We start from the raw sequence: 225,785 nt of genomic DNA on the forward strand, positions 1-225,785 counted from the left end.
TTTGCGCCGGGGGCGGCAGCTTGCTCGTACAACACCGGCCCCACCCGCCCGATATGGGCGCACAAGGAAGGGTTATCCACAGCGGCAAGCCAGCACAAATCGACCTGATAGGGCAGGAGTAAGCGCTTGAATGCCTCGCGCACCGTGCTGCGCGAGCCGACCAGCCCCCTATTCCCCTCCATCTCGAGCTAGTCCTAGAGCACGTTCCACGCCAGTTCGTGCGTAAACTCAAAGCCCTGGATCAGGCCCTGCCGCTCCAGTTCCGATAGTGGCCGCTCGCGGCTTAACGCCACCGCCGCCGCAAGTTGTCGCAAGGCGCGCTGATAGTTGTCGAAGCGCTGTTTCCAGCGGATGTCTGGGTCCGTCATCTCTCTTGGCTCGTCTGTTGAGTTCGCATCGTGATCAGGTTGTCTGGGTGATGGACTTCTCCCCTCTCCCCCTGGGAGAGGGGTTGGGGGTGACTCGTGAACCCATCTCTGACAGACTTGATCTCTCCCCTCTCCCCCCGGGAGAGGGGTTGGGGGTGAGGGCCGCTCCCCTCTCCCCCCTGGGAAAGGGGTTGGGGGTGAGGGCCACTCCCCTCTCCCCCCGGGAGAGGGGTTGGGGGTGAGGGCCACTCCCCTCTCCCCCCTGGGAGAGGGGTTGGGGGTGAGGGCCTTCCTCAACTCCAGATGGTTATAAATCTCACCATTGAACGCGATCACATACCGGCCCGAAGGCGACACTATCGGCTGATGCCCGGCGGGCGATAGATCGAGGATCGCAAGCCGCCGGTGGGCAAGCGCCACGCCTGCCGTCTCATCCACCCACACGCCGGCATCATCCGGCCCACGATGCACGAGGGTATCCGCCATCCGCCGCGCGGTGTCAGCCAGCGCATCGGGCAGGCGGTGGGGAGTCCAGAATCCGGTCAGGCCGCACACGGATAATCTTCTCGCCTATGCCGGAAGTGTCGAGCAAGTCTGAGTAAGGATGTCGGTACTAAGCGCAGCAGCGTCAGGGCGCCAGCAACCCGGTGGCGCGCGGCCGTGCGGGCAATCCGCCGGATGGCATCGATCCCTATGTAATCCTGATTAAGAGCAAACCCTGCCGCGGTAAAAAACGCAATGCGATCGAACAACATGGCAACACCACGACGTGTTTGCGCATCCAAATCGCTTGAGCCCAGCAATTCCGCAAGAAAAACCAACGAACCCGGTGGTTCCATCTCTCGTAACTGATCGCTTCGATTCATCGCCTGCTGATTGTAAACAGCGGTGGGAATTTCGGAATGTGCAACGGGGTAGCGCAACGCAAGCTTGCACCACAGGATGATGTCTTCCCCTCGCTTGATCCCCACAGGAAACCCTCCCATTTCCATGGCACAGCTCCTTTTGACGCAGGCCGTAATCGAATTGACCAGGGATAAACCATTCCCATACGCCTCGAAAAAGTTATCCACGACCCCGACCCAACCCCCACGAAACACACTGCGTGGGCGATAGTATTGGCCTGCTCGAAATATCCTGTGGGCCGTGCTGTAGAGACCTGCCTCCGGAAACCGTTGGATTAGTCTCTCCAATGTCTCCAAATGGCCTGCCTCCCACCAGTCATCTGCATCCAGGAAGGCGACATGCTCATGGCGGGCCTCTCGAATCCCTCGATTGCGGGCAGCACTTACGCCCCGATTGGCCTGCTTAATCAAGCGCACCGGCTCTGAATAAGATTTAACGATCTCTGCGCCGCCATCAGTCGAACCATCGTCGACCACGATCACCTCTGCCGGAGGGGTCGCCTGCCCGAGAACGCTTTCAATGGCCTTTGCAATATGGCGTTCCTTGTTGTAGAGGGGTATGACAACGGAAATCACGGCGCTACCTTTCCAGCCACGCTGCCAGGTGGTGGCGAACTGACCGAAGCGCACGGTAAACGAACGCAGTGCTGCGAAGTTGCATAGTCGAAATCAGCAACAAAACCGCCGCCCGCTGGTAATCCAGCATCCTCCGGCCTGCACCCGCTACCGAGGTGAGATGTAGCCAGTGCTTCGCGGCAGCTGGATCGTTCCCCGCCATCCGGCAAAACATGCGGTAGGCGTCAAACAACAGCACCTCACGGGCTTCACCTTCATAACGAGACAAAAGCGTTTTGAATGCTGGCAGCAACAGCGCTGTCTGACCGCTACCCTCACGCATGCCCGTGACGATCGCGCCCACGCCATCTTCGGATAATTCTGGAAACAATGCGGCCCACTGCCGACGGCGTACAAGGTCGGCGCGTCGTTGCTGATCACTGGTATGGCGCGCGGAAACCTGCCCATCATGAACGCGATAATGCAACACCACCTCATCCGTGTTGACCAGTCGGTATCCCGCCGCCCACGCGCGTTGCCAGAGATCATAATCCTGTGCACGATCGAAATCCTCGCGGTAGCGCAAACTGGAAAATGCAGCGCGCCTACCGACGACGGTCGGATGGGCGAACGGCACGTCGAAAAGCAGGCGAACTTGGCACCCCTCGTGTGTCTTGGGATAACGCCAGAGCGCACGCCACGCACCAAAACACTGCACCGCTCCGCCACAAAAATCCGCCCCTCTTTCTGCAAGGCATTTGAGCTGATGAGCAAGCCGGTTTGGTAGCGCTATATCATCCGCGTCCATCCGCGCGAGCCATTCACCCTGCGCAAGTTCAATCCCTTCGTTGAGGGTGGCCACCAGCCCGTGGTTTTCGCGGCTGATCAAGCGAATGCGGGGATCGCTCGCTGCGTAACGCTGCAGGACGGCCAAAGTGCCATCCGTCGAGCCATCGTCGATGATGATGAACTCGAAATCCTGGAACGACTGCGCCAGGATGGATTCGATTGCCTGGCCGACGAAGCGTTCCGCGTTGTAAACAGGCATCAGCACCGAGACGAGCGGCGATGCTTGCAGTCTCATAACGCTCACAAAACAATCCACCCAGGCGAATAAAGGTCGCGCGTGTCGAAGTCCCGAACCTTGAACCACTGCTTTGGCGCAACCACGATTTTGTCTCGCCACTGATTAAGCCACGCGCCCCACCAACTGAAGCTGCTGTTGGCGAGGACATGATGGCGACACGCGCTCATGAGCTGCATGTCACGGTAACTGTTCTTGCCTCGGTTATGCTCGACGATGGTCAGCGGCGCAGACAGACGCAGATTACCCCGAACCCACTCGGGATCGTCGGAGAAGACATAAAAGTGCGGATTCCGTAACCGTCCCATCATGACCGCTAGCGCCTGCGGATAATAGGCCGTCAGATCCACGCCGTGCACCCTGCGGACAACCGGATCCTGAACGAAATCGCCGCGCCTGACATGCACGGACACACTCTCGTGCATCGCCATCTCTTCCATGAGCGTTCGGTTCCGCTCATCGAGTGCAACCGCGAAGCGGAAGGCGGCGCGGACGGACCCGGCATGCCGCTGAAAATACCGTTCGCTTTGCCAATAGCCATCAAGGTAGGCATTCGGGCCGAGCGTCTCGAAGCCCGGCCAATAGTGAAAATACGGCTCCAGGGCGTAGCTTGCTGGCAGCAGCCAGCGCAGACGCTTGCGGACAACCAAACGACGTGCGAGCGGATGCGAAAACCCACCGAGCACCTGACGCATTTCGGAAGGCGTGGCACGGGGTAGATCGAGCCCGAAGACCCGGTCCAATTCGAGGCCCTGATGCAAGTGCACCCTATCAAACCACTCCAGGTCGAATCGCAAAGGCACGCCGTGTCGAAGCGACAGGGCAAGCCCCGCAGCGTACTGGAACATTTGGTTGCCAAGGCCCCCGCACAAACGAACGATGATCATGGCTAACTCAACCGAACGCTTACCATCCGAACAAACGCCGGCACGGTCCGCAGGTGCAGGTAACCCAACGCCACGGCGGCGGTTCCGCCCAGAAGTAGCACCGCAAACGCAAGCCATGGTCCATGATTTTCCGCAGTCCATGTCTGCGCTGCTGCACCGGCCAGAAGCACCAGCAGCCCGAGCATACGCCGTCGGACCGGCAGGCGCAGAGCCATCTGTTGATTGGCGCGCCAGGCCACCAACGCGGCCTTGATTCCAGCAGCCGCCACCAAACCCAAACCGAACATCCATGGCGTGAGATCGAGCGCTTGAACCGCCACGGCACTCAACAGACTGCCGACTGCGCCTACGGTAAACGGGCCCATGAACGGCTTATAGTCTTTGTTAGCGAGCGCAATGACGGTGAAGGCATTCACTGTGAGCCTTGCCACTTCGAGCAGACAGCCGAACACCACCCATTGAGCCGCAGCATGATAGGCCGGCCCGGCCAGAAGGAACAGGAACTGCGGGGCCATGACGAGCAGAAGGCCCCCCCATGCCCAATACAAGGGCAGCAGTGTCCCAGTCAGGGCGGAGCTGACCTCGGCCTTCTGGCCTGCTCGCTCTACTCCGTTGAGATTGCGGAAGAAATAGGGATATACGTATTGGAAAATGAAGGACTCCATCACAGAAGTCATTTGCGCCGGAACACTCAGCGACACCAAAAACACGCCGAGCGTCTCTGCCGACCAGTACCGTTCCAGCACAAAACGGTAACCATTGCCCTCCAGCCACATGGCTCCCGTCACGGCGGTGAGCGAAAGGGCGAAGTGCCAGTAGTGCCGATCCTTGAAAAAGGGCTGGCTAGGAGGCGTAGCCTCTGCGCTGGAGCGCGTGGAAAATAACAACCGGTTGAGCGCCCCCCGAACGCTCCAAAACGCCACTGCCGCACCAACGGCCTGGCCACCGAACCAGCTAACGCCATCAACGCGCCACGCTACCGCGAGCACAGCGAAGAGCAGGGGCAGTCCCGCTGCAGCCGTCCCGCACGCCACCGCTGCCATTCGGTGCCCGAGGGCGTTGGCCACCGCGCTATATGTCTGCGCCCCCGTTGAAAACAGGATGACAGCAACGACAGCCCCTCCGACGCTTAAAGACAAAATCAGGTCATGGGAAATAAGGGCCCCATACCACACGGCCGCCGCAGCCCCAACCAGGGATGCCACACTTGCCCAGTAAATCAAATTCTCCCGCAGCCGCTCTGCAAGTTCGGCAGTATTGTGCCACTCATGCAAGTGGCGTTGCAGCCACTGGCCACTTGGGTTGATTAGAAGCAAACCCGCAAATGCCACGAACACATTCAGCAGCGCAACGAGGGCATACTCGGAAGGCGGCAGAAAGTGTGTCATCGCGGCGAAACCACCCAGCGCAACGGCAGTGTTCAAGAAGCGGCCAAACGCCACGGTCATGGCTTCGACTTTGTTCATGGCGAACAAAGCCCGAGTGCCGATAGGATTTCATCGCCCACGGTCCGAGCGAACCGTTGGACCGAAAAACGCTGCGCGGCCTCCGATTCGAGAAACTCGGCGATCGAGCGTTGATAGGTTAGGTACCGAGCCTCCGGCATGGCGTGCAGATAGTGGTAAAGCTCGGCATAGGACGCGAAGCGTCGGCGATCGATGAAACAGTCCTGCGGGATATAGTCCGTGACATCTTCCGCTCCCCAATAGACAGGCACATTTCCAGCACAGAAGGCGTCGAAGATTTTCTCGGTGATATAGCCGCGCAACCCAGAAACGTTTTCAAAGACAAGCGAGAAGCGCGCATGCCGAAGCACTGGAGCCTTCGCCGGTATCGCTCCCCGCCAGGAGGGAAACCACCTCACGATTCGAGGCAACATCCTTTCGGCCCGGTGAATGAGACCCCCAAGGCGCGCCGGCAGCCTTGGCGAGACATCCCACCCCCTGCCATACAGCGCGAAGTCCTGAGGGGCATGCCGCTCGAACCAGCGAATCGCTCGCACACGCTCACGATATAAGTCTTGCGCTCGCCGCCACACCGGCAAGGCCTTGTTGGCCGCAATCATTACCAGTAACTGGGGCCGCTGCCCATAACCATCGACCACGCCCCTGCCCAAGGGGTGGGCCAAATGAATCTGTGTTGCCAGGCCCTTTTCGACCAGATCCGGGTTCCACGTAAACACCACTCGGTACTGACGCAGCAACCGCTCATCGACGTTGGCCGGATGAACGAGACCGCATTCGGTTAGAATCGCAAAGGCAGGCACCTCATGTTGGATCGGCTGAGCATTGACGTGAACGACAAAAGCGGGCTTGCGGCTACCAAGATGATTCAACGGCAGCAAATCGGCGCCATGCAGCCTCAACTCATTCCGCAGCGCCATCCATGGCCGGCTAAGTCCGTCCCGTATGTTTTCGTTTAGAAATGGCTCAGCGGAACCACCGCTGTAACACAAAGCTCCAGTCAATGGTCTCCATCTAGGAAATGTTGTGGGGATATTTTTGATTTCAGAGAGCACTTACATCTACACCTTACCTTGGCCGCACCCAGCGCGAATAGGGCTGTCAGCTCCTTTCAGAATCCAACTCTCCCAGACAAACTCGTAATTCCACATCTGGGTATGGCTGCGAGCGAGTTTCGATCGAATCGCTTGCCTTCGCTCAGCCGCTTTGGGCACAAAGTTGTGGAACTGGATTTGCAAAAACTGAATTCTGCCAATCCAATTTGTATCGATCAGCAAATCAAGCAGATCGTACTCTCCTCCTTCGATATTGATCTTCATCAAATCGACGCGGTCGACACCCATTGATTCCAACACCTTATCGGCGCGCCTCAGTTGCGCGAGATTCTGACCACGTGACGTTACTTCGCCTTCCAAGAAAGACGACCCGTCTCCTTCAAGCTTGATCGGCAAACTCGCATTCCGGGAACCGAGGCCATAGTTGAAGACCTCGACCTTGGGGTTACCAGCAAAACGGGAAACACAATACCGGTAATATTCGCCCACAGGCTCAAAAACCAAAACCCGGCAGCCGTACCGACCATGGATCGCATTAGCGAAATCACCGACATAGCCACCAACGTCAATGACCAGGCTTCGTGCATCAAGGGGGTACTTGAGACGCAGCGTTTGATCCCCATTGTCTCTGAACCAGCGCCGGACCTCGAGCAAAAATGGGTCTCGGCGAACGCAAAGCCCATAAAGCCACTTGGCGCGTTGGATAATGGCCTTGGCTGGGTTCATGTGCGCTCCCGTGTTCGTTCACACTCGACATTCAAGCTGATCAGAATCCCGTTTTCCTTGTCCATGTGGGGAATGTAGGCCTGGGAGAAGTCGTCCACATGGGCGTGCTCGGTTTCCCGCCAGTCGTAGCGGCGGATATTGACGAAACCCGCTGCACTTAGCTCGCGCGAAAGCGAGTCAAAATCGAAGACGTTGTAGTGGATGTTGTAGAGGTAATCCTGCCGGCCAAACAAAGGCCCGATCACGAGGTCGAGCTTGCCGAAGCGTCGATAGACTTCGCAAATCTGAGCAAAATCCGGCACGGAGATGCGCAGCACCCCGCCGGGCTTGAGCACGCGATGCCACTCCGCGAGTACACGCGGCACGTCGCGCCGCTTGAAATGTTCCAGCACGTGGCAGTTGTAGATGAGATCGACCGAGCCGTCCGGAATGAAAGACAGATTGTCGATGGTGGCGACGTGATCCACATGGGGATAGTCGATCGCGTCGATGTGGACAAAACCTGGGATATAGCGCTTGCCGCAGCCGAGGTGGAGTTTCATTGGTTGAGCTCGGTGAAGGATTGTTCTAGCCCTTGTCGTAATTTGACACGTGGTTGCCAACCCAGCGCCGCCAAGCGTGACACATCCAGCACCTTCCTCGGCGTGCCGTCGGGCTTGCTGGCATCGAACACGATTTCACCCTGATAGCCCACGACGTCGCGCACGAGCTCGGCGAGTTCGCGGATGGTGAGGTCATGACCAGTGCCGATGTTGATGAGGGGAGGATGCTTGCCCTCATTCCTTCGCCCGAGGGTAGAGGGGGGTTGCGCCCTCACCCCTGCCCCCTCTCCCAGAGGGAGAGGGGCGCCGGTGAGGAGGGCATCGAATTGCTCGTCCGGCAAATTCATGAGAAAGACGCAGGCATCGGCCAGGTCGTCGCTGTAAAGGAATTCCCGCCTGGGCGTGCCGGTGCCCCACAGCACCACGCGCGGCGGCGCGCCTTCGAAGCAGGTGGCATGAAGGTCGCGTTTGATGTCCGCCGGGATAGGGCCATGGCGGCGTTCGTCGGCCTCGATGGCGGCCCAGTTCTTTTCCATCGCCAGTTTGGCCAGGTGGAACTTGCGCAGCATGGCCGGGATGACGTGGGAGGTGGTGAGGTCGTAATTGTCCCCGGGGCCGTAGAGGTTGGTGGGCATGACGGCGAGGAAGCGCGTGCCGTACTGCCGGTTGTAGGCCCAGCACATTTCGATGCCGGCGATCTTGGCCACCGCATAGGGGCGGTTGGTGGGCTCGAGCGGGCCGGTTAGAAGGTACTCCTCCTTGATCGGCTGCGGGCAGTCGCGCGGGTAGATGCAGGAGGAGCCGAGAAAGAGCAGGCGCTTCACCCCCACCCGCCAGGCCTCGTGGATGACGTGGGTCTCGATGGCCAGGTTCTGGTGGATGAACTCGGCGGGATAGCTGTCGTTGGCGAGGATGCCGCCCACCTTGGCGGCGGCCAGGAACACGTATTCCGGCCGCTCGCGTTCGAAAAAGGCCCGCACGGCGGCCTGGTCGGTGAGATCGAGCTCGGCATGGGTGCGGGTGATGAGGTGGGTATAGCCTTTGGCGGTGAGCATCCGCATCAGGGCCGAGCCTACCAGGCCGCGGTGGCCGGCGATGTAGATTCTGGCGTCTCTTCTCATGAGTGCGCGAATGTCCTTACTTGGGGAACAAGGGGTTGATGTGTTTCAACCCCGGGAAGCGCGCGAAATCATTGTCGGCGGAATAGATGTCGTAACCCTGCTCGAGGGCCAACGCGGCGATATGGTTGTCGGTGCTGAGATTCGCCGCGGTGCCCGTGTGCACCAGCAGATTGCGCAGGATCGCCCAGTGGGCGCCACCGGGGGCGCCACCGGGGGCGACCAGGCGCACGGGCGGCTTCGCAAGCCAGCCGTCCACGTAGGCTACGGCATCTTCGGGCGTCAATGGCTTGGGGAAAATGCGCGGACTGGTGCAAATGCGAAGGAAGGCCAGCACCGACACCCAGGGAATGCCGACCGTCGTCGCACCCGACAAGACCTTCTCCCACCACGCCTTCGCCGCCTTGTGCTGGGGCAGGTCCCGGTTGACCGCATCAATCAGCAGATTGGCATCGACCAGGGTCATTTGCGCTGCTCGAGCTTGGCGCGCAGAGCCAGATTCTCCAGCTCGTCCGCCAGTTGCAGGGCTTTGGCGAGATCGACGCCGGCGGCAGGTGCGCCGAGCGCCGCCGGCTTCAGGCGATATGGACGCGGGCGCGTCTGGCGCTGTAGGCCGGCAAGCAGGATTTCATTCACCACCTGCTTGAAGGACTTTCCCGATGCCAATGCCTGTTTTTTCAATTCGCTTGCCAAGCCATCTTCGAGGGTGATCGTGGTTCGCATCTTACTGCCTCCAGCTGGCGCATCAAAGCATCAAACAGTATAACGTCATGGACGCCTGGGCGGCGGGCAAGGCGATAACGCGAAACATCGTCGGCGCTTGTTCGGGAATTTATTGGTGATCGTTGTGGGCCGAGAAGCCGTGGCGTTTTACCAGCTCATCCCGCTCGGCACCCTTGAGGTCTTCGCGCACCATCTCCGCAACAAGTTCGGCGAAGCGGATCTTCGGTGTCCAGCCGAGTTTTTCCCGCGCCTTGGCGGCGTCACCCAGGAGCGTTTCGACCTCGGTGGGGCGGAAGTAGCGGGGATCCACGGCGACGATGCAGCGGCCTTGGGTGTCGCAGCCTTTTTCCTCGACGCCCTCGCCTTCCCAACGGAGCTCCATCCCCAACTCGCGAGCCGCGGCGTTGACGAAATCGCGCACGCTGTACTGCTCGCCAGTGGCGATGACGAAATCCTCGCCTTGCGGCTGCTGCAGCATGAGCCACATGGCCTCCACGTAGTCCCGCGCATGGCCCCAGTCGCGCTTGGCATCGAGATTGCCCAGGTAGAGACAGTCCTGCAGGCCCAGCTTGATGCGCGCAAGCCCCCGCGTGATCTTGCGGGTGACGAAAGTCTCGCCACGGATGGGAGATTCGTGGTTGAACAGGATACCATTGCAGGCATAGAGCCCATAGGCCTCGCGGTAGTTGACGGTGATCCAGTAGGCGTAGAGCTTGGCGGCGGCGTAGGGGCTTCTGGGATAGAAAGGCGTGGTTTCCTTTTGCGGCACTTCCTGCACCTTGCCGAAGAGCTCGGAGGTGGAGGCCTGATAGAAGCGTGTCTTGTGGCCGAGCCCCAGAGTGCGGATGGCTTCCAGCAGGCGCAGCGTGCCCAGGGCGTCGGCGTTGGCGGTGTATTCGGGCTCTTCAAAGGAGACCGCCACGTGGCTTTGCGCGGCGAGGTTGTAGATCTCGTCCGGCTGAACCTTCTCGACGATGTGCATGAGGCTGGAAGAATCCGTCATGTCGCCATGGTGCAGGAAGAAGCGCACGCCGGGTTCGTGGGGGTCGCGGTAGAGGTGGTCGATGCGCTGGGTGTTGAAGAGGCTGGTGCGGCGCTTGATGCCGTGCACTTCATAGCCTTTGCCGAGTAGGAACTCCGCCAGATAGGCGCCGTCCTGGCCGGTGATGCCGGTGATGAGGGCTTTTTTACACATGTCGTTCGTTGCGGATGACTGAAGCGGACAGGATGCGCTGGTGATAGCGCTGAGAGTGCGCGCTAAGCGGGCGAGCATTATAGTTCAGCGCGCTGGGCTATTCTTCGGTTATCCAAGCGATTTCAGACACTTATAACCAAAGTGATAGAACCCCGCGCTGGCGGAGCGGCACGCAAGCGGGTCAATCGAAGATTTCCGCTTCGGCGAAGGCTGGCGCGGCGGCGTCTTTGGGGGCGAGGATCGGCGCGCCGTCGAGCGGCCAGGAAATGGCCAAGGTCGGATCGTCCCAGCGGATGGCGCGCTCATACTCCGGGGCGTAGTATTCGGTGGTCTTGTAGAGGAATTCGGCGGTCTCGGTGAGGGTGAGAAAGCCATGCGCAAAACCCGGCGGAATCCACAGCTGCCGTTTGTTTTCGGCGGAGAGGATTTCGCCGACCCAGCGGCCGAAGGTGGGCGAGGACTTGCGGAGATCCACGGCGACATCGAAGACAGCGCCTTGCACGACGCGCACCAGCTTGCCCTGCGCCTTGGGCGGCAATTGGTAATGCAGGCCGCGCAGCACGCCCTTGACGCTTTTCGAGTGATTGTCCTGCACGAATTCGGGATCGAGCCCGGTGGCTTGCCTGAACGCACTACGATGGTAGCTTTCGAAGAAGAAGCCGCGAGCGTCGGTGAACACCCTGGGTTCGATGACCAGCACGTCGGGGATGGCGGTGGGAAAGGTTTTCATCAGACGACAAGCATCGGATTGGCGGCGTCGGCCCCTTTCACGGCCTGAAGCGGAATGCCCCTGTCTGTCGCGCGGCGATGGTGCAGATGGTTGGCATCCCTCACCGTTCACAGCCCATTCGTTTCCGACAAACCCGACTTCACCAGGTAAGCCGCGAAACGCTTCAGATCATCGATGCGATCATGCAATATGTTTCGCACAATGTCGATGTCCAGTTCGCGGTAGCTGTGGACGGCAATATTGCGAAAACCGACCATGCTCTCGAGGTGTTTGCCCAAATCGCTTTCCAGAAGGGATGCTTGCACCAACAAGCCAAATGCGTGGCGGCTATCGGTCGGAATACCGAGACGATGCCGACGCACCAAATGCATCGCGGCATCGATGCTCGCCTCACAAGCACGTTGCAGGTTCAGCAATATCGAATCTTGCCTCGTGAAGTTGGTTGCAAGCTCCTCTTCATGGCCTCGATATTCCTCGTCAATGCGTTTCAGACAGCGCTCGATGATGCCTGCCTTGCCCAGCAGGACTTCATCCATGAATGGTTCCCCTCTGGTGGATGTCGTCGAGAATTGCGCGCCGCTCCTCATTCAGCCGCACATAATCGGACAACGTCAGCGAGTCGTATTCCTCGGCAGCACGCTGGTCCGCCGCATAAAGCCGGACGCCGTGCATGACGATCTGTACCCGCAGGGTAACCGGCAGAGTCCGGAGATCATTAAAGTCGATATCGCGACCCGTCATCGACATCAATTTCGAGCTCAGCTGCAGTCTTTCTGCGAATGACAGGGGATGTTTCGCCAATATCGCGAGATCGATGTCGCTGTCTGGTCTTTCGTAGGGCCCGCCAGCGCTGCCGTAGCGATAGATGGCTTGCAAATCTGGCAAGCTCGACTTGAGCAGCGCGACGATTCGGTCATCGAGGGGATGAGTCGGCGGTGTTTGCTGGATGTGCGGCATAAAAACGAGTCTATCAAATCGCGCCTTCGCGCGTGGCGCAAGCCGACGGGGAAACCCCGTCCATCCGCAACGAAAGTTTCACACCTTGCTTGACAAGCGCCTGTCATGCCATCACCCCTTCGTCGATTAGCCGCAGCAGATACTGGCCGTAGCCGTTCTTCGCCAGCGGTTCGGCCAGCCGCCGGAGTTGCTCGGCATCGATCCAACCCTGACGCCAGGCGATTTCCTCCGGGCAGGCTACTTTCAGTCCCTGGCGCTTTTCCAGCGTGGCGATGAACTGGCCGGCTTCGAGCAGCGATTCGTGGGTACCGGTGTCGAGCCAGGCATAGCCGCGCCCCATGATTTCGACGTCGAGCTGGCCGCGTGCCAGGTAGAGGCGATTGAGGTCGGTGATTTCCAGTTCGCCGCGCGCCGAGGGCTTGAGCGTCTTGGCCAGCGCGACGACCTCGCGATCATAAAAATAGAGCCCGGTGACCGCGTAATGCGATTTCGGCCGCTGGGGTTTTTCTTCGATGCTGAGCGCGCGGCCGCTCGCGTCGAATTCGACCACGCCATAGCGCTGCGGATCCTGCACGTGATAGGCGAAGACCGTGGCGCCGGCCTCGCGCCGGTTCGCGCTGGCGAGCAGTTTGTGCAGATCATGGCCGTAGAACAGGTTGTCGCCGAGCACCAGCGCGCTGGGATTGGCGCCGATGAAGCGCTCGCCGATCAGGAAGGCTTGCGCGAGGCCTTCGGGCTTGGGCTGCACCGCATAGTCGAGATGAAGTCCCCACTGGCGGCCGTCGCCGAGGAGCTGGGCAAAGCGCGGCGTGTCCTGCGGCGTCGAGATGACGAGGATCTCGCGGATGCCCGCCAGCATCAAGGTGCTCAGGGGATAGTAGATCATCGGCTTGTCGAACACCGGTAGGAGCTGCTTGGAGATCGACAGAGTCGCCGGATGCAGGCGCGTGCCGGCGCCACCGGCGAGGATGAGGCCTTTGCGATCGTGTGATGTGTTCATTGGGGTTACTTTCGAAGCGTGCTACCGTCAGGCATCGAGATTGCGCAGCCAGTTGGCTGCCGAGGTGATGCGCACCATTCCGCGCTGTTCTTCTTGCCGCAAATCACGCACCAGCTGGATGGCCTGGGCGCCGGGAAAACGCGCCGAAAAGGCACTCAGCGCCCGGTGCGGGGATGTGTCGGAAAATTTGCATTCGATCAGGTGCGTCAATGTGTTTTCTTCGCTGAGCGCGAAATCCACCTCGGTGCCATCCTTGGTGCGGATGTAGTGCAGGCCGACCGGTTTGCCGTAGGCATCCTGACGGTAATGTACATGCTTCAGAAGCATCGTCGCCACGGCATTTTCCAGTCGCACGCCGGCATCTCCCCGCACCAGACCCGTGTCGAAGAAATAGACTTTGGGCGCTTGCAGGATCGCCCGGGAAATATTGCGGTGCCAAGGCAGGACGGTAAAAACGACGAACAGTGCGTGAAGCACATCCAGATAGCGTTTCACCGTCGTCGGCGCGACGGCGAGATCGCGAGCGATCGAAGCCAAAGACAGCGGCGAGCCTACACGCTCGCGCAATATCTCGACGAAGAGCCGCATCGTGTTGATTTCATGCAGCCGCGAGAATTCGACGACGTCTTCGCGAATCAGGTCGGTGAAATATTGCCGCCGCCAGCGTTCGGCTTCGACGGGATCATCGGCCAGGCATGGCTCCGGGAAACCGCCCCGCTGAATGATGCGATCCAACGCCTCATCGGCGCTTCCGCCTTGTTCTTCGCACCATTCACGTACGGAAATCGGATGCAGCCGGTATGCAAGATAACGGCCAGCCAAAGAATCCCCCGACTGACGCCAGGTTTCCATACGGGCGCTGCCGGTGACCAGCAGCGCTTGTCCTTGGGGCCGGCCGTCGGCCACACCTTTGAGCCAGGTTTTCCAGCCCTTCATTTTGTGAATCTCGTCCATCACCAGCAAGCTGGCGCGTGGATTCCAGCTCTGCCGCTGCAAGACGGCCCGATCCGCCGCAATGTCCCAGCTCAGATATTGCGCAGAAGCATGAGGCGCCATCAAATGACGACACAGGGTCGTCTTGCCGACTTGGCGCGGCCCGGTCACCAGCACCATCTTGCACTGCAGGTCCTTGGCGATGAGCTCCTCGAGGTAACGCCTCATGTCGGCTATTTTATCGAATCTGTCAAGATAGTCGCGACTATATTTTCACAACAGCAAATCAAGTCGGGATAATCTGCGCCAGAACGTGATGTAGCCCTTCCCGCCAATCCGGCAGGACGAGACCGAAGGTTTCGCGCAGCTTGGTGGTATCGAGGCAGGAATTGGCCGGACGAGCTGCCGGCAGGGGATAGTCGGCGGTGGTAATCGCTTGCACGTCCTCGGGACGCAGGCGCAGCGGCTGGCCGGCAGCCCGCGCCCACCGCACCACTTCCTGGGCGTATTCGTGCCAACTGGTGCGACCGGCGGCGACGAGGTGATACAAACCGTACGCAAAGTCGGCGCTAGCGGGGCGGCACGCTCGGATGTATTGGCCGAGGATCTGCGCGGTCACGTCGGCGATCAGCGCTGCCGAAGTCGGCGCGCCGAACTGGTCGGCGACGACTTTGAGGCTGTCGCGCTCGGCGGCGAGTCTGAGCATGGTTTTTGCGAAGTTGGCGCCGTGCGCGCCGAACACCCAGCTTACGCGGAAGATCAGATGGCGCGCGCCGCTGGCAATCAGCGCCCGTTCGCCGGCGAGCTTGGTTTGGCCATAGACGTTCAGCGGATCGGGGGCGTCGTCTTCGCTGTAGCAGCCGTTCTTCCGGCCGTCGAAGACGTAGTCGGTCGAGTAATGCACGACGAGCGCGCCGAGCCTCTTCGCCTCCTCGCCAAGGATGCCGGGCGCATCGCCATTGATCGCCTGCGCGAGATCCGGCTCGGCTTCGGCCTTGTCCACCGCGGTATAGGCGGCGGGATTGACGATGATCTGCGGCTTGACTTGCGCGATCAGGCGGCGGATCGCGGCGGGCTTCGCAAGATCGCATTCGGCGTGGCCGACGGCGATGATCTCGGCGAGCGGGGCGAGCGCGCGCGCAAGCTCGAAGCCGACCTGGCCGTTCTTGCCGGTGAGGAGGATTTTCATCAGGTAGTCCCGAAACGACGTGCTCGTGATGAATCAACATCCCGAACCATAGCGCCCGTGCAGGACGCTGTGATTTACGTTGGGCACGTTCATCGGATTACAGCCCGTTCGAATGGATAGTCCAGGATCAGCCTTCTTGCATGGCACGGCGTTTCGTCGTGGAACGACGTGACGGCTTGGCGACCCCGCGTTCGGTCAGGCGGCCCGTCACGTATTTGTGGAGGACGCTGGCTATCAGCGTTTGGTAGGGAACCCCTTCTTCGAGGGCCCTGGCTTGAATGTCGTTCAGGTCGGCGGAAGAGAGGCGGATATTGATTCGTCGGTCCTTGATGGCCGTAGCGCGGGCCGCTGCCTTGAATTTTGCCAGCTCGGCTTTCGTAGCCACCGATTTGAGCCGACCTTTCTCAAAGGCATCGAGAATCTCCTGTTCGTAGGCATCAATTTTCGGCATCTGTTCCACCCCGCTATTCGGCCAGATTACCTTGCCGTGAGCCTTTTGTCACCACAAACGGCCCTTCGTTCAACTTCCATATTGCCTGTCGATCCACTCGCGGTAGGCGCCGCTTTGCACATGCGCGACCCACTCCGGGTTGTCCAGATACCACTTGACCGTCTTCTCGATGCCGGTCTCGAAAGTTTCCCGCGGTCGCCAGCCGAGTTCGCGCTCGATCTTGCGGGCATCGATCGCGTAGCGCCGGTCGTGGCCGGGGCGGTCCTTGACGAAGGTGATCTGCGCGGCATACGTGTTACCGTCGGGGCGTGGCCGCAGCGTATCGAGCCGCTGGCAAATCGTGCGCACGATCTCGAGGTTGGTCTTCTCGTTCCAACCGCCGATGTTGTAGGTCTCGCCGACGCGGCCGCGCGCGAGCACTTCCCGGATCGCGCTGCAATGATCTTTGACGTAGAGCCAGTCGCGCACGTTCTGGCCGTCGCCATAGATAGGCAGCGGCTTGCCTGCGAGCGCATTGACGATCATCAGGGGAATGAGCTTCTCCGGGAATTGATAGGGGCCGTAGTTGTTCGAGCAGTTGGTGGTGAGCACCGGCAGGCCATAGGTGTGGTGCCAGGCGCGCACCAGATGGTCGCTGCCCGCCTTGCTGGCCGAATAGGGGCTGTTGGGCTCATAGCGGTGGGTCTCGGAGAAAGGCGCTTCAGCGGGGCCAAGCGAACCATAGACTTCGTCGGTGGACACGTGCAGGAAGCGGAACGCGGCTTTTTCCGTTTCCGTGAGCTTGCTCCAGTAGCCGCGCGCGGCTTCGAGCAGCCGGTAGGTGCCGACGATGTTGGTCTGGATGAAATCCTCCGGCCCGTGGATGCTGCGGTCGACATGCGATTCGGCGGCGAAATGGATGATCGCGCGCGGGCGGTGCTCGGCCAGCAGTTGTGCGACGAGAGCGAAGTCGCCGATGTCGCCGCGCACGAAGATGTGGCGCGGATCATTGGCCAGGCTGCGCAGGTTTTCCAGGTTGCCGGCATAAGTGAGGCGGTCGAGATCGACCACCGGCTCGTCCATCGCCTCGAGCCAGTCGAGCACGAAATTGCTGCCGATAAATCCTGCGCCGCCAGTCACGAGAATCACTGCAATACCTCCTTCAGATAGCACCCGGTATGGCTGCCGGGCATCTTTGCGACGGCCTCCGGCGTGCCGGTGGCGATGATGCGTCCACCGCCCTCACCGCCTTCCGGCCCGAGATCGACGATCCAGTCCGCGGTCTTGATGACGTCGAGATTGTGCTCGATGACGACGATCGTATTGCCGGCATCGCGCAGCCGGTGCAAGACCTTGAGCAACATCTCGATGTCGTGGAAATGGAGCCCGGTGGTCGGCTCATCGAGAATATAGAGCGTCCGGCCGGTATCGCGCTTGGAAAGTTCCAGCGCGAGCTTGACTCGCTGCGCCTCCCCTCCCGAGAGCGTCGTCGCCGACTGTCCCAGCTGGAGGTAGGACAAGCCCACGTCGATCAGGGTTTGCAGTTTCCTCGCCACCACCGGCACCGGCGCGAAGAATTCGTAGGCCTGTTCGACGGTCATCTGTAGCACTTCATAGATCGTCTTGCCCTTGTAGCGAATCTCGAGTGTTTCGCGGTTGTAGCGTTTGCCGTGGCAGACGTCGCAGGGCACGAAGATGTCGGGCAGGAAGTGCATCTCGACCTTGATGAGCCCATCGCCCTGGCAGGCCTCGCAGCGGCCGCCCTTGACGTTGAAGGAAAACCGCCCCGGCCCGTAGCCGCGTTCGCGCGCCTGCGGCACGGCGGCGAAGAGTTCGCGGATCGGCGTCATGAGCCCCGTGTAGGTCGCCGGGTTCGAGCGCGGTGTGCGGCCGATCGGCGACTGATCGACGTTGATCACCTTGTCGAAGAATTCGAGACCCTGGATTTCCTCGTGCGGCGCGGGTTCCAGCGCCGCAGCATAGAGATGACGCGCGGCGGCGGCATAGAGTGTGTCGTTGATCAAGGTGCTTTTGCCCGAGCCGGAAACGCCGGTGATGCAAGTCAGAAGCCCCACCGGAATCTCCAGATCGACATGCTTGAGGTTGTTGCCCGAAGCAGCGCGGATTTTCAGCTGCCGCGCCGGATTGGGCGGCGTTCTTTTCTTTGGCACCTCGATCCTGCGCCGGCCCGACAGATAAGCGCCGGTGAGCGACTCGGGATGGGCGGCAATCTCTTGCGGCGTGCCGGCAGCAACGATGCGCCCGCCATGCTCGCCGGCGCCCGGCCCCATGTCGACGACGTGGTCGGCCGATTCGATCGCCTCCTGGTCGTGCTCGACGACGATCACCGTGTTGCCCAGATCGCGCAAGCTGGCGAGCGTCTGCAATAGCCGCGTGTTGTCGCGCTGATGCAGGCCGATCGACGGCTCGTCGAGCACATACATTACGCCGGTGAGCCCCGAGCCGATCTGCGAGGCGAGCCGGATGCGCTGCGCCTCGCCGCCCGAGAGCGTCTCGGCCGAGCGGTCGAGCGACAGGTAATCGAGCCCGACGTTGATGAGGAAAGTCAGCCGCGAGGTGATTTCCTTGACGATCTTCTCGGCCACCTGGGCGCGCTGGCCGGCAAGTTGCAGCAGATTGAAGAAGTCGCGGCAGTCGATGAGGCTCATGCGGCTTAACTCGGTGATCGTCTTGCCGCCGACGAAGACATGGCGCGCTTCCAGCCGCAGGCGCGCGCCGCCGCATTCCGGGCAGGGCTTGTGATTCAGGTATTTCGCCAGCTCCTCGCGCACCATGAGGCTATCGGTCTCGCGGTAGCGGCGTTCGAGGTTCGGGATGATGCCCTCGAAAGGGTGGGGGCGCTCGAAGCGCGTGCCTTTTTCGTTGAGATAACGAAAGCGAATCGACTCGCGGCCAGAACCGTAGAGCACGATCTGGCGCACACTTTCCGGCAGCGTCTCGAAGGGCGTGTCGACAGCGAAGCCGTAATGCGCGGCGAGCGACTCGATCATCTGAAAGTAGAACTGGTTGCGTCTATCCCAGCCTTTGATCGCGCCGGCGGCCAGAGAAAGATGTGGATAGGCGACGACGCGCGCCGGATCGAAGAACTGGATCTGCCCCAGACCATCGCATTGCGGGCAGGCGCCCATCGGGTTGTTGAACGAAAACAGGCGCGGCTCGAGCTCGGGCAGCGCGTAGCCGCAATGCGGGCAGGCAAACTTGGCCGAGAACAGATGCTCGATACCGGAATCCATCTCGACGGCAATTGCCCGCCCTTCGGCGTGGGTGAGCGCCGTCTCGAAACTCTCGGCGAGCCGCTGGCGCTGGTCGGGGCGGATCTTGAGTCGATCGACGACGATGTCGATCGAATGCTTTTTCGTTTTGGCGAGCTTCGGCAATGCATCGATGTCATGCACCTTGCCATCGACCCTGAGGCGCACGAACCCTTGCGCCTTGAGTTCCGCGAACAAATCGAGCTGCTCGCCCTTGCGGTCGGCAACGACCGGCGCGAGGATCATCAGCTTCGTCTCCTCGGGCAGCGCGAGCACCTGATCGACCATCTGCGAGACGCTCATCGCCGCCAGCGCCACGCCATGCTCGGGACAATGTGGCGTGCCGGCGCGGGCGTAAAGCAGGCGCAGATAGTCGTGGATCTCGGTCACCGTGCCAACGGTCGAGCGCGGATTGTGGCTGGTGGCCTTCTGTTCGATGGAAATGGCGGGCGAGAGGCCCTCGATCAGATCGACATCGGGTTTCTCCATCAGCTGCAGGAACTGGCGCGCGTAAGCCGACAGCGATTCGACATAGCGGCGCTGACCTTCGGCATAGAGCGTATCGAAGGCGAGCGAACTCTTGCCTGAGCCGGAAAGGCCCGTGATCACCGTCAGCTTGTTGCGCGGCAGATCCAGATCGATGCTCTTGAGGTTGTGCGTCCTGGCGCCGCGAATTCGGATCGTTTCCATGCGGGATCGAACGAAATGGCGAACCCGACACTATACGGAAAATCCCTGCCGCACCGAAGCCGCCGGGTTGTTGCAGCCTTGAACCTAAAAACCTCAGTTGGACGCGCCCGATGGTGCGTGCCGGCGGGCGGATGGCGCGACGCGACGACGCAGCAGGCTCATGCCTGCAAGGAGGAGCAACAAAGCCAGGCGCCCGTCGGCGCGTGCCAGGGGGTGCGTAGCGGGGTCACCTCTCCGGTGAGCGGAATCAGTGAGACATCTTTCGATCTTCTCAGGCATTTTTTGCCTTCAGGAGCGGTCAACTGGGGTTTTTAGGTTGAAGAATCGTGTATGATGCACATCGTTACAGATATCCGATACACACCATGCGCACTAACATCATCCTCGACGACGAACTCATCGCCCAAGCGATGAAGGCCGGGCCGTTCAAGACCAAGAAAGAAGCGGTCGATGCCGGCTTGCGTCTATTGGCGCGTCAGGCCGCCTACCGCGAGATTCTCGCCTTGCGCGGCAAGCTGCGCTGGGAAGACGCCCAACCGGCCGCAAGCCAGCTGGTCATGGAACCGCCCGCTCGCTATGAGGCGAGCGAAGCCGATGTGACGGCGACGGGCAAATGATCCTCGTCGACGCTTCCGTCTGGATCGACTTCTTCAACGGCCGTGAGACGACGGCGGTCGCACGGCTCACCGATCTGCTCGCCGATGGCGCAGCACCCTTGGAAATGGCCGATCTGACCCTCTTCGAGGTGCTGCGCGGTTTTTGCGATCCACAAGACTTCTTCGCGGCGAAACGGGCGCTTTCCGCCTTGCCGGTGGTCGCGATCGGCGGCCAGGAAAACGCGCTCGCCGCCGCGGAACATTACCGGGCATTGCGCAGGCTGGGCATTACAATTCGCAGCCCGATCGACGTCTTGCTCGCCAGCTTCTGCATCGAACACGGCTACGCCCTGCTTCACAGCGATGCCGATTTCGACGCGCTCGAAGCGCACCGCGGCTTGCGCGTCTGGCGCCATTGAGAGAGTTTTTCTATGCGTTCCCCCGCCCTTGACCCGATGACCCCCGCCGAGCGACGCACCGGCGGCGTGCTGGCCGGCATCTTCGGCCTGCGCATGCTCGGGCTTTTCCTCGTCCTGCCGGTATTCACGCTGCTGGCCCGGAAGCTTCCCGGCGGCGACGATACGCTGCTGGTGGGCCTCGCCTTGGGTGCCTATGGTCTGACCCAGGCCTTTTTGCAGATTCCGTTTGGCATCGCTTCCGACCGCTTCGGCCGCAAGCCGGTGATCGCGTTTGGTCTCCTGCTGTTCGCGGCCGGCAGCTTCGTCGCCGCGGCCGCGCCGAACATCCACGTCATGATCGTCGGCAGGGTGCTGCAGGGCGCCGGGGCGATTTCCGCCGCGATCACCGCGCTGGCCGCGGATCTGACCCGCGAGCAGCATCGCACCAAGGTGATGGCGATGATCGGCGCCTCGATCGGCCTGGTGTTCGCCGCCTCATTGGTGATCGCGCCGCCTCTGGCGGCCGCCTTGGGCCTTTCGGGCTTGTTCGTACTGATCGGCGCGCTCGCGCTTGGCGCCATCGTGCTGCTGTTCAGTGCCGTGCCGAAGCCGCCGAGTTTCGCAACGCACGAGCGTCCGCCGTTTGCTACCGTGCTGTTCGATGCGAAGCTCGCGCGCATCAATTTCGGTGTCTTCGCGCTGCACCTGATGCAGACGGCGCTGTGGGTCGTCATCCCGCCGGCGCTGGCGGCCGCAGGGCTTCCCGGCGGCGAGCACTGGAAGATTTATCTGCCTGCGGTGCTGCTCTCATTCGCCGTGATGGTGCCGGCAGTCATCGTCGCCGAAAAACGCGGCCGCATGCGCTCGGTCTATGTCGGCGCGGTGGCGCTCCTGATCGTCGTCCAGGGCGGCCTAGCGCTCTCCGGCGGTCTGTGGGCGACGGGCCTGTGGTTGCTCGCCTTCTTCATCGGCTTCAACATCCTCGAGGCGCTGCAGCCCTCGCTGATCTCGCGCCTCGCCCCGCCCGCCGCGAAAGGCGCCGCACTGGGCATCTACAACACGACGCAGTCGATCGGCCTGTTCCTCGGCGGCGCTCTGGGCGGCTGGCTCGGCAAGCATCACGGCCCGAGCGGCGTTCATCTCGCTTGCGCCGCGCTTGGTATCATCTGGCTGATGCTGGCGTCACTGCTGCAGACGCCCCAACCACGGACGAACTAGGGAGAGAACATGGCCTCGGTGAACAAAGTGATTCTGGTGGGCAATCTCGGCGCGGACCCAGAGATCCGCTATCTGCCGAACGGCGATGCCGTGACGAACATCCGGCTGGCCACCACTGAGAGCTGGAAGGACAAGAACACCGGCGAGAGGAAGGAGATGACCGAGTGGCACCGCGTGGTGTTCTATCGCAAGCTCGCCGAGATCGCCGGTCAGTATCTCAAGAAAGGATCGCAGGTCTATGTCGAAGGCCGCCTGCGCACCCGCAAGTGGCAGGGACAGGACGGCCAGGACCGCTACACCACCGAGATCGAGGCCAACGAGATGCAGATGCTCGGCCGGCGCGAAGGCATGGGTGAGGCTGGTCCACGTGAGACTGGCGCGCGCCCCGCGCCAAGCGCCCCGGCGACGAATGGCGGCTTCAGTGACGTCGAGGACGACATTCCGTTTTGATGAAACGCCGGCACCGTCCGCTGCGTGAATATTCGCTGCGCGATCTGCTGCTCGTCGGCTTGCCGCTGCTGTTCCTGGTGATCGCTGGTTTCTGGCTTGCGTCGCGCTTCATCCGCCCCGCTCCGCCGGATACATTGACGCTCTCGACCGGCAGCGAGGGCGGTGCCTATCAGCGTTTCGGTGCGATCTACAAAGACGTGCTGGCACGCTATGGCGTCACGGTCAGCGAATGGCCTTCGGCGGGTTCGACCGAAAATCTGGCGCGGCTGCGCGACCCGAACGAGGCCATCGATGCCGCCTTCATCCAAGGCGGCACCGCTTCCATTCAGGAAGGCGACGCGCTCTACTCGCTGGGCAGCCTCTACTACGAACCGTTGTGGATTTTTTATCGTGCCGAGCTCGGCTCGCCGACACGCCTCATCGACCTAAAGGGCAAGCGCATTGCGATCGGCCTTCCCGGCAGCGGCACCCGCCACCTTGCCGACCAAATGCTTTCCGTCAGCCAGATCGATGCCACCAACACTCGTCTGATCGAGCAAGGCGGCCTGGGACTTGCGGAAGCCTTGGCCAACAAACGCATCGATGCTGCCTTCGTCGTCGGCCCTACTCAATCGGCAACGGTTTGGACCTTGCTGCACACGCCCGGCGTGCGGCTGATGAATCTCGTCCATGCCGAAGCCTACACACGCCAGTTTCCGTGGCTGAACAAGCTGGTGCTACCACGCGGGGCGATCGATCTGGCCGCCGACCAGCCGCCGACCGAAGTCGCGCTGCTGGCGCCGACGGCGACCTTGGTGGTGCGCGCGGATACTCATCCGGCATTGGTCGATCTGCTGCTGCAGGCGATGACCGAGGCCCACGGTGGCGCTGGTATCTTCCAGCGTGCCGGCGAGTTTCCCCGTCCGACGGTCGCAGGGAGCGTCGACTTCCCGCTTTCGCCCGAAGCGGAGCGGTTCTACAAATCCGGCAAACCCTGGCTGCAACGTTTCCTGCCGTTCTGGGCGGCGACCCTGATCGACCGGATGGTGGTGATGCTGATTCCGCTGTTTGCGGTATTGATCCCGGTGCTGAAATTCGCCCCCGGGCTCTACAACTGGCGTATCAAGTCGCGCATCTACCGGCGTTATGGTGAGCTCAAGTTTCTCGAAGCCGAACTCGAAGCCGATCCCACGAAGCTTTCGCGCGAGGAATGGATGAAGCGCGTCGATGCAATCGAACGCGAAGTCAATCACCTGGCGGTTCCGCTGGCCTTCAGCGACATGGTCTACACCCTGCGCGTGCATCTGGGGCTGGTGCGCAAGGCGATCGACAAGGCCACTACAGGTGCCTGATCTTCTCCAGCAGCGCGGTGGTCGAGCGCGTGTGCAGGAAGGGGATCGAATGCACTTCCCCGCCCCAGCCGAGCACTTCCGCCGCGCCGACGATTTTCTCGACCGGCCAATCGCCACCCTTGACGAGGATCTCGGGCCGGCAGTCGAGGATGCGCTGCAAGGGCGTGTCCTCGTCGAACCAGGTGACCAGGGAGACGCTTTCCAGCGCGGCGAGCACCGCGATGCGGTCTTCGAGCGGATTGACGGGTCGATCGCCGCCTTTACCGAGCCGCCTGACCGAGGCATCGGAATTGACCGCGACGATCAGGCTCGCGCCCAAGGCGCGCGCCTGGGCGAGATAGGTGACATGGCCACGGTGCAGGAGGTCGAAACAGCCGTTGGTGAATACCCTGGGCGCCGGCAAGAGCGCCGCGCGCGCCGCCAGCTCGGCGGGCGCGCACAGTTTTCGCTCGAAGGCCGGCGGCGGATAGATCACTGTGCCGGCTTGGGCTGTGCCTGCTGCGCCGGCGCGCCGGATGCGCCCTGCCCGCCGCCGGAGAGCCGTTGCGCCTCGGCCTCCGAAATGATCTCGAAGACGCGCACGACTTTCTTGACCCCACCCGTGGTGCGGGCGATCTCGACCGCGGCATTGGCTTCTTTTTGCGTCACCAGGCCCATTAAATACACCACGCCGTCTTCGGTGACCACCTTGACATGATTGGCCGCGAACTGGTTGGCATCGATGAAACGCGCCTTGACCTTCGAGGTGATGTAAGTGTCATTGCTGCGCGAGGCCAAGGAGCTCGCGCCGGCGATGGCGAGCTCGTTGCTGATCGCCTTGACGTTCGGCACCGCGGCGACGATCTTTTCGACCTCCGCCTTGGTCGCGGCATCTGGCACCTCGCCGGTGAGCAACACGGTGCGGTTGTAGCTGGTGACGTTGACATGGGTGCTGCTGCCGAACTTTTCCGAGATGCGGCTTGCGGCGCGCAACTCGATGCCTTCGTCGGTCACCTGGGTTTCCGTCGTGCGGCGGTCGGCATAGGCCAGCACGCCGACGCCGGTGCCGACGGCCACGGCGCCGAAGCATCCGGACAAGAGGGGGACGAGGGTGGCAAGCAGGATCAGGGTGCGTCGCTTCATTGGCTTTCTCCGAGGATGAGGGCGTCGATGCCGTCGCACAGGCAGTGGATCGTCAGGAGATGGACTTCCTGGATACGCGCCGTGCGATCGGCGGGAACACAAATATGAATGTCGTCCGAGCCGAGTCGCTGGCCGATGGTTCCGCCGCCTTTGCCGGTGAGCGCGACGACACGGATGCCCAGCGCATGGGCGGTATCGATCGCCGCGGCGACGTTCGGCGAATTGCCGGAGGTCGAGATCGCCAGCAAGACGTCGCCCGCGCGCCCGAGTGCCGCCACCTGCTTGGCGAACACCTGATCGAAGGTATAGTCATTGGCGATCGAAGTGAGCGTGGAGGTGTCGGTGGTCAACGCGAGCGCCGCCAGCGGCCGCCGCTCCTTTTCGAAGCGGTTCAAAAGCTCTGCAGCGAAATGCTGGCTATCGGCGGCCGAACCGCCGTTGCCACAACTCATCACCTTGCCGCCGGCGGAAAGTGTCGCGGCCATCAGGCGGATCGCTTGCTCGAGCGGTGCAGCAAGTGCCGGGAGCGCCGCGCTTTTCACGGCGAGACTGTCGTCGAACTGCGTTTTGATGCGTTGAAGAAGGCTCATGGCCACGTGATTCTAGCGAATCGGAACGAGCGGTCTGGCCACGAATAGAGCGGTCATTCGGGGCGAAACGCATCTTTGAGCCACTCGGTTTTGCCGCCATCGATCAGCACGCAATCGAAACGACAGGCTGTTTCCCCATGCCGAGCCAGCCAGTGACGTGCGGCGAGGATCAGCCGTCGCTGTTTCGCGGGTGTCACGCTGTCGGCCGCGCCACCGAAATCGCCGCGCGCGCGCTGACGCACTTCGACGAACACGGTCGTCAAGCCCTCGCGGCAGACGAGATCGATCTCGCCGCCTTTGACACGGAAGTTGCGGGCGAGGATCGTCAGGCCCTGCGCAATGAGGTGCCGGGCGGCGATCTCCTCGCCGGCATCGCCGAGCGCTTTCCTGTTCCGGGGGATAATGCCGTTCATGTCCGCCACATTATTCATCGTCGCCACCCCGATCGGCAACCTATCCGACATCACGCTGCGCGCGCTGGAGACGCTCAGGAGCGTCGCCGTGATCGCCTGCGAGGACACGCGGCATGCACGGCGGCTGCTGGATCATTACGGCATCCGCACCCCCCTGCTGGCGCTTTACGAGCACAACGAACGGCAAGCCACCGAGCGGCTGATCGCACTGCTGGGCGAAGGCAAGGACGTCGCGCTGATTTCCGATGCCGGCACCCCGGCCGTCTCCGACCCCGGCGCGCTCGCGGTGGCCGCCGTGCATGCGGCTGGATTTCGCGTCAGCCCCATTCCCGGTGCGAATGCGGCGATCGCCGCGCTCTCGGCAGCGGGCTTCGAAGGCCCGTTTTGCTTCGTCGGCTTCCTGCCGACGAAAGTCGGCGCTCGCCGGACGGCACTCAGGCAGCTCAAAATGCTGCCCGTCAACCTGGTGTTTTACGAAGCGCCGCACCGCATCGTCGAGACCGTCGCCGACCTCGCCAGCCTGCTCGAACCCGAGCGGGAAATCGTCATCGCGCGCGAGCTCACCAAGCTGTTCGAGGAGATCGTGCGCCTGCCGCTTCTTGCCGCACCGGCGTGGCTCGCCGCCGACGAAAACCGCCGCCGCGGCGAATTCGTCCTGCTCGTTTCCGGCCCGCCGTCATGCCAGGGACTCGACGCCGAGAGCGAGCGTATCCTGGAACTGCTGCTCACCGAGTTGCCGGTGAAAACGGCAGCGAAGCTCGCGGCCGAAATCACCGGAAAGTCGAAGAATGAGCTCTACGCCCGGGCGCTCGAAATGAAGGGTGGCTAAAATCCGTACATGGATTCGATCACCCTCACCCGCCCCGACGACTGGCATCTTCACTTGCGCGACGGCGAGGCCCTGAAGGCCGTGCTGCCCGACACGGCGCGGCGCTTCGCACGTGCGATCGTGATGCCGAACCTGAAGCCACCCGTGACCCGCGTCGCCGAGGCCGCCGCCTACCGCGCACGCATCCTGGCTGCCGTTCCGCCAGGGCTGAGTTTCACGCCCTTGATGACGCTGTATCTGACCGACAACCTGCCGGCCGACGAGATCGACCGCGCGAAGGAGTGCGGCATCATTCATGCGGTGAAGCTCTATCCGGCCGGCGCGACGACGAATGCCGATGCCGGCGTCACCGATCTCACGAAATGCACCAAGACGCTCGCGCGCATGGAAAGGCTCGGCCTGCCGCTCTTGGTGCATGGGGAGGTCACCGACCCGGCGGTCGACATCTTCGATCGCGAGGCGGTGTTCATCGACACGGTGCTAGCGCCTTTGACGAAAGATTTTCCGGCGCTGAAAGTCGTGCTCGAACACGTGACGACCCGCGAGGGCGTCGAGTTCGTGAAAGCCAGCGGCGCGAACGTCGCGGCGACGATCACCGCGCACCATCTGCTGATGAACCGCAACGCGATCTTCTCCGGCGGCCTGCGCCCGCACCACTATTGCCTGCCCGTGCCAAAGCGCGAAGTGCATCGCCAGGCGCTGATCGCGGCGGCCACTTCCGGCAACCCGAAGTTCTTCCTCGGCACCGACTCCGCGCCCCACGCGCGCCGCGCCAAGGAAGCGGCCTGCGGCTGCGCCGGCTGTTATACCGCGCATGCGGGCATCGAGCTCTATGCCGAAGCCTTCGAGGCCGCCGGCGCCCTCGATGCGCTCGAAGGCTATGCGAGCTTCTTCGGCGCCGATTTCTACGGCCTGCCGCGCAATGGGGAGCAGATCACCCTCGTGCGCGAGCGCTGGCGCGTGCCGAACGAATTGCCCTATGCTGCCGACGACGTGCTGGTGCCGCTGCGCGCCGGCGAGACGGTCGGCTGGAGACTGGAGGATATGCAATGAACCGGCGCCTGCTTTGTCTTTTGCTGCTGCCGCTCATCGCCGCCTGCGCGAAGGAACCCGCCGGCTACGAGATCGACGGCGGCAATCATTCGCTGACCGTGGAGCGCAACAAGCCCTATTTCTGGAGCAGCGGCTGGGAGCTCGATCTGATCGTCACGCGCTATCCCGAATGCCAGCGGCGCTACGCGCTGAAAAAAGCCGGCGAGAAGCTGCGCATCGATCTCTATCGCACGCCGACCGGCGCCTACATCCTCAACCAGGGTAGCCGCTGGTATGTCGCCGAGACGCAAACCTGCCGCATGCAAGCCTTCGAAGAGGAACCCCCGGAGCCCGGCGAACTGCTCGGCAGCTTCCGCGTCAAGGGCGGCGTGTTCCGCTTCGTGCCGGAAACGGGCGACAAAGGCAGCAACAACGGCGGTTGAACCATTTTCACACCCCAAGTATCCTAGCCAACGGAAGTCCGCCAGGCAGCCGCGGCACCGCGAGGTGACGAGGAAAGTCCGGGCCCCATAGAGCAGGATGCCGGCTAACGGCCGGGCGCAGCAAGCCGCCGTCGGCGGCCCAAGGCGACGGAAAGTGGCACAGAAAACATACCGCCGATGGCTGCCCCGACTTTGACGCCGCAAGGCGGCAAAGTCTCGCTCTCGAATGAGCAGGGGCGGATCAGGCAAGGGTGAAATGGCGGCGCACCGCGAGGTGCGGCGGCAATGCGTGAGTATTGCCGAGGTAAGAGCCCACCGCGCCGCCAGTAATGGCGGCGGCAGGCAAAACCCCATCCGGGGCAAGGCCAAATAGGGGAGCGATGGCGTGGCTCGCGCCGCTCCCGGGTAGGCTGCTCGAGCCTGTCGGCAACGGCAGGCCTAGAGGAATGGCTGCCCACGACAGAACCCGGCTTATCGGCGGACTTCCATCCCCCATTCTTCACAAATCACTTTCAGAACGTATTTCCGTGCATTGATTTGCAAGGATTTTTTGTTCAAAGAATACATGCCGAATCGCTGATAAGCCTTTGTTGCGCCTGAAATTTTCCGCGTTTGGCTATTGACGCGCCGAAATTGGTGGAATAAAGTGGGGCCAAGTGGGGATAAGTGGGGAGGCGTGTGTTCCAAGGCGCGGCACAACTGAGTCTGGATGCGAAGGGGCGGCTGGCGATCCCGGCCCGGCATCGCGACGACTTGCTCGCCGCCGGCAATGGCCGGCTGGTGCTCACCGCGCATCCGCACCGTTGTCTGCTGCTCTACCCCGAGCCTGCCTGGCAGCCGATCCGCGACAAGATCCTCGCCGCGCCGAGTTTCGATCCGCGCTCGGCGGCGCTCAAACGGATCCTGGTCGGCAACGCGCGCGATTGCGAGCTCGATGGCGCCGGCCGCATCCTGATCGCGCCGGAGCTGCGCGAGACCGCCGAATTCGACAAGCAGGTATGGCTGGTCGGCATGGGCAGCCACTTCGAGATCTGGAGCGACGCCGGCTGGCGCCGCCAACATGAAACCGCCTTCGAGGCCCTGGCCGGCAGCGAGCCGCCGCCGGGATTCGAGGGTATTTCCCTGTGAGCGGCGGCGATGAACGCAAACCCAAGCGCGCAGCACCAGCCGGTGCTGCTTGCCGAGGCCGTCGCCGCATTGGCCATCCGGCTCGACGGCATCTATGTGGATGGCACCTTCGGGCGCGGCGGCCACAGCCGCGCGATCCTCGAACGGCTTGGCCCCACGGGGCGGCTCGTCGCGCTGGATCGCGATCCGCAGGCGATCGATGCGGGCAGGGAAATCGCCGATCCACGCTTGATGCTCGTCCATGCCGCTTTCAGCCGCTTGGGCGAGGTATTGGATGCCTTGGATGTCGATCGGGTCGATGGGGTTTTGCTCGATCTGGGCGTGTCCTCGCCGCAGCTGGACGAGCCATTGCGCGGCATGAGTTTTCGTTTCGATGCGCCGCTCGACATGCGCATGGATACGACGCAAGGGGAAACCGCGGCGGAGTTTCTGGCGCGGGCCGATCAATCGGAAATCGAGGAGGTGATTCGTGAGTATGGCGAAGAACGGTTTGCTCATGCGCTTGCAAAGGCGATTGTTGCTGCTCGGCAGCAACGCCGTATTTCATCCACAGGACAACTTGCCGCGCTCGTGGCGCAGGTCGTGCGCACGCGTGAAGCCAACCAGCATCCGGCGACGCGCACCTTCCAGGCTCTACGGATTCACGTCAATCGGGAGCTTGAGGAGCTCACGCTAGCCCTGCCCGAGGTGCTCGGCCGTTTGCGGCCGGGCGGAAGACTCGCCGTGATCAGCTTTCATTCGCTCGAAGACCGCATCGTCAAGCGTTTTTTGCGTTCCGCGGCGCAGCCGCCGCAACCTCCGAAAGGCGTGCCGGTGCGGGCTGCCGATCTGCCAGCGCCGAGTCTGCGCCTGATCGGCAAACCGATCCGCCCAGGCGATGCGGAAATCGCCCGCAATCCACGCGCCAGGAGCGCAGTGCTGCGGGTCGCGGAGAAGCTATGATCCTAAAAACCCCAGTTGACCGCTCCTGTAGGCAAAAAATGCCTTTGAGAATCAGAGGTTGCCACACTATCCCCGCTCACCGAGTCGGTGACCCCGCTACGCACCCGCTGGCGCGCCCCGCCGGGCGCCTGGCTTTGTTGCTCCTCCTTGCAGGCATGAGCCTGCTGCGTCGTCGCGTCGCGCCATCCGCCCGCCGGCACGCACCATCGGGCGCGTCCAACTGGGGTTTTTAGGATGATGGCAAGGCTCAATTTCGTCCTGATCATTGCCGTGCTGGTTTCGGCGCTGGCGGTCGTCTCGACCAACCACCGGGCGCGCAAGCTGGTCAGCGAATTCGAACGCGAGCAGGAACGCATGCGCGCGCTCGAGGTCGAATGGGGCCAGCTGCAGCTCGAGCAGAGCACCTGGGCCACCCACGCACGCGTCGCGCAGGTCGCGCGCGACAAGCTCGGCATGCACGCACCCCGGCCGCAGCAGATCTACAGCATTCACGAATGAAACTCGCCAAGAGCCCTCTTCTCGACGACCGCCTGCCGATCTGGCGCTCCCGGCTCGTGCTCGCGCTGCTCATCATTGGGTTTGCTGCGCTGATCGGACGCGCCTTCTATCTGCAGGGCATCCACAAGGACTTCCTGATCGGCAAGGGCGAATCGCGCTATGAGCGCGTGATCGAGATCCCGGCCACGCGCGGCCGCATCCTCGATCGCAACGGGGATGTGCTGGCGGTATCGACGCCGGTCAAGTCGGTCTGGGCGATCCCGGAGGATGTCCGGCTTTCGCCTGCCCAGGCGCGCGACCTCGCGCGTGTGCTGGACATGGAGGTGAATGATCTCGTCAGGAAACTCGCCGCCGAACGCGATTTCGTCTTTCTGAAGCGCCAGATTCCGCCGGATGTCGCCGCCCGGGTGGCAGAGCTCAAGCTACCCGGCATCCATTTCCAGAACGAATACCGCCGCTACTATCCCGCCGGCGAGGTCACCGCTCACCTGCTCGGCTTCACCGGCGCGGAGGATGCCGGCCAGGAAGGCATCGAGCTCGCGCTCGACAAAGTGCTTGCCGGCAAGCCCGGCAGCCGGCGTGTCATCAAAGATCGTCGCGGCCAGATCGTCGAGGACGTCGAATCGATCCGCGCGCCGCAGGAGGGCAAGGATGTCACGCTCTCCATCGACGCCAAGCTGCAATATCTCGCCTACGCGCAGCTCAAGCAGGCGGTGACGGAAAATCGCGCCAAGGCCGGCGGCATCGTCGTGCTCGATGCGAAAAGCGGGGAGATCCTCGCGCTCGCCAACCTGCCCGCCTACAACCCGAACAATCGCGCCCGGCTCTCCGGCGCACAGCTCAGGAATCGCGCCTTCACCGATACCTTCGAGCCGGGTTCGACCTTCAAGCCTTTCGCCGTCGCGCTGGCGCTCGACAAGGGCCAGGTGCGCTCTAACACGCCGATCCAGACCGCGCCGGGCAAGCTCACCATCGGCCCGGCGACGATCCACGATGCGCACCCACATGGCATACTGACGGTGGCCGAGGTGATCCAGAAGTCTTCCAACGTCGGCGTCTCGAAAATGGCGCTCGCGCTTCCCGCCGAGGAGATGTGGGCGATGTTCGACCGCTTGGGCTTCGGCCAGCCGACCCGGATCGGCTTCCCCGGCGAGGCCAGCGGCCGGCTGCGCCCCTGGAAGCACTGGCGGCCGATCGAGCAGGCCACCATGTCCTACGGCCACGGCATCTCGGTGACGCTGATCCAGCTCGCGCGCGCCTATCAGGCGTTCGCCCGCAACGGCGATCTCGTGCCGCTGTCGCTGACGCGCGTGGACGTCCCGCCCGCCGTCGGCATGCGCGTATTCTCCGAGCAGACCGCCAAGGAAATGCGCGCGATGCTCGAAATGGTGGTGCAGCCCGGCGGCACCGCGGTGAAGGCGCAGGTGCCCGGTTATCGCGTCGCCGGCAAGACCGGCACCGCGGTCAAGCTCGAAGGCGGCGCCTATGTGAACAAATACGTCGCGGCCTTCGTCGGTTTCGCGCCGGCCTCCGATCCACGGCTGATCGTCGCGGTGATGATCGACGAACCCTCGGCCGGCAAGTATTACGGCGGCGATGTCGCCGCGCCGGTGTTTTCTGCGGTGATGGCAAGCGCCTTGCGTGCACTGGGCATCCCGTCCGATGCCCCTGTCCAGCGCTTTGCCCCCGATGGTGCGCCACGGCTGTTGACGGTGGCGAAAAGCGAAACGTCCGCCCCGGAGGAAATGTGATCCAGCCTGCCTTCATGGTCGGCGTCACCGGCACCAATGGCAAGACCTCGGTGACGCAATGGATCGCTCAAGCGCTCACCCTGGGCGGCCGCAAATGCGCGATCGTCGGAACATTGGGTAACGGCTTTCCGGGCGCGCTGGTGCCGGGCCCGAACACCACGCCGGGCGCGCATGTGCTGCGCGAGTTCCTGCCGGAGTGCGTGCGGCAGGGTGCCCAAGCCTGCGCGATGGAGGTCTCGTCGATCGGCTTGCATCAGAACCGCGTCGCCGGCCTTCGTTTCGATGTCGCGGTATTCACGAATCTGACCCGCGACCATCTCGAATACCACGGCACGATGGCGGCCTACGCCGCCGAAAAAGCGAAGCTGTTCGACTGGCCTGGCTTGAGCTGCGCGGTGCTGAACCTCGACGATCCCTTCGGCCGCGAGCTCGCGGCGAAGCTTGCCGGCCGTGTGCCGACGATCGGCTACACGCTGGGCGACGAGGGCGGTGCAGACCGTGTGCTGCGCGCGATGGGGCTTACGGAAACCGCGAGTGGACTGGCCTTCAGCGTCGATGGTGTGGCCATCTTTGCACCGGTGATCGGCCGCTTCAATGCCTCCAACCTGCTCGCGGTGATCGGCACGCTTCTCGCGGCAGGCATGCCGCTGCCGACCATCGCCGCAGCGCTGGCGCAGATCACTGCTCCGCCCGGCCGCATGCAGCCGCTGGGCGGCGGCCCGGACGACCCGCTGGTGATCGTCGATTACGCGCACTCGCCCGATGCGCTGGAAAAGGTCCTCACCACCCTGCGCGGCACGGCCAATGCCCGCGGCGGCCGGCTCGTCTGCGTGTTCGGCTGTGGCGGCGAGCGCGATCCCGGCAAGCGCCCGCAGATGGGGAAGATCGCGGAGGCGTTGGCCGACCGCGTCGTCGTCACCAGCGACAACCCGCGCGGCGAAGAGCCGCTAATGATCATCGATCAGATCGTCGCCGGCATGCGGTCGCAGCCGGTCATCGAGCCCGACCGTGCCCGCGCGGTGGCGGCCACACTCGCCGCAGCCGCGCCCAATGATGTGATCCTGATCGCCGGCAAGGGCCATGAGCCTCATCAGGAGATCAATGGCGCGCGCATTCCCTTTTCGGATATCGAGTGCGCAAAGTCGGCGCTGGCTAGACGGCACGAGGTGCCCAGATGCTGACCCTTTCCGCGACGGCACTGATCCTCAACGGCATCCAGACCGGGCGGGATGTCGAATTCACCAGCGTCGGCACCGATTCGCGCGCGATCACGCCGGGCATGCTGTTCGTCGCCATCCAAGGCGAGCGTTTCGACGGCCACGACTACGTCGAACAGGCCCTGGCCGAAGGGGCGAGCTGTGCGCTGGTGCAAAGCCGCTGGGCGGCCGCGCATGCCCATCTGCCGCTCATCGGCGTCAAAGACACTCGCCTCGCCCTGGGCCAGCTCGCCGCCCACTGGCGCAGCCGCTTCCACCTGCCGCTCATCGGTATCACCGGCAGCAACGGCAAGACCACCGTCAAGGAGATGACGGCGGCGATCCTGCGCGCCGACTTCGGCCAGCATGCGGTGCTGGCGACGAGCGGCAACCGCAACAACGACATCGGCATGCCGCTCACCTTGCTCAAACTGCATGCGCCGCATCGCGCGGCGGTGATCGAGATGGGCATGAACCATCCCGGCGAGATCGCTTATCTGACACAGATCGCGAAACCGACCGTCGCCGTCGTCACCAATGCCCAGCGCGCCCATCTGGGCGGGCTCGGTTCGCTGGCCGAGATCGCCCGCGCCAAGGGCGAGATCTTCGCGGGGCTTGGCCCCGAGGGTGTTGCCGTGATCAACGCCGACGATCCGTATGCGGATTACTGGCGCAGCCTCAATGTCGGCCGGCGCATCGTCACCTTCGGATTTTCGCCCGAGGCCACCGTGCATGGCCGCTGGCGGCCGTTCGCGCGTGGCGGCGAGCTCGATCTCGTCACGCCGCAAGGCGATGCGCATATCATGCTGGCGCTGGCCGGCGAGCACAATGGTCGCAATGCACTCGCCGCCGCTGCCGCGTGCTTCGCCATCGGCGTGCCGCTGGCACCGATCGTGCGCGGCCTGTCTGGCTGCACCGGCACCGCCGGCCGCCTGCAACACAAGCGTGGTCTGCGAGGCGCCTGTGTGATCGACGACAGCTACAACGCCAATCCGGATTCGATGCGCGCGGCGATCGACGTGCTGGCAAGCTTGCCCGGCCGGCGCATCCTCGTCATGGGCGACATGGGCGAGGTCGGCGAAATGGCCGGCCAGCTGCACAGCGAGGTCGGCGGCTATGCCAAGAGCGCGGGGATCGACCTCCTGTTCGCCTTGGGCGAGAAGAGCGCAGCCGCGGTGCATGACTTCGGCAGCGGCGGACAACACTTCACCGGCGTCGATGCCCTGGTGCGCGCGCTCAAACCGTTGCTGGATCCGGACACCACCGTGCTCGTCAAGGGCTCGCGCTTCATGAAGATGGAGCGGGTCGTCGAACGCATCGTCGAGACGGCGGCCCCGGCACGGCCGCCGACGGCGGCGGAAAGGAACTGCGATGCTCCTTGAATTGTTCCAGTGGCTCAGCGCCGACATCCGTGCCTTCAACGTCTTCAACTACCTCACGCTGCGCGCGGTGCTGGCGACGATGACCGCGCTGACCGTCGCCTTCCTGCTCGGACCGGCGGTGATCCGCTGGCTGACCGCGAAGAAAATCGGCCAAGCGGTGCGCAGCGACGGCCCGCAGACGCATCTGGCCAAATCCGGCACGCCGACGATGGGCGGCGCGTTGATCCTGCTCTCGCTGGGCGTGTCGACGCTCATGTGGGCGGATCTCACCAACCGCTTCGTCTGGATCGTGCTGATCGTCACTTTCGGCTATGGCGCGATCGGCTGGGTCGACGACTGGCGCAAGGTGGTCTATCGCAACCCGAAGGGCCTGTCGGCGAAAGCGAAGTTCTTCTGGCAGACGGTGATCGGCATCGTCGCCGCCGTGTGGATCGCCTTTTCGATCTCGGCGCCGACCACCGGCAAGACCCTCGAGCTGATCCTGCAATGGATCACGAGCGGCTTTCAGCCTGTGCCGATGAAGACCGACCTGATCGTGCCGTTCTTCAAGAGCGTCTCATATCCGCTCGGCATCTTCGGCTTCATCGTCCTCACCTACTTCGTGATCGTCGGCGCGAGCAACGCAGTGAACCTGACCGATGGCCTCGACGGCTTGGCGATCCTGCCGACGGTGATGGTCGGAGCAGCGTTGGGCATCTTCGCCTATGTCGCCGGCCATGCCGGTTTCTCGAAATATCTGCTGCTGCCCTATGTGCCGGGCGCCGGCGAGCTCGCCGTGTTCTGCGGCGCGCTGGCCGGAGCGGGCTTGGGCTTTTTGTGGTTCAACGCCTACCCGGCCGAGGTGTTCATGGGCGATGTCGGCGCATTGGCGCTCGGCGCCGCGCTCGGCGCGGTCGCGGTGATCGTGCGGCAGGAAATCGTGTTCTTCATCATGGGCGGCGTGTTCGTCGCCGAGACCATCTCGGTGATGGTGCAGGTCGGCTGGTACAAATTCACCAAATGGAAGACCGGCACCGGCCAGCGCATTCTGTTGATGGCGCCGCTGCACCACCATTACGAGCAGGTCGGCTGGAAGGAAACCCAGGTCGTCGTGCGTTTCTGGATCATCACCATCCTGCTGGTGCTGATCGGTCTGTCGACATTGAAGATCCGATGAATCTCGAAGGCAAGCACGTCTTGATCCTGGGCTTGGGTGAATCGGGCATTGCCTGCGCCCGCTGGTGCGACCGGCAGGGCGCGCGGCTGCGCGTCGCCGACACACGGACGAATCCGCCGGGTCTCGAGGCCCTGCAGTGCCGTGTCGCCAGCGCCGAGTTTCGTGCCGGCGAGTTCGACAAATCCCTGCTCGAGGGCATCGATCTCGTCGTGCTCTCGCCGGGTCTGTCGCCGGGGATGCTGGTGGCGATCCACGCCCGCGCCCAGGGCATTCCGGTCGTCGGCGAGATCGAGCTGTTCGCGCAGGCCTTGCGCGATCTGAGGCAAAACGTGCCGGTGCTGGCGATCACCGGCACCAATGGCAAGACGACGACGACCGCGCTCGTCGGCCATCTGATCGCCGCCAGCGGCCGCACGGTCGGTATCGCCGGCAACATCTCGCCGGCGGCGCTCGATGCGTTGATGGATTTTCAGGACCAGGGCGCGCTGCCGCAGGCCTGGGTGCTCGAACTGTCGAGCTTCCAGCTGGAGACCACCGAAACGCTCGACGCCACTGCGGCGACCGTGCTCAACGTCTCGGATGACCATCTCGACCGCTACATCGATCTTGACGACTACGCCAGCGCCAAGGCGCGCATCTTCCGCGGCACGGGCACCCAGGTGCTCAACCGCGACGATCCGCGCGTCAAACGCATGGCCATCCCTGGCCGCCGGCTGATCACCTTCGGTCTCGATGCCCCCGCCGATGCCGACGATTTCGGCCTGCGCGAAAACCGGGGCGAACCCTGGCTGGTGCAAGGCGACCGTTTCCTGCTGCCGGTCTCGGACCTGGCGATCGCCGGCCTGCACAATGCCGCAAACGCGCAGGCCGCGCTGGCGCTGTGCGCCGCGATCGGCCTCGATCCGGTCAAGCTCTTGCCGGCGCTGCGCAGTTTCAAAGGCCTGCCGCATCGCGTCGAGAAAGTAGCGACGATCGGCGGTGTGACGTTCTTCGATGACTCGAAGGGCACCAATGTCGGCGCCACCATCGCTGCGCTGCAAGGGCTGGGGGCGAAATCCGTCGTCATCCTCGGCGGCGATGGCAAGGGACAGGATTTCACGCCGCTCAAAACCGCCATCGCCCGGCACGCACGCGCCGTGGTGCTGATCGGCCGCGACGCGCCGCTGATCGAGCGGGCCATCGCCGGTTGCGGCGTGCCGGTGATCAACGCCACCGACATGGCCGCCGCGGTGCGCACCGCGGCCAGACTGGCGCAGGCCGGCGATGCGGTGTTGCTCTCGCCGGCCTGCGCGAGCTTCGACATGTTCAAGAATTACGCGCACCGCGCCGAAGTCTTCCGTGCCGCGGTGAGGGAGCTCATGCGATGAACTCCGCCGTGCTCGGCCGCCGGCCGGTGGCGGGCGCCACCGCCACGAACGAGGTCGATCCGCTGCTTTTGTGGCCGACGCTCACTCTGTTGCTCGCCGGGCTGGTGATGGTCTATTCGGCTTCGATCGCCACCGCCGAGGGTTCGAGCTTCAGCGGTCATACGCCGACCTACTTTCTCGTGCGCCATACCGCCTTCCTGTCGATCGGGCTGCTGTGGGCGCTGATCGCCTTTCAGATTCCGCTGCGCATCTGGCAGCAGCTTTCGCCCTGGCTGTTCCTCGCCGGCGTGGTGCTGTTGGCGGTCGTGCTGATTCCCGGCATCGGCAAATCGGTCAATGGCGCGCAGCGCTGGATCGGGCTCGGCCCCATCAATGTCCAACCCTCCGAGTTCATGAAACTGTTCGCCGTGTTGTATGCCGCCGACTACACGGCGCGCAAACTCACCGAGATGGGCAGCTTCCGGCGCGGCTTCGTGCCGATGGCCGCGGTGATGATCGTCGTCGCCGCGGCTCTGTTGCGCGAGCCGGATTTCGGTGCCTTCGTCGTCATCGTCAGCATCGCCTTGGGCATCCTGTTCCTCGGCGGCATGAACGGCCGGCTGTTCGTCTTCCTGATCGTCGCGATGGCCATTGCCTTCGCGCTCTTGATCCTCTCCTCGCCTTATCGCTGGGAACGCATCATCAGCTACATGGATCCGTGGCGCGATGCCTTCGGCAAGGGCTATCAGCTTTCGCACGCGTTGATCGCCTTCGGACGCGGCGAATGGTTCGGCGTCGGCCTGGGCGCCTCGGTCGAGAAGCTGTTTTATCTGCCCGAGGCGCACACCGATTTCCTGCTCGCGGTGATCGCCGAGGAGCTCGGCTTCGTCGGCGTCGTGGCGGTCGTCCTGCTCTTCGCGCTCTTGACCTGGCGATCCTTCATGGTCGGCCGTCAGGCGCTCTTGCTCGACCGCGTCTATGCCAGTCTCGTCGCGCAGGGCATCGGCATCTGGCTTGGCTTGCAAAGCTTCATCAACATGGGCGTCAACATGGGCCTGCTGCCCACCAAGGGCCTGACGCTGCCGCTGATGAGCTTCGGCGGCTCCGGCATCGTCGCCAACTGTGTCGCGCTCGCCGTGCTGCTGCGAGTGGATTACGAGAATAGAAGGTTGATGCGGGGACTGTCGGCATGAAAATATTGGCCCCCCACGCACGTAAAACCAACTCGCTGCCCCCCACAGGGGGGCGCATGCTGCCTTGGGGCGGCCCGGCGGCAGCATGAAGACCATCGTCATCATGGCGGGCGGAACGGGCGGCCACATCATGCCGGGTCTCGCGGTCGCCGACATCTTGCGCGATGCCGGCTGGCAAGTGGTCTGGATGGGCAATCCGGACGGCATGGAAGCGAAGCTCGTGCCGCCGCGCCACTATGAGATGGCCTGGGTGAAATTCTCCGCGCTGCGCGGCAAGGGGCTTGCGCGCAAGCTCTTGCTGCCGTTCAACCTGCTCACCGCCTTCTGGCAGGCCTGGCGCGCCTTCGGCCGCATCCGCCCGCACGTCGTGCTGGGCCTGGGCGGCTTCATCAGCTTCCCCGGCGGAATGATGGCCAGCTTGCGCGGTATCCCGCTCGTGCTGCACGAGCAGAATGCGATCCCCGGGCTTGCCAACAGGGTACTCGCCCATGTCGCCGATCGCGTGCTGACCGGCTTTCCCGATACGTTCAAACGGGGCCAATGGGTCGGCAACCCGGTGCGGCCGGAGATCACCGCGTTGCCGCCGCCCGCCGAGCGTTACGGCGCGCGCAGCGGCCGGCTGCAAGTGCTGGTGCTCGGCGGCAGTCTCGGCGCAGCGGCGCTCAACGAAACCGTGCCGAAGGCACTCGCATCGTTGCCGGAAGGCGAACGTCCCGAGGTCGTGCATCAGTCCGGCGAGAAGCATCTCGACGCCTTGCGCGCCGCCTATGCCGCCGCCGGCGTCAGGGCGCACACGGTGGCCTTCATCGAGGACATGGCGGGCGCCTATGAATGGGCGGACCTGGTGATCTGCCGGGCCGGCGCCTCGACGGTCGCCGAGCTCGCCTGTGCGGGTGTCGCAAGCATTCTGGTCCCGTTTCCGCATGCGGTCGATGACCATCAGACCGCCAATGCGCGCTTCCTCGCCCAGGCCGGCGCCGCCATCCTGCTGCCGCAAGGCGAGTTGACTCCGGAGAGGCTGGCGCTGATTCGCGATCTGAAACGCCCGCAGCTGCTCGAGATGGCGGAAAAGGCGCGTGCGCTGGCGAAGCCGGCTGCGGCCGAGGCCGTTGCGCAAAGCTGCATCGAGGTGTCGCGATGAAACACAAAGTCAAACGCATCCACTTCGTCGGCATCGGTGGCGCCGGCATGTCGGGCATCGCCGAGGTGCTTGCCAACCAGGGTTTCGAAGTGAGCGGCTCGGACCTCGCCGAATCCGCGACGACGCGCCGCCTGCGCGGACTCGGCGTGCAGGTGGCGATCGGCCATGCCGCCGGGAATATCGCCGGCGCGGATGCGGTGGTGGTCTCGAGCGCGGTCAAGGACGACAATCCGGAAATCCTCGCCGCGCGGCAACGTCACATTCCGGTCGTGCCGCGCGCGCAGATGCTCGCCGAGCTGATGCGCATCAAGCAGGGCATCGCGATCGCCGGCACCCACGGCAAGACGACGACCACCAGCCTCACCGCCAGCTGTCTGGCCGAGGCCGGACTGGACCCGACCTTCGTGATCGGCGGCCGTCTCAATTCGGCCGGCGCGAATGCGCGCCTGGGGCAAGGCGAGTTCCTCGTCGCCGAAGCCGACGAGTCGGATGCTTCCTTCCTGTTCCTCTCGCCGGTGATCGCGGTGGTGACCAACATCGATGCCGATCACATGGAGACCTACGGCCACGATTTCGGCCGGCTCGAGCAGGCCTTCGTCGATTTCCTGCATCGCCTGCCGTTCTATGGCGTCGCGGTGCTGTGCATCGACGATCCCCATGTCCGCGAAATACTGCCGCGCGTCGCCAAGCAGGTGGTCACCTATGGCTTCAGTCCTGACGCCAACATCCGCGCCGAGAACGTGCGCGCGATCGATGGCCGGATGCGCTTCGACTGCGTACGCCGCAACGGCATGGTCTCGCACCTTCCGGTGACGCTCAACCTGCCCGGCGAACACAACGTCCGCAATGCGCTCGCCGCCATCGCCGTCGCCACGGAAGTCGGCTGTAGCGACACGGCAATCCTGAAGGCGCTCGCCGAATTCACCGGGGTTGGGCGGCGTTTCCAGCGCTATGGCGACATCGCGCTGCCGGACGGCGGCCACTTCACGCTGATCGACGACTATGGCCACCACCCGACCGAGATGGCCGCCACGCTCGCCGCCGTGCGCGGTGCGTTTCCCGGCCGGCGCATCGTCGTCGCCTTCCAGCCGCACCGCTACACGCGCACGCGCGACTGCTTCGAGGATTTCGTCAGGGTGCTGTCGCAGGCAGATGCCGTGCTGCTCACCGAAGTCTATGGAGCCGGCGAGACGCCGATCGTCGCCGCCGACGGCCGGGCGCTGGCCCGCGCCTTGCGCGTCGCCGGCAAGGTCGAACCGCTGTTCGTCGCGGATGTCACCGAACTGCCACAAGCCATCCTCGCAACCGCACGCGACGGCGACGTGGTGATCACGCTGGGTGCCGGCTCGATCGGCGCGGTGCCGGCGAAATTGCTCGCGGAGAAAGACGCCTGATGGAAATCCGCGCCGACGAACCGATGGCCAAGCACGTCACCTGGCGTGCCGGCGGACGCGTCGCCAAGGCTTGTTTCCCGCGCGACCTCAATGATCTCGCCCACTTCCTGGCCGGGCTGCGTTGCGACGAGCCGCTCTTGATGGTGGGGCTGGGATCGAACCTGTTGATCCGCGATGGCGGTTTCGACGGCACGGCGATCTTCACGCATGGCGCGCTGGACGCGCTGCGTTTGACGTCAGACGGCACGATCTACGTCGAGGCGGGTGTGGCCGCACCGAAACTGGCGCGCTACGCCGCGAACCATGCCCTCGCTGGCGCCGAATTCCTGGCCGGGATCCCTGGCACGATCGGCGGCGCATTGGCGATGAACGCCGGCTGCTTTGGGAGCGAAATCTGGCAGTTCGTCGAACGGGTGCTGATGCTCGACCGGCAAGGCAGGCCGATCGAACGCACGCCGGCTGATTTCGCGCTCGGCTACCGCCATTGCGGCCTGAAAGAGGCTTGCGACGAAATCTTCGTCGCCGCCTGGCTGCGCTTTTCTGCCGGCGATCCTGCAACGACGCGCGCGAAGATCCGCGAGCTGCTCGCCCGGCGCGTCGCGACGCAGCCCTTGCAATTGCCGAATGCCGGCTCGGTGTTCAGAAACCCGCCGGGTGACCACGCGGCACGCCTGATCGAAGCCGCTGGACTGAAGGGTCTGGAGCTCGGCGGCGCACGGGTGTCCGAAAAGCATGCGAATTTCATCGTTAATCCGGGGGGCGTGGCCAGCGCTTCCGCGATAGAAAGCTTAATCGGCCGCATCCAGGCCGAAGTGCAGGAAAGATTCGCAGTGACACTGGTGCGCGAGGTGCGCATTCTCGGAGCAAGACGCTGATGGCAGGCAGGTTTGGCAAGGTGGCGGTGTTGATGGGCGGCGATTCCGCCGAGCGCGAGATCTCGCTGATCTCGGGCCAGGCGGTGCTTGCCGCGCTGCTTGCCGCCGGCATCAAAGCCTATGCCTTCGATCCGGCCGAGCAGCCGATCTGGCGGCTCGTCGATGATCGCCCGGATGCCGCCTTCATCGCCCTGCACGGCGGCGCGGGCGAGGATGGCACCGTGCAGGCCGCGCTCGATCTGATGAAGATTCCCTATACCGGCAGCGGCGTGCTCGCCTCGGCGCTGGCGCTGGACAAACGACGCACGACGCTGCTCTGGCGGGCCTGCGGGCTGCCGGTGCCACGCTCGCTTCTGGTCACGGCTGGCGATCAGGGGCCTGCCGTGATTGCCGAGCTCGGGCTACCGCTGATCGTCAAGCCCGTGCGCGAAGGCTCTTCGATCGGTGTCACGAAGGTGATGCGCGCGGAAGAATTCGCCGCTGCCTTCGCCGCCGCCGCGACTTTGCCCGATGGCCGCCACGAGGAAGTCATGGCCGAGGAATTCATCATGGGCACCGAGCTCACCGCCGCCGTGCTCGGCCGCCGGGCGTTGCCGCTGGTGCGTATCGAGGCGCCCGCAGGCCGCTACGACTACCAGAACAAGTATTTCACCGATGTCGTGAAGTATCACTGTCCAGCCGGCATCGACGCTGCCAAGGAAGCGGAGATCGCCCGCACGGTGCTTTTCGCCTTCGATGCGCTCGGCTGCCGCGGCTGGGGACGCGCCGACCTGATCCTGCTTGATGACGGCAGTTTCCGCCTGCTGGAGATGAACACCGCGCCCGGCATGACCGGCCATTCACTGGTGCCGATGGCAGCCAAAGCCGCCGGCATCGATTTCACCGCCCTGGTGCTGACGATTCTGGCGGAGGCACGCTGTGGCTAGCAAACGCGGCAAACCGCGCATCGCGAATGCCGAGCCGGCGGGGTTGTGGCATCAGCCGGCGCTGATGCATCTCATCGCCGACGTGTTGTTCGCGCTCGGCATCGTCGGTCTGGGCTGGGCGGCGCTGGTCAGTCTGCAGCGCCTGCCGCTGTTCCCGTTGCGCGAAGTGGTGCTCACGGCAGCGCCGCAGCATGTCGGCGTGGCTCAGCTCGCCCATGCGGCACGCACTTCGGCGAGCGGCAATTTCTTCACGGTCGATCTCGCCGCAGTCCAGGCAGGTATCGAGGCGCTGCCCTGGGTGCGTCGCGCCGCGGTGCGCCGGCACTGGCCAGATGGCCTCATGGTAACGCTCGAAGAGCACGAAGCCGTCGCGCAGTGGCGCCACCTGAACGGCGAGAAAGGGCTCATCAACACGTTCGGCGAGGTATTCGATGCCGAGCCGCCGGAAGATGCACCTTTTCTGCCGCTGCTCAGCGGCCCGCCTAAGACGGCTGCCGAAATCCTCCGGCGCCTGGCCATATTCGATGGCCAGCTCGCGCCGCTGGGCCGGCATGTCACCGCACTGACGCTCTCGCCGCGTCGCGCCTGGCATCTCGAGCTCGACGACGGCGTGACGATCGAATTGGGCCGCGACGAGGAACGCCAGCCACTCAATGCCCGGCTGACCCGCTTCGTCGCCCACTATCCAGACATCAAGGCGCATTTCGGCAGCATCCGTGGCGCCGACATGCGTTACCCGAACGGTTTCGCGCTCATCGGCGCCGGGCGCCCGGTCGAGCCACTGCCTCCAGTGAAGGCAGGAAAGCAGTCATGAGCAAGGACAAGAATCGCGAACTGATCGCCGGTCTCGACATCGGCACCTCGAAGATCGTCGCCATCGTCGCCGAAGTGAATGACGAGGGGCAACTTTCCATCCTCGGTCTCGGCACGCAGGACACCCAGGAATCGCGCGGTCTCAGGAAAGGCGTGGTGGTCAATATCGAGGCCACCGTCAACAACATCTCGAAGGCGATCGCCGAGGTGCAGATGGTCGCCGGCTGCAAGATCAAGGAAGTGTATACCGGCATCGCCGGCAGCCACATCAAGAGCAAGGATTCCAACGGCATGACGGTGGTGAAGGATCGCGAGGTCACGCAATACGACGTCGCGCGCGCCATCGAGGCGGCGAATGCCACGCCGATCTCGGCCGACGACCAGATCCTGCACACCCTGGTGCAGGAATTCATCGTCGACGGCCAGGACGGCGTCAAGGAACCGATCGGCATGGATGCCCGCCGCCTCGAAGTGAAGGTGCATCTGGTCACCGGCGCGGTCACCGCGGTGCAAAACATCGTCAAGTGCGTGCGCCGCTGCGGCCTGGAAGTGGTCGATCTGGTGCTGCAACCGCTCGCTTCGGGCAATGCCGTGCTCACCGACGACGAGAAGGATGTCGGCGTCTGCCTCGTAGACATCGGCGGCGGCACCACCGATGTCGCCGTGTTCAGCCAGGGGGCGATCCGCCATACCGCGGTGATCCCGATCGCCGGCGACCAGATCACCAATGACATCGCCATCGCGCTGCGCACCTCGACCCAGGATGCCGAAGAGATCAAACTGCGCTACGGCGTGGCGCTCTCCCAGTTCGCCGACCCGGAGGAAATGCTCGAAGTGCCCGGGGTTGGCGACCGCCCGGCGACGACGCTGTCGCGCGCGACGCTGGCCGGCTTCATCCAGCCGCGCGTCGAAGAGATCTTCCAGAAGGTGCAGGAGGAGCTGATCAAAAGCGGCTATGCGCGCCTGCTGCGCGCCGGCATCGTGCTCACCGGTGGCGCCGCGCAGATGCCAGGCATGTGCGAGCTCGGTGAGGAAATCTTCCACAACACGGTGAAAGTCGGCGTGCCGAACTACGCCGGACCGCTGGCCGATTTCGTCAGAAACCCGCGCTATGCCACCGCGATGGGACTGTTGCTGGAGGGTCTGGCACAGCGGCAGCGCGGCGGCAAGGAACCCCCTTTGACTCTCGGGCAGGTATTCGGGCGCATGCGCGCCTGGTTTGCCCGCAATCTGTGATTTTTGGTAACGCATTGGCAACGACAGGAGAGGCGAAATGTTCGAAATCATCGATCGGGAAGCAAACGACACCATCATCAAGGTGATCGGCGTCGGCGGCGCCGGCGGCAACGCCGTCGAACACATGATCCGCGAGGGCGTCGGCGGCGTGGAATTCATCTGCATCAACACCGACGCGCAGGCGCTGAAAACTTCCTCGGCCGGCGTCAAGCTGCAGCTCGGCCCGGGCTTAGGCGCCGGCGGCAAGCCGGAACGCGCGCGCCAGCATGCGGTATCCTCGCGCGAGCGCATCGCCGAGATGCTCACCGGCGCGCACATGTGCTTCATCACCGCCGGCATGGGCGGCGGCACCGGCACCGGCGCCGCGCCAGTGATCGCCGAAGTGGCGCGCGAGCTGGGCATCCTCACCGTGGCGGTCGTCACCAAGCCGTTTGGCTTCGAAGGGCGGCGTGGCAAGGTCGCCGAAGAAGGCATCAATGAGCTCTCGCAACATGTCGACTCGCTGATCGTCATCCTCAACGAAAAACTGATGGAAGTGCTCGGCGAGGAGGTCAGCATGCTGGATGCCTTCAAGGCCGCCGACGACGTGCTGAAAAATGCCGTCGGCGGCATCTCCGAGATCATCAACGTGCCGGGCCTGGTCAATGTCGATTTCGAGGACGTGCGCACCGTGATGGGCGAAATGGGCAAGGCGATGATGGGCTCGGCCACCGCCGCCGGGGTCGATCGCGCGCGCCTGGCTGCCGAACAGGCGGTCGCCAGCCCGTTGCTGGAAGGCATCGAACTTTCCGGCGCGAAGGGCGTGCTGGTCAATATCACCGCCAGCAGCTCGCTCGGCCTCAAGGAATATCAGGAAGTGATGGCCACCATCCACAATTACACGGCGCCGGAGGCCACGGTGATCTGCGGCGCGGTGTTCGACGATGCGATGGAAGACCGCCTGCGCGTCACCGTGGTGGCCACGGGGCTCGGCGCCAAGGCCAAGGCGCAGCCGAAACTCGTCTATGGCGAAGGCCGCGGCCAGCGTACCGGCACCTACGACCTGCCACCCTCAGCCGCGATGAGCGACCCCACGGCTGGTGTAATGAACATCGCCGGCAGCAATACGCCGGCAGGAAGCCTCGACGACTTCTTCACGCCGAATCCGCGCGGCCATCGCGACAGTCGCGCCCGCGACATGGTCGACGTGGGCCTTTCCAACATCGATATCCCGGCGTTTCTGCGCAAGCAGGCCGACTGATCGTATCTGCCCGAGAAACGCCCGGGGTTTCGCCTCCCCCCGGGCGTTTCATCCCGCGGCCAACGCGTTGCTCAACTTGACGTAGGCTTCGACTGGCAGCTCCTCCGCCCGCGCCGTCGGGGCGATGCCTTGTGCCGCGAGCAAACTTTCGCCGCCGAATTCCTTCAGCGTGTTGCGCAGCATCTTGCGTCGCTGGGAAAAGGCTGCCGTCACCAGCCGGGAGAACAGGGCTTCGTCTCGTGCCGTCTCGCCAGCGCCGAGTTTGCGCGGGATCATGCGCACCACGGCCGAGTCGACCTTCGGCGCCGGATCGAACGCCCCCGGTGGCACGATGAACAACCGCTCCAGCTGAAAGCGGTATTGCAGCATCACCGACAGCCGCCCATAAGCGCCCGACCCCGGCGCGGCGACCATCCGGTCGACGACTTCCTTCTGCAACATGAAATGCATCTCGGCGATCCGGTCGGCGAATCGCGTCAGATGGAACAGCAACGGGCTCGAGATGTTGTAGGGCAGATTGCCGACGATCTTCAGCGGCCCGTCGCCTTCGAGCAGGCCGAAATCGAAGCGCAGCGCATCGCCATCAAAGATCGTCAGCCGCTCGGAAGGAAAATGCCTTCTCAAATGGGTGATCAGGTCGCGGTCGATCTCGATGACGAAGAGATGGTCGAGCCGCAGAAGGAGCGGGGCGGTGAGCGCCCCCAAACCCGGGCCGATCTCGACGACGACATCGCCCGGGCGCGGCGCGATCGCGGCGACGATCTTGCGGATCACCCCCGGCGAGACGAGGAAGTTCTGCCCGAAGCGCCTCCTGGGCTGATGCGCTTTCATGAACGGCGCCGGCAGATGTCGATCGCCGCATCGACCGCCGCAAAAAGGCTGGTGGGCGAGGCTCGACCTGTGCCGGCGAGCTCCAATGCCGTGCCGTGATCGACCGAGGTGCGGATGATCGGCAGGCCCAGTGTGACATTGACGCCCTCGTCGAAGGCGGCGTATTTGAGCACCGCCAGGCCCTGATCGTGATACATCGCCAGCTGCGCATCGGAGCCGGCGAGTACGTTGCGGGTGAATAGCGTGTCGGCCGGCAAGGGGCCGACGAGGTCCATGCCTTCGCCGCGCAGCTTGTCGAGCACCGGCAGGATCACCTCGATTTCCTCGCGACCCAGGTGTCCTCCTTCGCCGGCATGCGGGTTCAGGCCGGCGACCAGGATGCGCGGCCGCGCGATGCCGAACTTGGTTTGCAAATCCGCGTGCAGGATACGGATCGTCGTTTCGAGCCCAGGCGGCGTGATCGCCGCGGAGACATCCTTCAACGGCAGATGCGTCGTCGCCAGCGCGACGCGCAAGTCCCCGCCGGCGAGCATCATCACGACATGTGGTGTTGCGGTCTTTTCGGCCAGATATTCGGTATGCCCAGTGAAGGGAATGCCGGCGTCGTTGATGACGCCCTTGTGCACCGGCGCGGTGACCAGCGCCGCATACTCGCCGTTCGTGCAGCCCGTAAGCGCGGCATCGATCAGGTCGAGCACGTAACGCGCATTGGCTGGATCGAGCCGTCCCGAAGCCGCCGGCTTTGCGAGAGGGATGTGGCGAATCTCGAGTGCGCCGATGACGCGGCCCAGCTGGCGGGCGCGCTGCGCGAAGAGTTCGCGGTCGCCGAACACGACGAGTCGTGCATCGAACGAACGCTGCGCCAGCGCAAGACAGATGTCCGGGCCGATGCCGGCCGGCTCGCCGCTGGTGACGGCAATGACCGGTTTAGCGCTCTTCGAGCCGGTATTCGACATAGGCGCGATCGCGCAATTGCCTGAGCCAGTCTTCATAGGCCTCGTCGGATTTGCGCTCGCGCAAGACCTGGCGCGCCAGGATGCGCCTGCGCTCGTCGCCCACCGCGGCATTCTTGCGTTCGAGCACCTGGATCAGATGCCAGCCGAACGGCGATTGCACCGGCTGGCTGACTTCGCCGATCTTCAGCGCATCCATCGCCCGCTCGAACTCTGGCACGGTATCGCCGGGATAGAGCCAGCCGAGATCGCCGCCCTTGGCCGCCGAGAGATCGTTGGAATACAGCCGCGCCAGCTCAGCGAAGTCGGCGCCGTTGTCTATGCGTTCCTTGAGGCCGACGAGCTTGTGGCGCGCCTCGTCGGACGAGGTGAGCTCACCCACCTTGATCAGGATGTGCCGCGCATGGGTCTGGCGAATCAGGCCGTCGCCGACGCTGCCGCCCTTGCGCTCGATCAGTTTGACGATGTGGAAACCCGCCGGGCTCCTCAGGATACTGCTCACCTCGCCGGGCTGCAGCTTGGCGATCGCCTCGGCATAGAGCGTCGGCAGGCGATCGGCGGGCCGCGGTTCGAGGATGCCGCCCAAGAGCGCATCGGGCGCTTCGGAATAGCTCGCCGCCACCTGGCTGAAATCCTGGCCGGCCTTGATGCGAGCGAGCGCTTCTTCGGCGCGGTTGCGCAATTGCGCCAGACGCGTCGCGTCGATCTGCTCGGGTACGCGGATGATGATGTGGCCGAGGGTGACGAGCGCACTCTGCTCCGCCTGTTCGGGATGAGCGAGGTAATTGTCGATCTCGCCGTCGGAGACGACGATGCGGCTGTCGACCTCGCGCTCACGCAGCCGGGCGATGATCATCTCGCCGCGAATCTCCTCACGAAAGCGCTGCCAGTCGATGCCATCCTTTTCCAGCGCGGCGCGGAACTCGGCCAATGACATCCTGTTGTTGGCCGCGATGCGGCGCAATGCGGCATCGAGATCGGCATCGAGAATGCGCAGGCCCGTTTCCTTGGCGAACTGCAGTTGCAAGCGATCGACGATCAGGCGTTCGAGGATCTGCTTTTCGAGCACTTCCGGCGGTGGCAGCGGCGTGCCGCGCTGCCGCAATTGGCGGGTGACGGCGCCGAGGCGCTCGCGCAACTCATTGTCGGTGATCGCCTCGTCATTGACGACGGCGACGACGCGATCGAGCGCGATCGGCTGACGCGGCTGGGCAAAACCCAGCGCCGGCAGCAGTAAAAACAGGAGGAGCAGGGATGCAAGTCTCATAAACCTCAATTCTCGGCGAACACCGGGTCCGCGGTCGGCTGGTTGATCACGCCGTAGCCCGGGATGCTGCGGCGCAAAAGTTGCAGCGGATTCGAGCCGATGCGCGAAAAATCGTTCAATTCGAGCTGGAAGAACAGTGCCGTGGTCGGCTGCTCGGCGATCGTCGCCAGCCGCTGCACGACGAAGCGTCCGACCCAGCAACCGGCATCGTACTCGAGTCCGCCGATGGTTTCGATGACGCGCCGTTCCTTGGTCGAATAATTGTAGCGCCCCACCCCATGCCAGCCGCCGAACAACGGCCATTGCGCCGAGACGTCGATCTGGCCGAGCAGGTCACGGCTATAGCGATAGGCGACGTTGAGCACCTTGCCGGCTTCGGGCCGGTAACGCCCGCCCAGGGTGAGACGTTCGGTGCGCCCATCACGCGGGTTGTATTGCCAGCCGACGTCGGCATAAGTGCGCGGCAGCACCTGACCGGCGAGCGTGGCGAGGATGTCGGCGGCGCGGTCGGTGCGGGCCTTTTCCCCCGGCAGCGTCACGGATTGGTCGGTGAAGTAATGACGAGTGCCGATGGTGGCGCGCAACAGATCGGCGCCGCTTGCCGGGTCGATCAGTCGCGAGGTGACGGCCAATGTCAGCTCGTTGGCATCGCCGATGCGGTCGCCGCCGGCATAGCGGTTTTCCGAGAACATCTGGGCGAAATTGAAATCGGCGATGCCGCTATCGAACACCGGGATCTGTTTCTGGTCGCGCTTGGGAATGAAAACGTAGTAGGCGCGTGGTTCGAGCGTTTGCATGAGCGTCTTGCCGAACCAGTCCGTGTTGCGCTCCAGCGCCGCGCTGCCGTCGAGACTGAAGATCGGCAGCGCCCGGTTCTGGCTGGTCGGCACGGTGCGGAAGGTCGCCGCTGCGGGACGGTTGAGACCTGCAAGCTCGTAATGGGTCACATGCACGCCGATCTTCGGTGTCAGCGTCAGCGCCGCGGTGGCCAAGGGCAGCGACAACTGCGGATAGACGATGGTGCGCTTGCCGAGCACATTGGTCGGATGATCGAAATTCACATATTCCGCATTCAGGTTGAACGCGAGACCATACGGCAGATCGTAACGGAAGGCGCTGCCCGTGAGCTGGGGTAGCCGCTGGTAGGGCTTGGCGAGATTCTGCAGGGTCTGGAAGGCTTGCAGATTGAGCGAGGCGGCATACCACGGGCCGGCGTAGTTGAGCACCCCCTGGCGCAACAGATTGCCCTGCGAGACCTGGCTGATGCGTGTCGACAGGTCGCTGAAGTAGTTGTCGTCGGAAACGCCATTCACATTCAGCGACGCCGAGAATCCGTGACCGAGGTTCTGGGTGTGGATCAGCGCATAGCCGTAGCGGTCGCGGTCGGCCAAGCGATCGCCGGGCAGATATTCGATGCGCACCTGACCTTTGTCGGGCATACCCGCCTGGGTGCGGTTCGCTTCGGTGTCGAGCAGGTAACGGAACTCGCCGTTCAATTGCACGCCGCGGCGCGTCATCAGGCGCGGCGTGAGCGTCGCGTCCATGTTGGGGGCAATGTTCCAGTACCACGGCGCGGTGACCTCGAAGCCGCTCTTGCTGGTCGAGCCGATCGTCGGCGGCAGGAAACCGCTCTTCCTCTGGTTGTTGAGCGAAAATTTCATCCAGGGCAGATAGAGCAGCGGCACGTCCTTGAAGCGCACCGTCGCATGGCGTCCGCTCCCCTCCTCGTGCACATAGTCGAGGTCCAGCGTATCGACATAGATTTCCCAGTCACGCTGGCCCGGCGCGCAGGTGCTGAAGGTGGATTCCGAGAGCCGGTACCGATCCTTGCCGCGGAACTCGAGCTTTGCCGCGCTGCCACTGCCGGTCACCGGCGGACGCTCAAGCATGCGGCCAGATTGCACGACCACGTTGCCGCTCTCGTCCATCGCCGGCAGCCCCAGCAATGTCAGCGCCGGTTCCGGTACCGGCGGACGGGGATGGCGGATCGTGTATTCCGGTTTCTCGAACTCGCCGGTGCTCGCTTCGAGGCGCATCTTCAGCCGCGGGCCGCTCATCGTCGTGTTGGGTGAGGTAAGACGCACGTTACCGGTGGCCTCGGCCTCGTCATCGAGCTGCCGATAGACGAGGCGATCGGCGCGCAGCGTATCGCCGCCCCGCTCGACCAGCACATTGCCCTCGGCCACGACTTCCTGCTCATTGATGCCCTCGATCCGGTCGGCGGTGACCGTGGTCGGGGCGGCAGTCTTGTCGGTGCGGGAAAAGGGCGTCGTCGGCAGCCGCGGCACGCTGCCGGCCTGGCCAGGCGTCATGTCGGCCGATGCGGGCCACTCGGCGGCGCGGGTGGACGGCTCCTGGACGGGCGCGGCAGGCGCAGAAAGCGCAGGGGCAGCCGCTGGCGCGGCCGAGGCCGGCGGCATCGGCGCGGCTCGAGAGGAAGAAGCCGGGGTTGCCGGTTGCGCATTGCCGGGCGCGGACCTGGCAGACGCAGGCGCGCCGCTCAAAAGCGCCGGATCGACGCGCAGAAGCGGCAGACCGACGGCCGCGATTGCAGGCATCCCGGCGAGCGCGAGCGCAAGCCCGCCCATGGCCCAGCCCGCTCGCCTCCATCCTTTCCTATCGAACGTCATCGCAATCGTTGGTCGTCGTCAGCGCCAGCGGCGCCAGGCGCATCGCATGCCGATGTTAGAATCAAACCCAGATTGTCCATTAGACCATCCTGTCAGCGGATGGGCGTGAGCAAGCCTTGCCATCCTGGACTGCGCGGGCGCGCATCATCTGTGGGCGGGCCCTTCGTGCCCGCGCTCCTCGCCAATAGTCACGGCTATTGACTCGTCGCGCGGACGCAAATCGCCTCGCCCTCGCCTCGCACCCTAATGGACAATCTGGGTTCAATGATTCTACCTTGCGCTGGAAGGGATTGCGTGGAGCGGAGCGAAGCGATCGAAGACTGGCTGGCCGGACATTTCACCGGGCGGCGCTTCGCGCTCGCCCCGGCCTCGGCCGACGCCAGTTTCCGCCGCTATTTTCGCGTCACCCTGGACGATGGCGCCACGTACATCGTCATGGATGCGCCGCCCGCGCATGAGGACGTGCGTCCGTGGCTCGATGTGCAACGGCTGTTTCGCGCTGCCGGCGCGCATGTACCCGAAGTACTGGCAAAGGATCTGGCACAAGGCTTTCTGCTCATCTCTGATCTCGGTTCGACCACCTATCTCGCTGCATTGGCGGCAGGCGCCGATGCCGATTCCCTCTACCGTGCCGCGCTCGAGACGCTGATCGACATCCAGCGCGCGAGCCGTCCCGGCGCGTTGCCGGCCTATGACCGCACGCTGCTCAAACGCGAGCTCGACCTGTTTCCTGAATGGTATGTCGCACGGCATCTCGCCGTCGAGCTCGATTCTGCCGAGCGGAACATGCTCGCAGCGGTGTTCGAGAAAATCCTCGCCGTCAATCTCGCCGAGCCTTGCGTATTCGTGCATCGCGATTATCACTCGCGCAATCTGATGGTCACAGGCAGCGCGCCCGGGGTGATCGATTTCCAGGATGCCGTCTTTGGGCCGATCAGCTACGACCTCGTTTCGCTCTTCAAGGACGCCTATGTCGACTGGCCCGAGGAGCAGACCCTCGACTGGCTGGCGCGCTACTGGGAAAAGGCCAAGCGCGCGGGCTTGCCGGTGCGCGCCGACTTCGGCGAATTCTTCCGCGACTACGAGTGGATGGGCGTGCAGCGGCATCTCAAGGTGCTCGGCATCTTCGCGCGCCTTTACCACCGCGATGGCAAGGACGGCTACCTCAAGGACATGCCGCGGGTCGCCCGCTATCTGCGTAGCACCTGCGAACGTTACGGCGAGCTGGCACCCTTGTTGCGCCTGATCGACAAACTGGAAAACCGACAATCTCAAGTGGCCTATACATTCTGATGAAAGCAATGATTCTTGCCGCCGGCCGCGGCGAACGCATGCGGCCGCTCACCGACCGAACGCCGAAACCCTTGCTGCCGGTGGCCGGCAAGCCGCTGATCGTCTGGCATCTCGAACGCCTGGCGCGCGCCGGCTTTCGGGAGATCATCATCAACCATGCCCATCTCGGCGACGAGATCGAGGCCTTGCTCGGCGATGGCGATGCCTGGAATGTGACGATCCATTACTCCGCCGAGCCCGCGGGCGCACTGGAGACGGCGGGCGGCATCGCCAATGCGCTGCCGCTTTTAGGCCATGAGCCGTTTCTCGTCGTCAATGGCGACATCTTCTGCGATTGGGATTTCGCCCGTGCCCGAGACGCGCTCACCGCCGACATGCTCGCTCATCTCGTGCTGGTCGACAATCCGCCCCACCATCCGCACGGCGATTTCAGCCTGCTGGAGGGCTGCAAAGTCGGCGCTGCCGGGACGGCACAGCGCCTCACCTTCGCTGGCATCGGCATCTACCGTCCGCAACTGTTTGCCGACATCGTGCGCGGCACGGCAGCACCGCTCGCGCCCTTGCTGAGAGACGCGGTCGCCGCCGGACAAGTGAGCGGTGAATACCACCGCGGCCGCTGGGTCGATGTCGGCACACCCGAGCGCCTGACTCAACTGGACATCGACCTGCGGCATGCGTGCTAGCATTTTTCCGATGGATCTCCTTCCCTTCCGCAACCGTCGTCAACGCCTACTCGACCGCATGACGGCTTCCGGCGGTGGCGTGGCGGTGATCCCCACCGCCGCCGAGCACATCCGCAACCGCGACACGCATTTCCCGTTTCGCGCCGACAGCTACTTCCACTACCTGACCGGCTTTCCCGAGCCCGAGGCCGTCCTCGTGCTGGTGGCAGGCAATACCCCCCAGACGCTCCTGTTCTGCCGCGAAAAGGATGCCCAGAAGGAAATCTGGGACGGCTTCCGCTACGGCCCGGCAGCAGCGCGCGAAATCTTCGGTTTCGATGCCGCCCACCCGATTGCCGAGTTCGACGCAAAACTCCCCGACCTCTTGGCCGACCAGCCAGCGCTGTGGTATTCGCTCGGCTTCGAGGCCGATTGGGATGCCCGCATCGTCAAGGCGATGAACGCGGTGCGGGCGCAAACGCGTGCCGGCAAGCGCGCGCCGAGCGTCACGCATGATGTGCGCGCCGTGCTCGACGCGATGCGCCTCATCAAGGATGAGCACGAGATCGCGCTGCTGCGCCGCGCGGCGCAAATCGCCGCCAGCGCCCACCGTCGCGCGATGCGCGCCACTGCGCCGGGCAAATACGAATACGAGATCGAGGCCGAGTTCCTGCACGAGTTTCGCCGCCAAGGTTGTCAGGCGCCGGCCTATCCGCCGATCGTCGCCAGCGGCGCGAACGCTTGCATCCTGCACTATGTCGCCAACGACCAGCCGCTCGAGGATGGCAGGCTCCTTTTGATCGACGCCGGCTGCGAATTCGCCGGCTATGCCAGCGACATCACGCGCACTTTTCCGGTCAGTGGCCGCTTCACCGGCCCGCAGGCCGACCTCTATGAGCTGGTGCTCGACGCCCAGACCGCGGCGATCACGGCGGTCGAACCCGGGGCAAGTTTTCTCGCCCCGCACGAGGCGGCGCTGCGCGTGCTGGTTCAAGGCATGATCGACCTCAAATTGCTCGTCGGTAGCCGGGATGGCCTCATCGAGTCGGAAGCCTACAAGCGCTTCTACATGCACCGCACCAGCCATTGGCTGGGACTGGACGTGCATGATGCCGGCGAATACCGCCAGAACGATGCCTGGACGACACTCCAAGCGGGAATGACGCTCACCGTCGAGCCGGGCCTGTATGTGCGCGCCGCCGACGATGTGCCAGCGGCCTTTCACGATATCGGCATCCGCATCGAGGACGACGTGCTGGTCACGACGAATGGCCGTGAAGTTCTCTCACGCGATGCGCCGAAGACCATCGCCGAGATCGAGGCGGAGATGAAACGATGAACGCACCTGTCTTGATCATCGGCGGGGGACCTGCCGGCATGGCGCTCGCGCTCGCCCTCTGGCGCAATGGCGTGATGAGCCGCATCGTCGATATCCGTCCGCGCGGCGCGGCGAAGCTCGATGCCCGCATCCTCGCCCTCTCGCATGGTGCGCGGCTGATTCTCGAAGCGCTGGGGGTATGGCAGGACATCCCACACACGCCGATCGAGACCATCCACGTCTCGCATGCCGGCGGCTTGGGCCGCACGCTCATCAGCGCCGATGAGGAGGGCGTGCCGGCGCTGGGCTATGTGCTCTCTGCCGGTGCGCTGGCCACTGCGCTCGATGCGGCGATCAGCCGCGTCGGCATCGACTATGCCGAAAAAACGCCGGCGCCGGCCACCACGGATGCCTTGCTCACCGTCCATGCCGAGGGCCGCATCGACGATGGCGCCGATCTCGTCGTGCGCGACTACGGTCAGCATGCGGTGATTTGTCTCGCCAAGGGCGTGGCATCGCATGGTCACATCGCCTGGGAACGGTTCACCCCGGAAGGCCCGGTCGCGCTGTTGCCTTTCAACCCAGATCGTCCATTAGGGCGCGAGGCGATTCCGAGGCGAGGGCGAGGCGATTTGCGTCCGCGTGACGAGTCAATAGCCGTGACTATTGGCGAGGAACGCGGGCGCGAAGGGCCCGCCCGCAGACCGGAAACGCCCGCGCAGTCCAGGATGACAAGGTTTGCTCACGCTCATCCGCTGACAGGACGGTCTAATGGACAATCTGGGTTCAACGACGGTTACGCCGTCGTGCTGACCTGTCCGGCCGCCGACAGCGAGCGTATCGCGGCGCTGGGTGATGCCGACTTCCTGGCGCTATTGCAGATGCGTTTCGGCTCACGGCTGGCACTCGCCGGTGTCGGCCCACGCCAGGTCTATCCGCTCGGCTTGCGCATGCGCCGGCAGGTGATTGCCGAACGCGCCGTCTGGATCGGCAATGCGGCGCAGACGCTGCACCCGGTCGCCGGCCAGGGCTTCAATCTCGCGCTGCGCGACATCGCGGAGCTTGCCGACACTTTGCGTGACGCCGCGGATCCCGGCGATCCAGAGCTACTCTCCCGTTATGCCCGCGGCCGCCGGCTCGACCGCCTGGCCACCGCGACATTCACCGGCACTCTGGTGCGGCTCTTCTCGAACGATTTTGGCCCACTCAAGCACCTGCGCGGCGCGGGGCTCTTGGCGCTCGATCTGTGCCCCCCCGCCCGCTCCTTCCTGGCCCGACGCATGATGTTCGGCGCAAGAGGATGGTAGGCGTTAGAATTCGCCCCTCCCCATCCCTGCCTGCTGCTACGTCTGACCATGAACTACCTCGGCTTTACGCTGCGCAACAATCTGTTCGTCGCGCCGATGGCCGGGGTGACGGACCGCCCGTTCCGGCAGTTGTGCAAGCGGCTCGGCGCGGGCTTGGCGGTCTCCGAGATGGTGACCTCGAACTCGCTGCTCTATGGCAGTGCCAAGACGCGCCGGCGTGCGGATCACGCAGGCGAAGTCGAGCCGATCGTCGTGCAGATCGCCGGCGCCGATCCGGACATGCTCGCCGCCGCGGCGCGTTACAACGTCGAGCGCGGCGCACAGATCATCGACATCAACATGGGCTGCCCGGCCAAGAAGGTCTGCAACGTGATGGCCGGCTCGGCGCTGATGCAGAACGAACCCCTGGTGGCGCGGATTCTCGAGGCCGTCGTCAAGGCGGTGCCGGGGGTGCCGGTGACGCTCAAGATCCGCACCGGCTGGAACCGCGAGAACAAGAACGCACCGACCATTGCACGGATCGCTGAAGAATGCGGTGTGCGGGCGATCGCCATCCACGGCCGCACGCGGGCAGACCAGTATCAGGGCCAGGCCGAATATGACACCATCGCGCTGGTCAAGACGCTGGTGAACATCCCGGTGATCGCCAACGGCGACATCGACACCCCCGAAAAAGCCAGGTTCGTGCTCGACTACACGCAGGCCGACGGCGTGATGATCGGCCGCGCGGCCCAGGGTCGTCCCTGGCTATTCCGCGAGATCGAGCATTACTTGAAGACCGGTGCCGTCCTGCCAGCGCCGACTTGCCATGAAATCCACACCATCCTGCGCGAACACCTCACCGACCTCTACGCCTTCTATGGCGAGGAGACCGGCATCAAGATCGCCCGCAAGCACATCGGCTGGTATACCAAGGGCATCGCGGGGGCAGCGCGTTTCCGGCACATGATGAACCAGCTCGACAACGTCACGGCGCAACTGGCCGCCGCCGACGAATTCTTCCTCGGCCAGCGGGCCGGCAATCAGCCGATTTACGCGGAGGCGGCATGAGCAACGACCTAGCCGACTGCGTGCGTCGCAGTCTCAATCGCTATTTCCGCGATCTCGACGGCGAGACGCCGCATGCCATCTACGACATGGTGATCGGTTGCGTCGAAAAGCCGATGCTCGAAGTGGTGCTGAAACAGGCACGGGGCAATCAGACCGTCGCGGCGGAAATGCTCGGCATCAGCCGCAGCACGCTGAGAAGGAAGCTCGCCCAATACCAGCTGGATCAATCGTCTTGAGGGAAATTCCATGAAAGTCAAGCAAGCACTCATCAGCGTATCCGACAAGCATGGCGTGGTCGATTTCGCGCGCGAACTCGCCGCCTTGGGCATAAAGCTCCTCTCGACGGGTGGCACGGCGAAGCTTCTGCGCGAGGCAGGCCTTGCCGTCACCGACATCGCCGACTACACCGGCTTTCCGGAAATGCTCGACGGCCGCGTGAAAACCCTGCACCCGAAGGTGCATGCCGGCATCCTCGCCATTCGCGGCAACGCGGCGCACGAGGCGACCTTGCAACAGCACGGCATCCCGACCATCGACCTCATCGTCGTCAATCTCTATCCATTCGAGCAGACCGTCGCCAGGAAAGATTGCACGCTTTTCGAGGCGATCGAGAACATCGACATCGGCGGCCCGACCATGGTGCGCGCCGCGGCGAAGAATCACGGCGACGAGAACGGCGGTTGCGCGGTCGTCGTCGAACCGGCCGACTATCCAGCCATCCTCGCGGAGCTGAAGGCCAACGGCGGCAAGATCTGCGCTGCGACACGTTTTGCGCTGGCCAAAAAAGCCTTCGTGCATACCGCGCGCTATGATGCCGCCATCGCCAACTGGCTCACCCGCCTCGATGCGAACAATCAACCCACCGCTTTCCCGGAACGTCTGCAACTGGCCTTCGACAAGGTCGCCACTCTGCGCTACGGCGAGAACCCGCATCAGGCCGCCGCTTTTTATCGCGAACCGCAAACCGTGCCGGGCAGCATCGCCTCTTACCAGCAGCTGCAGGGCAAGGAGCTTTCCTATAACAACATCGCCGATGCCGATGCCGCCTGGGAATGCGTGAAAGCCTTCGACAGCACGGCCTGCGTGATCGTCAAGCATGCCAATCCCTGCGGCGTGGCGCTCGGCAAGACGGCCGAGGAAGCCTATCGCCGTGCCTTCAAGACCGACCCGGTCTCGGCCTTCGGCGGCATCATCGCCTTCAACTGTCCGATCGACCAGGCGGCCGCCGAGGCGATCTCCGGCCAGTTCGCCGAGGTGATCATCGCGCCGGAAATCACCCCTCAGGCACGCGCGGTCTTCGTCGCCAAACAGAATCTGCGCGTGCTGATCGTGCCGCTGGGCAAAACTCCCGGCCAGCTCGATTTCAAGCGCGTCGGCGGGGGGCTGTTGGTGCAAACGGCAGACGAAGCACGTATCACCGCGGCCGATCTCAAGGTGGTCACCAAGCGCGTGCCGACGGAAGTCGAGATGCGCGATTTGCTGTTCGCCTGGCGGGTCGCCAAGTACGTCAAGTCCAACGCGATCGTCTATTGCAAGGACGAGATGACGGTCGGTGTCGGCGCAGGACAAATGAGCCGCGTCGATTCGGCGCGCATCGCCGCGATCAAGGCCGAGAACAACGGCCTCACCGTCAAGGGCGCGGTGGTGGCCTCCGACGCCTTCTTCCCGTTCCGCGACGGCCTCGACGTGCTCGCCCAGGCGGGCGCCACCGCGGTGATCCAGCCCGGCGGCTCGGTGCGTGATGCCGAGGTGATCGCCGCCGCCGACGAGCAGAACGTGGCGATGGTATTCACGGGTTATCGTCATTTCAGGCATTGAGATCATGAAACTCCTCGTCATCGGTTCCGGCGGCCGCGAGCATGCACTGGCCTGGCGGCTGGCGCAGTCCGACAAGGTGCAGAAGGTCTATGTTGCGCCGGGCAACGCTGGCACCGCGCATGAGGACGGACTGGAAAACCTGCCGCTCACGGCGATTGCCGACCTCGTCAGCTTCGCGCGGGAAAATTCCATCCATGCCACCGTCGTCGGTCCCGAAGCGCCGCTGGCCGCTGGGCTAGTCGATGCCTTCCGCGCCGCGGGCTTACGCATCTTCGGCCCGACCCAGGCGGCCGCACGGCTGGAAAGCTCGAAGGATTTCGCCAAGCAGTTCATGACCCGCCACGGCATCCCGACGGCGAAATTCCAGACCTTCAGCGATGCTGCCGCGGCACATGCCTATGTCGATCGGGCAGGCGCACCGATCGTCGTCAAGGCCGATGGTCTGGCCGCCGGCAAGGGGGTGGTGGTGGCAATGAATCTCGCCGAGGCCCACCGCGCCATCGATGCGATGCTCGCCGGCAACCAGCTCGGTGAGGCCGGCCATCGTGTCGTCATCGAGGAATTCCTCGACGGCGAGGAGGCGAGCTTCATCGTCATGGCCGATGGCCATCACGCGCTGCCACTGGCGACCAGCCAGGATCACAAGCGTCTCAAGGACCACGACGAAGGCCCCAATACCGGCGGCATGGGCGCTTACTCGCCCGCGCCGGTCGTCACCCCCGAGGTGCATGCCCGCGCGATGCGCGAAGTGATCCTGCCTACCCTACGCGGCATGGAGCAGGAGGGTCTTCTTTACACCGGCTTCCTCTACGCCGGTCTGATGATCCGGCCGGACGGCACGATTCGTGTGCTCGAATTCAACTGCCGCATGGGCGATCCGGAAACCCAGCCGATCATGCTGCGCCTGAAGAGCGATTTTGCCGACCTGGTGGATGCCGCGATCGACGGCAGGCTCGATCAGGTCGAGGCCGAATGGGACCGCCGCGTGGCGCTCGGCGTCGTGCTCGCCGCGGCGGGCTATCCCGACCAGCCGAAAAAGGGCGACATCATCTCGGGGTTGCCGCGCCAGCTGCCGGATGCCCATGTGTTCCATGCCGGCACTGCGGAAAAGGACGGGCACATCGTCACCGCCGGCGGCCGGGTACTGTGCGTCACGGCGCTGGGCGAGACGGTGAAACTCGCGCACAAGCGCGCCTATGAGATCGCAGACGGCATCCGTTTCGAAGGCATGCAGTTCCGCCGCGACATAGGATTTCGCGCCCTCAAGCGCTAGCCGGCCATCGTCCCTCGAGACGCTGATGGACATCGTCGCCGTGCGCAACTACTTCACCGATCTTCAGGCGCGCATCGTCACCGCGTTGGCGGCGTTCGACGGCCGTCCGTTCCGGCGCGATGGCTGGACACGGCAAGAGGGCGGGGGGGGCATCTCGATGCTGATCGAGGAAGGCGATTTCTTCGAGCGCGGCGGTGTCAATTTTTCCCACGTCACCGGAAAAACCCTGCCCGCTTCCGCGACCGCGCATCGTCCCGAGCTCGCCGGCCGCCGCTGGGAAGCGCTGGGGGTGTCGTTGGTGCTGCATCCGCGTAACCCCTACTGCCCGACCGCCCACATGAACGTGCGCTGCTTCGTCGCGACGCAAGACGACGCAGCGCCCATTTGGTGGTTCGGCGGCGGCATGGATCTCACGCCTTATTACGGCTTTGCAGAAGACTGTGTCCATTTCCATCGCAGCTGCAAGGCCGCGCTCGATCCGTTCGGCGACGGAGTGCATGCGCGTTACAAGCAATGGTGCGACGACTATTTCTTTCTCAAGCACCGCAACGAGCCGCGCGGCATCGGCGGCATCTTCTTCGACGATCTGAACGAAGGCGGATTCGAGCGTTGCTTCGCGCTCACCCGCAGCGTCGGCGATAGTTTCCTCGCTGCCTATCTGCCGATCTGTGAGCGGCGCCGCGCATTGCCCTACACCGAGCGGGAGCGCGATTTCCAGCTCTACCGCCGCGGCCGCTATGTCGAATTCAATCTGGTCTGGGATCGCGGCACGCTCTTTGGCCTGCAATCGGGCGGGCGCAGTGAGGCGATCCTGATGTCGCTGCCGCCCGTCGTCAAATGGCGCTACGACTGGCGCCCAGAGCCCGGCTCGGCCGAGGAAAGGCTCTATACCGAGTTCTTGCCGCCGCGCGACTGGCTGGCGGCCTCCTGACAGTCTGCCGCGGCACGATAGTGTCGATTGGCCTCATCCACCCGTTCCAGGCGATCGAACAGGCGCGCGAGCTCCAGATGCGCCTCGCAGCTAGGCTGCACGGCGAGCGCGGCCTCCAGATAGCTTTGCGCCTTGCCCCACAGCTCATGCCTGACACATAGACGGCCTAGCGCCAGGAGCAAGTCGGCATCCCGCGGGTGCGCGGCGAGCCACTTCTCGCATTTGGCGATGCGGCCGAGGACATCTCCCCCTGGGCAGGCGGCATAGTCTCTGATCAACGCCGGTTCCCAGGTCTCGTCGAGGAATTCTTCGACGAGCTCGGCGCATTCGGCGCAGGCACCAGCGGCCGCCAAGAGGCGGCTCGCCTTGACGGCCAGCTCTTGATCGCGCCGTTCATCGGCTGTCATGCTGCGCCAGTGGCGCAGCAGTTGCGCCGGATCGTCTGCACATGCCTCGATCAGGCGACGCTGAGCCGCCAAGCGCAACGAGCGCGCCTGCTCGGGGGAGAGCGCATGGTGCTTTTCCAGCAGGCGCAAGATGCGCAGCACCTCCGCCCAGTTGCCTTCCTCCTGCGCCAGGCGCAAGGCGAGGCGTTGTACCGAAATCTGCCGCCGCTCCTTGGCAGTGAGCCGTTCGAGCGCCTGATGGGCGGCAGAGAAATCCCGACCATCCAGGGCGATGGAGAGCTCGGCCATCAGCCGGGCCGTACGCCAGCCTGTTCCATCGAGGGCTTCCGCCTGTGTCTGCCAGCGGACGATGCGCGCCGGATCGCGCAACGCATGCGCGGCCTTCAGGGCCACCAGCGCAACGAGGCCGGCTGTTGCCGCCTCACCGCGCTCCGCTGCCGGGCCAGGTGCACCGACTTTGCCGGGGGCGAATTCCTCGGCGAGCTTCAGCACCTGGCTGTAGCGGCCTTCCCAAAACAGCCGCAGCATGTCACTCGCCGTCCGTTCCCGGCGGGCACGGGCGCGCCGCGCCCGGTAGGCGGCGACGATCCCGGGCAGACGCAGCGTATTGACGATCAGGCGCAGCAGCAGATAGACCACCAGCAGCGCGGCAAGCTGCAGCAGGACGAACAGATTGAGCGAGAGCTCGACGCGCCAGGGTGGCAACACCCAGAGCACATAGCCGTCGGTCAGGCGGCCGAGCAGCGCGACGCCGATCGCCAGCGCCGCCAGAGTCAGGAACCAGAACAGCGTGCGCATCGTCGGGTCATTTCGCCGTGCCGCGCTCGCGACCCAGCTTGAAATTGCGCAGCGCGGCGAGCGTCTCGTTGATATCCGCCGGCGCCCTCATCACGTCGAGCTTCTCCAGTCCGCGTAGCGTAGCGAGTGCTTCCTGCACGGCCGGGGCGCGCGTATCGAAATATCGATCGAGCCAGGCGGCGGCTTGCTGCAGGTCATTGCGGAAGCCATGCGCGTTGCGCGCGAGCAGCGCCAGACGGGCCGACAGCAGGCGCAGCCGCAGGTTCTCGCGCAGGAAGAACGCCTCACGTGGCGCCAGCAGCCCGGGATCGGGGGTGTCGATGCGCTCGATGCGCACCAGCTGGCGCAGTTCGTGCCAGACATCACTCAGCCACGCCGACAGCATGCCCTGCCAGCCGGGTGCGGCGGCAGGCAGCGCTGGCGTACTGCCTGCCGCAGCGTGTCCCGCCTTGGCGGCAGGCGCCGGGCGACGCTCGAAAGCGAGTGGCAGGCTCGGCACCGCATTGATCAGACCGTCGAGCTTGAGCGCGATACCGGTGACATCGGCGCTGGGCAGCGCCTTCAAGCGCTCGATGTCGCGGTTGATCAGTTTGCGCAGCGGAGCAAACTGCGGCTGGGCGCTTTGCGCCAGGCGCGCCTCGGCGCCCGAGAGGGCGATCAGCGCCGCCTCGACGTTGCCGGCGAGCTGCAGCTGTTGTTGAGCGATGCTCACTGCCTGCTCGACTTCCGCCAGCAGCCGGTCTTCGCGACTCTTCGACAGTTCCTGATAGATCGCCGCGAGCGCGATCTGCTGGCTCTGCATCTCGGCGAGCTGCGCTTCGAGGGCGCCGACCTTGGCTTGCAGTGCGTCGAGCGTCTCGCGGTTGCCCCGGGCGCTGGCGAGGACCTCGCCCAGCCGCGTATCGCTCTCGGCCAGCCGCCGCGCCAGCTCTGCGCGCGTCGCCTCGACGCGCTGCTCGACTCGCCAGGCGAACCATGCGGTCGCCAAGAGGCCGAACAGGGCCATGAGCGCCATCCACAGCGCCCACGGCAGGGGTCTGCCCACCTTCTGCTGCGCTCGTCGTTCCGTCTGCCGTTCGGCGGGCGGGGGGGAGGTGAGAGCGGGGGTCTCGGTCTGATCGTTCATGAGCGTGAATAATAGTCGGTCAAACCGGCGAGCAATCCCGCGTCGGCGGGACCAGTCAGAATGACATGAGAGAGACCGAGCGCACGCGCCTGCTCGGCGATGCGGGCATGGGGCACGAAAGTCGGCGTCTTTTTCAGCCAGCTCTGACCGAGCTTGCCGATCATCTCCCACAGATTGCGCAGCCCTTCGCTGCTGGTCACGGTGATCGCGTCGAGCCGTCCTTCCTGCCACAGACGCAAGAGCGGCGCCGGGTCGAGCGCGGGTTTGACGCGGCGGTAACAGGTGACGTAATCGACCGTGGCGCCACGGGCCTTCAAGCCGTCGCCAAACAGATCGCGCCCGCCATCCCCCCGGAAGATGACCACGCGTTTGCCCGCGACAGCGGCGAATTCGGGCAGCGCCAGCAATGCCTCGGAATCGAAGCGCTCCTGCGGCGCGACGACGTTCGTGATGCCATGCGCCGCCAGCGCCTGTTCGCTGCTCTTACCGACGGTGGCGACACGCACCCCGGCAGGCCAGGCACGTTCGGCGAGGATCACGGCGAGCGCCTTGTCGACCGCGTTGGGACTGACGAACACCGCCCAGTCGTAACCGTCGAGGCGGATCGCCGCGTCGAGGATCGGGGTCGGATCGTCGATCTCCTCGATCGCCAGCACCGGGAACAGCACCGGATGGGCGCCGAGCGCGCTAAGCATCTCGGCCAGATGCGCCGCCTGGCCGGCCGGGCGCGTGACGACGATGTGCCGTCCTGCCAGCGCGGACTTTTGCCCGCCCCCCTTCGCCCCCCTCCTGGGGGGTTCCTGCTTGCTCGCTACGCTCGATATCACGGGCGTCTCCATATAACTATCGAAGCGGCTTGCGGCTTCGCCGCGTGCCGCGTTTGCTTGGGGCGGCCCGGCGCAAACACTGCGTTGTTCACGGCAGGGCGGCGAGGATCTCATCGGCACCCCGCGCGCGCAGATCGGCGACGAGCGCAAGACCCAAGCCTTCCGGATCGGCCGCCGGGCCACTGCGTTCGGCGCGGGCGATGCGTGTGCCATCGGGGATTGCCACCAACCCGGTCAAATGCAACCTGCCAGCGTCGAATTCGGCATAGGCGCCGAGCGGCACTTCGCAGCTACCGGCCAACGCGCGCGACACGGCCCGTTCGGCGCGCACGCAGGCCGCCGTGGCAGGATCGTTCAATGGTGCCAGCCAGGCGGCAATCTCGGGACGGGAGGACAGCGCCTCTATCCCCAACGCCCCCTGCCCTGCCGCAGGCAGCGAAATATCGGGAGGGATCGTCGAGCGGATGCGCGTTCCCAAGCCGAGGCGCGTAAGGCCGGCGGCAGCGAGGATGATCGCATCGTATTGGCCCTCGTCGAGCTTGCGCAGACGCGTATCCAGGTTGCCGCGCAGGCTCGAGACCGCAAGATAGGGATAGCGAGCCCGCAACTGCGCTTCGCGCCGCAGGCTGGAAGTGCCGACCACCGCGCCCGGCGGCAAGTCTTCGAGGCGCTCGAACTTGTTGGAGACGAAGGCATCCAAAGGCAGCTCGCGGGGACCGATCGCGACCAGCGCAAATTCGGGCGCGAGCACCATCGGCACGTCCTTCATCGAATGCACGGCGACATCGGCACGACCGTCGATGAGCGCGGTTTCCAGCTCCTTGACGAACAGGCCCTTGCCGCCCACCTTGGCGAGCGGCTTGTCGAGGATCTGGTCGCCGCGCGTGGTCATGCCGAGGATCTCGATGTGACAGGCCGGATATAATTGCAGCAAAAGGCTGCGCACGTGTTCCGCCTGCCACAGGGCCAGGCGCGATTCACGGGTAGCAATAACGATGCGTTCAGGGGGCGTGGTCACTTGATTTCCGATGATCGAAAAAAACCGTGAACGATTCAGCCGCAGCCAAATCTTCGTTGGGCGGAAATTCTAGCATTCGCCCGACATCTACCCCCGCCGACAAGGACGCGCCGCTGATTGCCGACATCCGCCTGCTCGGGCGGCTGCTCGGCGAGGTGATCCGCGACCAGGAAGGCGATCAGATGTTTGCCATCGTCGAGAAGATCCGCACCTTGTCGGTGCGGCTCCATCGAAGCTGTGAGGCAGCGCCCCGGGCCGAGCTCGAAACCCTGCTCGACAGTCTGACGCGCGAGCAGACCAATCTCGTCGTGCGCGCCTTCAGCTACTTCTCCCATCTGGCCAACATCGCCGAGGACCAGCACCACATCCGGCGCGCCCGCGCCCATCGGCTCTCCGGCTCGCCCCCGCGCGCAGGCAGCATCGCTCATGCGATGGCGCGCGCTACCTCACTGGGCATCGGCGAAGACAAGCTCGCCGGCTTTTTCGCCACCGCCTTCGTCTCACCGGTGCTCACCGCGCATCCCACCGAGGTGCAGAGAAAGAGCATCCTCGATCGCGAATGGACGATCGCCCGGCTGCTCGACGCGCGCGACCGTCAGCCGCTGACACCGGAGGAACTCGCCGAGAACGAGGAGTCCTTGCGCCGCGCGATCCTGATCCTCTGGCAGACGCGCATGCTGCGCACCGCGAAGCTTACGGTGATGGACGAGGTCAACAACGCGCTCTCGTTCTACGACATCACCTTCCTGCGCACCCTGCCGCGCCTGCACAACGATATCGAAGATCGGCTCGGATCGCCCCTGCCTGCTTTCCTGAAGCCCGGCTCATGGATCGGTGGCGACCGCGACGGGAATCCCTTCGTCACCGCCGAAATCCTCGAGAAAGCGCTGAATGCGCAAAGCCGCAAGGCTTTCGCCTTCTATCTCGAACAGACGCATCTTTTGGGCGGCGAACTTTCCAGCTCGGCGCTGCTGGTCGATGTTTCGGACGAGCTGCGTCGACTGGCCGCCGCCTCGCCCGACCGCAACCCACACCGTGACGACGAGCCTTACCGGCGTGCGCTGATCGGCATCTACGCACGGCTGGCCGCCACCGCCCGTGGCCTCGACTACATGGAAGCGCTGCGCCATCCGGTGGCCGAGGCGCCTCCCTACGCCGATTGCAGCGAATTCGCCGCCGATCTCGACGTCATCGATCGCTCGCTGCAGGCCAACCGTTCGAAGCTGCTATCGCGCGGCCGCCTGCGCCGGCTGCGGCGCGCCGTCGAAATCTTCGGCTTCCATCTCGCGCCGCTCGATCTGCGGCAAAACTCGGAAGTGCATCAGCGCACCGTCCATGAACTCTTCGAGACCGCGCGGCCCGGCACCGACTATGCCGGCCGCAGCGAAGAGGGCAAGATCGCGCTGCTGCTCGCGGAGCTGGCCACGCCGCGACTGCTCGCCTCGCCTTATTTCGCCTATTCCGAGGAGACCGCGAGCGAACTGGCGATCTTCCATGCCGCGCGGAAGATGCAGCACCGCTATGGCAAGGCGGCGATCCAGAACGTCATCATCTCGAAGTCCGAAGGCGTCTCCGACATCCTCGAAGTGGCGCTGCTGCTCAAGGAAGCCGGTCTGCTGCGCCCGCGCGAAGGGGAGCTCGACGTCAATATCGTGCCGCTGTTCGAGACCATCGACGACCTGGAACGCTGCGGCGCGGTGATGGATCGGCTCTTTTCGCTGCCTGCCTATCGACGCCTCCTGGAGAGCCGCGGCATGCTCCAGGAAGTGATGCTCGGCTATTCCGACAGCAACAAGGATGGCGGTTTTTTGATGTCGAACTGGGCGCTCTACCGCGCCGAGATCACGCTCGTCGAGGTGTTTCGCATGCGCGGTGTGAAATTGCGCCTGTTCCACGGCCGTGGCGGCACCGTCGGCCGCGGCGGCGGCCCCAGCTACCAGGCGATCCTCGCCCAACCGGCCGGCGCCGTGCAAGGCGCGATCCGCATCACCGAGCAGGGCGAGGTGATCGCCTCGAAATATGCCAACCCGGAACTCGGGCGGCGCAATCTCGAAGTGCTGGTCGCCGCCACCCTCGAAGCGACATTGTTGCCGCACGAGTACGACGACCCGCAAGCGGAATGCCTTGCCGCGATGGCGGAACTTGCCGAGAGCGCTTTCGCCGCCTATCGCGCGCTGGTCTATGAAACGCCCGGCTTCGAGGAGTACTTCTGGGAATCGACCGTGATCGGCGAAATCGCGCAGCTCAACATCGGCAGCCGGCCCGCCGCGCGCAAACGGACACGCGCGATCGCCGATTTGCGGGCAATCCCCTGGGTGTTCTCCTGGGCGCAATGCCGGCTGATGCTGCCTGGCTGGTATGGCTTCGGCAGCGCTTTTCGCGCCTTTCAGGAAAAGCGCGAAGGCCAGGGCCTACCGCTCCTCCAGCGCATGTATCGCGAGTGGGGTTTCTTCCACACCATGCTCTCCAACATGGACATGCTGCTCGCCAAGACCGACATCGCGCTGGCCGAGCGTTACGCCGGCTTGGTGCGCGACGAAACCCTGCGCAGGACGATCTTCGGCCGCATCGAGGCCGAGTGGCAGGAAACCGTCGCCGCGCTGCTGGCGATCACCGGCCAACGCGAGCTGCTCGACGGCAATCCATTGCTCAAACGCTCGCTCGCCAACCGCCGCCCCTACATCGATCCGCTCAATCACCTGCAAGTCGAGCTGCTGCGCCGTTACCGCGCCGGACAAAACGAGGATGCGCGCGTCAAGAGCGGCATCCATCTGACCATCAACGGCATCGCCGCGGGTCTGCGCAACAGCGGCTGAGGCCGCAGCGCACCCGCTTGGGGAGCGGTCAGTCTTCAGGCATTTCCCGCAAATAGTCGGCGCTGACGAAACGGCACCTTTCGCCATCACTCGAACTCGACCAGCAGATCCTTGGCATTGACGCTCTCGCTGTGGCGGCAATGCACCGCCTTGACGACGCCATCGCGCTCGGCCGTCAGCATGGTCTCCATCTTCATCGCCTCGATCGAAACGAGCGGATCCCCGCGCGTGACTTTCTGGCCGACGTGAGCGGCGACGGTGACGATGGTGCCGGGCATCGGCGCGCCGACATGCTTCGGATTGCCCTCTTCCGCCTGGGGCTTGGCACGCGCATTGGCAAGCCCGGCCTTGGGCACACGCAGCACGCGGGACTGGCCGTTCAATTCGAAGAACACCTTGACCATCCCTTCCTCGTCCGGACCGGCCATACCCTGCTGCGAGATGATCAGGCTCTTGCCGCGCTCGAGATCGACACTGATCTCTTCGGTGCCAGCGAGCCCGTAGAAGAAGGCCGGCGTCGGCAGCAGCGAAACGTCACCATAGCGGGCGTGATGGGCGGCATAGTCCTTGAACACCTTCGGATACATCAGATAGGAAGCAAGCTCGTAATCGTCGATCTGCCGGCCGCAGGTTTTTTCGGCTTCGAGACGCTTGGCTTCGAGATCGACTGGCGGCAGATGGGCGCCGGCACGTCCCTTGAGCGGCGCTGCGCCTTTCAGCACCTTTTTCTGCAACTCCGGCGGAAAACCGTCGGGCGGAAAACCCAGCTCGCCTTTCATCAGCGCGATCACCGAATCCGGGAAAGCGATTTCGCGCGCCGGGTTTTTGATGTCCTCGGCCGTGAGATTGTTGGCGACCATGAACAAGGCCAGGTCGCCGACGACCTTCGAGGTCGGCGTGACCTTGACGATGTCGCCGAACAGCAGATTGACGTCGGCATAAGCCTGGGCGACCTCGCCCCAACGGTGCTCGATGCCCATCGCCCGCGCCTGCTCGCGCAGGTTGGTGTATTGGCCGCCGGGCATCTCATGGCGGTAAACATCGGCGGTGCCGGCGCGGATGTCGGCCTCGAAGGGCGCGTATTGTCGGCGCACTCCCTCCCAGTAGTGTGACAACGCTTGCATGGCATCGAAATCGACACCGGGATCGCGCTCGCTACCGGCCAGCGCCGCGGCGATGGCGCCGAGGTTGGGCTGCGAGGTGAGCCCGCTCATCGCGTCGAGCGCGCCATCGACCGCATCGCAGCCGGCCTCGATGGCCGCCAGCACCGAGGCAGCGGCAATACCGCTGGTATCGTGGGTATGGAAATGGATCGGCAGGCCGGTTTCCTCTTTCAGTACCCGCACCAACTCACGCGCCGCCCGCGGTCGGCACACGCCCGCCATGTCCTTGATCGCGATGATGTGTGCGCCGGCCTTCTCGAGCTGTTTGCCGAGATCGACGTAATACTCGAGGTTGTATTTGGGCCGCCTGGCATCGAACAGGTCGCCGGTATAGCAGATCGCCGCTTCGCAAAGCGCCCCCGTCTCGAGCACGGCATCCATCGCCACGCGCATGTTCTCGACCCAGTTCAGCGAGTCGAAGACACGGAACACGTCGATGCCCGCCTTGGCCGCCTGCTGCACGAAATAACGCACGACATTGTCGGCATAACTGGTGTAGCCGACCGCATTCGCGCCGCGCAAGAGCATCTGCAACAGCACGTTGGGCACGGCTTCGCGCAGGCGCGCAAGACGCTCCCAGGGGTCTTCCTTCAAGAAACGCATCGCCACGTCGAAGGTCGCGCCCCCCCAGCATTCGAGTGAAAAGAGCTGCGGCAGCAGACGTGCGTAATACGGCGCGATCGCGACCATGTCGAAGGTGCGCATGCGGGTGGCGAACAGCGACTGATGCGCGTCGCGCATCGTCGTGTCGGTGAGCAGCACGCGTCTTTCGTTCTTCATCCACGCGGCGAACTTCGCGGCGCCGAGCTGCTTGAACAAATCGCGCGTGCCCAGCTGCGGCGCGGCGGAAAGGTCGACGCCGACCGGCTTGATGGGCTTCGCCAGTGGCAAGGCCGGCAGCGTGCGGCCCTTCGTTTCTGGGTTGCCATTGACCATCACGTCACCGAGGAAATTCAAAAGTCTCGTGGCGCGATCGCGGCGCTTGCGGAATTTGAACAGTTCCGGCGTCTCGTCGATGAAACGCGTCGTGCATTCGCCAGCGAGGAAGAGCGGATGGCCGATGACGTTTTCGAGGAACAGCAGATTGGTGGCGAGCCCGCGAACGCGAAATTCGCGCAGCGCGCGGTCCATGCGGCGCGCCGCCTCCTCCGGCGTATGTCCCCAGGCGGTGACCTTGACGAGCAGCGAGTCGTAGTACGGCGTGATCACCGCGCCGGTATAGGCCGTGCCGCCGTCGAGCCGGATGCCGAAGCCGGCCGGACTGCGATAGGCGGCGATGCGTCCATAGTCGGGCGTAAAACCGTTTTCTGGATCCTCGGTGGTGATGCGGCACTGCAGGGCATGCCCGTTTAGCTTCACCTCCTCCTGCCGCGGCACGTAGGAATCCTCGTCGCCGATCCGCGCGCCTTCGGAGATGCGGATCTGCGCCTTGACGATATCGACGCCGGTGACCTGTTCGGTGACGGTGTGCTCGACCTGGATGCGCGGATTGACCTCGATGAAGTAAAACTGGTCGGTGTCGGCATCCATCAGGAACTCGACCGTGCCGGCATGCGTGTAGTTCGCCGCTTTGGCGAGCTTGAGCGCCGCCGCGCACAGTTCGGCACGCCGCGCTTCGGAGAGATACGGTGCCGGTGCGCGCTCCACCACCTTCTGGTTGCGCCGCTGCACCGAGCAGTCACGCTCATAGAGGTGCACCAGATTGCCGTAGCTGTCGCCGATCACCTGCACCTCGACATGGCGCGCGCGGCGCACCAGTTTTTCCAGATACACCTCGTCGTTGCCAAAGGCGGCAGCGGCCTCGCGGCGCGCGACCTCCATCGCCGGGCCGAGATCGGCCTCGGTCGCGACGATACGCATGCCACGTCCGCCGCCGCCCCAGCTCGCCTTGAGCATCAGTGGGTAGCCGACGCTGGCGGCGAGCCGCTTCGTTTCGTCCAGATCACGCGGTAGCGCCCCGGTGGCCGGCACCACCGGCACACCGGCCCGTTCGGCGAGCGCACGTGCCGAGACCTTGTTGCCCAACAGGCGCATCACTTCGGGCTGCGGGCCGATGAAGACGATGCCGGCGCGCGCGCAAGCCTCGGCAAAATCCGGGTTTTCGGAGAGGAAGCCGTAACCAGGGTGGATCGCATCGACATGCGCTTCTTTGGCGATGCGAATGATGTCGGCGATGTCGAGATAGGCGTCGACCGGTTTCTTGCCCGCGCCGACGAGGTAGGACTCGTCGGCCTTGAAACGGTGCAGGGCGAAGCGGTCCTCGTTCGAGAAAATGGCGACGGTGCGGATGCCCAGCTCGCTCGCGGCGCGCAGGATGCGAATCGCGATCTCGGAACGGTTGGCGACCAGGAGGCTGCGGATTTTTTTCATGATGGGAAGCGCGGATGAAGCGAAATGACCACGATTCTAATATTGCATTGCAGCAAGCACGCCGCGGACTTTCACAACCCGAGCCGCTCTTTGACGTGCGGCCACTGTCGGCGGCTCACCGGCAGACGTTCGGCCACGCCTTTCAAGGTCAGCACCCAGTGCGCCTCGCCATGTGCGTCGTCAGCGACGCGTGCCGCGCCGGCGACTGCATCGATGGCGACGAGACAGTTGCGGTGGATACGTACGAAGCGCGCCGCGAACTCGGTTTCCAGATGGGTGAGCGATTCCTCGAGCAGATACTCGCGCTCTGCGGTGCATGCCGCGACGTATTTCTGGTCGGCACGCAGGTAAAGGATTTCATCGACCGGAACGAGCATCACCCGGCCACGCTCAAGCACCCGCAACCGGGCGCGGGCCGTGGGGGCGAGATTCTTGAGCAGGGCGTCATTGGGCAGCAGACGGCGAGCCTTCCGTAGGGCATCGAGCAGGCGTGGTGCCCGCACCGGCTTGAGTAGATAATCGGCGGCTGAGAGCTCGAAGGCCTTGAGGGCGAATTCGTCGTACGCCGTGACGAAGACGATCGCCGGTGACATAGGCTGCCCCGCCAGCTGTTGCGCCAGCTCGATGCCGTCCATGCGCGGCATGCGGATGTCGGCCAGCACGATGTCGGCAGGCCGCTGCGCCAGCACCTCCAGCGCAGCCAGGCCGTCGCCGGCTTCGCCGACGATGCAATGCGGGAACTGCGGCGCGATGTCCTCGAGGAGATGGCGCAAGCGCTGCCGTGCCGGCGCCTCGTCATCGACGAGCAGGATGCGCGGTAGCGCGTTCATGCGCTCTCCCGCCGCGGCAGTTCGACGCGCACCCGATAACGGCCGTCGTGCTCGCCGGTTTCGAGACGTGCCTCGAGATCGTAAAACAGCATCAGCCGCTCGCGCAGGTTGTCCAGCGCCATGCGGTTGCCGGGACGCTGTGCGCTGGATGCCGCCAGCGGATTGTCGATTTCGATATGCACGCCGTCGCGGCTGGCACGGATGCGCACGACGATTTCGCCGGGCTCGGTAACCATTTCGACGCCGTGATAGACGGCGTTCTCCAGCAATGGCTGCAACAGCAAAGGCGGCGCGAGCAATTCGGGCGGGTAGTCGTCCATTTCCCAACGCACCTTGAGGCGCTCGCCGAGCCGCAGCTTTTCGAGCGCGAGATACTTGCGCGCCAAGGCGATCTCTTCCGAAAGCGGCACCAGCGCGCGATTGTCGCGCAACAGCACGCGGAACAGCTCGGCGAGTTCTTCGAGGGCGGTCTCCGCGCGGCGCGGATCGTCGCGCATCACGCCGAGGATCGCATTCAGGCTGTTGAACAGGAAATGCGGACGGATCCGGGCATTGAGCGCCGCCAGCCGCGCTTCGGCCAGTGCCGGCGTCTGGGCCTGGGCGCGAAGCTTGAAGCCAGCCAGCAGCAGCATCGCGCCAAGACCGCCGGCAAGCGGCGCGCGCCAGCCGGGTGCGCCGCCGAAGGCCGTCGCCAACAGGAAATCGATCCCCGCAAACGCAGCCGCCGCCCAGCCGACCACCACAGCGAATGCCCACGGCAGCGGTTGGCGTCGTAGCCACGAGGCGAGCGGGAACAGCCCGGCCAGCGTGGTGAGCAGCGCCGGCTCGGCGAGTGCGGAAAGCTCGAGCAGCTCGTCACCAAGCCGCGCCAGATCTCGGTTGCGCGCCAGCGCCAACAGCAGCAGCAGCCCGTTTCCCGCCAACAGGAGCCGCAACCAGATGCCTTGGTTGGAAAAATCCGGCACGACGGAAGCAATGGGCGACGAGGGTATACTCATAACTTTACCAGGCCGTTGAAAAACGTCACGAGGATGGCCAGATGCAAGGCGTTTGGTGCGCAGCGACCGAGACATATCAATAAGATAGGCGAGGGAGCGAGCACCGAGCAACGCCGCAGATGGCCCACCGCAGTAGTTTTTCAACAGCCTGTTACAGACATTCTCCCTCTTCATTATGTCAGACAGTTCCGCCAAGATCTGGTCGGGGCGTTTTAGCGAACCCGTCGCCGACCTCGTCAAACGTTACACCGCCTCGGTCTTTTTCGATCGGCGCATGGCCGCCCAGGACATCCGGGGCTCGCTCGCCCATGCGAAAATGCTGGCGCGCCAGAAGATCATTTCCGGGCAAGACCTCGCTGCAATCGAACGCGGCCTGGCCCAGATCAATGGCGAGATCGAGCGCGGCGAATTCGTCTGGAATCTCGATGACGAGGATGTGCATCTCAACATCGAGAAACGCCTCACCCAGCTCATTGGCGATGCGGGGAAAAGGCTGCACACCGGCCGCTCGCGCAATGACCAGGTGGCCACCGACATCCGCCTTTGGCTACGCGATGCGATCGACACGACCGATGCACGGCTTAGCGCACTGATGCGTGCGCTGCTCGATCTGGCCGAGACGCACCTGGCTACGCCCATGCCCGGCTTCACCCATCTGCAGGTGGCCCAACCGGTCACCTTCGGCCATCACCTGATGGCCTACGTCGAGATGTTTTCCCGCGACCGCGAACGCTTCGCCGACTGCCGCAGGCGGGTCAACCGCCTGCCGCTCGGCGCGGCGGCGCTCGCCGGCACCACCTTCCCGATCGACCGTGAATTCGTCGCCAAGGAACTCGGCTTCGACGGCGTCTGTGCCAACTCGCTCGATGCCGTCTCCGACCGTGACTTCGCGATCGAATTCTGTGCCGCCGCATCGTTGACGATGATGCACGTCTCACGCTTCTCTGAGGAACTGATCCTCTGGATGAACCCGATGATCGGCTTCATCGATCTGGCCGACCGTTTCTGCACCGGCTCTTCGATCATGCCGCAGAAGAAGAATCCGGACGTGCCGGAGCTCGCGCGGGGCAAGAGCGGCCGTGTCTTCGGCCACCTGATGGGGCTTTTGACACTGATGAAGGCTCAGCCGCTCGCCTACAACAAGGACAACCAGGAAGACAAGGAACCATTGTTCGACACCGCCGACACGCTCATCGACACGCTGACGATCTTCGCCGATCTCGTGTCCGGCATCCGCGTCAAAGCGGAGGCGATGGCCGCGGCGCTCGATCAGGGCTTTGCCACGGCGACCGATCTGGCCGACTATCTCGTCAAGAAGGGTCTGCCCTTCCGCGATGCGCATGAAGCCGTCGCACGTGCGGTGCGCGCCGCAGAAGCGCGCGGCTGCGATCTCTCTGACCTGCCGCTGGCCGAGTTGCAGAGTTTTTCACCCCTCATCGACGAAGACGTCTTCAGCGTGTTGACCATCTCCGGCTCGCTGGCCGCGCGCAATCATCTCGGCGGCACCGCACCGGAACAAGTAAAAGCTGCCATCGAACGCGTGCGCAACTCCCTTCGATGAGGCGTTTCAGAAAGACCGGCACGGCAGATCGGCTGGCGATGTTCGAGGCCGAGGTCGAGGGTCTCGCTGCCTTGCGCGCCACGCAAACGGTACGCGTTCCCGAGGTCTTCGGCACCGGCATCGATGCGAACGGCAGCGCCTGGATCGAGCTGGAATACCTCGAGCTCGGAGCGCTGTCGCCGCAATCCGGCGCCCGGCTCGGCGAGCAGCTCGCCGAAATGCACTGGCACACCGGCCATCGAGATGACGCCCTTTTTGGCTGGCCGCGCGACAACTTCATCGGCGACTCGCCGCAATCGAACCAGTCGCATCAGAGTTGGGCGAGCTTCTTCGCCGCCGAACGCCTGCGGCCGCAGCTGGAGCGCGCCCAGGCCAACGGCATGCCGCGCGCAGTGGTTTCCCAAGGCGAGCGGCTGATCGAGGGCGTCGGTGCCTTTTTCCTCGACTACCGGCCGCAGCCCTGCCTGCTGCATGGCGACCTTTGGGCCGGCAACGCCGGTCAGTTACCGGATGGGACGCCGGTCATCTTCGATCCAGCCGTCTATCGGGGCGACCGCGAGACCGATCTCGCGATGGCGGAGCTCTTCGGCGGCTTTCCCGAGGCGTTCTATGCGTCCTATCGAACTGCCTGGCCGCTCGATCCAGGCTTCGAGACGCGCAAAACGCTCTACAACCTGTATCACATCCTCAACCACTTCAACCTGTTCGGCGCGGCCTACCTGAACCAGGCGCGGCGCATGATCGAGCGATTGCTCGCCGAGCTGCGCGGCTGACGATCAGGCAGGCTGCCTCATCAAATCCCCAAGCTTGGCCTGCAGCTCGCCGGCTTGGTACATCTCGGTCATGATGTCGCAGCCACCGATGAATTCGCCGCGGATGTAGAGCACCGGAATGGTCGGCCAGTCGGCATACTCGCGCAGTTCCGGCACGGTGTCGGCTTCGGCGAGCACATTGACATCGACGAAATCGACGTTGCAGCGCTTGAGGATTTCCGCGGCGCGGCCGGAAAAACCGCAGCGCGGAAACTGCTTCGTGCCTTTCATGAACAGCACGACGGGATGTTGGGTGACGAGTTCGTGAATCTGTGCCTTGTTCATCTCGGTTTCCTCGAATGGTTGATGTTTTTACTCGGGAAATTTTAGTGGGGCGGCTGATACCGGTCAAGCCATCAGCGTGACCTGTGGAATTGCTCGAAGCTCATTCGCTGCCAGTGTCCTTCAGCGACGTATCGGCCCAGCGCGAGGAAGGTTTCTGCATCGCGCATCGCGCCGGTATGGCGCGCCATTTCCCGCCCATCGGCGGCAAAGAAAACGAAAGTCGGCGTGCCCTTGAATTCGAGGTTGCGGGCAAAAGCCTTTTCCGTCATCTCTTTTCCCTCCGGGGTCGTCACCGGAATGCTGCCGTTGACATCGAGGCTGAACACGTTGAAATGCCGATGGAAATACTCGCGCACCTCGGCCCGGCTCATGATCTGCTCGCGCATGCGCTTGCAGAACGGACAGCCCTCGGCTTCCAGCACCAGCAGGATGCCTTGCTTGCCCTGCGCCTGCGCCGTCTTCAGCTCGGCGGCAAAGTCGCCCAGCGTCGTATCGAAAAAGTCATCGCCCAGCGCGGCATGGGCGAAAGACAAAGTCAAGAAACAGAAAGCGACCCAACGCAGCAGAAATCTCATTGCACCTCCTCCTTGCGAAAAACTTTACCGGGATTTCGTCCTTAGCGCCAAGGGCAATTCGGCGGTGATGAGCGCGCCGACGAGGATCACGGTCCAGGAAAGATACAGCCAGAGCAGAAAGATCGGGATTGCCGAGAAAGCCCCGTAGATCAGCGTATAGGTCGGCAGCTTGACGATGTAGAGGGCAAACAGCCGCTGCATGCCAACGAAGGCGAGTGCCGTCAGCGCACCGGCGAATGCGGCATGCGAGCGCGCCACCGGCCGGTTGGGCAAGGCCCAGTAGATGAGCCCGAGCAATACGGCGAGAAACACCAGCGGCACGATTTGGGAAAAAGCCAGCCGCAGCCAGCGCGGCTCATCGACCCAGCCGAAGGAAACCGTCGCCAGATAAGTGATGCTCGCCAGCGCACTGCCGAATGCCAGCGGGCCGAGCAACAACGTCAACAGGTGCAGCCCAAGTCGCTTGAGCAAGGGCCGTGGCTTGCTCACCTTCCAGATCGCGGCAAAGCTGCGCTCGATGGTCAGCATCTGCAGCAGGGCTGTTGCCGCCAGTGTCGTCAGTCCGATCCAGGTCACGCGATTGGCGCGCTGGGCGAATTCCCCCAGGTATGCGGCGATCACCTTGCCGGCTTTTTCGGGCAGCAGCGTAGAGAGCAGGAATTGTTCGAGCGCGCGGGTGAGCTTGATGCCGAAGGGCAACATTTCGATCAGCGAGGCACCGACCACGACCATCGGCACCAGACCGAGCAGCGTCGCAAACGACAGCGCCGCTGCCGTCTGGGCGTAATGCTCGGCGTTGAAACGCTTGACGACGTTGATCAGCAGGCGAACGGGGATGAGCACCATATAATGCGATGATTGTAATAAAGGGGCACCATTCATGGCCGCTTCGTGCCGTCCTGCCAGCGCCGAGTTTCGCCGTCTCCATCGTCTGACCCTGATCGCCAGCGCCAGCCTGATCGCATTGATCGCGCTTTGCCTTGCCTGGGAGCTGTGGCTCGCCCCATTGCGCCCCGGCGGTTCCTGGCTTGCGCTGAAGGCGCTGCCGTTGCTGCTGCCGCTGTTCGGCATCTTGCACGGCCGGCGGCGCAGCTACCAGGCAGCGAGTCTGCTGATCCTGGCCTATTTGCTGGAGGGGGTAACGCGGCTGCTGACCGATGGCGGGGCAAGCCGCGCCCTGGCTGCCGCCGAGACGCTGCTTGCCGCCACGTTTTTCGCCACGGTGCTGGCCTTTGCACGCCTGACGGCAGTTTCCCGAGCCCCAGCCGCCATCACAGCTGCGGATTGAGACGCTCGGCCCTGGCGTGAAGCTTGTTGAGGGCGTTCAGATAGGCTTTCGCCGACGCGACGATGATGTCGGTATCCGCCCCCTGGCCATTGACGATGCGGCCTTCCTTCGCCAAGCGCACGGTCACCTCACCCTGGGCATCGGTGCCGGTGGTGATCGCATTCACCGAATAGAGCAGCAGCTCGGCGCCGCTATTTGCCACCGATTCGATCGCGCGGAAGGTGGCATCCACCGGCCCGCTGCCGGTCGCCTGGGCGTGCTGCTCGATCCCGCCGACGGAAAGTGTCAGCTCGGCCAGTGGCTGTTCACCGGTTTCGGAATGGAAACGGAAGGAAACCAGCTTGTAATGCTCGACCTCCGGCGTGACCATCTCGTCGGAGACGATCGCGTGCAGATCTTCGTCGAAGATCTCGCGCTTCTTGTCGGCGAGCTCCTTGAAACGCGCGAATGCGGCATTCAGCGCCTCCTCGCTGTCGAGCTGGATGCCGAGTTCGGCGAGCTTGGTGCGGAAGGCGTTGCGTCCCGACAGCTTGCCAAGCGAGATGCGGTTGGCATGCCAGCCGACGTCCTCGGCGCGCATGATCTCGTAAGTTTCGCGGTGCTTGAGTACGCCGTCCTGATGGATGCCCGATTCATGCGCGAAGGCATTCGCGCCAACGATGGCCTTGTTCGGCTGCACGACATAGCCGGTGATCTGCGAGACGAGACGCGAAGCGGCGACGATCTGCGTCGTGTCGATGCGCGTTTCGACCGGGAACAGGTCCTTGCGCGTTTTCACCGCCATCACCACCTCTTCGAGCGCGGCATTGCCGGCACGCTCACCCAGCCCGTTGAGCGTGCATTCGACTTGGCGTGCGCCGTTTTGCACCGCGGCGAGCGAATTGGCAACGGCCAAGCCCAGGTCATTATGGCAGTGCGTCGACCAGATCACCTTGTCGGCATCCGGCACATTCTCGATCAGCGCGCGCATGCGTGCGCCCCATTCGGCCGGGATACTGTAGCCGACGGTGTCCGGAACGTTGATGGTCTTGGCGCCGGCCTTGATCACCGCGTCGAAAACGCGACATAGAAAATCGAAGTCCGAACGCACCGCATCCTCGGCGGAGAATTCGACGTCATCGGTGTACTCGCGCGCCCACTTGACGGCCTGCACCGCCGCCGCGACGACCTCGTCGGGCTTCATACGCAGCTTCTTCTCCATGTGGATCGGCGAAGTGGCGATGAAGGTGTGGATGCGCCCGCGCGCAGCCGGCCGGATCGCTTCGCCGGCGCGGCGCACGTCTTTTTCGTTGGCACGCGCCAACGAGCAGACCGTCGACTCCTTGATCGCTTCGGCGATCGCGTGGATCGCCTCGAAATCCCCGGGGCTCGCCGCCGCGAAACCCGCTTCGATGACATCGACACGCATCCGTTCCAATTGGCGGGCGATGCGCAGTTTCTCCTCGCGCGTCATCGCTGCGCCCGGGCTCTGCTCGCCGTCGCGCAAGGTGGTATCGAAAATGATCAGCTGTGGTTTGCTCATTGCATTCTCCGCAGGAATGTCCGACGTTCATGACGACCCGCCGCCCTGACGGCGCGGGTAGCGAAATTCGAATTGTGGGGAAAGGAATGTTCAGCGCCCGCGGCGCAGCAGCGGGCGCAGCTTGGTGGCGAGCGACGCACTCACCGCCGCCAAGGCGGTCAGCGTGAGGAGGGCGGAAGCCAAATCAAACGTCGTCGCGGTCATGGCGCAACTATAACAAACTATTCGCCCGGCGCAAGTTTTTTGCGCCTAGCGAACCAATCGACCGCGGCGATGACGTAGCCGGACAATGCATAGGCCAGAAACAGCGCGAATAGTACGCCCGGCGGGTAACTCGAAACCAGTGCGAAACCGAGCGCCACGGCGACGACGATGATGAACGGCACGCTCCTGCGCAGATTGATGTTCTTGCCCGAGTAGTAGCGCAGGTTCGTCACCATCGTGACGCCGGCAAAAATGGTCAGGGCACAGGCATACCAACGCGCCTCCTGGCCACTCCAATCATTGTCGATCAGCACCCAGACCAGCCCTGCCACCAGCGCCGCGGCCGCCGGGCTCGGCAGGCCCTGGAACCAGCGTTTGTCGACGACTTCGAGGTTGGTGTTGAAGCGCGCCAGGCGCAATGCCGCGCCGACGCAGTAGATGAAGGCAGCGATCCAGCCCAGCTTGCCGAGGTCTTTGAGCGCCCATTCATACACCACCAATGCCGGCGCAGCACCGAAGGAGACCATGTCGGAAAGCGAATCGTATTCGGCCCCGAAAGCGCTTTGCGTGTGCGTCAGCCGGGCGACGCGGCCATCGAGACCATCGAAGACCATGGCGACGAAGATCGCCACCGCGGCGATCTCGAACTTGCCGTTCATCGCCTGGACGATCGCATAGAAACCGGAAAATAGCGCCGCAGTGGTGAACAGGTTCGGCAGAATGTAGATTCCGCGCCGGCGCAGTTCCGGATTGAACATGGTTTTGCGGGGACGGCGAAAATCGGGCATGGGCGCGCAACGGCTGGGTAGATGCGCTCAATTGTAACCGCGCGCCGCTTGCGAAGAGGGATTACGGGAGAAGGGCAAGGATCGTCGTCGTGGCGCGGACCTTTTCGCCCACGACGACTTTCACCTGCACCCCCTTCGGCAAATAGAGATCGACGCGCGAGCCGAAGCGGATGAAGCCGTAGCGCTGGCCGCGCACGAGTTTGTCGCCCGGTTCGACGTAACAGAGGATGCGCCGTGCGATCAGGCCGGCCACCTGCACGCAGGTGATGTCCTGGCCATCGAGGCTGCGCAGATGCAGGGCATTGCGCTCGTTTTCCGTCGAGGCCTTGTCGAGATCGGCATTCAAAAACTTGCCCGGGTGATACCAGCGGTTCACGACTTCGCCATCGATCGGACTGCGATTCGAATGGACGTTGAAGACATTCATGAACACGCTGACCTTCAGCGCCTCGCGGCGAAGCCACGGGTCCGTCACCGGCTCGATCGCGACGATGCGACCATCGGCCGGAGACAGCACGCTCTTCGCATCGCCAGGCACCGCGCGCGGCGGATCGCGGAAGAACTGCAAGACGAACAGCGCGACCAGCCAGAACGGCACGGACCAGACGAACGGCGCGCCACCGAAGGTCACCAGCAACGCCAAAGCGATGGCCGCGCCAAGGAAGGGCCAGCCTTCCCTGGCGATGATGGGGTGCGGATAGTGCTGCACTTAGTTCTTGGACTTATCCACCAGGGCCCTGGCCTTGATCCACGGCATCATGTCACGCAACTGCGCCCCCACCTGCTCGATCGGATGCGCAGCGATGAGTCGACGGCGTGCGGTCATTGCCGGATAGCCGGTCTTGCCTTCGAGGATGAACTGCTTGGCATAATCGCCATTCTGGATGTTGCGCAGCGCTTCCTTCATCGCCGCGCGCGCCTCGGGACCGATGACCTTCGGGCCGGTGACATACTCGCCGAATTCGGCATTGTTCGAGATCGAGTAGTTCATGTTGGCGATGCCGCCTTCGAAGATCAGATCGACGATCAGTTTCACTTCGTGCAGGCACTCGAAGTAGGCCATTTCGGGTGCATACCCGGCTTCGGTGAGCGTCTCGAAGCCGGCCTTGATCAGCTCGACCAGCCCCCCGCACAGCACCGCCTGCTCGCCGAACAGGTCGGTCTCGGTCTCTTCGCGGAAGGTGGTCTCGATCACACCGCCCTTGGTGCCGCCGTTGGCCGCGGCATAGGAGAGCGCGATGTCCTTCGCCTTGCCGCTCTTGTCCTGATACACCGCGATCAACGAGGGCACGCCGCCGCCGCGCAGGTATTCGGAACGCACCGTGTGGCCGGGCCCTTTCGGGGCGATCATGATCACGTCGATGTCATCGCGCGGCACGACCTGGTTGTAGTGGATGTTGAAACCGTGGGCGAAAGCAAGCGCGGCACCTTTCTTCAGGTTCGGCTCGACGTCGGCGTAATAGACGGACGGAATGGTCTCGTCGGGCAGCAGCATCATGACGACGTCGGCGCCCTTCACCGCTTTGGCGATCTCCTCGACCTTGAGCCCCGCCTTCTCGGCCTTGGCCCAGGAGGCGCCGCCCTTGCGCAAGCCGACCGTGACCTTGACGCCGGAGTCCTTGAGGTTCTGTGCATGGGCATGGCCTTGCGAGCCGTAGCCGACGATCGTGACCTTCTTGCCCTTGATCAGGGAGAGGTCGGCATCCTTGTCGTAATAGACTTTCATGGCTTTTCCTTTAACGTGAAATATGGAGCAATAAGTGTGCCAGCACTGGCTTCCTCGACTGTAGTCGAGCTTCGCGGCGAAGCCGCGCACGAAGTCTCCCCTCCCGCGAGGGAGGGGCTGGGGGAGGGCGGGCGTTTATTTTTGCGCATGGGGTTTTCATGCCTTCGCGGGTGGGTGTGGCGACCATGCGCGTTTGACGAGTTCAGACTTTGAGAATGCGGTCGCCACGGCCGATGCCGCAAACACCGGTGCGCACGGTTTCGAGGATCAACGAGCGGTCGATGGCGTTGAGGAAGGCATCGAGCTTGGCGCCGTCGCCGGTGAGCTCGATGACATAGGAAGATTCGGTGACGTCGATGATATGGCCGCGGAAGATATCGGCGACGCGCTTCATCTCTTCGCGGTCCTTGCCGGTGGCACGCACCTTGACGAGCATCAGCTCGCGTTCGATGTGCGGCGCCTCGGACAGATCGACCACCTTGACGACGTCGATCAGCTTGTTGAGCTGCTTGGTGATCTGTTCGATGATGTCGTCGGAACCAATGCTGACGATGGTCATGCGTGACAGCGATGGATCCTCGGTCGGCGCGACGGTCAGCGAATCGATGTTGTAGCCGCGTGCCGAGAACAGGCCGGAGACGCGCGACAGGGCCCCGGATTCGTTTTCGATCAGGATGGAGATGATATGGCGCATCTTTCACAGCTCCTCGGCCAGGATCATTTCGGACAACCCCTTGCCGGCCGCGACCATCGGGAACACGTTGGCGGTCTTGTCGGTCAGGAAGTCGAGGAACACCAGCTGGTTCTTGTGCTTGACGAAGGCTTCCTTGAGCGCCGGTTCGACGTCGGCCGGCTTGGTGATGCGCAGGCCGACATGGCCATAGGCCTCGGCGAGCTTGACGAAGTCCGGCAGCGCATCGACATAGGATTCGGCATAGCGGTTGCCGTGGAACATCTGCTGCCACTGGCGCACCATGCCGAGATAACCGTTGTTGAGGCAGAGGATCTTGATCGGCAGATGGAACTGCTTGCAGGTCGACAGCTCCTGGATGTTCATCTGGATCGAGCCTTCGCCGGTGATGCAGGCGACGGTGGCCTCAGGGTTGGCGAAACGCACGCCCATCGCCGCCGGCAGGCCGAAACCCATCGTGCCCAAGCCGCCGGAATTGATCCAGCGCCGTGGCTTGTCGAATTTGTAATACTGCGCCGCCCACATCTGATGCTGGCCGACATCGGAAGTGACGAAGGCATCGCCGCCGGTCACCTCGTAGAGTTTCTCGACGACGTATTGCGGCATGATCAAATCATTGCCCATCTTGTATTTGAGGCAGTGCTTGCCGCGCCAGGCTTCGATTTGTTTCCACCAGGCGGCGAGATGCTTGGCATCGGGCTTGCCTTCGCTGGCTTCCAGCTGGCGGATGATCTCGTCGATCACGTCCGGCACGTTGCCGACGATCGGCACATCGACCTTGACGCGCTTCGAGATCGACGACGGATCGATATCGACGTGGATGATCTTGCGCGGGTTGCGCGCGAAATGCTCCGGATTGCCGATCACGCGATCATCGAAGCGTGCGCCGATCGCCAGCAGCACATCGCATTCCTGCATCGCCATGTTGGCTTCATAGGTGCCGTGCATGCCCAGCATGCCGAGGAACTGACGGTCGGTGGCCGGATAACCGCCCAGCCCCATCAGCGTCTGGGTGATCGGGAAACCGAGCATGTGGGTGAGTTTGGTCAGCTTCTCGGCGGCGTTCGAGAGGATCACCCCGCCGCCGGTGTAGATCATCGGCCGCTTCGCCTCCAGCAACAACTGGACCGCCTTCTTGATCTGACCGGTATGCCCCTTCACCACCGGGTTGTAGGAGCGCATCGAGACGGTCTTCGGATAGTGGAACTCGGTCTTCTGGATCGTGATGTCCTTTGGGATGTCGACCAGCACCGGGCCGGGACGGCCGCTCTTGGCGAGATAGAAGGCCTTCTTGATCGTGGCGGCGAGATCCTTGACGTCTTTGACGAGGAAATTGTGTTTGACGCACGGGCGGGTGATGCCCACCGTATCCGCTTCCTGAAACGCATCCTGACCGATGTAGGCAGTCGGCACCTGCCCGGTGAGGATCACCAGCGGGATCGAATCCATATAGGCCGTGGCGATGCCGGTCACGGCATTGGTCACGCCAGGACCGGAAGTGACCAGACAAACTCCCACCTTGTCAGACGAACGGGAATAGCCATCGGCAGCATGCACGGCCGCCTGCTCGTGGCGCACCAGCACGTGCTTGACCTGATCCTGCTTGAACAGTTCGTCGTAAATGAACAACACCGAGCCGCCAGGGTAGCCGAACACGTAGTCGACCTTTTCTTCCTGGAGGCACCTGATTAGAATCTCAGCGCCTGTCAATTGCATTTTCTTCGTTCCATCGTTGTCGGGCAATGCGTCCGAAACGCGCAACGATACTTGACAGCAATAGGCGTGGTCAAGGCTTCCCGGGCCGCCACATTCATTTTTCCAGTCACGATTCGGCTTCATCTTTGGCTTCCCGCGCCGAGCTCTCCAACTTTCTCGCCAGCGTCGAACGCCGGGCCTACAAGCAGGCGCTGTTCGCCGTGCGCGACGAGGAGGTGGCGCTCGACATCGTCCAGGACTGCATGATGCGCATCGCGGAAAAATACGGCGATCGACCGGTCGAAGAATTGCCGCCACTTTTCCAGCGCATCCTGCAAAATGCGATCCGCGACCATTACCGGCGCAGCCGTACCCATGCGGACCGGTTCACTTCGCTGTCGGCGTTCGAGGGCGATGAAGAAAATCCCGCAGATGCGCTGGAGACCCTGGAAACCGACGCGGATGCCAACCCCTTTGCCGGGCCGCTCGATGCACTGCTCCAAACGGAAACCCTGAATCTGGTGGAGGAAGCCTTGCAAAACCTGCCGCCCCGTCAACGTGAAGCCTTCCTGCTGCGTTATTGGGAAGGATTGGACATCGCCGAGACCGCTGCCGTCATGGGATGCACGGAAGGCAGCGTCAAAACCCATTGTTCGCGCGCCACCCATGCCTTGGCGGCTGCGTTACAGGCCAAAGGAATCAGACCATGAACCAGGAAGAACTGTTTGCCCGCCAAGTTTGTCGTGTCCTCGACCGTGAGACGCAGAATCTCGACCACGAGATCGTCGAGCGTCTGCGCGCCGCCCGCGAGCGCGCCTTGCAGCGTCAACGCGTCCTCGTCCCCAAGACCGTGCTGGTCGGCGCTGACGGCACGGCGCTCATGGATGGCAATGAGGGGAGGCACCCGCTGCGCATTTGGCTCGCGATGCTCGCGCTGTTGATCGGCGTCGGCCTGGCCTATGTCTGGAACGGCTACAACCAGGCCAGCGAAAACGAGGAAATCGATAGCGCCCTGCTCGCCGACGACCTGCCGCCCCACGCTTACCTGGACAAAGGCTTTCAGGCATGGCTCGAACAAGATTCGGCCTCCGGGGACTGATCCGGCTGCTTCTGGTGGTCGGTCTTCTGGCCGGCGGCGGCGTCCATGCCGCGTTACCCCGTTTCGAACAGCCCGAATGGTTCCAGCTCACCCCCGAGCAGCGCGCGATCCTCGCTCCCCTGGCAAAGGAATGGGGGGAAATGGACGCCTTTCGCCGCAAAAAATGGATCGGCATCGCTCAGCGTTTCCCGTCCATGTCGCCCGCCGAGCAGGAAAGCATCCAGCGTAACATGCGCGAATGGGCACGTCTTGCCCCCGAAGAACGTCGCATCGCCCGGGAGAAATACAAATCCCTGCTGCGTATCGACCCGGAGGAACGCGAGGCGATCAAACAGAAATGGCAGGAGTATTCGGCGCTCAGCGAACAGGAGAAGGAAGCTCTGCGCCACAAAGTGCCGGCCGCTCCCAAGGTCAAGACGCCCAAAAAACCGCCTGCATCGGCGCCGAAACCACAGGCGCGCGTCGCCACGCCGCGCGTCGCCGCACCCAACTCGCCGATTTCACCGATCAAGCCGCCCAAGAATCCGCTGCGGCCCAACGCCACCACGCCGTTGCAGCCCGTACCGAAGCCGCCGGCCGAGGACACCGGTTTGGCGACCACCCCACCCGATGGCGCAGCGGTCGACAGCGAAGTCAGCGAGTGAACACAGCCTCACCATCTCCGTTCGCGCTCGCCAGCCTGCGGCGCCGCTTGGCCAGCTTGTTTTACGAAACCCTGCTGCTCGCCGGCGCGCTGCTCGTCGCCTTCTTGTTGCCGCAGATCATTCTCGGCATGGCCTTCGGCATCGTCGCGCCGGGGCTGTTCCTGATTGCCCACCTCGTCCTTGTCGTCGCTACCTATTTCCTCTGGCAATGGCGGCATGGCGGCCAGACACTGGCAATGAAGACCTGGCGGCTGCGCCTGGTCGGCATCGACGGCGCTGCGCCCTCCTTGGGCCAGCTGTTGCTGCGTCAGATCCTGAGCTGGCCCAGCGTGCTGTTTTACGGCGCGGGACTGCTGTGGGCGTTTTTCGACCGTGACCGGCAATTCCTGCACGATCGGCTGGCGGGCACGCGCATCATCTTCGTTCCACCCACCACAGCAGCGCCGCCGCCGCCAGCAGGAACATGACGCTCGGCGCCACCGCGGCGACCCAGGGCGTCCAGTGATTGATGATGCCCAGGTGCGAAAACAGACCATTGAGCATGTAAAAGACGATGCCCAGCATCACCCCGGCGAACACCTTCGCGCTCACAGCCACGGTCCGCTCGTGGATGTACGCGAACGGCACGGCGAGCGCCATCATCACCAGCGCGGCCAGGGGATAGACCAGCTTCTTCCACAGCGCGATCTCATAGCGTTCGGTTTTTTGCCGGTTCTCGCTCAAATGGCGGATGTACTGGTAGAGATTGACGAGCGACATACGATCCGCCTGGACGAGCAGCACGGCGAGAATATCGGGGTTGAGCGCGGATTGCCAATCAACCGTGGGCTGCCGCACCACGCTGGCTTTCTCGTCCTCGAAGAGGGTCTGTGCGACATTGTCCAGACGCCACTGCCCCGAAGGCAGATAGCTGCCCTCCTCGGCCTCGCTGATCGAGCGCAGGCGAAATTCGTCATCGAAGGAATAGATGCGGATGCCGCGCAGACGGATATCCGGCAATACCTCGCGGACATTGATGAACGAACGGCCATCCTTGACCCACAGCCCGGAACGGAAGGCCTGGCCCACCACGCTGCTCTTGGCGGTCAATTGCAGTTGCCGGGCCATACGCTCGGTCTGTGGGGCGACGATCTCACCTAGCAACAGCGTCAGGACGACGAAGAGGCTGCCGATCTTCGCCAGCGTCAGCAACAGCTCGCCGGTCGCCAAACCCGAAGCCCTCAGGACGGTGATTTCCGAATGATGCGCCAACAAGGTCAGGCCGTAGAGCGTACCGATCAGCACCGCGATCGGCAGGATCTCGTAGGCCCGCCCCGGCAGGCTCAGCGTGACGAAGGCGAGCGCGTGATGGAGCTCGTAGCCGCCCTTGCCGACCGACTCCAGCTCGTGGATCAGATCGAAAAAGGCGAACAGGGCGAGGAATGCCGCCATTACCAACAGTACATCGCCGTAGATCTCGCGGGCCAGATGGCGCTCATAGACCTGCATTTCATCCTCGCAGCAAACGCCAGGGCGAAAACACCGCCAGACGCTTCCAGAACAATACGATCAACAGGATGAGCATCAGTAGATGCACGGCCCAGGCACCGAGTGCGAAGGAAATGCGCCCTTGCGCCACCCAGGCCTGACTGACCGAGAGCAGATTGTTGTAAATCATGAAGGTCAGCAAGGCGAAGATCAGGTTGTTCGTGCGCCCGGCGCGGGGATTGACGAAAGAAAGCGGAATCGCCAGCAAGGCCAGCACCAGCGCCGACAGAGGTTGGCCGATCCGCCACACCAGCTCGCCCAGGTTGGCGGCGCTGGGCTCCTTAAGCAGCGCCCAGGTCGACAGGCTCCTGGCCGATTTCTCGCTGTGGCCCGTATCTTCCGCGGCCTCGATGCGCAATGCATAGCGGTCGAAGGCCATCAGGCGATATTCCGCTTGCCCGGCGGTGCCTTCATAGCGCCGGCCACGGGTGAGGACGATGAACTTGTCGCCGTTTGCCGCGACCTCGACATGTCCCTGCGCAGCCGCCACGACGCCCTGCCGACCGTGCTGCACCGAACTGATGAAGATATTCCTGACCTGATCCGGCTGACCGTCGGTCTCCGGAACCGATTCGACGAAAAATACCCGGTCGCCGCGTGCCGATTCGTTGAACGCCCCCGGCGTGACCCGCGCCAGATCATCGCGCCGATCCATGCGTTGCATGAATTCAGAGCGCTTTGCGATCGCCCAGGGGGCCAACAATAGCGCCAGCACGGCGATCACCAGCACCACCGGCAAAGCGAAACGCAGCACCGGTCTTGCCCAAGCCGTCAGCGGCAGGCCGGCAGAAAACCAGATCACCATTTCCGAATCGCGATAAGCCCTCGACAGGGTGAGCAAAATCGACACGAACAGCGTCAACGACAGCACCACCGGAAGGTATTGCAGCGCGCCGAAACCGAGCAGCGCAGCGACGGCCTCGGAGGCAGTCGCACCCGTTGCGGCGGCTTTGAGCAGACGGATCAGCTGGACGGAGAGAAGGATGGCGAAAAGGGCGACGAATACCGCGCTGGCGGTTTGCGCAAGCTCGCGTTGGGCGGCGCGCCGGAAGATCATCGCGCCGTCACTTTCCAATGGCTGCGGCAAGCGCGCGAAAATTGCGTAAACTGTGCGCTTTCGCTTATTTCAAGGAGCATGCGGTGGAATTTAGCATAAAGAGCGGCAGCCCAGAAAAGCAGCGCACGGCCTGCGTGGTCGTCGGCGTCTTCGAACCCCGTAAACTTTCCCTGCCAGCCGAACTGCTCGACAATGCATCGCGCGGCTATCTTTCCGAACTTTTGCGCCGCGGCGACATGGAGGGCAAGGCGGGAACGACTCTCCTTTTGCACAAGGTGCCGGGCACGGAAGCGGATCGGGTCTTGCTGGTCGGTTTGGGCAAGGAGCGCGAATTCCGCGAGAATGAATACCGCAACGCGATCGCCACGGCGGTGCGCACGCTCAACGAAACTGGCGGTTTCGACGGCACGCTGTATCTGACCGAGCTGGCAGTCAAAAAACGCGATGTCGCCTGGCGCATGCGTCAGGCGGTGATGGCCGCCGAAGAGACGCTCTACCGCTTCGACCAGATGAAATCGAAGAAAGACGAGGTGCGCCGCCCGTTGCGCAAGCTGACTTTCTGCGTCGAACGGCGCACCGAGCTCGGTCCCGCCGAGCAGGCGCTGAACGAAGGGCAGGCGATCGCTGCCGCGATGCAAACGATGAAGGACCTCGCCAATTTGCCCGGCAACGTCTGCACGCCGACTTATCTCGCCGAGCAGGCGCGAACCCTGGCCGGCGAGCTCGGACTGGAGATCGAGGTGCTCGGCCGCGAACAGATGGAAGCGCTTGGCATGCACGCGCTGCTGGCGGTGGCCAAGGGCTCCCAGCAGCCGCCGCAGTTCATCATCCTGAAATATCCGGGCGGCAAGGCGAATGACAAGCCGATCGTGCTGGTCGGCAAGGGCGTCACCTTCGATACCGGCGGCATTTCGCTCAAGCCGCCGCAAGACATGGACGAGATGAAGTTCGACATGTCGGGCGCCGCGAGCGTGCTCGCGACGATCAAGGCCGCGGCGCTGATGAAGCTGCCGCTCAATGTCATCGCCGTCGTGCCCAGCGTCGAGAACATGCCCGGCGGTGGTGCCACACGGCCTGGCGACATCGTCACTTCGATGTCGGGCCAGACCGTCGAAATCCTCAACACCGATGCCGAAGGCCGCCTGATCCTCTGCGATGCGCTGACCTATGTCGAGCGCTTCGAGCCCGACTGCGTGATCGACGTCGCCACCCTCACCGGCGCCTGCGTGATCGCACTCGGCCATGTGGCAAGCGGTCTCTTGGCCAACCACGACAGCCTGGCGCGCGAACTGATCGATGCCGGCAATGCGGCGTGGGACCGCGCCTGGCAGTTGCCGCTCTTCGAGGATTACCAGGAGCAGCTGAAGAGCAACTTCGCCGACATCGGCAACATCGGCGGTCGCCCTGCCGGTACGATCACCGCCGCGGCTTTCCTGTCGCGCTTTGCGAAGAAATACGACTGGGCGCATCTGGACATTGCCGGCACCGCTTACAAAACCGGCAAGGAAAAGGGTTCGACTGGCCGGCCGGTGCCGCTGCTCAGCCATTTCCTGCTCGACAGAGCCGCGAAGGCCGGTGCCGCCGCGCCAAGCAAACTCGGCGCTGGCGAGATGGCACAGCCGTAAGCGATGACGCGCATCTTCTTCCTGCATGGTGCCGCCGACCGCATCCAGGCGGCAGCACTTTGGTTGCAGCGCGCCTGGCTCGAGCGCGTCCTCCGTCCGGCCAAGGGTCCGGCGATGCTCGTCTATGCCCCGGCGGAGGAAGACGCCGAACGCCTCGATCGCCTGTTGTGGACGCAGCCGGCGCTCTCTTTCGTGCCGCACTGCCGCGCTGACTCGCCGCTCGCCGGCGAGACCCCGATCCTGATCACCGGGCGGCTCGACGAACCACCAGTGGATACCTGCCTCGTCAACCTGAGCAACGAGCTACCGGCGACGTTCTCGCGTTTCGAGTATCTGGTCGAGGTCGTCTCGACTTCCGATGCCGATCGCGTGCCGGCACGCAGCCGGTTCAAGTTCTATCGCGACCGCGGCTATGCGCTCGAAAACCACGACATTTCCGGGGGAGTGCAATGCGCGCCGATGATGATCTGATCGGCAAGGCCGATGCGCTGATGCATCGTTACCGCAGCTACGTCGCCCGGCCGCCGAGTCCGCCGCCCGCCGAGCCGACGCCGGAAGAGGACGAGACCCTGCCGCTGCTGACGGAGGTGGTCTCAGACGCCGCGAGCAAAGTATTGGACGCCTCCTGGCTTGGGTCGGTACAAGGCGAACTGGAAGCCGCACTGAGCGCCTGGCTCGAAGCCGCGTTGCCGACCGCGCTCGCCGCAGCCACCCCGCAACTTTTCGCCGCGCTGGAAGCCGACGCCCGCCAAACCCTGTTACCGAATCTGCTCGAAACCCTGAAACATGGAATCACTCGCCAAAAGCTTTGAACCCGCCGGCATCGAACGCCGCTGGTATCCGCTCTGGGAGTCGCGCGGCTACTTCGCCGCCGGCCTCGACCCAGCGAAGCAGGACAATTTCTGCATCCTGCTGCCGCCGCCGAACGTCACCGGCACGCTGCACATGGGGCATGGATTCAACCAGTCGATCATGGACTGTCTGGTGCGCTATCACCGCATGCGCGGCGCCAACACCCTCTGGCAGCCAGGTACCGACCATGCCGGCATCGCGACACAAATCGTCGTCGAGCGCCAGCTCGAGGCGCAGGGCATTTCGCGCCACGAGCTGGGCCGCGAGAAGTTCCTCGAAAAGGTCTGGGAATGGAAGGCCTATTCCGGCGGCACGATCACGCAGCAGATGCGGCGTCTGGGCGCCTCGTGCGATTGGAGCCGCGAACGCTTCACGATGGATGCGGGGCTGTCCAAGATCGTCACGGAAACCTTCGTGCGGCTGTATCGCGAAGGGCTGATCTATCGCGGGAAAAGGCTCGTCAACTGGGATCCCAAACTGCTCACCGCGGTCTCCGATCTCGAAGTCGTCAGCGCAGAAGAAGACGGCTTCATGTGGGAGATACGTTACCCGTTCGTCGCGGGCGAAGGGGCGCTCATCGTCGCCACGACGCGACCGGAAACCCTGCTCGGCGACGTCGCCGTCGCCGTGCATCCCGAGGACGAGCGCTATCGGCATCTCGTCGGCAAGCATGTCCATCTGCCGCTCACCGGCCGGACGATCCCGATCATCGCCGACACTTACGTCGACCGCGAATTCGGCACCGGCTGCGTGAAGATCACGCCGGCGCACGACTTCAACGACTGGCAGGTCGGCCACCGGCACGGCCTGACGCCGATCAACATCTTCACTCTCGATGCGCGCATCAACGAGCACGGCCCGGAGGAATACCGCGGCCTGGATCGTTACGAGGCAAGGCAAAAAATCGTCGCCGATCTGGCAGCGCAGGGGCTCTTGGTCTCGGTGAAAGCCCACAAGCTGATGGTGCCCAGAGGCGATCGCACCGGCGCGGTGATCGAGCCGATGCTCACCGACCAGTGGTTCGTCGCGATGACGAAGCCCACTGCGGATGGCAAGAGCATCGCGCAGAAAGCGCTCGAATGCGTCGCCTCGGGCGAGATCAAATTCTTTCCCGAAAACTGGGTCAATACCTACAACCAGTGGCTGACCAACATCCAGGACTGGTGCATCTCCCGTCAGCTGTGGTGGGGCCATCAGATTCCCGCCTGGTATGGCGACGATGGCCGCATCTGGGTCGCGCACGACGAGAATGAAGCCTACCGGCTCGCCCGCGCCGACGGTTACGACGGCGGACTGACGCGCGATCCGGACGTGCTCGATACCTGGTATTCATCGGCCTTGTGGCCGTTCTCGACGCTCGACTGGACGCCCGAGTATCCGGCCAAGTCGAACCCGGCGCTCGACCTGTATCTACCCTCGTCGGTGCTGGTCACCGGCTTCGACATCATCTTCTTCTGGGTCGCGCGGATGGTGATGATGACCAAGCACATCACCGGCAAGATCCCGTTCCGCCACGTCTATGTGCATGGTCTGATCCGCGACGCCGAAGGCCAGAAGATGAGCAAGAGCAAGGGCAACGTGCTCGATCCGATCGATCTCGTCGACGGCATCGATCTGGAAAGTCTCGTCAAGAAGCGCACCACCGGTCTGATGAACCCGAAGCAGGCCGCAGCGATCGAAGCGCGCACGCGCAAGGAATATCCGCACGGCATCCCGGCCTTCGGCGCCGATGCGCTGCGCTTCACCTTCCTGTCGCTCGCCAGTCCCGGCCGCGACATCAAGTTCGACATGCAGCGCTGCGAGGGCTACCGCAACTTCTGCAACAAGCTGTGGAACGCGACGCGCTTTACCCTGATGAACTGCGCAGGCAAGGATGTCGGCAGCGATGCGACGCTGCCGCTCGACTTCTCCCCTGCCGACCGCTGGATCGAAAGTCTCTTGCAGCGCGTAGCCACCGAGGTTGCCAAACATTTCGCCGACTACCGCTTCGACCTCCTGGCGAAGACGCTCTATGAATTCATCTGGGACGAATACTGCGACTGGTATCTCGAAATTGCCAAGGTGCAGCTGGCCAATGGCATTGAGGCACAGCAGCGCGCCACGCGCAGGACGCTGGTGCGCGTGCTGGAAACCGTGCTGCGCCTTGTCCACCCGCTCATCCCATTCATCACCGAGGAGCTGTGGCAGCACGTCGCCCCATTGGCCGGCAAACCGGGCGAGACGATCATGCTCGCGCCTTACCCGCAAGCCGACGAAAGCAAAATCGACACGGTCGCAGAGGACTGGATGGCGACGCTGAAAGCCCTGGTTTCCTCCTGCCGCAGCCTGCGCGGCGAAATGAACCTCTCGCCGGCGCAGAAAGTGCCCTTGATCGGCGCTGGCGACACGGCACGGCTTGCCGCCTACGCGCCCTATCTCGCTCAGCTGGCCAAGCTCTCCGCGGTGAAGGCGGTCCAGACGCTGCCGGATTCCGAAGCCCCGGTGCAACTCGTCGGCGATTTCCACCTGATGATCGAGATCGAGATCGACGTCGCAGCCGAGAAGGCGCGGCTCGACAAGGAGATCGCGCGCCTTGAAGCCGAAATCACCAAATGCGAGAAGAAACTCGCGACGCCCTCCTTCATCGAACGCGCGCCGGCCACGGTAGTGGCGCAGGAGCGTGAGCGGCTGACGGGCTTTTTGGCCACGCTGGAGAAAGTCCGCAGCCAGCGCGCGCGCCTGCCGGCATGAGGTTCGACGCAGGCCCGCTGCGGGCCGACTGGCTGTTGTTCTGGGCAGTCTGCCTGAGCTTCTTCATCGGCCTGTCGGCTACCCCGCTGATCGACCTCGACGAAGGCGCCTTCACCGCGGCGACGCAGGAGATGTTCGCGCGCGGCGATTTCCTCGCCACTTATCTGAACGGCGTGCCGCGCTACGACAAGCCGATCCTGATCTACTGGCTGCAGGCGGCGTCCGCGGCGCTGTTCGGGTTTTCCGAATTCGCGCTGCGGCTGCCCTCCGCGCTGATGGGATTGGCCTGGACGCTCTTCGCCTTTGGTTTCGCGCGCCGGCTGTTCGATGCCCGGACGGCCCGTCATTGCGCGCTGGTGACCGCGACGGCGATGGGCCCGGCGCTGATCGCCCGGCTGGCGATCGCCGATGCACTGCTCGACGCCTGTCTTGCCGCCGCGGTCTTTGCACAATATCTGTGGCTGCGCGAGGGAAAAACGCGCGACCTTTACCTCGCCTGGGCCGCAATGGGCTTTGGCTTCCTCGCCAAGGGCCCGGTCGCGCTCCTGTTGCCGCTTGGCACGCTGTTCCTGCATTGTTTGACGACCAGACGCCTGGGTGATTTCATCGTTTTCGTCACGCGCGGCCGCGCGCTGCTTTTGTGGGCGGCCATCGCCCTGCCCTGGTATCTCGCCGTCACCTGGACGAATGGGCCGGGCTTCGTCGAGAACTTTTTCCTGCGCCACAACGTCGGCCGCTTTTCCGGCGCGATGGGCAGTTATCACGCCTACGGCCTGTTCTACTACTTCCCGGTGGCATTACTGGTGACCTTGCCCTACACCGGCCTGCTGCTCGCCGTCATCGCCCGTTGGCGCCGCCTGTGGCAAGACGATTTCGCCCGCTATGCGATCATCAACTTCACGCTGGTGTTCGCGCTTTTTTCGCTCTCGGCCAACAAGCTGCCGCACTATCTGCTCTATGGCAGCGCGGCGCTGTTCGTGCTGCTCGGCCGGGAATTGCGATCCACCCGCTCGCCCTGGCTGCTGCTGCCTGCCCTCGTGATGTTCGTTAGCGCGCTGTTCGTGCCCGACCTGCTCGAAGCGCTGCATCCACGCGCCAATCCCTATTACCAGACGATGCTCGTCGATCTCGATGCGCATTTCGATCTGGCCTACCGCCTGCCGCTGCTGGCTGCGACGCTGCTCGTCGCCGTGATGATGATCGATCGGCGCGCCGCGGTGCCGCTCAAGCTCGCCGCGTGCGGCCTCATCGCGGTGCTGTGTCTTGCCCTGGTATTTCTGCCGGCGCTCGGCGGCGTGCTGCAACAGCCGATCAAGCAGGCCGGGCTGATCGCGCGCGACATCGACGCACCGCTGGTGATGGCGGACATCAACACGCCGAGCTTCGGCGTCTATGCCGGCCGCGTGGTCGAACGGCGCGCACCGCGCGCTGGCGATGTCGTGCTCACGCGCAGCGATCGGCTCGATCAACTACCGCCGCACACGATGCTCTATCGCAGCAAGAGCGTCGCGCTGGCGAGAATCCTCCCATGAGCACCTGCTTCGATACAGCCATCGTCGCGCTGCACCACTGGCGTGAAATGCCCGCCGGCCCGCTCCCTGGCCGACTATCCGACTCGCGCGTCTGGGCACTGCCGCTTTTGGCGCTTTTCGCGGCGGCGTGGTTGACGCTCACGGCTACGATCGTGCCGTCGTTTCTCGCCATCAATGCCGCTGCGCGCGCGCTGCCCGACGACTTCTGGGCTGGTATCACCGCGCTGGGCGACACGCTGCCGGCCTTCGCGATCCTGCTGCCGCTCGTCGCACGCCGGCCCGATGCTGCGGCTGCCGCCTTGATCACCGTGCTGATCGCATCACTCGCCAGCCATCTGCTGAAATACGGGCTGGCGATGCCGCGCCCGGCAGCCGCCCTCGACCCCGCGCTGTTCCACGTCATCGGCCCGCGCTTATCCGCCCGCGCGATGCCTTCCGGCCATACCACCGCGGCGTTCGCGGTCGCCGCGCTCGTCGGCGGCCACACGCTCGGCTTACGCGCCTGGCTGCCCATGATCGGCTTGGCCTGCCTGATCGCCCTCTCCCGGCTCGCCGTCGGTGCGCACTGGCCGACGGACGTCTTGGTCGGCGCCGCGCTCGGCTGGGCTTCGGGCTTTCTCGGCCTGCATCTTTCCGCCTGCTGCCGGCGCTGCCGCGCGCGTTTCCTCCACTGGCTGACACTGGCGTTGTTCTGCGGCGGCACGTTGTGGCTGCTGACGGGCTTCGACAGCGGCTACGCCAGCGCGCGCTGGCTGGAACGCACCGTCGCCAGCGGCGCGTTGCTACTATTCGCCCTCTCGCTCTTCACTCAGCGTCGTCTGCCATGAGTCCCGCCGTCTCCGTCGTCATTCCCATCTACAACGAGATCGAGAACCTCGACGAGCTCGTCACCCGTCTCGAAACCGCGCTTGCCGGCCTGGATTTCGAGGCGCTGCTCGTCGATGACGGCTCGAAGGATGGCAGCGGGCAGCGGCTCGCCGAGCTCGCTGCGACGCGTCCCTGGCTCAAGCCGATTTTTCTTGCGAAGAACTACGGCCAATCCACCGCGATGCAGGCCGGCTTCGATGCAGCGCGCGGCGAGGTCATCGTCACGCTCGACGGCGACCTGCAAAACGACCCGGCCGACATTCCGCGCCTGCTGCAGATGCTCGACGCGGAACCCGAGGTCGACATCCTCTCCGGCTGGCGTAAAACGCGCCAGGATGCGGCGATCAAACGCAAGCTGCCCTCGCGCATCGCCAATGGCTTGATCTCGAAGGTCACCGGCGTGCATCTGCACGACTACGGCTGTTCGCTGAAGGTCTATCGACGCGCGGCGCTCGCCAACGTGCGCTTGTATGGCGAACTGCACCGCTTCGTCCCGGCCTTGGCGGCGCAATTCGGCGCGCGCGTCAAGGAAGTCGTCGTCAGCCACCATCCACGCACCCGCGGCAGATCCAAATACGGCATCGACCGCACCTTGCGCGTGATCCTCGATTTGCTGCTGGTGCAGTTCATGTCGCGCTATCTGCAGCGGCCGATCCAGTTCTTCGGTGGCATCGGCATCGCGCTCGCCCTGCCGGGCGCCGCGATCCTCGCTTATCTCGCAGCGCTCAAGCTCGGCGGAGAATCGATCGGCGGCCGCCCCTTGCTGCTTTTTGGCGCGATCCTGCTGCTCATGGGCGTGCAGCTCGTCGGCATGGGGCTGCTCGGCGAAATCATGGTGCGCATCTATCACGAGCCGGCCGGACGCGCACAATATCTCGTCCGCGACACGCCACGTCCGCCCGCGCCGTGAGCCGCGCGTGAGCGTCGCATGATCCTAAAAACCTCAGTTGGACGCGCCCGATGGTGCGTGCCGGCGGGCGGATGGCGCGACGCATTGAGGCCGCAGGCTCATGCCTGCAAGGAGGAGCAACAAAGCCAGGCGCCCGTCGGCGCGTGCCAGGGGGTGCGTAGCGGGCTCACCTCTCCGGTGAGCGGAATCAGTGAGACATCTTTCGATCTTCTCAGGCATTTTTTGCCTTCAGGAGCGGTCAACTGGGGTTTTTAGGATGATCGACCGCGCGAAGCGTTTGGCCAAGCTGCTGCTGCGTCTGGCGGTATCCATCGCCCTGCTCGGCGGGATCTTTTGGTTGATCGATGGCCAAGGGCTCCTGAGCCGTCTCGGCCGCGCCGATTTACGCTGGTTTGGGCTTGCCGTGCTGCTCGGCATCCTCGCCAACATCGTCTCGGCCTGGCGCTGGCTGATCATCGCCCGCCATCTCGGGCTTTTTGCCTCGGCAGGCGCGCTGCTGCCCGCCTATGGCAAGGGCGTCACGCTGAACACGCTGCTACCGGGCGCCACCCTCGGCGGCGACGCCTACCGTGCGATCGCGTTGCAGAAGCTCGGCAATCCGATGTTGAAAGCCGCCGCCTCGGTCGCGCTCGACCGTCTCTCGGGTCTGTGGGCGCTGTTCGTGATCTCCTGGCTGGCCTGGCTGGCCTTGCTCGTGCTGCCGGGCGCAACCGTCGGCCTCTCGACGAAGCTTGCGCACCTGTCGGCGCTGCTCGCCGCCGTGCTCGCGCCCTTTGCCGCCCGCGCGCTTGGGGCTGCGCTGCCGCTCGATCCGCACCGGCTACCGGCACGCCTATTGCGTCTATTGTCGGAGACGGCACGTCTGGCGCAGATCACCTTCGTTTCGTCGCTGATCGTCCAACTGGCGACGATCGCTGCGCTGATGGCGGCGCTGGCCGCGATCGGTGCCGATGCGCCGCCGCTCTATCTGTGCGCCGTCGCCGCGCCGGTGTTTTTCGCCACCGCATTGCCGGTCTCGGTCGGCGGTTATGGTACGCGTGAGGCGGCGCTGGCCGCCTACTGGGCGGCGGCCGGTCTGCCGGTCGAAGCCGCCGTCGCCGGCGCCCTGCTCGCCGGCCTCGCCGTCACGCTGCAAGGTGCGCTGTGGGCGCCGCTGTTCCTGTTCGACCGCGGGAAATAGATTCTACTGGGTCTTGCCCTCATAAGCCCCACCCGCCACCTTGGCCATCATGCCCTGGTTGCTGTCCGGGTGCGAGCCGATCTTCATGAACTGGAACATGCCCAGATCCGGCCAGGCCAGCGCGGTGCGGTAACGGGCGAACAGCGCATAGGCCTTGTTGTCGACGACGAAGATCTCCCACGGCAACGCGGCGATGTGCTCGCTGCCTATCTTATTGACCCACCAGCCTTCGCCGTCTTCGGGATCGTTGGTCGCCACGCCGAACACTGCAAGCTTCTTGTCCGGGAGCACGAGCTCATAGACCTTCGCGGTCTTGGCGACATTCTTGGCCAGATTGTCGCGGATCGTCTTCACCGCCTCGTCAAACCCGCCGGGATAGGTTTTCAATTCGCTCTTGTCGTCGAAACGCTCCATGCCGGCCATGTAGCGGTAGCCGGGCAAATCTTCGGCCTTGACCTCGCCGCCGAACGGCTTGCCGCTGCCGAGCGCCTGCGCGAGCTTGCCCGCTGCCGCCTTCACTGCGCCTTCCGCCTTGCCGTAGTCGTTGCGCAGGAAGGCGCGCTGCCAGTATTCGAGATTCAGGTAAGACACCGTGCCGTCGGCTTTCACCCCGACGCGGATCGGCACGCCGACGATCGCCTTGCCGCCGATGCCGGTCAGCGCCGCCGTCAAGCCCGGCTCGGTGACGACGAGCGTGCCATGCCCGGGGATGCCCGGCGGCGTATGGCGGCCGATCACCGCGAAGCCCGCCGCAGCGAGTTTCTGTTCCGCCGCCGCCATCGCGGTCTTCAAATCGCCCCCCGGCACCTTATCGCCGTAGAAATACGGCTGCAGCGCGTGGGCGAACAGCGAAAAAAGCGCAAGCAGTGCGCCGAAAACGATTTTCTTCATGTCTCCTCCGGGAATGTCATTTTGTGGTTGTAAAAAAGGCCGGCGATGCCGGCCTGTGAAGGGTGAAAGCGGGTGATCAGAAGCGATAGCCGTATTGCAATACCCAGTTGAGCTGCGAATGGCTGATCTGGATGCCCTGGTTGCCGCCGATACCACTGCCCGGTGCGCCGGTTGCCTGCGTGCCGGTGACGGTGACTTTCGGCGCATAGGTGAGCGCGAAATCGATCACGCTTTGCTTGCTGAACATGTAACCGAGACCGAAGGTGTAGTGATCCTCGATGATCGCGGGGAACAGCGGATGTACGCGGCTGTCCGGCACCGGGTTCTTCGCGAAACTGCCGCCGAAGCGCAGCGTCAGCGCGTCATTGTAGCGATAGGCCGCGCCGATCATGAAGACGTCTTGATCCTCCCAGTTCTGGCTGATCTTCATGTCGGCGGAATCAGCGCTACCGAGTGCGCCGGTGCTGTAAGTGACGCGGAAATCCTTCATCACCTTCGACCAGTTCAGGCGCTTGTAATCGGCCGCGACGAGCCAGCGATCATTCGGCTGCCAAGCGAGGCCCAAGCCATAGGTTTCCGGCCAGTTGAAGTCGTGGATCGTGACCTTGCCCACCATCGTGCCGAGGAGCCCCCCCCCCCCGCTGACGTCATAGGCAGAGAAGGATGCCTTGCCCCCATCGGTTTCCATGTTGCCGATATCGGTCTTCGTGTGGTAGGTACCACCAATCGACAGCTGCGGGCTGAGCTTATAGACGAAACCGAGCTTCGCCGCCCAGCCATTGCCTTTCGCCTGGCCGTTGAAATCGTTGTTGTCGGAGAAATCGAGGCGGAAGGTATTGGCACCCATGCCCATCGCACCTAACAACCCAGGAGTCATACTCGTGGTCATGGCCATGAAGTCGCCAGTACCTGCGGCCATCTTCATGTCCATCGTCATCCACACCCAGTCGAGCGAGCCGCCGACGGTCAAAGCATCGCTGACGTTGTAAGCCAGCGGAAAGATCACGCGGCCGACGCCGACTTCGGAGCGCACGTCCTGCCCCGTGCCCATCGCCAGGAAGGAATTGGCCGAGTATTCGGTACCCATGCCGCCTTGGGCATAGACGCCGACGCCAAAGGCCAGCTTGCCGCTTTTCTGGATGAAACCGAACGCCGGCATCCAGTAACCGTCACCGCCGGAATCGGCACGCATGCCCATCGCCGGGACGGAAGACTTGACATCGGAAGACTTGACATCGGGGCCGAGGAAGCCCAGCGCCACGCCGATGCCCCGGCCTTCCGGCATCAGACCGAGGGTGGCCGGATTGTTCATCATCGCGCCAGGACCGTTGTCGTAGGCCATCGATGCCCCGCCCATCGCAGTGGCAGCTGCACCATAGCCTTGCATGTTCATCCCGTTGGTAGCGAAAACCGGCGCAGAGATGCCCGCGATGGCGAGAAGCGCCGCGATTTTGTTGAGTTTCATCGAGTCCCCCGAGGTTGGTCTGTTGTTGGAAAAATCGCTGCCCGATCAATTGGGCTGCGAGAAGCAATTTATGGCCTGTTTGGCGCAGCTCGCAAGCCCCTTCCTTCTTGCCAGCCCGCCTGACGTTCCATTCGTTGCGTCGATACTACAAATAAGTAAATGCTGATTTACTTATCCGCTGTCAGATGAACAGCGTCACATCCGCCTTCTGCGCCACCGGCAGGAAGGAGGCGGCGCCGACATAGTCCATCCCGTCGATCAGCTCGTCCTGATGGAAGCCGAACAGCTCGACGGTCATCTGGCAGACGACGAACTTGACGCCCGCTTCCATCGATAGCTCGCGCAGCTCGGCGATGCTCGCGACACCATTGTTCTTGATGGTCTGCTGCATCAGGCTGGTGGCCAAGCTTTCGAAGCCGGGGATGTTGGCCTGGATGATGTTCGGGATGTTCCAGTTGATGCTCTTGAACCAGTCGGGTCCGAACGGCATCTTCATCGGCATGCCGGGATTGCCCAGGGGGCTCACCTTGAGGTCGGAGACATCCTTCTTGACCAGATTGAGGCCGTAGAAGGTGAAAAACAACGAGACATCCCAGCCCAGCGCGGCGGCGGTGGAGGCGAGGATGAAGGGCGGATAGGCCCAGTCCAGCGTGCCCTTGGTGGCGATGATGGCCATCGACGGGGTCTTCGATTCCTCGCGTTCCTGCAACAGCGCTTCGAGCTTCTGGGGCAGCAACTCGTCGAGTTTTTGGTTGATCAATGCTTCGATTTCGGGGTTGGTGCTCATGCCTTCCTCCATGACATTCGTGCGGCGGATGATGCACTACATCGCGGCGCAGCAGCGAAACAAACTTATTTATTCGCGCATCAATAAGTCAAAGCGCCCGACAGGCGCTCTGACTCTTTTGTCTTTTTTGTATTGCCGTGCTGCCAGCGCCGACTTGGCGCTTACTTGCGCTTGATGTAGAACTCGAATTCCTTGTTGTTCTCGGCGCTGGAGAGCAGCTCGTTGCCGGTCTGCTTGGCAAAGGCCGCGAAATCCTTCACGGAACCCGGGTCGGTGGCGATGATGCGCAGCACTTGGCCGCTTTGCATTTCGCCCAGCGCCTTCTTGGCACGCAGGATGGGCAGCGGGCAGTTGAGACCACGGGCATCCAGTTCGCGATCGAAATTCATTGTCTATCCTCCGATGAGTTGTGGGTGGTTGGAATTACAGCGTCCAATGATATAGCCCATTCGTCTTGCCGGCAATCGCAGAAACTTATGGGAATCGAAGAAAATCAAGCCACAGACTGGTAGTAGAGATTCTGCGGATGGTTGGCCTGGGCGAAGAAGAACCAGCGCTCCGCCAGCAGGCCGAGATACTGGATGACGAAAGCGGAGAGCAGCACGCCGCCGGCCACCATCGACATTCCCATGCCAAGCAGGATGATGGGCGCGACGAAGGCCAGCAGCAGAAACAGCCACTTCACGGCACGCAATCGCTGAGGTTTCTGGCCATGAAAGAATTCGCGCGTGTTGAAGCTACCCCCCATCAGGCCCATGCTCTTTTGCACGATCTTCGGGTGTTTGACACCGATCGCGGTTTGCAGGGTCGATTTGGGTTTCAGCCGCGCATTGCGGATCAGCGTCGCCGACCGACCCACCAGGCCGAGAAAGGTGATGATCATCGCCCAGCCCGCCAGCAGAGGCATCACGGCGGGCGCCAGCGCCGCAGCGAGCGCCGCACCCAGGCTGAATCCGGAAGCGCCGCCGAGCAGAATGTAATTGATCACGGTCAGCGGCGTATGCCATTCACGCAGGAACTTGAGGCATGCATAGATCATGCCGGTGCAGATGTAGAGCGCGAAGGCCAGCAACCAGGCGATCGCGCCGAGCACCGCGGTGAGATTGACCGGCGCGCCGCTCGGCAGCTGCGCGAAAACGGGGTTGAAGCCGAGCCAGTGCGCGAGGCCGTAGAGCGCTACCATGCCCATGAAGGCCGGCAACACGATCACTTCGCGCGACAGCCAGGAAGTGCGCCACTTCGCCGCGGCGCGCCAGGCGCGCTCGGGATGGCCCAGATGGAAGAACGAGGCGATCAGGCCCAGCACCAGCAGCACGAAGGCGATCGCGCTGCCGACGGCATAGAAGTCGCCCGAGGGCATCGGCAGCAGGCCGAAGGCGGCGTAGGACTCGACGGTGAACAGGGCGAGGAACAGGCCCTGGCCGGCGCCGATCAGCGTGGTGAGGAAAATGACGGAGAACGCGGGATGCATGACAGAGGTCAGGGATCAGGAATCAGGGATTACCACGACGTCACGTCGTCGAGCGCCGGCTCGGCCTTTTCCGGCCTGGGCAGCTGACGGTCGATCTTGAGCGGATTGTCGGCGCGCTCCAGCTCATCCTCGCGGATGCGGATCTGCGTCTTGCGCCGCGGCAGGTAGTGGTTGGCCGGATGGGTGCCCCATTCGGGCATCAGCTGATAGCCGCCATTTTCGCGGATCGCGCGCGAGACCTCCGACTCGGGGTCGTGAATGTCGCCGAACAGGCGCGCGCCAGTCGGGCAGGCGCGCACGCAGGCAGGGCGCCGCTCTTCGGCCGTCATCGTCGTGTCGTAGATGCGATCGACGCACAGCGTGCATTTCTTCATCACCTTCTGGTGCAAGTCGAGCTCGCGCGCGCCATAGGGGCAGGCCCACGAGCAATACTTGCAGCCGATGCACTTATCGTAGTCGACGAGGACGATGCCATCCTCCTGGCGCTTGTAGGAGGCGCCGGTCGGGCACACCGGCACGCAGGGTGGCTCCTCGCAGTGGAGACAGGATTTCGGAAAATGCACGGTCTCGGTGTGCGGGAATTCGCCGACCTCGAAGGTCTGCACGCGGTTGAAGAAAGTGCCGGTCGGATCCTTGCCATAGGGGTTCAAATCGACCAGTGGGCCGGCCGCGCCGGAAGTGTTCCACTCCTTGCAGTTGGTGACGCAGGCATGGCAGCCGACGCAGACGTTGAGGTCGATCACGAGCGCGAGTTGTGTCATTTGTGAAACCTCTGCATAACGCCGCGAGCGGGATGGGATGCAAGGCGCACGGAGCGCAGCGACCGAGACATATCAAAGAGATAGGCGAGGGAGCGAGCACCGCGCAACGCAGCAGACCGCCCGCGCAGCAAGCTAGGCAGAGGTTTCATTTGTTCTTCCCCGCAAAGTAGTTCCAGATCGACTTGCGTGCGGCTTGGCCGGGATACGGCTTGAGCGGCGGGAACCGAGGTTCGGTTGCCGTCTCGCCAGCGCCGACTTCCGCCTTGTAGAGGCGCACGCGTACGTCATACCAGGCGGCTTGACCGGTGATCGGGTCGGAGTTGGAGACACGCCGATTCGAGCCGCGCTCGCAGGAGGGCAGCTCCTCACTGATCAGGTGGTTGAGCAGAAAACCCAATTGCGACTCGTTGGCATCGGGCGAGAGATTCCAGGCGCCGGCTGCCTTGCCGATCGCGTTCCAGGTCCACACCGTGCCGGGCTCGACCGCCTCGGAATGCTTGGCGATGCATTTGACCTTGCCCCATTGCGACTCGACCCAGATCCAGTCGCCGTCCTCGATGCCATTGACCCGTGCGGTGTGGGTATTCACGTAGAGGACATTGTGGGCGTGGATCTGCCGCAGCCAGGCGTTCTGCGAGTCCCACGAGTGATACATCGCCATCGGCCGCTGCGTGATCGCCGCGAGCGGATATTTGTGCTTGTCGGTCACCTGCGCTTCGAGCGGGTCGTAATAGAAGGGCAGCGGATCGAAGAAGGTCTTGACGCGCTTGGCCAGATGCGCCGGCGGCTTGCGCGAGAAGCCCTTGCCCTGCGCCGCCTGGCGAAAGCGCATCAGCACCTCGGAATAGATATTGATCAGGATCGGCTCGGCGTAACGCGTGATGCGGTTGCGCTGCGACCATTCGAGGTAGCCCTGGTTCCAGTTCCTCATGTACTGGTAGCTCTTCGGCAGCTCGTAATGGAAGACGCAGTCGTTCTTCGCATACATTTCCCACTGGTTCGGATTCGGCTCGCCGCGCAGGTGTTTCTCGCCGCCCTTGCCGCGCCAGCCGGCCAGAAAACCGATGCCGGAGCCCGGCTCGGTTTCGTAATTGACGATGAAATCCGGATAGTCGCGGTATTTGCGCTTGCCCTCCTTGGTCACGAAGGCGGGTAGCTTCAGGCGCGAACCCAGCTCGATCAGCACCTCCTGGAAGGGCTTGCATTCGCCCAGCGGCGGAACGACCGGGATCCGCACCGCGTCGACGGGGCCATCGAATTCGGAGATCGGCCGATCGAGGAGCGACATCACGTCATGGCGTTCCAGATAGGTCGTATCCGGCAGGATCAGGTCGGCGAAGGCCGTCATCTCGGACTGGAAGGCATCGGCGACGACGATGAAGGGGATCTTGTATTCGCCGTTCTCGTCTTTGTCGTTGAGCATCTTGCGCACCTCGACGGCGTTCATCGTCGAGTTCCAGGCCATGTTGGCCATGAAGATCAGCAGCGTGTCGATGCGGTAGGGATCGCCGCGCCAGGCGTTGGTGATGACGTTGTGCATCAGGCCATGCACCGAGAGCGGATACTCCCAGGAAAAGCCCTTGTCGATCCTCACCGGGTTGCCTTGGTCATCGACGAACAGATCGTCCGGATCGGCCGGCCAGCCGAGCGCCATGCCATCCAAGGGCTTCCCCGGCTGCACGGCGTTCGGATGATTCGGCGTGCGCGCGCAGGGCGGGATCGGCCGCGGGAAGGGCACCTTGTGGCGGAAGCCGCCGGGCCGGTCGATGGTGCCGAGGATCGACATCAGGATGCCGAGCGCACGGATGGTCTGGAAACCATTCGAATGGGCCGCCAGACCACGCATCGCGTGGAAGGCGACCGGGTTGCCGCTCACCGTGTCGTGTTCCTTGCCCCAGGCATCGGTCCAGCCGATCGGCAGCTCGATTTTCTGGTCGCGCGCGGTGACACCCATCTCGTAGGCCAGACGGCGGATGGTGTCGGCGGGAATGCCGGTCACCCCCTCGGCCCACTCCGGTGTGTAGTCCTTGACGCGATCGACGAGCAGCTGGAAGGCGGGTTTCACTTTCGTGCCGTTGATCTCGAACTCGCCCAGCAGACAGGGATCGGCGCCTTCGGCGTGCGTGACCACCGGCCGGTTGGTCTTGCGATCCCACCACAGCTTGTCCTGCGGGTCGTAGCAGGCCTCTTCCTCCGGCACCTCGGTGCGCAGGAACATGCCGAACTCGTCACTCGTTTCGTCGCAATTCACCAGCTCGCCGGCGTTCGAATACTGGACGAGGAAGTCGCGGTCGTAGAGACCCTTGGCGATGATCTCGTGGATCACCGCCAGCAAGAAGGCGCCATCGGTACCCGGCCGGATCGGCACCCACTCGTCGGCGATCGCCGAGTAGCCGGTGCGCACCGGGTTGATCGAGACGAAGCGACCGCCATTGCGCTTGAACTGCGAGATGGCGATCTTGAGCGGATTGGAATGGTGATCCTCGGCGGTGCCGATCATCACGAACAGCTTGGCACGGTCGAGATCCGGCCCGCCGAATTCCCAGAACGAGCCGCCGATGGTGTAGATCATGCCGGCCGCCATATTGACCGAGCAGAAGCCGCCATGCGCCGCATAGTTGGGCGTGCCGAACTGGCGCGCGAAGAGACCGGTCAAGGCCTGCATCTGATCGCGGCCGGTGAACAGCGCGAACTTCTTCGGGTCGGTGGCGCGGATCTTGCCGAGCCGTTCCTCGAGGATCGCGAACGCCTCGTCCCAGGAGATCGGATCGAATTCTCCGGTGCCGCGTTCGGCATGCGCCTTGCGCCTCAAAGGACGGGTCAGGCGTGCCGGCGAATATTGCTTCATGATCCCGGATGAACCTTTGGCGCAGATCACGCCCTTGTTGAGCGGATGATCCGGGTTGCCGTCGATGTAGCGCACCTCGCCGTCTCTGAGGTGCACGCGGATGCCGCAACGGCAAGCGCACATGTAGCAGGTCGTCTTCTTGACCTCCTGCACGGAAGCTTCGTTCACTCTGTGGGGCTCCTGATTATTAGGGTTTGGTGATATTCTCGCAGCCTGCCAAGCTTGCCACAAGGTGGTAATTTTTATTGTTTGATAAGTGGATCGAGAATCGTCCGGGAGAAATGCCATGCCCCGCCCCATCAAGCCCTTCAGCGCCAGAGAAAAACACCTGATCAGTCAAACCCTGATCGAACGCTTCGGTCACGCGGTGCCCCTGGAGCCGGTCGACGCCGAACTGCAGCTCAACTTGCTCAAGGAGGAATTCGCTCTGTGCCCTTCGATCATGTGGAAGGAAAACGGCGCGAATTTCATCGTCTTCAAGACCGGCGATGAACGCTACCGTTGCCTGTTCTACTACAACGAGGCGATGCTGTTCGGCACCGGCAAGGACGAATACGACAACCTCGGCGATTGTGTCGTGACGCTGCTGCAGGTGCATGCCGAGCAGGAAGAACAAAGCCGCAAGATCCGCAACGCGCTCAACTCGATCGACTTTTCCAAAGCCAACGACGGCGAGGAATACTTCGGGCCGCTGATCGTATGAAAATCTGCATCGTCTCCGACAGCCACGACCGCGGGCCGTTGCTCGCCGAGGCGATCGCGCTGGCGAAGACCGAGGGTGCCGAAGCGGTGATCCATTGCGGCGACTTGATCGGCATCAACACGCTCAAGGCTTCGCTCAAGCTCGGCCTGCCGATCCATGCCGTGCATGGCAACAACCTCGGCGACCCGGTGGCCTTCGCCCAGCTCGCCTGCCGCTCAGAGGGCCTGCTGCATTATCACGGCAACGACGCGGCGATCGAGCTCGGCGGCCGCAAGATCTTCATCACCCACTATCCGCACATCGGCCGCGCCTTCGCCTGCACCGGCGATTACGACCTCGTTTGCTGCGGCCACAGCCACGTGCCGGAAATCCGCCACGAGCCGAACGTCAAGGGCGGCAGCACCTGGCTCGTCAATCCCGGCACCGTCGCCGGCCTGGGTGCGCCGGAGGCCACCTGGGCGATGGGCGATCTGGCGACGATGACATTCGAGATCCGCGTCCTGCCGCGCTGACGCTGAGTGTCGGCGCTGTCGGAAATGAAGACGCCCCGCCGGGCGCTTCCTCTCCTCGAGAAGTCGGCGCTGGGGGACGGCACCGTTGGCGCTGCAGCTGCTGCAGCGCAACAGCAACAAAAGCTTCTATCAATCCATAGGAAGATTCTCGCGCGGATTTGATCTGGCGCATGATCCGACACGAAATTTGGCGACTACAATCGGCAACCGATTTTGGCGGCACTCGACCCGTGGCGGTGTTTTCGGCCCATGCCAGCGAGCGTAGGCCGCCGAAGTTTCGTCCTGGCTGTACCCCACTCAAACGGAGGCTTGATGACAGCTTCAATCGCAACCAACTCGACCATCCTGGTCGTCGGCGGCGGTATCGCTGGCATGACGGCGGCCCTCGAGGCGGCCGAATGCGGCAAGCAGGTGATACTGGCCGAGAAAACCCCTTCGCTGGGCGGCCGCACTTCACAGCTCTACCGCTATTTCCCGAAGATGTGCCATCCGACCTGCGGTCTGGAGATCAACCTCAAACGCATCAAGGGCAACCCGAACGTGCGCGTGATGACGATGACCGAAGTGGCGGCGGTGACCGGCAGCCGCGGCGATTACACCGTCACGTTGAAGGTGAAACCGCGCTACGTCAATGAGAACTGCACCGCCTGCGGCGATTGCGGCCGCGCGGTCAGCGCCGAGGTGCCGAATGCCTTCAACTACGGCCTCGACAAGGTCAAGGCCGCCTATCTGCCGCATGCGATGGCCTATCCGCAGCGCTATGTGATCGATCCGTCGATCGTCGGCACGGCCGAAGGCGAAGCAGCAAAAGCCGCCTGCAAATACGGCGCGGTCGATCTGGCCATGCCGGAACAGACCATCGACATCAAGGTCGGCAGCATCGTCTGGGCCACCGGCTGGCATCCCTATGACGCCAACAAGATCCAGCCGTACGGCTACGACCGCTACGACAACGTGATCACCAGCGTCGAATTCGAGCGCCTCGCCGATCCGCGCGGCCCGACGGGCGGCAAGCTGTTGCGCCCCTCCGACGGAGCGGTCGCGAAGAACATCGCCTTCATCCAGTGCGCCGGCTCGCGCGACGAAAACCATCTGCGTCACTGCTCGCGCATCTGCTGCATGGCCACACTCAAGCAGACCATGTACGTGCGCGAGATCGATCCCGAGGCGAAGTCGACCGTCTATTACATCGACATCCGCGTCATCGACCGCCTCGAAGATTTCTATCAGGACGTGCGGAAGGATCCGAACGTCAGCTTCGTCAAATCGAAGGTGGCGCGCATCGCGGTCAACGAAGCCAACGGCAACCCGATCCTGCACGGCGTCGACACCGAGGGCTATCACCGCTATGCCAACGAGCATGATCTCGTCGTGCTGGCCGTCGGCATGGAGCCGGAAGTCGTCGGCGTCGAGCTGCCGGACGACCTGGTGTTCGATTCCTCGCACTTCATCGAAGGCTCGAAATCGGGCGGCATGTTCGGCGCCGGCGCCGCGGCCAGTCCGCTGGACGTCAACCGCGCCGTGCAAAGCGCCACGGCAGCCGCCCTGCGTTCCATCCAGGTCATCCACAAAACTGCTTCCACGGAGGCCGCGTAACCATGGCCGATAACAAATTCGCTGCTTACCTCTGCTCTGGCTGCGGCATCGGCGACATCCTCGATGTCGCCAAGCTCGAAAGGGTTGCCAAAGTCGAAGGCAAGATGCAGATCATCAAGACCCATCCCTTCCTCTGTAACGAGGAAGGCGTGAAGATGATCCGCGACGACATCGCCAATGAAGGTGTGACCCACGTCTGCATCGCCGCCTGTTCGCGGCGCGCCAAGGCCGAGGCGTTCCATTTCCCGACCGTCGCGCTCTCCCGCGCCAACCTGCGCGAAGGTGTGATCTGGGCGGTCGCGGAAGGCGCCGAGCACGACGAAGTGCGCCAGGAAATGGCCGAGGACTACATCCGCATGAGCTGCGCCGAGATCAAGAAGATGACCTTGCCTGCCGGCAACGTCAAGGAGTCTTCGAGCAAGAAGATCCTCGTCGTCGGCGGCGGCATGTCCGGCATGACGGCCGCCCAGGCGGCGGCCGAGGCCGGCTACGAAGTGGTGCTGGTCGAAAAGACCGGCCAGCTCGGCGGCTTCGCGAACCAGATGTGGAAGCGCATGCCCTTCAACATGCCTTACGCCGAACCGCAGCCGACCGGCGCCGCGGAACTTTCCGCGCAGATCACCAGCAACCCACGCATCAAGGTCTATCTCAATTCCACCGTCGCCGAAACCGCCGGCGCGCCGGGCCGCTTCAAGGTCAAGATCGCCGCCGAATCGGGCAGCGTCAGCGAGGAGCTGTGCGGCGCGATCGTCCAGGCTTCCGGCTTCACCACCTACCCGATCGAGAAGCTGCCCGAGCTGGGCGGCGGCCAGCCCAATGTCGTCGACCAGGCCGGCCTCGAAGCCTTGGCGCGCGCCGCCAACGGCGGGCCGATCAAGCGGGCGGACGGCAAGGAAGTCAAGTCGGTCGTCTTCATCCAGTGCGCCGGCCAGCGCGACGATTCGGGCACCCACCTGCCCTACTGCTCCGGCCACTGTTGCGGCACGAGCATCAAGCAGGCGATCTACTTCAAGGACCAGAATCCGGACATCGACACCGTGGTCATGTATCAGGACCTGCGCGTGCCGGGCATGGGTGAAGACTTCTACCGCAGCGCGCAGAAGAAAGGCGTGATCTTCACCAAGGGCAAGGCCAGCAAGGTCACCGGGGGGGACACCTGCACGGTCGAATTCAAGGATCTGATCCTCGACGAGGACACCGCGACACAAGCCGATCTGGTGGTGCTCGCCACCGGCCAGGTGCCCAATGCCGGCGTCAACCTCGACGAATGGACGGCCACCGTGACTGCCGCCGAGTCTGGCGACGAAGCGGCGAAGACCAAGAAGGCCGAGCTGCAGAAGATCTCCGTGCTCAACCTGAATTACCGTCAGGGGCCGGACATGCCGCAGCTCAAGTATGGCTTCGCCGATTCGCACTTCATCTGCTTCCCGTACGAGACGCGTCGCACCGGCATCTATGCCGCCGGGCCGATGCGCCGGCCGATGGACATGCATCAGGCCCAGGAAGACGCCACCGGCGCCGCGCTCAAAGCGATCCAGGCCGTCGAGAACGCCGCGCTGGGCCGCGCCGCGCATCCTCGCGCCTGGGATTTGTCGTTCCCGAAGGCGCGCCTCGAAGGCTGCACGCAGTGCAAGCGCTGCACCGTCGAATGCCCGTTCGGCGCGATCGACGAGGACGAAAAGCGTTTCCCGGTGTTCAACGAGGAACGCTGCCGGCGCTGCGGCACCTGCATGGGTGCCTGCCCGGTGCGCGTGATCTCCTTCGAGAACTATTCCTGCGACACCGTCGGCATGCAGGTCAAGGCCGTCGAGGTGCCGGACGAGGACGAAGAAAAGCCGCGCATCCTGATCCTCGCCTGCGAAAACGACGCCTATCCGGCGCTCGACATGGCCGGCATGCAGCGCCACACCTATTCCGCCTTCGTGCGCGTGATTCCGGTGCGCTGCCTCGGCTCGGTCAACACCATCTGGATCACCGACGCGCTCAACTCCGGCTACGACGGCGTGATGATGATGGGCTGCCAGAAAGGCGAGAACTACCAGTGCCACTTCGTCAAGGGCTCGGAAATGGCCTACTACCGCCTCGGCAAGGTCGGCGACACGATGAAGGGCATGGGTCTCGAACCCGAGCGCATGCAGACCTACGAAATCGCCATCACCGATGGCGCGCGCGTCGCCAAGCTGATCAACGACTACGTCGAGCAGCTCAACGCGCTCGGCCCGTCGCCCATGAAGGGCTTCGGCTGATCCAAGGAGAGAGACCATGAGCGAAGCAAATACCCAAGCCATCGCCCGCTACAAGAACAACTTCCTCAAGGAGGTCGAGGAACGCGTCGAAGACGGCCAGTGGGTCAAGATGTGCATGCAGTGTGGCGTCTGCGCGGGTTCCTGCCCGTTTGGCCCGCACTGGGAGCATTCCCCGCAGAAAATCTTCATGATGATCCGTGCCGGCAAGCGCGAGGAAGTGCTCACCTCCGATTCGATGTGGATGTGCACCTCCTGCTACAACTGCATCGTGCGCTGCCCAAGGAAGCTCCCCATCACCCACATCATGCATGGTCTGGCCAACTACGCGCATCGCCTTGGCCTCGCGCCGAAAGGCCAGCCGACGCGCGACATCGCGGTGTTGTTCTGGAAAAACGTCGTCAAGAACGGGCGTGTCAATGAGATGACCTTCTCGCTGGCGATGTACTTCCGCGATGGCTTCGGCCAGGGCATCAAGAACGCGATGGCGATGAAGGACATCGGTCTGGGGATGATGAAGGCCAAGCGTCTCAACCCGATGGAGATCTTCGGCGGCCACACCTGCAAGGACAAGAGCGGCATCCAGCGCATGATCGCCAAGGCGCGCGAAATCGAAGACAAGCGCAGAAGGTTGGCCTAGCCTCGCCTGACAGGAGACAAGCAAACATGGCAAAGAAAAAGTATGCGTTCTATCCGGGCTGCTCCTCGCAAAAGGGCGCCTCGGCCTCGAACTATCTCAACTCCTTCGGCTACATGTGCGAAAAGCTGGAGATCGATCTCAACGAAGTGCCGGATTGGAACTGCTGCGGCGCCTCGATCGCCTATGCCGAAGGTGGCGAGTTGCCGCGCCTGGTGCTCAACGCGCGCAACATGGCGATCGTCGAGCAGGAAATGCCCGGTTACGACATGGTCACCGGCTGCCCGGCCTGCTGGCTGGCGCTGCGTGATGCCAAGGGCCGTTTCGAGGAACATGGCAGCATGAAGGCCGATGCCAACGAAGCCCTCAAGGAAGTCAATCTGAGCTACCAGGGCAAGGTCAAGCCGCGGCACATGGTCGAAGTGCTGATCGAGGACATCGGCTACGAGCAGATGAAGGCGCAGGTCGTGCGCCCGCTCGACGGCGTCAAGATCGCCGGCTACGTCGGCTGCCAGACCAACCGGCCCTTCGGCATCGCCGGCGAATCCTTCGAAAACCCGCAGTATCTCGACAAGATGATCGAAACCGTCGGCGCCGAACCCGTGCCTTACGATCAGAAGGTCACCTGCTGCGGCGGCGCACTCGCCTTCTCCGAGCCCGACAAGGCCTTCAAGCAGATCCGCGACATCGTCGAATCCGCCTATGACCACGGCGCGCAGGTCATCGCCACGCCCTGCCAGCTGTGCCAGGCCAACGTCGAGCTGTATCAAGCCGAGATCAACAAGAAGCACGGCACCAAGTTCAACATGCCGGTGGTGTTCTATTCGCAACTGCTCGGTCTCGCCTATGGCGGCGACCTGAAGCAGACCGGCCTCGACGGTCAGGTGATCCGCGCCGAAGTACTGGAGAAATTCATCAAGTAAGGACGCAGCAAAGGGGAAGGGCGGCCGGTGCAGGCTCTTCCGCACCGGCCGTTTTTACCGCTATAATGCGCGCCTTTCGGGCCGATAGCTCAGCTGGGAGAGCGCCGCGTTCGCAATGCGGAGGTCGGGAGTTCGATCCTCCTTCGGTCCACCAGATTCACCGGGCTGTTAGCTCAGTTGGTAGAGCAGCGGACTCTTAATCCGTAGGTCGAAGGTTCGAATCCTTCACAGCCCACCAAGTCCCGTCGCCCGACGGGCGCGGGTGGTTAGCTCAGTCGGTAGAGCAGCTGGCTTTTAACCAGTTGGTCACAGGTTCGAATCCTGTACCACCCACCAACCCTCACGCGTGCAGTGCTCTGGAGCCGACCATGAAACGTTTCAGACTCGACACCACCCCGATCCGCCTCGCCGCCTGGCTGGCCGCCGGCATCCTTTCCATCGGCGTCGCCCACGCCGACAAGCCGGACTGGGCGGGCGACAAACACGGCAAGAAAGACAAGCACGAGTGGCGTGAGCGCGAGCGCGGGGAACGCGGCGGCTATTTCTTCGATGATGGCGCACGCCGTGTAGTCATCGAGTACTATGGCGCCCAGGTGCGCGCCGGGCATTGCCCGCCGGGGCTGGCCAAGAAACACAATGGCTGCCTGCCGCCCGGGCAGGCGAAGAAATGGGTCATTGGCCGCCCGCTGCCGGCCGATGTGCGTTATTACGAATTGCCCTACGAACTGGTCGTTCGCCTGCCACCCCCACCGCCGCGGCATCGTTACGTGCAGGTCGCCGGCGACATCCTGCTGATCGCCGTCGGCACCAGCATGGTCGTGGATGCGATCGAAGACATCGTGCGCTGATCAGGAGGGAAAGTCGGCGCTGGCGGGAATGAAAGCGTCCCGCCGGGCGCCGACTCATATCGCATAGTCGGCGCTGGCGGGACGGCAGCGAAGGGGCTGTGTAAACGCAACAACCCCCGCAGCAGCGGGGGTTGAAGCTGGCAGGATTCCTAAACCATTAACCGTCGAGAAAGCTTATTTGCAAGAACCAGGCAGGTATTTGGTTGGAACGGTCGTGCCCGTATCTCCGCATTTCCATGCAGCGATTTGCTTGCCCATATCCGATGCTACAGTCATTGCGTTCGTGGCTGCAGTATCCGCATAAGGTGTGAGAATAAGAAGCTTACCATCAATGGCTGTATCATTGAATCCTTGAGTCGTAACCCGAATCTGACCATCGTTCGTCGTCTCAATTTTTGCCACATACTTGGTCGTCGGCGTAGCGGACTCACAACCCCAATTATTTGCACCAGGTCCTGTGGTGCCAGAGCCGGATTGATATGCTTCGGTAATAGCGGTACGACAGCCGCTCGCTGCAAGCACGACCTCGGACATTTTTGCCTTGACTGTATAGTCTTTATACGCCGGCAGCGCGACGGCAGCCAAAATGCCGATGATCGCGACGACGATCATCAGTTCGATGAGGGTGAAGCCTTGTTGAACGCGTTTCATAGATCTCTCCTTTGGTTGACTTCGATTGAAGCACTCGAGCGTGCTGCGAGGGATTTTGCAACCAACGTGCCAGGTCGGTAAAGCCGATTTCACGCCGGAAACGCCCTGAAATCACCGGGCATGGCCGCAACGATCGTCAGTATGTGACGATTTTCGTCACCCTGCCGTCCCGCCAGCGCCGAGTTTCAGCGTCAGAAGCTTGCGTGCATAAGTTCAGAAACCTTTTGCACTCCTTTGCGGGGGGCGAGATGCATGCTAGACTTAGTCATGAGACTAAACCAATAGAGGATCCAACATGGCGGTAATGATCAATGTACATGATGCCAAGACTCATTTCTCACGTCTGCTGGAGCAGGCGCATGCGGGTCAGGAGATCATTCTGGCCAAAGCAGGCAAACCTTATGCGCGTCTCGTGCCATTGGCACCTGCCCAAGGTAAAAGGCAACCAGGACGACTCAAAGGGAAAGTGGGTGACGCCTTCTTCGAGCCATTGCCCGAAGAAGAACTGGCCGCCTGGGAAGGACGATGAAATTCTTGCTCGATACCCACGCGTTGTTGTGGTGGATGACCGACGATGCCCAGCTTTCCGTCCGCGCCCGGGAAACGATCGCCGACGAGCGCAATATGATTCTCGTCAGCGCGGCAAGCGCATGGGAGATCGCGACGAAACACCGGCTGGGCAAACTGCCCATCGCCGAGGTGGCGATCCCGCGTTTCAACGAACTGGTCGAGGCCGATGGTTTCGAGCATCTGCCAGTGACCTACCTGCATGCGCTGCGCGCCGGCAGCTTCTGTATTGAACACCGGGACCCGTTCGATCGCATGCTTGCCGCACAAAGCGCCCTCGAAGCGGCCCCGCTGATAACCCGTGATCCCGTGTTTGCGGCATTCGGGGTAGAGATCGTCTGGTAAGGCTGGCGGCGTGCCTACCTGTCAGCGCATCACACTGCAGGCCAATTCATCAGATCGATCTGCTCCGGCGCGAGGAAGGTTTGCGCGTATCGCAGCCAGACTTTCTCGCGCACGAAGACCTCGAACAGATCGGGGTCGATATGGCCGTTGGCGGCGAATTTCTCCATGATGGCCAGCGCCTGGGAGAGCTTCATCGCCGGTTTGTAGGGGCGATCCTTGGCGGTGAGCGCCTCGAAGATGTCGGCAATGCCCATCAGCCGTGCGGGTAGCGACATCTGCTCACGGGTAAGCCCTTTCGGGTAGCCGCGCCCATCCATGCGTTCGTGATGGCCGCCGGCATATTCGGGCACATGCTTCAGGTGCTTCGGCCACGGCAACGCTTCGAGCATCCTGATCGTCGCGACGATGTGATGGTTGATGATTTCGCGCTCGCGCGTGGTCAGCGTGCCGGAACGGATCGTCAGGTTTTCGATTTCGTCGCCATCGAGAAAGTCGGTCTCGACACCGGCTGGGTTACGCCATTGCCGCTGTGTGCCGATGTCGCGCACGCGCTGCTGGTCTTCCGGACGCATCGCTTCGCTACCGCGATTGACCGCGCGCAGGAAATCGCGCTCGGCATCGAGCTCATCGAGCTCGCGCTGCAGGGATTCCCAGCAGGCGGCTTCGGCCTCGGCATTTTGCGCTGCGCGCAGTTCGAGCAGGCGCCGCAGCGTAGCGATCTGCACGTCGCGCTTGACAACCTCGAAGCGCGTGTCGATGAGCTCGATGCGGTCGAACAAGGTCTGCAACTTGGTGGCTTTGTCGACGACATGCACCGGCGTGGTGACCTTGCCGCAGTCGTGCAGTAGGGCGGCGATCTTCAGCTCATGCAAATCGGCGGGCGACAATGTGAAATCGGCGAGCGGGCTGCTTTGGGTTCTATTCACTGCCTCGGCGAGCATCATCGCCAGCTCGGGCACGCGCTGACAATGGCCGCCGGTGTAGGGCGATTTTTCGTCGATCGCCAGGTTGATGAGGCGGATGAAGGATTCGAATAGCGTTTCGAGCTGGTCGATCAGTTGGCGATTGGTCAGCGCGATCGCGGCCTGGGAAGCAAGCGATTCGGCCAGATGCTGGTCGGCCGGCGTGAAGGCATGGATCGCGTTCGTCTCGGCATCGCGGGGATTGATCAACTGCAGCACACCGATGATCTCGTTTTCGTGGTTCTTCATCGGCACGGTGAGGAAGGCCTGCGAGCGGTAGCCGGTGCGCCGATCGAACTGGCGGGTACCGGAGAAGTCGAAACCAACGGCGCTGTAGGCGTCTGGAATATTCACCGTCTCGCCGGTGAGCGCCGCATGGGCGGCGACGAGGGCATGGTTGGGTTCTCCCGCAGCATCGAAGAGCGGCAGATCGGGAAAATCGGCCAGCCGGCCCGATGCACCGCCGAGCGCGAGACCGAGCGCATCATTCAGGGCGATCGAGAATCGCAACGCCTTGCCATCTTCGGTGACGCGATAGAGCGTGCCGGCCTCGGCGCCGGTGATGGACTTGGCGGCGACGAGGATGCGCTCGAGCAGGCGGCCGATGTCGCGTTCGCTGGAGAGCGCGGCGCCGATCTCGTTGAGCTGTTCGAACCGCGCAAAGAGTTCGTCGTGGCTATCGGTCACTTGATGCATACGGCACGCACTTGCTTCATGTCGGTGTGGCCTTGCAACACCTTTTCCATGCCGTCCTGCCTCAGGGTACGCATGCCGTCTTCGAGCGCCTGGGTCAAGAGTCGCGCGACACGCGCGTGTTCCTGGATCAGTCGTTTGATGGCATCGGTGCCGACCATCAGCTCATGCAGACCGATACGGCCCTTGTAGCCGGTACCGCCGCAGACTTCGCAATCGCCACCTTCGCGCGCGCGATAGAGGGTGAATTGCCCTTTCTCGTTCGCATACTTTTTCACCCAGTCCTTGTAGATGGCTTCCATCGCCGCCTTGGGGTCACGCTTGAAGCTTTCCACTGCCTGCAGTTCTTCGCAGTATTCGGTGAGGAAATGCTTGATCTCGGTGGGTTCCGGCACATAGGGCTGACGGCACTTGACGCACAGGCGCTTGGCGAGCCGCTGGGCGAGGATGCCGAGCAGGGCGTCGGAAAAGTTGAACGGGTCCATGCCCATGTCGAGCAGGCGGACGATCGATTCCGGCGCGCTGTTGGTGTGCAGCGTGGCGAACACCAGATGGCCGGTGAGCGAGGCTTCCAGGCCGATGCGCGTGGTTTCGGCATCGCGCATTTCGCCGACCATGATGATGTCCGGGTCGGCGCGCAGGAAGGCGCGCATGATGGTGGCGAAATCGAGCCCGGCTTTCTTGTTCACTTGCACCTGGCGCAGACCTTTCTGGGTGATTTCCACCGGGTCTTCGACGGTCCATATCTTGACGTCCGGGGTGTTGAGATATTTGAGCACCGAATGCAGCGTGGTCGTCTTGCCAGAGCCGGTCGGGCCGCAGACGAAGAAGATGCCGTAGGGCTTGCTGACGTTTTCCTTGAGTCGGGTTTCGTTGTGCGGCAACAGGCCGAGCTTTTCGATCGGCATCGGTTCGCCGCCGGCGAGGATGCGCATCACGACATCCTCGACGCCGCCGGCGGTCGGCAGCGTGGCGACGCGCAGCTCGATGTCCAATGGCCCGAATTTCTTGAACTTGATCTTGCCATCCTGCGGGCGGCGTTTTTCCGAGATGTCGAGATCGCACATGATCTTGATGCGCGCGACGATCGCGCTGCGATATGAGTGCGGGATCTCGATGTATTTTTGCAGCGAACCATCCTTGCGAAAGCGGATGATCACGCGCTCCTTGCCGATACCCGGCTCGATGTGGATGTCCGAGGCGCCTTGGCTGTAGGCGTCGGTGATGATCTTGTTGACCAGTTTGACGAGCTCGTTGTCGGTTGCGGCGGAGACCTCGTCACCGATTTCGCTCTCGCCTTCGCCCTCGTCCATCGACGCGAGCAGATCCCCGACATCGCTGTCGTCGCTGAAGCCGCCGCCGTAGAACTGCTCGACCGTCTGCCGGAATTCGCGATTGGTGGTGACGCGATAGACGATCTTGTTGCGCGGAAAGATGTTGTTGACGACGCGCGAACTGCGCAGCTGCTCAGGGTCGAGCGTCAGGATGACGATGCCTTCCTTGCCGTCTTCGATCGGCAGCCACTGGTTCTGCTCGACGTATTCGCGGCGCAGGTTTTTCATCAAGTCCATCGGTTTGATACGGTCCGGCCGGAAGGGCTCGTAAGGTACACCGAAGAACTTCGCCAGCGCGATGCCGATCGCCGGCAGCTTGACCTGGAAATCGGTGATCAGCTCCTCTTCGATGTCGATGTTCTTTTGGCGCGCCGCCTTGCTGGCCAGATCGAGCTCTTCGGCGGTGATCACGGCATCGAGCACGAGATGATCGTATTTGGTCTTGATGACATGCTCGGGGCGCCTGCGCTGGGTGAAAGCAATCGCCAGCGTCTCACATAATCCCCGGATGCCTTCGACCTGATAGCCAGCAAATGGCGTGCCGGCCTTGTTGTTGATGATCTGTACGACGCCGAGCAGATCGTCGGTATGGGCATCGACGATCGCGCCGACCAGCATCTGCCGAGTGCGATAACCGGTGCGACGGTCGACTTCCTTCAGGAAGCGCAAGTGTGGATTGATCGCCTTCAGCTCGGCATCGTCATACACATCGCGGATGTTCAACACCTGCCGCTGCAGCGCGACGTAACCGGCGATGCTCTGGTCGGAAATCGGCAGCCGCAAGTCGCGGAACGAATTCAGCCCGGTTTTCACTTTCGAGACGATCGAGCTGCGATCGTCGCTGACCGTATAGATCGTCAGCCGGTCGGCATTGAAGAGCGCGCAGATGTCCTGCGAGAGCTCGAGCATGATCTCCTCGATGTTCGAGGTCGCATGGATCTTGTTGGTGACGGCCTGGAGGTTCTTGAAGAATGCCAGCCGGCTGCCCAGCTCGCTCGGGCTCAAGGCTTCGCTGCCAGTGCCGGTGGTCAGCGGACTGAGGATTGCGCTCACGGGTTCAGACGCTGCGTCGGCGCGACATCAATCCTTGAGGAAGAACTCCATTTTCACGCCGGCCAGCTCGATGATGTCGTGATCGTGGAGTGGGTGAGCCTGGACGCTGATGGGTGTGCCATTGACCTGCGGGTGGCGGGGGCCTTCGACATGGGTCAGAAAGTAGCCGTGTGGCCGGCGCGCGATCACCGCCACCTGCACCCCGGGTTTGCCCAGCGTGGTCAGTGACTTGACCAGATCGAGCGTTTTGCCGGCGTTGCTGCCGGTGAGCACCTGGATCGCGCCGAGCGGTAGCGGTGCCGCCTGGGCAGCCGCTGGTTCTGCCTGCATCGCAACGGGTTCGCGCTGGGGTGATGCGGCCAGCGCCGGCGCAGTCGGCGTCGCTGTCGGAGGCGGAGCAGGACTTGGCGGCACGAACGAGGATGAAAAGACCGGTGCGGCAGGCTGGTCTGGCATGGCGGGCTGCACCGCCTTGCGCAACATTTCGGGCCGCAGCACCATGGTCTTTTCGAAATCTTCCTGCACGGCGGCGTACGGGTTGGCTTCCTTGACATACTTGAGCCGATACTTGCCGAGTTCGATCACATCGCCATCCTGCAGGAAGTGCTTGTGGATCTGCCGGCCATTGACGAAGGTGCCGTTGGTGCTGTTCAGATCCTCGAGAAAGGCATCATTGAGGATCGTCACGATCACGGCATGATTGCCCGAGATCGCCAGATTGTCGATCTGGATGTCATTCTGCGGTTTGCGGCCGATGGTGACCCGCTCCTTGTCGATCGGAATCTCCTTGAGCACCAGGTTGTCCATGCTGAGTATGAGCTTAGCCATCTTGAGCTTCCTTCTGGACGTGGATCGTGAGCGGCTACCTATGGTTTGCGCTTCTTCATTCAGGCAGATGCCGGGAAAGGCCGTTTGATTCTTGCAAGGATAACTGAGATATTGTCGCGCCCACCGCGTCGATTCGCAATCTGGATCAGTTGCGCGCTGCAAAGTTGCAGATTTGCCGAGAATTCGTTCAGCGCCCTCGCGATTTCTTCGTCATCCACCATGTCATACAAGCCATCGGAACACAGCAAATACACATCGTCAGGCAGGACGGCATGCTCGGCCAGCTCCACCGCGACCTCCGCCTCGACGCCCAGCGCGCGCGTCACGAGATTACGGTTCGGTGCATGCCGCGCCTGTTCAGGCGAAATCATGCCCCTGTCAATCTGTTCCTGCAAGAGGGAATGGTCGCGGGTGAGGCGCGCCAATTCACCGGCACGCCAGCGGTAGAGCCGCGAGTCGCCTACATGGGCGACGGCGAGCCGGTTGTCGTAAAACTGCACCACGACCAGCGTCGCCCCCATCCCGGCATAGCGACGGTTCTGTTGCGCCGCCAGATGGATCGCGGCGTTGGTACGCCGGATCAAATCGTCGAGCACTTCGCAAGCATGTGATGTCCCCTCGGCAGTCAGATGCTCGGGTGGGAGCGTCTCGAAAGCATGCGCCAACTCGCTGCCGATCGCCGTGACCGCCATGTTGCTCGCCACCTCGCCGGCATTGTGGCCACCCATGCCATCGGCCAGCACGGCCAGGCCCAGCCGCGCATCGGCGAAGACCGCGTCTTCGTTGTTGCGCCGCATACGCCCGGGATCGCTCAAGGCGACCATCTCGATGGCCGAAGAGAAATCTGGCTGCATCTGCACGACCAAACAATAGGATGGGTTGCATTCTTGCAACCCTTTCTCAATTATGTCAAGGGCAACTGCGTGCCCAGTCCTTGCGTGCGCGCGAGTTCGAACAGGCGCCGCGCCACGGCGAGATCCTGGATCGCCATGCCTTGTGATTCGAACAGAGTGATGGCCTGGGAATCGGCGCGGCCGGGCCGGATGCCCGCGACGATCTCGCCCAGCTCGATCAACTGACCGGCGAAGAGGCGTCCCTTTTCGAGCGCCGGCAGCAGGTCGCCCGCCTCGGCCAGGGCGGTCGCCTTGCTATCGACACAGACCAGGGTCGCGCGACCCACCGCTTTTTCGTCGAGTTCGCGGCGGATCAAGGCGTTGGAACCGGCGGCATTGAGGTGCGTACCGGGCGAAAGCCAGTCGCCCTGCACGACTGGTGTTGCCGAAGTGGTGATGGTGACGACGATGTCGCTGCCACGCACCGCCGCCTCCGCGCTGTCCATCGGCACGACGTCGAGACGGAAGCGCTGCGCAAACTCGGCGCTGGCGAGACGGCATCTTTCCGCGTTACGGGAAAACAGCTTGACCTGCCGGACCGGTCGCACCTGGCACAGCGCGGCGAGCTGTCCCTGCGCTTGCCATCCGGCGCCGATCATGCCGACGACGGCAGCATCTGGCCGCGCCAGATGCTTCGCCGCAATGCCGCCGGCCGCGCCGGTGCGCATCATGCCGAGGAAGTCGGCCTCGATCACCGCCAGCAGCCGACCGTCGGCGGCATCGAACAGATGCACGAGGAAGCGCGCGCCGGCCTTGCTCGCCGTGTAGGCCTTGTAGCCCATCACGCTTTCGTCGAGCAGCGCGCCCTGCAGGATGTGCAGCGAGGCGGTCGGCACGCGCGTGCGTTGGCGCGGGAGGTCGATCGCGCGGCCGAGCGCATGGGCGCGATGGGCGGCTTCGACCGCCTCCAGCGCCAGCTCCATCGTCAAGAGCTGGCGCACGTCGGCTTCGGTCAAATACAGGGCCATGACGTGCCGTCCCGTCTGCGCCGATTTACAGCAATGATTTGAGCAGCTTGCCCATCACCGATGGATCGCGCGTGATCTTGAAGCCGCACTCTTCCATGATCGCGAGCTTCGCCTCGGCCGTATCGGCGCCGCCGGAAATCAAGGCACCAGCATGCCCCATGCGCTTGCCGGGCGGGGCGGTGACGCCAGCGATGAAGCCGACGACCGGCTTTTTCATGTTGTCCTTGCACCAGCGCGCCGCCTCGGCCTCGTCCGGGCCACCGATCTCACCGATCATGATCACCGCGTCGGTTTCGGGATCGTCGTTGAACATCTTCATCACGTCGATGTGCTTGAGGCCGTTGATCGGGTCACCGCCGATGCCGACCGCCGAGGACTGGCCCAACCCCAGCTCGGTGACCTGGGCGACGGCTTCGTAGGTCAACGTGCCGGAACGCGAGACGATGCCGACGCGCCCTTTGCGATGGATGTGGCCGGGCATGATGCCGATCTTGAGCTCGTCCGGCGTGATCAGCCCGGGGCAGTTGGGGCCGAGCAGCAGCGTCTCCTTGCCGCCTTGGGCGACTTTGCGCTTCATCTTGTTGCGGACGATCAGCATGTCGCGTACCGGGATGCCTTCGGTGATGCAAATCACCAGATCGAGATCGGCTTCGACCGCTTCCCAGATCGCGTCGGCCGCAGCGGCCGGCGGCACATAAATCACCGAGACCGTCGCGCCGGTGGCCTGTTTCGCTTCTTTCACCGTGGCGAAGATCGGGATGTCGAAGATCTTCTCGCCGGCCTTTTTCGGATTGACGCCGGCGACGAAGCAATTGCGCCCGTTCGCGTACTCGATGCACTTTTCGGTGTGGAACTGGCCGGTCTTGCCGGTGATACCCTGGGTGATGACCTTGGTGTCCTTGTTGATGAGGATCGACATGGATGATTCCTTTATTTCACGGCGGCGACGATCTTCGTCGCGGCATCCGCCATCGTGTCGGCGGCGATGATCGGTAGCCCCGAGTCGGCGAGGATCTGCTTGCCGATCTCTTCGTTGGTGCCCTTCATGCGCACCACCAGCGGCACGGAAAGATGCACCTCCTTCGCCGCCGTGACGATGCCGGTGGCGATCGTGTCGCAGCGCATGATGCCGCCGAAGATATTGACCAGAATGCCTTTGACCTTCGGGTTCTTCAGCATGATCTTGAACGCCGCGGTGACCTTCTCGACCGTGGCGCCACCGCCGACATCGAGGAAGTTGGCGGGCTCGGCGCCGAAGAGCTTGATGGTATCCATCGTCGCCATCGCCAGCCCGGCGCCATTGACGAGGCAGCCGATGTTGCCGTCGAGACTGATGTAGGCAAGATCGTATTTCGAGGCCTCGATCTCGTCCGGGTCCTCTTCGTCGAGATCGCGGTAGGCGACGATCTCGGGGTGACGGAACAGCGCGTTGTCGTCGAAGTTGAATTTGGCGTCGAGCGCCTTGATGCTGCCGTCGCCCGCCAGGATCAGCGGGTTGATCTCGGCCAGCGAGGCATCGGTCTCCATGTAGCAAGTGTAGAGCTTCTTGAAGGTGTCGATGGCCTGCGCAAGCGAAACGTCCGGCACGCCGATGCCAGCGGCGAGCCGCCCGGCCTGCGCGTCGGAAATGCCATCGAGCGGGTCGATGAACACCTTGATGATCTTCTCCGGCGTCTTGGCCGCGACTTCCTCGATGTCCATACCACCCTCGCTGGAGGCCATTAGCGCGACCTTTTGCGTCGCGCGGTCGGTGAGACAGGCGACGTAGTATTCCTGCCTGATGTCCGAGCCTTCCTCGACCAGGAGGCGCTTGACGATGCGGCCTTCCGGGCCGGTCTGGTGGGTGATCAGACGCATGCCGAGGATGCTCGCCGCATGTCGCCGCACCTCGTCGATGGATTTGGCAAGCTTGACGCCGCCGCCCTTGCCGCGACCGCCGGCGTGGATCTGGGCTTTGACCACCCAGAGATTGCCGCCCAGTGCTTCGGCCGCGCGGACGGCCTCATCGACCGAAAAACATGGAAAACCGCGCGGGGTGGCGACCCCGAACTTGCGCAGGATTTCCTTGCCCTGATATTCGTGGATTTTCATGAAAAATCATCCTCGGAGAGTTGAGATGGCGCGTGCTGCAAAGCACAAATAATAGCATTTGATTCATCACTTGAATTTTCTTATCGAGAAGCCGGCCCCCGCCTGGATTCCGAAAATTCTAGCGCCGCCTGCCATGATAAAGTTTCATAGTTTGCCGCCCAAAGCGGGCGGGCACACAGGGAGAAAGATGATGAAAGCATTCGATGCCATCGAAACCGCCAGCCGCGACGAGATCTTCGCCTTGCAGACCGAGCGGCTGCGCTGGACACTACACCACGCCTACGACAACGTGGCCCACATCCGCGCCAAGTTCGACGCCGCGGGTGTGCATCCCGATGATTTCCGCGAACTTCCCGATCTGGCGAAATTCCCCTTCACCACCAAGCAGGATTTGCGCGCCACCTATCCCTTCGGCATGTTCGCGGTGCCCGAAAGCAAGGTCGTGCGCATCCATGCCTCGTCAGGCACGACCGGTAAGCCAACCGTCGTCGGCTACACGCAGAAGGACATCGATACCTGGGCGCATCTGATGGCTCGCTCTATTCATGCCGCCGGCGGCCGACCCGGCGACAAGGTGCACATCTCCTACGGCTACGGGCTGTTTACCGGCGGCTTGGGCGCGCACTACGGCGCTGAAAAGCTGGGCTGCACGGTGATCCCGTTCGGCGGGGGGCAGACCGAGCGGCAGGTTCAGCTGATCCAGGATTTCAAGCCGAAGATCATCATGGTCACACCCTCCTACATGCTGGCGATCGCCGATGAGTTCGAGCGACAGGGCCTCGATCCGGCGGACTGTGCGCTGAAGATCGGCATCCACGGCGCGGAGCCGTGGACGCAACAGATGCGCGAGGAGATCGAACGCCGCTTCGCGATCGACGCGATCGACATCTACGGACTCTCCGAAGTGATGGGGCCGGGCGTGGCGCAGGAATGCATCGAAAGCAAGGACGGCCCGGTGATCTGGGAAGATCACTTCTACCCCGAGATCATCGACCCGAATACCGGCGAAGTGTTGCCCGACGGCGAGCAGGGCGAGCTGGTGTTTACCTCGCTGACCAAGGAAGCGCTGCCGATCATCCGCTACCGCACGCGCGATCTCACCCGTCTGTTGCCGCCGACGGCCAGGAGCTTCCGGCGCATCGCCAAGATCACCGGCCGCTCGGACGACATGCTGATCATCCGCGGCGTCAATGTCTTCCCCAGCCAGATCGAAGAGCTGATCCTCAAGCAGCCCAAGCTCTCGCCGCATTACCAACTCGAAGTGAGCCGCGAAGGCCATCTCGACGCCCTGACGGTGAATGTCGAGATCAAGCCCGAATTCGCCACGCTGACCGCGCCCGAGAAGGAATTCATCGCCCACGACCTGCAGCACCACATCAAGTCCTACGTCGGCATCTCGACCAAGGTCGAGATCAAGGCGGTGGGCGCGATCGAGCGCTCGATTGGCAAGGCCAAACGCGTCATCGACACGCGGCCGAAATGATGCTTGCCGAACCCTCCGATATGAATTACACTTTTGGCATCAGGGTAATTCACATGTTACTTCATGCGTAGCACACTGACACAACGCGGCCAAACGGTCGTGCCGGCGAGGATCCGCAAGCATTTCAACCTCTCCCCCGCCGATAGGCTGGAGTGGATCATCGAGGGCGATTGCTTGCGCGTGTGCCCGGTGCGCGCCGATCCGATCGCCGCTTTCCGCGGGCAAGGCAAAGGGGGAGCGACGGCCCGCCTGCTCGCGGAGCGTCGCGCCGATAGTCAGCACGAATGAAACGCTGGCTGTTCGATACTTCCGCCTTGCTCACCCTGCGCGACGACGAAGCAGGCGCTGACGTGGTCGCCGATCTGCTTACCCAGGCCGGCGCCGGCAAGGCCCGTTGCATGGGCTGTTTCATCACGCTGATGGAAGTGTTCTATCGCGTCTGGAAAGACGAAGGCGAGGCTGCTGGCCGTCTGGCGCATGCCCAGTGCCTTGCACTGCCCATCGAGTGGTTGCACGAAACACCCGAGCTGCTCGAAGCGTCGGCACGCTTCAAAGCCACACGGAAGCTTTCGCTCGCCGATGCCTGGATCGCTGCGGCTGCCGAACTCAAGGGGGCAACCCTCGTGCATAAGGATCCTGAATTTGCCGCCCTTTCCCTGCCGCAACTGAAATTACCTTACAAAACCTGTCCATGATGCCACAGGACATCACCCGCGCCAGCCGCGACGAGATCGCGGCTTTGCAGCTCGAGCGCTTACAGGCCACCGTGAGACGGGTCTATGGGCGCGTACCCCACTACAAGGCGAAGTTCGATGCCGCCGGCGTGCATCCGGACGATCTGAAAACGCTCGACGATCTAGAGAAATTTCCTTTCACGACCAAGGAAGACCTGCGCCAGACCTATCCTTTCGGCATGTTCGCCGAGCCGCTGGAGAACATCGTTCGTCTGCACGCCTCTTCCGGCACCACCGGCAAGCCCACCGTCGTCGCCTATACCCAGAAGGACATCGACACCTGGGCCGACATCATGGCGCGCTCGATTCGAGCGGCCGGCGGCACGAAGCGCGACATCATCCACATCACCCACGGCTATGGGCTGTTCACCGGCGGTCTGGGAGTGCATTACGGCGCCGAACGGCTCGGCTGCACCGTCGTGCCCATCTCGGGCGGGCAGACCGAACGGCAGGTGCAATTGATCCGCGACTTCGGCGCGACGATGATCGTCGGCACGCCGTCCTACGTGCTCAACATCGTCGATGAATTCGAGCGTCAGGGCCTCGATCCGCGCGCATCGTCCTTGCAGCGCGGCATCTTCGGCGCCGAGCCGTGGGGCGAAGAAATGCGCAAGGAGCTGGAGTCGCGCCTTGGCATCGTCGCGATGGACCTGTATGGCCTGTCCGAACTGATCGGCCCGGGCGTCGCTGCCGAATGCATCGAATCGCGCGACGGGCCGACGATCTGGGAAGACCACTTCTACCCGGAGATCATCGACCCGGAAACTGGCCGGGTGCTGCCCGACGGCGAGCCTGGCGAGCTGGTCTTCACTTCGCTCACCAAGGAAGCGCTGCCGGTGGTGCGTTACCGCACGCGGGATCTGACGCGCCTGATGCCGCCGACGGCCAGGAGCTTCCGCCGCATCGGCAAGATCACCGGCCGCTCAGATGACATGCTGATCATCCGCGGCGTGAATGTCTTCCCCAGCCAGATCGAGGAATTGATCCTCAAGACGCCGGGGCTTGCGCCGCATTATCAGCTCGTGGTCTCGCGGCAAGGGCATCTCGACGACCTCACCGTGCGCGTCGAGCCGAAGCCGGAGCTGGCCGACGACGCTTTCCAGCGTGAAACCGTGGCGGGCGAATTGCGCCACCGCATCAAGGCGATGATCGGCATCAACACGAAGATCGAGGTCCTCGACGTCGGCGCTGTAGCCCGTTCCGAAGGAAAGGCGAAGCGCATCGTCGATCTGAGGAAGGGATGAACCCACATCACTGGCCCTGGACTTTCGTTTTCTTCACCCTCCTCGGCGTCCTGTGCGCCCTGGCTGGCATTGCCGTCTTCGCCGGCTGGCTCGAAGATGTCCATCCTCTGCTCGCCGACGAGATGGCCGGCTGGGGATTGATCGTTTCGGCGATCGCCTGTGTGCTCACCGGTGCCTTTCCGCTGGTGTTGCGGCGGCTTGCCGAACGCGAAGGCGCGTAAAACCGCCGTTTGACGGCACAATGTCCCTGTAATCATGCTTTCGCCATGGTTGCGGATGGGCACAATCGCGTCATCCGCAATTTCCGCGAGCGACCGCAATCTTGAGCCGACCTGCGCGCCACCTGCGTAAGAAAATTCTCGCCGGCTTTCTCTTCGTCTGGCCGTGCTGGGTTTTCGCCCAACCGCCTGCCGCCCCGTCAGCACCGGCGGACGCCGTGCGCACCATCTCCGATGAGGCGTTCCAGCGCTGGATCAAGGAGGACACCCAGGTCGTCCAGGGCATTCTGACGGGTCTGACGCACATCGACGCCCTGCTCGCCGACATCGAGCGCATGGTCCGGCATTTGCCCGATCTCGGCGCAATGCCGAAACCTGCGCCGGCACCTCCACCTGTCGTGGTCGAGAAAACCGTCGTCAAGGAAGTAGAAGTGCCCGGGCCTCTCGGCGGTTGGATGCCGACACTTTCCGGTGCCGCCCTGCTTGCGCTGCTGGCATTCTGGTTGGGCAGGAAGCAGGCCGCGAAGTCAGCGCCGACGATGGCAAAGGCAAAGATTGCCGAGCCAGCTGCAGCATCAGCAGTGGCAAAGAGGGGCATGCCACCCGCCCCGCCGCCTGCCATCCCTCAGGAATCCCCGGCCCAGCGCGCGGCAAGCACTCCGACTCCGACGCCATCCGCGCCAGCAGCACCTGCACCGACCCTGGTCCAGCCGGTGCCGACGTCGGTCGAGCCCGTGCCGTCCTCGATCGAGGCAACGCCCGCCGAAGAAACGGATCAGGCCATCGAGCTCGCCGAGGTCATGCTTTCGATGGGCCTGGGCCATGGCGCGGTGCAGACGCTGACCGAGCAGATCCGCAACGAACCGAAACAGGCGCTGCGGCACTGGCTGAAGCTGCTCGAAATCTATCGCAGGAATGGCCAGCAGGCGGAATTCGAGCGCTCGGCGGAGGAATTGCGCCTGCATTTCAACGTCCGTCCCGAGGACTGGCATCCGCAGGGCATTCAGCAGACGCTGGAAAATTTCCCGCACATCGCCAAGCGGCTCACCGAGCTGTGGGGCACAGCCGACTGCCTCGTCTATATGCAGAATCTGCTCGCCGACAACCGGGGCGGCGCACGCTCGGGCTTTCCGCAGCCGGTCGCCGAAGAGCTATTGATGTTGATCGCCGTGATGCGCGCGGCTTATTTCGGCTAGACCGGATTGTCGATCTCGACGAACTCGCACTCGAGGCCGAAACGCTCGGCCAGATGACGGCCCAACGCCATCACGCCATAACGCTCCGTCGCATGATGGCCGGCCGCGAGGTAAGCAACACCACTTTCGCGCGCCAGATGCACGCTGTGTTCGGAAATCTCGCCTGACAGAAAAAGATCGGCACCGGCGGCAATGGCCGCTTCGAACCAATCCTGGGCACCGCCACTGCACCAGGCGACGGTGCGCACCTCTTGCGCCGCCTCACCGATCATGAGCGGCGCACGCCCCAGCGCACGCGCCACTTGCGCGGCGAGGTCCGCGGCGAAACTCGGCGCTGGCAGCACGGCACGACAGCCCAGCTCCTGCGCGCCGAAATGCCCGTCGATCGTCCAACCGAAGCGCAAGGCGAGCTGGGCGTTGTTGCCGACCTCGGGATGGGCATCGAGCGGCAGGTGATAGGCAATCAGATTGATGTCGTGCGCGAGCAGGCGCTTTAGGCGCTCTTTGCGAAAGCCGGTGATGCGGCCGTCCTCGCCCTTCCAGAACCAGCCGTGATGCACGAGCAGCGCATCGGCGCCGCGTTCGATCGCCGCCTCGATCAGCGCCAGGTTCGCGGTGACGCCGCAGACGACGCGCCGGATCTCCTCACGTCCTTCCACTTGCAAGCCGTTTGGGCAATAATCGCGAAAGCGCTCCACCGCCAGCATGCCATTCAGATAATCCGTCAATTCCTCGCGTCGCATAGCGATCACCTCCATGTTCATCAAACGATTGTGGCTCATTTTCGCCCAGACCGTGACGATCAGCGTCGCGGCGCTGTTCGTCGTGCAAACCCTGAAGCCGGAATGGCTAAGCTTTCGGCCCGGTATCGGCCGACCGCAGGTGGTCGCGATCCAGCAAGCGAGGGAAGAGGATGCGAAGCGCGTGACCACCAGCTTTGCCGAGGCAGCACGTGCTGCGTTGCCTACGGTCGTGCATATTTTTACCAGCCAGGAGGTTCGCCAGCCGCCGTTTTCCGACGATCCGCTGTTTCGCCGCTTCTTCGGCGACCGCTTCGGCGGCGAGCCGCAGCGCCAGTCGGGGCTGGGCAGTGGCGTCGTCGTATCGGCAGACGGCTTCGTGCTGACCAACAACCATGTCGTCGAATCCGCCGATGCAATCGAGGTTGCGCTACTGGATGGCCGCAAATTCGAAGCGCGGCTGGTCGGCGCCGATCCGGAATCGGATCTCGCGGTGCTGAAGATCTCCAGCGACAAACCGCTGACGCCGATCACCTTCGCCCCGCCGAATACGCTGCACGTCGGCGACGTGGTGCTGGCGATCGGCAACCCGTTCGGTGTCGGTCAGACCGTCACCCACGGCATCGTTTCGGCGCTCGGCCGCACGCATCTGGGCATCAACACCTTCGAGGATTTCATCCAGACCGATGCGGCGATCAACCCCGGCAACTCGGGCGGCGCGCTGGTCGATAGCAATGGCCGGCTGGTGGGCATCAATACCGCGATCTTCTCGCAAAGCGGCGGCTCGATGGGTATCGGTTTCGCGATTCCGGTCTCGCTGGCGAAAAACGTCATGGAACAGATCGTCAAGACCGGGACGGTGACGCGCGGCTGGATCGGCGTCGAAGTGCAGGACATGACTCCGGAACTGGCCGAATCTTTTGGCGTGAAGGGTGAGGAAGGTGCGCTGATCGCCGGCGTGATGCGCAATGGCCCGGCCGACAAGGCAGGCGTACGCCCCGGCGACATCTTGCTCTCGGTTGCCGGCAAGCCGGTCAAGGATGCGCAGGTGATGCTGGAGCTGATTGCCGCCCTGCCACCGGGAGAAAAGGCGAAATTCGGCCTGCTGCGCGAGGGCAAGCCGATCGAGGTGGAAATCGCGATCGGCAAGCGCCCCCAACCGCCGCGACAATGATCAATCCGGTCTGCTCCGATTAGCGGCGGATTCCGCCTCCGCCTTGTCGAGCTCGGCATCCATCGCCGCCTCGTCGAGGGGCCGCAAAGCCTGGCCCTCAGCCGGTTTCTCCTCGTTCTCCGGCTTGCCGATGATACGCGCGAAGACGATACCAAGCTCATAGAGCAGCCACATCGGCACGGCGAGCATGAACTGCGAGAGCACGTCCGGCGGGGTGAAGATCGCGCCGACGACGAAGCAGCCGACGATCACATACGGCCGGATCTCCTTCAGTTTGTCGATGCTCACCAACCCGACGCGCACCAGCACGATGACCACCACCGGCACCTCGAAGGTCACGCCGAAAGCGAGGAAAGTCGTCAGCACGAACGACAGATACTTGTCGATGTCGGTCATCACCGCGACGCCTTCCGGCGCGAACTTGTTGATGAAGCCGAACACGGTCGGAAAAACGATGAAATAGGCGAAGCTCATGCCGATGAAAAACAGCACGACGCTGGCGAGCAGCAACGGCAGCGCAAGCTTCTTCTCGTGTTGGTAGAGCCCTGGCGCGACGAAGGCCCAGGCCTGGTAGAGCACATAGGGCAGTGCGATCAGGAAGGCGACCATCAGGGTCACCTTCATCGGCACGAAGAAGGCACCGGCGACGTCGGTAGCGATCATGTGGCCACCTTCCGGCAGTGCGGCGAGCATCGGCGCGGCCAGCAGCGTGTAGATGTCACGCGCCCAATTGACGAGGGCGAGAAAGACGATACCCACCGCGATCAGCGCGCGGATCAGCCGGTCGCGCAGTTCGACCAGGTGAGAGATGAAGGTTTCCTGGCTGTCTTCCATCAGGCGGCCGGGGGCGTTCTCGGCGTATCGCTCGCTGTCGTCGGGACGGACGATTCGGCGGGCAAGGGCGGTGTGAAGGGTTTCGCGGCCTCGACCGAGGCATCGACCGCGTTCTTGGCGGCCGAATCGAGGATCGACTGATTGAGCTCGGTTTCGACCGTTTTCAGCTGCTCATTGACCTGCCGTTCGAGTGAACGCGCCTGCTCCGCCACCTGGGCCTGCAGCCGCTTCAGGTCTTCGATCTGCATCTCACGGCTGATGTCGTTTTTCACATCGCTGACATAGCGCTGCAGGCGGCCCAGCAGATGGCCGACGGTGCGGGCCACACGGGGCAGACGCTCCGGCCCGATGACGATCAGCCCCACCAGGGCGATCACCATCAGCTCGGAAAAACCGATATCGAACACGGCGTCGGTTTGGAAAAGCCGAAAATCGGCGCTGGCGAGACGGCAGGCGTGGCGCCGTTAGGACTTGCTCTGTTCCTTGTGCGCCTCGCCCTCGATCGTGGTGCCGGCCTGCTCGATCGGTTTCGGCGCTTCAGAGGTGCCTTCTTTCATGCCTTCCTTGAAGCCCTTGACCGCACCGCCCAGATCCTGGCCGATGTTGCGCAGTTTCTTGGTGCCGAAAACCAGCATCACGATGACCAGAACGATCAACCAGTGCCAAATACTCCAGGTTCCCATGATTCTCTCCTTCGATTCATTTGCGCGGCAGCATCGGGCCCAGAGGTTCGGGGCCCCCGACGACATGGACGTGGAGATGATACACCTCCTGCCGACCAATCCTGCCGGTGTTCACGAGGGTGCGGAAGCCATCCGTCAACCCCTGGCTTCTCGCCAGGTCTCCGAGCTTGGCGAACAGCTTGCCCAAAAGCGGCGCATCGTCCATCGTGGCCTCGGCGAGCGAGGCGATGTGTCGTTTCGGGATCACCATGAAATGCACCGGCGCCTGTGGGTGGATGTCGTGGAAGGCAAGGATGTCTTCGTCCTCATAGACTTTCTTGCAGGGAATTTCGCCCCGCACGATCTTACAGAAGATGCAGTCGTTGCTCATTTCATTTCTCCCGGCTAGCTTTCTCGTCGATCCCGGAAATGCCCTCGCGGCGGCGGAATTCGGCCATCACGTCATCGACCGAGAGGCCGAAGTGAGTCAGAAGCACCAGGCTGTGGAACCACAGGTCACAAGCCTCGCGCACCAGGTGCAGCCGGTCACCGTCCTTGGCCGCCATGATGGTTTCGGCGGCTTCTTCGGCGACTTTCTTACAGATCGCGTCAGTGCCCTTGGCATAGAGGCTGGCGACGTAGGAACCATCGGGTGCCGCGTTTTTGCGCGCTTCCAGGGTTTGCTGCACGCGATGGATGACTTCGAGATCGATCACTGGTAAATCTCCTTGGGGTCTTTCAGCACCGGCTCGACCGGCGTCCAGCAGCCCTCTTCGAGCCGTTGGAAGAAGCAGCTCTTGCGCCCGGTGTGGCAAGCAATGCCGCCCATCTGCTCGACTTTCAAGAGCACCACGTCGTTGTCGCAATCGGTGCGAATCTCGACCACTCTCTGGAAGTGGCCGGATTCCTCACCCTTGTGCCAGAGCTTGCGGCGCGAGCGCGACCAATAGATGGCCTCACCCGTCGCGGCGGTCTTTTCCAGCGCCTCGCGGTTCATCCAGGCAAACATCAGCACCTCGCCGCTTTCGGCGTCCTGAGCGATCACCGGCACGAGGCCCTGATCGTCCCACTCGATTTCATTCAACCACTTGCAGGTCACCGTCTCACCTCGCTGTGCGGCCTACAGCCGCATCTCCATATTACGGCCTACAGCCGCACCTCTATTCCTTGGGCGCGCATGAATTCCTTGGCCTGCCGTACCGTGTATTCGCCGTAGTGGAAGATGCTGGCGGCGAGCACGGCATCGGCCCGGCCGATGGTCACGCCGTCGGCCAGATGTTGCAGGTTGCCGACGCCGCCGCTGGCGATGATCGGGACCGGCACCGCATCGGCCACTGCGCGGGTCAATTCCAGATCGAAACCGTTCTTCGTGCCGTCGCGGTCCATGCTGGTGAGCAGAATCTCGCCCGCACCCAGGGCCGCCACCTGCCTGGCCCATTCGATCGCGTCCAGATGCGTGTTGTTGCGCCCGCCATGCGTGAACACCTCCCACTTGCCCGGCGCGGTCTCTTTGGCGTCGATGGCGACGACGATGCACTGGCTGCCAACCTTTGCGGCGGCATCGGCGACGAGCTGGGGGGTCTTCACTGCGGCGGTGTTGATACTCACCTTGTCGGCGCCGGCATTCAACAGCCGCCGCACGTCCTCGACCTTGCGCACCCCGCCACCGACGGTGAGCGGAATGAACACCTGGGAGGCTACGGCTTCGACGATATGGAGGATGATGTCGCGCTGATCGGAACTCGCGGTAATGTCGAGGAAGGTGATCTCGTCCGCTCCCTGCTCATCATAACGGCGTGCGATCTCGACCGGATCGCCGGCGTCGCGCAAACTGATGAAATTGACGCCTTTGACGACTCGACCGGCATTGACGTCGAGGCAGGGAATGATGCGTTTGGCGAGCATGGAAGGGTCGGCGCTGGAAAGACGGCAATCAGCGGTGGTTCATTGCGCGGCACACTTGTCCGCTTCGGCCTGCGCCGCGCGGAAATCGAGCTTGCCTTCGTAGATCGCGCGGCCGGTGATCGCGCCCATGATGCCCTCCTCGGCCACCGCGCACAGCGCTTCGATGTCATCGAGGCTGGAAATGCCGCCGCTGGCGATCACCGGAATCCTCAATGCCCGGGCAAGTTTGACGGTGGCGTCGATGTTCGGCCCGGTGAGCATGCCATCGCGACCGATGTCGGTGTAAATCACCGCTTCGACGCCATAGTCCTCGAATTTGCGCGCCAGATCGATCACGTCGTGACCGGTCATCTTCGACCAGCCATCGACGGCCACCTTGCCGTCCTTGGCATCCAGACCGACGATGATGTGGCCGGGAAAGGCCACGCAGGCGTCGTGCAGGAAGCCGGGATTCTTCACCGCCGCGGTGCCGATGATGATGTAGCGGATGCCGTCGTCGAGACAGCGCTCGATGGTGTCGAGATCGCGGATGCCACCGCCCAACTGCACCGGAATCTCGTCGCCGACTTCCTTCAGGATCGCCTTGATCGCCGATTCGTTTTTCGGCTTGCCGGCAAACGCGCCATTGAGATCGACGAGGTGGAGTCGACGCGCGCCTTGCTCGATCCAGTGGCGCGCCATCGCCGCCGGATCTTCGGAAAACACCGTGGCATCCTCCATGACGCCTTGTTTGAGGCGCACGCAGTGTCCGTCCTTCAGATCGATCGCGGGTATCAGCAACATGATGGAACTCGTTGGAAAATCAGGGATTCCAGGACATGAAATTTTCGAGCAGCTTCAAGCCGGCAGTCGCACTTTTTTCCGGGTGGAACTGCACGGCAAAAATGTTAGCGCGCGCGCAGGCGCTGGTAAATGTGATGCCGTAATGCGTCGCCCCAATGATCAATTCGGGGATTGCCGGCTCGACATAGTAACTGTGCACGAAATAAAAGCGCGTGCCGTCGGCAATGCCACCCCAGAGCGGATGCGGCGCCATCTGCTGCACCTCGTTCCAGCCCATGTGCGGCACCTTCAGGCGCGCGCCCGCCGCATCGAAGAGCGCCGCTTCCGGGAAACGGCGCACCTGGCCAGGGAAAATTCCCAGACCGGCGACATCCCCTTCCTCGCTGTGTTCGAACAACATCTGCAGGCCGATGCAGATGCCGAGGAAGGGCTTGCCGACAGCGGCGGCTTCCTTGACGGCGACGTCGAGCCCGCGCGCCGCAAGCTCGCGCATGCAATCGGGCATCGCGCCCTGGCCAGGCACGATGATGCGGCCGGCTGCGGCCACCAGTTTCGGATCGGCGCTGACGAGCACACGAGCCTTTGGTGCTACGTGCTCGACGGCCTTCGCCACCGAACGCAGGTTACCCATGCCGTAATCGACGATTGCGACGGTTTTCATCGGCGGGATGGCAGAAACGGACTTAGAGACTTCCCTTGGTCGAAGGCACGGCTTGGCCGGCACGCGGATCGAGCGCGATGGCCATGCGCAAGGCGCGCGCGAAGGCCTTGAAGACCGCTTCGGCCTGATGGTGCGCATTCACGCCGCGCAGACCATCGATATGCACCGTGATGCCGGCATGATTGACGAGCGCCTGGAAGAATTCGCGCACCAGATCGACATCGAACTCGCCGATGCGCTCGCGCGTGAAATCGACATTGAACACGAGCCCCGGCCGGCCGGAAAGATCGACGACGACGCGTGCGAGCGCCTCATCGAGCGGCACATAGGCATGGCCGTAACGCATGAGGCCCTTCTTGTCGCCGAGCGCCTGGGCGAGCGCCTGACCGAGCGTGATACCGACATCCTCGACGGTGTGATGAGCATCGATGTGCAAATCACCCTGCGCCTCGACCGTCAGATCGATCAACCCATGACGGGCGATCTGGTCGAGCATGTGGTCGAAAAAGCCGACGCCGGTCGTAAGCGTCGATCGCCCGCTTCCATCCAGATCGAGCTGGACGCGGACGCGGGTTTCCAGCGTGTTGCGGGAGATTTCGGCAGAGCGCATGGCAGTGTCGGCAATCGGATCGGGGGCAAGGCATAATACCATTGCGCCGCATGTTCCAACGCTTTCCATCCCATCATGAGCCGATTCTGGAGCCCGATCGTTTCCGCCCTGCAACCGTACGTGCCGGGCGAACAGCCCAAGCTTGTCAACCTCGTCAAGCTCAACACCAACGAAAATCCCTACGGCCCGAGCCCCCGGGCGCTGGCCGCGATGGCTGCCGAGCTCAATGATTCGCTGAGGCTCTACCCTGACCCCGAAAGCGTGCGACTGCGCGAGGCGATCGCCGAATTCTTCGCTGACATCCGGATCGAGCAGGTGTTCGTCGGCAATGGCTCGGACGAGGTGCTGGCGCACGCCTTCCTGGCTCTGCTCAAAAAAGACCGCCCGATCCTGTTTCCCGACATCACCTACAGCTTCTATCCGGTCTATTGTGGGCTGTATGGCATCGACTATCGCACGGTGCCGCTCGATGAGCATTTCGCGCTGCGCATCGCCGACTATGCACGACCGAACGGCGGCATCATCTTTCCGAACCCGAACGCGCCGACCGGCCGCCTCCTGCCACGCAGCGAGATCGCCGCGCTCCTCGAGGCGAATCCGGATTCGGTCGTGGTGATCGATGAAGCCTATATCGATTTCGGCGGTGAGTCGGCGGTCCCGCTCATCAAGCATCACGCCAACCTGCTGGTGGTGCAGACGCTCTCCAAGTCCCGGTCGCTCGCTGGCTTGCGCGTCGGTTTCGCGATCGGCCAGCCCGAACTGATCGAAGCCTTGAACCGCGTCAAGAACAGTTTCAATTCCTATCCGCTCGACCGGCTGGCAATCGCTGGGGCCACCGCCGCGATCGAAGATCGCGAATGGTTCGACCAGACCCGCCAGGCGGTGATGCGCAGCCGCGCATTCCTCTGCGCCGAACTGGAAACGCTTGGCTTCGAGGTGTTGCCCTCTGCGGCGAATTTCGTCTTCGCCCGCCACCCGCGTCACGACGCACAACGGCTGGCACATCGGCTTCGCGAGCGCGGCATCATCGTGCGCCACTTCCGCCAGCCGCGCATCGAGCAGTTTCTGCGCATCACGGTCGGCACCGACGAACAATGCGCGACGCTGATCGCGGCGCTCAAGGAAATCGTCAGCGCCTAAGACGCAGCTCGGCGGCGCGGGCATGAGCCGTCAGGCCTTCGCCATGCGCGAGTGTCGCCGCGATCGGGCCCAGCGTCTGTGCGCCGGCTGGCGACACCTCGATGATGCTGGAACGCTTCTGGAAGTCGTAGACGCCCAGCGGCGAGGAGAAACGCGCGCTGCGCGAGGTCGGCAGCACGTGGTTGGGGCCGGCGCAGTAGTCGCCGAGCGACTCCGAGGCGTAATGGCCCATGAAGATCGCGCCGGCGTGACGGAGCTTCGGCAACAACGCACGCGGGTTTTCGACGGCAAGCTCCAGATGCTCAGGGGCGATGCGGTTGGCGATGACGCAGGCTTCGTCGAGATCGCTCACCACGATCAGCGCACCGCGCCCTTTCAGCGATGCGGCGATCGTCTCCTTCCGCGGCATCGTCGGCAACAGCCGCTCGATCGCCGTAGCCACCCGGTCGAGGTAGCCGACATCCGGGCAGAGCAGGATCGACTGCGCCAGCTCGTCGTGCTCGGCCTGGGCAAAGAGATCGATGGCCGTCCACTCCGGATCGCCCGAGCCATCCGAGATCACCAGCACCTCGGATGGGCCGGCGACCATGTCGATGCCCACCGTGCCGAAGACCCGGCGCTTGGCGCTGGCGACATAGGCATTGCCCGGCCCGACGATCTTGTCGACCTGCGGAACCGTCTGTGTGCCATAGGCCAGCGCCGCGACGGCTTGTGCGCCGCCGATCGTAAACACGCGATCCACGCCTGCCAGATATGCAGCGGCGAGCACGAGCGGATTTTTCTGGCCGCCGGGGGTAGGCACCACCATGATGAGTTCTTTGACGCCGGCGACCTTGGCGGGGATCGCATTCATCAGCACGGAGCTGGGATATGCCGCCTTGCCGCCGGGCACATAGAGGCCGACACGGTCGAGCGGCGTCACCTGCTGGCCGAGCCGCGTGCCGTCGGCTTCGGTGTATTCCCAGGAATCGATCTTCTGCCGCTCGTGATAGCTGCGGATGCGGCTGGCGGCCTGGCCGAGCGCCTCGCGCTGATCGGCCGGCAGCGCATCGAAGGCGGCGGCGAGTTCGCCGAGAGGCAGTTCGAGCTCGGCCATGGTGTTCGCTGCGAGACGGTCGAAACGGCGCGTGTAGTCGAGCACTGCCGCATCGCCAACGGTGCGCACATTGGCGAGCACTTCGGCGACGGTACGCTCGATCGCTTCATCGGTGGAGTCGTCGAAGGCGAGCAGCGCATCGAGCGTCGACAGAAAATCGGGATCACGACTGGAGAGACGGCGAATGATCTGGCTCATGGGATGGCCCTCTCGAAGGCGTCGATGAGGGGGGTGATGAGGCCGCGCTTCATTTTCAGGCTGGCCTGATTGACGATCAGGCGCGAGGAAATCGGCATGATTTCCTCGACCTCGACGAGATTGTTCGCCTTCAGCGTGCCGCCGGAAGAGACGAGGTCGACGATCGCATCGGCCAGGCCCGCGAGCGGGGCGAGCTCCATCGAGCCATAGAGCTTGATCAGATCGACATGCACGCCCTTCGCGGCGAAATGCTCGCGCGCGGTGGTGAGGTATTTGGTCGCCACCGTAAGACGCGCGCCACGCCGCACCGCGGAGGCATAATCGAAGCCTGCCGGCGCGGCCACGCACATGCGGCATTTGGCGATCTTGAGATCCAGCGGCTGATAAAGTCCTGCGCCGCCATGCTCGAGCAGCACGTCCTTGCCAGCGATACCGAGATCGGCCGCACCATATTGCACATAGGTCGGCACGTCGGAGGCGCGGACGATGACGACACGCACATCGGCACGGGAGGTGGCGATGATGAGCTTGCGCGAGTGTTCGGGATTTTCTTCCGGCACGATGCCGGCAGCCGCCAACAGCGGCAGCGTTTCCTCGAAGATGCGGCCTTTGGACAAAGCGATGGTGATCATCGGCTCATTTTACCCGCCGCACCCGGCCGCCTAATGCGGCGAGTTTTTCTTCCATGCGCTCATAACCGCGATCGAGATGGTAGATGCGCTCGATCAACGTCTCGCCTTCGGCGGCGAGCCCCGCGATGACGAGGCTCGCCGAGGCGCGCAGGTCGGTCGCCATCACGGTCGCGCCGGCAAGCCGCGGCACCCCTTGGACGAAGGCGGTGTTGCCATCGATGCGGATGTCTGCGCCGAGGCGAATCAGTTCGACCGCGTGCATGAAACGGTTCTCGAAGATCGTCTCGCGGATCACCGCAGTGCCCTCCGCAATGGCGTCGAGCGCCATGAATTGTGCCTGCATGTCGGTCGGAAAACCGGGATAGGGGGCGGTGCGAATGCTCACCGCCTTGAGCCGGCGCGGGGCGGCGAGACGGATCGCATCGCGTTCCAGCACGATCTCGCAGCCGGCATCCATCAGTTTGTCGATCACGGCATCGAGAGCGCTCGCGAAAGCGCCGGTCAGGCGCACCCAGCCGCCGGTGGCCGCCGTGGCACACAGATAGGTCCCGGTCTCGATCCGGTCCGGCATGATGCGGTAATCCACGCCATGTAGCCGCTCGACGCCCTGGATGCGGATCACATCGGTGCCGGCGCCGGAGATGCGCGCCCCCATCGCGATCAGGCAATTCGCCAGATCGACCACCTCGGGTTCGCGCGCGGCATTCTCGATCACCGTTTCGCCCTCGGCGAGGCAGGCGGCCATCATCAGGTTTTCGGTGCCGGTCACCGTGACCATGTCGGTAAATAACCGCGCGCCTTTGAGTCGGGTGGCCCTAGCGTGGACATAGCCCTGCTCGACGCCAATCTCGGCCCCCATCGCCGCCAGCCCTTTGAGGTGCTGATCGACCGGCCGTGCCCCGATCGCGCAGCCGCCGGGCAAAGAGACGCGTGCCTCGCCGCAGCGCGCGAGAAGCGGTCCGAGCACCAGCACCGAAGCGCGCATCGTCTTGACCAGCTCGTAAGGCGCGACCGGGTTGTCGAGACCCGAGGCATCGAGGGTCACCGTGAGGGGTGCCGTCCCGGCAGCGCCGACTGTTCGAGGCGAGTCGGCGCCCGGCGGGACGTCTTCATTTCCGGCAGCGCCGACTGTTCGAGGCGAGTCGGCGCCCGGCGGGGCGTCTTCATTTCCGGCAGCGCCGACTTTTTCCACTGTGACCTTGACGCCCATCTGTGCCAGGAGCTTCAGCATCGTGGCGACGTCGTTGAGCTCCGGCACGTTGGTCAGCGTGACCGGCTCGCGCGTGAGCAGCGCCGCGCACAAGATCGGCAGGGCGGCGTTCTTCGCGCCGGAAATGGCGATCTCGCCTTGGAGGGGAACGCCCCCCTCGATCAGCAGCTTATCCACGAAAGGCCACGGCGAACTCTTCCGGCGTCAGGCAGCGCATCGACAGCGCATGCAGGGCTTCCGTCTCGAAATGCTCGCGCAGCACTGCATTGACGCGCTGTTGACGTTGAACGCGGCTCAAACCGGCAAACACCGGGCTGACGATCACGGCTTCGAAATGCCGACCATCACCGGCGACGGAAACTCGTTCGCATTCCAAGCCAGCGCGAATCCAGCTTTCGATTTGTTCGGGTAACAACATGGGTTCGAAGCAAAAAGTTCAGGAAAGCGGCAACAGATCGATGACGCCATAGACCTCGGCAAGGCTTCTCAAACTGGGCGGCGGGTTGGCGATCGTCAGCTTTCTTCCCTCCGCGTGGGCGGTACGCTGCCAACCGAACAGCACCGCCAGACCGGAGGAGTCGATCGCCCCGACGCCGGAAAGATCGAAATGCGTCGTACCCTGCTTCACCGCGCCGACGCCTGCAGCGAACAAGGCGGTGGCATTCTCCAACGTCATGTCGCCATGGATGACGGCACCCCCGTCCGTGCGTTCGATGCGTGCGTTCATTTGGTTTTGGCGGCGACGGCTTCGCCCGTCTTGTTCTTCTCCTGCAGACTCCTGATCAGGCCATCGACCCCGCCCTTCTGGATTTCTTGGGCGAAGGTCGAGCGGTAGTTCGTCACCAGACTGGCGCCGGCAACCTCGATGTCATAAACCTTCCAGCCGCTGTTGCCCTTTTCGAGGTAATAGTCGAGCTGCACCGGCTTGCCGCCGGATTGCTTGACTTCGGTGCGCACGCGCACGTCGGTGTCGGTCGGCGCCATCTTGAAGGGCTTGAAGACGATCTCCTGGTCGCGGTACTCGGTGAGCGCCTTCGAATAAGTGCGCACCAGCAGGGTGCGGAATTCATCGACCAGCACCTTCATCTGCTCCGGCGTCGCCTGGCGGCCTTCACGGCCCAAGGCCAGTTGGGTCATCCGATAGAAATTGAAGTGCGGCAGGATCTTCGTCTCGACCAGGTCGAGGACCTTTTTCGAATTGCCGTTGCGGATGTCCTTGTCTTGACGCACGGTTTCCAGAACCTCGTTGGTCACGGTCTTGACGAGGACATCCGGCGCCATTTCGTTGGCGGCGGCAGGAAAGGAGAACAGGATGGCGGTCAGCAGACCCAATAGGTATTTCATCGTCATTCCTTGCAGAAGCGAGCTTAGTCTTCGAGGTCGCGCGGCGGATTGCCGTCATGGATCAGGTTGCGACGCCGCTGCAGGTAACCATCGCGCACATAGCTGTATTTGTCGAGCGCGGCTTCCTCGATCACCTTGTCGGCCGGCAACAGATCGGCGCGGTTGTCGATCACCCGCAGGGCCAGCAAGGAATTACGCGTTGCGACATCGCTCAGGTTGGCGACCGGATCGGTCTTGACGTCGAGCACCAGCCCGACGGTATCGCGCACCGTGCGGGGACCGAAGAACGGGATCACGACGTAGGCGCCATCGCCCACTCCCCAGCGGCCGAAGGTCTGGCCAAAGTCCTCCTCGTGCTTTTCGAGCCCGGCCTCGCTCGCCACGTCGAACAGACCGAGGATGCCGATCGTGCTGTTGATCACGACGCGTCCGAAGTCGGAGAGCGCCTGCTCCGGCTTGCCTTGCAGAAGATTGTTGACGCCGATGAACAGGTCGGCGATGTTGCCGAAGAAGTTCGTCACACCGGTGCGCACCGGGGCGGGCAGCACGGCATCATAGCCCTTGGCGACAGGTTTGATCAGCACCGTGTCGAGGCCATCGTTGAAGGCGAACATCGCGCGGTTGAAGCCCTCAATCGGGTCTTTCGGATCGCCAGAAGTGGCGCAGCCGCCGAGCATCCCTGCCAAGAGCGCCGCCAACAGTGCAGTTCTGAAGCGCTTTTTCCGCTTGTCCTGTTTCATCGCATGCACCCCTTGCTCATTTCTTGTTGTTGCCTTCGTCTTCCTGCGCCTTGTTGAACATGAACTGACTGATCAACTTCTCCAGCACCATCGCCGACTGTGTTTTCTTCACCATCTCGCCCGGCTTGAGCATTTCGCTGTCGCCGCCGGGCTCGAAACCGACATACTGCTCGCCCAGTAGACCCGAGGTGTTGATGGTCGCGAAGGTGTCGCGCGGGAACTGATAGCGCTTGTCGATGTTCAGCCCGACCAGCGCCGTATAGGTTTCGGTATCGAAACGGATCTCGCCGACACGCCCGACCACGACGCCGGCACTCTTCACCGGCGCACGCACCTTGAGGCCTCCGATGTTATCAAAGCGCGCCTGCAAGGCGTAGGTCTCACCGACGTCCGTGGCGGTCAGGTTGCCGGCTTTGAGGGCCAAAAACAACAAGGCGCCGAGGCCCAGGGCAACGAAAATCCCCACCCAGAGATCGATCGTGGCTCGATTCATCACTCACCTCTGAACATGAAAGCGGTCAAAACGAAATCGGCGGCCAGGATGGCCAGCGAGGAGGTCACCACGGTGCGCGTGGTCGCCCCGGATACACCCTCGGCGGTCGGTTCGCAGTCGTAACCCTCGAATACGGCGATCCAGGAAATGATCGCTCCGAACACGACGCTCTTGATCACCCCGTTCAGGATGTCCTGCCGAAAATCGACGGCGGCTTGCATCTGCGACCAAAACGACCCGGCATCGACGCCGATCAACTGCACACCGACCAAATAGCCACCGAAGATGCCCATCGCAGAAAACAGCGCAGCCAAGAGAGGCATCGACACCACGCCCGCCCAGAAGCGCGGCGCGACGACGCGCGCGATTGGGTTGACGGCCATCATCTCCATCGCCGAGAGCTGTTCGGTCGCCTTCATCAGGCCGATCTCGGCGGTGATCGCACTACCGGCGCGGCTAGCGAACAAGAGTGCGGCCACCACGGGACCCAGCTCCCGTACCAGCGAGAGCGCGACGAGAACGCCCAATGCCTCGCTCGACCCGTATCGCTGCAAGGTGTCGTAGCCTTGCAGGCCGAGCACCATGCCGACGAACAGGCCGGAGACGAGAATGATGATCAGCGAGAGCACCCCGCTGAAATAGATTTCCCGGATCGTCAGGTGCAAACGCCTCAGCGCCGTGCCGGAATAGAGCACGGTCATCAACAGGAAACGGCTGGCAAAACCCAGCCGCCAGAGGCGGTCGGTGACGAAAGCCCCTAGGCGGCGCAAAAGCTCGAGCGGCTTCATGTCCACCACGGCCTCGGTCGGTTCGGCTGTTCCATCAATTCTTCCCCATAAGGACGCGCAGGATAGTGGAAATTGACCGGCCCGTCCGGCTCGCCCCAGATGAACTGGTGCACGAAGGGCTCCTGGGAATTGCGGATGTCTTCAGGAGTGCCCTCGGCGACCACCTTGCCATCCGCCATGAAGTAGACGTAATCGACGATTTTCAGCGATTCCTGGATGTCGTGCGTGACGACGATCGAGCTGATACCCAACGCATCGTTGAGCTTGCGGATCAATTCGCCGATGATCGACAGCGAAATCGGGTCGAGACCGGCAAACGGCTCGTCATACATGATCAAGAGCGGATCGAGCGCGATCGCCCGCGCCAGTGCCACCCGCCGCGCCATGCCGCCGGAGAGCTCGGCGGGCATCAGATGATGGGCGCCGCGCAAGCCGACGGCGTTGAGCTTCATCAGCACGAGGTCGTGGATCAGGTCTTCGGGCAGGTCGGTGTGCTCGCGCAGCTGGAACGCCACGTTGTCGTAAACCGTCAGATCGGTAAAGAGGGCGCCGAACTGGAACAGCATGCCCATGCGCCGGCGCAGGCGATAGAGGCCTTCATCGTCGAGCTCATGCACCACCTGGCCGGCGACACGCACCTCCCCGGAAGTCGGCTTGAGCTGCCCGCCGATCAGCCGCAAGGTCGTGGTCTTGCCGCAGCCGGACAAGCCCATGATCGCCACGACCGCCCCACGCGGGATCGTCATGTTGATCCCGGTCAACACCGGCCGGCGGTCATAGGCGAAATTGAGGTCGCGGATAAGGACGGGCGGATCGGTCGTCACAGACAGTTGGCATGAAAAAATAAGTAGCGGATTATATACCTGCGTCCTGTGCAGGCAGTTCGGCACACCGCGGGCCATCATGCAGAGGTTTTTCGTCACCCCCTGAATCGTCACGGTAAGATTGACACTATGAGCCAAGCGAATGGCAGCCAGCCAACCTTGCTGATCGTCGATGACGATCCGTTGATCACCGAAACCCTGGGGTTTTATCTAGAGAAAGACTTCCGGGTCACGGTGGTTGGAGATCGTGGCCAGGCGATGCAATGGGTGAAGGAACAGGCGCAGCCGCCGGAACTGGCGCTCGTCGACCTCGGCCTGCCACCAGCTCCGCATCGGCCAGAGGAAGGTTTTGCGCTGATCAGCGAATTGGTCGCCAGCGCGCCGCGCATCCGCATCGTCGTCCTTTCCGGACAAAACGACAGCGCCAATGCCCGCCACGCTCGTGTGCTGGGGGCCCTGGAATTCGTCGCCAAGCCCATCGCTCCCGACCGTTTGCGCACGATGCTGTTACGGCTCGTCGAAATCCCCGCGGATTCGCTGGCCGGCGGCGAAGTGCCCCTGCTCGGCGACAGCCCGCCGATGCAGAAATTACGCCTGCAATTGCGGCAATACGCCGATGCACCTTTCCCGGTGCTGATCGAGGGAGAGTCCGGCAGCGGCAAGGAGCTGGCGGCGGCGGCGCTGCACAACCTGTCGGCGCGCAAATCCCAACCTTATGTGACCGTCAATTGCGCGGCAATCGCGCCGACGCTGGTCGAAGCGGCGCTGTTCGGCCATGCCAAGGGCGCATTCACGGGCTCGGCCGGCGCCCGCAGCGGCTTTTTCGAGGATGCTGGCAGCGGCACATTGCTGCTCGACGAAGTGGGTGAACTGCCCCTCGAACTGCAACCGAAGCTGTTGCGCGTGCTCGAAAACGGCGAATATCAGCGTGTCGGCGAAACCCAGGCACGTCGTTCGCTGGCACGGGTGATCGCCGCCACCAACCGCGACCTGAAAAGCGAGGTACGGCAGGGCCGCTTTCGCGCCGATCTCTACCACCGCCTGTCCGTGTTCACGGTCACCCTGCCGCCATTGCGCGAGCTGGGCCACGACCGGCTGCTCCTGCTCGATCATTTCCGCCGCCAGATCACCGCACAGCTCGGCCAGCCGCCCTTTGCGCTGAATCCCGAAGCCGAACGGCTCTGGCTCGGCTACGTTTTCCCGGGCAATGTCCGTGAGCTGCGCAACATCGTCATCCGTCTCGCCGCCCGGCATCCGGGACAAACCATCGACGCCGCCACGCTCGCCGAGGAATTCGATCCGCACCAGTTCGCCACCCCGTCCGCCGACCGGGAAGCGATGATCGAGAACGCTTGCCGCACCCTGAAGGAGCAGTCGGGCAGGTTCAGTCTCGATGCCCTGCTGCTTGGCTGGGAAGAGGCCTATATCGAGGCGGCTCGCCGGCTGGCGAACGGCAACATCAGCCAGGCCGCTCGGCTGCTCGGCATCAACCGCACCACGCTCTACAACCGCATCGACACGCTCGCCCGCGAACGGTCCAACGATCCGTCGCCTCACCGTTGATCCGCGCAATGTATCTCGAACACTATGGCCTGAGCGAACCACCGTTCCGCATCACGCCGCACACCGATTTCTTCTTCGCCGGCGCCAACCGCGGCGCGACGCTGGAGGCGCTGCTCTACGCGATCAGCCACGACGAAGGCATCGTCAAGATCAGCGGCGAGGTCGGCAGCGGCAAGACGATGCTCTGCCGCGTGCTGATGGAGCGCCTGCCCGCCAGCGTCGTGGTCATCTATCTTGCCAACCCATCCTTGTCGCGTGAGGACATTCTCTACGCCTTGGCCGACGAGCTCGGCATTCCGCCTCTTGACAACTGCCGGCCCGCGACGGTGATGCGCGCCTTGCAGGAAAAACTGGTCGCGTTGTACGCCGAGGGCAAGCAGGTCGTCGTATTGATCGACGAGGCGCATGCGATGCCCGTCGAGACGCTCGAGGAGATTCGCCTGCTGTCGAACCTCGAATCGAACCGTCACAAGCTGCTGCAACTGGTGCTGTTCGGCCAGCCCGAGCTCGATGCGACGCTCTCACGTCCCGACATGCGCCAGCTGCGCGAACGGATCACGCACAATTTCCGCCTCGAACCCCTCGTCCAGACCGACATCGCGGAATATCTCGATTTCCGCATGCGTGCCGCCGGCTACCGCGGCCCCAGCGTTTTCACGCCGGAAGCGATCGGGCGTATCGCCAGGGTCTCCGCCGGGCTGACGCGGCGCATCAACATTCTCGCCGACAAGGCGCTTCTCGCTTCCTTTGCCAACGGCAGCCATCAGGTGGGCAGCCGGGAAATCGAAGCCGCCATCCGTGATGCCGAGTTCTCCGAGTTGCCCAAGTCGAGCCGCCGGCCGCGCGCCAGCCATGCGCTGTCATGGGCGAGTGGCGGCGCAGTGGTTGTGCTCTTCGCGCTCGCTGTCTGGCAGTATCTTTTCCGACCCACTGAACCGAGTGTCACGCCACAGACCAATGCCACTTCTCCGGACCCTTCTCAAATGAGGCTGCCTGCCACGCCTGTAGAGTCTGGCATTCCAGGGGAAGCCGTCAGCACGACGCCCTTGCTCGACAAGCTGCTGGAGGAAAGCCGCCCTTGGCTGCAATCCGTGGCCAGCGATCGCTGGTTCATCCAGTTGTTCACAGCCATCGATGCCAACGATCCCACTCAGGTGGAATCCTTTCTGGCAAACATCCGCAATGCCGGTCTGGAGATGGGGCAGGTGCGGGTTTATCGTCTGACCAGTGGCGATAAACCACGTTATGGCATCCTGTATGGGGATTATGTTTCGCGCCAGGAAGCCGTCAATGTTTTGAATACACTGCCATCCGAGGTGAAGCGATATCGCCCCTACCCTCGCCAGGCACTCCGTCTGAAATTGGAAGGCAAGACCATGAACAAAGACTGACCTCTGAGGATATTCAGATGGTTGCTCATACCCCTGCCGATGCTAAGATCATTGGAATTTCTCATTCCCGCTAGCACCGGCCATGAAAAAACCGTTTTCGATCGCCCTGCTCGCACTTTTGCTCGCGGCCTGCAGCAATGCCCCGATCCAGCCACCAGGCGACAATCATTTGCGCGCGGAGAAAGTAGTCGGCGCTGGCGACACGGCACCGATTCCCCCACCCGTACGGCAAACCATCGCGTTGCCGAAGCCGAAACCTGCCGCCAAGACGGAAACCTACAGCGTGGTCGTCAACAACGTGCGAGTGCAGGAGCTCCTCTTCGCCTTGGCGCGTGATGCGAAACTCAATGTCGACATCCATCCCGGCATCGAAGGCACGGTGACGCTGAACGCGATCGACCAGACGCTGCAGCAACTGCTCAACCGCATCGCCAAACAGGCCGACATTCGCTGGGAGCTCGACGGGCCGAATCTGGTCGTCATGCCGGATACCCCTTTCCTGCGGACCTACAAGGTCGACTACGTGAACATGCAGCGGGATACCAACAGCACGGTCATCGTCAATTCGCAAATCGGCGCAGCGGCAACTGGAACACCCACCGCGTCGACCATCAGCCAGGGCAACAACTCCCAGACCAAGATCGAAAACAAGACTCACAACCGCTTCTGGGAGACCCTCGAAGCAAACATCAAAGATCTCTTGCGCGAAACCGACAAGATCCTGCCCGCCGGTTCGAGCGAGACGGTCATCGAACGCCTCGACGAGCAATCGACGACGGGCACCGGCGCACCGCCACCACCGACCCGCGGCAACACCGTACCCAATCTGGCGGCCAGCCCCAATCCGGCATCGCTGCAGCAAAGTGGGGTGACCGTCACGCGCCGCAGCACCTTCCGCGAGGCGGCCTCCGTGATCACCAACCCCGAAACCGGCATCATCACCGTGCGCGCCACCAGCCGTCAGCATGAAAAGGTGCGCGAATTCCTCGATCAGGTGATGAGCGCCGCCCAACGTCAGGTGCTCATCGAAGCGACGGTCGCCGAGGTCGAGCTCTCCGACAACTACCAACAGGGCATCGACTGGCGGCTGCTCAGTCGCAGCCTGGCGGCAGCTGGCGCGATCGACGGCAATATGGTGGCCCAGGCCGCCACTGGTTTGATCACCCTACAAAGCACCCGCCGCAGCGGCACGTTCCAGGCGACCATCAAGCTGCTCGAAGACTATGGCAACGTCAAAATACTCTCCAGCCCCAAACTTTCTGTGCTGAACAACCAGACCGCGCTGCTGCGTGTAGTGACCAACAACGTTTATTTCACCGTCAAGTCGGATGTCGCCGCCGGCGTCAACGGCTCGGCGCCGGTCAAGGCGATCACGACGACCCCACAAACCGTCGCCGTCGGTTTCGTGATGGCCGTCACGCCACAGATCAGCGACGGCAATACCATCACACTGAATGTCCGCCCTTCGATCACCAGTATCGTCGATGCGGTGAAGGATCCCAACCCGGACCTGAGCATCGACAGTCTGATTCCGGTGATCCGCACGCGCGAGATGGAGTCCGTGCTGCGCATCGAAAGCGGCAACATCGCCGTGATGGGCGGCCTGATGGAAGACAAGCTCGATTACAAGAACCAGGGGCTGCCCGCGCTATCCGGCCTCCCCCTGTTCGGGCCGCTGTTCCAGCAACGGAACGATACGCGCAAGAAAACCGAGCTGGTCGTCTTCCTGCGGCCCGTCATCATCAAGGATGCCAGCTTGCAGGGGGATTATGGCGATTATCGCCACTTGCTCCCCGCCAAGGATTTTTTCGAAAAGGGCAACCTCGGCCCCCCTCAACCTGAGCTGCCCACGAGCAAAGGGGGGTGACCGTCAGTGAGTTTGTTGATGGATGCGCTGCGCAAGGCGGAGCAGCAAAAACAACAGGCCGAAGCAGGTGGCCGAATACCAGCCGAACTGCGACATGATGGGCTGGCGCTCGAACCTTTGCCGGCCGAGCCGAAGCTGACTGGCACTGCCAGCCAGCTCGCCAACGATGGCGGCAGGCTGCCGGAATTGCCCAAACGGATGGAAGAACTCGATGAACAGTTTTTTACCGCTCCTCCCCCCTATGCAAAAGTCATCGGGGCACGCGGCGCGGCCCCGCGGCCATCTCCAGCGGGCAGCAAAGCGGTGACGGATGCCGACCGATCGAGGGCGCAGAATCTATTCGCCGCCAAACAGTCCAATCCTCCCGTAGGACGAGGTTTTGCAATCAGTGTCGGTATCGGTACCCTGCTTGCAACCGTGGCCATCGGCGCCTATTTCTATTGGCAACTGCAGCCCAAAGGCGGCTTGTCGGTAAGCCCTGCCCTGATGGCCAGCCCTTCGCCTGCAACAGCGCGGCGGATGCCCGATAGCGCCGCCGTCACTGCGCCGACGGGCCCAATGCAGACCACACCACCGACGTCCGCCCTGCCGAGCGACGGTGCAGCAATACTGCCGCTGACCATTTCTTCGCCATCATCTGCTGCGCCGCAATCCAACGCCACCCCAGGAAAACGCCGTGCGTCCAAGATGGCCGAGCATCCTCGTCAGCCGGATACCGCCTTGGCGGCAACCTCACTGCCGGACAATCCAGTACGGCTGAGCAAGCAGACCGCAAGGATCGACGACTCGCAGGAAACCGCCTACGCCGCTTTCAATCGTGGCGAATATGAGCTCGCCCGCACGCTTTGGCTGAAAGCACTCCGTAACGACGCCCGCAACCTCGATGCTCTGCTCGGTCTGGCCGTCCTCGCGCAGCATGAAGGAAAACCGGATCTGGCTGAAAAGCTGTATCGACAGGCGATCGAGGTCGACCCCAAAAACCCAGTCGCCAACGCCGGGCTGCTCGCGGTCAGCCCGCCCAGCGATCCCAGGCTTGCAGAGAGCCGTTTGAAGAGTCTGCTGGTCGAACAACCCGATTCGCCGCATCTGTATTTCGCGCTTGGCAACTTGTATCTTGCAGAATCGCGCTGGGCGGAAGCGCAACAAGCCTTCTTCAAAGCCCATGTCGCCGATCCCGGCAATGCCGACTATCTCTACAACCTGGCGGTCAGTCTCGATCACCTGCACCAGGATCGTCTGGCCGCCGAGTATTACGCCCGCGCGCTGGCCGCCAGCCGTTCGGGACGTCCTGCCGCTTTCGATCCCGCCCAGGCTGAGACACGCTTGCAGGCGCTCCAGGCAGCCCAGGGCCGCTGAACCGGGTTCATATGGATACGGCGCAATCGGTCAGGAACACCACAGCTCAGCGCCAGCCCATCGGTCAGGTTCTGATCGCCCGGGGTGTCATCAGCGAAGACCAGCTGCGCATCGCGCTGCTGGAGCAGATGAAATCCAACCTACCGGTCGGCAAGCTGCTGGTCAACCTGGGCTTCGTCTCGGAAGCTACGTTGCGCGACGCCCTCGGCGAGTCGCTGGGGCAGAAATCGATCGACTTGTCACGTGCCACGGTCGATCCAGCGGCGCTGCAGCTCGTGCCCAAGGAAGTGGCGCGCCGTCATCGCCTATTGCCTCTCGACTATGTCGCGGAATTACACAAGCTGACAGTGGCGCTCGCCGACCCGAACGATCTCGTCGCGCTCGACAAGCTGCGCGCGCTGATCTCGCCCGACCTCATCATCGAGACGGTGTTGGCCGGAGAATCCGAAATCGCGCGCGCCATCGACCAGCACTACGGCTACGAACTCTCGATCGACGGCATCCTCCACGAGATCGAAACGGGGGAAATCGATTTCCGCAGCGTTGCTTCCGCGGCGGACGAATACAGTCAGCCTGTCGTGCGCCTGATCGATGCGCTGCTCACCGATGCCGTCAAACGCGAAGCCTCCGATATCCATTTCGAGCCGGAGGGGAGCTTCCTGCGCATCCGTTATCGCATCGACGGCATCCTGCGGCAGATCCGCGCGCTACACAAATCCTACTGGCCGGCGATGGCAGTGCGCCTGAAAGTGATGAGCGGGATGAACATCGCCGAAATGCGCGCCCCTCAGGACGGCCGCATTTCGATGTCGATCGGCGGACGTGACATCGATTTTCGCTGCTCGGCCCAGCCGACCATTCATGGCGAAAACATGGTGTTACGCATCCTCGACCGCCAAAAGGGGATCGTGCCGCTCGACCGCCTCGGTCTCGAAACCTGGCAGCTCGAACTGTTACGCCGCATGCTGGCGCGCCCTGAAGGGATCATCCTCGTCACCGGCCCCACCGGTAGCGGCAAGACGACCACGCTCTACTCGATGCTCAACCACATCAATGCCGAGAGCATCAACATCATGACGCTGGAGGATCCGGTCGAATACCCGATGGCGATGATCCGCCAAACCTCGATAGCCGAGGCCGCCAAGCTCGACTTCGCCAACGGTATCCGCTCGATGATGCGCCAAGACCCCGACGTGATTCTGGTTGGCGAGATCCGCGATGCAGATACCGCCGCCATGGCCTTTCGGGCAGCGATGACCGGCCATCAGGTGTTCTCGACGCTGCACACCAACTCGGCGCTCGGTGCCATCCCGCGCCTGCTCGATATCGGCGTGCTGCCCGACATCATGGCCGGAAACATCATCGGTGTGATCGCTCAGCGGTTGGTGCGCAAACTCTGTCCACATTGCCGCAAGCCCTACACGCCTGGCAACGAAGAGCTGCGCCTGCTGGGTATCGAACAAGTGCGGCCGCTGCCGGTGCTCTACCATCCAGGTGGCTGCGAGCGCTGTGACTTCCAGGGCTACCGTGGACGCATCGCGATCATGGAGATCCTGCGCATGGACGACGATCTCGACGATCTGATCCTGCGTCGCGCCACGCATCGTGAGGTCCGCCTGGCCGCCGCGGCAAAGGGCTTCCGCACGCTCGCCGATGACGGCCAGCGGCGGGTCCTCGAAGGCATCACCTCGCTCGAGGAAGTCATGCGGGTGATCGATCTGACCGAGCGGATGTAATGCCCCTGCACGCCTACAAAGCGATGGACCAGACCGGCAAGATCGTGCAGGGCAGCATGGATGCCCTGAATCTCGTCGATCTGGAAATGCGCCTCAAGCGCATGGGCCTCGACCTCATCGATGGCTCTCCGGTCAAACGCGGAAATTTTGGCGGCAATCGGATCGGCCGACGTGAGCTGATCGCTTTCTGTCTGCATCTCGACCAGCTGATGCGTGCCGGCGTGACGATCATCGACAGTCTGACCGATCTGCGCGACAGCAGCGACAATCCTCGTTTCCGAGAGGTGTTGGCCGACCTGATCGAAAGCGTCGAGGGTGGCAAGACGCTTTCGCAGGCGCTGGCCGCGCACCCGCGCATTTTCGATGGTGTGTTCGTCAGCCTGATCCGCGCCGGCGAGGAAACCGGCAAGCTGCCGCAGGTGCTGCACAATCTCACCGAATCCCTCAAGTGGCAAGACGAGCTCGCGGCGCAGACGAAGAAGCTCCTCACCTATCCCGTGTTCCTTCTCGTCGTCGCGGTGCTGGTCACCCTGTTCATGATGCTCTATCTGGTACCGCAAATGGTGGGGTTCCTGAAGAACATGGGCCAAGCATTGCCGCTGCATACCCAGCTGCTGATCGCCACGTCGAATTTCTTCGTCCATTACTGGTATCTGCTGTTGGCGGTTCCGATCATGATAGGAGTGGTGCTCGCCACGCTGGTGCGCACTCGCCCGCAGGCGCGACTGCGCCTCGATGCACTGCAACTGTCGCTTCCCTGGCTCGGCGAGATTTTCAAGAAGATCATCCTGGCGCGCTTCGCCAGCGTATTCGCCATGATGTATGCCTCTGGCATTTCCGTGCTCGACTCGCTGCGCATCATCCAAGATGTAGTCGGCAATGCCGTCATTCGTCAGGGTTTGCAGCGTGTCGCTGCGATGATCGGTGAAGGGCAGAGCATCACCGCCGCGTTCCAGAATGCCGGCATGTTCCCTCCCCTGGTGATCCGCATGCTACGCATCGGCGAGAACACCGGTTCGCTCGACACGGCGCTGACGAATGTCAGCTATTTCTACACGCGCGACGTGCGCGAATCGATCGGCCGCGTCCAGTCATTGATCGAACCTGCTCTGACGATCATCGTTGGCGCCGTCCTCGGCTGGGTGATGCTCGCCGTGCTTGGGCCGATCTATGATGCGATTGCCAAGTTGAAAATCTGAACATGCCGCAGCGCCGCGTCCTTTTTTTCGATAACTCGCGTCTGGCCGCCTACTGCGTCGTGCGCGGCGAGGTGCTGCACGAAGCAAATTTCGCCGGTGATGACGCCGGGCGAGCGGCATTCGGCAGTTATCTTACTGAGCACCGCCACAGCCTATTCATGCTGCTGGCCGACACCACCGAGGAAAGCTACCAGGCCGAGGACGTTCCCTACACGACGGGCAAGGATCGGCAGGCCATCATCCGGCGCAAGCTTGCCCAGCATTTTTACGGTACACCCTACGCCGTCGCCCAGTCACAGGGACGGCTGAAAACCGGACGGCGTGACGAGCGCCTGCTGTTGATGGCACTGACCCAACCGCAACATCTCGAGCCCTGGCTTGGCGAATTTCGCCGCAGCCAGGCGATTCTCGCCGGCATCTATGCGCTCTCCCAAACCGTCAGCGGCTTGCTGCCCGCCAAGCCGCCGGCACAAGTGATGCTGCTCACGCTGACCCATGCGGGTTTGCGGCAGACCTTCTTCGACGCCGGCCGAATGCGCTTTTCGCGCCTGACCCCGCTGATCCACGATGCCACCGACGCGCTGGCCGCCGCAGCAGCGAGCGAAGCCGTCAAAATGCATCAGTACCTGGCCAGCCAACGTCTGATCGAGCGCGACCAACCCCTCACTACGCTGATTCTGGCGCACCCGTCCGATACTCCGGCCATCCGCGCCCATTGTCAGAACAATGCCAGTCTGCGTTTCGACATTCTCAACCTGCTAGAAACCGCTCGCCGTGTCGGGCTGCGCACCACGCTTATCAGTTCTCAGGCAGATGCGCTGTTTTGTCACCTGCTGGTAAGACAACCGCCGCGCGAACAGTTTGCGCCGGCAGAAGCGCTCGGTTTTTATCGCCTCTGGCAAGCCCGGTTCGGACTGAGAACCGCCGGTGTCTTGATTCTCGCCGGTGGCATCCTGTTTGCCGTCAACCGTGGCCTCGACATTCTGAAGCTCCGCGACGACATCGAACAGACCGGCTTCCAAGCACGGCTCTATCAGGAACGCTATGCGACGATGCTGCAGGCTTTGCCCAGCATTCCGATCAGCCCGGACGATCTGCGTCTGCTCGTCGACCGTTACGACCAGATCGTGCTGCGCGCCCAAGGTCCCGCGCCGTTGCTGGCACAGATCAGCCGCTCGCTCGATGCCTTCCCAGCCATCAGCATCGACAAAATCGAATGGAGCATCGACGAGCAAATGCCCACCCTTCCTGCCGACGGCATCGCCTATGTTGACGGCAAAACGGCCCCGGTATCCCAGTCGCTGCGCGGCCCCTTTGCCCAGGCCGAAATCGTCGCCCGGCTACCGCTTGCGATGGTGGGCGATCAGCGCGGACAACTCGCCGTGGTGGCCGATTTCCTGAAGCATCTCAGTGTTCAGCCCGACACGACGGCCATCTTGATGCAGCCACCGCTCGACACCCAGTCGGGCAAAACCCTCAAGAGTAGCGATGAAAAAGGCACGCCTGAGGCTCCCCGCTTCGTGTTTCGTGTAATCCACAAGCTCTGATCATGGACGATAGCTCGATTCTCGGGGCAAGAAAACTGATCGGCAGCCTCTCTTTCCTGCTGCTGTCGATCCTCGTTGCGACTGGCATGGCTGGCTGGGTCATTCAGGCCGGCAAGGAAGCGGAGCGCACGTTACTGCGGGCTAAGTCGCAGCTGGCCGATAGCCGCAATCGTGTGGCACGGGCACAGGAAGACGAGCGGGAGATCCGTGCCCGAATCGACCGCTATCGAGCGCTGATCGAACGCGGTCGCACTCAGCCGGAACGCCGGCTCGACTGGGTCGAGGCGCTGCGCAGCATCAAAGAGAAACGGCGCCTTCTGGGCATGGAATACGAAATCGCCCCACAACGGCCGCTGGATCCGAAACAGCCCGTCACTGGCGGTTATGCTTTTCTGGTCAGCCCGATGAAGCTCGACCTGCAACTGCTGCACGAAAACGATCTGCTCGGACTACTTGCCGATCTCTCGGCGGCGGTACCGGCGCTGATCAGCGTGCGCCATTGCACGATCGAACGCCTGCCCCCCTCTACCGAGCCACAAACAGCCCAACTGAAGGCCGCCTGCGAGATCGACTGGATCACCCTTCAGGAGAAATTATGAGGCTCCTGCGACTCATACCGTTCTTGCTCCCCGCCCCCCTCGCGCTCGCAGCGAGCACGGCATGTGCAGAGACCACTGCGCTAAGCGAGCCATCCCTCGGTCGCTTGTTTCTGACGCCCGAATGGCGCGCTGCGCTCGAACGACAACGTCAAATGAACATCCAGCAAACACGCAGACTGGAAGGCGATAGGGTGCGTCTCGATGGCTTGGTGGTGCGATCTTCGGGCAAATCGACCGTCTGGATCAACGGCCAGCCACAGACCGAAGGCGCTTACGAGACGGGCGTGACGACCAAGGTTTCACGCCAACATCCCAGCCGTGCCACGCTTTCCACCGGGGCGACTCCCTCTGTCGAGCTGAAGGTTGGCGTTACTTTCGATCAGTCGACGGGCGAGAAGGCCGGCGGCCTCGCCGCCGGCGAAATCCGCGTCCATCGGAAGTAGAAAGTCGGCGATGGCGGCACGGCACATGCGGCGATTCCAGCAGGGTGCCGCGCTGCTGGTGTTTTTGATATTGCTGGTCATGGCCACCTTGACCGTCCTCGTCAACCGTCTGACGGCTGAATCGATGGAGGCCCTGCGGCGCGAGAAGACCACCACGGCACTCGCACAGGCACGCAATGCGCTGCTCGGCTACGCGCAAACCTTGCGCGACAGGAAACCTGACCAGGTCTATGGCTATTTGCCACTACCGGATTTGGGTAGCTCGCGCAATCAGAATCTCGATCCCCTCTGCCTCGATGCAAGTGGTAAAGCTCTGGAAGGCTGTGACGCCAATTTTTTCACCGGGTTGAGTTTCGATGCAAAAGGTATCGGCCCGACGGTGATCGGCAGATTTCCCTGGCGCACATTGGGCACCGGCCCGCTGCGCGACGGCGATGGCGAATGTCTGTGGCTGATCGTCTCCTCATTACACAGCCGTATCCTGCGTGCCTCCCCGCCGCCCCAACCGCCGCCAATGAACTGGGACACGCTCGGCCAGCTCGACACCGTCGTCGCCAACGGCTCGGCCTCGCTCAACAGCATCCTTGCCAGCCCACACGATCAGCCGGTGGCGATCATCTACGCGCCAGGACCGCCTCTGCCTGGACAGGATCGCAGCCCGTCGGCCGCGGATGACGTGACCGAGTGCGGCGGCAACTACGACGCGAGAAACTATCTCGATCCAGTCGTCGCCTCCGCGCTGGGCGGCATCACGAATTATCTCGGTGGCCCGAACGCTGCCAGCGGAAGCACCGGTGACTCCGATCCGGCCAACGATCCGGATGTCCCGAAACCGATGCACATCGGAGGCAAGATATTTGCCTCCGCCGGCAACTTCCTGCCCGATGTCTGCACCGGTACGAGCTGTGATCTGCTTGCCAACGACCGCGGCATACCCATAACCTCGGACACGCTTTTCGGCGCCCTGCGCAAGAACACCGGCTTCCGTGCAGACATCAATAGCCTGCTCGACCGGATCGTCGGCTGCCTGCGCGATGAAATCGCCGCTGGCGCCACGCCTGGCACCGGCAAAATCGCTGGTGCCGACAACAATGCCTGCTACGGGCAGAACGTCCCGCCGATCGCTTACTACCCGCATTGGCGCGAGATGATTTTCACCGCTGCACCTGCAACGGTGAATGGCTCATCCTGTGCCGGTGCCGTGCTGTTCGCCGGCCAGCGCGGCCCTGCTCAAGTGCGAGTCACGCCGGCCGACAAAGCCAATCCCGCGAACTATCTCGAAGGCGGCAACCTGACCGCTTTCGTCTCTGGCATGCACAACTTTTCCGGGCCACCCCTGCTCGAACGCATTGGCAACTGGCAAACTGCCGAACAGGACATCATCCGTTGCATTCCTGCCTCGGCGAGCCTGAACACGGTGACCTCACCCGCACTCAATGCACTGGGCGGGCAGATCGTTGCCTATGATCCCTCTACACGCACCCTGACATTGGGGCGATTGTTCTCGATCTCCCGTTCTCAGCGCGCAGCCAATTTCAGCCGTTTTTTCGGCTGCAGCTGGACGCCCGAAACACACCCCCTTGGCAGCGGTCTGCGCAGCTACTTTAGGTTCCGCATTCTCGACAGAGGCGAGGGCTTCACCTTTGCGATCATCGACGCAGACCGCAACGGTGCCGATGTCTGCGGTGCCGCGGGGGGACATCTCGGCTATTCTGGCAACAACGTCCTCCCCCCCCGTATCGTCGAACCCAAGATCGGCATCGAAATCGATACGGCACGGCAAGTCTCTCGCAACGACCCCGCCTATATCGGAGGACACTTCGGCATCGTCTATTGGGGCGACAGTCCGGACACTGACGACAACGTGCACGGCGTTCCCGTCTTGACGACGGCCATTCGGCCTCCGCCGCAGAATCCACCTGCACCCCTCTCACCGGCCCAAGGAACGGGCATTTACAAACTCGACGCCAATCTCAGCCAAACGCCTCTCAACCAAGACATTCATGTCCGAGTCGAACTGACCCGTATCGCGTCCGACTCCGCCAACCATAGCTCAGGCTGGCTGTTGGAAGTCTGGCTGCTCAAGGAAAGCAGCACCACCGCCAACCAGATCGCGGCGATGAAAGACACCACCCGCCCAATGGCGCAGCTTGCTCCGGGCTTCGTAGCCCACCTGCGCGACACGCCGACTCTATTCGATCTTCAAGGCGGCTTTTGCACCAGCGATGCCGATTGTGCTGCGGGCTATTCCTGTTCAACTACCGACCAGCAGTGCTACGCTCCCGCCCTGAAAAATGTCAGGCTTGGGTTCACCAACGCCCAAAGCACTCGCGCCCATGACCAACTCATCACCATCAAAGACTTCTTCACGACATGGCTTCCATGAAACGTGCCGTTCCACCAGCGCCGACTCTTGCGATGTGCGGCTTCACCCTCACCGAAATGGCGGTGGTGCTGGTCATCGTCGCCCTGCTGATCGGCGGCATGATCCTGCCGCTCTCCACCCAGATGGATCTTCGCAACGTCGCGGAAACCCGCAAGCAACTGAGTGACATCGTTGAAGCGCTCTATGGTTTCGCCGCCAGTCATCCCGCCAGCGATGGCCGCCCCTATCTGCCTTGCCCGGACACCGATGGCGATGGAATAGAAAACCGCAGTGGGGGAAGTTGCGCGAACCAAGAGGGCAAGCTACCGTGGTCTACTCTTGGTTTGGGCCGCCAGGACGCCTGGGGAAATCCATTCCGATATAGAGTCACCGCCTCCTTTTCCAACAGCATGACCGGATTCACTCTACTCACGGGCGGAGACATGCGGGTCTGCACGACAGGTGCCTGCATCGCCACCCTAGGCACTCAACTTCCTGCCGTCATTCTTTCGACCGGCAAAAACGGCCTCGCCACCCCCACCGATGCCGATGAGCTTGCCAATCTCGACGGCAATACGGATTTCGTCATGCATGATTCAACCAATGCGACAAGTTTTGACGATCAGGTCGTCTGGTTGCCACCGACCATCTTGTTCAATCGCATGGTGACCGCCGGCCGTCTGCCTTGACACATACGCTGCCAGCGAACATTGACCTCGATAGCAAAAGTTATTATCATGCGCGGTTCTTCAAAACGTTATCTCTGGAGTCCAACATGTATGCGGTCATAAAAACCGGTGGCAAGCAATATCGCGTGGTCGCCGGCGAAAAAATCAAGGTAGAACAGATACCGGCTGATGTGGGCACCGAAATTTCCCTGGATCAGGTCATGATGGTCGGCGCTGGCGAGAGCGTGAAGATTGGTAATCCGCTCGTCTCCGGAGCCACTGTGACTGCAAAGGTGATTTCGCAAGGCCGCCATCCCAAGGTGAAGATTTTCAAGATGCGGCGGCGCAAACATTATCAGAAGCATCAAGGGCATCGCCAGAACTATACGGAATTGGAAATCAGCAGCATCAATGCCTGATTTCGCGGTTTAGGAGCAGACCATGGCACACAAAAAAGCAGGCGGCAGTTCGCGTAACGGCCGTGATTCCGAATCGAAACGCCTCGGCGTGAAGCGCTTTGGCGGTCAGCTGGTGGCTGCCGGCAACATCATCGTTCGCCAACGCGGCACCCGGTTTCACCCCGGTGAGAACGTCGGTATCGGTAAAGACCACACCCTTTATGCCAAGACTACCGGGATCGTGAAGTTCTGCGTCAAGGGGCCGATGCAGCGTCACTACGTCACCATCGAACCCGTCGCCTGAATCTTGGCTGGATCGTTTCATAAAGCCCTGTCCGGCTGGATGGGGCTTTTTCTTTTGCTCACATGAAATTTTTCGACGAAGCGCTGATTTCTGTCAGCGCGGGTAACGGCGGCAATGGTGCGGTCTCCTTCCGCAGGGAGAAATACGTCCCGCGCGGGGGCCCCGATGGTGGCGATGGCGGCCGCGGAGGAAACGTCGTCATGGTTGCGGACCGTAACCTCAATACGCTGATCGATTACCGATATACGCGTGTCTTCCGTGCCGAACATGGTCAAAATGGTCGGGGCGCAGATTGTTATGGCAAGAGCGGTAGCGATCTCATACTGCGCGTACCGGTCGGCACCATCGTCACGGACATGGCGACCGGGGAAACCGTTGCCGATCTCGATCATGACGGTGCCACGGTCATCGTGGCGAGAGGCGGCATCGGGGGTTTGGGAAATCTCCACTTCAAATCGAGTACGAACCGTGCGCCTCGTCAATCTACTCCTGGATCTCCCGGTGAGTCCCGAGAGCTCAAACTTGAGCTCAAGATACTCGCCGACGTGGGTTTGCTCGGTCTGCCCAATGCTGGGAAGTCAACCTTCATTCGCGCGGTATCCGCAGCCCGGCCGAAAGTGGCTGACTACCCATTCACTACCTTGCATCCCAATCTCGGTGTCGTCAGGGTGGCAGAAAACCAAAGCTTCGTCGTCGCCGATATTCCTGGCCTGATACGCGGTGCATCCGAAGGCGCAGGGCTGGGTCACCGTTTTTTGAAGCACCTCCAGCGTACTCGGCTTCTGCTACACCTGATCGATATTGCACCACCCGACCCTGCTGCCGATCCGGTCGCCGATGCGAAAGCAATCGTTCAGGAACTGCGCAATTACGACGAAGACCTGTTTCGAAAACCGCGCTGGATCGTCCTCAACAAAATTGACCTGATCCCTGAAGATGAACGCGAGGAACGGCTGAGCACGATACTGCATGGACTCGGTAACCCATCGCCCGCCTTTACCATCTCCGCCGCAACCGGCGAGGGATGTCAGCAGCTTTGCCAACGAATCATGCAATTTTTGTCCGCAACAGATCATGCGTAACGACATCGCCCAATGCCGCCGCCTCGTCGTCAAGGTTGGCAGCGCACTCGTTACCAATAACGGTGCCGGCCTTTCATCCGAATTCATCTCCGACTGCGCACGACAGATCGCACAGCTTCACAAAGCCGGCCGGCAGATTTTGCTCGTTTCTTCGGGGGCGATAGCCGCAGGAATGCAACGGCTGGGCTGGACAAAACGCCCCCATGCCATCCATGCGCTGCAGGCCGCGGCCGCCGTTGGTCAAATGGGACTGACCCAGGCCTATGAGTCCTTTTTTGCCCAACACGGACTAACCTGCGCACAGGTTCTTCTCACTCATGATGATTTGGCAGATCGCCGCCGTTATCTCAATGCCCGCTCCACTCTCAATACCCTGATCGATCTTGCCGTCGTACCGATCATCAACGAAAATGACACCGTCGTCACCGAAGAAATCAGATTCGGGGACAACGACACCCTTGGTGCCTTGGTCGCCAACCTCGTCGAGGCGGAAGCCTTGGTCATTCTCACCGATCAGCAGGGGCTCTTCACCGCAGATCCGCGGCTTGATGCCAATGCCACACTGATTTCGGAAGGAGACGCCGAAGACCGCATCTACGAAGCGATGGCCGGGGGCGCCGGCACCGCCATCAGCAAGGGAGGAATGATCACCAAGGTCAAAGCGGCGCAACGCGCAGCCCGTAGTGGCGCTCACACCTTGATCGTCAGCGGCCGCGAACCCGATGCGTTGCTCCGTGCCGCTCAGGGCGAGTCAATCGGCACCTGCCTGCGCGCACATCAAACGCCGCTTGCGGCGCGCAAACAATGGCTTGCCGATCACTTGCGTGTGGCGGGATCGGTTGTGCTGGACGATGGCGCGGTCGAGGCTCTCCGCCGCGGGAAAAGCCTACTGCCGATCGGGGTTCGTGAGGTTCGAGGCGAATTCGACCGCGGCACGGTCATTGCCTGTCTCGATGGTAATGGCTGCGAAATTGCCCGCGGATTGACAAACTATCCAAGCAATGAAGCACGCAAGATTGTCGGTCGTCCAAGCAGTGAGATCGAGTCCTTGCTGGGTTACATGGATGAATTAGAACTCATCCATCGCGATAACTTGGTGCTGATCTAGCCCAATAGTCCATCCAACCATCGGATCGCACAGCTATTCCGAGTCTGTGTAAACAGGAAAGCCCGCTGATGATCAGCGGGCTTCTCTTTTTAAACGCCCCGCCGGGTTGTGGAGGCGGGGCGTTGGGGAAGGGGGTCTGGTGTTGACCTACTTTCTCGCCCGGAGGGGGGCAATATCATTGGCGCGGTCTCGTTTCACGGTCCTGTTCGGGATGGGAAGGGGTGGTACCGAGACGCTATGGACACCAGACTGAAACTGGGGTGAATTGGGTGGGGGGTGGAAGAAGTGTGGGGGGTAGTGATGGTTGTGCTGTTGGGGCACAACGGGGTTGGCGTTGTGCGGGATTGTCGTTGTGGTGACAAGGTTATAGGGTCAAGCCGCACGGGCAATTAGTACTGGTTAGCTCAACGCATTGCTGCGCTTCCACACCCAGCCTATCAACGCGGTGGTCTTCCGCGACCCTTTAGGGGGATCGAGTCCCCGGGAGATCTCATCTTGGGGCGAGTTTCACGCTTAGATGCTTTCAGCGTTTATCTCTTCCGTACTTAGCTACCCGGCGATGCGACTGGCGTCACAACCGGTCCACCAGAGGTACGTCCACTCCGGTCCTCTCGTACTAGGAGCAGCCCCCCTCAAATCTCCAGCGCCCACGGCAGATAGGGACCAAACTGTCTCACGACGTTTTGAACCCAGCTCACGTACCACTTTAAATGGCGAACAGCCATACCCTTGGGACCGGCTACAGCCCCAGGATGTGATGAGCCGACATCGAGGTGCCAAACTCCGCCGTCGATGTGAACTCTTGGGCGGAATCAGCCTGTTATCCCCAGAGTACCTTTTATCCGTTGAGCGATGGCCCTTCCATACAGAACCACCGGATCACTATGACCTGCTTTCGCACCTGCTCGACTTGTGGGTCTCGCAGTCAAGCCGCCTTTTGCCATTGCACTATGAGCACGATGTCCGACCGTGCCTAGGCGACCTTCGTACTCCTCCGTTACCGTTTAGGAGGAGACCGCCCCAGTCAAACTGCCTGCCATGCACGGTCCCCGACCCCGATTCAGGGGCCCAGGTTAGAACCTCAACGACACCAGGGTGGTATTTCAACGTCGGCTCCAGCGAATCTGGCGACTCGCCTTCACTGCCTCCCACCTATCCTACACAAGTCCCGTCAAAGTCCAATGCAAAGCTACAGTAAAGGTTCATGGGGTCTTTCCGTCTAGCCGCGGGGAGATTGCATCTTCACAAACATTTCAACTTCGCTGAGTCCCAAGAGGAGACAGTGTGGCCATCGTTACGCCATTCGTGCAGGTCGGAACTTACCCGACAAGGAATTTCGCTACCTTAGGACCGTTATAGTTACGGCCGCCGTTTACCGGGGCTTCGATCAAGAGCTTGCACCCCATCACTTAACCTTCCGGCACCGGGCAGGCGTCACACCCTATACGTCGTCTTTCGACTTGGCAGAGTGCTGTGTTTTTGTTAAACAGTCGCAGCCACCGATTCTCTGCGACCCCTTTCCGCTTCGCCCGCAAGGGACTACACGTACTCGGGGCACACCTTCTCCCGAAGTTACGGTGTCAATTTGCCGAGTTCCTTCTCCTGGGTTCTCTCAAGCGCCTGAGAATTTTCATCCTGCCCACCTGTGTCGGTTTGCGGTACGGTCTTCGTCATCCTGAAGCTTAGAGGCTTTTCCTGGAAGCAGGGTATCAGTCACTTCGCGGTCAAAGACCACTCGTCATCACGCCTCGGCTTAGCCCTCCGGATTTGCCTAAAGAGCACGCCTACACGCTTAAACCAGGACGTCCAACACCCGGCTGACCTAACCTTCTCCGTCCCCCCATCGCAGATGACAAAGGTACAGGAATATTGACCTGTTTCCCATCGACTACGCCTTTCGGCCTCGCCTTAGGGGCCGACTCACCCTGCGCCGATGAACGTTGCGCAGGAAACCTTGGGCTTTCGGCGAGCGGGCTTTTCACCCGCTTTATCGCTACTCATGTCAGCATTCGCACTTCTGATATCTCCAGCAGCCCTCTCGAGCCACCTTCACAGACCTACAGAACGCTCCCCTACCACGCACATTGCTGTGCATCCGCAGCTTCGGTTATTGGCTTGAGCCCCGTTACATCTTCCGCGCAGGACGACTCGACCAGTGAGCTATTACGCTTTCTTTAAAGGGTGGCTGCTTCTAAGCCAACCTCCTGGCTGTCTATGCCTTCCCACCTCGTTTACCACTTAGCCAATCATTGGGGACCTTAGCTGGCGGTCTGGGTTGTTTCCCTCTCGTCACCGGACGTTAGCACCCGGTGACTGTCTCCCATACATCACTTGCCGGTATTCGGAGTTTGCTATGGCGAGGTAGATCTCAATGACCCCCCCAACCATTACAGTGCTCTACCCCCGGCAGTGTCCATATGAGGCGCTACCTAAATAGCTTTCGGGGAGAACCAGCTATCTCCAGATTTGTTTAGCCTTTCACCCCTATCCACAGCTCATCCCCTACTTTTTCAACAGTAGTGGGTTCGGACCTCCAGTGAGTGTTACCCCACCTTCATCCTGGCCATGGATAGATCATCTGGTTTCGGGTCTACGCCCAGCAACTCATTCGCCCTATTCAGACTCGGTTTCCCTACGCCTCCCCTATCCGGTTAAGCTCGCTACTGAACGTAAGTCGCTGACCCATTATACAAAAGGTACGCAGTCACCCTTGCGGGCTCCCACTGTTTGTATGCATGCGGTTTCAGGATCTATTTCACTCCCCTCCCGGGGTTCTTTTCGCCTTTCCCTCACGGTACTGGTTCACTATCGGTCGATCACGAGTATTTAGCCTTGGAGGATGGTCCCCCCATCTTCAGACAGGATTTCTCGTGTCCCGCCCTACTTGTCGCAAGCTTAGTCCCACTGCCGGGTTTTCGCGTACGGGGCTGTCACCCTCTATGGCCAGCCTTTCCAGACTGTTCCACTAACGCAGCAGCTATCTCTTGCAGGCTCTTCCGCTTTCGCTCGCCACTACTGACGGAATCTCGGTTGATTTCTTTTCCTCGAGGTACTTAGATGTTTCAGTTCCCTCGGTTCGCCTCCATGTCCCTATGGATTCAGGACAGGATGACCCTGCATACAGCGCTCTCTTTCACACAAACCAACCGCTTCGCTCCACAAAGCCTGTTTGCTTTGTGGTCGCTTTTGCTGTGCGTCGCACAGCGAAAGCGCAAACAAACGCTTTGGGCTATCCAACCTTTGGACTGCCTCCAAGCCTGTTTGCTTTGTGTTTGCTTTTGCTGTGCGTCGCACAGCGAAAGCGCAAACAAACGCTTTGGGCTATCCAACCTTTGGACTGCCTCCAAGCCTGTTTGCTTTGTGTTTGCTTTTGCTGTGCGTCGCACAGCGAAAGCGCTCTATGCAGGGCCGGGTTTCCCCATTCGGACATCTCCGGATCAAAGCCTGTTTGCGGGCTCCCCGAAGCTTTTCGCACGCTACAACGTCCTTCATCGCCTGTGATCGCCAAGGCATCCACCACATGCACTTCGTCGCTTGACCCTATAACGTTGTCACCCGACTCCCGCCAGGCCACGCTACAGGCACAACTCGTGCTTGTTCCACTTCCATCGCTGGTTCAGGATGGAAGCGAAGATTGCAATCACTACCCATGCCGGTCAGGTACCAGGGTTCAGAAACCAGGAATCAGACTTCCCCAGCTCCCTACCGTGATTACCTCACCAGCACCTTCACTTCTTCCAAGTTGTTAAAGATCTAACAGCCTCCGTGACCAAAAATCACGCATCAAGATTCAGACTTTCCATCTGATCCCTGATCCCTGATCTCTGTTATGGTGGAGGTGAACGGGATCGAACCGATGACCTCCTGCTTGCAAAGCAGGCGCTCTCCCAACTGAGCTACACCCCCTCTCAAGGTGGTGGGTCTGGTTGGGTTCGAACCAACGACCCCCGCCTTATCAAGACGGTGCTCTAACCAGCTGAGCTACAGACCCGCTGCCGCTTTCAAACAACCGATAGGTTGTAGGTGCTCACCAGGCTTTCTCTAGAAAGGAGGTGATCCAGCCGCACCTTCCGATACGGCTACCTTGTTACGACTTCACCCCAGTCATGAAGCCCACCGTGGTAAGCGCCCCCCTCGCGGTTAGGCTACCTACTTCTGGTGAACCCCACTCCCATGGTGTGACGGGCGGTGTGTACAAGACCCGGGAACGTATTCACCGCGGCATGCTGATCCGCGATTACTAGCGATTCCGACTTCATGCAGTCGAGTTGCAGACTGCAATCCGGACTACGATCGGCTTTCTGGGATTGGCTCCACCTCGCGGCTTGGCTACCCTCTGTACCGACCATTGTATGACGTGTGAAGCCCTACCCATAAGGGCCATGAGGACTTGACGTCATCCCCACCTTCCTCCGGTTTGTCACCGGCAGTCTCATTAGAGTGCCCAACTCAATGATGGCAACTAATGACAAGGGTTGCGCTCGTTGCGGGACTTAACCCAACATCTCACGACACGAGCTGACGACAGCCATGCAGCACCTGTGTCCCCGCTCCCTTTCGGGCACTCCCACATCTCTGCAGGATTCGAGGCATGTCAAGGGTAGGTAAGGTTTTTCGCGTTGCATCGAATTAATCCACATCATCCACCGCTTGTGCGGGTCCCCGTCAATTCCTTTGAGTTTTAATCTTGCGACCGTACTCCCCAGGCGGCCAACTTCACGCGTTAGCTTCGGTACTAAGAAAGTCTCCTTCCCCAACACCTAGTTGGCATCGTTTAGGGCGTGGACTACCAGGGTATCTAATCCTGTTTGCTCCCCACGCTTTCGTGCATGAGCGTCAGTGTCAACCCAGGGGGCTGCCTTCGCCATCGGTGTTCCTCCACATCTCTACGCATTTCACTGCTACACGTGGAATTCCACCCCCCTCTGCCGCACTCCAGCTCTACAGTCACAAACGCAGTTCCTAGGTTGAGCCCAGGGATTTCACATCTGTCTTATAGAGCCGCCTGCGCACGCTTTACGCCCAGTAATTCCGATTAACGCTCGCACCCTACGTATTACCGCGGCTGCTGGCACGTAGTTAGCCGGTGCTTCTTCTTCGGGTACCGTCATTAGCAGAGGGTGTTCGCCTCCACCGTTTCGTCCCCGCCGAAAGAGCTTTACAACCCGAAGGCCTTCTTCACTCACGCGGAATGGCTGGATCAGGCTTGCGCCCATTGTCCAAAATTCCCCACTGCTGCCTCCCGTAGGAGTCTGGACCGTGTCTCAGTTCCAGTGTGGCTGATCATCCTCTCAGACCAGCTACGGATCGTCGCCTTGGTAGGCCTTTACCCCACCAACTAGCTAATCCGCCATCGGCCGCTCCAATTGCGTGAGGCCTTGCGGTCCCCCACTTTCACCCTCAGGTCGTATGCGGTATTAATCCGGCTTTCGCCGGGCTATCCCCCACAACTGGGTACGTTCCGATGTGTTACTCACCCGTTCGCCGCTCGCCGCCAGGACTCAGTTGCCCAAGCCCCGCGCTGCCGCCCGACTTGCATGTGTAAAGCATTCCGCCAGCGTTCAATCTGAGCCAGGATCAAACTCTTCAGTTCAATCTTCTCGCTCGCTTACTGTCTCTCCAGAATCAACAAGGTCTTCTCTAAACCTTACTGTTCTTTCTCGGTAAGCGCTTGCTGCTATTTTCTTCTCGCCAGTTAATCCGTAACCACACAGTCGAACCAAGTCTTCCAACTCAGCCCGCGTCAGTAGCTTCGATCCTCACTACCAACGCCCAGATCCACTGGCTCACCCAGCAAACACCTACACCTATCGGCTGTTAGGTTTTTAAAGAACATGCTGCGTCGCGCAGCAAAGAGGGGCGCATTATACCTACCGACTTTTACGCGTCAACGACTTTCAGAAAAAATTTTTCTTGCCCTGAAATGCGCGTCAGGAAAGAGTGATCCGCGCGAATTTGCGTTTCCCGACTTGCAGCACGATGGTGGAGCCGGCTTGCAATTGCAAGGCCCTGTCCTCGATCTTGACACCATCGATGCGCACCCCCCCGCCGCCGATCAAGCGCATGGCCTCTGAGGTGCTCGCGACGAGTCCAGCTTGCTTCAACACCTGAGCTACCGGGCCAGCAGGCAAAGACAGTTCAGGCATGTCATCGGGGATGGCGCCTCGTTGAAAACGAGCAAGAAAATCTTCCAGCGCCGCTCTGGCGGCGTCCTGACCATGGAAACGCGCCACCAGCTCTTGCGCCAGTGCGATTTTGACGTCCCGCGGATTGGCGCCTTCCGCGACATTGCGTTTGAGCGCCGCAATCTCGTTGCTGGAACGAAACGAAAGCAGCTCGTAATAGCGCCACATCAGCTCGTCCGAAATCGACATCAGTTTGCCGAAAATCTCGCGCGGCGGTTCGGCGATGCCAATGTAGTTGCCCAGCGACTTGGACATCTTGTTGACGCCATCCAAGCCCTCGAGCAAAGGCATGGTCAGGATGCACTGGGGTATCTGCCCATAATGCTTTTGCAACTCACGCCCCACCAGGAGATTGAACTTCTGATCCGTGCCACCCAATTCGACATCCGCCTGCATGGCGACAGAGTCGTACCCCTGACATAAGGGATAGAGGAACTCGTGGATGGCGATCGGCTGATTGGCAGCATAACGTTTGGCAAAGTCATCGCGTTCGAGCATGCGCGCAACGGTATGCTGGGCGGCAAGCCTGATCATGCCCGCCGCACCGAGATTATCGAACCAGGTGGAGTTGAAACAGATTTCGGTTTTCTCCGGATCGAGAATCTTGAACACTTGGTCCTGATAGGTCAGGGCGTTTTGCTTGATTTGCTCGCGGGACAGCGGCGGGCGGGTGGCGTTCTTGCCAGTCGGGTCGCCGATCATGCCGGTGAAATCGCCGATCAGAAACATCACGTGATGGCCCAGCTCCTGGAAGTGTCTGAGCTTGTTGATCAGTACCGTATGGCCAAGATGCAGATCCGGCGCGGTCGGATCGAACCCTGCCTTGACTCGGAGGGGGCGGCCGGTTTTCAGCTTTTCGACGAGTTCGGCCTCGACGAGCAGCTCTTCTGCACCGCGTTTGATCAGGGCAAGCTGGGATTCGACATCAATCATACGATAGCACCAGATTTTTGATGGGTTGAACCCAGATTATCCATTAGACCGGGCTGATGCGCCATGAGCATTTGATACGGTCATTTCATCGCCCTACACGGCGGCTTTCGGCCTGCGGGCGGCATCTTCGCGCCCCCGCTCCTCGCCAATAGACACGGTTATTGGCTCGTCGCGGGGACGCAAACCTACTCGCCGTCGCCTTCGAAACCCGCTCGTGTTCCAATGGACAATCTGGGTTGAAATGTCTGCTAGACTTGGACGCCGTCGTTGCCAAGCCACGAATCGATGCACCAGATTCTAAACCAAGCACCTGGTCGATCCTTGTTCCGCAATACCTCGCCAATCCTGCGTATCGCCTCGATTGGCGCTGGTGTCGCCGCGATGTCTTTTTTCATGGCGGCTGCGTTCGGCACTGCCCGCGATACCCTTGACCTCAATGCAGATATCAAGCAGGTCGTCGAGCAGTTATCCCCGCCAGTCCTTGAACCCATCGAGGGATCTGCGAATTCGCTTACTCGCGAGATCGTCATTCAGCGTGGCGACACCCTCGGCAGCCTGTTGACCAAACTCGACATCGACACGGCCGAAGCCGAACGCTTTCTGCGCCAGGACAAAAGCGCTGCGGCATTCGCACGACAATTGGTTCCCGGGAAATCATTCATTGCCCGGATCGATACGAATGGCGAGCTCGAATCCCTCGTCTTTCCGTCAAACGGCGAGAATTCGAAAGCGCTCGTCGTCCAGCGCACATCAGAAGGGTTTGCCGCCAGGACCGATGCTCTTCCTCTCGCTACCAGGGTTGCATTGAAGTCGGCGACGATCCGGCATTCGCTGTTCGGTGCCACCGACGAGGCCGGCATCCCAGATGCCGTCGCTATTCAATTAGTCGACATATTTGGTGGCGACATCGACTTCCACCGCGACCTGCGCAAGGGCGACAGGTTTTCCGTAATCTATGAAACCACCGATCATCTCGGCAAGCCGATCGGAAACCCGCGGATTCTGGCCGCCGAGTTCATCAACGACGGCAAGACATACCGTGCATTCTGGTACCAGCCGATACAGGGCCCCGGAGGTTATTACACGGAAAATGGGCAAAGCCTGAAGAAGGCCTTCCTGCGCTCGCCGCTCGAATTTTCGAGGATTACGTCCGGCTTCTCCAACGCCCGCTATCACCCCCTACTGCGTGAGGTTCGAGCACATCGCGGCATCGATTACGCCGCACCTGTTGGTACGCGCGTCAAAGCAACCGGGGATGGCGTGGTCGATTTCGTCGGCATACAAGGTGGCTATGGCAAGGTCGTGATGATCAGGCATTCAGGAAACCGGACCACCGTCTACGGTCATCTATCAGGTTTTGCCGCGGGATTGCGGAAAGGCGCGCGGGTCTCGCAAGGCGAGGTCATCGGCTACGTCGGTGCTACCGGCCTTGCCACCGGCCCCCATCTCCATTACGAGTTCCGCGTCGCTGGCGTGCATCGCAATCCGCTCTCGATCGCCCTGCCAGCAGCAGCTCCCCTGCCAGATGAGCAGTTGGCGGCGTTCAAGGTCACAGCGGCAGAAATGGCCAGCCAGCTCGCGATGGCGCGCGATATCCGCATCGCCCTGCTCGATTGAGGACTCTACAAAACGCAAGGGCGCCATTGGCGCCCTTGCGTTTCCGTTCGACCAGCGCTCAAACCGAAAACGAAGAACCGCAACCGCAGGTGCTCGTGGCATTCGGGTTCTTGATGACGAACTGCGAACCCTGCAAGCCCTCGCTGTAATCGATTTCAGCACCGACGAGATACTGGAAGCTCATCGGGTCGATCAGCAACGTGACCCCGTTCTTTTCCATCACGGTGTCATCTTCATTGGCTACCTCGTCGAAAGTAAACCCGTACTGGAAACCTGAGCAACCGCCTCCGGTCACGAAAACCCTCAGCTTAAGTTCCGGGTTACCCTCTTCGAGGATCAGTTCTTTGACTTTGTTGGCCGCACTATCGGTGAAGATCAGTGGCGTCGTCATTTCAGCGGGCGCATTCATGGGCGATGTTCTCCTTGGGGCTGGTTTATCGAGGTGCTTCATTATCGGACGCAAGATGCGGTCCGTCAAATGCGACAAATTGTGGCGGACAGGGTGTTTTCAACTCAGATTGTCCATTAGGGCGCGAGGCGATTTCGTGGCGAGGGCGAGCAGGTTTGCGTCCCCGCGACGAGCCAAAACCCTCGTCTATTGGCGAGGAGCGGGGGCGCGAAGATGCCGCCCGCAGCCCGAAAGTGCCCGCGCAGTCCAAGATGATAACGTTTGCTCACGCTCATCGATGAAAGGACGATCTAATGGACAATCTGGGTTCAATGACCGACTGCCAGCTTCAATTCGACGGCCTTGGCGCTTTCGGCGCCACGGTGCAGCAAGCGTCCTTCTACGATCGCCCCGAGATGGATCTCGATGGTGCTGTATTCGACATCCCCAGTCACACGGGCACGCGGCTGCAACTCGAGGGACTCGGCCGAACGGACTGGCCCATTGACAGTGCCGTTGATGACGACATGAGGAACGGCAACCTCGCCATCGACGCGGGCTTGTTCGCTGATCACCAGGGTTCCGGGCTGATCGCCGGCTGCGCAAACGTTGCCGTGGACTTCACCGTCGATGCGCAAGCCGCCCGAGAAAGTGATATTGCCTTCCACAGTCGTTCCTGTTCCGATCAAAGTATCGATCTTACCGTTCGGCTTGCTGCGCTTCTTGAACATGAGCACCTCCTTTTCCACAAGACGGGCCGGGTTACAATTCACCTCTTTCTGCTCGATTTTTCCGCCAACCGCTGCAGTACGGCCAATTCTTCCTTGAGTCGGGCATTTTCCTCCATCAAGGCTTTGTGTTTGTCGGTCAGCGATCGCTGCGCGGCCTGTTCGATCTGCAAATCGCTTTCACGAGCCGCCAACTGTCCGCGCAGACGTTCGACTTCTTCCTCCAAATCCGCATTGGTTTTTTTCAGAGCCACGATCTCTTCGACATGGTTCATCGTTGCCAGGCGTTCGGCAGGGTCGATCAGCCAGATCAGCCCCGCCAATCCCAACAGCACCGCAACGACCAAGAAAAACCGCACATACCACGGCCGCTGCGGCCGGATTGCGACCCGCGGGGCGGTGATACCGAAACGCCCACGCCAGCGTCTCAGGATCAGGGCAAGACGGGAATTTGCGTGAGGCCAAGGCATTCGTCGAAACCGAACATCAGGTTCATGTTTTGCACTGCCTGCCCGGCCGCGCCTTTGACCAGATTGTCGATCACCGACAGGATCACCAGCATGTCGCCGCCTTGCGGACGATGAACGGCGATGCGGCAAACGTTCGCCGCCCTGACGGAACGGGTATCGGGATGAGACTTAGGGGGCAAGACATCGACGAAGGCTTCGCCAGCATAGCGCTTTTCATAAAGCGCCTGGAAGTCCGCTTCCCTGGTGATACGCGCATACATCGTCGCGTGAATGCCCCGGATCATAGGCGTCAGGTGGGGGACGAAGGTCAAACCGACCGGAGCGCCGGCAATGCGCGCCAGCCCCTGCCGAATTTCCGGCAGATGGCGATGGCCCGCAACACCGTAGGCCTTGAAATTGTCGGAAGCCTCGGGGAAAAGGAGGTGCGTTTCCGCCTTGCGCCCGGCGCCCGACACACCCGATTTGGCATCGGCGATCAGATGATCGATATCGACACAGCCGGCTTCGATCAAGGGCAAAAAGCCAAGCTGCACTGCAGTCGGATAGCAGCCGGGATTGGCGACCAGACGGGCGCCCTTGATCTGCACACGATTGAGCTCGGGTAAGCCATAGACCGCCTCGGCGACGAGGTCGGGAGCGGCATGTGTCAGGCCATACCATTTCTCCCAAAGGGAGACGTCCTTGAGACGGAAATCGGCGGCGAGATCGATGACACGCACGCCGGCATCGAGCAAACCGCGAGCCTGCTGCATCGCCACGCCATTGGGTGTGGCAAAGAAGACGAGATCGCAATCCTTCAGCGGTGCGCTTGCCGGATCGCTGAATTTGAGGCCGATCCGCCCGCGCAGGCTCGGAAACATGTCGGCCACTGCGCTTCCCGCTTCGGCACGAGAGGTGATCGCGGTCAGTTCCACCTCGGGATGTTGCGCCAGCAGGCGCAACAATTCGACACCCGTATAGCCGGTGCCGCCAACGATACCCACCTTGATCATGCTGCACTCCAATCGAAACGTGAATCATACCCCGATAATGAAGGCGCAAAAAAGCCGCCCGCAGGCGGCTTTTTTGCGCGAAACGTCGTTCCTCCCGACCGTAACCACTTGCGTTCGATCGACTTGGGGTGGCCGAGGTCGGCGCTGCGGCGCTTGGCGAATGAAGGTATCAGCGCTTCGAGAACTGCTTGCGACGGCGCGCCTTGTGCAAACCGACCTTCTTGCGTTCGACTTCACGTGCATCACGGGTCACGAAGCCGGCCTGCGAGAGCGCCGGTTTGAGCGTGGCATCGTATTCGATCAGCGCACGGGTGATGCCATGACGCACGGCGCCTGCCTGCCCGGACTCACCCCCCCCGGTGACATTTACCATGATGTCGAACGTGTTGAGATGCTGGGTCAGCTCGAGGGGCTGGCGCACGATCATCCGGCCAGTTTCGCGGGAAAAGAATTCATCCACCGGCTTGTCGTTGACGATGATCTTGCCGCTGCCGTTTTTCATGAACACGCGTGCCACGGCGGTCTTGCGGCGACCGGTACCATAGTAGTAATTGGCCGACATAGTGTGTGGTCCTGTCAGATTTCCAGTATTTTTGGCTGCTGCGCCGTGTGTGGATGTTCGGCGCCGGCATAGCATTTCATCTTCTTCAGCATTGCATAGCCGAGCGGGCCTTTCGGCAGCATACCCTTGACGGCCTTTTCCAGCACACGGGCCGGGAAGCGCTGCTGGAGCTTGATGAAATTGGTCTCATAGATACCGCCGGGGAAGCCGGAGTGGCGGTAGTATTTCTTGTCCTGAGCCTTGTTGCCGGTCACGCGCAGCTTCTCGACATTGACGACGACGATGTAATCACCGGTATCGACATGCGGGGTGTATTCCGGCTTGTGCTTGCCGCGCAGACGGCGGGCAATTTCTGAAGCCAAACGGCCGAGCACCTTGTCCGTGGCATCGACGACGAACCAATCGCGCTTGACCTCATGCGGCTTGGCGGAAAAAGTCTTCATGGAAAGTCCTTGCTACCAGTGTCAAACAGCCGGTGGACGCGGCCGGTGGGTGTGACATGGGAGCCGAAGCGGTTGGCCCCCACGCGGAAAGCCGCGCATGGTAGCGCAAAGGGCCGAAAAAAGTCAAATACTTTTCCAGAGCGCGTGCCGTGCCACCAGCGCCGAGTTTCGCAGAGCATATTGCGAGCGATCAGGAGATGGCAGGCGGCTACAATCATCCCCAACGGAAATGGAATGTTCGAGTTCAAAAGGAGATCCAGCATGTTGGAATGCACCGTACATTGGCAGCCACGCGGCATGAGTTTCATCGCGGAAACCGGCTCCGGGCACATGGTGGCGATGGATGGGGCACCCGAGGCCGGCGGTCGCAACTTGGCGCCACGGCCCCTCGAACTGATGCTGGCTGGCACCGGCGGCTGCACCGCCTTCGACGTCGTGTCGATCCTGAAGAAGTCGCGCCAGGAAATCAGCGACTGTGCCGTTCGGATCACTGCCGAGCGTGCCGAACAGGACCCCAAGGTCTTCACGCGCATCGACCTGCATTTCATCGTCAAAGGCCGCAATCTCAAGCCCGAGGCGGTCGAGCGCGCCGTCAAGCTCTCAGCCGAAAAATATTGCTCGGCCTCGATCATGCTGGGCAAGACCGCCCAGATGCATCACTCCTGGGAAATCGTCGAAATCTAGCCCGGATCAGATCCAGTAGGCGGTCGTCGTCATCACCTTGGCGGCCAGTTTCATCGCGCCTTTGGCGAAGATCGGCAGCTCGGCCGCGCCGAGACTGATCGCCATTTGTGCGTGAGCGATCTCGTCAGCCTTCATCTGATCGACGATTCTCTGCGAGCGCTGATCGGCAGCCGGCAACTGGCGCAGATGTCCTTCCAGATGCGCTTCGACCTGCCGCTCGGTTTCGGCGACGAAGCCGAGGCTGACCGGATCGCCCAGCTTGCCGGCGATCGCGCCGATCGCCCATGCCCCGGCATACCAGAGTGGATTGAGCAGGCTCTTCCGGCCGCCCAGCTCTTCGATGCGCCGCTCGGTCCAGTTGAGGTGTTCGGTTTCCTCCCAGGCGGCGCGCTTGAGCGCTTCACGCACCGCGCTGCTCGCCGCGGTGAAGGCTTGGCCCGCATAGAGCGCCTGCGCGCAAACTTCGCCGACATGATCGATGCGCATCAGGGCCGCAGCATGGCGACGTTCGGGCTCGGTCAATTCCGGCTCGGGCAGGGTCTCGCCTGGCATCGGCCGCTTGGTCGGCGCTGGGACGAACAAGGTTCGCAGCGCTTGGTCCAGTTGCAGGATGAGGGGGTCGAGCAGGCTCATCGGGGCGGCTCAATTCACGCTCGGATGCTTGCCCAAGCGCAAGGCTTCGCGCCCCTCCTCGGGCGTTGCGATGGGATTGCCGATGGGGCAGAAGTAATCGTGCGAGAGCGCGGCATGATGGCGGTAGGTCGGGTTGTTTTCGATCGGCCGCCAAGCGCTTTGGCGGGCCATCACCCAGCGGCCATCGGTATGGCCGGTGGCGTAGATCTTGAATTGGCCGGTGGCACAACGCAGGCCCTCGTAGGTGATGTTGGTCACGCCGCCTCGTGTATGAACGACGAGGGTGTAACGCACCACGCCATCTTTGCCGACGCTCAAGCTCGCCGTGTCGATGAAATAGCGGTGCGGCGTCGTGGCGCTGACGAAGAATTCACGCAGATCGGCTTCCTTTGGAAAGCCAGGCAGTTGCGGGGTCTCCTCTTCCCATTTGGGCGCATCGGGGTCCTCGTCGGCAAACAACCCGGCGGACGCGTTGCTGGCCAGGAACAACGAGAAAAAAACGGAAAAAAAGCGCTTCATCGCTCTTCGCTCGCCCATTCGGCAGCGAGTGGTTCATTCCAGGCCTCCGGTCGTCCCGATGCCTGACCGGGAAGACGAAACAGCAGGTGCGCCAGTTCCGTCAGCGCCTGTTGATACACACCGCGCTTGAATTCGATCACCGATTCGAGCGGCACCCAGTATTCGCTCCAGCGCCAGGCATCGAACTCGGGTTTGGCGGTCGCGCGCAGACAGATGTCGCTGTCGCGGCCGATCAGCCGCAAGAGGAACCAGATCTGCTTTTGCCCTTTGTAAGCGCCGCGCCATGCGCGGCGCACCCATTGTTGCGGAACGTCGTAGCGCAACCAATCGCGCGTGCGGCCGAGAATGCGGACATGCTCGGGCCTCAAACCCACTTCCTCATAGAGTTCGCGGAACATCGCTTCCTCGGGGGTTTCTCCCTTCTTGATCCCGCCTTGCGGGAACTGCCAGGAATGTTCGCGAATCCGTTTGCCCCAGAAGACCTCGTGACGCTGATTGGTCAGGATGATGCCGACGTTCGGGCGATAACCTTCCCGATCGAGCATGGTGAAACCTCAAACTGTTTGTCTGGACATGATTGTTCCACATTCCAGGGCACGAGGAAAGCCATCTGGATGGGTAAAATACGCAGTCCATTGAGACCCAAGGAAATTTTGCTCATGCGCGCCAGCCAGTTTTTCATCAATACCCTCAAGGAAGCGCCCGCCGATGCCGAAATCGTCTCGCACAAGCTGATGACGCGCGCGGGCATGATCAAAAAGCTCGCCGGGGGCATCTACACTTACATGCCGATGGGTCTGCGGGTGATCAGGAAGATCGAGGCGATCATCCGCGAGGAGATGAACCGCGCCGGCGCGATCGAATTGCTGATGCCGATCGTGCAGCCGGCCGAGCTGTGGCAGGAGACCGGACGTTGGGACAAGATGGGGCCGGAACTGTTGCGCGTGAAGGATCGCCATGAGCGCGACTTCGTGATCCAGCCCACTTCCGAGGAAGTGATCACCGACATCGCCCGCAGTGAGATCCACAGTTACCGCCAGCTACCGAAGAACTTCTATCACATCCAGACCAAGTTCCGCGACGAGCGCCGGCCGCGCTTTGGCGTGATGCGCGGGCGCGAATTCACGATGAAGGACGCGTATTCCTTCGACCGCGATGAAGCCGGCGCCGAAAAGAGCTATCGGGCAATGTATGAAGCCTATACGCGCATCTTCGAGCGCATGGGACTCGAATTCCGCGCCGTGCGCGCCGACACCGGCGCGATCGGCGGCTCGCTGTCGCACGAGTTCCAGGTGATCGCCGAGACCGGCGAGGATGTGCTGGTGTATTGCCCGGATTCCGACTACGCCGCCAACATCGAGCTCGCCGAGGCGTTGCCATTGAGTGCCGTCCGGCCAGCGCCGACTTTGGCGCTGCAGAAAGTCGCCACTTTCGAGACGACGCGTTGTGAGGATGTCGCCCGCCTGCTCGGGGTTCCGCTCGAACAGACCGTGAAATCGGTCGTGCTCGCCGTCGATACGCCACTGGGCGCGGAAATCTGGCTGCTGCTGGTGCGCGGCGATCACGAGCTCAACGAGGTCAAGGCCGGCAAGCTACCCGGGCTCGACAATGGCTTTCGTTTCGCTACCGAAGCCGAGATCATCGAGCATTTCGGCTGTCCGCCCGGTTACCTGGGGCCGCTCAACACTCGCAAACCGGTGAAGATCGTCGCCGACCGCACGGTCGCGAACATGGCCGATTTCATTTCCGGGGCCAACGAGATCGGTTTCCACATCCAGGGGATCAACTGGGGCCGCGATCTGCCCGAGCCGGATATCGTCGCCGACATCCGCAATGTCGTCGCGGGCGACCCTTCGCCGGACGGCAAGGGCAAGCTCGCCATCCAGCGCGGCATCGAGGTCGGCCACGTGTTCTACCTCGGCACCAAGTATTCGGCGGCGATGAACTGCACTTATCTGGATGAAACCGGCAAGCCGCAGCTGATGGTCATGGGCTGCTACGGCATCGGCGTCACGCGTCTGGCAGGCGCGGCGATCGAGCAGAACCACGATGGAAAAGGCATCATCTGGCCGGATGCGATCGCGCCCTTCACGGTCGTCATCTGCCCGGTCGGCTGGGGCAAATCGGCAGCGGTGCGCCAGGCTGCCCTCGACCTCTACGAAAAACTGATCGTCTCGGGCCTCGACGTGATCCTCGACGACCGCGACGAACGGCCCGGCGTGATGTTCGCCGACTGGGAGCTGATCGGCGTGCCGCATCGCGTCACGCTCGGTGAGCGTGGCTTGAAGGAAGGCATGGCCGAATATCAGCACCGCCGCGATGCCGCCGCCACGAAGGTGCCGCTGGCCGAGATCGCGGCGTTCGTGCGCGGCAAGGTATGCGTCTAGCCGCGTTGCTGTTGCTGACCGCATGGGGCCTGCAAGCCCATGCCGGCGCACAGAAATACGAACCGCTGGCGGCCAGCGTGCAGGCCGCGCTGCATGCCGCGATCGCCGATCGTGCGGCGCCGGAGCCGCGCTTTGCCAGCATCGAGGAAAAGATCGACTGGCTCACCGAGATGTCGCGTCGCTTGGAAAAACGCATGCCGGATCGCCAGGCGCGGCTCGAATTCCTCAAGACCGTGCGCTACGAGGCCCAACGCGCCGGCCTCGATCCCCAGCTCGTCCTGGGGCTCATCGAGGTGGAAAGCGGTTTTCGCAAGTATGCGGTTTCAATGGCCGGGGCGCGCGGCTACATGCAGGTGATGCCCTTCTGGGTCGATCTGATCGGCGAAAAAAGTCACAACCTGTTCCACCTGCGCACCAACCTGCGCTATGGCTGCACGATCCTGCGGCATTATCTCGACATCGAAAATGGCGACCTGTTTCGCGCGCTGGGCCGCTACAACGGCAGCCTCGGCCGGCCGGAATACCCCAACATGGTGCGCGCGGCGTGGGAGAAACGCTGGGCCTGGGGCCCGCGCATCATTCAGGCGCGGCAGTAGTGCCGTCTTTCCAGCGCCGATTTTTCAGCGCGGCATTCCGGGCATCCCGCCCCGCCCCATCAGCCCTTTCGCGGCGCGCAGCATCTTCGCCATGCCGCCTTTTGAGAGCTGCTTCATCATCTTCTGCGTCTGTTCGAACTGATTGAGCAGCCGGTTGACCTCCTGTACCGGCACGCCGGCGCCCGCGGCAATGCGGCGCTTGCGGCTGGCCTTTATGATCTCGGGTTTCGCGCGCTCGGCCGGTGTCATCGCGTCGATGATGCCGACGATACGGCGGATCGCCTTGTCCTCGACCGCACCGCCCGCCTGCTGAGAAAGCTGCGCAAACTGCGCCGGCAATTTGTCCAAAAGGGCGCCGATGCCGCCCATGCTGCGCATCTGCGCGATCTGCGCCTTGAAGTCGTTGAGATCGAAGCCCTTGCCGGACTTCATCTTCTTGACGAAGGCCTGGGCTTTTTCCTGATCGACGCTGCGCTGCGCCTCCTCGACGAGGCCGAGGATGTCGCCCATGCCAAGAATGCGGCTCGCCATGCGATCGGGATGAAATTCCTCGAGCCCGGTGAGCTTCTCGCCGACGCCGGCGAACTTGATCGGCTTGCCGGTCACATGGCGGACCGACAGCGCCGCGCCACCGCGCGCGTCGCCATCGAGCTTGGTGAGGATCACACCGGTCAAGGGCAACGCTTCGTTGAAGGCCTTCGCGGTATTCACCGCATCCTGGCCCTGCATCGCATCGACGACGAACAGGGTTTCGATCGGCTGCAACTGCGCGTGCAGCGAGCGGATCTCCGCCATCATCGCTGCGTCGATCGCCAGACGCCCGGCAGTATCGACGAACAGCACATCATGGAAATGGCGCTTGGCATGGTCGAGCGCCGCGGCGGCGATCTCGGCCGGTTTCTGGCCGGCATGCGAGGGAAAGAAATCGATGCCGGCCTGGGCGCAGACGGTCTCCAGCTGCTCGATCGCCGCAGGACGATAGACGTCGCAGGAAACCGCCAGCACCTTTTTTTTCTGACGCTCTTTCAGCCACTTGCCGAGCTTGGCCGTCGTCGTCGTCTTGCCCGCGCCTTGCAAGCCGGCCATCAGGATGATGGCCGGCGGCTGGCAGGCGAGATTGAGCTGCGCTCGCGCCCCGCCCATCAGTTCGGTGAGTTCGCGATGGACGACGCCGACCAGTGCCTGGCCCGGGGTCAGCGAGCCGATCACCTCCTGGCCGAGCGCCTTTTCCTTGACGCGGGCGATGAAGTCTTTGACCACCGGCAGCGCGACGTCGGCCTCGAGCAGCGCCATGCGCACCTCGCGCAGCATCTCGGCGATGTTGTCTTCGGTCAGGCGTGCCTGGCCGCGCAGCGTCTTGACGACGCGGCCGAGTCGTTGGGTCAGGTTATCGAGCATGGGGCATGGTGTAGACTTGGAATATGCCGACGATTTTACTGCATCCCCCCGTCCCGCACCTCTTGGCTGCGGCGTTGTACCTCGGTCTGGCATTCCATTTCTGGCGTACGCGCTGGCGTGGCGCGGTGCTCGACCAGCCGGTCAAGGGTTTGGCCGGGTGGGAGCGCGCCTGGCTTTTCATCGCACTGGTGATCCATGGCGTGACCCTCGGGATCGAGGTGCATCCCACGGGATTCGAATCGACGCGTTTCGGCTTCGCCGCCGCCCTCTCGCTGATGATGTGGCTGGCGGTGGCCTTCTATTGGTTCGAGAGCTTCTACGCCCGCATGGAAGGCTTGCAGATGCTGGGGCTGCCGCTGGCCGCCTTGTGTACGCTCCTGCCGCTATTGATCCCCAGCCAGCACATCCTGGCGAATGCCGGATCATTGGCATTTCGTATCCATCTGCTGATGGCGATGCTCGCCTACAGCCTGTTTACTTTGGCCGCGTTGCACGCCGTTCTGATGGCGATCGCCGAAAAGCGCCTGCATCGCGGCCGTATGACGCCACTGTTCGCCGGCCTGCCACCGCTGCTGACGATGGAAAATCTACTATTCCGGCTGATCCACATCGCTTTCTTGCTGCTCACCCTCACGCTCGCGTCGGGCATTCTCTTTTCCGAACAAATCTTCGGCAAGGCGCTGCCGTTCAATCACAAGACGGTGTTCGCCCTGTCGTCGTGGATCATCTTCGCCTGGCTGCTCGCCGGCCGCCATTTCCGCGGCTGGCGAGGGCGGATCGCATTACGCTGGACGCTGGCGGGCTTCGTCACCCTTTTGCTCGCCTACGTGGGTAGTCGCTTCGTGCTCGAGGTCCTGCTCGGTCGTCCCGGCTGATGGATGAATACCCGCTCTCGGCGCTGTCGATAGCGCTCGTGGTGCTGCTGGTGCTGTCGGGCTTTTTCTCGATGTCCGAAACCAGCATGATGGCGGCCAACCGCTACCGATTGCGCCATCTCGCCAGCCAGGGGCATCGCGGCGCACAACTGGCGATGCGGCTTCTCGCCAGCACCGACAAGATGCTGGGCGTCATTCTGCTCGGCAATAATCTGGTCAACGCCGCCGCGGCCACCCTCGTCTCGGTGATCGCCATCGAGCTGTTCGGCGAGGAGGAATGGGCGCTGGCGGTCGGCACGCTGTTCGTTACCTTCGCGATTCTGGTGTTTTCGGAGATCACGCCGAAAATCATCGGCGCCGCGAACGCAGACCGGATCGCGCTACTGCTCGGTTTCCTGCTCTGGCCCTTGCTGCGCATCAGCTACCCAGTGGTCTGGTTCGTGAACCTGTTCGCCCGAGGTGTGCTGAAAATTCTTCGTCTCGAACCGGCCAGTGGCGAGCCGACAGCACTTTCCACCGAGGAGCTGCGTACCGTGGTGCTGGAATCGGGCCGTTATCTGCCGGAAGCCCACCGCGAGATCCTCCTCAACCTGTTCGATCTCGAGCATATCAGCGTCGAAGACATCATGACGCCGCGCGGCGAGCTCGAAAGCATCGACATTGCAGCACCGATCGAAGAAATCCGCGACCAGCTGGCCACCAGCTTCCATACTCGTCTGCCCGTCTATGAGGGCGAGCCCGGCAATGTCATCGGGATCCTGCATTTACGCCGCCTGCTCGCACCGATGCTTACCGATGGCCTCGATCATGCGGCACTGCGGGAAAATCTGGCGACTCCCTATTTCATCCCGGCAGAAACCCCGGCTTATGACCAGCTGAGGTTTTTCCGCGAAAACCGGCAGCGACTCGGCCTGGTCGTCGATGAATATGGCGAGTTGCTCGGCTTGGTGACGATCGAGGACATCATCGAGGAGATCGTCGGTAAATTCACCAGCGGCATGCCGGGCAGCGAACTGGCGCTCAAGTGGGACGAGGGTGGTGCTGCCTTGGTCGACGGGGGGCACAGCCTGCGGGAGATCAACCGCGCCTTGGGACTCGATCTGCCGCTCGACGGTCCAAAAACCCTGAATGGCCTGATTCTCGAACACCTGCGCGACATTCCCGAACTTGGCGTCTGTCTGCGCATCAACGGCATTCCGATGGAAGTCATCCAGACCGAGAACCGCCGCGTGAAAGTCGTGAAGATTTACCGTCCATGATGCGCTGTCACCACGCCCCGGGGGAAAAGACGAGTTATTCCGCCTTTACAACGAAGCCCGGGCAAGGCATTATCACTCTGCATAAATTCGCAAGGAGCAGGCATGGCCACAGCCAAACGGGATGACTTCCTATCAGTCTATAACTGGGAAGGCAAGGACAAGAGCGGCAAGCTGATTCGCGGTGAGCTGCGCGCCGCATCAGTGACGGTCGTCCGCACCACGCTGCGCCGCCAGGGCATCCTCGTCACCAAAGTCGCCAAACAATCGTTCCGTACCCGGGGCAAGGTCACCGACAAGGACATCACGCTATTTACGCGCCAAATGGCGACGATGATGAAATCGGGCGTGCCGCTCCTGCAGTCCTTCGACATCGTCGCCAAAGGCACAGCCAATCCTGCGCTGACCAAACTGATTCTGGACATCAAGACCGACATCGAGACCGGCGCAGCGCTGAACCAGGCCTTTCGCAAGCACCCGCTGTATTTCGAGCCACTCTATTGCAATCTGGTCGAAGCGGGTGAACAGGCCGGCATTCTCGACCAGGTGCTCGATCGCCTGGCCACCTACAAGGAAAAAACCCAGGCGATCATCGCCAAGATCAAGAGTGCGCTGTTCTATCCGATCTCGGTGCTGGTCGTCGCTTTCATCGTCACCGCGGTGATCATGATCTACGTCGTGCCGCAGTTCAAGAAGGTGTTTACCAGCTTCGGCGCAGATCTACCCGGTCCGACCCTGGTCGTGATGGCGATTTCAGACTACTTCGTCGACTACTGGTACATCATCTTCGGCGCGCTGTTCGGCGGGATTTATGCTTTTTTCTATGTCTGGAAGCGCTCCGAGAAAATGCAGATGTTCATGGATCGCCTCGCGCTACGCCTTCCCATTTTCGGCGAAGTGATCCGCAAGGCGACGCTGGCGCGCTGGACGCGCACCTTATCGACGATGTTCGCTGCGGGCGTGCCGCTCGTCGAGGCGCTCGATTCGGTCGGCGGCGCCTCCGGCAACTACATCTACCGCGAAGCGACGAAACAGATCAAGGCAGAGATCAGCACCGGCTCGAGCCTCACCGTCGCGATGCAGAACACGGGCGTTTTCCCCAACATGGCCGTGCAGATGATCTCGATCGGCGAGGAATCCGGCCAGATCGACGCGATGAGCGGCAAGGTGGCCGATTTCTACGAACAGGAGGTCGATGACGCCGTCGAGCGTCTCTCCAGCCTGATGGAACCGATGATCATGGTCGTCCTCGGCGTGGTGATCGGCGGCATCATCATCGCGATGTATCTGCCGATCTTCAAGCTCGGCGCGGTCGTTTGATCCATGCTGGGACTCGAGCCGACGATGCTGGTTGCCGCCTGTACGGTGCTTGGCCTTCTGATCGGCAGCTTCCTGAATGTGGTCATCCACCGGCTGCCGATCATGATGGAACGCGACTGGCAGCGGCAGTGCGCTGAAGCATCCGGGAAGCCTCAGCCGAGTTTCGAACCACTGTCGCTCATCAGCCCGCGCTCACGCTGCCCGCATTGTGGCCACGCGATCGGCGCGCTGGAAAACATCCCGATCATCAGCTACCTGTTTTTGAGGGGGCGCTGCAAAGGGTGTGGCAAGCCCATCAGCGTCCGTTATCCGCTCATCGAGGCGCTCACCGCCGTGCTGTTCGGCTATGCCGCCTGGCGTTTCGGTTCGACCCCCGCCCTGGCAGGCGCCCTACTGTTCATCGCCGCACTGATCAGCCTGAGCTTCATCGACGCCGACACCCAACTCCTGCCGGATGACATTACTTTGCCTCTGATTTGGGTCGGCCTGCTGTTCAACCTGAATGGCACCTTCACGACCCTCCAAAATGCGGTGATCGGTGCGGTGGCGGGTTATGTTTCTCTCTGGCTGGTGTATTGGGCCTTCAAGCTCACCACCGGCAAGGAGGGCATGGGCTATGGCGACTTCAAGCTGCTCGCCGCGATCGGCGCCTGGTTCGGCTGGCAGATGCTGCCGCTGGTGATTCTGCTCTCATCACTGGTCGGCGCACTCGTCGGCATCGCGTTGATCGTGCTGGCGCGGCATGACAGGAACGTGCCGATCCCGTTCGGCCCATATCTCGCCGCCGCGGGCGTCATCGCGCTGCTCTGGGGGAAAGAACTCACCCAGGCCTGGCTCGGCCTGATCTATTGATCCGGGTTGAATTTCCGGTTTTCCGCACTTATTTGCTCGGCCGCGAAAGCCTTGTTACGCCGTCGCCTTATAATTTGCCCATCTTTTTGGAGAAAACCATGCCGATTTACGCTTATCGATGCAGCCAATGCGGTTTCGAAAAGGACGTCCTACAGAAGATGTCCGATCCACCTCTGACCGTCTGTCCGGAATGCCATCAGGAAACGTTTGCCAAGCAGCTGACTGCCGCCGGCTTCCAGCTGAAGGGTAGCGGTTGGTATCAGACCGATTTCAAGAATACACCCGCGCCCAAGACGGAGACGCCGCCCTGTCAGGGCGGCAGCGGCGCCTGTGCCTGCGCTGCCGAATCGACGTGAAGGCGCTCAAGAAATACTTCATCACCGGGCTCCTGATCTGGATCCCGCTGGTGATCACCGTCTGGGTCGTCTCGGCGATCATCGGCGCGATGGATCAGTCGCTTTATCTCTTGCCGCAGGCGGTTCACCCCGACCGGCTGCTGGGCGTTCATATCCCGGGCGTCGGCACTGTGCTCACGCTGGTGGTGATCCTGCTCACCGGTCTGGTGACGGCCAACATCGTCGGCCAGAAGCTGGTGCGCTTCTGGGAAGGCATCCTCGCGCGCATCCCGATCGTCAAATCGATCTATTACAGCGTCAAGCAGGTCTCCGACACGCTGTTTTCCTCGACGGGACAGGCGTTCCGCAAGGTGCTGCTGGTGCGTTATCCGCATCCACAGGCCTGGTCGGTCGCCTTCATGACCGGCACCCCCGCCCAGGAGATCGCTGAACTGTTGCCGGACGAGCACGTCAGCGTCTTCATCCCGACGGCGCCGAGCCCGGTCAATGGTTTCTTCTTCTTCGTGAAGAAATCCGAAACCATCGAGCTCGACATCAGCATCGATGACGCGCTCAAATATATCGTCTCGATGGGCGTCGTGCCCCCGCTACCGCGCCAGACAGAACCCGGTTATCTGTTGGGACGGGCTCAAAACGAATGACCTACCTGCGGCGTGCCGTCCGGCCAGCGCCGACTTTCTGACCATACGGAACCATCATGCGAACTCATTACTGCGGCCAACTGAACGCCGTCCACATCGACCAGATCGTCACCCTGTGCGGCTGGAGCCACCGGCGCCGCGACCACGGCGGTGTGATCTTCATCGACCTGCGCGATCGCGAAGGCATCGCGCAGGTCGTCTGCGACCCTGACCGCCCGGAAATGTTCAAGCTCGCGGAAAGCGTCAGGAACGAGTTCGTACTCAAGATCACCGGCCGTGTGCGCCGCCGTCCCGCCGGCACCGAGAATCCGAACATGGCCTCCGGCGAAATCGAGGTGCTCTGCCATGAGATCGAGATCCTCAACAGCGCCGCAACCCCGCCCTTCCAGCTCGACGACGACCATCTTTCCGAGACCGTGCGGCTTGCCCATCGCGTCATCGATCTGCGGCGCCCGCAGATGCAGAAGAACCTGATGTTGCGCTACAAGGTGGCGATGGCCTTCCGCCGTTTCCTCGACGAGCATGGCTTCATCGACATCGAAACGCCGATGCTGACGAAATCCACGCCCGAGGGCGCGCGCGATTATCTCGTGCCCTCGCGCGTGCATCCTGGCCATTTCTTCGCGTTGCCGCAATCGCCGCAACTGTTCAAGCAGCTCCTGATGGTCGCCGGTTTCGACCGCTATTACCAGATCACCAAGTGTTTCCGCGACGAGGATCTCAGAGCCGATCGCCAGCCGGAATTCACCCAGGTCGATATCGAGACCTCGTTCATGACTGAAACCGAGATCACCGCGCTGATGGAAGAGATGATCCGCACGGTATTCAAAGAAACCCTCGGCGTCGAGCTGCCGAATCCCTTCCCGCGCCTGTCCTACGCCGAGGCGATGCGCCGCTTTGGTTCCGACAAGCCCGATTTGCGCGTGACGCTGGAACTGACCGAGGTGACCGATGCCGTACAGGACGTCGCCTTCAAAGTGTTTTCCGGCCCGGCCACTTCCGGCGGCCGCGTCGCCGCCTTGCGCATCCCCGGGGGGGCGGCGCTGACGCGCGGCGAGATCGACGGCTATACCGAATTCGTCAAGATCTACGGCGCCAAGGGGCTCGCCTACATCAAGGTCAATGACGTCACGAAGCTCGACGAGGAAGGCTTGCAATCGCCGATCGTCAAGAACCTCCATGAACGCGCGCTCAAGGCCATCATCGAGCGCACCGGCGCGCAAAGCGGTGATCTGATCTTCTTCGGTGCCGACAAGCAAAAGATCGTCAATGACGCGCTTGGTGCCCTGCGCATCAAGATCGGCCATGAGAAAGGCCATCTCGACGGGCGCGCCTGGGCGCCGGTGTGGGTGGTCGACTTCCCGATGTTCGAATACGACGAAGAGGAAAAACGCTGGACGGCCTGCCATCACCCCTTCACATCGCCGAAGGATGGCCACGAGGAACTGATGAAGACCCATCCGGGCGAGTGCCTCGCCAAGGCCTACGACCTGGCGCTGAACGGCTGGGAAATCGGCGGCGGCTCGGTGCGGATCCACAAGGCCGACATCCAGGCCAAGGTCTTCGAGGCGCTCGGCATTGGCGAAGAAGAGCAGCGGGCCAAATTCGGCTTCCTGCTCGATGCGCTGAAATACGGCGCGCCACCGCACGGCGGGCTTGCCTTTGGCCTGGACCGCATCGTGACGATGATGAGTGGCGCCGAGTCGATCCGCGACGTGATCGCCTTCCCGAAGACGCAGCGCGCCCAGTGCCTGCTGACCAATGCCCCTTCGCCGGTGGATGAAAAGCAGCTACGCGAGCTGCACATCCGCCTGCGCCAGAGGGTCGAAACCCAGGTCGAAATCGCCAAGCCGTGATACGCCCGCTCTTCGGACTATTGCTGGCCGCTGTGCTGGGCCTGGCGCAGGCCGAGGAGATTGCCCGGCAAGCGCTGCCAGTCGAAGCGCGCGAGGTGCTCGCGTTGATCGCCGGAGGAGGTCCTTTTCCCTACCGGCGCGACGGCATCGTCTTCGGCAATTACGAACGCCACCTGCCTCCAGCCCCACGCGGTTACTACCGCGAATACACCGTGCCGACGCCCGGCGCGGGGAATCGCGGGGCACGCCGCATCGTCTGCGGCGGTCAGGTGCCACAACGCCCCGACGTCTGCTACTACAGTCCGGACCACTACCGCAGCTTCCGGAGGATCGTCGAATGAAATACGCGAGCCTGTTGATGCGCATCGAGCATGCCGGCGTCTATCACATGCCGGTAGGCGGCGAACAAGACCTGATCGCGGCGGCCGAACACGACGGTTACGCAGTATTTCGCGTCGATCTCGCCCATGCGCGCAACAAGGATGAAATGCTCGATACCATCGCCCAGGCGATGCATTTCCCCGACTGGTTCGGCCACAACTGGGATGCGCTCCTGGATTGTCTGGCCGATCTTTCCTGGCAGCCTGCCGATGGCTACGTGGTGATTCTCGAGCATTGCGACGGCATCCACGGCCTCGCGGAAGCCGATTTCGTCCAGACGCTACAGATCTTCGAGAACGCCGCGAACGAATGGCGCGAACAAGGCATGCCGTTCTGGTGCTTCGTCGACATGCAGGCCGACGGCATCAGCTGGTTGTCGGACATCGCGTAAACCGTGGCCGGCACGAAGAAACCGGTCTCCGTCCTCGTCGTCATCCACGACCCGCGGGCAAACGTCCTGCTCCTCGAACGAGCGCGCCATCCGGGCTACTGGCAGTCGGTGACCGGCAGCCTGGAAGACGATGAGACGCCGGCCGCTGCGGCAGTGCGCGAAGTCGGCGAAGAAACCGGCCTCGTCTGCACGCCGGCGCAGCTCATCGACTGGCATCTTTCCAACCGCTTCGAGATCTTCGCCGAGTGGCGCGAGCGCTACCCTGAAGGCGTGACCCACAACATCGAGCATGTCTTCAGCCTCTGCGTACCGGCGGGAACGCCGGTCATCACGGCGCCCAATGAACATCGCGCCTGGCGCTGGCTGCCTTGGCGCGAGGCGGCGGCCGCGTGCTTTTCGTGGTCCAACCGCGATGCGATCCTGATGCTCGGGCTCGATTCGACCGCTTGAATTTTGTGCAATCCATACTAGTTTGAAAAGCGGACAACCTGAACAAAGGAGGCTCATATGAACGAACTGACCCGTTATGACCCGTTCGACGATTTCTTCCGCGGTTTCTTCGTTCGTCCGATCGAGATGGGTAAGGGTATCGAAGCACCCGACATGAAGGTGGATGTCAAGGAGCAGGACAAAGCCTTCCTGATCCACGCCGAAATGCCGGGGATCAAGAAAGAAGACATCCACGTCACGATCGACGGCCCAGTCGTCTCGATCAGCGCCGAACGGAAGGAAGAAAAGGAAGAGAAGGAAGGCGGGCGCGTGCTGCGTTCCGAACGCTACTTCGGCAAGGTTTCGCGCAGCTTCAATCTCGGCCAGGACATCGACGAGACGACGGCGAGCGCGAAGTTCGACAACGGCGTGCTCGAATTGACATTGCCGAAGAAGGCAGCAACGCAAGCGAAGCGCTTGACGATCGACTGAGAAGCGGACAGCGAAATTCGGCGCGGGCGAGGCGGCATCCGCAGCGCCCGTAGTGAATGGCGGCGGTAGAATCGCCGCCATTATCCTAAAAACCCCAGTTGACCGCTCCTGAAGGCAAAAAATGCCTGAGAAGATCGAAAGATGTTTCATCTGATTCCGCTCACCGGAGAGGTGACCCCGCTACGCACCCCCTGGCACGCGCCGACGGGCGCCTGGCTTTGTTGCTCCTCCTTGCAGGCATGAGCCTGCCGCGTCGTCGCGTCGCGCCATCCGCCCGCCGGCACGCACCATCGGGCGCGTCCAACTGAGGTTTTTAGGATTATTTTTTCGAGGCCCGTTCCATGACTTCCGAATCGTTGCCAGCCGCCGTCAAGGCGAAAATCCTCGGCGAAGCCTTGCCCTACATCAAGCGCTTCTTCGACAAGACGATCGTCATCAAATACGGCGGCAACGCGATGACCGATCCGAAGTTGAAGGACTGCTTCGCCCGCGACGTCGTGCTCCTCAAGCTCGTCGGCATGAACCCGGTGGTGGTGCACGGCGGCGGGCCGCAGATCGAGGATCTATTGCGACGTGTCGGCAAGAAGGGCGAGTTCGTCCAGGGCATGCGCGTGACCGACGAGGAGACCATGGACATCGTCGAGATGGTGCTCGGCGGTCAGGTGAATAAAGAGATCGTCAATCTGATCAACCAGCATGGCGGCAAGGCGGTGGGCCTGACCGGCCAGGACGGCAACTTCATCCGCGCCAGGAAATTGCTGCTGCCCAACAAGGACAAGCCAGAAGAGTTGATCGACATCGGCGCGGTCGGCGACATCACCTCGATCGATCCGTCGATCATCAACTTCCTCGATTCGGGCGACTTCATTCCGGTGATCGCGCCGATCGGCGTCGGTCCGAATGGTGAAACCTACAACATCAACGCCGACGTCGTCGCCGGCAAGATCGCGGAAGTGCTGCAGGCCGAGAAGCTCGTCATGATGACCAACACGCCGGGCGTGCTCGACAAGTCGGGCAAGCTGCTCACCGGCATCACGCCGAAGGAGATCGACGCGATGGTCAGTGATGGCACGCTCTCCGGCGGCATGCTGCCAAAGATCGGCTCGGCGCTCGATGCCGCACGCTCGGGTGTCAAGAGCGTGCATATCATCGATGGCCGCGTCGAACATGCGCTGCTGCTCGAAATCCTGACGGATGAAGGTGTGGGCACGCTGATCAAGTCGAAGTGATGCGATCGCATCGCGTCTGGCTGTTCGACCTCGACAACACGCTGCATGACGCCAACCCGCACATCTTTCCGGCGATCAGCCGGTCGATGTGCCGCTATGTGGCGCAAGAAATCGGCGTCGACGAGACGGCAGCGCGGCAGCTGCGCGACCATTACTGGCACCGTTACGGGGCGACGCTGACGGGACTGATACGCCACCACGGCGTCGATCCGCATCACTTCCTCGCCGCAACGCACGCCTTCCTCGACGATCTGCCCCGTATGCTGGTTCATGAACCGGCGCTGCGCCATGTGCTGAAACGACTGCCTGGCCGCAAGATCGTCTTCTCCAACGCGCCGCGCCGTTATGTCGAAGCCGTGCTGGAGCAAATCGGCATCCTGCCGCTGATCGACGGGATCTGGAGCATCGAGCGGCTGCGCTTCACCCCCAAGCCACATGCTGATGCCTTCCGCCGCCTGCTCTGCCGTGAAAGGCTCGATGCCCACCGCTGCATCCTCGTCGAGGACACGCCAGCCAATCTGCGAGCCGCCAAACGCCTGGGGATGACCACCATCCTCGTCAGTCGCGCGCAGCAAGTGCCTGCTTACGTCGATTGGCGCATAAAATCCGTGCTCGAATTGCCGAAACTGGGACTGAGCCGATGACCGCCCACGGTGACCGCAAACTGCGCATCCTTCAGACGATGGCCGCGATGCTGGAAGATCCGGCCGGGGAAAAGATCACCACCGCCGCACTGGCGGCCCGACTCGAGGTTTCCGAGGCCGCGCTCTACCGCCATTTTCCCAGCAAGGCGCGCATGTTCGAGGGTTTGATCGACTTCATCGAAAATGCGCTGTTTTCGGTGGTCGGCCAGATCGTCGCCGAAGAAGCCCACGGGCTGCGCCAGGCCGAGCTGATCCTCGCCGCGAGCCTGCGTTTCGCCGGCAGGAACCGGGGGCTTACGCGCCTGATGATCGGCGATGTGCTGGTCCATGAACACCCGCGCCTCATGGCACGCATCAATCAGCTTTTCGAGCGGCTCGAAGCCTCGCTGAAACAGGCGTTGAAGATCGCCGTCGCTCAGAAAGACTTGCCGGCGGAGCACGACTGCGCCGCACATGCCGATTTACTGGTCTGCCACCTGCTCGGCCGCCTGCAGCGCTTCGTCAGGAGTGGTTTCAAGGACGATCCGCTCAGCCACTGGGCCGCCCAGTGGCCCTTACTGGCCGGCTAGCCGTTGCGCCGCTTCCAGGGCGAAATACGTCAAGATGCCGTCAGCCCCGGCGCGCTTGAAGGAAAGCAGCGCCTCCATCATCACCGCATCGTGGTCGAGCCAGCCGTTTTGCGCGGCAGCCTTGAGCATCGCATACTCACCGCTCACCTGGTAGGCGAAAGTCGGCACACCGAAGCTGTCCTTCACCCGCCGCACGATGTCGAGATACGGCATGCCGGGCTTGACCATCACCATGTCGGCACCTTCTTCGAGATCGAGCGCCACTTCGCGCAGCGCCTCGTCCGAGTTCGCCGGATCCATCTGGTAGGTATATTTGTTGCCCTTGCCGAGATTGGCCGCCGAGCCGACCGCATCGCGGAATGGGCCGTAGAACCTCGAAGCGTACTTGGCCGAATAGGCGAGGATGCGCGTATGGATGAACTTCTGCGCATCGAGGGCCTCACGGATCGCCTTGATGCGTCCGTCCATCATGTCGGACGGCGCTACTACATCCGCCCCGGCCTGTGCGTGAGTCAGCGCCTGCTTCACCAACGCTTCGATGGTCTCGTCGTTCATCACGTAACCGCTGGCATCGATCAGCCCGTCCTGGCCGTGACTGGTGTAAGGGTCGAGGGCCACGTCGGTGATCACGCCCAGTTCCGGAAATTCCTGCTTCAGTTTCGCCACCACGCTCGGTACCAGCCCTTCCGGATTCCACGCCTCGCTGGCATCCTCGCTTTTCTTCGCGGCATCGATCACCGGAAACAGCGCGAGCGCCGGAATACCCAGTTTCAGCGCCTTTTCCGCGACCGGCAGCAGGCGGTCGAGTGTCATGCGCATGACCCCGGGCATCGAGGCGACCGTTTCGGTCTTGTTACTGCCCTCCAGCACGAACACCGGATAGATGAAATCGGCGGCGGTGAGCACCGACTCGCGCATCAGTCGGCGGGAAAACTCGTCGCGGCGCATGCGGCGCATGCGCGTGCTTGGGAAAACACCCTTGATGATCATGGTCTTGGCTTTCGAAAAATACTTGAACTTTTTGCTACGTTACCTATCTTAGTGCTTGGACGGTGTTGAATCGTCCCCCGCTTTCCCTCCCTGAGCGGGTGCCTCGACGCCCGTCGAGGCATTTGGGCTCTCGGCTTTCTCCCCTTTGGCCGAGGGCCCTTTCTCTTTCTGGTCCAGCCATCTGCCGATCACCTGCTCGACCTCATCGATCCCGGTCTTCTTCAGGCTCGAAAAAAGCTGCACGCCGATCGCTACCCCCGAAAAGTCGACGCTGGCGAGACGGCAAGCCGCGGCCAGGGTCTTGGCCTGCTCTTGCCGGGTCAGCTTGTCTGCCTTGGTGAGCAGGCAGTGGATCGGTTTGCCGGTACGGCCGAACCATTCGATCATCTGCCGATCGAGCTTGGTGAAAGGGCGGCGCGCGTCCATGATCAGCACCAGACCGACCAGGGCGGCGCGCTGTGTCAAATAGTGCTCGAGCAAGTTTTGCCATTGCCTGCGCACTGCGTCCGGCACCTCGGCGTAGCCATACCCCGGCAGATCGACGAGCGCTGCGCCGCATTTGAGACGAAATACATTGATCAGTTGGGTGCGTCCCGGCGTTTTCGAGACGTAGGCCAGTCGGGTGTGACCAGCCAAGGCATTGATCACCGAAGACTTGCCGGCATTCGAACGGCCGGCAAAGGCGATTTCCGCGCCGCCGGCCTGTGGCAGATTCTGCGGATCGGCGACGGAAATCTCGAAACAGGCGTGGCGGAAGAGAGAAGAGGTCATTGACCGACCCGGAAGTGGAGTATCAACTGAAATCAAGCTGATATAGAATAGCGCGTTTATTGACCAGACAGTTATATGAGGAGCTTCAGATGAGCCGCGACTCGATCCCGTTGAAAGTGTCTCTGTTGTCCGCGGCCGTGTTGTCGCTGGCCGCCGGTGCTTTTGCCAACGCCCATGCCAATGAGGCAGACAAACCCGCCAGCTATGCGGGCGATCCTGCCAAAGGCAAGGAAATCGCCGCCACGGTCTGCGCAGCCTGCCACAATCCCGACGGCAACAGCGCGACCCCGGCCAACCCGAAACTCGCCGGTCAGCATGCCGCCTATCTCTTCAAGCAAATGAAAAACTTCAAGGGCGGCCCCGACGGCAAGCCCGAGCGCGTCAATGCGATCATGAACGGCATGATCGCTCCTTATGACGAGATGCAAATGAAGGATCTCGCCGCCTGGTTTGCCAGCCAGAAGCAGGTTGGCGGCGAAGCGAAAGATCGCAACGCTCTCGAACTGGGCCGCAAGCTGTATCGCGCCGGCGACGCCTCGAAAGGCTTGCCCGCCTGCGCAGGATGCCATGGTCCGGCCGGCAAAGGCATTCCCGTCCAGTATCCGCGCATCGCCGGCCAGTATGCGGAATACCTCGAAGCGCAGCTGAAAGCCTTCCGCAACGGCGAGCGCGCCAACGACCCCAACAAGATGATGCGCATGATCGCGATCAAGATGACCGATGCGGAAATCCACGCCGTCGCGGATTACATCGCCGGCTTGTATTGATGCGGATTCCCGCGCCGGATGAGCGGGCGCGCGTTCCCGACTGAAACCCACAGGGGCGGCAGCAAGCCGCCCCTGTTCGCTTTCGGGGTGCCAGCATGAAATCGTTCGGCATCCGCGCCCGCATCCTGTTCGCCGCCGTCGGGCCAGCGATCCTGGTGGCCGTGCTGGTCACCGGCATGTTGATCCTGGGCCAGATGCAGCAGGCAAAGACCGAACAGCACCGTCGGCTTTCCGCAGTAGCGCGGCAGTTGTCTGCCCTGGCGGAGTACAGCTTGTTCGTCGGCAATGTCGAGGCGCTGAAAAAGCTCGTGCTGGTAGCGCGCCAGGAACCAGACATTCTCGCCGCCGCCTTCCTCGACGGCAAAGGGCACGTGCTGGCGAGCACGCTGCCGCGCACACAGCTGCCCCCCATGGAACAGCTCATCCCGGGGTTCGAAGCACCTGGCAGGAGCGCCGCGACCGAACATTGGCATGTGCTGACGATCCAGCCCACCCAGCTGGCGGAAGTCGATCCCTACACCGCGCCCGCGCAAGCAGGCGACGCGGCAATACTGGGGCACTTGGTGCTCAAGGTGTCGTCGCGCGCGCTGCATGACGAAATTCGCGCCTATGCGCTGAAGACTGCGGCGCTTTCGACGTTTGTCCTGGTGTTGGCGATCGGTCTGGCCATCGCCCTTTCCCGTGGCCCGATCCGCGCCTTGACGGAGATCGATGCCGTCGTCGCCGGCGTCAAGCGCGGCGACTTCTCACAACGCGTCGAGGTGCGGGGCAATGACGAACTGGGCCGGTTGGCGCAAGGCATCAACGAAATGGCGGCAGCGGTGGGACAAAGCCAGGAACAGCTCGCCGAGCGCATTCTCGAAGCCACCGCACTGCTGCGCCATGAGCGCGATGCGGCCGAACAAGCGGCGCGCGCGCGCAGCCGTTTCTTCGCGGCAGCCAGCCATGATCTGCGCCAGCCGGCCCAGGCGCTCGGCCTCTTCGTCGCGCGGCTGCTGAAGGACGATCCACCGCCGGAATTCGTCCCGAAACTGCGTCAGCTCGCCCAGACCGTCGGCAATCTTCAGCAACTGCTCGGCACCTTGCTCGATTATTCGCGTCTCGACGGCCAGGTGGTCCAGGTCGAACGTCAGCCGGTGCGCGCGACGCAGGCCATCGGCCAAGTGGTGGAGAGCTTCGCCGATGCCGCTGCGGAAAAGGGATTGACGTTACGCAGCCGCATCCATGACGACTGGATCCTCACCGACCCGGCATTGCTGCACCGCATCCTGATCAATCTGGTAGGCAACGCGATCCGCCACACCCATCGCGGCGGCATCCTCGTCGCCTGTCGGCGGCGGGGCAACGCCGCCCGCATCGAGGTCTGGGACACCGGCACCGGCATTCCCCCCGAGGCCCATGAGACGATCTTCGACGAGCTGGTGCAGCTCGACAATCCGGAGCGCGATCCAGAGAAGGGATTAGGCCTGGGGCTGGCCATCGTCCGTAAATCCGCCGCGCTGCTCGATCACCCGCTGACGCTCTGCTCGCGTGTCGGGCAAGGCTCACGTTTCGCGCTGACGGTGCCGCTCACCTCATCTGCGGCCAGCCTGGGCGCCTTCGAAGAGCGGCCGGATTCGGCCCAGTGTCCGATTTTGCTGATCGGTCCAGTCACTCCGGAACACGAGGAACTGATCCACTTGCTCGACAACTGGCATTTCGCAGTAACGCAGGTGGCCAATCCCGATGCCGTCCAAATAGATGGCGAGTGCCTGCCGCGCTGTGTCATTCTCGATCTGCCGGGCGGTGCAGCCGGTGTCGAACGCAGCCTGGCCTGGCTCAACCGTGCCGCGGCAAAAATGGGGCGACCGCTGCCCGCGCTGATCATCGGCAACGGACCGGTGCCGACTTTGAGTGAGCCGTCCAGCGCAACGCCGCACTTGCTGCTGATGCGCCCTTTCCGGCCGGCGCGGTTGCGCGCGTTGCTCGACCGGCTGCTCGCGCTCGACGACGACGCGGAATGATCCTAAAAACCTCGGTTGGACGCGCCCGATGGTGCGTGCCGGCGGGCGGATGGCGCGACGCATTGAGGCAGCAGGCTCATGCCTGCAAGGAGGAGCTTTAATGCCAGGCGCCCGTCGGCGCGTGCCAGGGGGTGCGTAGCGGGGTCACCTCTCCGGTGAGCGGAATCAGTGAGACATCTTTCGATCTTCTCAGGCATTTTTTGCCTTCAGGAGCGGTCAACTGGGGTTTTTAGGATGATAGGTCAACCGAGCCGACGGTGAAAGCGCATCACGGCGCGGCCAGATGGTTGCGGGCGGGGCGAAAGTTTCCAGGCATGGCCGTAGACGATCTCGAACCGCGCCGGCAACAAGCCCGCCGTGCGGGGCCAGACAGAGAAGAGCCTGCGCCAGCCGCGAAAGCCTTGGCGGCCCAGCAGCCCGTCGCGCACACCGAGATGGCGCAGGTCGGCAAGGAAGGCGTGTGGGGTGCGGTAGGTCAGCGTCAGCATCTCCATTTCCATCACCGGATCGCCGAAACCGGCGGCCATCAGCAGATCCCCGACATCGTGCATATCGACGAATGTCTTGCCGCTCCACGAAAGGCCGAGCTGGCCCGCGCACTCGCGTATTTCCTTGAGCGTATCTGGGCCCAGCAGCGAAAAGTGCAGTAGCCCCCCCTCGGCCAGTACGCGATGCAATTCTGCAAACGCCGGGCGCAGATCGGGCAGCCAGTGCAGCATCAAGTTCGACCAAACCAGATCGAGGCTGCTCTCGGCGAATGGCAATGCGCGCACGTCCGCATTCACACAGCGTGGGGCCTTGCCGCGCAATCGATCCCACCAGCCTGCGTGTGCGCGCACGGCTTCGAGCATCGGCAGCGCGTAATCGACCGCCAGCGGCAGCGCCTCGGGATAGCGGCGCATCAGCGCGCGCACGCCATCACCGGTCGCGCAGCCGATGTCGGCAAAACGCCGCGGCGTAAGAAGCACACAGGCGAGGCGATCGGCCATGCGGCGGCCCACCTCGCGTGCCAGCACGGCGGCATTATCGTAGGATGCGGCTGCAGCCGCGAAACTTTCCCGCGAACTCATCCAGGCATTATCCGCGATCGACTGTGACCCTGAAAGCGCTCCTCACCCGCTGGTTCGACGAACTGCTCCCACGCGCCTGTCTGCTCTGCGGCGCGCGCGCCCGTGCGCCAGTCTGCGCCGATTGCGCGGCGGATCTACCGCGTCTTTCCGGCCCCCTCTGTCCAGTGTGCGCCAGGCCGCTGGGCGCACCGGCGCAAGCCTGTGGCGCCTGCCTGAAAGCGCCGCCCGCCTTCGATGCCACCCTTGCGCCGCTCGTTTATGCCTTCCCGGTAGATGGTTTGGTGCATCAACTCAAATACGGGTGCCGTCTTCCCAGCGCCGAGTTTTTCAGTCGCGTGATGCTCGCCGGCTCGCGACCGACGGGCGATCTGCTGATGCCGGTGCCCTTGTCGCCACAACGACTGCGCGAGCGCGGTTTCAACCAAGCGCTGGAAATCGCCAGGCCGCTGGCATCTGCACTGGGCTTGCCGATCGACGCCACCAGCCTTTACCGACAGCGCGACACACTGCCGCAAAGCCGCCTGCCCTGGCGCGCCCGACAAGGCAACGTCCGCCATGCCTTCGCCTGCCGCCGCGATCTTGCCGGCCTGACGGTGATCGTCGTCGATGACGTGATGACGACCGGCGCAACACTCGCCGCCGTCGCAACCGCGCTCAAAGCACGCGGCGCCGCACATGTCGTCAATTGGGTGGCGACGCGAGCAGTAAGCAGGGGCCCCGCGTAGCGGGGATGCGCACGCCCGCGAGCGGCGCCAGCCGCCGACCCACTCGACCGTCCAGCCCGCGATGGCCTTGAGGAGGCGGCGACGCGAGCAGTAAGCAGGGGCCCCGCGTAGCGGGGATGCGCACGCCCGCAAGCTTCGCCAGCCGCCGACCCACTCGACCGTCCAGCCCGCGATGGCCTCAAGGAGGCGGCGACGCGGACAGTGAGGAGGTCCTGAGTTTCTCTTCGACGCTACTGCGCATTTCAGCGGGCAGGTTGCCGGTCTCGCGCGCCTTGGCAAAGGCCACTCTGGCTTCGTCTCCACGTCCGGCCGCTTCGAGCGCCAACCCCAGGCCGAACCACCAGCGCCCCTCGGCGGGACGCAGACGCAACGCAGCCTCGTAATGCTGTGCGGCTTCGTCATGAAGCTGCCGTTTCTGCAGCAGGAAGGCAAACAAGGCCTGGAAGTCGGCATCGTTCGCCGCATGCGCCGCATGGCTTTCCAGCGTCTTCAGTGCCGCCTCACCATCGCCATGTTCATACTGGAGCCGTGCCAGGAGCGTCGCCCAAGGCGTGCGTGTCGGTTCGAACGACAAACCTTCCTGCGCCACCTGTTTCACTTCCCCCCACTGGCGTAGATTGGCCAGAACCGCGAGCAATGCCTGACGCGCCTTGGTGTGCCGGGGCTCGATTTCCAACGCATGACGCAACAAGGGCAGCGCCGCGCCATGATCGCCCTGGGTCGCTGCCTGCATGCCCTTGCGATACTCGCTTTCGGCCAACGCGTTTTGCCCTTCTGCGGCCTTGGGTTGTTTGTCGATCCGTCCATCAGGAGTGGGAGTCCTGGCAGAGCGGGGAGCGTCCGGCTCGGCCGGCGGCAGCGATGGTGCAAAGCTCTTGCCGCTGTCAGGCGGCGACGCTGCCCTTGGAGAATGCACCGGTTGCAGCGGTGGTGCGGTGGGCTTGTCAGTGGAGGCCTTCCGTGATTCGGTCGGCTTGCTCGGCGTTGCAGCGGCCGACATTTTGGCTTTCTCGGCCGGTGTCGATTTGGCATTCGGTGAGGGCGAGGGTGACTGCAAACTCGCACTTGCGGCAACCGGCTTCACTTTGAGTTCTGCCGGCGGAGATGGCGGTGCCGGCTCGACAAGGGCACTCTGCAGTTCTTGCTGCGCAGTAGGCATGGCGGCAGGGACTGATGCGGTTTGGGGCGCAGCGGCTCGGTCTAAAGCAGTGACGGGTGGCTGCGAAGTCCGGCCAATGAAGAACGAGACCGCCACGGCGCCGATGAGCAGGCCGATGACCAGCAGCACCCACGACTGCTTGTTGCGCCGTGGTTCCGGGGGCAGGGTGCGCAGGCCGGCTGGCAGGCCGGCACGCTCTTGCTGGCTTGCCTGACGGGCATCGAGATCGCGCAACATCTGGTTGATGATACTCATCCCCTCGTTCCTCTCTACCAGACCCACCAGGGCTTGTCGCGCGCACCCTCGGTGTCGCGCGCCGCAGCTTTGATGTGTCGCGGTTCGACCTGTAGCCGGCCTTCACCAAAGGCCACCAGCAAGGCCTTGTTGGCCAGAATGTTGATGAGCCGTGGCGTACCCCCCGAGCGATGGTAGAGCGCCCGGAGCGCACGGGGGGTGAACAGCGGCTCACCCCGGTAGCCCGCCGTCGCCAGGCGCTGTGCGACATAGCGCTTCACCTCTTCTGCATCGAGGTGCTGCAGCCGATATGAGAAGGCGATACGCTGACGCAGCTGGCGGGCCGAATGCCGTGCCAGCATCTCGTCCAGCTCCGGCTGCCCGAAGAGAATGATGTGCAGCAGTTTGCGTTTCTCGGTTTCGAGATTGGACAGTAGGCGCAGGCTTTCCAGGGTCACGCGTGGCATGGTCTGCGCTTCGTCGATGCACAGCACCACCTTGCGTCCTGCGGCGGCGAGCTCGAGCAAGCGCTGATTGATGCGCTTGACGAGCCGCGCGATGTCCTTCGCCCCCTGCTCCGCCCCCAGCTCGTCGGCGATTTCGAGCAACAGCTCGCGGGGATCCATTTGCGGATTCGGGATGTAGGCGGCCTGCCAGTCGTCGTCCAGCTCGTTCAACAAGCTGCGGCACAGCAGGGTCTTGCCGGTGCCGACCTCGCCGACCACCTTGATGAAGCCTTCGCCGCTCGCCAGGGCGAAATGCAGCAGGTTGATGCCTTCCCGATAGCTGCGGCTCGGATAGGCGAACTCGGTATCGGGCGTGATGCCGAACGGTAGCTGGTTCAGACCGAAATGGGCAAGATAAACGCTCACTGCAAGGGCACGGTGAGGGGAGGCAGGTCGAAATTGCGCAGACGCTCGCCGCTTTGCCGCAGGTCATCCAGCCAGGCGCGATCGTCGCGGATGATGGTCGGTTTGAGGAGGATCACCAGCTCGCGTTTTTCCAGGCTGCTGCCGCGCTGCCCAAACAACACGCCGGCTGGCGACGAAACGGTGCCCGGCAGGCCATTGCGATTGCTCGTCTGGCTTTGCGTCATCAGGCCGCCGATCGCGACGATGTTGCCATCCTGCACGCGCACGATGCTGTCGGTTTCATTGACGCTCGAGGTGGCGAGCGGCAACTTGAACTGGCCGAGTGCGCCGAGATCGATGACCTTCTCCTTCTCGGAAACCGCACTGACCGCCGGATGGATGTGCAGGATGATCTTGCCTTCTTCGTCGATCTGCGGCGTCACATCCAGCGAGATACCGGAAAAATACGGTTGCAGCGTCAGATTCGGCGTCGAGGTGGTACCCGCGGCGGTGCTGGTCGTGGTCGAGGTGACGTTGGTGACGAACAGCTCATCGGTGCCGACTTTCAGCACGGCCTTCTGGTTGTTGAGCGTCGCGATGCGCGGGCTCGACAGCACCGAGACCTGGCCTTGGGTTTCGAGGAAGCTGAGCAGCGCCGCGAAGTTGGCGGTCTGGAACGCGAGACCGACGAAACCATTGCCGAGCGCCGTTGCCGCTAGCGAACCCGCCACGCCAGGCAATGCCGTGAGGTCGGCGCTGGCGAGAGCGCTGCCACTGCCGGTGGCCGCAAGCGTGCTGCCGGGCTGCAGCACACCGACGCTGGCGCGGTGGTTCACGCCGTTGAACGAAGCCCAGTTGATGCCATTCTGGAAACGTTCGGAGAGCTGCACTTCGAGGATCTTTGCTTCGAGCATCACCTGTCGCTCGACCATCACCTGGGTCGCCTTCAAATACTGTTCGACGGCGCGCAGCTCGGCGGGATAGCCACGCACGACGACGACGCCGGACAGGCCATTGACCACGACGCTGCGCCCTTCTCCGCTGACGATGGTCGCCAGCGAGGTTTGCAGCTCACGCCAGAAATCGCTGTCGGTGCTGGTCTGCACCTGACTAGTCAGGCTGCTGGCCGCTTGGCTGCCACCCGTAGCCGTAGGCGGCACGGCCGTGCCGCTGGTCGGCGTCGAGGCCGTACCGGTCGTGCTACCAGCGATCGAACTCGAGGTGACTCTCAGCTCGGTCGCGCCCTGACGGCGGCTGGCCAGATAATTCACCTGGAAGACGCGCGTCTGCAGCGTGTTGGGCTGGATCGTGATGCGGTTGCCCTGGATCGTGAATTCGTAGCCGTAAAGATCGCGGATCGATTCGAGTGCTTCGCGCACCGTCACGTCTTTCAGATCGATGGTGATCGTGCCGGCGACTTCAGGGCCGACCAGCATGTTGTAGCGCGTGCCGCTGACGATGGCCATGAAGACCTGCGCCGCAGGAGCATTGACGACGGAGAGATCGAAGCGCGGCTCGGCCTGCTCCACTTTCGGCAGTTCGATGTTGAGCGGCGGCAGCAGGGCTTTTTCCGATACTTGCGGTGAGGGGCGCTGATTCAGCGCTTGCGCCAGCTCCTCGCCCATCCGCTCGCGCACCAGATCGGGCCGTGCCGGCGGTGTTTGGCAACCGCTCAACGCGAGGGGCAAGGCGAATAGCCACAGGGTTCTGATGAGGATCTCGTTCATCTTTTTTCCTTCCTTGGCGTCTTCTTGACGCCAGGCGTCAGATAGAGGGTCTCGATACCTTGCGGCCCGCGCAGCACGACGAAATCCTCGCCGATCCGCGTCAAGCGAGCCTCGCCGACCTTGCCGCCGAGTTCGACCACGGTGCCGTTGATCATCGCTGCCGGTTTGCCTGCCTTTCTGCGCAGGATCGACTGTAGGCCGCTGGCGGCTTCCTGCGCCGCTCCGCTTTGTGCAGCCGGGCCGCTGTCGAACGGTGGCCGGGTCGGATCGGCGCCCTGTGCCTGGGCGCCAGCGCAGAACCAGAGCATCGGCAATAATGAGATCAAACGACGAGCCATCTTGGATCCAGACTCAAGGTATAGACCGTCAAAGTCAGTTCGCTGACCGGATACGCTTTGACGACCAGATCGAGTTTGCCGCGCAGCAGTTTCTGTGGGCTGGCATCGAGTTCGGCAACGTAGGCGAGCAGATCGTGATAGCCGCCGGCCAGCTTGATTTCGATGCCATGCTGATAGAGATTGGCGCTTGCCTGAACAGCGCTTTCCGGTTTTGCCGCATCTGCTGCGACGGGGGCGTCATTCGCGCTGGTCTCCGCTTTCGCCTGCTTTTCGACGAGTGGCCGAGGAGGCAAGGTTGCCAAACTCACCAGCGTCAGCCCGCGATGGCGGGCCAGCACCCTTTGCAACAGGGCCGGTATGCGCTCGGGTGGGATCAGCGTGTTGCCGTAGCCTTCGATTTCGCGCTCGGTGAGCGCGAGTTCCGCCTTCAGGCGCTCGATGCTCGCGCGGATTGCGGCATTCGGATCGCTGGCGCTTGCCTTGAGAGCGGTGACCTGTTCTTCCAAGCGGCTTTGCTCTTCTCGCTGCTGCGCGAGAGTGGCCTTGAGCTGTTTCGCCTGCAACAGTGCAGGTTCGATCCACAGGCTGTAGCCGCCGAAAAACACCGCCACTGCCGCCGCTGCGGCGATCAGCATCTTTTCGCGCGGCTGCAGCGCGGCAAAACGTGCGCTCCAGCCTCGCCAGCGTGCCTGCCAAACGCTCATCCTCGTCCTCCCTCGGCTGCAACAGATGCCCCCTCGCGCTTGACCGGCAACAGCGTGAATTCGTGGAAAGGTGGTAGCCGCGGCGCCGCAGTCGTACTGCCGGCAGGCAGCGGCTCGGGCTTGCCCTCACTGACATTGAGCGCGGCAAATGCCTGTCCGCGCATCGCCGGCTCGCGCTCCAGACGCCGGATGTATTCGGGCAGCAAGGCCGGATCAGTCGTCCGGCCGCGGATTTCCATCACGTTGTTTGCTGCATCCCAGGCAAAGCCGGTGATCCAAACACCGGGCATGGTCAGATTCGCCAGTCCGCGCAGCGGGTCGGCAAATCCGGGGGCATCCGCCGCCAGCCGCTGGCGCAAGGTTTGTAGCACGATGCCGCGCGCTTCGGCCAGTTGGCGCAGCGAGGCCAGCTCCCGTTCGAGACGCGCATCGGCTTTCCGTTCCTCGGCTTCTTTGCCGAGCGCTTGCACCTGGCCACGCAACTCAGCCAAACGGGCTTCTCCCGCCGCCGTCTGGGCCCGCAACTGCGGCAGGCCGCTGCGGGCCATGAGCCCCGCAGCCACGACGATCGTGAGCATCATGGTGCCACCCAGCACGAGGTTGGTAAGCGTCAGCCAGTCGCGTTTCTTGCGCAGGGCTGGGTCGTAGAGGTTGATCTGCCCGGCCATCTGTCACTCTCTGAGCGCGGCCCCGAGCGCCAGCCAGGCATCGGCTTGTGCGGCCGGATCATCGAGATGGGGTGTCTGCGTGAAATCCATCACCTCGGCGAGATGCGCGCTCGCCACCGGCAAGGAGAGATTACCACCCAGATATTCGATGAAGGCCCCTGCCTCTGTCTGTGGCATCGGCCCGATCAGCAGGCGCGCGACGTTGATCGCGCCGTAGTTGCGGTCGAAGCTGTCGAGGCTGCGCTGGATGTCGAGCAATACCCGCTCGTAGAGCGCCCCGTCGCGCGGGTCGGCGAGCTCCGCGCTGCCGACGTCGATGTGGCGCGTCATGTAGAGCTCCCCTTGATAGGTGATGACGAGCCTGCCGCCCTGACGATCGAAAGACAGCAAGGCCAGGCCCCGGTTGGCTTCTTCGAACAACGCGGCCAGATTGCGCTGCGCCAGCTCGGGGATGTCGATCGCGGCAAGCGTGACCTTCGCTTCCTGGAATTCCCAGATGATCGGCTGCAGAACGTCATGGCTGGCGAGCACGACCCAAACCTGGGGCGGACGGTTGCCGACCGGGGGAATTTCGAGCAGGTCGATGCCGGCGCGCTCGACGGGGAAATCGACCATCTCTTTCACCCGCCAGCGCAATGCCTCGCGCAGCTCATCGCGCGTCATGCTCGCTGCGTTGGTGGGCAACTCGACTTGCAGCAGCTGATATTGGCCTTCGGCCAGCAGCGTGACACAGCGTTGGCGGCCGAAGCGCCGAGCGCGGCGCAAGCGTTTGAGACTCTCGCCGATGCCGCCTTCGCGTGCATAGCCTTCGCAGGCGCGCACCACGGGCTTGCCGCCGTCACGCGCGACTTCCGCGACGGTCATCCGCCCAGGAGCGAAATCCACTGCCGTCCAAGTTCCGTTCGGTCTGCTTTCTCCCAAAGCCATCTCCGGGCCCATGCTACCGTGTGCCCGGAGTCTAGCGAGCCGCAAAGCGCAGCAAGGCCGGATTAAGCGGCAAAAACCTGGTTAGATGGTAGTGAGGTGCCGTTTCGGCAGCGCCGAGTCTCAGCGGAATGCAATGATCGGCTGATCGACCGATAGGCTTTCGCCGGGGTTCGCAAGCAGGGTGTCGACGACACAGTCGCGCTCGGCTTTGAGCACGTTCTCCATCTTCATCGCCTCGATCTTGGCGAGCACTTCGCCGGCTTTGACCTCCTGGCCGGGGGAGACGGCGATCTGGGTGAGAAGCCCCGGCATCGGCGAGAGCAGGAACTTGCTCATATCGGGCGGCGCCTTCTTCGGCATCAGCGTCGACAGATACGCAGCGCGCCGGGTGAGTACCATCAGATCGGCCTGCTTGCCCCAGTGGAACAACCGATACTTGAGACCCCGCCGTTCGACCTGCATGCAAAACGGCTCGCCATTGATCGTGCCACGATACAGCGGCTGGCCGAATTGCCAGTCGCTGCGAACCGCGTAGGTTTCGCCATCCAGCCGCACATCCCAGCCTCCTGGCGCAGGGTGCACGCTGACCAGGTAATCACCGCCGTCGGTAAGCCGTACGACGAACTCCGATCCCGGCCGGTATTCGTGGCCGGGCATTTGTCCCGAAATTTGCGCATTGCGCGCCTGGTGCTGGCGATGCATCGCGGCGGCGACAATGATCAGCAGCGCCGGATCGTCGTGCGGCACCATCGAAGCGTCGAAGCCCTTCGGATACGACTCATTGATCAGTCCAGTGTCGAAATGACCGGAGACGAAGCGCGGATGCTGCATCAGCGCAGCCTGGAAGGCGATGTTCGATGCCACGCCGCGAATCACGAAAGCATTCAGGGCATCGCGCATCTTGGCGATCGCCCCGTCGCGCGTCGGGGCATGGCAGATCAGTTTCGCGATCATCGAATCGTAATACATCGAAATCTCGCCGCCTTCATAGACGCCAGTATCGACGCGCACCCCGTTGCCCTCCTTCGGCGGGATGAACTTCACCAGCCGGCCGGTCGAAGGCAGAAAGCCGCGGAAGGGATCTTCGGCATTGATGCGGCATTCGATCGCCCAGCCGTCGAGTTTGATGTCCTCCTGCCGGAGGGGTAGTTTTTCGCCGGCAGCGACGCGGATCATCCACTCGACGAGGTCGAGGCCGGTGATGCATTCGGTGACCGGATGCTCGACCTGCAAGCGCGTGTTCATCTCGAGGAAGTAGAAGCTCTTGTCCTTGCCATTGACGACGAACTCGACGGTGCCGGCGGACTGGTAATTCACCGCCTGCGCCAGCGCCACTGCCTGTTCGCCCATCGCACGGCGCGTTTCCGGATCGAGGAAGGGCGAGGGCGCCTCCTCGATCACCTTCTGATGGCGGCGCTGGATCGAGCATTCGCGCTCGTGGAGGTAGACGATGTTGCCGTGAGCATCACCGAGCACCTGGATCTCGATGTGGCGTGGCTCCTCGACGTATTTTTCGATGAACACCCGATCATCAGCAAAGGCGTTCTTCGCCTCGGTCTTGCACGAGGCAAACCCCTCGTGTGCCTCCTTGTCGTTCCAGGCGACACGCAGCCCTTTGCCGCCGCCACCCGCGGAAGCCTTGATCATCACTGGATAGCCGATTTTGCGTGCGATCTCGACGGCCTTTTCAGGCGTGTCGATCGCGTCGTTGTAGCCGGGAATGGTGTTGACTTTTGCGGCGATGGCGAGCTTCTTCGATTCGATCTTGTCGCCCATCTTTGCCACTGAGTAATGCTTCGGGCCGATGAAGACGATGCCCTCCTCCTCCAGACGACGCGAGAACTCGGCGTTTTCAGACAGGAAGCCGTAACCCGGATGCACCGCTTCCGCGCCGGTTTTCTGGCAGGCGGCGATGATCTTGTCCATTTGCAGATAACTGTCCTTCGCGGGCGCGGGACCGATGCACACGGCCTCATCCGCCAACTCGACATGCAGCGCGTCGCGGTCTGCCTCGGAATACACCGCGACGGTGGCAATCCCCATCTTGCGGCAGGTCTTGATGACTCGGCAGGCGATCTCGCCGCGGTTGGCAATCAGGATTTTCTTGAACATGGTGACCTCTAGGATCGATGCATGAGCCGTCAGAGCGGAATGTTGCCGTGCTTGCGCCACGGATTGGAAATGTTCTTGTTCCTCAACATCACCAGCGAGCGGCAGATGCGCTTGCGGGTTTCGTGCGGCTGGATCACGTCATCGATGAAGCCTCGGCTGCCGGCAACGAAGGGATTGGCGAACTTGGCCTTGTATTCGGCCTCGCGTGCGGCGACCTTGACCGGGTCGTTCTTTTCGTCGCGGAAGATGATTTCCACCGCACCCTTTGGGCCCATCACCGCGATCTCGGCCGAAGGCCAGGCGAAGTTCACGTCGCCGCGCAGGTGTTTCGAGGCCATCACGTCGTAAGCCCCCCCGTAGGCCTTGCGGGTGATCACGGTTATCTTCGGCACCGTGCATTCGGCATAGGCATAGAGCAGCTTGGCGCCGTGCTTGATGATGCCGCCGTATTCCTGCGCCGTGCCCGGCATGAAGCCCGGCACATCGACGAAGGTGACGATCGGAATGTTGAAGGCATCACAAAAGCGCACGAAGCGCGCCGCCTTGATCGAACTTTTGATGTCCAGGCAGCCGGCCAGCACCATCGGCTGGTTGGCGACGATGCCCACGGTCTGGCCTTCCAGGCGCGCAAAACCAATGACGATGTTCTTGGCGTGATCGGGTTGCAACTCGAAAAAGTCGGCCTCATCGACGACCTTGTGAATCAGCTCCTTGATGTCATAGGGCTTGTTCGGGTTGTCCGGCACCAGGGTATCGAGACTCATGTCGATGCGATCGGCGGGGTCACTGGTCGGCCGGATCGGCGGCTTCTCGCGGTTGTTCAAGGGCAGATAGTTGAAGAAGCGACGCATGAGGATCAGTGCCTCGACGTCGTTTTCGAAGGCGAGATCGGCCACCCCGGATTTCGTCGTGTGCGTCACGCCACCGCCCAACTCCTCGGCGGTGACCTCTTCGTGCGTGACCGTCTTCACCACCTCGGGGCCTGTCACGAACATGTAGGAACTGTCCTTCACCATGAAGATGAAGTCGGTCATCGCTGGGCTATACACCGCGCCGCCGGCGCAGGGGCCCATGATGAGAGATATCTGTGGGATCACGCCAGAGGCCATGACGTTTCTCTGGAACACTTCGGCGTAGCCTCCCAGGGCCGCCACGCCCTCCTGGATGCGCGCCCCGCCTGAATCATTGAGGCCGATCACTGGGCAGCCGACCTGCATCGCCTTGTCCATGATCTTGCAGATCTTCTCGGCGTGCGCTTCCGACAAAGCGCCACCGAAGACGGTGAAATCCTGCGAGAAGACGAACACCATACGGCCGTTGATCGTGCCATAGCCAGTCACCACGCCATCGGAAGGAATCCTGGTCTGATCCATGCCGAAGTCGGTGCAACGGTGTTCCTTGAACATGTCCCACTCTTCGAAAGTGCCATCGTCGAGCAGCAGTTCGATGCGCTCGCGCGCCGTGAGCTTGCCCTTGGCGTGCTGGGCGTCGATCCGTTTCTGACCGCCGCCAAGGCGCGCCAGCTCGCGTTTTCTTTCCAGTTCTTCGATGATCTCGTGCATCAACGATCTCCTAAAAATACCGATTCAGCAGATTCAAGAGCCGCTGCGCGGCTGCCGTGGGGGAGGTTTCACCCTTCTGAACCGCGCGGGCAAGATCGGGCAATGCGCCTCTCACGGCGGGGTGGGATTGGAAGCGCTGACGCAAGCCCACGTCGATCAGCTGCCACATCCAGGAAAGCGTCTGGCGGCGGCGTTTTTCGGCCAGCGCCCCCGACGCCGTCACGATCTCGCGGTACTCCTGCAAAGTTGCCCACACTGCTGCGATGCCCGTACCCTGCAGGGCGCTGATCTGCAAGACGCGCGGCTGCCAGTTCGCTGTCGCCGGGCGAAGCATGGCGAGCACCGAGCGCATTTGGATGGCCGCGCGTTCCGCCGCAGCAGCGTCCAGATCGGCTTTGTTGTAAATGATGAGATCGGCGAGCTCGATGATGCCCTTCTTGATGGCTTGCAAATCGTCGCCAGCGTTCGGCAGCTGCAACAGGATGAAAACGTCGGTCATGCCCGCCACCTCGGTTTCCGACTGGCCGACGCCGACGGTTTCGACGATCACGACATCGAAGCCGGCCGCTTCGCAAAGAAGCATGGCCTCGCGGGTTTTTGCCGCCACGCCGCCCAAGGCCCCGCCAGCGGGTGAGGGGCGAATGAATGCGGCCTCAGACTGGCTCAAACGCTCCATGCGCGTCTTATCCCCCAGAATCGAACCACCGCTGCGCTGCGAGGAGGGATCGACCGCGAGCACCGCGATTTTCAGCCCTTGTCCGATGAGATGAAGACCGAAGGCTTCGATGAAAGTAGATTTTCCCGCGCCCGGCACCCCGGTGATGCCGATACGCAGGCTCTTTCCCGTCTGCGGCAACAAAGCATCCAGCACCGCTGCGGCACGCTCCTGGTGATCGGGGCGCGTCGACTCGATCAGCGTGATGGCCTTCGCCAGCGCGCGGCGCTGGCCGGCGAGAACGCCCGTGATGATTGCGCGATCTTCGGGCGTGAGTCGGTCGATTTCAGACAATCTCGAAGCTCCGTCCGTCCGGCAGTCGATAACGCTCGAAATCGCGCCGATCGAGCGTCATGATGCAATTGATGCCCGTATCGACGGCGAGCCAGTAGAGCGAAGCGTCGGCAAAGTCCATTTCTCTCTTGCCGGGCTCGGTGTAGGTTCGCATCCAGCCGAGCATGTCTTCGAGATGGGCGGTATCGAAAGGATAGAGCTGGACGCCCCCGAGCGTGACGAACTCGATGAGGTCGTAGCGCTCGGGCGGCTCGAGCAAGTACGCGGCTTCGACGATGCATGGCCAGGTGGTGATGAAGCGCAGCCCCTCGGCATCGGCGGCCAGCATCCTCGCGCGATACTCGTCGTGGTGGCGGTCTTTGCGGCCGAACAGAGCGACCAGCGGACCGGTGTCAATCAGGATGCTTCGCACGCAAGAGCGCCTTGAACTTCTCGCCGCTGTTTTCGGAATACTCGGTCTGCGGCTCATTGACCGCGTAGGGCTGGCGATCGATGATCTGGCGATACAGGGCCGATGGGCTCTTCATACCGAGCACGCGCTCCAGCGCATCCTTGACGACTTCGGACTTGGTGATGCCGCGCCGTCGGGCTTCCTGCTCGACGCGGCTTTCCAACAAAGGATCGAGACGGACGGAAAGAGCCATGATGGAAACCTCCTGAGGTGAAATATTGTATTACAATATCACAGCCATGCGGTCGGTTCAACCCAGATTGTCCATTGGAACGCGAGCGGGTTTCGAAGGCGAGGGCGAGCAGGTTTGCGTTACCGCGACGAGCCAATAGCGGTGCCTATTGGCGAGGAGCGGGGGCGCAAAGATGCCGCCCGCAGCCCGAAAACCGCCGCGTAGGGCGTTGAAATAATCATATCGAATGTTCATGGCGAATCAGCCCGCTCTAATGGACAATCTGGGTTCAACCCAGATTGTCCATTAGAGCGCGAGGCGATTCCGAGGCGAGGGCGAGGCAATTTGCGTCCGCGCGACGAGCCAATAGCGGTGTCTGGCGATACGCGCGGGCGCGAAGGGCCCGCCCGCAGATGATGCGCGCCCGCGCAGTCCAGAATGAAAAGGCTTGCTCACGCTCATCCTTGACAGGACGGTCTAATGGACAATCTGGGTTCAAGCGTTCCGTGGCAAATGCGCCGCCCGGATCGCACGCAGCACCTCTCCGGCGCACTGCGGGATCGGTGTGCCCGGACCGAAGATGCCCTTGACGCCAGCGGCAAACAACGCCTCGTAATCCTGCGCCGGGATCACGCCACCGACGAAAACGACGATGTCGTCCGCACCTTCGGCCTCGAGCGCTGCGATGAGCTTCGGCACCAGCGTCTTATGACCTGCGGCCAGCGTCGACACGCCCACTGCATGCACGTCGTTTTCGATCGCCTGACGTGCGGCCTCCTCGGGGGTTTGGAACAGCGGGCCGATATCGACGTCGAAGCCGAGATCGGCGAAGGCCGTGGCCACCACTTTCGCCCCGCGGTCGTGGCCGTCCTGGCCGAGCTTGGCGATCATGATGCGCGGCCGGCGACCTTCGCTGGCGGCGAATTCCTCGACCTGCTCGCGCACCTCATCCAGCCCCGGAACGTTGCCGAAGGCGTCCGCATAGACGCCAGAGACGACCTGGTGCGTAGCGCGATGCCGGCCCCAGACTTTTTCTAGCGCCTCCGATATCTCGCCGACCGTGGCCCTTGCGCGCGTTGCCTTGATCGCGAGGTCGAGCAGATTGCCCGTTCCCGTTCGCGCCGCATCGCTCAACGCATCGAGCGCCGCTTGCACCGCCGCGCCGTCCCGCAGCCGCCGAATTTCCCCGAGCCGCGCGATCTGCGCCTCGCGCACCGCATGGTTGTCGATTTCGAGAATCTCGACCGGCGCCTCCTTTTCGAGACGGTATTTGTTGACCCCGACGATGACATCCTGGCCAGAATCGATGCGCGCCTGCTTCTCGGCCGCGCACTTCTCGATCTGCAGCTTGGCCCAGCCGGTCTCCACCGCATGGGTCATGCCGCCCATCGCCTCGACCTCTTCGATGATGCTCCACGCCTTGTCGGCCATGTCCTGCGTGAGCTTTTCCATCATGTAGCTGCCGCCCCAGGGATCGATGACATTCGTGATGTGGGTCTCTTCCTGGATCAGGATCTGCGTATTCCGTGCGATGCGCGCCGAGAACTCGGTGGGCAGTGCGATCGCCTCGTCGAAGGCGTTGGTGTGCAGCGACTGCGTGCCGCCGAACACGGCGGCCATCGCCTCGATCGTCGTGCGCACGATGTTGTTGTAGGGATCCTGCTCGGTGAGCGACCAGCCGGAAGTCTGGCAGTGGGTACGCAGCATCAGCGACTTCGGATTCTTCGCGCCGAAGTCTTTCATGATGCGCCACCAGAGCAGACGCGCGGCCCTGAGCTTGGCGATCTCCAGATAGAAGTTCATGCCGATGCCAAAGAAAAACGACAGTCGTCCAGCGAAGGCATCGACATCCAGCCCCCGTTTCATCGCGGTGCGCACGTATTCGATGCCGTCGGCGAGCGTGAAAGCGAGCTCCAGCGCCTGTGTGGCGCCCGCTTCCTGGATGTGGTAACCGGAGATCGAGATCGAGTTGAACTTCGGCATCTTCTCCGCCGTGTAGGCGATGATGTCGGCGATGATGCGCATCGACGGCTCGGGCGGATAGATGTAGGTGTTCCTGACCATGAACTCTTTCAGGATGTCGTTCTGGATCGTGCCCGAGAGCTTGTCCTGACCAACCCCCTGCTCCTCGGCGGCCACCACGTAGCCCGCCAACACCGGCAGCACCGCGCCGTTCATCGTCATCGACACCGATACCTTGTCGAGCGGAATGCCGTCGAAGAGGATTTTCATGTCCTCGACCGAATCGATCGCGACGCCGGCCTTGCCGACGTCGCCGACGACACGCGGGTGATCGGAGTCGTAGCCGCGGTGCGTGGCCAGATCGAACGCCACCGAGACGCCCTGCGCACCGGCCGCCAGTGCCTTGCGGTAGAAGGCGTTCGATTCCTCGGCGGTGGAAAAGCCCGCATATTGACGGATCGTCCACGGCCGCGCCGCATACATCGTCGCCTGCGGGCCGCGCACGAAGGGCTCGAAGCCGGGCAAGGTGTCAGCGAAAGGCAACTGGGCCACATCGGCCTTCGTGTAGAGCGGCTTGACGACCAGCCCCTCGGGAGTCGTCCAGTTCAGTTTTTCCAGATCGCCCTCGGGCGCCGACTTGGCGGCAGCCCTGCTCCAGGCATCGAGGCCTGGAACCATCACTTCCGGATATTTGCGCATGTAATCCACTCCAATGTCGAGTTGTCGTTTTGGCGCATGATGCCAGAAACCCTTGCCGGGCAGTGATCGATACCCCACACGCTTCGCACGCAAGGCGCGATCGCATTCGCGTTTTGCCATGTGCTACTTGCCCGATTCGTGAAAATATCGTGAGTCGCTGAACCCTTCGATTATCGCCGTGAGCCACGCCGTTGTGGTTAGAATCAAGCTTCCGCAACCATCTTGGAGGAGCCGATGTCATGAATAAAGAAGAGAGAAGCTTGTGGGAATTGCGCCCGGGTATCAAGATGGACCAGGAGGTGCTCGAATCCGTCGCCCAGATCGCCTGCGCACTCAAGTCGCTATCCGCCTATACGACATTCGTGATCGAACGCGAAGACTGCCCGGAAGACTTGCGCAATACCGTCGATACCGGCCTTGCCGCGATCGACAAACTTTTCGTCGCTTAACCAGACAGGAGGAAAGAATCAAACATGGCACACATCGTCATTCTCGGCGGCGGAATCGGCGGCATGACTGCTGCTTACGACATGAAGGAGCAGGTCGGCCCCAACGACAAGGTCACGGTCGTCAGCGAACATCCCTACTTCCAATTCACGCCCTCCAATCCCTGGGTGGCGGTGAATTGGCGCACACGCGAGGACATCACCTTCGAAATCGCGCCATATCTCGCCCGTAAGGGCATCGACTTCATTGCCAAGGCGGCAAAAAAAGTTCATCCGGCCGACAATCGCATCGAGCTGATCGACGGCTCCTTTGTCGATTACGACTTCCTGATCATCGCCACTGGACCCAAACTCGCCTTCGACGAAGTCGAAGGTCTCGGCCCGGAAAAATTCACTCATTCGGTTTGTGCGGTCGATCACGCCGTCAAGTCCGGCGCCGCCTGGAACCAGTTCGTCGCCGATCCCGGCCCGATCGTCGTCGGTGCGGTCCAAGGCGCCTCATGTTACGGTCCGGCCTATGAATACGCGCTGATCATGGATACCGACCTGCGTCGCCGCAAGATCCGCAGCAAGGTGCCGATGACCTTCGTCACCGCGGAACCTTACATCGGCCACCTCGGCCTGGGCGGTGTTGGCGACTCGAAGGGTTTGCTCGAATCGACATTCCGCGACAAGCACATCAAGTGGATCTGCAACGCCAAGGTCACCAAAGTCGAAGCCGGCAAGATGTATGTGACCGAGCACAACGACGACGGCAGCGTGAAGAAGGAGCACGAGCTGCCGTTCAAGTATTCGATGATGCTGCCGGCCTTCAAAGGCGTCGATGCGGTTTTTGGCGTCGAAGGGCTGGCCAACCCGCGCGGCTTCACGATCATCGACGAGTTCCAGCGCAATCCGAAATACAAGAACATTTATTCGGTCGGCGTCTGCGTCGCGATTCCGCCCGTCGAAGCCACGCCGATCCCCGTCGGCACACCAAAGACCGGCTACATGATCGAATCGATGGTCACCGCCACGGTGCACAACATCCGCCAGGCGATGGACGGCAAGGAGCCAGATCACAAGGCCACCTGGAATGCGGTCTGCCTAGCCGATTTCGGCGACGAAGGCGCGGCCTTCGTCGCCATTCCGCAGATTCCACCACGCAACGTCAGCTGGTTCAAGAAAGGCAAATGGGTACATTACGCCAAGGTCGGCTACGAAAAATACTTCCTCAACAAGATCAAGAAGGGAAATACCGAGCCGTTCTACGAGCGTTATGTCCTCAAGCTGATCGGCGTCACCCGTCTGCACAAGTAAGCTTCAGTGGCTGCGGACATCCTCACCGCGCGTGACGGTGCCATCCTCACCGTCACGCTGTTCAATCCCGACAAGCTCAATGCGCTGAATACGTCGATGTGGCGGCGTCTGGCGGAGGTTTTCAGCGTTGCCACCGCCGACGCTGCGCTGCGCTGCGTGATCGTGCGCGGTGCCGGCACGGCCTTCGCCACCGGCGGCGATCTCGATGAGATGCACACGCTGCGCGCCACGGTGGAGGGCGCGCTGGCCTATCACCGTCAGGTCGCCGAGGCGCTCACGGCCATTCGTCGCTGCCGTCACCCGATCGTGGCGCAAATCACTGGTCCCTGTGTCGGCGGCGGTCTGGAAATCGCCTGCGCCTGCGATCTGCGCATCGCCGGCGAATCAGCACGCTTCGGGGCACCGATCAACAAGCTGGGATTCTCGATGTATCCGGACGAGCTAGCCGGCCTGCTCGAACTCGCTGGTGAGGCGGTGGTCAAGGAAATGCTGCTCGAAGGCCGGTTGCTGACGGCCCGTGAAGCCTATGAAAAAGGCCTGCTGACGCGCGTCGTCGCCGACGAAACACTCGTCGCGGAGACGCAGGCCACGGTGGAGCGCATCGCCGCCGGCGCGCCGCTCGTCGCACGCTGGCACAAGCAATGGATCGCCCGCCTGCAACAAGGCGTGCCATTGAGCGAGGACGAACGGCGCGCTTCCTTCGCGTTTCTCAGCAGCGCCGATTATGGAATCGGCATGGCAGCGTTCGCTGCCAAGCAGCCGCCGAACTTCACCGGTCGGTAACCAGAGGGAATCCCATGAGAATCTTTCCGCTTGCAATCGCTGCGTTGATCGTTGGCACAGTCCTACCCGCCTTCTCCGCCGGCGCTGCCGGTGCAAGCAATCGAGTCGGCGCTGACAGAACGGCACCCAGCGCGTTCAATCGCCTCGTCATCCAAATCAATGAGGACGATGGCAAGAAATGGATGGCGCTACTCGCCAACATCAAGAATATCCAGGCCGAGCTGGGGAAGAAGAATGTCGCCATCGCCGTCGTCGCCATTGGCAGCGGCCTGGGCATGCTGAAGGCCGATTCGGTGGCGGCCAACGATGTGCTCGATGCCATCGCCGGCGGCGTCGAGTTTCTTGCTTGCGGCAATTCGCTGCAGGCGCAACACCTCACCGCCGACGATCTCGTCGCGGGCGTCAAAATCGTCAAGGCCGGTTATGTCGAAATCATGAAGCGCCAGCAGGCCGGCTGGATCTATCTGCGCCCATGATCGACTGGAATGCCATCGACACCGTCCTGCTCGACATGGACGGCACCCTACTCGACCTCCATTTCGACAACCATTTCTGGCAGGCCCATGTGCCGCTGTGCTATGCGGCAACGAAGGGGCTGACACTCGATGTGGCGCGCGAGGAACTGATGGCACGCTATTCAGCCCGCGCCGGCACACTCGACTGGTATTCGGTCGACTACTGGGAAAGCGAGCTGGAGCTCGACATCATGCGGCTCAAGGAAGAAGTCGCGCATCTGATCCAGGTCCACCCGTCGGTCAGCGATTTCCTTGCCCTGCTGGGCCGGTTGCGCAAGCGCGTGGTGCTCGCCACCAACGCGCATCACAAGAGCATCACGCTGAAGATGGCGAAAACCGGGCTCGAACCGCATTTCGATGCGATCGTCTCCGCCCATGCACTCGGTTTCGCCAAGGAACAGCGCGGCTTCTGGGAGAAGCTCGCCGCGATCGAGCCATTCGAGCCGACCCGCACCCTGCTCATCGACGACAGCCTGCCGGTGCTCGATGCCGCGCGCGACTATGGCATCCGCTATCTCGTCGCGGTGCGCAGGCCCGATACGAAACTGCCCCCCAAAGACACATGCCATTACCCGGCCATTGACAGCTTCACCGAATTGCTCACATAATGAGAATAATTCTCAGATAAGCAATTCATCATTTTGTCCACGACCTCGTCTCGCGCTTCCCACACTTTTCCGCTGACCGGCCCGCTTTTCCACGGCGGTCGCTGTCCGCGCGTCGCCTTGCTCGGCCAGCCCCGTTCGGGAAAAAGCCGCATATTTCGCGCCGCCTCGAGCACTGCCGTGCATCACGAGCGTCTGGCCGGCATCGGCCCCCCCTACCAGGAATGCCGGGTCGATGTCGGTCTGGATCAGATCTCGCTCGTCGATCTGCCGCCGATCGAGACCTTTCATACGCTGTCGAATGACGCGCAAGTGATCCTCAAGTATCTGCTCTGGGGCGATCGCTGGCCGGCCATCGCCCGGCATGAGGCTCACCTGCCCGAACAGTCTTTCGCTGCGCCCGACGTCCTGCTGCTGGTGATGGATGCCACGGCGCTCGAACGCGACCTCGAACTCGCGCTGGAACTCGCGCAGATCGGCAAACCCCTGGTCGTCGCCCTGAACCGCATGGACGAGGCGCGCGCCAAGCGCATGTTCATCAACGTCGGACTGCTTGCCGAGAAACTCGGCGTGCCGGTCGTGCCGACGGTCGCCCACATGGGGCTGGGACTGGCCGATCTGTTCACCACCGTCGTTCGTGCCGCGCGCGAGAAGCGCGCGCCGACCCCGCAGCCGCCTTCGCCGTATATCGCCGCGCATCTTATGCCGATCGCCGAAATCGCCAAAGACCCAGGCGTGGTCGATGCCTTCGCGGTGCCGGCCAGCTTTCTGGCGTTGCAGCTAGCGGAGAACGACGATTATTTCGCTCAGGAACTGCACTGCCATTTCCCGAAGCTCCATCAGTCCCTGCTCGCAGCGCGCGAGGCTGCCGATGCGACACTGCCGCGACCCTTGGGGGAGGAAATCCATGCCGACCGCCATCACCGTGCCGCACTGTTGTATGAGGCCGTCTCGCGGCCGGGCGGCGGCGAGAAGCTGCCCGCCTGGCAACGCTGGTTGGACGAGCTCTTTCTGCATCCACGCTGGGGCTTCGCCGGCACGCTGGTGGTGTTTGCGCTGGTACTGTTCTTCGTCTTCGAGGTCAGCAGCTGGCTCGATAGTCACACCGTCGCGCGGCTGATCATTTGGGCCGAACCCTGGCAGCCAACCGACCTCGCAGGCGTGGTCATGCGCGCAGTCGCCGACGGCCTGATCGGACTGGCGGGCATCGTCATTCCCTACATGATCCCGCTGGTGCTGTTGCTGGTCTTCCTCGAGGAGTCCGGCATCATGCACCGCGTCGCCTTCGTCGTCGACCGTGGCTTTCACCGCCTCGGGCTGCACGGCGGCGTGGCGCTACCGTTTTTGATGGGCTTGGGCTGCAACGTGCCGGCGCTCGCCGCCACGGCGGCCGTCACCCACGGCCGCGACCGCACCGTCGCGGCGCTGCTGATCACCTTCCTGCCCTGCTCGGCACGCTCGGCGATCATCCTTGCGCTGGGCGGCAAGTATCTCGGCGGCTTCGGGGTGTTTGCGCTGTTCATGCTGGCGCCGCTCGTCGTCAGCCTGATTGGCAAGCTGCTCAAACATCGCTACCCGGAAACCACGCCGGGCATGATCCAGCACATCCCGCCCTATGCGTTGCCCAGCCTGCGCCGGCTGCTCTGGAATACCTGGGACCGCAGCCGCGACATCGTCACCATCGTGCTGCCGCTCCTGGTCACCGGCAGCGTCGTGCTCGCATTACTCGCCCACTTTGGCATGGATCGCTGGATCAACCTCGCCTTGACCCCGATCACCCACTGGTGGCTGGGATTGCCCGTGGTGCTCGGCGTGCCGATCCTGTTCGGAGTCCTACGCAAGGAGCTGTCGCTGTTGATGGTCTTTCAGGCACTCGGCACGCAGGAACTCGCCGGCGTGCTCGACACGACGCAGATCGCCACCTTCCTCGCCTTCCTCACCTTCTACGTGCCTTGCGTCTCGACTTTCGCGATGATGCTCAAGCTGCTCGGCAGGCGCGAGGCGCTGTTCTCCGTCATTCTCTCGGTCGGCGCGGCATTGGCGGTGGCCATGGCAGTGCGGCTGCCGCTGGAACTGATCGACTGGGTTTTCTGACGGCGCTGGCGTTCAGCTGATCAGTGCCAATACCAGCGGCGTGGTCACCGACGACAGCAGCGTCGAGAGCACCAGGCCGGCAGCGACCGGCCCCTGTAGGCTGCGGAACTGCTGGGCCATCACATAGACGTTGATGCCCATCGCCAGCGAAGCGAGCAGCGTCACCACCCGGGTTTCCAGCGGCGGCAGGCCGAGTGCGCGTGCCAGCAGCCAGACGACGAGCGGCTGCACCGCGAGCTTGATGGCGCAGATCGCCAGACTCTGGTTCAGCCCCTCGCGGATGCGGTAGGCGGCGAGCCCCATGCCGAGCGCGACGAGCGAAAATGGCACGGCGCCCTGGCCGAGCATCTCCAGCGGCACGTCGATGAACGCGGGGAGCGGGATGCCGGCAAAGCCCCACAGCGTGCCGGCGAGAATCGAAGCAACGATCGGGTTGGTGAGCACGCCGCGCGCGGTCTTGCCGAAGCCATGCAGGGAAAAATCGCCATGGCACGCCCATTCGACCGAGACGGTGACGAGCGTCCAGAGGATCAAAGCGTTGAAGACGATGACCAGCGAGACCGCAGGCAAGGCGGCATCGCCGAGCGTGGTCTTGGCGATCGCGATGCCGAGCATCACGTTGTTGGAGAACACGCCGCCGAGCGCGAACACCGACTGCGCGATGCCGTCGAGCCGAAAGACGAAAAGCGCAATCAACCGGCCAATCACGAAGACGACCAGACAGCCGCCGAAGAAGGCCGCGAGCAGGCGCAGATCGACCGCCGGCAAGCGCGAGAAACCGCTCATCATGCGGAACAGCAGTGCCGGCAGGGCCACGGCATACGCGAAGCGGCCAAGCGCCTCGCCGACCGAATCCGGCCAGCGCCCCGAACGCGCCAGCAGATAGCCCAGCAGCACCAGCAGGAACAGCGGGCTGGCGAGCGAAAAATGCTGAAGAAAGCCGGACATGTGCCGTCCTAATAGTCATGGTTCAGACACCAGCCCTGCAGACGAAACCGGTGGGCCGTGAGGCGATTTGTGAGCGCATGTCGGCGGCCGTGGGTGAAGGGCGCGGATAAGGCAGCCACTTGTCTGAGCGAAGCGAGTTGTGGCTGTCCCGCGCCCAAACCCTACCGGCCGCCCTATGCGCGAACCATGAGCCGAAGGCCCACCGGTTTTCATCTCCAGTTCTGTTTCACGCTAAACCTCGACGGCGGGACGGCAACTGCCGTCCCGCCAGCGCCGACTTTCATGACAACGCGGAGATCACTTCCGGCGGCGCCTGCACCAGCTCGATCAGTACGCCCTCGCCGGCGATCGGAAACTCCTCGCTCGCCTTCGGGTGCAAAAAGCAGATGTCATGACCGGCCGCGCCCTTGCGGATGCCGCCCGGCGCAAAACGCACGCCCTGCGCCGTGAGCCATTCGACGGCCTTGGGCAGGTCGTCGACCCACAGGCCGACGTGATTGAGCGGTGTGGCATGCACGGCCGGTTTCTTTTCCGGGTCGAGCGGCTGCATCAAATCGACTTCGACCTTGTGCGCGCCGCTGCCGATCGCGCAGATGTCCTCATCGACGTTCTCGCGCTCGGAGACGAAGTTGCCGGTCACCGCAAGGCCGAGCATGTCGACCCACAGCCGGCGCAGCCGATCCTTCGACGTCCCACCGATGGCGATCTGCTGGATGCCCAGCACCCTGAATGGTCTGCTCATGTTTTCCCTCTGACGAACAAAACGACGCCGACGACGATCATCGGCAATGAGAGCCATTGTCCCATGCTGACGACGTAGGAGAGGCCAAAAATGCCATGATCCGGCTCGCGGAAATACTCCCCACACCAGCGCGCCACGCCATAGCCCATCAGGAACACGGCTGATACCTGCATGCGCGGTCGTTGTGTCGACGAAAACCACCACAGCAGCATCCACAGCAGCAGCCCCTCGGCGAAAGCCTGATAGAGCTGCGAAGGGTGGCGCGGCAGCGTATCGACGTGCGGGAAAACCATCGCCCACGGTAATTCGGCGCTGGCGGGACGGCCCCACAGCTCGCCGTTGATGAAGTTGCCGATGCGCCCGAGCATGAGCCCGATCGGCACCAGCGGCGCGATGAAGTCGGTGAGCTGCCAGAAGCCCAGGCCATGTCGTTTTGCATAGAGCCCGACGGCGACGAGCACGCCGAGGAAGCCGCCGTGGAAGCTCATGCCGCCCTTCCAGACCGCAAAGATTTCCAGCGGATGCGCGAAGTAGTAGGCTGGCTCGTAGAACAACACCTGGCCGAGCCGGCCGCCGATGACGACACCGAGCACGCCGTAGAAGAGCAAATCGTCGATGTCGCGCGGGGTTAGGCCATGCCACGGCTGACTTTGCACACGCCGCTTGCCCAGCCAAAGGAAGGCGAGGAAGGCGACGAGATACATCAAGCCATACCAGCGCACGGCGAGCGGGCCAAGCTTGAGTGCGACGGGATCGAACTGCGGGTGGATGAGCATCGGAGGGCGGCGAAGGATAAACTAGGGACTGGATTCTACGTTGCCCGCAAAGGAGCTTGCCAATGCCCGTCTATCGTTCCCATACCACGACCCACGGTCGCAACATGGCCGGCGCGCGCGCGCTGTGGCGCGCCACCGGCATGAAGGATGATGACTTCGACAAGCCGATCATCGCCGTCGTCAATTCCTTCACCCAGTTCGTGCCGGGGCATGTGCATCTGAAGGACATGGGCCAACTGGTCGCCCGCCAGATCGAGGCAGCCGGGGGGGTGGCCAAGGAATTCAACACCATCGCGATCGACGATGGCATCGCGATGGGCCACGGCGGCATGCTCTACAGCTTGCCCAGCCGCGACCTGATCGCCGATTCGGTCGAATACATGGTCAATGCCCACTGCGCCGATGCGATGGTCTGCATCTCGAACTGCGACAAGATCACCCCAGGCATGCTGATGGCCGCCTTGCGCCTCAACATCCCGACCGTGTTCGTCTCCGGCGGGCCGATGGAGGCCGGCAAAGTGCGCTGGCATGGTGAGCGGCGCATGGTCGATCTGATCGACGCGATGATCGAAGCGGCCGACCCGAACAACTCCGACAAGGAGGTGGCGGCGATGGAACGCTCGGCCTGTCCGACCTGCGGCTCCTGCTCTGGGATGTTTACCGCCAACTCGATGAACTGTCTGGCGGAAGCCCTGGGCCTGGCGCTGCCCGGCAATGGCACGCTGGTGGCCACACATGCCGACCGCGAGAAACTGTTCGTCAAGGCAGGCGCCCTGATCGTCGAGCTCGCCAAGCGTTATTACGAACAGGATGATCTGAGCGTGCTGCCGCGTTCGATCGCCTCGTTCGAAGCCTTCGAGAACGCGATGAGCCTCGACATCGCGATGGGCGGCTCGACCAACACCGTGTTGCATCTGCTCGCTTGCGCGCAGGAAGCCGGGGTGAATTTCACGATGGCCGACATCGACCGGCTCTCGCGCAAGGTGCCGAACCTCTGCAAGGTTGCGCCCGCGACGCAGAAATACCACATGGAAGACGTGCATCGCGCCGGCGGCATCATGGCCATCCTCGGCGAGCTCGACCGCGCCGGCCTGATCCACCGCGACAGCCCGACGGTGCTCTACTCCTCGATGGGCGAGCAGATCGATCTGTGCGACGTGCGCCGCAATGGCGACGAAAAAGTGCATGAGTTCTTTCGTGCCGCGCCGGGCGGCGTGCCGACACAGCTCGCCTTCTCGCAGAACCGTCGTTACCCGACGCTCGATCTCGACCGCGAAAACGGCTGCATCCGCGACATCGAGCACGCCTACTCGAAAGACGGGGGGCTCGCGGTGCTGTTCGGCAACATTGCCGAGAAAGGCTGCATCGTCAAGACTGCTGGCGTCGATGAATCGATCCTCAAATTCACTGGCCGCGCCCGCGTCTGCGAATCGCAGGAGGAAGCGGTCGAGAAGATCCTGGGCGGACAAATCCTCCCCGGCGATGTCGTCGTCATCCGCTATGAAGGCCCGAAGGGCGGTCCCGGCATGCAGGAAATGCTCTACCCGACCTCATATCTGAAATCGATGGGATTGGGCAAACAATGCGCGTTGCTGACCGACGGCCGTTTCTCCGGCGGCACCTCGGGGCTGTCGATCGGCCACGTCTCACCGGAAGCCGCCGCCGGCGGGGCGATCGCGCTCATCGAAGAAGGCGATACGATCGAGATCGACATCCCGAACCGGCGCATCCATCTCGCCATCGAAGACTCGGCGCTGGAAAGACGGCACGCCGCGATGCTCGCGAAAGGGGAACGCGCCTGGAAGCCAGCGAAACGCGAACGCGCCATCTCGAACGCGCTCAAGGTCTATGCCGCGATGGCGACCTCGGCCGACCAAGGCGCCGTGCGCGACGTTGCGAAGCTGCCATGAACCAAGCCAGCGCAAGCGAGTTCCAGCGGTTGTTCACCGGCCGGCTGTGGTCGGTGATGACCTGGCAGCAGCTCGATGCGTTCTGGCAGCGCATCGACCCGGCGGCCGGCTGGTATGTCTATGCCGTCGGCGAGCCGCCGCCAACCGAACCCGCTTCGGCCGAGGCAGTCGCCGCGTTCATCGAAAAGATCGACGCGCTGCTGCGCCGCGAACATCATCACGACTATTGCGGCATCGTCTATGCAGATCAACTCGATGCGCCGAGCTTCGTGAAGATCTTCGACCCGAACAATCTCGGCGTATCCTGCGGCTTCTCCGACAACCCGCCACTGCCCGGCTGGATCCTTTGCCAGGTGCCGCCGGCAGACCTGAAACCGGCCGCGCCGCTGCCCGAGGGCCGCAAGCGCTGGTGGCGCGCACTGTTTGGCTGATTCTCGAAGGAGAGCAACGATGGCAACTGCAACCAAGAAAAAACCGGCGGCGAAAAAATCTGCCCCACAGCCTGTCCCACGGCGAGCCAAACTGCAAGATACCGGACAGGTGCTCACCGAGCTCAAGCAGCTCGCCAAGGAGCTCAAACAAGCCGCCAAGGGGCTCTCGAAACGCACGGCGGGCAATCCCAAGGAAGTCTCGGCAATCCTCGGCAGCGTCGAGCGCATGACCGCCGACGCCGCCACCAAGTCGCTCGCCGAGGCCGAAGCAGCCAAGCAGCTCGTCAAGGAAGCGCAGACCTCCCTGGGCCGGGATTGGAGCCGCAGGGAGATCGAAGAGAAACTCGCCGGCATCAGCGGTCATCTGACCAACATCATCGTCGCCCAGGAATTCCAGGACTTGGCCGGTCAAGCCTTGCGCAAGGCGATGAAGGCGTTGGTCGGCGCGATCATCGTCGTCGAGAGCGGCGGCCCGACCGAGGAACAGCGCCTTTCGCAAAGGGACGTCGATAGCCTGCTCAAGGACCTGATGCCCTGATCTTTGCCCGACAAAATTAATCAGGTATAGTCGGGTCTCCTGAGCAAGGAGACCCGCCATGAACGCCCCGACATCGCCCCGCTTCAACCGCCTCGCCAGCGAGACTTCGCCCTATTTGCTGCAGCATGCGACCAACCCGGTCGACTGGCTGCCGTGGAGCGCAGAAGCCCTGGCGCTGGCGCGCGCCGAGGACAAGCCGATTCTGCTGTCGATTGGTTATTCGGCCTGCCACTGGTGTCATGTGATGGC

226 protein-coding genes, 5 tRNA genes, 3 rRNA genes, 1 other RNA gene and 1 pseudogene (2 of these 236 only partly in view) are annotated in these 225,785 nt (G+C 62.7%); 116 read left to right on the forward strand and 120 right to left on the reverse strand.

Annotated features, from left to right (window positions below):
• The 23 genes and pseudogenes from EL335_RS14510 to uvrA form a co-directional block, all read right to left on the reverse strand.
• Positions 1–182 carry the 5' portion of a hypothetical protein gene (locus EL335_RS14510; protein ID WP_284155334.1) on the reverse strand. The gene continues 16 nt to the left of window position 1, outside the view, so 182 of the gene's 198 nt are visible here — the first part of the coding sequence; the start codon lies at positions 180–182; the stop codon falls past the left edge of the window.
• Positions 183–194: 12 nt separating this feature from the next.
• Positions 195–368, reverse strand: coding sequence for a nucleotidyltransferase substrate binding protein (locus EL335_RS14515; RefSeq protein WP_284155501.1), 174 nt, complete (start codon positions 366–368; stop codon positions 195–197).
• Positions 369–659: 291 nt separating this feature from the next.
• Positions 660–923 (reverse strand): annotated as a pseudogene (locus EL335_RS10330) (asparagine synthase (glutamine-hydrolyzing)); the annotation flags it as partial.
• Positions 911–1,903, reverse strand: coding sequence for a glycosyltransferase family 2 protein (locus tag EL335_RS10335; protein ID WP_284155335.1), 993 nt, complete (start codon positions 1,901–1,903; stop codon positions 911–913). The pseudogene EL335_RS10330 and the gene EL335_RS10335, both read right to left, overlap by 13 nt.
• A complete protein-coding gene (locus EL335_RS10340) occupies positions 1,854–2,912 on the reverse strand; it encodes a glycosyltransferase family 2 protein (protein WP_126446641.1) in 1,059 nt (352 codons plus the stop codon). Before EL335_RS10340 ends, EL335_RS10335 begins: the two co-directional genes overlap by 50 nt.
• 5 nt (positions 2,913–2,917) lie before the next feature.
• Positions 2,918–3,799 (reverse strand): alpha-1,2-fucosyltransferase, encoded by an 882-nt coding sequence (locus EL335_RS10345; RefSeq protein ID WP_126446643.1) that lies wholly within the window; start codon positions 3,797–3,799, stop codon positions 2,918–2,920.
• A 2-nt stretch (positions 3,800–3,801) separates the two neighbouring features.
• On the reverse strand, positions 3,802–5,265 hold the full coding sequence (locus EL335_RS10350; protein WP_126446645.1) for a hypothetical protein: 1,464 nt from the start codon (positions 5,263–5,265) through the stop codon (positions 3,802–3,804).
• Entirely contained in the window at positions 5,262–6,182 is a 921-nt protein-coding gene (locus EL335_RS10355) for a glycosyltransferase family 10 domain-containing protein (RefSeq protein ID WP_126446647.1), read from the reverse strand. The genes EL335_RS10350 and EL335_RS10355 overlap by 4 nt, the downstream gene beginning before the upstream one ends.
• A gap of 141 nt (positions 6,183–6,323) precedes the next feature.
• Positions 6,324–7,043 carry an FkbM family methyltransferase gene (locus tag EL335_RS10360; RefSeq protein WP_126446649.1) on the reverse strand — a complete coding sequence of 240 codons (720 nt, stop codon included), beginning with the start codon at positions 7,041–7,043 and terminating at the stop codon, positions 6,324–6,326.
• The gene (locus EL335_RS10365; protein ID WP_126446651.1) at positions 7,040–7,585 is read right to left on the reverse strand and encodes a class I SAM-dependent methyltransferase; all 546 of its coding nucleotides are present in this window, start codon (positions 7,583–7,585) and stop codon (positions 7,040–7,042) included. The genes EL335_RS10360 and EL335_RS10365 overlap by 4 nt, the downstream gene beginning before the upstream one ends.
• Positions 7,582–8,706, reverse strand: coding sequence for a GDP-L-fucose synthase family protein (locus EL335_RS10370; protein ID WP_126446654.1), 1,125 nt, complete (start codon positions 8,704–8,706; stop codon positions 7,582–7,584). Before EL335_RS10370 ends, EL335_RS10365 begins: the two co-directional genes overlap by 4 nt.
• Before the next feature lie 16 nt (positions 8,707–8,722).
• Entirely contained in the window at positions 8,723–9,169 is a 447-nt protein-coding gene (locus EL335_RS10375; protein ID WP_126446655.1) for a type II toxin-antitoxin system VapC family toxin, read from the reverse strand.
• Positions 9,166–9,426 carry a DUF2191 domain-containing protein gene (locus tag EL335_RS10380; RefSeq protein ID WP_126446657.1) on the reverse strand — a complete coding sequence of 87 codons (261 nt, stop codon included), beginning with the start codon at positions 9,424–9,426 and terminating at the stop codon, positions 9,166–9,168. The genes EL335_RS10375 and EL335_RS10380 overlap by 4 nt, the downstream gene beginning before the upstream one ends.
• 109 nt (positions 9,427–9,535) lie before the next feature.
• A complete protein-coding gene (gene gmd / locus EL335_RS10385) occupies positions 9,536–10,621 on the reverse strand; it encodes a GDP-mannose 4,6-dehydratase (RefSeq protein WP_126446659.1) in 1,086 nt (361 codons plus the stop codon).
• Between the two features lie 181 nt (positions 10,622–10,802).
• Entirely contained in the window at positions 10,803–11,351 is a 549-nt protein-coding gene (gene rfbC, locus EL335_RS10390; RefSeq protein ID WP_126446661.1) for a dTDP-4-dehydrorhamnose 3,5-epimerase, read from the reverse strand.
• Between the two features lie 107 nt (positions 11,352–11,458).
• A complete protein-coding gene (gene hepT / locus EL335_RS10395; protein ID WP_126446663.1) occupies positions 11,459–11,887 on the reverse strand; it encodes a type VII toxin-antitoxin system HepT family RNase toxin in 429 nt (142 codons plus the stop codon).
• Positions 11,880–12,308, reverse strand: coding sequence for a type VII toxin-antitoxin system MntA family adenylyltransferase antitoxin (gene mntA, locus EL335_RS10400; protein ID WP_126446665.1), 429 nt, complete (start codon positions 12,306–12,308; stop codon positions 11,880–11,882). Before mntA ends, hepT begins: the two co-directional genes overlap by 8 nt.
• Before the next feature lie 103 nt (positions 12,309–12,411).
• On the reverse strand, positions 12,412–13,308 hold the full coding sequence (gene rfbA / locus EL335_RS10405) for a glucose-1-phosphate thymidylyltransferase RfbA (protein ID WP_126446667.1): 897 nt from the start codon (positions 13,306–13,308) through the stop codon (positions 12,412–12,414).
• A 27-nt stretch (positions 13,309–13,335) separates the two neighbouring features.
• Entirely contained in the window at positions 13,336–14,469 is a 1,134-nt protein-coding gene (locus tag EL335_RS10410) for an ATP-binding protein (RefSeq protein WP_172600082.1), read from the reverse strand.
• A 58-nt stretch (positions 14,470–14,527) separates the two neighbouring features.
• Complete coding sequence (rfbD, locus tag EL335_RS10415) at positions 14,528–15,430, reverse strand: dTDP-4-dehydrorhamnose reductase (protein ID WP_126446669.1); 903 nt, start codon at positions 15,428–15,430, stop codon at positions 14,528–14,530.
• 127 nt (positions 15,431–15,557) lie between these two features.
• Positions 15,558–15,881, reverse strand: coding sequence for a hypothetical protein (locus EL335_RS10420; protein ID WP_126447834.1), 324 nt, complete (start codon positions 15,879–15,881; stop codon positions 15,558–15,560).
• A gap of 69 nt (positions 15,882–15,950) precedes the next feature.
• Positions 15,951–17,009 carry a dTDP-glucose 4,6-dehydratase gene (rfbB, locus tag EL335_RS10425; protein ID WP_126446671.1) on the reverse strand — a complete coding sequence of 353 codons (1,059 nt, stop codon included), beginning with the start codon at positions 17,007–17,009 and terminating at the stop codon, positions 15,951–15,953.
• A complete protein-coding gene (gene uvrA, locus EL335_RS10430) occupies positions 17,006–19,822 on the reverse strand; it encodes an excinuclease ABC subunit UvrA (protein WP_126446673.1) in 2,817 nt (938 codons plus the stop codon). The genes rfbB and uvrA overlap by 4 nt, the downstream gene beginning before the upstream one ends.
• A gap of 365 nt (positions 19,823–20,187) precedes the next feature.
• On the opposite strand from uvrA, the gene EL335_RS10435 reads away from it, so the two are divergent.
• Genes EL335_RS10435 through EL335_RS10455 form a run of 5 tightly spaced genes read left to right on the forward strand, consistent with a single transcriptional unit; the run spans position 20,188 to position 23,815 of the window.
• Positions 20,188–20,439: a type II toxin-antitoxin system VapB family antitoxin gene (locus tag EL335_RS10435; RefSeq protein ID WP_126446675.1), complete on the forward strand. Its 252-nt coding sequence runs from the start codon at positions 20,188–20,190 to the stop codon at positions 20,437–20,439.
• The gene (gene vapC, locus EL335_RS10440; protein WP_126446677.1) at positions 20,436–20,837 is read left to right on the forward strand and encodes a type II toxin-antitoxin system VapC family toxin; all 402 of its coding nucleotides are present in this window, start codon (positions 20,436–20,438) and stop codon (positions 20,835–20,837) included. The genes EL335_RS10435 and vapC overlap by 4 nt, the downstream gene beginning before the upstream one ends.
• A gap of 12 nt (positions 20,838–20,849) precedes the next feature.
• Positions 20,850–22,034: an MFS transporter gene (locus EL335_RS10445; protein WP_126446679.1), complete on the forward strand. Its 1,185-nt coding sequence runs from the start codon at positions 20,850–20,852 to the stop codon at positions 22,032–22,034.
• A gap of 9 nt (positions 22,035–22,043) precedes the next feature.
• Positions 22,044–22,484 carry a single-stranded DNA-binding protein gene (gene ssb / locus EL335_RS10450; protein ID WP_126446681.1) on the forward strand — a complete coding sequence of 147 codons (441 nt, stop codon included), beginning with the start codon at positions 22,044–22,046 and terminating at the stop codon, positions 22,482–22,484.
• On the forward strand, positions 22,484–23,815 hold the full coding sequence (locus EL335_RS10455; RefSeq protein WP_126446683.1) for a TAXI family TRAP transporter solute-binding subunit: 1,332 nt from the start codon (positions 22,484–22,486) through the stop codon (positions 23,813–23,815). The genes ssb and EL335_RS10455 overlap by 1 nt, the downstream gene beginning before the upstream one ends.
• Here EL335_RS10455 and rfaE2 read toward each other — a convergent pair.
• The 4 genes from rfaE2 to EL335_RS10475 are packed head-to-tail and all read right to left on the reverse strand — an operon-like array spanning position 23,802 to position 25,940.
• Positions 23,802–24,287, reverse strand: a complete 486-nt coding sequence (rfaE2, locus tag EL335_RS10460; RefSeq protein WP_284155502.1) for a D-glycero-beta-D-manno-heptose 1-phosphate adenylyltransferase — start codon at positions 24,285–24,287, stop codon at positions 23,802–23,804. The two genes, EL335_RS10455 and rfaE2, sit on opposite strands and share 14 nt — an antisense overlap.
• Entirely contained in the window at positions 24,287–24,937 is a 651-nt protein-coding gene (locus tag EL335_RS10465) for a BON domain-containing protein (RefSeq protein WP_126446687.1), read from the reverse strand. The genes rfaE2 and EL335_RS10465 overlap by 1 nt, the downstream gene beginning before the upstream one ends.
• The gene (locus tag EL335_RS10470) at positions 24,934–25,527 is read right to left on the reverse strand and encodes a phosphoheptose isomerase (RefSeq protein ID WP_126446689.1); all 594 of its coding nucleotides are present in this window, start codon (positions 25,525–25,527) and stop codon (positions 24,934–24,936) included. The genes EL335_RS10465 and EL335_RS10470 overlap by 4 nt, the downstream gene beginning before the upstream one ends.
• Positions 25,528–25,580: 53 nt before the next feature.
• Positions 25,581–25,940 (reverse strand): YraN family protein, encoded by a 360-nt coding sequence (locus EL335_RS10475; protein WP_126446692.1) that lies wholly within the window; start codon positions 25,938–25,940, stop codon positions 25,581–25,583.
• Here EL335_RS10475 and rsmI point away from each other — a divergent pair.
• The 20 genes from rsmI to ftsZ all read left to right on the forward strand — a co-directional run bounded on the left by rsmI (position 25,939) and on the right by ftsZ (position 46,461).
• Entirely contained in the window at positions 25,939–26,769 is an 831-nt protein-coding gene (rsmI, locus tag EL335_RS10480; protein ID WP_284155336.1) for a 16S rRNA (cytidine(1402)-2'-O)-methyltransferase, read from the forward strand. The two genes, EL335_RS10475 and rsmI, sit on opposite strands and share 2 nt — an antisense overlap.
• A gap of 9 nt (positions 26,770–26,778) precedes the next feature.
• Positions 26,779–27,822: a dihydroorotase gene (gene pyrC / locus EL335_RS10485; RefSeq protein ID WP_126446696.1), complete on the forward strand. Its 1,044-nt coding sequence runs from the start codon at positions 26,779–26,781 to the stop codon at positions 27,820–27,822.
• A complete protein-coding gene (locus EL335_RS10490; RefSeq protein ID WP_126446698.1) occupies positions 27,819–28,244 on the forward strand; it encodes a hypothetical protein in 426 nt (141 codons plus the stop codon). Before pyrC ends, EL335_RS10490 begins: the two co-directional genes overlap by 4 nt.
• Before the next feature lie 33 nt (positions 28,245–28,277).
• Positions 28,278–28,734: RNase P RNA component class A (gene rnpB / locus EL335_RS10495), an RNA gene on the forward strand.
• Between the two features lie 188 nt (positions 28,735–28,922).
• Positions 28,923–29,372 (forward strand): division/cell wall cluster transcriptional repressor MraZ, encoded by a 450-nt coding sequence (gene mraZ / locus EL335_RS10500; protein ID WP_126446700.1) that lies wholly within the window; start codon positions 28,923–28,925, stop codon positions 29,370–29,372.
• Positions 29,373–29,381: 9 nt separating this feature from the next.
• Positions 29,382–30,314: a 16S rRNA (cytosine(1402)-N(4))-methyltransferase RsmH gene (gene rsmH, locus EL335_RS10505; protein WP_126446702.1), complete on the forward strand. Its 933-nt coding sequence runs from the start codon at positions 29,382–29,384 to the stop codon at positions 30,312–30,314.
• Between the two features lie 234 nt (positions 30,315–30,548).
• A complete protein-coding gene (ftsL, locus tag EL335_RS10510; RefSeq protein WP_284155337.1) occupies positions 30,549–30,812 on the forward strand; it encodes a cell division protein FtsL in 264 nt (87 codons plus the stop codon).
• Positions 30,809–32,563 carry a peptidoglycan D,D-transpeptidase FtsI family protein gene (locus EL335_RS10515; protein ID WP_126446704.1) on the forward strand — a complete coding sequence of 585 codons (1,755 nt, stop codon included), beginning with the start codon at positions 30,809–30,811 and terminating at the stop codon, positions 32,561–32,563. The genes ftsL and EL335_RS10515 overlap by 4 nt, the downstream gene beginning before the upstream one ends.
• On the forward strand, positions 32,560–33,744 hold the full coding sequence (locus tag EL335_RS10520) for a UDP-N-acetylmuramoyl-L-alanyl-D-glutamate--2,6-diaminopimelate ligase (protein ID WP_284155338.1): 1,185 nt from the start codon (positions 32,560–32,562) through the stop codon (positions 33,742–33,744). The genes EL335_RS10515 and EL335_RS10520 overlap by 4 nt, the downstream gene beginning before the upstream one ends.
• Positions 33,738–35,141, forward strand: coding sequence for a UDP-N-acetylmuramoyl-tripeptide--D-alanyl-D-alanine ligase (locus EL335_RS10525; protein ID WP_126446706.1), 1,404 nt, complete (start codon positions 33,738–33,740; stop codon positions 35,139–35,141). Before EL335_RS10520 ends, EL335_RS10525 begins: the two co-directional genes overlap by 7 nt.
• Positions 35,131–36,297, forward strand: coding sequence for a phospho-N-acetylmuramoyl-pentapeptide-transferase (gene mraY / locus EL335_RS10530; RefSeq protein ID WP_126446709.1), 1,167 nt, complete (start codon positions 35,131–35,133; stop codon positions 36,295–36,297). Before EL335_RS10525 ends, mraY begins: the two co-directional genes overlap by 11 nt.
• Positions 36,294–37,664: a UDP-N-acetylmuramoyl-L-alanine--D-glutamate ligase gene (gene murD / locus EL335_RS10535; RefSeq protein WP_126446711.1), complete on the forward strand. Its 1,371-nt coding sequence runs from the start codon at positions 36,294–36,296 to the stop codon at positions 37,662–37,664. The genes mraY and murD overlap by 4 nt, the downstream gene beginning before the upstream one ends.
• Complete coding sequence (ftsW, locus tag EL335_RS10540) at positions 37,661–38,836, forward strand: putative lipid II flippase FtsW (protein ID WP_126446713.1); 1,176 nt, start codon at positions 37,661–37,663, stop codon at positions 38,834–38,836. Before murD ends, ftsW begins: the two co-directional genes overlap by 4 nt.
• Positions 38,837–38,921: 85 nt before the next feature.
• Positions 38,922–39,977: an undecaprenyldiphospho-muramoylpentapeptide beta-N-acetylglucosaminyltransferase gene (murG, locus tag EL335_RS10545; RefSeq protein ID WP_126446715.1), complete on the forward strand. Its 1,056-nt coding sequence runs from the start codon at positions 38,922–38,924 to the stop codon at positions 39,975–39,977.
• Positions 39,974–41,371, forward strand: coding sequence for a UDP-N-acetylmuramate--L-alanine ligase (gene murC, locus EL335_RS10550; RefSeq protein ID WP_126446717.1), 1,398 nt, complete (start codon positions 39,974–39,976; stop codon positions 41,369–41,371). Before murG ends, murC begins: the two co-directional genes overlap by 4 nt.
• Positions 41,371–42,246, forward strand: a complete 876-nt coding sequence (gene murB, locus EL335_RS10555) for a UDP-N-acetylmuramate dehydrogenase (protein ID WP_126446719.1) — start codon at positions 41,371–41,373, stop codon at positions 42,244–42,246. The genes murC and murB overlap by 1 nt, the downstream gene beginning before the upstream one ends.
• A complete protein-coding gene (locus EL335_RS10560) occupies positions 42,246–43,172 on the forward strand; it encodes a D-alanine--D-alanine ligase (RefSeq protein WP_126446721.1) in 927 nt (308 codons plus the stop codon). The genes murB and EL335_RS10560 overlap by 1 nt, the downstream gene beginning before the upstream one ends.
• Positions 43,165–43,986 (forward strand): cell division protein FtsQ/DivIB, encoded by an 822-nt coding sequence (locus EL335_RS10565; RefSeq protein WP_284155339.1) that lies wholly within the window; start codon positions 43,165–43,167, stop codon positions 43,984–43,986. The genes EL335_RS10560 and EL335_RS10565 overlap by 8 nt, the downstream gene beginning before the upstream one ends.
• On the forward strand, positions 43,983–45,221 hold the full coding sequence (gene ftsA, locus EL335_RS10570; protein WP_126446723.1) for a cell division protein FtsA: 1,239 nt from the start codon (positions 43,983–43,985) through the stop codon (positions 45,219–45,221). The genes EL335_RS10565 and ftsA overlap by 4 nt, the downstream gene beginning before the upstream one ends.
• A 37-nt stretch (positions 45,222–45,258) precedes the next feature.
• Positions 45,259–46,461, forward strand: a complete 1,203-nt coding sequence (gene ftsZ, locus EL335_RS10575) for a cell division protein FtsZ (RefSeq protein WP_126446725.1) — start codon at positions 45,259–45,261, stop codon at positions 46,459–46,461.
• A 48-nt stretch (positions 46,462–46,509) separates the two neighbouring features.
• Here ftsZ and rsmA read toward each other — a convergent pair whose 3' ends face one another.
• Genes rsmA through EL335_RS10595 form a run of 4 tightly spaced genes read right to left on the reverse strand, consistent with a single transcriptional unit; the run spans position 46,510 to position 52,100 of the window.
• Positions 46,510–47,292 carry a 16S rRNA (adenine(1518)-N(6)/adenine(1519)-N(6))-dimethyltransferase RsmA gene (gene rsmA, locus EL335_RS10580; protein WP_126446727.1) on the reverse strand — a complete coding sequence of 261 codons (783 nt, stop codon included), beginning with the start codon at positions 47,290–47,292 and terminating at the stop codon, positions 46,510–46,512.
• On the reverse strand, positions 47,289–48,248 hold the full coding sequence (pdxA, locus tag EL335_RS10585; RefSeq protein ID WP_126446729.1) for a 4-hydroxythreonine-4-phosphate dehydrogenase PdxA: 960 nt from the start codon (positions 48,246–48,248) through the stop codon (positions 47,289–47,291). The genes rsmA and pdxA overlap by 4 nt, the downstream gene beginning before the upstream one ends.
• Positions 48,220–49,512 carry a peptidylprolyl isomerase gene (locus EL335_RS10590; protein WP_126446731.1) on the reverse strand — a complete coding sequence of 431 codons (1,293 nt, stop codon included), beginning with the start codon at positions 49,510–49,512 and terminating at the stop codon, positions 48,220–48,222. The genes pdxA and EL335_RS10590 overlap by 29 nt, the downstream gene beginning before the upstream one ends.
• Positions 49,513–49,517: 5 nt before the next feature.
• Positions 49,518–52,100: an LPS-assembly protein LptD gene (locus EL335_RS10595; RefSeq protein WP_126446733.1), complete on the reverse strand. Its 2,583-nt coding sequence runs from the start codon at positions 52,098–52,100 to the stop codon at positions 49,518–49,520.
• Positions 52,101–52,436: 336 nt separating this feature from the next.
• Here EL335_RS10595 and EL335_RS10600 point away from each other — a divergent pair, with 336 nt between their 5' ends.
• From EL335_RS10600 to hemF, 9 genes are read left to right on the forward strand one after another with little or no spacing between them, the layout of a single operon-like run.
• Positions 52,437–53,435, forward strand: coding sequence for an aminoglycoside phosphotransferase family protein (locus EL335_RS10600; protein WP_126446735.1), 999 nt, complete (start codon positions 52,437–52,439; stop codon positions 53,433–53,435).
• Complete coding sequence (gene murU, locus EL335_RS10605; protein WP_126446737.1) at positions 53,435–54,118, forward strand: N-acetylmuramate alpha-1-phosphate uridylyltransferase MurU; 684 nt, start codon at positions 53,435–53,437, stop codon at positions 54,116–54,118. Before EL335_RS10600 ends, murU begins: the two co-directional genes overlap by 1 nt.
• 10 nt (positions 54,119–54,128) lie before the next feature.
• On the forward strand, positions 54,129–55,436 hold the full coding sequence (locus EL335_RS10610; protein ID WP_126446740.1) for an aminopeptidase P N-terminal domain-containing protein: 1,308 nt from the start codon (positions 54,129–54,131) through the stop codon (positions 55,434–55,436).
• Positions 55,433–56,722, forward strand: coding sequence for an FAD-dependent monooxygenase (locus EL335_RS10615; protein WP_126446742.1), 1,290 nt, complete (start codon positions 55,433–55,435; stop codon positions 56,720–56,722). The genes EL335_RS10610 and EL335_RS10615 overlap by 4 nt, the downstream gene beginning before the upstream one ends.
• Before the next feature lie 48 nt (positions 56,723–56,770).
• Positions 56,771–57,772, forward strand: coding sequence for a tRNA dihydrouridine synthase DusB (gene dusB / locus EL335_RS10620; protein WP_126446744.1), 1,002 nt, complete (start codon positions 56,771–56,773; stop codon positions 57,770–57,772).
• Positions 57,769–58,008, forward strand: coding sequence for a helix-turn-helix domain-containing protein (locus EL335_RS10625; RefSeq protein ID WP_126446746.1), 240 nt, complete (start codon positions 57,769–57,771; stop codon positions 58,006–58,008). The genes dusB and EL335_RS10625 overlap by 4 nt, the downstream gene beginning before the upstream one ends.
• Before the next feature lie 10 nt (positions 58,009–58,018).
• On the forward strand, positions 58,019–59,590 hold the full coding sequence (purH, locus tag EL335_RS10630; protein ID WP_126446748.1) for a bifunctional phosphoribosylaminoimidazolecarboxamide formyltransferase/IMP cyclohydrolase: 1,572 nt from the start codon (positions 58,019–58,021) through the stop codon (positions 59,588–59,590).
• Positions 59,591–59,594: 4 nt separating this feature from the next.
• Positions 59,595–60,863: a phosphoribosylamine--glycine ligase gene (purD, locus tag EL335_RS10635; protein WP_126446750.1), complete on the forward strand. Its 1,269-nt coding sequence runs from the start codon at positions 59,595–59,597 to the stop codon at positions 60,861–60,863.
• Between the two features lie 25 nt (positions 60,864–60,888).
• Positions 60,889–61,794: an oxygen-dependent coproporphyrinogen oxidase gene (gene hemF / locus EL335_RS10640; RefSeq protein WP_126446752.1), complete on the forward strand. Its 906-nt coding sequence runs from the start codon at positions 60,889–60,891 to the stop codon at positions 61,792–61,794.
• On the opposite strand, the gene EL335_RS10645 is transcribed toward hemF, so the two are convergent.
• The 4 genes from EL335_RS10645 to hemC all read right to left on the reverse strand — a co-directional run bounded on the left by EL335_RS10645 (position 61,749) and on the right by hemC (position 66,009).
• Positions 61,749–62,999 carry a heme biosynthesis HemY N-terminal domain-containing protein gene (locus EL335_RS10645; RefSeq protein ID WP_126446754.1) on the reverse strand — a complete coding sequence of 417 codons (1,251 nt, stop codon included), beginning with the start codon at positions 62,997–62,999 and terminating at the stop codon, positions 61,749–61,751. The two genes, hemF and EL335_RS10645, sit on opposite strands and share 46 nt — an antisense overlap.
• 7 nt (positions 63,000–63,006) lie before the next feature.
• The gene (locus EL335_RS10650) at positions 63,007–64,125 is read right to left on the reverse strand and encodes a uroporphyrinogen-III C-methyltransferase (protein ID WP_126446756.1); all 1,119 of its coding nucleotides are present in this window, start codon (positions 64,123–64,125) and stop codon (positions 63,007–63,009) included.
• A complete protein-coding gene (locus EL335_RS10655) occupies positions 64,122–64,964 on the reverse strand; it encodes a uroporphyrinogen-III synthase (RefSeq protein WP_126446758.1) in 843 nt (280 codons plus the stop codon). Before EL335_RS10655 ends, EL335_RS10650 begins: the two co-directional genes overlap by 4 nt.
• Before the next feature lie 76 nt (positions 64,965–65,040).
• Positions 65,041–66,009, reverse strand: coding sequence for a hydroxymethylbilane synthase (gene hemC, locus EL335_RS10660; protein ID WP_431306267.1), 969 nt, complete (start codon positions 66,007–66,009; stop codon positions 65,041–65,043).
• Here hemC and ppc point away from each other — a divergent pair.
• Positions 65,997–68,786, forward strand: a complete 2,790-nt coding sequence (ppc, locus tag EL335_RS10665) for a phosphoenolpyruvate carboxylase (RefSeq protein WP_431306252.1) — start codon at positions 65,997–65,999, stop codon at positions 68,784–68,786. The two genes, hemC and ppc, sit on opposite strands and share 13 nt — an antisense overlap.
• 86 nt (positions 68,787–68,872) lie before the next feature.
• Here ppc and EL335_RS10670 read toward each other — a convergent pair whose 3' ends face one another.
• From EL335_RS10670 to EL335_RS10680, 3 genes are all read right to left on the reverse strand, one after another.
• Positions 68,873–72,319 (reverse strand): pyruvate carboxylase, encoded by a 3,447-nt coding sequence (locus EL335_RS10670; protein WP_126446762.1) that lies wholly within the window; start codon positions 72,317–72,319, stop codon positions 68,873–68,875.
• Between the two features lie 71 nt (positions 72,320–72,390).
• Positions 72,391–73,149: a LytR/AlgR family response regulator transcription factor gene (locus tag EL335_RS10675; RefSeq protein ID WP_126446764.1), complete on the reverse strand. Its 759-nt coding sequence runs from the start codon at positions 73,147–73,149 to the stop codon at positions 72,391–72,393.
• Entirely contained in the window at positions 73,146–74,147 is a 1,002-nt protein-coding gene (locus EL335_RS10680; protein ID WP_126446766.1) for a sensor histidine kinase, read from the reverse strand. Before EL335_RS10680 ends, EL335_RS10675 begins: the two co-directional genes overlap by 4 nt.
• Before the next feature lie 175 nt (positions 74,148–74,322).
• Here EL335_RS10680 and argH point away from each other — a divergent pair, with 175 nt between their 5' ends.
• A complete protein-coding gene (gene argH / locus EL335_RS10685; RefSeq protein ID WP_126446768.1) occupies positions 74,323–75,708 on the forward strand; it encodes an argininosuccinate lyase in 1,386 nt (461 codons plus the stop codon).
• Positions 75,705–76,481 carry a fructosamine kinase family protein gene (locus tag EL335_RS10690; protein ID WP_126446771.1) on the forward strand — a complete coding sequence of 259 codons (777 nt, stop codon included), beginning with the start codon at positions 75,705–75,707 and terminating at the stop codon, positions 76,479–76,481. Before argH ends, EL335_RS10690 begins: the two co-directional genes overlap by 4 nt.
• A gap of 3 nt (positions 76,482–76,484) precedes the next feature.
• Here EL335_RS10690 and grxD read toward each other — a convergent pair whose 3' ends face one another.
• The 3 genes from grxD to EL335_RS10705 all read right to left on the reverse strand — a co-directional run bounded on the left by grxD (position 76,485) and on the right by EL335_RS10705 (position 78,226).
• Positions 76,485–76,805, reverse strand: coding sequence for a Grx4 family monothiol glutaredoxin (gene grxD / locus EL335_RS10695; RefSeq protein ID WP_126446773.1), 321 nt, complete (start codon positions 76,803–76,805; stop codon positions 76,485–76,487).
• Between the two features lie 71 nt (positions 76,806–76,876).
• A complete protein-coding gene (locus EL335_RS10700; protein WP_126446775.1) occupies positions 76,877–77,380 on the reverse strand; it encodes a thioredoxin family protein in 504 nt (167 codons plus the stop codon).
• Between the two features lie 24 nt (positions 77,381–77,404).
• Entirely contained in the window at positions 77,405–78,226 is an 822-nt protein-coding gene (locus tag EL335_RS10705) for a YihY family inner membrane protein (protein WP_172600085.1), read from the reverse strand.
• A gap of 34 nt (positions 78,227–78,260) precedes the next feature.
• On the opposite strand from EL335_RS10705, the gene EL335_RS10710 reads away from it, so the two are divergent.
• Complete coding sequence (locus tag EL335_RS10710; protein ID WP_126446779.1) at positions 78,261–78,668, forward strand: DUF2069 domain-containing protein; 408 nt, start codon at positions 78,261–78,263, stop codon at positions 78,666–78,668.
• Here EL335_RS10710 and EL335_RS10715 read toward each other — a convergent pair.
• From EL335_RS10715 to EL335_RS10740, 6 genes are all read right to left on the reverse strand, one after another.
• Positions 78,652–80,190 carry a 2-isopropylmalate synthase gene (locus EL335_RS10715; RefSeq protein WP_126446781.1) on the reverse strand — a complete coding sequence of 513 codons (1,539 nt, stop codon included), beginning with the start codon at positions 80,188–80,190 and terminating at the stop codon, positions 78,652–78,654. The two genes, EL335_RS10710 and EL335_RS10715, sit on opposite strands and share 17 nt — an antisense overlap.
• A 221-nt stretch (positions 80,191–80,411) precedes the next feature.
• The gene (gene pssA, locus EL335_RS10720) at positions 80,412–81,182 is read right to left on the reverse strand and encodes a CDP-diacylglycerol--serine O-phosphatidyltransferase (RefSeq protein ID WP_126446783.1); all 771 of its coding nucleotides are present in this window, start codon (positions 81,180–81,182) and stop codon (positions 80,412–80,414) included.
• Positions 81,183–81,243: 61 nt separating this feature from the next.
• Positions 81,244–81,891 carry a phosphatidylserine decarboxylase gene (locus EL335_RS10725; protein WP_126446784.1) on the reverse strand — a complete coding sequence of 216 codons (648 nt, stop codon included), beginning with the start codon at positions 81,889–81,891 and terminating at the stop codon, positions 81,244–81,246.
• Positions 81,892–82,908: a ketol-acid reductoisomerase gene (gene ilvC, locus EL335_RS10730; protein ID WP_126446786.1), complete on the reverse strand. Its 1,017-nt coding sequence runs from the start codon at positions 82,906–82,908 to the stop codon at positions 81,892–81,894.
• 202 nt (positions 82,909–83,110) lie between these two features.
• Positions 83,111–83,602, reverse strand: a complete 492-nt coding sequence (gene ilvN / locus EL335_RS10735) for an acetolactate synthase small subunit (RefSeq protein ID WP_126446788.1) — start codon at positions 83,600–83,602, stop codon at positions 83,111–83,113.
• A gap of 3 nt (positions 83,603–83,605) precedes the next feature.
• Entirely contained in the window at positions 83,606–85,438 is a 1,833-nt protein-coding gene (locus EL335_RS10740) for an acetolactate synthase 3 catalytic subunit (RefSeq protein ID WP_284155340.1), read from the reverse strand.
• A gap of 2 nt (positions 85,439–85,440) precedes the next feature.
• Between EL335_RS10740 and EL335_RS10745 the strand changes: the two genes are divergently transcribed.
• Genes EL335_RS10745 through EL335_RS14360 form a run of 4 tightly spaced genes read left to right on the forward strand, consistent with a single transcriptional unit; the run spans position 85,441 to position 87,504 of the window.
• Positions 85,441–86,004 (forward strand): RNA polymerase sigma factor, encoded by a 564-nt coding sequence (locus tag EL335_RS10745; protein ID WP_126446793.1) that lies wholly within the window; start codon positions 85,441–85,443, stop codon positions 86,002–86,004.
• Positions 86,001–86,393, forward strand: coding sequence for a DUF3619 family protein (locus EL335_RS10750; protein WP_172600086.1), 393 nt, complete (start codon positions 86,001–86,003; stop codon positions 86,391–86,393). The genes EL335_RS10745 and EL335_RS10750 overlap by 4 nt, the downstream gene beginning before the upstream one ends.
• Positions 86,360–87,037 carry a DUF3106 domain-containing protein gene (locus EL335_RS10755; RefSeq protein WP_126446797.1) on the forward strand — a complete coding sequence of 226 codons (678 nt, stop codon included), beginning with the start codon at positions 86,360–86,362 and terminating at the stop codon, positions 87,035–87,037. Before EL335_RS10750 ends, EL335_RS10755 begins: the two co-directional genes overlap by 34 nt.
• Positions 87,034–87,504, forward strand: coding sequence for an RDD family protein (locus tag EL335_RS14360; RefSeq protein ID WP_172599971.1), 471 nt, complete (start codon positions 87,034–87,036; stop codon positions 87,502–87,504). The genes EL335_RS10755 and EL335_RS14360 overlap by 4 nt, the downstream gene beginning before the upstream one ends.
• Here EL335_RS14360 and lptG read toward each other — a convergent pair.
• Both lptG and lptF read right to left on the reverse strand, forming a co-directional pair.
• Positions 87,452–88,525: an LPS export ABC transporter permease LptG gene (gene lptG / locus EL335_RS10765; protein WP_126446801.1), complete on the reverse strand. Its 1,074-nt coding sequence runs from the start codon at positions 88,523–88,525 to the stop codon at positions 87,452–87,454. The two genes, EL335_RS14360 and lptG, sit on opposite strands and share 53 nt — an antisense overlap.
• A gap of 1 nt (position 88,526) precedes the next feature.
• Positions 88,527–89,621, reverse strand: coding sequence for an LPS export ABC transporter permease LptF (gene lptF, locus EL335_RS10770; protein WP_126446803.1), 1,095 nt, complete (start codon positions 89,619–89,621; stop codon positions 88,527–88,529).
• A gap of 83 nt (positions 89,622–89,704) precedes the next feature.
• Between lptF and EL335_RS10775 the strand changes: the two genes are divergently transcribed.
• The 8 genes from EL335_RS10775 to EL335_RS10810 all read left to right on the forward strand — a co-directional run bounded on the left by EL335_RS10775 (position 89,705) and on the right by EL335_RS10810 (position 99,317).
• Positions 89,705–91,246 (forward strand): leucyl aminopeptidase, encoded by a 1,542-nt coding sequence (locus tag EL335_RS10775; protein ID WP_172600087.1) that lies wholly within the window; start codon positions 89,705–89,707, stop codon positions 91,244–91,246.
• Between the two features lie 3 nt (positions 91,247–91,249).
• A complete protein-coding gene (locus EL335_RS10780; protein WP_126446807.1) occupies positions 91,250–91,717 on the forward strand; it encodes a DNA polymerase III subunit chi in 468 nt (155 codons plus the stop codon).
• Positions 91,696–92,058, forward strand: coding sequence for a hypothetical protein (locus EL335_RS10785; RefSeq protein ID WP_126446809.1), 363 nt, complete (start codon positions 91,696–91,698; stop codon positions 92,056–92,058). The genes EL335_RS10780 and EL335_RS10785 overlap by 22 nt, the downstream gene beginning before the upstream one ends.
• Positions 92,033–94,828 (forward strand): valine--tRNA ligase, encoded by a 2,796-nt coding sequence (locus tag EL335_RS10790; protein WP_126446811.1) that lies wholly within the window; start codon positions 92,033–92,035, stop codon positions 94,826–94,828. The genes EL335_RS10785 and EL335_RS10790 overlap by 26 nt, the downstream gene beginning before the upstream one ends.
• Positions 94,825–96,360 (forward strand): ArnT family glycosyltransferase, encoded by a 1,536-nt coding sequence (locus EL335_RS10795; RefSeq protein WP_126446812.1) that lies wholly within the window; start codon positions 94,825–94,827, stop codon positions 96,358–96,360. The genes EL335_RS10790 and EL335_RS10795 overlap by 4 nt, the downstream gene beginning before the upstream one ends.
• Positions 96,357–97,187: a phosphatase PAP2 family protein gene (locus tag EL335_RS10800; RefSeq protein ID WP_126446814.1), complete on the forward strand. Its 831-nt coding sequence runs from the start codon at positions 96,357–96,359 to the stop codon at positions 97,185–97,187. The genes EL335_RS10795 and EL335_RS10800 overlap by 4 nt, the downstream gene beginning before the upstream one ends.
• A complete protein-coding gene (locus tag EL335_RS10805; protein ID WP_126446816.1) occupies positions 97,184–98,137 on the forward strand; it encodes a glycosyltransferase family 2 protein in 954 nt (317 codons plus the stop codon). Before EL335_RS10800 ends, EL335_RS10805 begins: the two co-directional genes overlap by 4 nt.
• A gap of 256 nt (positions 98,138–98,393) precedes the next feature.
• Complete coding sequence (locus tag EL335_RS10810) at positions 98,394–99,317, forward strand: lysylphosphatidylglycerol synthase transmembrane domain-containing protein (protein WP_126446818.1); 924 nt, start codon at positions 98,394–98,396, stop codon at positions 99,315–99,317.
• A 3-nt stretch (positions 99,318–99,320) separates the two neighbouring features.
• Here the strand turns inward: EL335_RS10810 and EL335_RS10815 are convergent, their stop codons facing one another.
• The 7 genes from EL335_RS10815 to EL335_RS10850 all read right to left on the reverse strand — a co-directional run bounded on the left by EL335_RS10815 (position 99,321) and on the right by EL335_RS10850 (position 107,708).
• Complete coding sequence (locus EL335_RS10815; protein WP_126446820.1) at positions 99,321–100,208, reverse strand: hypothetical protein; 888 nt, start codon at positions 100,206–100,208, stop codon at positions 99,321–99,323.
• A gap of 76 nt (positions 100,209–100,284) precedes the next feature.
• The gene (locus EL335_RS10820; protein ID WP_126446822.1) at positions 100,285–101,673 is read right to left on the reverse strand and encodes an OmpP1/FadL family transporter; all 1,389 of its coding nucleotides are present in this window, start codon (positions 101,671–101,673) and stop codon (positions 100,285–100,287) included.
• A 181-nt stretch (positions 101,674–101,854) separates the two neighbouring features.
• Complete coding sequence (dsrE2, locus tag EL335_RS10825) at positions 101,855–102,349, reverse strand: sulfur carrier protein DsrE2 (protein WP_126447844.1); 495 nt, start codon at positions 102,347–102,349, stop codon at positions 101,855–101,857.
• 272 nt (positions 102,350–102,621) lie between these two features.
• Positions 102,622–102,849 (reverse strand): sulfurtransferase TusA family protein, encoded by a 228-nt coding sequence (locus tag EL335_RS10830; RefSeq protein ID WP_126446824.1) that lies wholly within the window; start codon positions 102,847–102,849, stop codon positions 102,622–102,624.
• Positions 102,850–102,953: 104 nt separating this feature from the next.
• Positions 102,954–103,931, reverse strand: coding sequence for a dimethyl sulfoxide reductase anchor subunit family protein (locus EL335_RS10835; RefSeq protein ID WP_126446825.1), 978 nt, complete (start codon positions 103,929–103,931; stop codon positions 102,954–102,956).
• A 29-nt stretch (positions 103,932–103,960) separates the two neighbouring features.
• Positions 103,961–104,692, reverse strand: coding sequence for a 4Fe-4S dicluster domain-containing protein (locus tag EL335_RS10840; RefSeq protein ID WP_126446827.1), 732 nt, complete (start codon positions 104,690–104,692; stop codon positions 103,961–103,963).
• Between the two features lie 145 nt (positions 104,693–104,837).
• On the reverse strand, positions 104,838–107,708 hold the full coding sequence (locus EL335_RS10850) for a molybdopterin oxidoreductase family protein (RefSeq protein ID WP_284155341.1): 2,871 nt from the start codon (positions 107,706–107,708) through the stop codon (positions 104,838–104,840).
• A gap of 118 nt (positions 107,709–107,826) precedes the next feature.
• On the opposite strand from EL335_RS10850, the gene EL335_RS10855 reads away from it, so the two are divergent.
• The 10 genes from EL335_RS10855 to EL335_RS10900 all read left to right on the forward strand — a co-directional run bounded on the left by EL335_RS10855 (position 107,827) and on the right by EL335_RS10900 (position 115,002).
• Positions 107,827–108,243 (forward strand): hypothetical protein, encoded by a 417-nt coding sequence (locus EL335_RS10855; protein WP_126446833.1) that lies wholly within the window; start codon positions 107,827–107,829, stop codon positions 108,241–108,243.
• Positions 108,240–108,755, forward strand: coding sequence for a metallophosphoesterase family protein (locus EL335_RS10860; protein ID WP_126446835.1), 516 nt, complete (start codon positions 108,240–108,242; stop codon positions 108,753–108,755). The genes EL335_RS10855 and EL335_RS10860 overlap by 4 nt, the downstream gene beginning before the upstream one ends.
• 312 nt (positions 108,756–109,067) lie before the next feature.
• Positions 109,068–110,351, forward strand: coding sequence for a CoB--CoM heterodisulfide reductase iron-sulfur subunit A family protein (locus tag EL335_RS10865; protein WP_126446836.1), 1,284 nt, complete (start codon positions 109,068–109,070; stop codon positions 110,349–110,351).
• Between the two features lie 2 nt (positions 110,352–110,353).
• Positions 110,354–112,597, forward strand: coding sequence for a hydrogenase iron-sulfur subunit (locus tag EL335_RS10870; RefSeq protein WP_126446838.1), 2,244 nt, complete (start codon positions 110,354–110,356; stop codon positions 112,595–112,597).
• A 16-nt stretch (positions 112,598–112,613) separates the two neighbouring features.
• On the forward strand, positions 112,614–113,234 hold the full coding sequence (locus EL335_RS10875; RefSeq protein ID WP_126446840.1) for a 4Fe-4S dicluster domain-containing protein: 621 nt from the start codon (positions 112,614–112,616) through the stop codon (positions 113,232–113,234).
• A 26-nt stretch (positions 113,235–113,260) separates the two neighbouring features.
• The gene (locus EL335_RS10880) at positions 113,261–114,154 is read left to right on the forward strand and encodes a CoB--CoM heterodisulfide reductase iron-sulfur subunit B family protein (RefSeq protein WP_126446841.1); all 894 of its coding nucleotides are present in this window, start codon (positions 113,261–113,263) and stop codon (positions 114,152–114,154) included.
• Positions 114,155–114,232: 78 nt separating this feature from the next.
• A tRNA-Ala gene (locus EL335_RS10885) sits at positions 114,233–114,308 on the forward strand.
• Between the two features lie 8 nt (positions 114,309–114,316).
• A tRNA-Lys gene (locus EL335_RS10890) sits at positions 114,317–114,392 on the forward strand.
• Between the two features lie 22 nt (positions 114,393–114,414).
• Positions 114,415–114,490: transfer RNA gene (locus EL335_RS10895), tRNA-Lys, on the forward strand.
• Between the two features lie 32 nt (positions 114,491–114,522).
• Entirely contained in the window at positions 114,523–115,002 is a 480-nt protein-coding gene (locus tag EL335_RS10900) for a hypothetical protein (protein ID WP_126446843.1), read from the forward strand.
• A gap of 174 nt (positions 115,003–115,176) precedes the next feature.
• On the opposite strand, the gene EL335_RS10905 is transcribed toward EL335_RS10900, so the two are convergent.
• Entirely contained in the window at positions 115,177–115,653 is a 477-nt protein-coding gene (locus EL335_RS10905; protein WP_126446845.1) for a pilin, read from the reverse strand.
• Between the two features lie 295 nt (positions 115,654–115,948).
• Between EL335_RS10905 and EL335_RS10910 the strand changes: the two genes are divergently transcribed.
• Entirely contained in the window at positions 115,949–116,182 is a 234-nt protein-coding gene (locus tag EL335_RS10910) for a type II toxin-antitoxin system Phd/YefM family antitoxin (protein WP_126446847.1), read from the forward strand.
• Positions 116,179–116,565: a type II toxin-antitoxin system VapC family toxin gene (locus tag EL335_RS10915; protein ID WP_126446849.1), complete on the forward strand. Its 387-nt coding sequence runs from the start codon at positions 116,179–116,181 to the stop codon at positions 116,563–116,565. The genes EL335_RS10910 and EL335_RS10915 overlap by 4 nt, the downstream gene beginning before the upstream one ends.
• Positions 116,566–116,594: 29 nt before the next feature.
• Here the strand turns inward: EL335_RS10915 and EL335_RS10920 are convergent, their stop codons facing one another.
• The 7 genes from EL335_RS10920 to sucC are packed head-to-tail and all read right to left on the reverse strand — an operon-like array spanning position 116,595 to position 125,387.
• Complete coding sequence (locus tag EL335_RS10920; RefSeq protein ID WP_172600089.1) at positions 116,595–118,223, reverse strand: GAF and HD-GYP domain-containing protein; 1,629 nt, start codon at positions 118,221–118,223, stop codon at positions 116,595–116,597.
• On the reverse strand, positions 118,211–120,598 hold the full coding sequence (locus EL335_RS10925) for a GspE/PulE family protein (RefSeq protein ID WP_431306268.1): 2,388 nt from the start codon (positions 120,596–120,598) through the stop codon (positions 118,211–118,213). The genes EL335_RS10920 and EL335_RS10925 overlap by 13 nt, the downstream gene beginning before the upstream one ends.
• A gap of 36 nt (positions 120,599–120,634) precedes the next feature.
• A complete protein-coding gene (locus EL335_RS10930; RefSeq protein WP_126446851.1) occupies positions 120,635–121,435 on the reverse strand; it encodes an FHA domain-containing protein in 801 nt (266 codons plus the stop codon).
• A gap of 59 nt (positions 121,436–121,494) precedes the next feature.
• Positions 121,495–122,289 carry a Stp1/IreP family PP2C-type Ser/Thr phosphatase gene (locus tag EL335_RS10935; RefSeq protein WP_284155343.1) on the reverse strand — a complete coding sequence of 265 codons (795 nt, stop codon included), beginning with the start codon at positions 122,287–122,289 and terminating at the stop codon, positions 121,495–121,497.
• A 50-nt stretch (positions 122,290–122,339) separates the two neighbouring features.
• Positions 122,340–123,296: an ornithine cyclodeaminase family protein gene (locus EL335_RS10940; RefSeq protein WP_126446853.1), complete on the reverse strand. Its 957-nt coding sequence runs from the start codon at positions 123,294–123,296 to the stop codon at positions 122,340–122,342.
• Positions 123,297–123,321: 25 nt separating this feature from the next.
• Entirely contained in the window at positions 123,322–124,215 is an 894-nt protein-coding gene (sucD, locus tag EL335_RS10945; protein ID WP_126446855.1) for a succinate--CoA ligase subunit alpha, read from the reverse strand.
• An 11-nt stretch (positions 124,216–124,226) separates the two neighbouring features.
• Entirely contained in the window at positions 124,227–125,387 is a 1,161-nt protein-coding gene (gene sucC / locus EL335_RS10950) for an ADP-forming succinate--CoA ligase subunit beta (RefSeq protein ID WP_126446857.1), read from the reverse strand.
• 187 nt (positions 125,388–125,574) lie between these two features.
• Between sucC and paaK (EL335_RS10955) the strand changes: the two genes are divergently transcribed.
• From paaK (EL335_RS10955) to EL335_RS10980, 6 genes are all read left to right on the forward strand, one after another.
• Positions 125,575–126,870, forward strand: a complete 1,296-nt coding sequence (gene paaK, locus EL335_RS10955; RefSeq protein WP_126446859.1) for a phenylacetate--CoA ligase PaaK — start codon at positions 125,575–125,577, stop codon at positions 126,868–126,870.
• Positions 126,871–126,933: 63 nt separating this feature from the next.
• Complete coding sequence (locus tag EL335_RS10960; protein ID WP_126446861.1) at positions 126,934–127,158, forward strand: AbrB/MazE/SpoVT family DNA-binding domain-containing protein; 225 nt, start codon at positions 126,934–126,936, stop codon at positions 127,156–127,158.
• Complete coding sequence (locus tag EL335_RS10965; RefSeq protein WP_126446863.1) at positions 127,155–127,565, forward strand: PIN domain-containing protein; 411 nt, start codon at positions 127,155–127,157, stop codon at positions 127,563–127,565. Before EL335_RS10960 ends, EL335_RS10965 begins: the two co-directional genes overlap by 4 nt.
• Positions 127,562–128,848, forward strand: coding sequence for a phenylacetate--CoA ligase PaaK (gene paaK, locus EL335_RS10970; protein ID WP_126446865.1), 1,287 nt, complete (start codon positions 127,562–127,564; stop codon positions 128,846–128,848). Before EL335_RS10965 ends, paaK (EL335_RS10970) begins: the two co-directional genes overlap by 4 nt.
• Positions 128,845–129,069: a hypothetical protein gene (locus tag EL335_RS10975; RefSeq protein WP_126446867.1), complete on the forward strand. Its 225-nt coding sequence runs from the start codon at positions 128,845–128,847 to the stop codon at positions 129,067–129,069. The genes paaK (EL335_RS10970) and EL335_RS10975 overlap by 4 nt, the downstream gene beginning before the upstream one ends.
• Positions 129,070–129,284: 215 nt before the next feature.
• Positions 129,285–130,262 carry a type IV pilus assembly protein FimV gene (locus EL335_RS10980; RefSeq protein WP_148103023.1) on the forward strand — a complete coding sequence of 326 codons (978 nt, stop codon included), beginning with the start codon at positions 129,285–129,287 and terminating at the stop codon, positions 130,260–130,262.
• Here the strand turns inward: EL335_RS10980 and EL335_RS10985 are convergent.
• Positions 130,259–131,005, reverse strand: a complete 747-nt coding sequence (locus EL335_RS10985) for a Nif3-like dinuclear metal center hexameric protein (protein WP_126447854.1) — start codon at positions 131,003–131,005, stop codon at positions 130,259–130,261. The genes EL335_RS10980 and EL335_RS10985 overlap by 4 nt on opposite strands.
• 19 nt (positions 131,006–131,024) lie before the next feature.
• Here EL335_RS10985 and EL335_RS10990 point away from each other — a divergent pair, with 19 nt between their 5' ends.
• The gene (locus tag EL335_RS10990) at positions 131,025–132,176 is read left to right on the forward strand and encodes a Do family serine endopeptidase (protein WP_126447852.1); all 1,152 of its coding nucleotides are present in this window, start codon (positions 131,025–131,027) and stop codon (positions 132,174–132,176) included.
• Here the strand turns inward: EL335_RS10990 and tatC are convergent, their stop codons facing one another.
• From tatC to hisB, 10 genes are read right to left on the reverse strand one after another with little or no spacing between them, the layout of a single operon-like run.
• Positions 132,177–133,010, reverse strand: coding sequence for a twin-arginine translocase subunit TatC (gene tatC / locus EL335_RS10995; RefSeq protein ID WP_126446871.1), 834 nt, complete (start codon positions 133,008–133,010; stop codon positions 132,177–132,179).
• Entirely contained in the window at positions 133,010–133,417 is a 408-nt protein-coding gene (tatB, locus tag EL335_RS11000; RefSeq protein WP_126446873.1) for a Sec-independent protein translocase protein TatB, read from the reverse strand. The genes tatC and tatB overlap by 1 nt, the downstream gene beginning before the upstream one ends.
• Before the next feature lie 57 nt (positions 133,418–133,474).
• On the reverse strand, positions 133,475–133,693 hold the full coding sequence (gene tatA, locus EL335_RS11005; RefSeq protein WP_126446875.1) for a Sec-independent protein translocase subunit TatA: 219 nt from the start codon (positions 133,691–133,693) through the stop codon (positions 133,475–133,477).
• A gap of 16 nt (positions 133,694–133,709) precedes the next feature.
• Complete coding sequence (locus EL335_RS11010) at positions 133,710–134,063, reverse strand: histidine triad nucleotide-binding protein (RefSeq protein WP_126446877.1); 354 nt, start codon at positions 134,061–134,063, stop codon at positions 133,710–133,712.
• Between the two features lies 1 nt (position 134,064).
• Positions 134,065–134,388 carry a phosphoribosyl-ATP diphosphatase gene (locus EL335_RS11015; RefSeq protein ID WP_126446878.1) on the reverse strand — a complete coding sequence of 108 codons (324 nt, stop codon included), beginning with the start codon at positions 134,386–134,388 and terminating at the stop codon, positions 134,065–134,067.
• Positions 134,385–134,771, reverse strand: a complete 387-nt coding sequence (gene hisI / locus EL335_RS11020) for a phosphoribosyl-AMP cyclohydrolase (protein WP_126446880.1) — start codon at positions 134,769–134,771, stop codon at positions 134,385–134,387. The genes EL335_RS11015 and hisI overlap by 4 nt, the downstream gene beginning before the upstream one ends.
• 47 nt (positions 134,772–134,818) lie before the next feature.
• Positions 134,819–135,577 (reverse strand): imidazole glycerol phosphate synthase subunit HisF, encoded by a 759-nt coding sequence (gene hisF / locus EL335_RS11025; RefSeq protein ID WP_126446881.1) that lies wholly within the window; start codon positions 135,575–135,577, stop codon positions 134,819–134,821.
• Between the two features lie 39 nt (positions 135,578–135,616).
• Complete coding sequence (hisA, locus tag EL335_RS11030; protein ID WP_126446883.1) at positions 135,617–136,360, reverse strand: 1-(5-phosphoribosyl)-5-[(5-phosphoribosylamino)methylideneamino]imidazole-4-carboxamide isomerase; 744 nt, start codon at positions 136,358–136,360, stop codon at positions 135,617–135,619.
• Between the two features lie 19 nt (positions 136,361–136,379).
• Positions 136,380–137,021 carry an imidazole glycerol phosphate synthase subunit HisH gene (gene hisH, locus EL335_RS11035; RefSeq protein WP_126446885.1) on the reverse strand — a complete coding sequence of 214 codons (642 nt, stop codon included), beginning with the start codon at positions 137,019–137,021 and terminating at the stop codon, positions 136,380–136,382.
• Positions 137,022–137,043: 22 nt separating this feature from the next.
• Positions 137,044–137,631: an imidazoleglycerol-phosphate dehydratase HisB gene (hisB, locus tag EL335_RS11040; protein WP_126446887.1), complete on the reverse strand. Its 588-nt coding sequence runs from the start codon at positions 137,629–137,631 to the stop codon at positions 137,044–137,046.
• Positions 137,632–137,706: 75 nt separating this feature from the next.
• On the opposite strand from hisB, the gene hisC reads away from it, so the two are divergent.
• Positions 137,707–138,771 carry a histidinol-phosphate transaminase gene (gene hisC / locus EL335_RS11045; protein WP_126446889.1) on the forward strand — a complete coding sequence of 355 codons (1,065 nt, stop codon included), beginning with the start codon at positions 137,707–137,709 and terminating at the stop codon, positions 138,769–138,771.
• Here hisC and hisD read toward each other — a convergent pair.
• Genes hisD through EL335_RS11100 form a run of 10 tightly spaced genes read right to left on the reverse strand, consistent with a single transcriptional unit; the run spans position 138,761 to position 146,096 of the window.
• A complete protein-coding gene (gene hisD / locus EL335_RS11050) occupies positions 138,761–140,065 on the reverse strand; it encodes a histidinol dehydrogenase (protein ID WP_126446891.1) in 1,305 nt (434 codons plus the stop codon). The two genes, hisC and hisD, sit on opposite strands and share 11 nt — an antisense overlap.
• On the reverse strand, positions 140,062–140,697 hold the full coding sequence (gene hisG, locus EL335_RS11055) for an ATP phosphoribosyltransferase (protein ID WP_126446893.1): 636 nt from the start codon (positions 140,695–140,697) through the stop codon (positions 140,062–140,064). Before hisG ends, hisD begins: the two co-directional genes overlap by 4 nt.
• Before the next feature lie 4 nt (positions 140,698–140,701).
• Entirely contained in the window at positions 140,702–142,084 is a 1,383-nt protein-coding gene (gene murA, locus EL335_RS11060; protein ID WP_284155344.1) for a UDP-N-acetylglucosamine 1-carboxyvinyltransferase, read from the reverse strand.
• Positions 142,077–142,283 (reverse strand): BolA family protein, encoded by a 207-nt coding sequence (locus tag EL335_RS11070; protein WP_284155345.1) that lies wholly within the window; start codon positions 142,281–142,283, stop codon positions 142,077–142,079. The genes murA and EL335_RS11070 overlap by 8 nt, the downstream gene beginning before the upstream one ends.
• Positions 142,284–142,343: 60 nt before the next feature.
• On the reverse strand, positions 142,344–142,634 hold the full coding sequence (locus tag EL335_RS11075; protein WP_284155346.1) for an STAS domain-containing protein: 291 nt from the start codon (positions 142,632–142,634) through the stop codon (positions 142,344–142,346).
• Entirely contained in the window at positions 142,631–143,251 is a 621-nt protein-coding gene (locus tag EL335_RS11080; RefSeq protein ID WP_284155347.1) for an MlaC/ttg2D family ABC transporter substrate-binding protein, read from the reverse strand. The genes EL335_RS11075 and EL335_RS11080 overlap by 4 nt, the downstream gene beginning before the upstream one ends.
• A gap of 23 nt (positions 143,252–143,274) precedes the next feature.
• Positions 143,275–143,991 (reverse strand): MlaA family lipoprotein, encoded by a 717-nt coding sequence (locus EL335_RS11085; protein ID WP_126446899.1) that lies wholly within the window; start codon positions 143,989–143,991, stop codon positions 143,275–143,277.
• 16 nt (positions 143,992–144,007) lie between these two features.
• A complete protein-coding gene (gene mlaD, locus EL335_RS11090; protein WP_126446901.1) occupies positions 144,008–144,484 on the reverse strand; it encodes an outer membrane lipid asymmetry maintenance protein MlaD in 477 nt (158 codons plus the stop codon).
• Positions 144,484–145,272, reverse strand: a complete 789-nt coding sequence (mlaE, locus tag EL335_RS11095; protein WP_126446903.1) for a lipid asymmetry maintenance ABC transporter permease subunit MlaE — start codon at positions 145,270–145,272, stop codon at positions 144,484–144,486. The genes mlaD and mlaE overlap by 1 nt, the downstream gene beginning before the upstream one ends.
• Entirely contained in the window at positions 145,269–146,096 is an 828-nt protein-coding gene (locus tag EL335_RS11100) for an ABC transporter ATP-binding protein (RefSeq protein ID WP_284155348.1), read from the reverse strand. Before EL335_RS11100 ends, mlaE begins: the two co-directional genes overlap by 4 nt.
• 129 nt (positions 146,097–146,225) lie before the next feature.
• On the opposite strand from EL335_RS11100, the gene EL335_RS11105 reads away from it, so the two are divergent.
• The 15 genes from EL335_RS11105 to proB all read left to right on the forward strand — a co-directional run bounded on the left by EL335_RS11105 (position 146,226) and on the right by proB (position 163,722).
• Complete coding sequence (locus tag EL335_RS11105) at positions 146,226–147,659, forward strand: sigma-54-dependent transcriptional regulator (protein WP_126446905.1); 1,434 nt, start codon at positions 146,226–146,228, stop codon at positions 147,657–147,659.
• A gap of 8 nt (positions 147,660–147,667) precedes the next feature.
• Positions 147,668–149,050, forward strand: coding sequence for an ExeA family protein (locus EL335_RS11110; RefSeq protein ID WP_126446907.1), 1,383 nt, complete (start codon positions 147,668–147,670; stop codon positions 149,048–149,050).
• Between the two features lie 82 nt (positions 149,051–149,132).
• Positions 149,133–150,917 carry a pilus (MSHA type) biogenesis protein MshL gene (locus tag EL335_RS11115; RefSeq protein WP_126446909.1) on the forward strand — a complete coding sequence of 595 codons (1,785 nt, stop codon included), beginning with the start codon at positions 149,133–149,135 and terminating at the stop codon, positions 150,915–150,917.
• Between the two features lie 198 nt (positions 150,918–151,115).
• Entirely contained in the window at positions 151,116–152,273 is a 1,158-nt protein-coding gene (locus EL335_RS11120) for a tetratricopeptide repeat protein (RefSeq protein ID WP_172600090.1), read from the forward strand.
• An 11-nt stretch (positions 152,274–152,284) separates the two neighbouring features.
• Entirely contained in the window at positions 152,285–154,009 is a 1,725-nt protein-coding gene (locus EL335_RS11125) for a GspE/PulE family protein (protein ID WP_126446913.1), read from the forward strand.
• Entirely contained in the window at positions 154,009–155,208 is a 1,200-nt protein-coding gene (locus tag EL335_RS11130; RefSeq protein WP_126446915.1) for a type II secretion system F family protein, read from the forward strand. The genes EL335_RS11125 and EL335_RS11130 overlap by 1 nt, the downstream gene beginning before the upstream one ends.
• Positions 155,209–155,210: 2 nt before the next feature.
• Positions 155,211–156,755, forward strand: a complete 1,545-nt coding sequence (locus EL335_RS11135) for a hypothetical protein (protein ID WP_126446917.1) — start codon at positions 155,211–155,213, stop codon at positions 156,753–156,755.
• A 2-nt stretch (positions 156,756–156,757) separates the two neighbouring features.
• Complete coding sequence (locus EL335_RS11140) at positions 156,758–157,354, forward strand: hypothetical protein (RefSeq protein WP_126446919.1); 597 nt, start codon at positions 156,758–156,760, stop codon at positions 157,352–157,354.
• A 152-nt stretch (positions 157,355–157,506) separates the two neighbouring features.
• Positions 157,507–157,797 carry a hypothetical protein gene (locus EL335_RS11145; RefSeq protein ID WP_126446920.1) on the forward strand — a complete coding sequence of 97 codons (291 nt, stop codon included), beginning with the start codon at positions 157,507–157,509 and terminating at the stop codon, positions 157,795–157,797.
• A gap of 10 nt (positions 157,798–157,807) precedes the next feature.
• Positions 157,808–160,183, forward strand: coding sequence for a hypothetical protein (locus EL335_RS11150; RefSeq protein ID WP_126446922.1), 2,376 nt, complete (start codon positions 157,808–157,810; stop codon positions 160,181–160,183).
• Positions 160,180–160,851: a type II secretion system protein gene (locus EL335_RS11155; protein ID WP_284155349.1), complete on the forward strand. Its 672-nt coding sequence runs from the start codon at positions 160,180–160,182 to the stop codon at positions 160,849–160,851. The genes EL335_RS11150 and EL335_RS11155 overlap by 4 nt, the downstream gene beginning before the upstream one ends.
• An 86-nt stretch (positions 160,852–160,937) precedes the next feature.
• Entirely contained in the window at positions 160,938–161,249 is a 312-nt protein-coding gene (rplU, locus tag EL335_RS11160) for a 50S ribosomal protein L21 (protein WP_126446924.1), read from the forward strand.
• Between the two features lie 22 nt (positions 161,250–161,271).
• Positions 161,272–161,532 (forward strand): 50S ribosomal protein L27, encoded by a 261-nt coding sequence (gene rpmA, locus EL335_RS11165; protein ID WP_126446926.1) that lies wholly within the window; start codon positions 161,272–161,274, stop codon positions 161,530–161,532.
• A 62-nt stretch (positions 161,533–161,594) separates the two neighbouring features.
• Positions 161,595–162,614 carry an Obg family GTPase CgtA gene (cgtA, locus tag EL335_RS11170; protein WP_126446928.1) on the forward strand — a complete coding sequence of 340 codons (1,020 nt, stop codon included), beginning with the start codon at positions 161,595–161,597 and terminating at the stop codon, positions 162,612–162,614.
• Positions 162,607–163,722, forward strand: coding sequence for a glutamate 5-kinase (proB, locus tag EL335_RS11175; protein WP_126446930.1), 1,116 nt, complete (start codon positions 162,607–162,609; stop codon positions 163,720–163,722). Before cgtA ends, proB begins: the two co-directional genes overlap by 8 nt.
• A gap of 134 nt (positions 163,723–163,856) precedes the next feature.
• On the opposite strand, the gene rrf is transcribed toward proB, so the two are convergent.
• The 6 genes from rrf to tyrS all read right to left on the reverse strand — a co-directional run bounded on the left by rrf (position 163,857) and on the right by tyrS (position 170,840).
• Positions 163,857–163,971: ribosomal RNA gene (gene rrf / locus EL335_RS11180) — 5S ribosomal RNA — on the reverse strand.
• 119 nt (positions 163,972–164,090) lie between these two features.
• Positions 164,091–167,262 (reverse strand): 23S ribosomal RNA (locus EL335_RS11185).
• A 290-nt stretch (positions 167,263–167,552) separates the two neighbouring features.
• A tRNA-Ala gene (locus EL335_RS11190) sits at positions 167,553–167,628 on the reverse strand.
• Between the two features lie 8 nt (positions 167,629–167,636).
• Positions 167,637–167,713: transfer RNA gene (locus tag EL335_RS11195), tRNA-Ile, on the reverse strand.
• 54 nt (positions 167,714–167,767) lie between these two features.
• A 16S ribosomal RNA gene (locus EL335_RS11200) occupies positions 167,768–169,315 on the reverse strand.
• The 16S, 23S and 5S rRNA genes sit together here with 2 tRNA genes alongside, the layout of an rRNA operon.
• A 337-nt stretch (positions 169,316–169,652) precedes the next feature.
• A complete protein-coding gene (tyrS, locus tag EL335_RS11205) occupies positions 169,653–170,840 on the reverse strand; it encodes a tyrosine--tRNA ligase (protein WP_126446932.1) in 1,188 nt (395 codons plus the stop codon).
• Between the two features lie 321 nt (positions 170,841–171,161).
• Here tyrS and EL335_RS11210 point away from each other — a divergent pair, with 321 nt between their 5' ends.
• Positions 171,162–172,457, forward strand: a complete 1,296-nt coding sequence (locus tag EL335_RS11210; protein ID WP_172600091.1) for a M23 family metallopeptidase — start codon at positions 171,162–171,164, stop codon at positions 172,455–172,457.
• Positions 172,458–172,515: 58 nt separating this feature from the next.
• Here the strand turns inward: EL335_RS11210 and erpA are convergent, their stop codons facing one another.
• From erpA to rplM, 6 genes are all read right to left on the reverse strand, one after another.
• Entirely contained in the window at positions 172,516–172,866 is a 351-nt protein-coding gene (gene erpA / locus EL335_RS11215) for an iron-sulfur cluster insertion protein ErpA (protein ID WP_126446934.1), read from the reverse strand.
• 308 nt (positions 172,867–173,174) lie between these two features.
• On the reverse strand, positions 173,175–173,576 hold the full coding sequence (locus tag EL335_RS11220) for a bactofilin family protein (protein ID WP_126446935.1): 402 nt from the start codon (positions 173,574–173,576) through the stop codon (positions 173,175–173,177).
• A gap of 38 nt (positions 173,577–173,614) precedes the next feature.
• On the reverse strand, positions 173,615–173,920 hold the full coding sequence (locus tag EL335_RS11225; RefSeq protein ID WP_126446936.1) for a hypothetical protein: 306 nt from the start codon (positions 173,918–173,920) through the stop codon (positions 173,615–173,617).
• A gap of 86 nt (positions 173,921–174,006) precedes the next feature.
• Complete coding sequence (argC, locus tag EL335_RS11230) at positions 174,007–175,035, reverse strand: N-acetyl-gamma-glutamyl-phosphate reductase (RefSeq protein ID WP_126446937.1); 1,029 nt, start codon at positions 175,033–175,035, stop codon at positions 174,007–174,009.
• Between the two features lie 169 nt (positions 175,036–175,204).
• Positions 175,205–175,597 carry a 30S ribosomal protein S9 gene (gene rpsI / locus EL335_RS11235; protein ID WP_126446939.1) on the reverse strand — a complete coding sequence of 131 codons (393 nt, stop codon included), beginning with the start codon at positions 175,595–175,597 and terminating at the stop codon, positions 175,205–175,207.
• Positions 175,598–175,611: 14 nt separating this feature from the next.
• The gene (gene rplM, locus EL335_RS11240) at positions 175,612–176,040 is read right to left on the reverse strand and encodes a 50S ribosomal protein L13 (RefSeq protein ID WP_126446941.1); all 429 of its coding nucleotides are present in this window, start codon (positions 176,038–176,040) and stop codon (positions 175,612–175,614) included.
• 264 nt (positions 176,041–176,304) lie between these two features.
• Between rplM and EL335_RS11245 the strand changes: the two genes are divergently transcribed.
• The gene (locus tag EL335_RS11245; RefSeq protein WP_431306271.1) at positions 176,305–176,724 is read left to right on the forward strand and encodes an OsmC family protein; all 420 of its coding nucleotides are present in this window, start codon (positions 176,305–176,307) and stop codon (positions 176,722–176,724) included.
• A 6-nt stretch (positions 176,725–176,730) separates the two neighbouring features.
• On the opposite strand, the gene coq7 is transcribed toward EL335_RS11245, so the two are convergent.
• Genes coq7 through EL335_RS11260 form a run of 3 tightly spaced genes read right to left on the reverse strand, consistent with a single transcriptional unit; the run spans position 176,731 to position 178,421 of the window.
• Positions 176,731–177,357 carry a 2-polyprenyl-3-methyl-6-methoxy-1,4-benzoquinone monooxygenase gene (gene coq7, locus EL335_RS11250; protein ID WP_172600092.1) on the reverse strand — a complete coding sequence of 209 codons (627 nt, stop codon included), beginning with the start codon at positions 177,355–177,357 and terminating at the stop codon, positions 176,731–176,733.
• Between the two features lie 9 nt (positions 177,358–177,366).
• Entirely contained in the window at positions 177,367–177,876 is a 510-nt protein-coding gene (locus EL335_RS11255) for a CNP1-like family protein (RefSeq protein ID WP_172600093.1), read from the reverse strand.
• Positions 177,873–178,421, reverse strand: coding sequence for an RNA pyrophosphohydrolase (locus EL335_RS11260; RefSeq protein ID WP_126446947.1), 549 nt, complete (start codon positions 178,419–178,421; stop codon positions 177,873–177,875). The genes EL335_RS11255 and EL335_RS11260 overlap by 4 nt, the downstream gene beginning before the upstream one ends.
• Before the next feature lie 114 nt (positions 178,422–178,535).
• Here EL335_RS11260 and EL335_RS11265 point away from each other — a divergent pair, with 114 nt between their 5' ends.
• Both EL335_RS11265 and EL335_RS11270 read left to right on the forward strand, forming a co-directional pair.
• Positions 178,536–180,263, forward strand: coding sequence for a proline--tRNA ligase (locus EL335_RS11265; RefSeq protein ID WP_126446950.1), 1,728 nt, complete (start codon positions 178,536–178,538; stop codon positions 180,261–180,263).
• Positions 180,254–180,859, forward strand: a complete 606-nt coding sequence (locus EL335_RS11270) for a lytic transglycosylase domain-containing protein (protein WP_126446952.1) — start codon at positions 180,254–180,256, stop codon at positions 180,857–180,859. Before EL335_RS11265 ends, EL335_RS11270 begins: the two co-directional genes overlap by 10 nt.
• 24 nt (positions 180,860–180,883) lie before the next feature.
• Here the strand turns inward: EL335_RS11270 and ffh are convergent, their stop codons facing one another.
• Positions 180,884–182,257 (reverse strand): signal recognition particle protein, encoded by a 1,374-nt coding sequence (ffh, locus tag EL335_RS11275; protein ID WP_126446954.1) that lies wholly within the window; start codon positions 182,255–182,257, stop codon positions 180,884–180,886.
• A gap of 23 nt (positions 182,258–182,280) precedes the next feature.
• On the opposite strand from ffh, the gene EL335_RS11280 reads away from it, so the two are divergent.
• The 14 genes from EL335_RS11280 (at position 182,281) to slmA (ending at position 193,548) form a co-directional block, all read left to right on the forward strand.
• Positions 182,281–183,132: a cytochrome C assembly family protein gene (locus EL335_RS11280; protein ID WP_126446956.1), complete on the forward strand. Its 852-nt coding sequence runs from the start codon at positions 182,281–182,283 to the stop codon at positions 183,130–183,132.
• Positions 183,132–184,391, forward strand: coding sequence for an HlyC/CorC family transporter (locus EL335_RS11285; RefSeq protein WP_126446958.1), 1,260 nt, complete (start codon positions 183,132–183,134; stop codon positions 184,389–184,391). Before EL335_RS11280 ends, EL335_RS11285 begins: the two co-directional genes overlap by 1 nt.
• Positions 184,392–184,493: 102 nt before the next feature.
• A complete protein-coding gene (locus EL335_RS11290) occupies positions 184,494–185,708 on the forward strand; it encodes a type II secretion system F family protein (protein ID WP_126446960.1) in 1,215 nt (404 codons plus the stop codon).
• Positions 185,709–185,711: 3 nt separating this feature from the next.
• Positions 185,712–186,560, forward strand: coding sequence for a prepilin peptidase (locus EL335_RS11295; protein ID WP_126446962.1), 849 nt, complete (start codon positions 185,712–185,714; stop codon positions 186,558–186,560).
• A gap of 98 nt (positions 186,561–186,658) precedes the next feature.
• Entirely contained in the window at positions 186,659–186,916 is a 258-nt protein-coding gene (locus tag EL335_RS11300; protein WP_126446964.1) for an FmdB family zinc ribbon protein, read from the forward strand.
• Positions 186,913–187,557 carry a DUF502 domain-containing protein gene (locus tag EL335_RS11305; RefSeq protein WP_284155350.1) on the forward strand — a complete coding sequence of 215 codons (645 nt, stop codon included), beginning with the start codon at positions 186,913–186,915 and terminating at the stop codon, positions 187,555–187,557. The genes EL335_RS11300 and EL335_RS11305 overlap by 4 nt, the downstream gene beginning before the upstream one ends.
• Before the next feature lie 56 nt (positions 187,558–187,613).
• Positions 187,614–189,413, forward strand: a complete 1,800-nt coding sequence (gene aspS / locus EL335_RS11310) for an aspartate--tRNA ligase (RefSeq protein WP_126446966.1) — start codon at positions 187,614–187,616, stop codon at positions 189,411–189,413.
• Positions 189,410–189,754, forward strand: coding sequence for a ribonuclease domain-containing protein (locus EL335_RS11315; RefSeq protein WP_126446968.1), 345 nt, complete (start codon positions 189,410–189,412; stop codon positions 189,752–189,754). Before aspS ends, EL335_RS11315 begins: the two co-directional genes overlap by 4 nt.
• Positions 189,751–190,185, forward strand: coding sequence for a barstar family protein (locus EL335_RS11320; protein WP_126446970.1), 435 nt, complete (start codon positions 189,751–189,753; stop codon positions 190,183–190,185). The genes EL335_RS11315 and EL335_RS11320 overlap by 4 nt, the downstream gene beginning before the upstream one ends.
• 3 nt (positions 190,186–190,188) lie before the next feature.
• Positions 190,189–190,635 carry a dihydroneopterin triphosphate diphosphatase gene (gene nudB, locus EL335_RS11325; RefSeq protein WP_126446972.1) on the forward strand — a complete coding sequence of 149 codons (447 nt, stop codon included), beginning with the start codon at positions 190,189–190,191 and terminating at the stop codon, positions 190,633–190,635.
• 57 nt (positions 190,636–190,692) lie between these two features.
• On the forward strand, positions 190,693–191,106 hold the full coding sequence (locus EL335_RS11330; RefSeq protein ID WP_126446975.1) for an Hsp20/alpha crystallin family protein: 414 nt from the start codon (positions 190,693–190,695) through the stop codon (positions 191,104–191,106).
• A 341-nt stretch (positions 191,107–191,447) separates the two neighbouring features.
• Complete coding sequence (gene argB / locus EL335_RS11335) at positions 191,448–192,335, forward strand: acetylglutamate kinase (protein WP_126446977.1); 888 nt, start codon at positions 191,448–191,450, stop codon at positions 192,333–192,335.
• Positions 192,335–192,979, forward strand: coding sequence for a pyrimidine 5'-nucleotidase (locus EL335_RS11340; protein ID WP_126447865.1), 645 nt, complete (start codon positions 192,335–192,337; stop codon positions 192,977–192,979). Before argB ends, EL335_RS11340 begins: the two co-directional genes overlap by 1 nt.
• The gene (gene slmA / locus EL335_RS11345; RefSeq protein ID WP_126446979.1) at positions 192,976–193,548 is read left to right on the forward strand and encodes a nucleoid occlusion factor SlmA; all 573 of its coding nucleotides are present in this window, start codon (positions 192,976–192,978) and stop codon (positions 193,546–193,548) included. The genes EL335_RS11340 and slmA overlap by 4 nt, the downstream gene beginning before the upstream one ends.
• Here the strand turns inward: slmA and hemB are convergent.
• Both hemB and yihA read right to left on the reverse strand, forming a co-directional pair.
• Entirely contained in the window at positions 193,534–194,538 is a 1,005-nt protein-coding gene (hemB, locus tag EL335_RS11350) for a porphobilinogen synthase (RefSeq protein WP_284155351.1), read from the reverse strand. The two genes, slmA and hemB, sit on opposite strands and share 15 nt — an antisense overlap.
• Before the next feature lie 48 nt (positions 194,539–194,586).
• Positions 194,587–195,309: a ribosome biogenesis GTP-binding protein YihA/YsxC gene (gene yihA, locus EL335_RS11355; protein ID WP_126446981.1), complete on the reverse strand. Its 723-nt coding sequence runs from the start codon at positions 195,307–195,309 to the stop codon at positions 194,587–194,589.
• 89 nt (positions 195,310–195,398) lie between these two features.
• Here yihA and EL335_RS11360 point away from each other — a divergent pair, with 89 nt between their 5' ends.
• Both EL335_RS11360 and EL335_RS11365 read left to right on the forward strand, forming a co-directional pair.
• Positions 195,399–196,076 (forward strand): c-type cytochrome, encoded by a 678-nt coding sequence (locus EL335_RS11360; protein ID WP_126446982.1) that lies wholly within the window; start codon positions 195,399–195,401, stop codon positions 196,074–196,076.
• A gap of 95 nt (positions 196,077–196,171) precedes the next feature.
• Entirely contained in the window at positions 196,172–198,079 is a 1,908-nt protein-coding gene (locus tag EL335_RS11365; protein WP_126446984.1) for a hybrid sensor histidine kinase/response regulator, read from the forward strand.
• A gap of 242 nt (positions 198,080–198,321) precedes the next feature.
• On the opposite strand, the gene EL335_RS11370 is transcribed toward EL335_RS11365, so the two are convergent.
• Positions 198,322–199,149, reverse strand: coding sequence for a methyltransferase domain-containing protein (locus EL335_RS11370; RefSeq protein ID WP_126446986.1), 828 nt, complete (start codon positions 199,147–199,149; stop codon positions 198,322–198,324).
• Between the two features lie 23 nt (positions 199,150–199,172).
• On the opposite strand from EL335_RS11370, the gene EL335_RS11375 reads away from it, so the two are divergent.
• Entirely contained in the window at positions 199,173–199,874 is a 702-nt protein-coding gene (locus tag EL335_RS11375) for a double zinc ribbon domain-containing protein (protein ID WP_284155352.1), read from the forward strand.
• Between the two features lie 178 nt (positions 199,875–200,052).
• On the opposite strand, the gene EL335_RS11380 is transcribed toward EL335_RS11375, so the two are convergent.
• From EL335_RS11380 to scpA, 13 genes are all read right to left on the reverse strand, one after another.
• Complete coding sequence (locus EL335_RS11380; protein WP_126446990.1) at positions 200,053–201,288, reverse strand: tetratricopeptide repeat protein; 1,236 nt, start codon at positions 201,286–201,288, stop codon at positions 200,053–200,055.
• 14 nt (positions 201,289–201,302) lie between these two features.
• Positions 201,303–202,139, reverse strand: a complete 837-nt coding sequence (locus tag EL335_RS11385) for an ExeA family protein (RefSeq protein ID WP_126446992.1) — start codon at positions 202,137–202,139, stop codon at positions 201,303–201,305.
• On the reverse strand, positions 202,136–203,845 hold the full coding sequence (locus EL335_RS11390; protein ID WP_126446994.1) for a secretin N-terminal domain-containing protein: 1,710 nt from the start codon (positions 203,843–203,845) through the stop codon (positions 202,136–202,138). Before EL335_RS11390 ends, EL335_RS11385 begins: the two co-directional genes overlap by 4 nt.
• Entirely contained in the window at positions 203,842–204,183 is a 342-nt protein-coding gene (locus tag EL335_RS11395; protein WP_126446996.1) for an MSHA biogenesis protein MshK, read from the reverse strand. Before EL335_RS11395 ends, EL335_RS11390 begins: the two co-directional genes overlap by 4 nt.
• Entirely contained in the window at positions 204,168–204,887 is a 720-nt protein-coding gene (locus EL335_RS11400; protein WP_126446998.1) for a type II secretion system protein M, read from the reverse strand. The genes EL335_RS11395 and EL335_RS11400 overlap by 16 nt, the downstream gene beginning before the upstream one ends.
• On the reverse strand, positions 204,884–205,555 hold the full coding sequence (locus EL335_RS11405; protein ID WP_126447000.1) for a PilN domain-containing protein: 672 nt from the start codon (positions 205,553–205,555) through the stop codon (positions 204,884–204,886). The genes EL335_RS11400 and EL335_RS11405 overlap by 4 nt, the downstream gene beginning before the upstream one ends.
• A 3-nt stretch (positions 205,556–205,558) precedes the next feature.
• Entirely contained in the window at positions 205,559–206,419 is an 861-nt protein-coding gene (gene pilM / locus EL335_RS11410) for a type IV pilus biogenesis protein PilM (protein WP_126447002.1), read from the reverse strand.
• Positions 206,420–206,602: 183 nt separating this feature from the next.
• Positions 206,603–208,594 carry an acetyl-CoA carboxylase biotin carboxylase subunit gene (accC, locus tag EL335_RS11415; protein WP_126447004.1) on the reverse strand — a complete coding sequence of 664 codons (1,992 nt, stop codon included), beginning with the start codon at positions 208,592–208,594 and terminating at the stop codon, positions 206,603–206,605.
• 29 nt (positions 208,595–208,623) lie between these two features.
• Complete coding sequence (locus tag EL335_RS11420; RefSeq protein ID WP_126447005.1) at positions 208,624–210,156, reverse strand: acyl-CoA carboxylase subunit beta; 1,533 nt, start codon at positions 210,154–210,156, stop codon at positions 208,624–208,626.
• A gap of 10 nt (positions 210,157–210,166) precedes the next feature.
• On the reverse strand, positions 210,167–211,165 hold the full coding sequence (meaB, locus tag EL335_RS11425; protein WP_126447007.1) for a methylmalonyl Co-A mutase-associated GTPase MeaB: 999 nt from the start codon (positions 211,163–211,165) through the stop codon (positions 210,167–210,169).
• The gene (locus tag EL335_RS11430; RefSeq protein WP_172600094.1) at positions 211,158–211,577 is read right to left on the reverse strand and encodes a type II toxin-antitoxin system VapC family toxin; all 420 of its coding nucleotides are present in this window, start codon (positions 211,575–211,577) and stop codon (positions 211,158–211,160) included. Before EL335_RS11430 ends, meaB begins: the two co-directional genes overlap by 8 nt.
• The gene (locus EL335_RS11435) at positions 211,558–211,809 is read right to left on the reverse strand and encodes a ribbon-helix-helix domain-containing protein (protein ID WP_126447011.1); all 252 of its coding nucleotides are present in this window, start codon (positions 211,807–211,809) and stop codon (positions 211,558–211,560) included. Before EL335_RS11435 ends, EL335_RS11430 begins: the two co-directional genes overlap by 20 nt.
• A gap of 474 nt (positions 211,810–212,283) precedes the next feature.
• Positions 212,284–214,569: a methylmalonyl-CoA mutase gene (gene scpA, locus EL335_RS11440; protein ID WP_284155353.1), complete on the reverse strand. Its 2,286-nt coding sequence runs from the start codon at positions 214,567–214,569 to the stop codon at positions 212,284–212,286.
• A 119-nt stretch (positions 214,570–214,688) separates the two neighbouring features.
• Here scpA and EL335_RS11445 point away from each other — a divergent pair, with 119 nt between their 5' ends.
• Genes EL335_RS11445 through EL335_RS11470 form a run of 6 tightly spaced genes read left to right on the forward strand, consistent with a single transcriptional unit; the run spans position 214,689 to position 220,191 of the window.
• A complete protein-coding gene (locus EL335_RS11445; RefSeq protein WP_126447013.1) occupies positions 214,689–214,898 on the forward strand; it encodes a hypothetical protein in 210 nt (69 codons plus the stop codon).
• 24 nt (positions 214,899–214,922) lie between these two features.
• Positions 214,923–216,194 (forward strand): NAD(P)/FAD-dependent oxidoreductase, encoded by a 1,272-nt coding sequence (locus EL335_RS11450; protein WP_126447015.1) that lies wholly within the window; start codon positions 214,923–214,925, stop codon positions 216,192–216,194.
• Positions 216,195–216,200: 6 nt separating this feature from the next.
• A complete protein-coding gene (locus tag EL335_RS11455; protein ID WP_126447017.1) occupies positions 216,201–216,977 on the forward strand; it encodes an enoyl-CoA hydratase/isomerase family protein in 777 nt (258 codons plus the stop codon).
• Positions 216,978–216,991: 14 nt separating this feature from the next.
• On the forward strand, positions 216,992–217,453 hold the full coding sequence (locus EL335_RS11460; RefSeq protein ID WP_126447019.1) for a DsrE family protein: 462 nt from the start codon (positions 216,992–216,994) through the stop codon (positions 217,451–217,453).
• On the forward strand, positions 217,450–218,100 hold the full coding sequence (gene yrfG / locus EL335_RS11465) for a GMP/IMP nucleotidase (protein WP_126447021.1): 651 nt from the start codon (positions 217,450–217,452) through the stop codon (positions 218,098–218,100). Before EL335_RS11460 ends, yrfG begins: the two co-directional genes overlap by 4 nt.
• Positions 218,101–218,133: 33 nt before the next feature.
• The gene (locus tag EL335_RS11470) at positions 218,134–220,191 is read left to right on the forward strand and encodes a ferrous iron transporter B (protein ID WP_284155354.1); all 2,058 of its coding nucleotides are present in this window, start codon (positions 218,134–218,136) and stop codon (positions 220,189–220,191) included.
• A 12-nt stretch (positions 220,192–220,203) separates the two neighbouring features.
• Here the strand turns inward: EL335_RS11470 and EL335_RS11475 are convergent, their stop codons facing one another.
• The 3 genes from EL335_RS11475 to lgt all read right to left on the reverse strand — a co-directional run bounded on the left by EL335_RS11475 (position 220,204) and on the right by lgt (position 222,657).
• Positions 220,204–221,139, reverse strand: a complete 936-nt coding sequence (locus tag EL335_RS11475) for an AEC family transporter (RefSeq protein WP_126447023.1) — start codon at positions 221,137–221,139, stop codon at positions 220,204–220,206.
• Between the two features lie 280 nt (positions 221,140–221,419).
• Entirely contained in the window at positions 221,420–221,881 is a 462-nt protein-coding gene (locus EL335_RS11480; protein ID WP_126447025.1) for a VOC family protein, read from the reverse strand.
• Positions 221,878–222,657 (reverse strand): prolipoprotein diacylglyceryl transferase, encoded by a 780-nt coding sequence (gene lgt, locus EL335_RS11485; protein WP_126447027.1) that lies wholly within the window; start codon positions 222,655–222,657, stop codon positions 221,878–221,880. The genes EL335_RS11480 and lgt overlap by 4 nt, the downstream gene beginning before the upstream one ends.
• A 62-nt stretch (positions 222,658–222,719) precedes the next feature.
• Here lgt and ilvD point away from each other — a divergent pair, with 62 nt between their 5' ends.
• The 4 genes in view from ilvD to EL335_RS11505 are tightly spaced (at most 58 nt apart) and all read left to right on the forward strand, a layout consistent with a single transcriptional unit that may run on beyond the window.
• Positions 222,720–224,567, forward strand: coding sequence for a dihydroxy-acid dehydratase (gene ilvD / locus EL335_RS11490; RefSeq protein WP_126447029.1), 1,848 nt, complete (start codon positions 222,720–222,722; stop codon positions 224,565–224,567).
• Positions 224,564–224,998 (forward strand): hypothetical protein, encoded by a 435-nt coding sequence (locus EL335_RS11495; protein ID WP_126447031.1) that lies wholly within the window; start codon positions 224,564–224,566, stop codon positions 224,996–224,998. Before ilvD ends, EL335_RS11495 begins: the two co-directional genes overlap by 4 nt.
• 19 nt (positions 224,999–225,017) lie before the next feature.
• The gene (locus EL335_RS11500; protein ID WP_126447033.1) at positions 225,018–225,536 is read left to right on the forward strand and encodes a hypothetical protein; all 519 of its coding nucleotides are present in this window, start codon (positions 225,018–225,020) and stop codon (positions 225,534–225,536) included.
• A 58-nt stretch (positions 225,537–225,594) separates the two neighbouring features.
• Positions 225,595–225,785, forward strand: the 5' end (the start) of a protein-coding gene (locus EL335_RS11505; protein WP_126447035.1) for a thioredoxin domain-containing protein. 1,633 nt of this gene lie beyond the right edge of the window; 191 of the gene's 1,824 nt are visible here — the first part of the coding sequence; the start codon lies at positions 225,595–225,597; its stop codon lies beyond the right edge, outside the window.

This window comes from Sulfuricystis multivorans (genome assembly GCF_003966565.1).
Lineage (GTDB): Bacteria > Pseudomonadota > Gammaproteobacteria > Burkholderiales > Rhodocyclaceae > Sulfuricystis > Sulfuricystis multivorans.

Bases quoted from the DNA above. Each gene is read 5' to 3' on its own strand.
- EL335_RS14515 (WP_284155501.1), bottom strand. From the start codon at position 368: ATGACGGACCCAGACATCCGCTGGAAACAGCGCTTCGACAACTATCAG.
- EL335_RS10340 (WP_126446641.1), bottom strand. From the start codon at position 2,912: ATGAGACTGCAAGCATCGCCGCTCGTCTCGGTGCTGATGCCTGTTTAC.
- EL335_RS10345 (WP_126446643.1), bottom strand. From the start codon at position 3,799: ATGATCATCGTTCGTTTGTGCGGGGGCCTTGGCAACCAAATGTTCCAG.
- EL335_RS10350 (WP_126446645.1), bottom strand. From the start codon at position 5,265: ATGAACAAAGTCGAAGCCATGACCGTGGCGTTTGGCCGCTTCTTGAAC.
- EL335_RS10355 (WP_126446647.1), bottom strand. From the start codon at position 6,182: ATGGCGCTGCGGAATGAGTTGAGGCTGCATGGCGCCGATTTGCTGCCG.
- EL335_RS10360 (WP_126446649.1), bottom strand. From the start codon at position 7,043: ATGAACCCAGCCAAGGCCATTATCCAACGCGCCAAGTGGCTTTATGGG.
- EL335_RS10365 (WP_126446651.1), bottom strand. From the start codon at position 7,585: ATGAAACTCCACCTCGGCTGCGGCAAGCGCTATATCCCAGGTTTTGTC.
- EL335_RS10370 (WP_126446654.1), bottom strand. From the start codon at position 8,706: ATGAGAAGAGACGCCAGAATCTACATCGCCGGCCACCGCGGCCTGGTA.
- EL335_RS10375 (WP_126446655.1), bottom strand. From the start codon at position 9,169: ATGACCCTGGTCGATGCCAATCTGCTGATTGATGCGGTCAACCGGGAC.
- EL335_RS10380 (WP_126446657.1), bottom strand. From the start codon at position 9,426: ATGCGAACCACGATCACCCTCGAAGATGGCTTGGCAAGCGAATTGAAA.
- gmd (WP_126446659.1), bottom strand. From the start codon at position 10,621: ATGTGTAAAAAAGCCCTCATCACCGGCATCACCGGCCAGGACGGCGCC.
- rfbC (WP_126446661.1), bottom strand. From the start codon at position 11,351: ATGAAAACCTTTCCCACCGCCATCCCCGACGTGCTGGTCATCGAACCC.
- hepT (WP_126446663.1), bottom strand. From the start codon at position 11,887: ATGGATGAAGTCCTGCTGGGCAAGGCAGGCATCATCGAGCGCTGTCTG.
- mntA (WP_126446665.1), bottom strand. From the start codon at position 12,308: ATGCCGCACATCCAGCAAACACCGCCGACTCATCCCCTCGATGACCGA.
- rfbA (WP_126446667.1), bottom strand. From the start codon at position 13,308: ATGAACACATCACACGATCGCAAAGGCCTCATCCTCGCCGGTGGCGCC.
- EL335_RS10410 (WP_172600082.1), bottom strand. From the start codon at position 14,469: ATGAGGCGTTACCTCGAGGAGCTCATCGCCAAGGACCTGCAGTGCAAG.
- rfbD (WP_126446669.1), bottom strand. From the start codon at position 15,430: ATGAAAATCCTCCTCACCGGCAAGAACGGCCAGGTCGGCTTCGAGCTT.
- EL335_RS10420 (WP_126447834.1), bottom strand. From the start codon at position 15,881: ATGCCGAAAATTGATGCCTACGAACAGGAGATTCTCGATGCCTTTGAG.
- uvrA (WP_126446673.1), bottom strand. From the start codon at position 19,822: ATGGAAACGATCCGAATTCGCGGCGCCAGGACGCACAACCTCAAGAGC.
- EL335_RS10435 (WP_126446675.1), top strand. From the start codon at position 20,188: ATGCGCACTAACATCATCCTCGACGACGAACTCATCGCCCAAGCGATG.
- vapC (WP_126446677.1), top strand. From the start codon at position 20,436: ATGATCCTCGTCGACGCTTCCGTCTGGATCGACTTCTTCAACGGCCGT.
- EL335_RS10445 (WP_126446679.1), top strand. From the start codon at position 20,850: ATGCGTTCCCCCGCCCTTGACCCGATGACCCCCGCCGAGCGACGCACC.
- ssb (WP_126446681.1), top strand. From the start codon at position 22,044: ATGGCCTCGGTGAACAAAGTGATTCTGGTGGGCAATCTCGGCGCGGAC.
- EL335_RS10455 (WP_126446683.1), top strand. From the start codon at position 22,484: ATGAAACGCCGGCACCGTCCGCTGCGTGAATATTCGCTGCGCGATCTG.
- EL335_RS10465 (WP_126446687.1), bottom strand. From the start codon at position 24,937: ATGAAGCGACGCACCCTGATCCTGCTTGCCACCCTCGTCCCCCTCTTG.
- EL335_RS10470 (WP_126446689.1), bottom strand. From the start codon at position 25,527: ATGAGCCTTCTTCAACGCATCAAAACGCAGTTCGACGACAGTCTCGCC.
- rsmI (WP_284155336.1), top strand. From the start codon at position 25,939: ATGTCCGCCACATTATTCATCGTCGCCACCCCGATCGGCAACCTATCC.
- EL335_RS10475 (WP_126446692.1), bottom strand. From the start codon at position 25,940: ATGAACGGCATTATCCCCCGGAACAGGAAAGCGCTCGGCGATGCCGGC.
- pyrC (WP_126446696.1), top strand. From the start codon at position 26,779: ATGGATTCGATCACCCTCACCCGCCCCGACGACTGGCATCTTCACTTG.
- EL335_RS10490 (WP_126446698.1), top strand. From the start codon at position 27,819: ATGAACCGGCGCCTGCTTTGTCTTTTGCTGCTGCCGCTCATCGCCGCC.
- rsmH (WP_126446702.1), top strand. From the start codon at position 29,382: ATGAACGCAAACCCAAGCGCGCAGCACCAGCCGGTGCTGCTTGCCGAG.
- ftsL (WP_284155337.1), top strand. From the start codon at position 30,549: ATGATGGCAAGGCTCAATTTCGTCCTGATCATTGCCGTGCTGGTTTCG.
- EL335_RS10515 (WP_126446704.1), top strand. From the start codon at position 30,809: ATGAAACTCGCCAAGAGCCCTCTTCTCGACGACCGCCTGCCGATCTGG.
- EL335_RS10525 (WP_126446706.1), top strand. From the start codon at position 33,738: ATGCTGACCCTTTCCGCGACGGCACTGATCCTCAACGGCATCCAGACC.
- mraY (WP_126446709.1), top strand. From the start codon at position 35,131: ATGCTCCTTGAATTGTTCCAGTGGCTCAGCGCCGACATCCGTGCCTTC.
- murD (WP_126446711.1), top strand. From the start codon at position 36,294: ATGAATCTCGAAGGCAAGCACGTCTTGATCCTGGGCTTGGGTGAATCG.
- ftsW (WP_126446713.1), top strand. From the start codon at position 37,661: ATGAACTCCGCCGTGCTCGGCCGCCGGCCGGTGGCGGGCGCCACCGCC.
- murG (WP_126446715.1), top strand. From the start codon at position 38,922: ATGAAGACCATCGTCATCATGGCGGGCGGAACGGGCGGCCACATCATG.
- murC (WP_126446717.1), top strand. From the start codon at position 39,974: ATGAAACACAAAGTCAAACGCATCCACTTCGTCGGCATCGGTGGCGCC.
- murB (WP_126446719.1), top strand. From the start codon at position 41,371: ATGGAAATCCGCGCCGACGAACCGATGGCCAAGCACGTCACCTGGCGT.
- EL335_RS10560 (WP_126446721.1), top strand. From the start codon at position 42,246: ATGGCAGGCAGGTTTGGCAAGGTGGCGGTGTTGATGGGCGGCGATTCC.
- ftsA (WP_126446723.1), top strand. From the start codon at position 43,983: ATGAGCAAGGACAAGAATCGCGAACTGATCGCCGGTCTCGACATCGGC.
- ftsZ (WP_126446725.1), top strand. From the start codon at position 45,259: ATGTTCGAAATCATCGATCGGGAAGCAAACGACACCATCATCAAGGTG.
- rsmA (WP_126446727.1), bottom strand. From the start codon at position 47,292: ATGAAAGCGCATCAGCCCAGGAGGCGCTTCGGGCAGAACTTCCTCGTC.
- pdxA (WP_126446729.1), bottom strand. From the start codon at position 48,248: ATGTCGAATACCGGCTCGAAGAGCGCTAAACCGGTCATTGCCGTCACC.
- EL335_RS10590 (WP_126446731.1), bottom strand. From the start codon at position 49,512: ATGAGACTTGCATCCCTGCTCCTCCTGTTTTTACTGCTGCCGGCGCTG.
- EL335_RS10595 (WP_126446733.1), bottom strand. From the start codon at position 52,100: ATGGGCGGGCTTGCGCTCGCGCTCGCCGGGATGCCTGCAATCGCGGCC.
- murU (WP_126446737.1), top strand. From the start codon at position 53,435: ATGAAAGCAATGATTCTTGCCGCCGGCCGCGGCGAACGCATGCGGCCG.
- EL335_RS10610 (WP_126446740.1), top strand. From the start codon at position 54,129: ATGGATCTCCTTCCCTTCCGCAACCGTCGTCAACGCCTACTCGACCGC.
- EL335_RS10615 (WP_126446742.1), top strand. From the start codon at position 55,433: ATGAACGCACCTGTCTTGATCATCGGCGGGGGACCTGCCGGCATGGCG.
- dusB (WP_126446744.1), top strand. From the start codon at position 56,771: ATGAACTACCTCGGCTTTACGCTGCGCAACAATCTGTTCGTCGCGCCG.
- EL335_RS10625 (WP_126446746.1), top strand. From the start codon at position 57,769: ATGAGCAACGACCTAGCCGACTGCGTGCGTCGCAGTCTCAATCGCTAT.
- purH (WP_126446748.1), top strand. From the start codon at position 58,019: ATGAAAGTCAAGCAAGCACTCATCAGCGTATCCGACAAGCATGGCGTG.
- purD (WP_126446750.1), top strand. From the start codon at position 59,595: ATGAAACTCCTCGTCATCGGTTCCGGCGGCCGCGAGCATGCACTGGCC.
- hemF (WP_126446752.1), top strand. From the start codon at position 60,889: ATGGACATCGTCGCCGTGCGCAACTACTTCACCGATCTTCAGGCGCGC.
- EL335_RS10645 (WP_126446754.1), bottom strand. From the start codon at position 62,999: ATGCGCACGCTGTTCTGGTTCCTGACTCTGGCGGCGCTGGCGATCGGC.
- EL335_RS10650 (WP_126446756.1), bottom strand. From the start codon at position 64,125: ATGAACGATCAGACCGAGACCCCCGCTCTCACCTCCCCCCCGCCCGCC.
- EL335_RS10655 (WP_126446758.1), bottom strand. From the start codon at position 64,964: ATGGAGACGCCCGTGATATCGAGCGTAGCGAGCAAGCAGGAACCCCCC.
- EL335_RS10670 (WP_126446762.1), bottom strand. From the start codon at position 72,319: ATGAAAAAAATCCGCAGCCTCCTGGTCGCCAACCGTTCCGAGATCGCG.
- EL335_RS10675 (WP_126446764.1), bottom strand. From the start codon at position 73,149: ATGAACGCGCTACCGCGCATCCTGCTCGTCGATGACGAGGCGCCGGCA.
- EL335_RS10680 (WP_126446766.1), bottom strand. From the start codon at position 74,147: ATGAGTATACCCTCGTCGCCCATTGCTTCCGTCGTGCCGGATTTTTCC.
- argH (WP_126446768.1), top strand. From the start codon at position 74,323: ATGTCAGACAGTTCCGCCAAGATCTGGTCGGGGCGTTTTAGCGAACCC.
- EL335_RS10690 (WP_126446771.1), top strand. From the start codon at position 75,705: ATGAGGCGTTTCAGAAAGACCGGCACGGCAGATCGGCTGGCGATGTTC.
- grxD (WP_126446773.1), bottom strand. From the start codon at position 76,805: ATGAACAAGGCACAGATTCACGAACTCGTCACCCAACATCCCGTCGTG.
- EL335_RS10700 (WP_126446775.1), bottom strand. From the start codon at position 77,380: ATGAGATTTCTGCTGCGTTGGGTCGCTTTCTGTTTCTTGACTTTGTCT.
- EL335_RS10705 (WP_172600085.1), bottom strand. From the start codon at position 78,226: ATGGTGCTCATCCCCGTTCGCCTGCTGATCAACGTCGTCAAGCGTTTC.
- EL335_RS10710 (WP_126446779.1), top strand. From the start codon at position 78,261: ATGGCCGCTTCGTGCCGTCCTGCCAGCGCCGAGTTTCGCCGTCTCCAT.
- EL335_RS10715 (WP_126446781.1), bottom strand. From the start codon at position 80,190: ATGAGCAAACCACAGCTGATCATTTTCGATACCACCTTGCGCGACGGC.
- pssA (WP_126446783.1), bottom strand. From the start codon at position 81,182: ATGCCCGATTTTCGCCGTCCCCGCAAAACCATGTTCAATCCGGAACTG.
- ilvC (WP_126446786.1), bottom strand. From the start codon at position 82,908: ATGAAAGTCTATTACGACAAGGATGCCGACCTCTCCCTGATCAAGGGC.
- ilvN (WP_126446788.1), bottom strand. From the start codon at position 83,602: ATGCGCCATATCATCTCCATCCTGATCGAAAACGAATCCGGGGCCCTG.
- EL335_RS10740 (WP_284155340.1), bottom strand. From the start codon at position 85,438: ATGAAGCCGAATCGTGACTGGAAAAATGAATGTGGCGGCCCGGGAAGC.
- EL335_RS10750 (WP_172600086.1), top strand. From the start codon at position 86,001: ATGAACCAGGAAGAACTGTTTGCCCGCCAAGTTTGTCGTGTCCTCGAC.
- EL335_RS10755 (WP_126446797.1), top strand. From the start codon at position 86,360: ATGGCTCGAACAAGATTCGGCCTCCGGGGACTGATCCGGCTGCTTCTG.
- lptG (WP_126446801.1), bottom strand. From the start codon at position 88,525: ATGCAGGTCTATGAGCGCCATCTGGCCCGCGAGATCTACGGCGATGTA.
- lptF (WP_126446803.1), bottom strand. From the start codon at position 89,621: ATGATCTTCCGGCGCGCCGCCCAACGCGAGCTTGCGCAAACCGCCAGC.
- EL335_RS10780 (WP_126446807.1), top strand. From the start codon at position 91,250: ATGACGCGCATCTTCTTCCTGCATGGTGCCGCCGACCGCATCCAGGCG.
- EL335_RS10785 (WP_126446809.1), top strand. From the start codon at position 91,696: ATGCGCGCCGATGATGATCTGATCGGCAAGGCCGATGCGCTGATGCAT.
- EL335_RS10790 (WP_126446811.1), top strand. From the start codon at position 92,033: ATGGAATCACTCGCCAAAAGCTTTGAACCCGCCGGCATCGAACGCCGC.
- EL335_RS10795 (WP_126446812.1), top strand. From the start codon at position 94,825: ATGAGGTTCGACGCAGGCCCGCTGCGGGCCGACTGGCTGTTGTTCTGG.
- EL335_RS10800 (WP_126446814.1), top strand. From the start codon at position 96,357: ATGAGCACCTGCTTCGATACAGCCATCGTCGCGCTGCACCACTGGCGT.
- EL335_RS10805 (WP_126446816.1), top strand. From the start codon at position 97,184: ATGAGTCCCGCCGTCTCCGTCGTCATTCCCATCTACAACGAGATCGAG.
- EL335_RS10810 (WP_126446818.1), top strand. From the start codon at position 98,394: ATGATCGACCGCGCGAAGCGTTTGGCCAAGCTGCTGCTGCGTCTGGCG.
- EL335_RS10815 (WP_126446820.1), bottom strand. From the start codon at position 100,208: ATGAAGAAAATCGTTTTCGGCGCACTGCTTGCGCTTTTTTCGCTGTTC.
- EL335_RS10820 (WP_126446822.1), bottom strand. From the start codon at position 101,673: ATGAAACTCAACAAAATCGCGGCGCTTCTCGCCATCGCGGGCATCTCT.
- dsrE2 (WP_126447844.1), bottom strand. From the start codon at position 102,349: ATGGCCATCATCGCCACCAAGGGCACGCTGGACTGGGCCTATCCGCCC.
- EL335_RS10830 (WP_126446824.1), bottom strand. From the start codon at position 102,849: ATGAATTTCGATCGCGAACTGGATGCCCGTGGTCTCAACTGCCCGCTG.
- EL335_RS10835 (WP_126446825.1), bottom strand. From the start codon at position 103,931: ATGCATCCCGCGTTCTCCGTCATTTTCCTCACCACGCTGATCGGCGCC.
- EL335_RS10840 (WP_126446827.1), bottom strand. From the start codon at position 104,692: ATGACACAACTCGCGCTCGTGATCGACCTCAACGTCTGCGTCGGCTGC.
- EL335_RS10855 (WP_126446833.1), top strand. From the start codon at position 107,827: ATGCCCCGCCCCATCAAGCCCTTCAGCGCCAGAGAAAAACACCTGATC.
- EL335_RS10860 (WP_126446835.1), top strand. From the start codon at position 108,240: ATGAAAATCTGCATCGTCTCCGACAGCCACGACCGCGGGCCGTTGCTC.
- EL335_RS10865 (WP_126446836.1), top strand. From the start codon at position 109,068: ATGACAGCTTCAATCGCAACCAACTCGACCATCCTGGTCGTCGGCGGC.
- EL335_RS10870 (WP_126446838.1), top strand. From the start codon at position 110,354: ATGGCCGATAACAAATTCGCTGCTTACCTCTGCTCTGGCTGCGGCATC.
- EL335_RS10875 (WP_126446840.1), top strand. From the start codon at position 112,614: ATGAGCGAAGCAAATACCCAAGCCATCGCCCGCTACAAGAACAACTTC.
- EL335_RS10880 (WP_126446841.1), top strand. From the start codon at position 113,261: ATGGCAAAGAAAAAGTATGCGTTCTATCCGGGCTGCTCCTCGCAAAAG.
- EL335_RS10900 (WP_126446843.1), top strand. From the start codon at position 114,523: ATGAAACGTTTCAGACTCGACACCACCCCGATCCGCCTCGCCGCCTGG.
- EL335_RS10905 (WP_126446845.1), bottom strand. From the start codon at position 115,653: ATGAAACGCGTTCAACAAGGCTTCACCCTCATCGAACTGATGATCGTC.
- EL335_RS10910 (WP_126446847.1), top strand. From the start codon at position 115,949: ATGGCGGTAATGATCAATGTACATGATGCCAAGACTCATTTCTCACGT.
- EL335_RS10915 (WP_126446849.1), top strand. From the start codon at position 116,179: ATGAAATTCTTGCTCGATACCCACGCGTTGTTGTGGTGGATGACCGAC.
- EL335_RS10920 (WP_172600089.1), bottom strand. From the start codon at position 118,223: ATGCATCAAGTGACCGATAGCCACGACGAACTCTTTGCGCGGTTCGAA.
- EL335_RS10930 (WP_126446851.1), bottom strand. From the start codon at position 121,435: ATGGCTAAGCTCATACTCAGCATGGACAACCTGGTGCTCAAGGAGATT.
- EL335_RS10935 (WP_284155343.1), bottom strand. From the start codon at position 122,289: ATGCAGCCAGATTTCTCTTCGGCCATCGAGATGGTCGCCTTGAGCGAT.
- EL335_RS10940 (WP_126446853.1), bottom strand. From the start codon at position 123,296: ATGGCCCTGTATTTGACCGAAGCCGACGTGCGCCAGCTCTTGACGATG.
- sucD (WP_126446855.1), bottom strand. From the start codon at position 124,215: ATGTCGATCCTCATCAACAAGGACACCAAGGTCATCACCCAGGGTATC.
- sucC (WP_126446857.1), bottom strand. From the start codon at position 125,387: ATGAAAATCCACGAATATCAGGGCAAGGAAATCCTGCGCAAGTTCGGG.
- paaK (WP_126446859.1), top strand. From the start codon at position 125,575: ATGATGAAAGCATTCGATGCCATCGAAACCGCCAGCCGCGACGAGATC.
- EL335_RS10960 (WP_126446861.1), top strand. From the start codon at position 126,934: ATGCGTAGCACACTGACACAACGCGGCCAAACGGTCGTGCCGGCGAGG.
- EL335_RS10965 (WP_126446863.1), top strand. From the start codon at position 127,155: ATGAAACGCTGGCTGTTCGATACTTCCGCCTTGCTCACCCTGCGCGAC.
- paaK (WP_126446865.1), top strand. From the start codon at position 127,562: ATGATGCCACAGGACATCACCCGCGCCAGCCGCGACGAGATCGCGGCT.
- EL335_RS10975 (WP_126446867.1), top strand. From the start codon at position 128,845: ATGAACCCACATCACTGGCCCTGGACTTTCGTTTTCTTCACCCTCCTC.
- EL335_RS10985 (WP_126447854.1), bottom strand. From the start codon at position 131,005: ATGCGACGCGAGGAATTGACGGATTATCTGAATGGCATGCTGGCGGTG.
- tatC (WP_126446871.1), bottom strand. From the start codon at position 133,010: ATGGAAGACAGCCAGGAAACCTTCATCTCTCACCTGGTCGAACTGCGC.
- tatA (WP_126446875.1), bottom strand. From the start codon at position 133,693: ATGGGAACCTGGAGTATTTGGCACTGGTTGATCGTTCTGGTCATCGTG.
- EL335_RS11010 (WP_126446877.1), bottom strand. From the start codon at position 134,063: ATGAGCAACGACTGCATCTTCTGTAAGATCGTGCGGGGCGAAATTCCC.
- hisF (WP_126446881.1), bottom strand. From the start codon at position 135,577: ATGCTCGCCAAACGCATCATTCCCTGCCTCGACGTCAATGCCGGTCGA.
- hisA (WP_126446883.1), bottom strand. From the start codon at position 136,360: ATGTTGCTGATACCCGCGATCGATCTGAAGGACGGACACTGCGTGCGC.
- hisH (WP_126446885.1), bottom strand. From the start codon at position 137,021: ATGAAAACCGTCGCAATCGTCGATTACGGCATGGGTAACCTGCGTTCG.
- hisB (WP_126446887.1), bottom strand. From the start codon at position 137,631: ATGCGCTCTGCCGAAATCTCCCGCAACACGCTGGAAACCCGCGTCCGC.
- hisC (WP_126446889.1), top strand. From the start codon at position 137,707: ATGAGCCGATTCTGGAGCCCGATCGTTTCCGCCCTGCAACCGTACGTG.
- hisD (WP_126446891.1), bottom strand. From the start codon at position 140,065: ATGAGCCAGATCATTCGCCGTCTCTCCAGTCGTGATCCCGATTTTCTG.
- hisG (WP_126446893.1), bottom strand. From the start codon at position 140,697: ATGATCACCATCGCTTTGTCCAAAGGCCGCATCTTCGAGGAAACGCTG.
- EL335_RS11075 (WP_284155346.1), bottom strand. From the start codon at position 142,634: ATGAACGCACGCATCGAACGCACGGACGGGGGTGCCGTCATCCATGGC.
- EL335_RS11080 (WP_284155347.1), bottom strand. From the start codon at position 143,251: ATGAAATACCTATTGGGTCTGCTGACCGCCATCCTGTTCTCCTTTCCT.
- EL335_RS11085 (WP_126446899.1), bottom strand. From the start codon at position 143,991: ATGAAACAGGACAAGCGGAAAAAGCGCTTCAGAACTGCACTGTTGGCG.
- mlaD (WP_126446901.1), bottom strand. From the start codon at position 144,484: ATGAATCGAGCCACGATCGATCTCTGGGTGGGGATTTTCGTTGCCCTG.
- mlaE (WP_126446903.1), bottom strand. From the start codon at position 145,272: ATGAAGCCGCTCGAGCTTTTGCGCCGCCTAGGGGCTTTCGTCACCGAC.
- EL335_RS11105 (WP_126446905.1), top strand. From the start codon at position 146,226: ATGAGCCAAGCGAATGGCAGCCAGCCAACCTTGCTGATCGTCGATGAC.
- EL335_RS11110 (WP_126446907.1), top strand. From the start codon at position 147,668: ATGTATCTCGAACACTATGGCCTGAGCGAACCACCGTTCCGCATCACG.
- EL335_RS11115 (WP_126446909.1), top strand. From the start codon at position 149,133: ATGAAAAAACCGTTTTCGATCGCCCTGCTCGCACTTTTGCTCGCGGCC.
- EL335_RS11120 (WP_172600090.1), top strand. From the start codon at position 151,116: ATGGAAGAACTCGATGAACAGTTTTTTACCGCTCCTCCCCCCTATGCA.
- EL335_RS11125 (WP_126446913.1), top strand. From the start codon at position 152,285: ATGGATACGGCGCAATCGGTCAGGAACACCACAGCTCAGCGCCAGCCC.
- EL335_RS11130 (WP_126446915.1), top strand. From the start codon at position 154,009: ATGCCCCTGCACGCCTACAAAGCGATGGACCAGACCGGCAAGATCGTG.
- EL335_RS11135 (WP_126446917.1), top strand. From the start codon at position 155,211: ATGCCGCAGCGCCGCGTCCTTTTTTTCGATAACTCGCGTCTGGCCGCC.
- EL335_RS11140 (WP_126446919.1), top strand. From the start codon at position 156,758: ATGGACGATAGCTCGATTCTCGGGGCAAGAAAACTGATCGGCAGCCTC.
- EL335_RS11145 (WP_126446920.1), top strand. From the start codon at position 157,507: ATGAACATCCAGCAAACACGCAGACTGGAAGGCGATAGGGTGCGTCTC.
- EL335_RS11150 (WP_126446922.1), top strand. From the start codon at position 157,808: ATGGCGGCACGGCACATGCGGCGATTCCAGCAGGGTGCCGCGCTGCTG.
- EL335_RS11155 (WP_284155349.1), top strand. From the start codon at position 160,180: ATGAAACGTGCCGTTCCACCAGCGCCGACTCTTGCGATGTGCGGCTTC.
- rplU (WP_126446924.1), top strand. From the start codon at position 160,938: ATGTATGCGGTCATAAAAACCGGTGGCAAGCAATATCGCGTGGTCGCC.
- rpmA (WP_126446926.1), top strand. From the start codon at position 161,272: ATGGCACACAAAAAAGCAGGCGGCAGTTCGCGTAACGGCCGTGATTCC.
- cgtA (WP_126446928.1), top strand. From the start codon at position 161,595: ATGAAATTTTTCGACGAAGCGCTGATTTCTGTCAGCGCGGGTAACGGC.
- proB (WP_126446930.1), top strand. From the start codon at position 162,607: ATGCGTAACGACATCGCCCAATGCCGCCGCCTCGTCGTCAAGGTTGGC.
- tyrS (WP_126446932.1), bottom strand. From the start codon at position 170,840: ATGATTGATGTCGAATCCCAGCTTGCCCTGATCAAACGCGGTGCAGAA.
- erpA (WP_126446934.1), bottom strand. From the start codon at position 172,866: ATGAATGCGCCCGCTGAAATGACGACGCCACTGATCTTCACCGATAGT.
- EL335_RS11220 (WP_126446935.1), bottom strand. From the start codon at position 173,576: ATGTTCAAGAAGCGCAGCAAGCCGAACGGTAAGATCGATACTTTGATC.
- argC (WP_126446937.1), bottom strand. From the start codon at position 175,035: ATGATCAAGGTGGGTATCGTTGGCGGCACCGGCTATACGGGTGTCGAA.
- rpsI (WP_126446939.1), bottom strand. From the start codon at position 175,597: ATGTCGGCCAATTACTACTATGGTACCGGTCGCCGCAAGACCGCCGTG.
- rplM (WP_126446941.1), bottom strand. From the start codon at position 176,040: ATGAAGACTTTTTCCGCCAAGCCGCATGAGGTCAAGCGCGATTGGTTC.
- coq7 (WP_172600092.1), bottom strand. From the start codon at position 177,357: ATGAGCCTGCTCGACCCCCTCATCCTGCAACTGGACCAAGCGCTGCGA.
- EL335_RS11255 (WP_172600093.1), bottom strand. From the start codon at position 177,876: ATGAAGCGCTTTTTTTCCGTTTTTTTCTCGTTGTTCCTGGCCAGCAAC.
- EL335_RS11260 (WP_126446947.1), bottom strand. From the start codon at position 178,421: ATGCTCGATCGGGAAGGTTATCGCCCGAACGTCGGCATCATCCTGACC.
- EL335_RS11265 (WP_126446950.1), top strand. From the start codon at position 178,536: ATGCGCGCCAGCCAGTTTTTCATCAATACCCTCAAGGAAGCGCCCGCC.
- EL335_RS11270 (WP_126446952.1), top strand. From the start codon at position 180,254: ATGCGTCTAGCCGCGTTGCTGTTGCTGACCGCATGGGGCCTGCAAGCC.
- ffh (WP_126446954.1), bottom strand. From the start codon at position 182,257: ATGCTCGATAACCTGACCCAACGACTCGGCCGCGTCGTCAAGACGCTG.
- EL335_RS11280 (WP_126446956.1), top strand. From the start codon at position 182,281: ATGCCGACGATTTTACTGCATCCCCCCGTCCCGCACCTCTTGGCTGCG.
- EL335_RS11285 (WP_126446958.1), top strand. From the start codon at position 183,132: ATGGATGAATACCCGCTCTCGGCGCTGTCGATAGCGCTCGTGGTGCTG.
- EL335_RS11290 (WP_126446960.1), top strand. From the start codon at position 184,494: ATGGCCACAGCCAAACGGGATGACTTCCTATCAGTCTATAACTGGGAA.
- EL335_RS11295 (WP_126446962.1), top strand. From the start codon at position 185,712: ATGCTGGGACTCGAGCCGACGATGCTGGTTGCCGCCTGTACGGTGCTT.
- EL335_RS11300 (WP_126446964.1), top strand. From the start codon at position 186,659: ATGCCGATTTACGCTTATCGATGCAGCCAATGCGGTTTCGAAAAGGAC.
- aspS (WP_126446966.1), top strand. From the start codon at position 187,614: ATGCGAACTCATTACTGCGGCCAACTGAACGCCGTCCACATCGACCAG.
- EL335_RS11320 (WP_126446970.1), top strand. From the start codon at position 189,751: ATGAAATACGCGAGCCTGTTGATGCGCATCGAGCATGCCGGCGTCTAT.
- EL335_RS11330 (WP_126446975.1), top strand. From the start codon at position 190,693: ATGAACGAACTGACCCGTTATGACCCGTTCGACGATTTCTTCCGCGGT.
- argB (WP_126446977.1), top strand. From the start codon at position 191,448: ATGACTTCCGAATCGTTGCCAGCCGCCGTCAAGGCGAAAATCCTCGGC.
- EL335_RS11340 (WP_126447865.1), top strand. From the start codon at position 192,335: ATGCGATCGCATCGCGTCTGGCTGTTCGACCTCGACAACACGCTGCAT.
- slmA (WP_126446979.1), top strand. From the start codon at position 192,976: ATGACCGCCCACGGTGACCGCAAACTGCGCATCCTTCAGACGATGGCC.
- hemB (WP_284155351.1), bottom strand. From the start codon at position 194,538: ATGATCATCAAGGGTGTTTTCCCAAGCACGCGCATGCGCCGCATGCGC.
- yihA (WP_126446981.1), bottom strand. From the start codon at position 195,309: ATGACCTCTTCTCTCTTCCGCCACGCCTGTTTCGAGATTTCCGTCGCC.
- EL335_RS11360 (WP_126446982.1), top strand. From the start codon at position 195,399: ATGAGCCGCGACTCGATCCCGTTGAAAGTGTCTCTGTTGTCCGCGGCC.
- EL335_RS11365 (WP_126446984.1), top strand. From the start codon at position 196,172: ATGAAATCGTTCGGCATCCGCGCCCGCATCCTGTTCGCCGCCGTCGGG.
- EL335_RS11370 (WP_126446986.1), bottom strand. From the start codon at position 199,149: ATGAGTTCGCGGGAAAGTTTCGCGGCTGCAGCCGCATCCTACGATAAT.
- EL335_RS11380 (WP_126446990.1), bottom strand. From the start codon at position 201,288: ATGAGTATCATCAACCAGATGTTGCGCGATCTCGATGCCCGTCAGGCA.
- EL335_RS11390 (WP_126446994.1), bottom strand. From the start codon at position 203,845: ATGAACGAGATCCTCATCAGAACCCTGTGGCTATTCGCCTTGCCCCTC.
- EL335_RS11395 (WP_126446996.1), bottom strand. From the start codon at position 204,183: ATGGCTCGTCGTTTGATCTCATTATTGCCGATGCTCTGGTTCTGCGCT.
- EL335_RS11400 (WP_126446998.1), bottom strand. From the start codon at position 204,887: ATGAGCGTTTGGCAGGCACGCTGGCGAGGCTGGAGCGCACGTTTTGCC.
- EL335_RS11405 (WP_126447000.1), bottom strand. From the start codon at position 205,555: ATGGCCGGGCAGATCAACCTCTACGACCCAGCCCTGCGCAAGAAACGC.
- pilM (WP_126447002.1), bottom strand. From the start codon at position 206,419: ATGACCGTCGCGGAAGTCGCGCGTGACGGCGGCAAGCCCGTGGTGCGC.
- accC (WP_126447004.1), bottom strand. From the start codon at position 208,594: ATGTTCAAGAAAATCCTGATTGCCAACCGCGGCGAGATCGCCTGCCGA.
- EL335_RS11420 (WP_126447005.1), bottom strand. From the start codon at position 210,156: ATGCACGAGATCATCGAAGAACTGGAAAGAAAACGCGAGCTGGCGCGC.
- EL335_RS11435 (WP_126447011.1), bottom strand. From the start codon at position 211,809: ATGGCTCTTTCCGTCCGTCTCGATCCTTTGTTGGAAAGCCGCGTCGAG.
- scpA (WP_284155353.1), bottom strand. From the start codon at position 214,569: ATGGCAAAACGCGAATGCGATCGCGCCTTGCGTGCGAAGCGTGTGGGG.
- EL335_RS11445 (WP_126447013.1), top strand. From the start codon at position 214,689: ATGAATAAAGAAGAGAGAAGCTTGTGGGAATTGCGCCCGGGTATCAAG.
- EL335_RS11450 (WP_126447015.1), top strand. From the start codon at position 214,923: ATGGCACACATCGTCATTCTCGGCGGCGGAATCGGCGGCATGACTGCT.
- EL335_RS11460 (WP_126447019.1), top strand. From the start codon at position 216,992: ATGAGAATCTTTCCGCTTGCAATCGCTGCGTTGATCGTTGGCACAGTC.
- yrfG (WP_126447021.1), top strand. From the start codon at position 217,450: ATGATCGACTGGAATGCCATCGACACCGTCCTGCTCGACATGGACGGC.
- EL335_RS11475 (WP_126447023.1), bottom strand. From the start codon at position 221,139: ATGTCCGGCTTTCTTCAGCATTTTTCGCTCGCCAGCCCGCTGTTCCTG.
- EL335_RS11480 (WP_126447025.1), bottom strand. From the start codon at position 221,881: ATGAGCAGACCATTCAGGGTGCTGGGCATCCAGCAGATCGCCATCGGT.
- lgt (WP_126447027.1), bottom strand. From the start codon at position 222,657: ATGCTCATCCACCCGCAGTTCGATCCCGTCGCACTCAAGCTTGGCCCG.
- ilvD (WP_126447029.1), top strand. From the start codon at position 222,720: ATGCCCGTCTATCGTTCCCATACCACGACCCACGGTCGCAACATGGCC.
- EL335_RS11495 (WP_126447031.1), top strand. From the start codon at position 224,564: ATGAACCAAGCCAGCGCAAGCGAGTTCCAGCGGTTGTTCACCGGCCGG.
- EL335_RS11500 (WP_126447033.1), top strand. From the start codon at position 225,018: ATGGCAACTGCAACCAAGAAAAAACCGGCGGCGAAAAAATCTGCCCCA.